We start from the raw sequence: 225286 nt of genomic DNA, 5'->3' as shown, positions 1-225286 counted from the left end.
TCAACCCCGACCTGCTGCAGGAAGAGGCGGAAAAGAACCTCTACGCCGCGCTGCAGCGCTTCGTGCCCGAGGCCGATGCGCAGTTCGACGCGGGCGACTACACCGCCAGCCTGCAGACGCTGGCCGTGCTGCGCGCGCCGGTGGATGCGTTCTTCGACGACGTGATGGTCAACGCCGAGCAACTGGACCTGCGCCTGAACCGCCAGGGCCTGCTCAAGCGCCTGCACGTGGCCATGAACCGCGTGGCCGACCTGTCCCGGCTGGCCGCCTGAGGCAGGGGGCCGCGCTGGTGGTAGGCTGGCGCAGTCTTTCACCAGGCGTTCCCACACCATGAAAATCGCCATCCTCGACCGCGACGGCACGCTCAACCCCTCGGGCGAGAGCTTCATCGCTTCGCCCGACGAGTGGACCCCGCTGCCCGGGGCGCTGGAGGCCGTGGCGCGGCTCAACCATGCCGGCTGGCATGTCGTCGTCGCCACCAACCAGCCCGGGCTGGGGCGCGGGCTGTTCGACGTGATGGCGCTCAACGCCATCCACGCCAAGCTGCACCGCAAGCTCGCTGCGGTGGGCGGCCGCATCGACGCCGTGTTCTATTGCCCGCACGCACCCGACGACCTGTGCGCCTGCCGCAAGCCGGCGCCGGGCCTGATGGAGCAGATCCGCGACCGCTACGGCGTTGAGGGCGACGAGGTGCTGGTGGCCGGCAACTGCGTGGAGCACCTGCGGGCCGGCGCGGCCATCGGTGCGCAGCTGCATCGGGTCGGTGCGGCCCAGGCCGCCGAAGCGCCCCTGGTCGCCTCGGGCGATGCCCTGCTGCCCAGCCCGTGGCCCGAAGGCACGCAGTTCCATGCCAGCCTGGCCGACTTTGCCGACCACGTGGCCGCGCAATCCGCCGTGGCGGCGCCGGGCCTGAACATCGCCGTTTGATGTGCTATTAATTTAATAGCTAAAACGGCATATATTCCTAGGGCATGAGCCCAAAAACACCCATTTTTTCCTGATTGCCATGGCCCTGATCCGTTCCATCGCCCACCTGCTCTGGATGGGCATCACCGTGGTGCCTTATACGCTGCTCATCCTGCTGGTGCGGCTGTTCGGCGCCAGCAGCCGCACGCGCTACCGCATCGCGCGGGCGTGGCTCAAGCTCAGCACCGATGCGGCGCACGTCATCATGGGCATCCGCACGCGCATCACGGGCATGGAGCACCTGCCCACCGACCCCACGCAGGGCGTGGTGCTGCTGGTCAAGCACCAGTCCACCTACGAGACCTTCCTGATGCCGGCGATCATGCCGCGCCCCCTGGCCTACGTGTTCAAGAAGGAGCTGCTGTACGTGCCGTTCTTCGGCTGGTCGATCGGCAGCCTGGACATGATCCACATCGACCGCGGCCAGCGCGCCCGGGCCTTCGTGAAGGTGCTGCAGCAGGGCCGCGCGCTCCTGGCCAAGGGCACCTGGGTCATCATGTTCCCCGAGGGCACGCGCGTGGAGCGCGGGCGCAAGGGCCAGTACAAGAGCGGCGGCACGCGGCTGGCCATCGAGGCGGGCGTGCCCGTGGTGCCGATCGCCGTCACCTCGGCCAAGGTGTGGCCGCGCAAGGCCTTCATCAAGCGGCCGGGCACGGTGGACGTGTCCATCGGCCGCCCCATCCCGACCGAAGGCCGCAAGCCCGACGAGCTCATGCGCGAGGTCGAGGCCTGGATCGAATCCGAAATGCAGCGCCTCGACCCCGAGGCCTACGCGCCGGGCCGGTGATGCAGCGGCTGGTGCAGCTGGCGCTCGATCTGTTCGGCGGCGCGGCGCCGGCCGAGCCGCCGACTGCGCCTGCCTCCGCGCCCCGTGCCAGGAATTCCAGGCCGAATGCAGCGGATGCCGGCGGTTCGATTGCCGATGATGCTATTAATTTAGTAGCGAGTGACGCTGCCAAGCCCACGCCATCGCCCGCTCCACCGGTGGTGAAAGCGCCGCCCGTTCCCCTGGGCACGCTGCTCAGCCCCGCGATCTTCCGCCACCCCCGCGCCAGCCGCGAGGTGCTGCTGGGCGATGCCGTCGTGGCCTATGCGCTGCAGCGGGCGCGGCGGCGCACCATCGGGTTCACGGTGGGGGCGGACGGCCTGGCGGTGCGCGCGCCGGGCTGGGTGTCGCTCGCGGCCGTGGATGCCGCGCTGCAGGAAAAATCCGCCTGGATCCTGCGCAAGCTGGGCGAGGCGCAGGACCGCCAGCAGCGGGTGGACGGCGCCCGCATCGCCTGGGGCGACGGCGCCGTGCTGCCGTACCTGGGCGAGCCGCTCACCGTGGTACTGGACCCGACGCACGGCTTTCGCGGCACGGGCGGCGCGCTGGTCGAGGGCCCGCAGGGCGAGCGCCAGTTGCACATCGGTCTGGCGCACACCGCCTCGCCCGCCCAGGTGCGCGACGCGGTGCAGGCCTGGCTGATGCGCGACGCCCGCCAGCGCTTCACCGCGCGGCTCGACCATTTCGCGCCGCTGCTGGGCGTGCGCTGGAGCAGCCTGCGCCTGTCCAGTGCCCAGACGCGCTGGGGCAGCGCGCGCAGCGACGGCTCCATCCGCCTCAATTGGCGGCTGCTGCACTACCGCCCCGCGGTCATCGACTACGTGGTCGCCCACGAGCTGTCGCACCTGCGCGTGATGGACCACAGCCCGCGCTTTTGGGACACCGTGCGCAGCGTCGTGCCCGACTACGCCGACCTGCGCGGGCGCCTGCGCGACGAACCCGCGCCGCCCTGGGATTGACCGGCGGCCCAAGCCCCTGACGCCAGTGCTTGAACCCCGTGCGGCCCGCCGCCGGTGCTGACAGAATGCCCCGCATGACTTCCAACGCTTCTTCTTCCTCTTCCTCCTCCTCTTCTGCCTCGGACCGGCCGCAGCCGGCCGAGGGCTACGCGGGCGATGTGTCGCCGGAGCTGGCATGGCAGTGGGTGCAGTCGGGCCGGGCCGTGCTGGTGGACGTGCGCACGGATGCCGAGCGCGACTGGGTCGGCTTTGTCCCCGGGGCCGTGGCCGTGCCCTGGAAGCACTGGCCCGGCATGGCACCCAACCCCCAGTTCGACGCCGCCATCCAGGCTGCGGTGCCGCCGGACGGCCAGGCCGTGCTGCTGTGCCGCAGCGGCGTGCGCTCGGTAGCGGCGGCGCGCCGGGCCACGGAACTGGGGCTCACCGCGTACAACATCCTCGAAGGCTTCGAGGGCGATGCCGACGAGAACGCGCACCGCAACGTGAAGGGCGGCTGGCGCTTTCGCGGCTTGCCGTGGCGCCAGGGCTGAGCGCGAAGGGTTCGCTGCCTTCCCGTCGTTCGCCGCCTCGTGTGCCGCAACGAAAACGGGCCCGTGAGGGCCCGTTGGGAGGCGCGCGCCGCAGCGCGCTTTGAAGGGCTGTCAGAGCGCGGGAATGCGCAGCTTCTGGCCGGGGTAGATCTTGTCGGGGTGCGTCAGCATGGGCTGGTTCGCCTCGAAGATCTTGGGGTACTTGTTGGCGTCGCCGTAGAACTTCTTGGCGATGGCCGAGAGGGTGTCGCCGCGCACCACGTCGTGGTACTGCGCTTCGGGCTCGGGATTCGTGACGGACATCTGGTTGTCCACGCTGGTCACGCTGGCCACGTTGCCGCAGCACAGGGTCACCTTCTCCTTGGCGGCCTGCGTGGGCGCTTCGCCCTTCACGGTGACCTTGCCCTCGGGGCCGGCGAACGCCACCTGGACGTTGCTCACGCCGAGGTTCTGCGAGGCGATGTAGGTCTCGATGGCCTTGCCCGCCTTGGCGTTCAGTTCGTCCTGCGTGGGGGCTGCCGCCGTTGCGGCCTGGGCATCCTTGCCGCCGAACAGTTTTTCGCCGGCTTCCTTGATGAAGCTGAAAAGTCCCATGTGCTGGCTCCTTGATGTGGTCTGTGGATCGGACCGGCCACTGTAGCGCCATCGCCAGTCCGGGCCGTGTCGGACAGCCGCCCGAAGGGCCAGGCAGCTCCCCGCGCGCGGTGCCGGGGGCCGCGATAGAAGTGCGCCGGCGCCGCAGAGTCCGCGCGTCGCGTGCGGGTAAACATGCGCGTCAAGGCGATTTGTAAAACTCGTGATAATCCCGCATGACTTTTCTGGCCATCGACGTCGGCAACACCCGCCTCAAATGGGCGATGTACGACGCTCCCCAGCCGGGCGCCGTAGTGCTCGCCCACGGCGCTGAATTCCTGGACAACATCGAACGGCTGGCGGAAAGCTCGTGGGCCGGGTTGCCCGTGCCCGAGCGCATGCTGGGCTGCGTGGTGGCAGGCGACGCTGTGCGCCGCCGCGTGATGGAGCAGATGGAGCTGTGGGACGTGCTGCCGCAGTGGGTGGTGTCGTCCGCGCAGGAGGCCGGCCTGGTCAACGGCTACGACCACCCGACGCGCCTGGGCTCGGACCGCTGGGTGGCCATGATCGGCGCGCGCCATCGCCTGCTGGCGCAGGGCCCGGCGCGGCCGCTGATCGTGGTGATGGTCGGCACGGCCGTGACGGTCGAGGCGATCGACGCGCAGGGCCGCTTCCTGGGCGGGCTGATCCTGCCCGGCCACGGGATCATGCTGCGGGCGCTCGAATCCGGCACGGCGGGCCTGCATGTGCCCACGGGCGAGGTGAGCCTGTTTCCCACCAACACGAGCGATGCGCTCACGAGCGGCGGCACCTACGCCATCGCCGGCGCGGTCGAGCGCATGGTGCAGCACATCACGCAGCACTGCGGCGAAGCGCCCGCCTGCATGATGACCGGCGGCGCAGGCTGGAAGATGGCGCCCAGCATGACCCGGCCGTTCGATCTGGTCGAGAACCTGATCTTCGACGGCCTGCTGGCCATCGCCGCGCAGCGCTTCGCAAAGACCGTCGCGGAGCGGGACGAGGGCCGGGACCGCCGCTGAAAGGCGGGGCTACCCTTCGGCCAGCTCGGTCTGGGCCAGCTCCACGCCCAGCCGCTCCAGCGCGTCGGCGGGCTGGGTGGTGGCGACCTCCTCGTACAGGCGCGTGGCGTCGCCCATGCGCTGGTCGCCTTCCAGGATGAGCAGCGCGTTGGCGTATTCGATCTTGCCGATCACCGAGTCCGGGTTGATGGCGAAGGCCTCCTCGAAAAGCCGCAGGCTGCTGGCCTTGCGGGCGCCGTAGGTCATGCTGCCCACCATCTCGCCGACCTTGTCGATGATCTCGGCATGGAACACGGCCAGCGCCAGCCGCGCATCGGCATGGATGGGCGACAGCACGATGGCCTGCTCCAGCGTCTTGCGCACGCGGCTGCCCAGGCCCTGCGCCATGGCCTTGGCCACGCTGATCCCCTGGCTGTAGCGGCCGATGGCGTAGGCATGCCAGAACCAGGCGCTGGGGTTGGTGGGCTCCGCCCGCATCTGCTCGCTCGCCCGCTCGGCGGCCTCGGTCAGCAGCGCCAGGCGCCGGTCCTCGTGCGGCTCCAGGTAGTTCGCATAGACGATGGTGGCCTTGTTGGCCACGGTGATGCCGGCACCGCCGGCCGCCAGCCCGGCGCGGGCGGCCTCCTCGAAGGCGCCGCGGTGAAAGAGCACCCAGGCGTCGAGCACGGCGGCGTCGTCGGGACAGGGCTCGGCATCGCCCGCATGCAGGCGCTTCCATTGGCTGCGCACCGAAGCGGCGGTGAAGGGGTAGGCGTCGGAGTACGGGAAGGGCGTCCAGGGCTTCACGGTGCGTCTCCTCGGGGTGGGGTTGCGTCGGTCAGGCGGCCAGGGCCTGGGTGCTGTAGGCGCCGCTCAGCGCCTGCAGGTGCTCGCGCTGGCTGTCTTCCAGGTAGGGCATGAGCAGGTCCAGCACATGGTGCGCGCCCCGCAGCAGGGCGCTCTGCGCGCTCTCGGGCTCCAGGGCGTGCCGCGGATCGCTCACGTATTCGAAGCTGAGCCAGTAGGTCAGCACCACCACCATGCTGGTGGCCATGGAGCCGGCATCGCGGGTGCCCAGGCGCAGCGCGCCGGTGCGCTCCATGCCGCCCAGCAGCGTGCGCAGGGCCTGGGTCTTGCGCCCGAGCAGGGTCTGGAAGTGGGTCTCCAGGCGGCGGTTGCGGGACAGCAGGTCGTTCAGGTCGCGGTACAGGAAGCGGTACTGCCAGATCAGCTCGAACAGCGTGTGCAGGAAGAACCAGGCGTCTTCCACGTCGCGCACGCTGTCGGCCGCATCCAGCAGCTCGTTCAGGGCCGCCTCGTAGCGCGAGAACAGCACGTTGACCAGCTCGTCCTTGGCCGGGTAGTGGTAGTAGAGATTGCCCGGGCTGATGCCCAGCTCGGCGGAGATCGCGGTCGTCGACACGTTGGGTTCGCCAAAGCGGTTGAACAGCTCCAGCGTGGATTCCAGAATGCGCTCGGCAGTGCGGCGCGGCGCTTTTTTCACCATATCGGCGGCCTCCCGGTGCGTGGGTGGTTGTCTCTTTCACCCACTCTAACCGAGGTGGTCTGCCCGCACGGTGTTGCAGTGCATCATGCAAGGAATAGGCAATCCTTTGGAATGCCCGCTCCCCGGGGGCGGCAGCCGCCGCCCGGGCCTTCAGTCGGCCGGCGGTTTGGGGGGCCGGGGGCGGGCCGCGGCGGCGGTCTTGCGGGCGGCCGTGGCACGGCCGGTGGGTGGCTTGGCCGCGCCGCGCTTGGCGGCGGGGCGGGGGGCGGCCTGTGCCTGGGTGGCGGCCTCCAGTGCCCGGGTGAGCGCATCGATGCGCTCGTGCAGGGCCTGCACATCGCGCGCGGTGGGCACGCCCAGCCGGGCTAGCGCCTTGGCCACGCGGTCTTCGAAGATGGTTTCCAGCTTGTCCCACTGGCCCGCCGCGCGCGTGCCGAATTCGCTGGCCGCGCTGGTCATGCGTTCGGCCGCTTCGGACAGGCGCTCCTGGGCGGTGGACTGGCCCTTGCGCTGCATGGCCGCGCCTTCCTTGACCAGCGCCTCGAACACCTTGCTGCCTTCCTGCTGTGCCTTGGCGAACGCGCCCAGGCCCGCCTGCCAGATCTGCTGCGCGGAGTCGCGCGCCTTGCTGCCGTAGAACGGGCCGCTGCCGGCCGGGTCGGCGTCGTCCGGTGCGTCGGGGTTTTTGGTGGATCGGGGCATGGATGGCTTTCCTTGGGGCAAGTGGTGCAACGGTGCCGCGCAGGCCGGGTGGTTTGCGGCGGCATCGGCTCCAGACTTTACGTGCGCGGCGCGCGCCGTGGGTAGTGTGCGCCCCCTAAACGGCGCGGCGGGCCCGCTGCGGCTCGTAACAGGGCCCCGGCACGCGATGGGATAATCCGCCGCTTTGACACAGCGGCGCCTTCGCGCGACCCCCCCATCCCATGATTCTTGTCACCGGCGGCGCAGGCTTCATCGGCGCCAACTTCGTTCTGGACTGGCTGGCTTCGGGCGACGAGCCCGTGGTCAACCTGGACAAGCTCACCTACGCAGGCAACCTGCAGAACCTGGCGAGCGCGCAGGGCGACCCCCGGCATGTCTTCGTGCAGGGCGACATCGGCGACACGGCCCTGCTGGCCAGGCTGCTGGCCGAGCACAAGCCCCGCGCCATCGTCAACTTCGCGGCCGAGTCGCATGTGGACCGCTCCATCCACGGGCCGGAGGATTTCATCCAGACCAACGTGGTCGGCACCTTCCGCCTGCTGGAGGCCGCGCGGCACCACTGGCTGGCGTTGCCGGAGGGCGAGAAGGCCGCGTTCCGCTTCCTGCACGTCTCCACCGACGAGGTGTACGGCACGCTGTCGGCCAGCGATCCGGCCTTCGCCGAAACGGATGCCTACGAGCCCAACAGCCCGTATTCGGCCAGCAAGGCCGCGAGCGACCACCTGGTGCGCGCCTGGCACCACACCTACGGCCTGCCGGTGCTCACCACCAACTGCAGCAACAACTACGGGCCGTACCACTTCCCGGAAAAGCTGATCCCGCTGATGATCGTGAACGCCCTGGCGGGCAAGCCGCTGCCGGTGTACGGCGACGGCATGCAGATCCGCGACTGGCTCTACGTCAAGGACCACTGCAGCGCCATCCGCCGCGTGCTGCAAGGCGGCGCTCTGGGCGAAACCTACAACGTGGGCGGCTGGAACGAAAAGCCCAACATCGAGATCGTGCGCACGGTGTGCGCCCTGCTCGACGAACTGCGCCCGCGTGCCGACGGCCAGAGCTATGCCGCGCAGATCCACTACGTGCAGGACCGCCCGGGCCACGACCGGCGCTATGCCATCGACGCCCGCAAGATCGAGCGCGAACTGGGCTGGAAGCCCGCCGAAACCTTCGAGACGGGCATCCGCAAGACGGTGCAGTGGTACCTCGAAAACCCCGAGTGGGTGGCGGCCGTGACCAGCGGCGCCTACCGCGAATGGGTGCAGACGCAGTACCAGGCCGTGCCCGGCGCAGCGGCTGCGGCACCGAACGCCATGGCGGCCAGCGCATGAACATCCTGCTTTTCGGCAAGGGCGGCCAGGTCGGCTGGGAGCTGCAGCGCAGCCTGTCGGTGCTGGGCACCGTGACGGCGCTGGACCACGACAGCACCGACCATTGCGGCAACTTCTCCGATCCCGCCGGCATCGTGGACACCGTGCGCGCGCTGCGCCCCGACGTCATCGTGAATGCGGCCGCCCACACGGCCGTGGACAAGGCCGAGAGCGAGCCGGAGTTCGCACGCACGCTCAACGCCACCACGCCGGGCGTGCTGGCCGAGGAGGCCGCGCGCAGCGGGGCCTGGCTGGTGCACTACAGCACCGACTATGTCTTCGACGGCAGCGGCGACCGCCCCTGGGTGGAGACCGACACGCCGGCGCCGCTGTCCGTCTATGGCCGCACCAAACTCGAGGGCGAGCGGCTCATCCAGCAGAGCGGGGCCCGCCACCTCATCCTACGCACCAGCTGGGTCTACGCCGCCCGCGGCGGCAACTTCGCCAAGACCATGCTGCGCCTGGCCCAGGAGCGCGAGCGCCTGACGGTCATCGACGACCAGTGGGGCGCCCCCACCGGCGCCGACCTGATCGCCGACGTCACGGCGCATGCCCTGCGCCACCTGGAGCGGCGCCCCGAGGATGCCGGGCTCTACCACCTGGTGGCCGGGGGCGAGACCAACTGGCATGCCTATGCAAAATACGTTCTGGCGCAATCGGTACTAGGGGATGGCGCTATAAAAATAGTAGCTAACGACGTGGCGGCCGTGCCGACGAGCGTGTTTCCCACGCCGGCCGTGCGCCCGCACAATTCGCGGCTCGACACCCGCCGGCTGCAATCCACCTTCGGCCTCGTTCTGCCGCATTGGCAGGCGGGCGTCTCGCGCATGCTGGCCGAAATCCTTTAGCACCCAGGGCAGAGAGAGCACCACATGACCGCACGCAAGGGCATCATCCTCGCCGGAGGTTCGGGCACCCGCCTGCACCCGGCCACGCTCGCCATCAGCAAGCAATTGCTGCCGGTGTACGACAAACCCATGATCTATTACCCACTCAGCACGCTGATGCTGGCGGGCATCCGGGAGATCCTGGTCATCAGCACGCCGCAGGACACCCCGCGCTTCGAGCAGTTGCTCGGCGACGGCAGCCAGTGGGGCATTCAATTGCGCTACGCCGTGCAGCCCAGCCCCGATGGGCTGGCCCAGGCGTTTCTCATCGGCGAAGAATTCCTGGCGGGCAGCCCGAGCGCTTTGGTGCTGGGTGACAACATCTTCCACGGGCACGATTTCGAGGACCTGCTGCGCAGCGCGCTGCAGCGCGAGGAGGGGGCCAGCGTCTTCGCCTACCACGTGCAGGACCCCGAGCGCTACGGCGTGGCCGAGTTCGATGCCCGCGGCAAGGTGCTGTCCATCGAGGAAAAGCCCAAGGCCCCGAAGTCCAGCTATGCCGTGACGGGCCTGTACTTCTACGACGCGCAGGTGGTGGAACTGGCCAAGCGCCTGAAGCCGTCCGCCCGGGGCGAACTCGAAATCACCGACCTGAACCGGCTCTACCTGGAGCAGGACGCGCTGCACGTCGAGATCATGGGCCGGGGCTATGCCTGGCTCGACACCGGCACGCATGAAAGCCTGCTGGAAGCCGGGCAGTTCATCGCGACACTGGAGCACCGGCAGGGCCTGAAGATCGCCTGCCCCGAGGAAATCGCCTGGCGCAACGGCTTCATCGACGATGCCCAGCTGGCTCGGCTGGCGCAGCCCCTGGCCAAGAACGGCTACGGCCAGTACCTGCAGCGGCTGCTGCGGGAGCCGCGCGAGTAACGCGACGGCGGCAACGGGACTGGCGCGCCGCCGCGCCAGGCTGGCGTCCGTCGCGCGTGTCCCATTCTTCCGCCGGTTTTCTTCTTCCCTTCGTTGTTGGCAACTCCTCCATGAACGTCATTCCCACCCGCCTGCCCGATGTCGTCGTCCTTGAACCCAAGGTGTTCGGCGATGCCCGCGGCTTCTTCTTCGAGAGCTTCAACCAGCGTGCCTTCGACGAGGCCACCGGCACGCGCCATGCGTTCGTGCAGGACAACCACAGCCGCAGCGCCCGCGGCGTGCTGCGGGGCCTGCATTACCAGTTGCGCCAGCCCCAGGGCAAGCTCGTGCGCGTGGTGCGCGGCACGGTGTTCGATGTGGCGGTGGACCTGCGCAAGAGTTCGCCCACGTTCGGCCAATGGACGGGCGAGGAACTGAGCGAGGAAAACCAGCGCCAGATGTGGGTGCCGCCCGGCTTCGGCCATGGCTTCGTGGTGCTCAGCGAGAGCGCGGATTTCCTCTACAAGACCACCGACTACTACGCCCCCGAGCATGAGCGCTGCATTGCCTGGAACGATCCCGCCCTGGCGATCGACTGGCGCTTCGACGGCGAGCCCAGCCTGTCCGCCAAGGACATGAGGGGCCTGCCGCTCAACCAGGCCGAGGTGTTTGACTGACTGACGCCTGCGGCGGGCTGTGCAGGGCAGGGCCCGGTCCGCAGCGGCTCACGTGCCCTTGGGCGCCAGCGTCTGCTGCGTGGCCCGGTACAGGTGGTCGGAGCCGAACTTCGGGTTGTCCGGATCGAACGAGAACATGTTGTGCCCCCGGGGCACCAGCGTGCCATGCCAGCGCGGCTCGGCGAAGAACGAGAGAAAGTCCGCCCCTCGCTCTGCATGGGCATCGAACACGCGCTGCAGTGCGGCTGCGTCCATCGCCTTCAAGGGATGGAACTCGGTGATGCCGTAGCGGGTGTGGCCGCTGCGGCCCAGCCAGTCGAAGTAGGAATGCCCGTAGGTCGGCTCGCCGTACAGGCTCACGCCCAGCCGGATGGAGCCCAGCGGCCGCAGCGATGCCTGGATCGCGAACTTGTTCTCGTCCCAGCCCGGGTTCGTGAACGGCACGATCTGGTGGGTGTAGCGGGGCACGTCCGCCAGGCACGAGCGTGCCACCTCGCCATCGAAATACCGCAGATAGTCGACCACCTGCTTCGCGCGAAAGGCATGCCACAGCGGCACGAGCGGGTTGTAGTAGTACGAGGACGCGTCCCGCGGCGTGTCGATGTGCGCCTGCACGCCGGGCCCGGCGGGCGTGCTGGCCGGCAGCGCTGCCTGGGGCTGCGGTTGCGGCGTGCTCTGCTGCCGGTCCATGATGGCCACGTCGCGGCGGCCCAGGTGGGTGAGGGCGCCCGGCCGCGTTTCCAGGAAGATGTCCAACCGGTGCACCCCGGCCGGCAGGTGCCGGAAATCCAGGTCCATGCGCCAGCCGGTGTTGGCATCGCCGAACTCCGGCTTGGCCGCCAGCACGTCCTGCCGCCCGAGCCGCACGGCGGTCTTGCCCACCAGGCGGCCGTTGCTGTAGATGTGGATCCAGGCGGGGTGTTCCGGGGTGGCGCCTTGCACATGCGCCCAGCCCGAAATGGGCAGGCTGCCCTGCGCGAACGCATCGATGTGCTCGGTGTAGCGGCGCAGCGGCTCGGTGCGGATGTCGCGGGACGGGGGCTCCACCTCGGAGAACGCGGCGTAGTCGCCGCCCACGGCACGGTTGAGCGCCTCGATGCGGCCGAATTCGGCCTGCAGGTGGCGCCGAAACCCTTCGATCGAGGCCGCGCTGTAGTCGGTCACCCGGTAGGCGCCATCGAAGCCCATGCCCGCCTGGAAATTGGGAAACAGGTGGTGCAGTTCCCCCAGCAGCGTGATGCCCCGGATCTTGGCGCGGTCCTGCGCCGGCAGCTGGCAGGCCGCGTCCAGCACGGCCTGCATGGCCTGGGCGCGCCGCTGCGTCAGGGTGTTGCGGGTGGTGGCGAACGTCCAGTTGAAGACTTTGGAGTCGTAATAGTCGTCGGTGCCCAATGCGCCATCCCGGGTGTGGCCCATGTTGGCCGGGTCGGCGGCCAGCGCGGCCTCGATCGGTGCCTCCGCCGAGAAATGCGTGGAGAACAGGTAGAGGATCGCCGGCCGGGGCGTGTCGCGCAACGTGCGCACCAGGCGCCCCACTTTCTCGTCGTCGATGCGCCAGTCCCCGTCCGCCGTCTGGTGGAAAAGACGCAGCAGCGGCACGGGCAGGGTGTAGCCCAGGGCTTCGCGGGGCGATGGCGGCGCTGTGGGCTGCAGCGTTTTCAGCGTGGATTCGATGAGCGCTGCGGCCGAGCCCTGCGGGCCCTGGCAGCGCTCGGCCAGGTCCTGCATCGCGGCCGGCAGGGTCTCGGGCGAGAGCACGCAGGGCTCGATGACACTGACCATCGGGGCCAGCAGCAGGCGATCCGCGCGGGGCAGGTGCGCAGGCGCATGCTGCTGGAGCAGCGCCAGGCCGCCCGCGCCGGCCAGAAGAACACCCAGGGCCGCGAGGGCCATAGAAACGTGCAGGGCAGTCCGTCGGGGAGGGTTTTGCATTGGCGGGGCTGGCAGTCGCATCAATTGATCGGGGGAGGCCCGCGACTTTAAGCGAAGGACCGTCTGGCCCGCGGGGTGTGGGAGGGCCATGGCTTTTTGGCGGCATCATCAGGAATGGGCCGCCGGGCCGTCGCGGCTACACTTGGGCCCCATTGCGCGCGCCCGAGGGCGCGCAACGCCACTCGCGGCGAGCCATCCCACACCTCCATGACGACGAATACCCTTCCCGACCGCATCGAACCGCTGGCAGACGCGACGCCCGCGCCGCGTCCTCCGCTGGGAGAGCTGCTTGTCCAGTCGGGCAAGCTGAGCGCCCGCGACCTGGAGCGTGCCCTCTCCGCGCAGCAGGAAATGGGCGGACTGCTGGGCCGCGTGCTGGTGCGGCTGGGACTGGTGTCCGAGCTGGACGTGATCCAGTCGCTGTCGCGCCAGCTGGGGATATCCATCGTGCCGGCCGGCGAGTTTCCCGAACTCATGCCCGAGGTCGAAGGGCTGCTGCCGGAATTCCTGCACGCCAACAGCGTGTATCCGCTGCAGGTCAGCGAAGGCCGCATGCACGTGGCAATGGCCGTTCCGCAGGATGCGTTCGTCGTCAAGGCGCTGCATCTGGCCACGGGCCATGTGATCGTTCCGCACCTTGCGCTGGACAGCGACATCGAGAAAGCCCTGTCCGAGCCCGTGGTGGAGCAGGGGGCCGAAGACGACGAGGCCGACGACGGTTTCGGCGATGGCTCCGATGGCGGCGACTTCGTCGAGCATCTGAAGGACCTGGCCAGCGAAGCGCCGGTCATCCGCCTGGTGAACGCCATCATCGGCCGCGTGATCGATCTGCGCGCCTCGGACATCCACCTGGAGCCGTTCGACGACGGCCTGCACGTGCGCTACCGGGTGGACGGCGTGATCCATGCGGGCGAACTGGTGCCGCCGCGCCTGAGCGCCGCCGTGAACTCGCGGGTCAAGCTGCTGGCCCACCTGGACATTGCGGAGCGCCGCCTGCCGCAGGACGGCCGCATCAAGACGCGCGTCAAGGGCCGCGAGCTCGATCTGCGGGTGTCCACCGTGCCCACCGTGCACGGCGAAAGCGTGGTGATGCGGGTGCTGGACCGGGCGAGCGTGCGCCTGCAGTTGGAAACCATGGGTTTCGAAAAGGACACGCTGGAGCGGTTTAACAGCCTGCTCGCACGGCCCCACGGCATCTTGCTGGTCACCGGCCCGACGGGTTCGGGCAAGACGACCACGCTGTATGCGGCCTTGTCGAAGATCGATGCGGGGGCCAACAAGATCATCACGGTGGAAGACCCAGTCGAGTACCAGCTGGAAGGCATCAACCAGATTCAGGTGCATCCTCAGATCAACCTGACCTTCGCCAACGCGCTGCGCTCCATCCTGCGCCAGGACCCCGACATCATCATGATCGGCGAAATGCGCGACGGCGAGACCGCCCAGATCGCCGTGCAATCGGCGCTCACGGGGCACTTGGTGCTGTCCACCCTGCACACGAACACGGCCGCCGGCGCCGTGATCCGGATGAAGGACATGGGTGTGGAGGTCTATTTGATCACCTCCGCCGTCAACGGCGTGCTGGCCCAGCGCCTGGTGCGCACGCTGTGCGGCCAGTGCAAGGAGCCTTTCGAGCCGGGCGAGGACGTGCGCCAGAGCACGGGGCTGGCGCGCTTCAGCGGCGTCGGCCAGGCCATCTACCGGGCCGTGGGGTGCGAGCACTGCCGAGGCTCAGGCTACCGGGGCCGGACCGGCATCCATGAACTGTTCGTGCTGGACGAGCCCATGCGCCGCGCCATCATCGAAGGCCGCGATGCCAACGCGCTCAATGCGCTGGCGGCGCAGGGCGGCATGCTCAACCTGTACGAGGACGGGCTGCGCAAGGTGGCCGCCGGCATGACCACGCTCGACGAGCTCGCCCGCGTGACGCAGGACCAAGCCGATGCCTGATTACGTCTGGCGGGCCGCCGCCGCCTCGGGCAAGGTGGCCGAGGGCCGGCTCACGGCCATCAACGAAGCCCAGGCGCTCAAGCAGCTGAGGGCGCAGGGCCTCACGCCATTGACCATCAGCGACTTGATCGGTGCTTCCGCCGGCGCGGGCGCCAGCAGTGCCATGGTCACCGCCTCCGCCAACGAGGCCATTGGGGCCGCCGCCGTGCCCAAGGGGCGCAGCGGCAAGGGGCCGGTCAAGGCGGCCGATGTGCTTGCGCTCACCTCCGAGCTGTCCATCATGCTGCGGGCCGGGCTGGCCCTGGACAACGCGTTGCGCGTGCTCATCGACATGAGCTACAAGCCCAGCATGGCCGAGCTGCTGCAAGGCATTCTGGACGCGGTCAAGGGCGGCACGCCGCTCAGCCGCGCCTTGTCGCAGCACCGCGAGCTGTTCGGCGATTTCTACATCAACATGATCCGCTCGGGCGAGGCCAGCGGCCAGATGTCGTCGGTGCTGGAGCGGCTCGTGGAGCACATGGAACGGCAGCGCGCGCTGCGCGACAGCGTCATCTCCGCCACGATCTACCCGGCGATTCTGCTGGGCGTGGCCGTGCTGTCGCTCATCGCCATGCTGGGTTTCGTGGTGCCGCAGTTCGAAAAACTGTTCACCGACATGGGCGATGCGCTCCCGATGCCGACCCAGATCGTCATGGCGCTGGGCCACGCCTTCACGCGCTATGGCCTTTTCATCGGCATCGTGGCGTTGGGCTTGGGCCTGATGGTGCGCCGCTGGGCGGCCTCCCCCGCCGGTCGCCAATGGTGGCAGGCGCGGCTGCTGAAGCTGCCGCTCATGGGCCGCCTGGCGCTGAAGTACCAGCTCACGCTGTTCTCGCGCTCCCTGGGCACCCTGCTCGGCAATGGCGTGCCCATGCTGACGGCCCTGCACATCGCGACCGAAACCGTCAGCAACACGGTCTTGCAGCAGGCCCTGTCCCGTGTCGCGCCCATCGTGAAAGAAGGGGGCAAAGTGGTCCAGGCCGTTTCCGCGACGGGCATCTTCGAACCGTTGGCGATCAACCTGATCCGGGTGGGCGAGGAAACCGGCCGCATCGGTCAGATGATGCTCGAGCTGTCCAATATATTGAACCGGGAAGTCGAAACCGGTATCAAACGCCTTCTCACGCTGGTGGAGCCGGTGCTCATTCTGGTGCTGGGTATTTTGATCGCCGCCATCATTGTTTCCATCCTTCTCGGGATCCTGTCCATCAATGACCTCGCCGTATAATTTTTGTTTGTCCAAGGAGTCCTCTTCCATGGCGCATTCCCGTGCTGGCCGCTCCTGTGGCACCCCTATGAAACGCAAATCCGCCCGCGGCTTCACCCTCATCGAACTGTTGGTCGTTCTGGCCATCCTGACGCTGCTGGCAGGCCTCGTCGGCCCTCGTGTGCTGAACCAACTGGGCGGCGCCAAGGCCAAGACGGCCGGTGTGCAGATCGCCGACCTGGACAAATCGCTGGAGTTGTTCAAGCTCGATGTGGGCCGCTACCCTTCGACCGAAGAAGGTCTGGAGGCGCTGGTGAAGCGCCCCGGCTCCGTGAACGGCTGGACAGGCCCTTACCTCAAGGGCGGCGTGCCTTCGGACCCTTGGGGCCATCCTTACCGCTATGCCAACCCGGGCCCGAATGGTGGCATCGAGATCCTGTCGCTCGGCTCCGATGGCGCCCCTGGCGGTGAAGGCGAAGCGGCCGACATCCGCAACACGCCCTGATCGCCTGCATCCCCAGGCGTCCTGCCATGCGGCGCGAGCGCGGCTTTACGCTGGTCGAGTTGCTGGTCGTGTTCGCGATCCTGGCGCTCGTGATCGGCCTCGCACCGCTGGCCTTTGATCGGCTGCGAGACTCGGCGCAGTACCGTGACACGGTCCGCACGATGATCAGCCAGATGCGTGTCGCCCGTGTCACCGCCATGGCGGAAGGGCGGGAGGTCCTCTTCTCTGTGGACTTGAAAAACCGCATGTATGGCAACGACTCTGCCTTGAAGCCGTTGCCGCAGCCGTTGCAGTTGCGTGCCATCGTGGCCGGCACCGAATTGAATGCGCAGAGCCAGGCGGCCATCCGCTTCCTGCCGGGTGGCGGCGCCACGGGCGGCAGCATCGAAATCCTGAGGGCGCCCGGCGTCGGCACTCGGCTGCGGGTGGACTGGCTGTCGGGGCGCGTGACGCAAGAGGCCCTCACCCGATGATGCGGGGCCTGCATCGCCGACAGCGGGGCTTGACCTTGCTGGAGTTGCTGGTGGCCTTCGCCATCATGGCGTTGTCGCTCGGCATGCTTTACCGCGCCATGGGCAGCAGCGCGCGCAGCGTTGCGGACGTGGATCGGTATCAACGCGCAGTGGTGCTGGCCGAGTCGCTGCTTGCTCTGCGCGATGCCATACCCGAACAGGGCTTGAACCAGTCGGGTGAGTCCGCCGGCTACCAGTGGCGCATCACCACGGCGCCCTATGCGACGGAGTTCAAAGGACCGGCCATTCCGCCTTTGCACGAGTTGAACATCGTCATCTCCTGGTCGGACGGTGTGCGCCTGCGCAACTTCGAATTGAGTACCTTGCGGCCACAGCGCAAGCCGCCCGAGCCGGGGCGTGGATGATGAAGCGGTTGCCCGAAGGCTCGAAGGCGCCGTGCCAGCACGGCTTCACCTTGGTGGAGCTGCTGGTGGTCATCACCTTGCTGTCGCTCGTGATGCTGGCCCTGGGGTCCGCATTGCGTACCACGGCACAAACGGAAGAGAGGGTGGATCGCCGGATGCTGCGGACCGATGAACTGCGGGTGGCCAACGGGTTTCTGCGCTCGGTGCTGGGCCGGGTGTCTCTGCAAAAGCGGGCGGCGGTCGTCTCCATCGACGAGAGCCCGTACTTTTTTATCGGGCTGCCCGAGGAGATGGCTTGGGTGGGGGTGATGCCAGCCCGTTACGGTGTGGGTGGGCGCTACCATTTTCGATTGGGCGTGCTGGACCAGGCATCGGGGCCTGCTTTGGTATTGCGGTACTTGCCTTGGATCGATGGAGGCTTGGCGCCGGATTGGAGCCAGGCCGCCAGCTACGTGCTGGTGGATGGGATGACCGGCTTTTCACTTCGGTACGAAGACGCCAACGAGGAGCCTCCTGTTTGGGGCGCTCCCTGGAAGGCGGTTGATCGGCTGCCTCAACGGGTTTCGATTGCGATCCGGACCTCCACAGGCGTTTGGCCGGACATCGTCATTCCGATGCGCGTTCTGCCAGCCAGCGATCCGGCCAGCGACGGAGCCACTTTTGGCGGGAGCCGCTCGTGAATCAGTGCAAGCCAGGTAAGCACCGTAACAAGAAACAGCGCGGCATGGCGCTGTTGGCCGTGCTCTGGATGGTCGCTGCCCTCACCATCATCGTGTCTGGCCTGACACGGTCCATCCGGGAAGAGGCGCGCGTCATGTCCTTGTCGCGCCAGAACGTCCAGGCCCAAGCGCTGGGCGATGCGGCGATTCAACTGGCATTGCAGGCGCTGGTGGCCAGCAACACCCCCCTGGCCCGCACCCGGCAGGCACAGATCGACTATCGCGGGGTCACGATGCAGGTCCAGGCCATGCCTTTGAACGGCTTGATCGACATCAATGGTGCGCCTGTTGCCTTGCTGGCGAAGCTCTTTTCCGTTGCGGGCGAAATGCCGGCAGAGGCGGCCCAGGGGCTCGCGCAAGCCACGGTGGAAATGCGTGAGCGGCGTGATCCACGTGGTGCGCCGCAGCGTTTCGAATCGGAAGAAGACCTGCTCAAGGTGCCCGGGGTGGACTACACCCTCTATGCTAGACTTTCGCCGCTCATCACTGCAGATCTTCGAGGGCGAGGCTTGGTCAATCCGATGGCTGCGCCCATGGAAGTGCTGACGGTCCTTGCCGGAGGAAACGCTGCAGTCGCCATGCGCATCGTAGCGGACCGGGATGCCGGGGCTGAAGGCATCGACACCACGGCCCTGGAGGCCGCATTTTTAGATAACTCGACGGTTCGGCGGCTGCGAATCCAGGCAAGGGTTCCCATGCCGGACGGTGTTTGGTTGCGCGTATCGCGCAGCATCGATTTCAACGTACGTGCGAAGGGCGGTTTGCCGTGGCAGACCTTCCGTGCCAGTTCAGGCGTTGAGCCCGTGATACGTAAAAACTCCTGAGCCACCCATGCCTTCCATTTCCTCCGATGCCCGTTTCCTGGGAATCGACTTGCACGCACTCTGGCGTGATGTCCGCAGCCCCTGGCAGGGCATGCATGCGTGGCCGCTGTTTTCCTGGCTGACGCCGTCCGCGCCGGTCGTGCTGCTCCATCCCGAGGACGGCCTCTCTTTCTGGCTGGGGGATGAAAAGCAGTCCAAGGTGGCGGGCCCGGTCAAAGCCAGCTTCACCGCCGTTGAACTGCCTGAAGAATTCGTGCTTCGCAGGACGCTGACCTTGCCGCCCATGGCTGAATCGGACATCGCCAAAGCCGGTGCTTTGGAAGTGCGTGCCATCAGTCCCTTTCCTGAGGCGGATCTGGTGTGGGGCTATCGCTTGATCGAAGGCTCCACGGGCAGTTCCCGAATCGAGCTGGCTTTGGCATCTCGCAAGCAGGTCGCCCAATACCTCGCCTCCCAGGCCGCTCGCCTTGGCGGCGTGTCAAACCCGGAAGTCTGGGTGCGTAGCAATCAACAGCGCCCCATCGTGCTTGGTGGCTATGGTGAAGGCTTGCGCCATGCGCATGCACTGAGATGGAGACGCGCGGGCTATGGGCTTTTGCTCTCAATGGCCGTACTGACCATGGTCATTGCGGTGACCCCTACGCTCCAATTGCGTGAGCGCGCGATCGAGGCGGCGCAAAGCTACCAGGATGCGGCCAAGCGCACGGCCCCGGTCGTCGCCAAGCGGGATGCGCTCATGCAATCGGCAGAAAAGCTCGGAATGCTGTCGGAAGTGCTTGCCACGCGCATTGAGCCTTTGCGTGTGCTGGACAAGCTGACCCAACTGCTGCCGGACGATACCTACCTGCAGAGTTTTCGCATGCAAGGTGCCAAAGTGACCATCGTGGGAATGACCGGAAATGCGGCCGCCCTGATGCAGGTGCTGGGCAATGAGCCGGGGTTGCGAGAGGTCCGTGCCCCATCCGCTGCCACCCGGATGGGGAATTCCCCCAAGGAAACGTTTGCCATTGAATTCACGCTGGATCCTCAGTTTTTCGGGGTGGTAGGAAGTGCGGCCGCAGGCAAGGCCGCGGTACCCTCCGCTGGGGCCGTGACGCCGGCCCTTGCCTCGGGGGGTGTGGCCAGCGCTGCTGCCTCGGGCGCCAGCGTGGCCGGAGTGCCTGTCGCCCCCGCTTCGTTGCCCGCCAATTCATCCTCCAGCGCAGTCGCACCGCCGCCGGCCAGTGCCCCTCCATCGGCCGGTGGAGCTGCCTTTGGTGGATCGGTCGCCACATTCGGTGGCCGTACCACCACTGCGCCTGCATTGCCCGCTTCTTCGCCTGCGAACCGTACCAAGCCATGAAACGCATTTCATCCCGTGAGGGGCTGATCCTCGCCTGTACCCTGGCTCTGGTGATCCTTCCCCTGGTCATGTTGGGCTGGTGCATCGCTGAAAAGCACCAAGGTGCCGAATCTCAACTGGCGCAAATGGAGCCGCGCTATGCGCGGCTTCTGGGGTTGGAGTCGCAGCGGACGGATATTGAAGCCGTGCTTGCGCAGGCCAATGCAGCAAGAACGCAGTACATCTATCCGGCATCCCAGGATGCCAACCAGACTGGCAACGCGGCCCAGCAGCGGATCCGGGATATCTTCAGCGCGGCGGGCTTGCAGGTGATCAGCAGTCAGGTGCTGCCTGCCAAGGACGAGAAGGGCTTTGATCGCATTCCACTGACGGTGCGGACCGAGGGCGAAATGCTGGCCCTGCAAAGTGCACTGGCCGTTCTGACCAGTCAAATGCCCATCATCGTCATCAATGATCTGGACATTCAGCTTCAGGGTGGCTATGCCAACTCAGATCCCAAGGTCGCCCCCCGGCTGTCGGCGCAGTTCGGCCTCAGCGTATTGCGGGAGCGCACATGAAGCGGTATGCCTTGCATCTGCTGCTGCTGGCCAATGCAGCGTTGCTGATTCTTCTGGCATGGATGTGGGTTGCACCGGATGGAAGCGTTCGCAATGTGCATTGGCAAGAACCAACGCCACACCGCACGGATTTTGCTGCCATGCTTCCTGCGTTGCCAGGGGTGACCAATGCAGACACCGGGCAATTCATTGCGATGCTGGATCGTCCATTGTTTGCTTTCACACGCAGGCCCCCTCCACCGCCTCCGCCGCCCAAGGCTGCCGAGGAGGTGCAAGTCGACAACCTCAGCACCGCTCGCCTGTCAGGCGTCTTTGTCGGCGATGGCGCAGGAGGCATCATCATCGAAGTGGCAGGCAAGCACCGCCGTGCACGCTTGAATGACAACATCGAAGGGTGGACGCTCCAGTCCATCAACGGTCGCAATGTCACCTTCATCAAGGGTGACCAAAGCCGTGTCCTACAGCTGCCTCGTGCGGCCGTTACTTCGTATACCGGCATGGCTCCAGCAGCACCGGTCAGCGCTCCCACATCGATCGGACGAGGGGCGGTTCAACCTCCAGCCCGGTCCGCGCCCCCTCGCGCAACATTTGGCGGTCGTTCTTAATGAACGTGCCTCCTATCTGTTCGTTTCTCCCCGTTTCCAGGCAAGCAGTCATGACCCCTTACCGACACGCACTCACCGCTATTGCGCTGGCCACTAGTCAATTGGCCATAGCCCAGTCGCAGCAGTCCGCACCCGCAACCGGTAGCAGCAACCTCGTCACGGAGTCGAGCGGTGCAGTAATGCCGAGCTCTGCGTCTGATTCGTCCGCCAATGCGGCGTCGAAGAAGGCGGACAAGCCTTCCGCAGAGGGCGAGCTTCCTGCAGCGGAGCCGCGCTTCATCATCGGAAACGATCGTGTGATCGCCCCGGCCAAACCGGTGGCTGCCGTACAAGGCGCTCCGTTGTCCTTCAATTTCGAAGAGGCGCCGGTGGCAGAGGTGGTGCGCACCATTTTGGGAGATATCCTCAAGACGGACTACGTACTTCACCCGCCGTTGAGCGGAACGGTGACGTTGGCGACACGCACGCCCATTGCGCCAGATCAAGCGGTTTTCCTGCTGGAGAGTTCCTTGCAGGCCAACGGACTCGCCATGTTGCGCGATGCCCGCGGCACTTATCACGTCGGGCGGCCTGATGCATTGCGGAGCATCGGTGGATCCGTTCGCCAGGTAGGCAACGGTCCACTGCCTCCGGGCTCGGGCGCCATCATCGTGCCGCTGCAATACATCGGTGCGAGCGAAATGGCATCCATCCTTCGGCCGATGATGCCTCCCGATGCCGTCGTGCGGGTAGACAACGTGCGCAATCTGCTGATTCTGAGTGGCACACGCACCCAGGCCGAGGGGTGGCTCGATCTGGTGAACACCTTTGACATTGACCTGCTCAAAGGCATGTCGGTTGGGGTGTTCCCCTTGAAGCATGCGTCGATCAAGGAAGTGGAAACTGCGCTGCGTCTGGTCAGTGGAGGTGGTGCCGCAGCGGCTTCCCCGAATGCCGGAGGAGCCGTTGCTGCAGGCACACCGGGCGCGGCGCAGGCGAATGCGGCCAGCGCGGCGCAAGCCATGTTGGGTGAAGGCAATCCCCTCTTCGGCGCTCTGCGCATCATGCCCATCGAGCGGCTCAACAGCATTTTGGTGGTAACACCACGCGCTTCCTATTTGGAGGAAGCGCGCCGCTGGATCGAAAAGTTGGACCAGCCCAGCGACAACGGGTCTGAGCCACAGCTCTTCATTTATCAGGTGCAGAACGTCAATGCCAAGCACCTTGCGAGCGTGCTGAGCGGGATTTTCGGGGGGCAGACCGGTGGATCGAACGTGGCCAACAGCGGTGTGGCACCCGGGTTTGGAAGCGCGACGGGGAACTCTTTCGGCCAGACGCAAAGCGGATTCGGCGGCGTGGGCAGCACGTTCAGCGGCAGCGGGTCCAATTACATGGGCGGCAGCAGTGTCCGCTCTTCGGGTCTGACGGGCAGTGCTTTCTCCAGTGGTTCCGGAACCGGGGCCTTCGGCAACCGCAATACCAACTCACAGGGTACGCAGCAGCAGGGTACCCTGAGTGCCAATCTGGGCAGTGTCCGGGTGATGGCTGATGAACTGAACAATTCAGTGCTCATCTGGGGTACGCGTGCTGAGTATTCAAAGATTGAAGCCGCGCTGAAGAGACTGGATCTTCCCCCCACTCAGGTTCTGATCGAGGCCAGCATCATTGAAGTGACCTTGAACGATGATCTCCAGTACGGCTTGCAATGGTCGTTCAACAACAGTCGGAATGGATACACCGGCGAGGGACTGATCAGCGGGCGCAATCCGACCACTGTTAACAGAGACACCTTGCTGGGAGGCGCAGCTCAAGGCTTCTCCTATGTGCTCAGAAGTTCAACGGGCGTGCAAGCGGTGCTCAATGCCCTGGCTGACAAGTCGCTCTTGAAGGTCATCTCCAGCCCTTCGCTCATGGTGCTTGACAATCACACCGCGTCCATCAATGTTGGCAACCAGGAGCCGGTCAGCACGACGACGGTTAGTTTTGTGGACAATGCCAACGCGTCCACCAGCTCTGTTCAATATAAGGATACGGGCGTAAACCTTGTCGTCACGCCCTCCGTCAACGCTGGCAACATCGTGAACATGCAGGTGGACCAGACGGTGACCGATTTGGGGGCCGTCAGAAGCAATGCCAACAATCAGCCTGCGTTTTTGCAGCGTCAGATTAGCAGCAAGGTGGCCGTCCGGTCGGGCGAGACCATCGTGCTGGGTGGTTTGATCAAGGACAACAGTACAGTCGGCAAGGCAGGCGTACCTCTGTTGCAAGACATTCCGGTCCTTGGGAACTTGTTCGGCACCAATAGCAATACCAGCAATCGGACGGAACTGCTGGTTGTTCTCACGCCTCGCGTCGTTCGCACAGACATCGACATCCGTGAAGTGAGTGAAGACTTGCGTGACCGGATGAAGGGCTTGAGAGTCATCGAACTCAAGGAGCAGGGCAGCCGTAACCCCCTCAAGGCGCCTCAGGCCCCAGTGCAACCAGTCCAGCCAAACTGAGTCGAACAGCGTCGTTCAACCAGATCGTTAACAGGAGATCAACTCAACCATGGTTCAAAACACCACTTTCCGCCGCCGGATGGGCACCATTTTCTTGGCCGCAGGCGTCATGGCACTCTCGGGATGCGCCGCTTTCAAGCCTGCCACCCCAGAGCAGATCGTCGAGCAGCGGGCGACAGAGTATTGGAAAGCGAGAGTGGCGGGGCAGTATGACAAGGCCTATGCCTTGTCTACGCCTTCTTATCGCAAAACCAAGACAGCCGACCAATTCAAGATGCAATTTGGTGCTGGTGTTGCCGTCAAGAGCGTGGAGGTCACGAAAGTCACTTGTGAGAGTGAGAAGTGCACCACCCAGGTGAAATTGGGAGTTCAGCCTGCCGTGATCGGGTCAAAGCTTGGTACGATCGACAGCTACCTGAACGAGACATGGCTGCTTGAAGATGGCCAGTGGTGGCACTATCAAGATCTTTGATACGGGTCTTCGAGGGCGTTGGCAAGCAGTCTTGCGAAGCAAGATTCACCTCACCATATACGGTGTTGCATTTCCTCAACAACAGGTTTTGTTACAGCGGTTCCGTTGTACAACACGTCAGAGCGCTGTGCTACCATCCCTTAGCGTAATCAATCGTGGTAGTTGCGCTTACCAACTTTTTAACTGGAGTTCTTGATATGAGAAAAAATGTTCTGGCCCTGAGCATTGCTGCCATGATTGGTGGCCTGGGCTTTGCTGGCGCCGCATCTGCTGATGTGGTCGTTGGTACGGCTCCGCTGAAGACGACGACCGCTACGACGATGTCGTTCGCGGAAGGCGGCGTGGGTCATGCACTGCTGGTTCCTTACTTCAACGCACAAAACGGCAACATGACCGTGATGCACGTTGTGAACACCGACACCTCCAACGGCAAGGCCGTGAAGGTTCGTTTCCGCGGCGCCCTGAACTCCGACGACATTCTTGACTTCCAAGTCTTCATGTCGCCTGGTGACGTGTGGACTGCTGCCGTGACGGCTGGTTCCGATGGCGTGGCACAAATTGTGACCGCTGACGGTACCTGCACGCTGCCTACGCTGGCCAAGGGTGTGAACCAACGTTTCGTGACCGACCGTCTGAATCCTGGCATCTCGGAAGCTGACAAGGCCAACAACACGCGTGAAGGCTACGTTGAAATCTTCAACATGGCTGACATTCCTCAGCTGCTGGCTGGCACGACCACGGTCAATCCCCTGTACACGGCTATCAAGCACGTGAACGGCGTTGCACCTTGCACGTCCTCCACCCTGAACGCTACGCTGCAAAACTTCACGACGCCTGCCGCCGTGGCTGCAGCTGGTTTCGACACGCCTTCGACCGGCCTGCTGGGCGACTGGTACATCATCAACGTCGCTCAAACGACGACGTTCTCGGGTGGCGCTACCGCAATCCGTGCTGAAAACAACGGCGCTCAAGCCATTGCTAACTTCGTGCACTTCCCGCAATCGGCCAGCGCAGCACCTACGCCTGACACGTACACGGCTGACCCGCTGTTCCGTACGGTGAACGTGTTCACCACGGGTACGACGGCTCCTACGACCGTGCCAGCAATCGCTGCCGCGAACTATGACCTGCCCGACATGTCGACGCCTTACGTGACGGCTCCTAACCCTACGGCTCCTCTGACGCAAGCTCGCTTGCTGACGAACGCCCTGGCTGTGACGTCGATCGCTAACCAGTACGCTAACGACACGAGCATCTCCGCCAAGACGGACTGGGTGTTCTCTATGCCTACCCGTCGTTACAACGTGGCGTCTAACTACGCTGCTGCGCAAACCGGTGGCAACGCTGCTCAAGTTCGCTACTTCTCCGACCTGATCGCCACCGGCAACGGTGTTGCTGACGAGCGTTTCAACCCAGGCAACACGTCGCTGGCTACCACCGGTGGTGCCATCTGCGTGAGCTCGACGGGCCAAGCGTTCTTCGACCGCGAAGAAACCACGACCACGACCGGCGCTGTGTTCTCGCCTGGTTCCATCACGCAGACCCGTTTCTGCGGCGAAACCAGCGTGCTGAGCTTCCGCGATGGCGGCACCTCTGTGCTGGGCGCTTCGGTGGCCCGTCAAGATCTGTCGAGCGGTTCGTTCACCAACGGCTGGAGCCGCGTGGATGTGCCTAACGTGGTGGCTGGCCAATCCCTGGGTCTGCCAATCCTGGGCGCTTCGTTCATCAAGCTGTCGAACCCCAGCGCTGCGGCTGGCACGTCCGGTACCTACGGTATCACGTGGCCCCACCGCTTCACGTTCCCTACGGTTACTCCGTAATTCGTGCGGCACTTTTCACAGTAATGTGAACCAAAAAAGGCGGGGGTAACCCCGCCTTTTTTTTTAATGCTTTTTTGATGGAGTGTTGGATTTGCACATGATTCGCTCAACCTATCGCCTGCTTGCTTTGGCAGCACTTTCCGCAACCGCTCTTTCGGTCCACGCCCAAGCTCCGGTGTTGATTCAGGGGCCGAAAGTCGCGATCGATACGCTGGACATTCAAGCGGACTCTCTTCGCATGCCTCCCGAGATGCGCGACACCGTTCTGGCACGTCCGCAGACCGTCACGCAGATTGCCTCTAATCTTTACGCACGCCGGGTGATGGCCGCACGGGCCGAAACGGAAGGGGTGGAGAAGGACCCAGAGGTTGCAGCAGCCCTGAAGATTGCACGGGACAAAGTGCTGTCAGATGCTTACATCGCAAAAATCGACAAGCAAAGCACGCCGAACGATGTCGCCGCTGAAGGCATGGCGCGAGACATCTACAAGGCCAAGCCTGAGCGTTTCAAGGTGCCGGAACAAGTTCGTGTGAGGCACATTCTTGTCGAGGGTTCCGACGCGAATTCTCGCGCACAGATCGAAAAGATCATGCAGGAACTCAAAGCCGGTACAGACTTCGCCAAGCTGGCCCAAGAGCGTTCCGCAGACAAGGGCTCTGCCGAAAAGGGCGGAGACTTGGGCGCCTTCGAACGTGGCCGCATGGCACCACAATTCGATGAAGCCGCTTTTGCGTTGACCAAGCCTGGTCAGCTCAGCGATGTCGTCGAGACCCAGTTCGGGTTTCACATCCTCAAGCTCGAAGAACGCATTCCTGCGCGCACCCGGGCATTCAGCGAAGTTCGCGAAGAGTTGATGAACGAAGTGCGCAACAACATTCGCCAAGAAGCACGTGTTGCCGAAGCGCAGAAGATGCAGAAAGAAGCAAAGATCGATGCCTCCGCCATCGCTTCTTACTCCCAGTCTTACGCGGCGAAAATTCCGCCCGCTAAGATCGCTCCCTGAAGCTTCACGTTGGTGGAGGTGAAGCAAGTGCCCTTTCGGGTACTTGCTTCTTTTATTTCTGGTGGGCCGACTGCCATCCTCTGAACAAGCTGCATGCAAACTTTGTGGAATGAATGGCGCGCGATCTGGAGTGCGCGCTCTCTGGTGTGGGTTCTGGTGCAACGCGAGGTGGCCGCGCGCCACGCAGGCACCGCTGTCGGCGTGTTGTGGCCCTATCTTCAGCCCCTGCTGACGGTGGCTGCCTACTATCTTGTCTTCGACGTGGTCTTTTCCATGCGTTTGGGAGAAGGCGCGCCGACACATGCCGTGGGCACGTTCCTGGTCGTGGGTGCGCTGCCCTGGATGGCTTTCTGCGATGCTGTGTCGCGTGGCATGAACAGCCTCATCGAGGCGGGCAGCATGCTGCAGAAAAACCCGCTGCCCCCGGTGCTCTTCACCACCCGTTCGGTGCTGGCGAGCGCGGTGATTTTCGGGCCGCTTCTGTGTCTCGTGGCGCTGGTGTACACGCCGCTGCACGGGTTCCGCCCTGCCATGCTGGCCATGGTGCCTCTCATGGCCCTGCAACTGGTCCTTTGCGTGCTGCTGGGTCACCTGCTGGCCATCCTGGCGGCGGCGCTGAGAGACACCGTTCAGATCGTCGGCTTCCTGCTGTCCGTGGGGATCTACCTCACGCCCATTCTTTTCCCCCTGACGATGTTCCCGGCCAACTGGCGCTGGGTCCTTTGGCTCAATCCCATGACGGCCCTGGTGATCGGCTACCAGCAAGTGCTGCTGCAAGGCAATTGGCCGCCGATGGGTGTCTGGGTGGCGGGCGTGGTCTGGCTCGTCGTCCTGGCGCTGGCTTTGAACACGTTGGTCAAACGCAGCCGTGATCAGTTGGTGGACTGGCTATGACGATGATCGAACGCACCTCTGAGACCGTTCTGAAAGTGCAGGACGTGGGCAAGGAGTACAAGCTCTACGCCTCTCCCCGCCAGCGGCTCAAGTCCTTGATCACCGGGCGATCGGCGCACCGCAGCCATTGGGCCTTGAAAGGCGTGTCCTTCGAGCTGCAGCGTGGCCAGTGCATCGGCGTCATCGGCGACAACGGCGCAGGCAAGAGCTCGCTGCTCAAGCTGCTGGCCGGCACGCTGCAGCCCTCCACGGGCTCGATCGAGCGGGTGGGCCGGGTCACTGCCATTCTGGAGTTGGGCGCGGGTTTCCACCCCGACTTCAGCGGTCGCGACAACCTGTACTTCGGCGGCAGCCTGATCGGTATCGACCGCGAAGAGATGGAGCGACTGGAGCCGGAGATCGTCGAATTCTGCGAGCTGGGCGAGGCGCTGGATCGGCCGGTCAAGACCTACTCTTCGGGCATGTCGGTCCGGCTGGCCTTCGCACTCGTGACCGCGGTGCAGCCCGACGTGCTGATCATCGACGAAGCCCTGGCGGTGGGCGATCAGCATTTCCAGAAGAAATGCGTGGACCGCATCATGGCGTTCCGCAATGCCGGCTGCACGATCCTGTTCTGCTCGCACAGCCCGTACCACATCCGCCATCTGTGCGATCTGGCGCTTTGGCTGGACGGGGGGCGCGTCAAGCAGTTCGGCCTGACGGAGCCCGTGCTGGGCGCCTATGACGTGCACTCCCGCCTGCGCAATGCAGAGAGCCAGCACCACGCGGCAGCGGGGCAGGAGGGCGCCAGCGATGCACCCGCGCCCGACAACGGCGCTCCGCTGGACGACGGCGAAGCCGCCTCCGAGGCTGCGGGCGCCGAGGCGGCTTCCGCCGCCGGCCGCCGGCAGCGCAATGGCAATGCCCCGGCCCGCGACGATGGCTCCGCCCGCATTCTCTCGGTGGAGATCCAGAACCTGAGTGAGCCGCAGGACGGCGGCTACGGCCGGCTGTCCGGCAAAGACCTGATCGCCCACATCACCGTGCGCGGCCGGGGGAGTGAGCGGCCCAATGTCGGCTTCATGATCGAGCAGTCCAAAGGGGTCGGCATCACGTCGCTGGCCACCCACGAAGAGGGCGCGGCGCCCGTGTCGCTGGGCGATGGCCTGTGGCGCTCGGTGCTGACGTTTCCCGGCCTGCCGCTGCACAGCGGGGACTACGTGATCAGTGCCTTCCTCTTCGACGAGAGCGGCCTGGTGGTGTACGACGAGTGGTTCCAGTTCCTGAACTTCAACTGGGCCGCACCGACCCTCATGCCGGGGCTGGTGAAATTGCCGCACCACTGGGGGTGAGCATGCCGGCCGGCCCACTGCAGGGCGCTTGCGTTCTGCCGCCGTGGACGGCTGGGATATCCCTTTAATGATGTGCTATATTTTTGATAGCTTAATGCCCTAGTAGAATATGCGCTGGAGCCATTTTTTGCCAATGACGGTTTTCCGCCTTTCGGCATGATCTTCCACCGGCCCTTGACCCCATGAACGATCTGACCGCCCCTCCTCAAAAGGCCTCCGACTGGCTGGCCCTCGGAATCCAGCACCTCGAACGCGACGAGCGCGTCCTGGCCGCAGAGGCTCTGCGCCATGCCTTGCAGGACCGCGAAACGCGCCTCACCGCCCACCAGCTCATCGAGCAGCACACGTTGCCGGGCGCCTTCTCCCAGATGATGGGGCTGAATTGCGAGATCGCGCGCGCCGACGACATCTTCCGTTTCTTCGAGGGCCATCCCTCCAGCACCAACCCCCTGCGGGACTATCTCGCGGACGGCTGGCGCACGCTGTCCGAGCTGATGACGCTGCTGGAAGCGGTGGACCGGCCTTTGCTCAAGACTCCGCGGTTCATGGAATTCGCGAGCGGGCACGGCCGCTTCACGCGGCACCTGGTGAAGGCCCTAGGCGCGGACCGGGTGACGGTGTCCGACGTCGTGCCGGACGCCATGGCGTTCGCGCAGCGCACCTTCGGCGTGCGGAGCGTGCTGTCGTCCACCGTACCGGAGAGTCTGGTGTGGGACCAGCAGTACGACGTGGTGTTCGTGCTGTCGCTGTTCAGCCACCTGCCGCGCCGCACCTGGGCCCGCTGGCTGCAGTGCCTGTACGACGGCGTGGCGCCCGGAGGGGTTCTGGTGTTCTCCACCCATGGCTTGAAAGCGGCGGCGCACGACAGCGTTGCGCTGGACGAGGACGGTTTCTTCTTCGCTCCCTCCAGCGAATCCCAGGCCATCGACGTGCAGGAATACGGCACCGCGTTCACGTCCGAGGACTTCGTCGTCGCGCGCATCGCGGAGACGGTGGGTGCGGACAAGCTCGTTCATCGCTCGCTGGTGCATTTCTGGAACCACCAGGATGCCTATGTGCTCGCCAAGCCCTGAGCGCAGGGTGTGGTGGGCTTGACCCCCTTCCTGGCACTGAGCCTTATGACTGATTGAAATCCCGCGACAGGCGTTTTTCTCCATGACCACTCTGTTCGATCGCATCCAGCAACGATTTTGGGGACCGCCCCAGTGGGATGCCGAGCGCATTTCCGACGAGTGGTTCCGGGCGCACTTCCACTATGCGGCCGACGTGGTCCAGCATTGGCTGGGTTCGGCGCTGGATGTGAAGACGGCGCGGCTGCTCAACTTCGGCTGCGGCGACGGCATCACGGACCTGGCGCTGGCCCTGCGCCACGGGGCGACGTCGATCCACGGCATCGACATCCGGCAGGAGTACGCCAAGCTGCCGCGCATCGCGAAGGAGCAGTTGGGCCTTCGCCGCGTGCCGAAGGCCCTGAGCTTCGAGACCATCGCACCCGCCACACCGCTGGCGGGCCGGCGGCCGGTGGACGGGATTTTCAGCTGGTCCACGTTCGAGCATGTGAGCCAGGACCAGCTCGAACCCATCGCCCGCGACCTGTACGCCGCACTGAATCCCGGGGGCGTCTTTTTCCTGCAGATCGAGCCGCTGTACTTTTCTCCCTATGGCTCGCACCTGCGGCGCTATGACGAGGTGCCCTGGCACCACCTGCTGGTGAGCGATGACGAGCTGTGGGCCATCATCCAGGCGCACGAAGGGCCGATCGATGGCGCCGAACGTGATTTCGGCTTCGACGACTTCGGTGTCGAGGGGTACAAGAAGTTCGTCTTCAACGAGTACAAGGCGTTGAACCGGCTGACGGCGGACGAGCTGGTGGCCTTGATGACCCGGGCGGGCTTCCACGTCATCCGCCAGGAGCGGCGCAGTGTGCAGATGGACATTCCATCGGCCCTGCACGGCCAATACCCGGACGAACTGCTGCTCAACAACGAGATCTTTCTGCTGCTGGGCAAATAGGGCCCGGATCGCCCTTCGCCGCCATCCATCGCACGAGGGCGCCGACGGGTCTTCCGAAAACAAAAAGGGCTGCCGGAGAGGGCAGCCCTTTTTTCGTTCCGGCGCCGCGCGGCGCGAAGCCGGCTCAGGCTTGCAGCCAGTTCTTGACCCGGCGTTGCCACTGCGCCGGGATGCGCCGTGCCACGCCGCGCAGCACCGGCAGCGAGCGCAGATAGACCACCGCCGACAGCATGCCCGACTTGGCAGCGGCGCTGGGCGTGGCCTGGGGCAGGTAGGGCTGCAGGTCGGCCAGGGTCATGGGGGGCAGGGCGTTGGCGGGAGCGATGCCTGCCAGGTAATCGGTTGCATAGCGGAACGGCGCAGAGGATTCGTGCGGCACGGGTGCTTGCGGCTGCGCCTCGGCCAGAGCTGGGGCCTCGCCCTGGGCGAAATGCCGGTCGCGGACCTCGGTGAACCAGGCCAGCCATTGGGCGGGCGTGGCATCCCAGGGGTGCACCCAGCTCCAGGGCCGGCCCGCCAGCCGCTCGGCGAAGGCGCCGATGTCGGGCACGACCACCGGCAGGCCGGCCAGCAGCGCGGCGCTCAGGGTGTAGCTGTAGGTCTCCGGCCACTGGGCGGGGAACCAGACCAGGTCCGGCTCCAGCCATTGCAGCAGGCCGGGCAGGTCCTTCTCTTCGTACTCGCCATGGATGGTCAGGCGGGCGCGGGGCTGCGTCTGAAGGTGGCGGTAGCCGTAGCCGATCAGGTGGAAATCCACGAGGGCGTTGCGGCGGGCCGCCTCGGCGGCCACGGCTTCCAGCACGTCTGCGCCCTTGATGGCGCTCAAGGCGCCGATCACGACCACCCGCAGCCGTTGGCCAGGCTGCAGCGTGCGCGGCGCGGGCAGCGGCAGCGCCGCGCTGTCGGGCAGATCGGTGTGCGGCACGGCGTGCACGTGCGCCGCCGGCGCGAAGCCGGCGATGCGCCGCGCCGTGTCGTGGCTGGGCACCAGCACCCGGCGTGCGCCGGTGAGCAGGCGCGCATTCGCGCCACGCCATTCGGCGACGGTGCCGCCCAGGGGGGAATGCATTTCTGGCGTGCAGCACTTGCATTGCCCGGGACCGATCTCGCCGGCGTACCGGTTGGTCGTGTCGGTCATCGAGATGTGCGTGCAATAGCTGTAGTAGTCGTGCGCGGTGAAGTCGTAGGGCACATCCAGCAGGTGCGGGATATTGCGCACTTCCTGGCCGTGGCCCAGCAGGTGGTGGAAGTGCACCTGCCGCACGCCCAACTGCCGCAGCACGCCGAGCAGGTCGTCGTACTGGTCGTTCAGGCGGAAGGTGAGCTCGAAGCCCTCGTCCTGCCCCGCCATGCGCAGCCGCACGCTGTGCCCGGGCGCGGGCGTGAGGGTCAGGAAGGTGGCCTGGTCCGCCAGGTGCACGGCCAGTTCGCGGACATGCCGGACCGTGCCACCGGCCCGGTCGTGCAGCACGGCGAGCACGGCCGGCACGCCGGCCTCGGCGATGCGGGCCACGTCGAGCGCCAGGCGGTAGGGCTGCGCCGGATCGGCCTGCACGAACGCGTGCACGTCGCGCTCGTAGCGCGGATGCAGGCGGCGCAGGGTTTCCATGGCCGCGAGTTCGCGCGGGCTCTTGCTGTCGCCGAAGCTGACCCCGCCGGTGTGCAGCACGAAGGTGTCCAGCAGGTGCAGGTTGCGCCAGCCGGCCGCGCGCGCGCGCTGGCAGAAATCGTTTTCCTCGCCGTAGCCCTTGCCGAAGTGCTCGGTATCGAACAGGCCCAGTTGCACCAGGCAATCGCGCCGGATGTACATGCAAAAGCCGACGCCCGTGGGCACGTCCACGACCGCGCCCGGGTTGGTCCTGGCGCACAGCGCGTCCAGGCGGGCCGTGTCGTAGCCGGGCGGCAGGTCGTTGTCCTTGCAAAAGCGCGGGTAGCTGCAGATGGTGGCGTTGTTGGAGAACGGGGTGACCGAGGCCACCTTGGCGTCGCCGTAGGCGGCGTTGCGGATGCGGTCGAGCCAGTCGTTGGCGACCTCCGTGTCGCTGTTGAGCAGCAGCACGTCGTTGCTGCCGCTCAGCGCCATGCCGCGATTGACGGTGCCGACGAAGCCGAGGTTCTCCTCGTTTTCCAGCAGCACGATGCGCTCGTCCTGCGTGGCCCGCTCGCGCAGCCACGCGGTGACTTCGGGTTCGGGGCTGGCGTCGTTGATGACGATGAGGCGGTAGGGCGTGGCGCACGGGCTGGCCAGCACGGAATCGACGCACATCTGCGTGTCGGCCAGGCCCCGGTAGACGGGCACGATCACATCCACGGGGTGCTGCGGCGGCGTGACCTGCACGGGCCCCTGCGTTGCCGCCGCTGCGGCGGCATGCTTGGGCGCACGGCCCAGAAGGCGGTCCACGCGCATCTTGGTGTGGACGAGGGGGCGGGTCGCGCGGAACACGGTGGAGTTTTCGATCGTTTTCAAGTGGTGGGCGAGGGCGCCGTAGTCGTGCTGCAGGCGGCCCAGTTCATGCTGCAAACGGGTGGCGTTGCGCTGGAACTGGGCGGACTCCTGCTGCAGGTCGGCCCGCTGGCGCAGCAGCGTCTGGGTGCTGTCCTTGAGCGTGGCGTTGTGTTCCTGCAAGGCCTGGTTGGTGTACTCCAGGGTGCGCTTGTCGCCCTCGAGCACTTCCTTTTGCTCGCCCAAAGCGCGCTTTTCCAGTTCGAGCGCCTCGCGGGTCTGGTTCAGCCGCTGCTCGGCCTCGTGCCGGGCCCGGGCCGCGTCCTTTTCCAGCATGGCGATGCGGTCCTGCAAGGGGAACACGGCGCCCGACAAGGTCAGGTAGTCGGCGGACATGGGCCATCCCAGGTCGATGTCCAGCGCGGCCCCGCGGCCGGCGTGGGCGGCCAGCACATCCCGGGGGATCGGCAGTTCCAGCCAGGGGTCGTCCCCGGTGAGCAGCAGCAGGGTGGCGGGGGAGGCGGCCGGCATGGGCTGCTCCCACACGATCTGGCTGTGGGGCGAGCGGGCCAGCAGCGAACGCGATGCGGTGTCGGCCTGCCACGTCCACACCGCATCGCCCTGGGCATTGCGCAGGGTGATGCCGTGCAGGTGCATGAAGCCGGGGCGGTCCGCCGGGTCGAGCCTCAGGTTGGTGAGGGGGCTGGGCGTCTCGGGCAGGGTGAAGCGCACCGTCTGGCGTTCGCGGCCGATGATGCCGGTGGCGGTCAGCTTGCGGTCTTCGGCGTATTCGCCGTTCTGGCCCAGGTAGAGCTGGGCGGTGAACAGGGCATGGGCTTCCTCCGGGTCCGGCGTACCGCTCTGGTCCACGGCGATGGCCTGGGCGGCAGGCTGCGCCGCGGCGATGAACTGGTAGGCCATGGCATCGGGTGCGCCGAGCAGATGGCGGGACACGACCGGTGGCAACAGGTCGAAGGCGGCCTTGAACTCCGATTCGGGCACTTCGCGGCGCACGGTGTCGATCTGGTCGACGGCCCAGCGCTGCTCGCCCAGGAACCGTCCCAGCGACCGCCGGGTGAAGAAGCGAAGGTGGGTGCGGTCCAGCAGGCCTTCCTCGCGGTAGCGGAATTCACCCTGCAGCAATTCGGCCACCAGGCCGCAGTAGCCGGCGTTGGGCACCGAAATCAGCAGTTGACCGCCGTTTGCCAGCAGTTCGCGGCACTGGGCCAGGATGCCCTCCGGGCGGCGCAGGTGCTCGAGCACGTCGGCACACACGATGTAGTCGTAGCGCTGGCCAGTAAAAAGGGTAACCAGATCGCATGTCTCCAGATCGGACACTTCCACGCGCCGGTAGTGGGGGCGGGCGTGTTCGGCCTCGGCTTCGCTGAGCGTCACGCCATCGCTGGTGCAGCCCCGGGTTTCTGCCAGATATTGCCCGAGTGCGCCGCTGCCGCAGCCCAGGTCGAGCACCGTGGATCCCTCGCGGACAAGGCTCGCCAGCACGGAAAGGGAGGTGCGTTCGTCTTGCTTGATGGTGCGCAGATAGACGTGCAAATCCTCGATTGTTTGGGTCATCTCCGGATTATGACGGGCGCATGGCAGCGGTCCTTCGGGCGGGACGGTGTGCGAGGCAGACGACAATACCGGGTTCATGACGTCATCTCTCAATGCGGAACGGGGCCTGGTGGTCTCGCTGATCAGCCACGGGCACGGGCCGTGGGTGCAGGCTTTGCTGCACGATCTGGCGCGCCTGTGCCGGGCCGACGTGTCGCGCGTGGTGCTCACGCTCAACCTGCCCGAAGCCGAGCCGCAGGCCCCTGCGGGGGGCTGGCCTTTCGTGCTGGAGATCCGCCGCAACGAGACGCCCCTGGGATTCGGGGCCAACCACAACCGCGCATTGCGCGGCGCGGTCGAACCGATGGTGTGCGTGCTGAACCCCGACGTCAGCCTGCTCGGCGCGAACCCGTTTCCTGCGCTGTGCGAGGCCGCCCTGCCGGCGGACGTGGGCTGCGCCTACCCGGAGCAGGTGGACGGCCGCGGCCAGTTGCAGGATTCCGAGCGCGAGCTGCCGTCGCCCGCCGCGCTGTGGCGCCGCCGCGTGCTCGGGCAACGGGAGCACCGGGTGGACTGGGTGAACGCGGCGTTCCTGGTGATGCGGCGCGCGGTGTGGGACGCGCTGGAGGGATTCGATGAAGGGTATTTCATGTATTGCGAGGATGTGGATTTGAGCTTGCGCATGCGGCTGAGGGGCCTGCGGCTACACAAGGGCGCGGCCCGCGTGGGCCATGTCGGGCAGCGCGACAGCCAGCGCCGCATGGCCTACCTCGCCTGGCATGTGCGCAGCCTGTGGCGGCTGTGGCGCTCGCCGGTGTACCGGCAGGCACGATCTTTGTTACCGGAGGGCCCCCGCGGCCCGCATACCATCGGCGCTCCATGATCTGGTTGTCTCTGGTTGCGTTTCTGGTTTCCACGCTGGTGGCTGCGGGCATCGTCCGATGGGGGCGCGACCACGCGTCCGTATACGGCGACACCATGCCGCAGCGGTTCCACCTGGGGGATGTGCCCCGGCTGGGCGGGGCGGCGCTGCTGGCCGGCATGGCCTGCAGCTGGATGCTGGGGGTGGTTCAGACGTCGTGGATGGGCGATCCAGGCTCGCTGCGGCTCGGCGCCTGGGTGGTCTGGTGGATCGTGGCGCTCCTGCCGTCGGCGGTGGGCGGCATCGTAGAAGACCTGACGCAGCGCCTGACCGTGCGCTACCGCCTGCTGCTCACGGCGCTGTCGGGTGGGCTGGCGCTGATGGTGCTGCAGCTGAACGTGCAGCGCATGGGCCTGCCCTGGCTGGACGGCTTCCTGGCCCAGACGCCCTGGCTGGGCATGGTGATCGTGGTGCTGGCGGTGGCCGGCCTGCCACACGCCTTCAACATCATCGACGGCTACAACGGCCTGGCGGGCATGGTGGCGTTCATCGTCTGCCTGGCGCTGGCGCACGTCAGCCTGCAGGTGGGGGACCGGTCGCTCGCGACGCTGTTCGTTTGCACGGCGGCGGCCACGGCCGGGTTCCTGGTATGGAACTACCCGCGCGGCATGATCTTCGCCGGCGACGGGGGCTCCTATATCTGGGGCGTGGTGATCGCGCTGGGCAGCATCTCGCTCGTGCAGCGCAACCAGGACGTGTCGCCCTGGTTCCCGATGCTGTTGCTGATCTACCCGGTCTGGGAGACTGTCTTCTCCATCTACCGCAAGCTGGTGCGCGGGGTCTCGCCCGGCGTGGCGGACGCGCTGCACTTTCATCAGCTCATCTACCGGCGCATCGTGCGCGGGGTGTTCCACGACGACGAGTCCCGCCGGGTGCTCATGCGCAACAACCGCACCTCGCCCTACCTGTGGGGCTTCACCCTGCTGACGGTGGTGCCCGCGGTGCTGTTCTGGAGCAACACGGTCGTGCTGGCGATCTTCTGCGCCCTGTTCATGATCGCCTACGTCTCCGCCTACCTGGCCATCGTGCGCTTCAAGGTGCCCAGCTGGCTGCGGCACTGAAGGTCACCCGCGGGCCGCTGCTGAACGGCGCCGCCCTGGCCCTCGCCCTCGCCCGTCCCGCCCCAGCGCCGTCCGGGGGCTAGGGCAAGGCACAATGCGCATCTCCATCGCTTAACCGCTCCTTCAGCCGCGAGCTCTTCATGACGACCGACCTTCTTTCGATTGCTCCGCGCGACAAGGCCGAAATCCTGGCCCAGGCGCTGCCCTACATCCGCAAGTTCCATGGCAAGACCATGGTCATCAAATACGGCGGCAACGCCATGACCGACCCGGCGCTGCAGGCCGACTTCGCCGAGGACGTGGTGCTGCTCAAACTGGTGGGCATGAACCCGGTGGTGGTGCACGGCGGCGGCCCGCAGATCGAGACCGCGCTCAACCGCCTGGGCAAGAAGGGGCAGTTCATCCAGGGCATGCGGGTGACCGACGCCGAAACCATGGAAGTCGTGGAGTGGGTGCTGGCGGGCGAAGTCCAGCAGGACATCGTGGGCCTGATCAACCAGGCGGGCGGCAAGGCCGTGGGCCTCACGGGGCGCGACGGCGGCATGATCCGCGCCCAGAAGCTCAAGATGGTGGACAACAAGGACCCGAGCATCGAGCACGACATTGGCCAGGTGGGCGACATCGTCTCCATCGACCCGAGCGTGGTCAAGGCGCTGCAGGACGATGCGTTCATCCCCGTCATCAGCCCCATCGGCTTCGGCGAGAACAACGAGAGCTACAACATCAACGCCGACGTCGTGGCCAGCAAGCTCGCCACCGTGCTGCAGGCCGAAAAGCTCGTGCTGCTCACCAACATCCCGGGCGTGCTGAACAAGGCGGGCGAACTGCTCACCGACCTCACCGCCCGCGAGATCGACACGCTGTTCGCCGACGGCACCATCTCCGGCGGCATGCTGCCCAAGATCGCCGGCGCCCTCGATGCCGCCAAGGCCGGGGTGAACGCGGTGCACATCATCGACGGCCGCGTGCCGCACGCCATGCTGCTGGAAATCCTGACCGAGCAGGCCTACGGCACCATGATCCGCAGCCACTGAGATGCCGGTTTGCGCCTCGCCCGCCGTGCAGCGCGCCGTCCCCGGCGGTGCCGTGCCGGTCCGTTCCTGAGCGGGTGACAGGGCGATGCGCCTGCTGCTGGTCGAGGACGACGTCATGCTGGCCAGCGGCATCAAGCTGGGCCTGACCGACGCGGGCTATGCGGTGGACTGGGTGGGCAGCGGCGAGCGCGCCGAAGAGGTGCTGCGCACCGAATCGTTCGACGCCGCGATCATCGACATCGGCCTGCCGGGCATGGACGGGCTGGAGCTCACACGCTGCCTGCGCCGCCCCGAGATGGCCCATCCGGCCATGCCGGTGCTCATCCTCACGGCGCGCGACGCCCTGCACGACCGCGTGCAGGGGCTCGACCTGGGCGCCGACGACTACATGGTCAAGCCCTACGAACTGCCCGAACTGCTGGCGCGGCTGCGCGCCCTGCTGCGGCGCTCTCAGGCCGCGACCACGGCCATCCTGAGCTTCGGGCCGCTGGAGCTGGACACCGCCGGCCGTACCGTGAGCATCCGCACGGCCAGCGATCCCCATGCGCGCCAGCCCATCGAACTGGGCCCGCGCGAGTGGACGGTGCTGGAATACCTGCTGATCCACGCGCCCAAGCCGGCCAGCAAGGAAAAGCTGCTGCAGGCCCTGACCGGCTGGGACAAGGAAATCACGCCCAATGCGGTGGAGGTGTACGTGTCCCGCCTGCGCAGCAAGCTGGAGCCCAATGGCGTGGCGCTGCGCTCCATCCGTGGCTTCGGCTACCGGCTGGAACTGCAGCCCCCGCGCGGCTGAGCGCGCCCCGCCGTCTCCGCGCCCGCCCACCCCTGCACCCGCACACCCCGGCCGCCGCCATGACCTCCGCGCTGCGCATCCGGCTGCTGCTGCTGCTGATCCTCCCGCTGTGCGCCCTGGCGCTGGCGGGCGCGTGGCTCGACTACCGCTCGGCGGACGAGGCCGCCAGCCGGCACGACCAGCGCCTGCTGCGGCTGCTGCCGGCGCTGGCCGACTCGGTGGTGGCCCCGCCCGTGAGCGACGGCGGCCCGCCGCTGCTGCTGCTCGCGCCCCCGGTGGAGGAGTTCCTGCGCCAGAACAGCGGCTTTTCCGGCTACAGCGTGCAGGACCTGTCCGGCCGCGTGCTGCTGGGCGAGGACTGGGTGCAGAGCGCCGTGCCGGCCACGCACGACCCCGAGTTCCACAGCGTCGAGTACGACAGCGTCACCTACCGCGTGGCCGTCCAGCGCAGCCGCACGGGGGCGGGCGAGCTGGTGGTGGCGCTGGCCGACGGCTCCGATCCGCGCCAGCAGTGGGGCAAGCAGATGCTGCTGCGCGTGCTGCTGCCCAATCTGGTGCTGGTGGCGGCCGCGGCGCTGGCGATCCACTGGGCCGTGCGCCGCGCGTTCAAGCCGCTGGTGGACCTGGCCGAGGCCGTCGCCCGGCGCTCGCCCCGGGACTTGAACCCGATCGACGAAGCGGCGTCGCCCGTGGAGGTGCGGCCCCTGGTGTATTCGCTGAACCGGCTGTTCGCCCTGGTGAACGAGCAGGCCGAGGGGCAGCGCCGCTTCGTGGCCGACGCCGCTCACCAGCTGCGCACGCCGCTGGCCAGCCTGCAGGCGCAGGTGGAAGCCTGGGCGCTGTCCGCGCAGTCGGGCAGCGGTCGGGAGGGCAATGGGTCAAAACAGGCGTCAGTGCAAATGGTACTAGGGCATGGTGCTATATATTTAGGAGCGGATCAGATCGAGAAACTGCGGCAGGCCACGCGCCGCACCTCCAAGCTGGCGCACCAGTTGCTGGCCCTGTCGCGCGCGGATGCCCGCAGCCTGGACGCACAGGCCATGCAGAGCGTGGATCTGAAGGACCTGTGCGAAAGCCTGCTGGAGGCGTTCCTCGACACGGCCACCGCCAAGGGGCTGGACCTGGGGCTGGAGGTCGCGCCGGCCCGCGCCGTGGGCCACGGCTGGCTGCTGCGCGAGCTGCTCACCAACCTGGTGGACAACGCCATCAAATACACGCCGGCCGGTGGTGCCGTGACCATCCGCTGCGGCGGCGCTGCCAACGGCGGCGCGTTCCTGCAGGTCGAGGACGACGGACCGGGCATTCCCGAGGCGGAGCAGGCGCGGGTGCTGCAGCGCTTTTACCGGGTGCCGGGGGCTGCGGGGGAGGGCACCGGACTGGGGCTGGCCATTGCCGACGAGATCGCGCGCGTGCACGGTGCGGCGCTGGGCCTGGGGCGCGGGCCGGCCGGCCGGGGGCTGATGGTGACGGTGTTTTTCGCTCCGGCGCGCAAGGTTCGGTAGCCGCCTGTTGCGCTGATGGTTTCGCCGCTCTGACGGCGCAGCGTTGCACTGGAAAGGGTGGGGGCTGTCACACGAAGCCCGGCAGGACCCGTGTGCGAGAATCAATTGCATACATCTGTTGCCCATGCCTGAACTCCAGTCCCTGCCTGAACCTGTCGCCACCACTGTGGCGCAAGACGTCCCTGCGGTCCGCAAACGTCCCAAGCCGGGGGAGCGGCGGGTGCAGATCCTCCAGGCGCTGGCCGGCATGCTGGAGCAGCCCGGCTCGGAGCGCATCACCACCGCCGCGCTGGCGGCGCGCCTTTCGGTCAGCGAGGCAGCGCTCTACCGGCACTTCGCCAGCAAGGCGCAAATGTTCGAGGGATTGATCGATTTCATCGAGCAATCGGTCCTCACGCTGGTGAACCAGATCATGGAGCGCGGTGCGCAGTCCGACACCTCGGGCACGCAGCAGGCCGCGCGCATCGTCGCCATGGTGCTGCAGTTCGGCGAGCGCAACCCGGGCATGGTGCGCGTGATGGTGGGCGATGCCCTGGTGCTGGAGAACGAGCGCCTGCAGCAGCGCATGAACCAGTTCTTCGACAAGATCGAATCGAGTCTGCGGCAGTGCCTGCGCCCCGCCGCGCAGGCCGCCGGGGCCGATGCGCCCACGGTCGATGCCCAGGTGCGCGCCGCGGCGCTGTGCGACCTGGTGCGCGGGCGGCTGCAGCGGCACGCGCGCTCGGGCTTCCGGCGCGCGCCCAGCGAGCACCTCGAGGCCACGCTCGCGCTGCTGCTCTAACCCGCTGCCCCAGGCCGGCTGCGGCGGGTCGTGCTGCCTGGGTGACGCCAGGCATTCCAGACTTTCTACTTCCCCCGAAGCGCGCAAGACCGGCCGGCTGGGCTGGCGTTGCCGCTCGGTGTGATCGCACTGCGTTGCTTCGTCCCACCGTTCCAGCATTCCAGCATTCCAGCATTCCAGCATTCCAGCATTCCAGCATTCCAGCATTCCAGCATTCCAGCATTCCAGCATTCCAGCATTCCAGCATTCCAGCATTGCGCGCGCGGCTAGGGGTTTTCCCGGTGCGGAGCCCCTCATCGCCCCGCGGGATGGGCAGGCCCGGCGTTTTCATGCAAAATAGCACGATCGTTCGTTTTATTTTCTCCATGCCGGTCACCCCCCTCCCATCCCGCTCCGTTCGCTCCGCCAGCACCCGCGAAGGCCGCGCCTTGCAAAAGGGCCAGCAGACCAAGGCGGCGATCGTCGAGGCCGCGCTGGGCTTGGCCACGCACATCGGGCTGGAAGGCTTGTCGATCGGTGCGCTGGCGGACGTGACGGGCATGAGCAAGTCCGGCGTGTTCGCCCATTTCGGTTCGCGCGAGGAGCTGCAGATCTCCGTCATCCGCGAATACCACGCGCGCTTCGAGCAGGAAGTGTTCTACCCGGCCGTGTCCGCCCCACGGGGCCTGCCGCGCTTGCGGGCCCTGTTCGGCAATTGGATGAAGCGCACCTCCATCGAAATCGATTCAGGCTGCATCTACATCAGCGGCGCCGTGGAGTTCGACGACCGCACCGGCCCCGTGCGCGATGCGCTGGCCAGTTCGGTGCTGACCTGGCTGGCCGCCATGAAGCGCGCCATCGACCAGTGCAAGGAGCAGGGCGAACTGCGCGGCGATGTGAATGCCGAGCAGATGCTGTTCGAGATCCACGGCCTCATCCTGGCGCTGCACTACGAGGCGCGCTTCCTGCAGACGCCCGGCTCCATCGACCGGGCCAATGCCGGCTTCGACAGCATCCTCACCCGCTATGGCGCACCGCCGCCCGCGCAGGATTGACCGACCCGTTTCGCGTTTCTCTCTCTCCCTCTTTCCTTTTCATTTCCCACCCTTTCCATCCAAGGAGCCTCCCCATGCCGACCTACACGCCGCCCCTTCGCGACATGCAATTCGTACTGCACGAGGTGTTCAAGGCGACCGAAGAACTGAAGGCCCTGCCCAAGCATGCCGACGTGGACGTGGACACCATCAACGCCGTGCTGGAAGAGGCGGGCAAGTTCGCCACCGGCGTGGCGTTCCCGCTCAACATCAGCGGGGACGAGGAAGGCTGCACGCTCGACAAGGCGACGCACGAGGTGACCACGCCCAAGGGTTTCAAGCAGGCCTACGCGCAGTACGTGGAAGGCGGCTGGGCGGCCCTGAGCTGCGAGACCGAATACGGCGGCCAGGGCCTGCCGTTCGTGCTGAACCAGTGCCTGTACGAAATGCTCAACAGCGCCAACCAGGCCTGGACGATGTACCCCGGCCTGTCGCACGGCGCCTACGAGGCGCTGCACGCGCACGGCACGCCCGAGCAAAAGAAGCTCTACCTGCCCAAGCTGACCAGCGGCGAATGGACCGGCACCATGTGCCTGACCGAGCCCCATTGCGGTACCGACCTGGGGCTGTTGCGCACCAAGGCCGAGCCCGTGGCCGGCGCGCCCGAAGGCACCTACAAGATCACCGGCAACAAGATCTTCATCAGCGCGGGTGAGCACGATTTCACCGAGAACATCGTCCACCTGGTGCTGGCCCGCCTGCCCGATGCGCCCAAGGGCAGCAAGGGCATCAGCCTGTTCATCGTGCCCAAGTACCACGTGAACGCCGACGGCTCGCTGGGCGAACGCAACCCGATCTTCTGCGCCGGGCTGGAGCACAAGATGGGCATCCACGGCAACGCCACGGCGCAGATCGCCATCGACGGCGCCATCGGCACGCTGGTGGGCCAGCCGCACAAGGGCCTGCAGGCCATGTTCGTGATGATGAATGCCGCGCGCCTGGGCGTGGGCAACCAGTCGCTGGGCCTGACCGAAGTGGCGTTCCAGAACGCGCTGGCCTACGCCAAGGACCGCACGCAGATGCGCAGCCTGTCGGGCACGAAAGCCAAGGACAAGGATGCCGACCCGATCATCGTGCACCCCGACGTGCGCAAGATGCTGCTGACCGCCAAGGCCTACGCCGAAGGCGCCCGCGCGCTGCAGATCTACTGCACGCTGCTGCTCGACAAATCGCACAGCCACCCCGACGAAAAGGTGCGCCAGGAGGCGGACGAACTGGTGGCGCTGCTCACGCCCATCGTCAAGGCCTTCATCACCGACAACGGGCACATCGCCACGAACGCCTGCATGCAGGTCTTCGGCGGCCACGGCTTCATAAAGGAATGGGGCATGGAGCAGTTCGTGCGCGACAACCGCATCAACATGATCTATGAAGGCACCAACACCATCCAATCGCTGGACCTGCTGGGCCGCAAGGTGCTGGGCAACAACGGCGCCACGCTCAAGAAGTTCGGCAAGCTGGTGGGCCAGCTGGTGCAGGAAGAGGGCGTGAACGAGAAGATGGCCGAGTTCATCAACCCCATCGCCTACCTGGGCGAGCAGATGACCAAGTTCACCACCGAGATCGGCTTCAAGGGCTTCCAGAACCCCGACGAAGTGGGCGCTGCCGCCGTGGACTACCTGCGCGTGGCCGGCCACCTGGTGTTCGGCTATCTCTTCGCCCGCATGGCCCAGGTGGCGCTGCGCGAGATCGCCAACGGCAACACCGACCCGTTCTATGTCGCCAAGCTACAGACGGCGCGTTTCTACTTCGCCAAGCTGTTCCCCGAAACGGCCACGCTGATGCGCACCGCGCGTGCCGGCGCCAAGCCGCTGATGGACACCGACGCCGCGCTGGCCTGACCGCACCGGCCGCCCCCTTCCCCGCCTTTTTTGCACTGGAGCCGTTATGAATAAAGCGCTAGCAGCGATGTTGTGTGTGGCCATGGCCGCCCCCGCGTGGGCCCAGATGTCGCCCGTGGGTGGGTGGCGCAGCATCGACGACAAGACGGGCGAGGCCAAGGCCGAGATCCGCATCACCGAAACGGGCGGCGCGCTCACCGGCCGCATCGAGAAGTCGCTGAAGAAGGACACGCCCGCCGATGCGGTCTGCGTCGAATGCCAGGACGACCGCAAGGGCCAGCCCATCGCCGGCCTGGAGATCATCCGGGGCGGCAAGAAGGCCGAAGGCAAGGACGTGTGGGAGGGAGGCAAGATCCTCGACCCCGAAAACGGCAAGGAATACCGCGCCAGCTTCACGCCCATCGACGGCGGCGCCAAGCTGGAGGTGCGCGGCTACCTCGGCCCGTTCTGGCGCACGCAGGTCTGGCAGCGCATGCAGTAACCCATTCCAAAGAAACCAACCATGTCCCGATTCCAAGTGAAGAAAGTCGCCGTGCTCGGCGCGGGCGTGATGGGTGCGCAGATCGCCGCCCACCTCGCCAACGTGAAAGTGCCGGTCGTCCTGTTCGACCTGCCCGCCAAGGAAGGCCCGAAGAACGGCATCGTCACCAAGGCCATCGAGGGGCTCAAGAAGCTCAAGCCCGCGCCGCTGGGCGTGGCGGAAGACGCCGCGCTGATCGGCCAGGCCAACTATGAAGAGCACCTGGAGCAGCTGCGCGGGTGCGATCTCATCATCGAGGCGATTGCCGAGCGCATGGACTGGAAGCTCGATCTCTACAAGAAGATCGCGCCCTTCGTTGCACCCGGCGCCATCGTGGCCTCGAACACCTCCGGCCTGTCGATCACCCGCCTGAGCGAGGCGCTGCCCGACGCCATCAAGCCGCGCTTTTGCGGCATCCACTTCTTCAACCCGCCGCGCTACATGACGCTGGTGGAACTGATCGACACGCCGACGACCCGGCCCGAGGTGCTCGACCAGCTCGAAGCCTTCGTGACCAGCGGCCTCGGCAAGGGCGTGGTGCGCGCGCACGACACGCCCAACTTCATCGCCAATCGCGTCGGCATCGCCGGCATGCTGGCGACGATGAAGGAAGTGGAGAACTTCGGCCTGACCTACGACGTGGTGGACGATCTCACGGGCAAGAAGCTGGGCCGCGCCAGCAGCGGCACCTTCCGCACCGCCGACGTGGTGGGCCTGGACACCATGGCGCACGTCATCAAGACGCTCCAGGACAACCTGAGCGAAGACGCTACCAAAGGGGCTGCGCAGTTTGATCCGTTCTACGGCAGCTTCGGCACGCCCGAGGTGCTGAACAAACTCATCGAGATGAAGAACCTGGGCCAGAAGGCCAAGGCGGGCTTCTACAAGAAGGTGGGCCGCGACATCCTGCGCTTCGACCTGGAAAGCGGCGAGTACGTGCCCGGTGGCCAGAAGGCCGACGAGGTGTATGCCCGCATGCTGAAGAAGCCCGCCGGCGAGCGCCTGAAGCTGCTGCGCCATGCCGAGGGCGCGCAGGGCCGGTTCCTCTGGGCCATCCTGCGCAACAGCTTCCATTACGCTGCCGTGCACCTGGGCACCATCGCCGACAACGCGCGCGACGTGGACCAGGCCATGCGATGGGGCTTCGGCATGAAGCAGGGCCCCTTCGAGCTGTGGCAGGAAGCCGGCTGGCTGGAGGTAGCGAAGATGATCCAGGAGGACATCGACGCCTGCAAGGCGCTCAGCAAGGCGCCGCTGCCCGACTGGGTTTTCAAGGGCCCGGTGGCCGAGGCCGGCGGCGTGCACACGGCCGAAGGATCGTGGAGCGCTTCGCGCGCCAAGTTCGTGCCGCGCCGCCAGCTGCCCGTGTACGAGCGCCAGCACTTCCCCGAGAAGCTGCTGGGCGAGGCGCTGCCCGACTGGCGCACGGCCGGCACCACGGTGTCCGAGTCCGATGCGCTGCGCACCTGGACGCTGGACAAAGATGGAGGCCCCTCCGGTAGCCGGATCCTGATCGCCAGCATCCAGAGCAAGATGCATGCGATCAGCCCCGACGTGATGGAGGGCCTCGTCGAAGCCATCGACACCGCCGAGCGCGAATACGACGGCCTGGTGATCTGGTCCGGCGACGCGCCGTTCAGCGTGGGTGCCGATCTGGCCGCCACCATGCCGGCCTTCGTCGTGGCCGGCATCTCGGCCATCGAAAGTGTCGAGCAGGAACTGCAGAACCTCATGCTGCGCCTGCGCTACGCCCAGGTGCCGGTGGTGTCCGCCATCCACGGCATGGCACTGGGTGGCGGCTGCGAGCTGGCCGTGTATTCGGCCCGCCGCGTGGCGCACATGGAAAGCTACATCGGCCTCGTCGAAGTGGGCGTGGGCCTGGTGCCGGGCGCCGGCGGTCTGACCTACATCGCGCGCCGTGCGGCCGAGAACGCCGCCGCCTCCACGGGCAAGGACATCCTGCCCTTCCTGACCGAAGGCTTCACCGCCGCGGCCATGGCCAAGGTGGGCACCAGCGCGCTGGAATCGAAGAAGCTCGGCTACCTGCTGGACAGCGACATCGTCGTGCCGCACAAGGACGAGGTGCTGTTCGTCGCCCTGAACGAAGCCAAGGCGATGGCGGCCAGCGGCTGGCGCGCACCGAACAAGCGCCTGTTCCCCGTGGCCGGTCGCAGCGGCATCGCCACCATCCGCGGCTCGCTGGTGAACATGCGCGACGGCGGCTTCATCAGCGACCACGACCAGCACATCGCCACCCTGATCGCCGAGATCGTGTGCGGCGGCGACGTGGACGCAGGCACGCTGGTGAGCGAGGAATACCTGATGGCGCTGGAGCGCAAGGCCTTCTGCGCGCTCATCCAGCACCCCAAGACGCAGGAGCGCATCCTGGGCATGCTGAACACCGGCAAGCCCCTGCGCAACTGATGTGCCATCGGACGACCGCATGACGACCTCCACCGGCGCATTCCCGCCCAACCGCATGCAGCTCCAGCTGGAACAGGTGGACGAGTTCCCGAAGTTCCTGCGCCCCTGGGTGCGCAACCTGGTGCTGCGCCGCGCCGTGCCGTTCACCCGCACGGCGCGCGTGGAGTTCATCGAGATGTCGCCGAACCGCGTGGAAGTGCGCCTGCCCAACGAGCACCGCGTGCGCAATCACGTCGGCAGCATCCACGCCTCGGCCATGAACCTGCTGGCCGAGACGGCCACGGGCATGGCGATGGGCCTGAACGTGCGCGACGACTGCCTGCCGCTGGCCAAGGACTTGAAGATGGCCTTTCGCAAGCGCGCCACGGGCGCCTTGCGCGCGGTGGCGGTGCTGACCGACGCGCAGCGCCAGGCCATGCAGGACAGCGACAAGGGCGAGATGCAGGTGCAGGTCACCGTTACGGACGAGGCCGGCATCGAGCCGGTGGAATGCGAATTCACGTGGGCCTGGATTCCTTCCAGCCGCCCCGCCAAGTAACTGACTGATTGACTGACCGATCGATTGATCGATTGAAGGAGCCTTCTCCATGGCAAAACAAATGCAGGACGCCTACATCGTCGCCGCCACGCGCACGCCCATCGGCAAGTCGCACCGCGGCTTCTTCCGCAACACCCGCCCCGACGATCTGCTGGCGACCACCCTCAAGGCGGCCCTGGCCCAGGTGCCCGGGCTGGACCCGGCCTCCATCGAAGACATCATCTGCGGCTGCGCGATTCCCGAAGGCGCCCAGGGACTGAACGTGGCGCGCATCGGCGCCGTGCTGGCGGGGCTGCCCACCAGCGTGGGCGGCATCACCGTGAACCGCTTCTGCGCCTCGGGCCTGTCGGCCGTGCAGATGGCGGCGGACCGCATCCGCGTGGGCGAGGCCGACGTGATGATCGCCGCCGGAGTGGAAAGCATGAGCATGGTGCCCATGATGGGCAACACGCCCTCGCTGTCGCCCAGCATCTTCGCCAAGGACGGCGACGTGGGCATCGCCTACGGCATGGGCCTCACGGCCGAGAAGGTGGCGCAGCAGTGGAAGGTGTCGCGCGAGGACCAGGACGCCTTCGCGCTGCAGTCGCACCAGAAGGCGCTGGCCGCGCAGCAGGCCGGCGAGTTCACCGACGAGATCACGCCCATCGAGGTGACCGACCGCACGGCGAACCTGGAGACGGGCGAGAGCATCGCCAAGACCCGCACCGTGGCGCTGGACGAAGGCGCACGGCCCGACACCAGCCTGGAAGGCCTGGCCAAGCTCAAGACGGTGTTCGCCGCGCGGGGCTCGGTCACCGCCGGCAACAGCTCGCAGACCAGCGACGGTGCGGGCGCGCTGATCCTGGCGAGCGAGGCGGCCGTGAAGCGTTTCGGCCTCACGCCGTTGGCCCGCTTCGTGAGCTTCGCCAGCAAGGGCGTGCCGCCCAGCATCATGGGCATCGGCCCCATCGAGGCCATTCCGGCCGCGCTGCGCTATGCGGGCCTCAAGCATGAAGACATCGACTGGTTCGAGTTGAACGAAGCCTTCGCCGCGCAGTCGCTGGCGGTCGTGCGCCAATTGGGCCTGGACCCTTCCAAGGTCAATCCCATGGGCGGCGCCATCGCCCTGGGCCACCCGCTGGGCGCCACGGGCGCCATCCGCGCCGCCACGGTGGTGCATGCGCTGCGCCGCAAGAACCTCAAGTACGGCATGGTGACCATGTGCGTGGGCATGGGGCAGGGCGCTGCGGGCATCTTCGAGCGCGTCTGAGGTCGGGGGCGCATTGCGCGCCCCGGCATTCCGGGGTTCAGGCAGTCGCCGGCACGACGGGACGGAGAAAGCAATCACGGCACACTCGCACACCATGACTCTCGATCTCCATCCCCTGGACGACGCGCTGGCCCTGGAGCCGGCCGGTGCCCACCGGTACACCGGCCGGACCACGCCCGCGTACTGGAACATGGTCGGCCCTTTCGGCGGCGCGACGGCCGCGGTGCTGCTGCAGGCCGTGCTGCAGCACCCCGACCGCCTGGGGGAGCCGCTGTCGCTCACCGTCAATTACGCCGGCGCGGTGTCGCAGGGCCCCTTCACGGTGCAGGCCATGCCGGTGCGCACCAACCGGTCCACGCAGCACTGGAAGCTGTCCATCGTGCAGCCCGGCGCCGACGGCGAATGGGTCACCACCACCACGGGCACCGCCGTGACCGCCGCCCGCCGCGAAACCTGGAGCCTGGCCGACACCCCCATGCCGACAGCGCCCGGCCCCGACACCCTGGAGCCGCTGGCCAAAGGGCTGGGCGTGGCCTGGCTCGACCGCTACGAACTGCGGCCGGTGGCGGGGGCCTTGCCGCAGCGCTGGGACGGCAGCGGCGACAGCAGCCTCTCGCAACTGTGGATGCGCGATGCGCCGGCCCGCCCGCTCGACTTCTGCGCGCTGGCGGCACTGGCCGATGTGTTCTTTCCGCGGGTCTGGCTGCGCCGTGCGCACCGGGTGCCGGCAGGCACGGTGTCCCTCACGGTGTATTTCCACGCGGGCCGGGAGCAACTGGCGGCCACGGGCACCGGATTCTTGCTGGGCCAGGCGCGTGCGCAAGAATTCCGCAATGGCTTTTTCGATCAGACGGCCCAGTTGTGGAACGATGCCGGCACCATGCTGGCCAGCAGCCACCAGATCGTTTATTACAAGGAATGAGGCGCCCCCGGCGTCCCGTTCGCTTTCCCCGCCCACGACCTTCCATGGCAGGAGCTTTCCCATGACCGATACCCCGACCCAGGACATTCTCGTTCACACCGAATCCGGCGTGGCCACCATCACCTTCAACCGCGTGGAGAAAAAGAACTCCATCACCACCGCGATGTACGCCGCGCTGGCGGATGCGCTGGAGTCCGCCGCGGCCGACAGCGCGGTGCGCGTGGTCGTGCTGCAGGGCGATGTGGCCATCTTCAGCGCCGGCAACGACATCGGCGACTTCCTGAACAAGCCGCCGTCCACGCAGGACTCGCCGGTGTTCCGTTTTCTGCGCGGCATCGCCACGTTCCCGAAGCCGGTGGTGGCTGCGGTCTGCGGCCCGGCCGTGGGCATCGGCACCACCATGCTCTTTCACTGCGACCTGGTCTATGCGGGCGACAACGCCGCGTTCTCCATGCCCTTCGTCAACCTGGGGCTGTGCCCTGAGGCCGCGTCCAGCCTGCTCGTGCCGCAGATGATGGGCTACCACCGTGCCGCCGAGGCGCTGCTGCTGGGCGAGCCCTTCCTGGCCGAGGCGGCGCTGGAGGTGGGACTGGTCAACCGCGTGGTGCCGCCCACCGAGTGCAACATGGTGGCCCAGACCCAGGCGCGCAAGCTGGCCGCCAAGCCGCTTTCCGCGCTCATCGAGACCAAGCGGCTCATGAAGCAGGGCCAGACGGCTGCGGTGCTGGAGCGCATGGCGCAGGAGGGTGCGAGCTTCGGTCGCATGCTGCAGGAGCCCGCGGCGCGGGAGGCGTTCAGCGCCTTCGTCGAAAAACGCCGGCCGGATTTCAGCGCGGTGTGACAGCATCTGGGGGGCGGCTTGGCGTTTTGCCTGGGAACTGGGCATAACGATAGATGCCGGCAGCATGAATCTGGCAGTACATTCCTGCTCATCCATAAACCCCCTGCCGGACCGTGCCATGACTGCTGTCAAACCACCTTCGCCATTCGCTGCTCCCCGCGCGCCGTCGCGCCGCGCCTTTGTGCAATGGGGCGCATCGCTTGCCAGCGGTGCCCTGGGGGCGTCGGCCCTGGCGCAGGGGGCGGTCGCTCCGGCACCCGTGCCGCTGGAAGGCGGCATCCTCAAGGTGGTGGTGCCGTATGCGGCCGGCGGCGCATCCGACCGGGCCGCGCGCCTGCTGGCCGATGCCCTCGGTCCCCGGCTGGCGGTGCCGGTGGTGGTGGAAAACCGCGTGGGTGCGGGGGGGCGGCTGGCCGTCCAGCAGTTGCACCGCGACAGTTCCGGCCAGAACCAGGTCGTGCTGGCCAACCCGGCCACCATGCTGGTGGCGCCCCTGGTCTTCAAGGACAACGGCTACGACCCCGACAAGGACTATGTGGCCCTGTCCCAGATCACGAGCTATCAGTTCGGTCTGGCCGTGTCCACGGCCGTGCCGGTCAAGGAATTCGCCCACCTGCACGCCTGGATGCTGGCCAATCAGGACAAGGTGGCCGCCGGCGTGCCGGCCACTGGCAGCCTGCCGCATTTCTTTGCCCTGATGCTGGCGGAAAAGCTTTCCCTGCAACTGCCCGTCGTCGGATATCGGGGGTCCGCGCCGCTGCTCAACGATCTGATGGGCGGCCATGTGCCCATTGCCGTGGACACGCTGGATGCGCTGGAGCCGCTGCACAAGGCCGGCAAGCTGCGCATTCTGGCGGTGTCGGGCGATCACCGGTCGTCCACGCTGCCGACGGTGCCCACCTTCAAGGAGGCGGGGCTGGGCCTGTCCGCCCTCGGCTGGAACGTGCTCTACGCGCCTGCGTGGCTGCCGCCCGCCCGCGCCCGGCGCATCGCCGACACGGTGACCCAGGTCATGGCGGACCCGGCCTTGCAGGCCCGCTTCGTGGCGGCCGACATGGTGCCCGTGGTCAGCTCGCGCGACCAGACCGCCAAAATGCTGACGGCCTACAAGGCGCAATGGGCGCCGGTGGTCCGCCATTCGGGCTTCCAGCCCTGAACCCTTGCCCCTTCCTCGATGACTCCACCCCCTGATTCCGCCCAGCCCTCCCCGTTCGAGGCCGAGTTCATCGATGGTTTGAAGGACATCTTCGAGCAGCGCATCGTCTTCAACCAGTTGCTCGGCCTCAAGGTCACGCACCTGGGGGCCAAGCATGTCGAGGCCCGCATCGAGATGAAGCCCGAGCTGGTCGGACACTACGCCTACAACCGCGTGCACGGCGGCGTCATCAGCGCGGGGCTGGATGCCATGGGGGGGCTTGCCGTGATGGCGGCCATCGGTGCCCGCCACATGGACGAGCCGCCTGCGCAGCGCCTGCACCGCTTCGGCAAGCTGGGCACCATCGACCTGCGCATCGACTATCTGCGGCCGGGCATCGGGAGCCACTTCACCCTGCGGGCCGAAGTGCTGCGCCTGGGCTCGCGCGTGGCCAGCACGCGCATGGAGTTTTTCGGCCCGGACGGCACGCTCATGTCGGCGGGCGCTGCGGCCTACATCATTTCGTAGCCGGAGCCTACGCGCGATCGCGGCGATGTATGTCGCTGCAAAGCATGCAAGTGCATGCAACGATCGAATGGTTTGGTTACCGTTCTTGCGTAACGCGGGGAGTTTTCGCGGAACGTCGCTTCTAGCATGGCTCTTTTTCAAGGAGATCTGATGGCCGTGCAAAACCCCTTCTTCGGCAAGCGTGAACCCGACGCATTCCAGCCTCGCCAACCTTCTTCCGTCCTCGGCGGTGCGACCACCGTGGTGCCCGGTGGAAACAGTGCCACGACCGCCACCCCTTCTTCCGCCAAGCCCGTGTCCACGGGCACGGCGCCCGGCAGTGCCGTTTCCGACGGCGTGGGCAGCAAGCTGACGGTGGGCCCGAACATCAAGCTCAAGGGGGTGGAGATCACCGATTGCGACACGCTCGTGGTCGAAGGCACAGTGGAGGCCACGATGGACTCCCGCGTGATCCACATCGCCGAGCAGGGCGCCTTCCGCGGCTCCGCCGAGATCGACATCGCCGAGATCCACGGCGAGTTCGACGGCACGCTCACCGTGCGCGAAAAGCTCGTGATCTACAGCACCGGCAAGGTGACCGGCAAGATCCGCTACGGCAAGGTGGTGATCGAAGAGGGCGGCCAACTGGCCGGCGAAATCTTTGCCGGCACGTCGGGCCCCGCTCCCCGGGCCAATGCGGTGAGCAACAACAACACCACCAACGCGCGTAACGAAGCGCCTGCACTCGCCGCGGCCTGAGCCTCCGCGGGCATTGCAACCAACCCCGGCGTGCGCCGAGGGCGCGCTTCACCGACCTGCCACGTACGGCCCGTGGCAGGCCAGGCGTTTCGCGCCGGGGTTTACTCCACGTTCTCAGCCTGCCGCGCCACCCTCGGGCGCTGCGTTGGCCGGTAGCGGGCGGGGCCTGCCTGCGGCATCGATGGCCACATAGGTCAGTCGCGCTTCCGTGACCTTCACATACCGGCCCTGCGCTGAAAAGCGCTCTGCATACACCTCGACCTCCACCGTGACCGAGGTGCGTCCGGTGCGCGTGACCGCCGAGAAGAACGAAAGAATGTCCCCCACGCGAACGGGCTGCTTGAATACGAATTCGTTCACCGCCACGGTGGCCATGCGGCCCTGCACATAGCGCGCCGGCAGCACCGATCCCGCCAGATCCACCTGGGCCATGACCCAGCCGCCGAAGATGTCGCCGTTGGCGTTGCAGTCGGCCGGCATCGGAATCACCTTGAGCACCAGCTCCTTGTCGGTGGGCAATTCGGTCAACGCAGCGCTGGTAAGGGCGGTCATGGGCACAATCTCGGTAAAAACAACAACCGGAATTGTCCTTCATGCGCCCCCACGGCGAATCCCCACCCCCTCTCGTCGCGCGCCCCGGCGCCGGCTCCCGCACCGACTGGGCCACGCTCGGCCGGCTCGTTCCCTATCTCTGGCAATACAAATGGCGGGTGATCGCGGCGCTGGTCTTCGTCGTGGGGGCCAAGGTGGCCAACGTCGGGGTGCCGCTGCTGCTCAAGCAGTTGATCGATGCCATGTCGATCGCTCCGGGCGACCCCGTCGCCGTGGTGGTCGTGCCCATCGCCCTGTTGCTGGCCTATGGCGGGTTGCGCCTGTCCACCTCCATCCTGACCGAACTGCGGGAACTGGTCTTCGCCAAGGCCACGCAGGGCGCGGCCCGCAGCATCGCGCTGCAGACGTTCGAGCACCTGCATGCCTTGAGCCTGCGCTTTCACCTGGAGCGGCAGACGGGTGGCATGACGCGCGACATCGAACGCGGCGTGCGCGGCATCGAATCGCTGATCTCGTTCACGCTGTTCAACATCGGCGCCACCCTGATCGAGGTGTTCCTGGTGCTCACCGTGCTGGCCGTCAAGTTCGACGCGTGGTTCGCCTGGATCACGCTGGGTGCCCTGGGCCTGTACATCGCGTTCACCGTGCTGCTGACCGAGTGGCGCACGAAGTTCCGCCGGCAGGCCAACGAGTTCGACTCGGCCGCGCACGCGAAGGCGGTGGACTCGCTGCTGAACTACGAGACCGTCAAGTACTTCAACAACGAGGCGTTCGAAGCCCAGCGCTACGACGAAAGCCTGCAGCGGCTACGCCATGCGCGCCTCAAGAGCCAGACCTCGCTGTCGCTGCTGAACACCGGGCAGCAGCTCATCATCGCCACCGGCCTCGTGGCCATGCTGTGGCGCGCCGCGCAAGGCGTGGCCGATGGCCGCATGACGCTGGGTGATCTGGTCATGGTGAACGCCTTCATGATCCAGCTTTACATTCCGCTCAACTTTTTGGGCGTGATCTACCGAGAGATCAAGCAGAGCCTGACCGACCTCGACAAGATGTTCACCCTGATGGACAAGGAGCGCGAGGTGGCCGATGCGCCCAGCGCACAGCCGCTGGTCCACCTGGAGCACCCGGCCGTGCGTTTTGAAGACGTGCACTTCGCCTACGAAAGCCGTGCGGGCAGCGCGCGGCCCATCCTGCACGGCATCAGCTTCGAGATTCCTGCCGGCAAGACGGTGGCGGTGGTGGGGCCTTCGGGCTCGGGCAAGTCCACGCTGGCGCGCCTGCTCTTTCGCTTCTACGACATCCAGTCGGGCCGCATCACGGTGGCCGGGCAGGACATCCGGGCCGTGACGCAGGACAGCCTGCGGCGCGCCATCGGCATCGTGCCGCAGGACACCGTGCTGTTCAACGACACCATCGCCTACAACATTGCCTACGGCCACCCGGGCGCAGCACAGGATGCCGTGGAAGCCGCCGCCCAGGCCGCGCGCATCCATGGCTTCATCGCCGCCACGCCGCTGGGTTACGCCACGCAGGTGGGCGAGCGCGGCCTCAAGCTCTCAGGCGGCGAGAAGCAGCGGGTGGCGATCGCGCGCACGCTGCTGAAGAACCCGCCGATCCTGATCTTCGACGAAGCCACCTCCGCGCTCGATTCGGCCAATGAGCGGGCCATCCAGGCCGAGCTGAAAAGCGCAGCGCGCAACAAGACGGCCCTGGTGATCGCGCACCGTCTCTCCACGGTGGTGGATGCGCACGAGATCCTGGTGATGGAAGCCGGCCGCATCATCGAGCGCGGCACCCATGCCGCGCTCTTGGAGCAGGGCGGCCGCTACGCCAGCATGTGGGCGCTGCAGCAAAGCGGAGAGGCCGGCTGACGGGCCGCCGCAGCGCGCCCTGGTGCGCGGGCGTCGGGCCGCAGGCCGGCCCGGCCCGTCAGGGCTTGCGCGCGGCGATCGCCTTCTCGGCCTGGTCCACCAGGTCCGCGCCGATCTGGCCCTTCCACTTGTCGAACACCGGGCGCGTGGCCTTGGCGAAGGCGGTGCGCTCGGCGGGGCTGAGCTGGGTGACGGTCACCCCGTGGCTGGCGATTTCCTTGAGCAGGGGCTTGTCGGCCTCGACCATGCCCTTGCGCGCGATGGCGATCTGTTCCTTGCCGGCGTCGATGGCGGCCTGCTTGACGATTTCGCGGTCGGCGGGCGTCCAGGAATTCCAGATGTCCTTGTTGACCACGAAGATCAGCGGGTCGTTCATGTAGCCCCACAGGGTCATGTATTTCTGCGCCACGGTGTAGAGCTTGGCGGCCATGTAGACCGACACCGGGTTCTCCTGCCCGTCCACGGCGCTGCTGGCCATGGCGGGCTGGGCGTCGGCCCAGCTCATCTGCGTGGGGTTGGCGCCCAGTGCGGAGAAGGTGTCCAGGAACAGCGGCGAGCCGACCACGCGGATCTTCAGGCCCTTGAGGTCTTCGGGGCTCTTGATGGGGCGCTTGGAGTTGGAGATTTCGCGGTAGCCGTTCTCGCCCCAGGCCAATGGCACCACGCCGGCCTTGTCCAGCGTCTGGAAGATGCTCTTGCCCACTTCGCCTTGCGTCACCGCATCCACGGCGGCGTAGTCCGGAAACAGGAAGGGCAGCGAGAACAGGTTGAGCGGCTTGACCTGGGGCGACCAGTTGATGGTGGAGCCCACGGCCATGTCGATCACGCCCTGGCGCAGGGCGCTGAACTCGCGCGTCTGGTCGCCCTGGATCAGCGAAACGCCGGGGTACAGCTTGATGTTGATGCGGCCCTGCGTGCGTTCGCGGACCTTGCTGGCCCACAGTTCGCCGCCCTTGCCCCAGGGGAAGGCGGTGCCCAGCACCAGCGACATGCGGTATTCGCTCTTGTAGTTTTGCGCCAGGGCCGGTGTGGCGAAGGCCAGTGCGGCGGCGGCAGCGACGGCGCTGGTGAGGAAGGTGCGCAGTTTCATGGTTTCGGTCTCCTGGTTCTCGGTGAAAAGGGGGCGGTGGGGTCGATCGGTCAGTAGCCCAGGCGGGCGGGCAGCCACAGCGCCAGCTGCGGGAAGGCGATGACCAGCACCATGACGATGAACATCGCCAGCAGCATCGGCCCCACCCAGCGCACGGTGGACTCCATGCGCACGCCGGCGATGCGGCACGACACCATGAGGTTCACGGCCAGCGGCGGCGTGAACTGGCCCAGGGCGACCTTGAGCGTGAGGATGACGCCGAACCACACCGGGTCCCACTGGTAGTGCTGCATGATGGGCAGCAGCAGCGGCACGAAGATCAGGAAGATCGAGATGCCGTCGAGGAACATGCCCACCGTGATGAGCAGCAGGATCAGCAGCGCCATCACGCCGTATTCGCCCAGGCCCGAGTTCACGATGGCCTTGGCCACCGGATCGATCACGCCCAGCGTGGACAGCGAGAACGCGAAGATGCCGGCCAGCGACACCACCAGCAGGATCACGGCCGAGAGCTCGCCTGCCTCGCGCAGGATGGGAAACAGGTCGCGCACCCGGATGGTCCGGTGGATGCACATGCCCACGAACAGGCCGTAGAACACCGCCACCACGGCCGCCTCGGTGGGCGTGAACCAGCCCGCCCGCATGCCGCCCAGGATCAGCACCGGCGCGGCCAGGCCCCAGGAGGCCTCGCGCAGGCTGCGCCAGAACGGCGGGCGCGGCATGGAGGATTCGAGCGCGCCCATCTTGTGCCGGCGGGCCAGCCACACCGCTGGCACGATCAGCGCGACGCCGGCGAGCACGCCGGGAATCATGCCGGCCGCGAAGAGCGCGGGCACCGAGGCGCCCGGCACCAGCACCGAATAGATGATGAACGCGACGGAAGGCGGGATCAGGATGTCGGTGGCCGCCGCGGCGCCCACCACGCTGGCGGAGAACGAGCCCGGATAGCCCGCCCGCGACATGGCCGCGATCATCACGCCACCCACCGCAGCCGCATTGGCCGGCCCCGAGCCGGAGATGCCGCCCAGGAACATCGCCACGGCGATGGCCACCAGGGGCAGCATGCCCGGGCCGCGGCCCACGATGGCCACCGCGAAGTTCACGAGCCGAAGCGCCACGCCGGAGCGGTCGAAGATCGAGCCCACGAGCACGAACATGGGAATGGCCAGCAGCGGGTACTTGCCCAGGCCTGCATAGAAGTTCTGGGGCACGGCCAGCAGGCCGAACCATTGGCTGTCGGCATTGGCCAGGGCAATGGCCGCCACCCCCGCCAGCCCCAGCGCGGCGCCGATGGGCACGCCCACGAACATCATGGCGAGGAACGCCACGAACAGCAGGGTCGCGATCATGCGGAAGTGTCCTGCCGGCCCGCCGAGGAGGCCGCGCGGCCCCGGCGGATGAACAGCCCCACCGCCCGCCAGGTGATCAGTGCGGACAGCAGCGGCAGCCACACCGAGTACCACCACTGCGGCACGCCGATGCCGGGAGAGGTCTCGCCGAAGCGGTAGTCGTCCCACACCACCCGCACGCTCAGCACGGCGATCACGCCGAACAGCAGTGCCACCATCAGCGCACCGAAGCGCGCCAGCGCGTGCCGGCGTGCCGCCGAGCCGCCCTCGGCGAACCATTCGATGCGGATGTGCTGGTCGCGCGCGACCGCGGCGGAGCCTGCCACCAGCGCCAGGACGATCATGAGGAAGACCGAGATCTCCTCGGTCCAGGCGAAGGAGGAGTTGGTGAAGTAGCGCACCAGCACGTTGGCGAAGGTGATGAGGGCCAGCGCCGCCATCACGATGACGGTGAGCCAGTCTTCGATGCGCAGGGAGCGGGGAGCGTCGTCGGGCGGTGCGGCAGGCCGTGCCGCGTCGTGGGACACGGGCCCGGACGGGGGAAGTGAGGACATGGGAGGCAGAGGGTCGAGAGAACGGACAACGTGGCGATGCGGGTCACTCTGCCCGCCGGCCTTGTGCGCCAGGGGCCCGGACGGGGCGGCGCTCGGAGCGCCGAAGCCATTTTGCAAGCAAACGTGGCAGGGCCCGGTGCAGGGTTTCCCCAAGGGGCCTTGCGGCGCAGGCACGCGCGGCCCCCGATAATGCGCGCCATGGAAACCAAGTGGCTCGAGGATTTCGTCAGCCTCGCGGAAACGCGCAGCTTCAGCCGTTCAGCGCAATTGCGCCACGTGACCCAGCCGGCGTTCTCGCGCCGCATCCAGGCGCTGGAGGCCTGGGCCGGCACCGATCTGGTGGACCGCAGCTCCTACCCGACCCGGCTCACGCCCGCGGGCAAGACGCTCTACGAGGAAGCGCTGGAGATGCTGCAGGCCATGCAGAACACCCGCGCCATGCTGCGGGCCCACACCAGCGCCGGCAAGGACATGATCGAGTTCGCGGTGCCGCACACGCTCGCCTTCACGTTCTTTCCCGCCTGGCTGTCGAGCCTGCGCGAGCGTTTTGGGCCGGTCAAGAGCCGCCTCATCGCGCTCAACGTGCACGATGCCGTGCTGCGCCTGGTGGAGGGGGGGTGCGACCTGCTGATCGCCTACCACCATCCCTCGCAGCCCTTTCAGCTCGACGCCGACCGCTACGAAATGGTGACCCTGGGCCAGGAAATCCTCTCGCCCTATTCGCGCGCCAATGCCGATGGCCAGCCCCTGTTCAGCCTGCCGGGCCGCGCGGGCGAGCCGCTGCCCTACCTGGGGTATGCACCCGGGGCGTATCTGGGCCGCGTGACGGACTTGATACTCAAGCAGTCGGGCACGGCCATCCACCTGGACCGCGTCTATGAAACCGACATGGCCGAGGGGCTCAAGGCGATGGCGGTCGAGGGGCACGGGGTGGCCTTCCTACCGCACAGCGCGGTCAAGAAGGAACTGCGCTCGCGCCGCCTGGTCAGTGCGGCGCCCCCGGGCGTCGAAGACCTGCAGATGGCGATGGAAGTGCGGGCCTACCGCGAAAAGCCGTCCGGCAAGGAGCCCTCCAAGGGCATCGCGCAGTCGCTGTGGACCTACCTGCAGGCCCACAGTACGGACAAGCCCCTTTGACCGCAGGGTCAGGTTATGTGTCAAATGCATATTCCACCGTGCATTTGGCATTGGAAAGACCGTGTGACGGGACGTACATTCCGTCCCGGCGTCCGGAGCGAAGTGCACAAGCCTTCGCCCAACAGAGAGGCCCGGCCTGGCACGGTGTTTGCTCAGGTTAGAACTTACGAACTTTGAGACAAGCCATGAAAACATTCCATTGGAAGGCCGTATGGGGCGTTGCCGCCTTGTGCTGGGGCATGGCTGTCTCCGCGCAGGGGGTACTGGAGCGGGTCACCGCCGGCGGCAAGCTGGTGCTGGCCTACCGGGAATCCTCGGTGCCCTTCTCCTATGTGGACGCCGGCAAGCCCGTGGGCTATGCGGTGGAGCTGTGCCAGCGGATCGCCGAGGTCGTTCGCAAGAAGACCGGCCGCAAGGACATGGACGTGGAATTCGTGCCGGTCACCTCGGCCAACCGCATGGAGACCATCGAGAAAGGCCGCGCCGACATGGAGTGCGGCTCCACCACCAACAATGCCGAGCGCCGCCAGGTCGTGGCGTTCACCGTGCCCCACTTCATCACCGGCGCCCGCCTGCTGGTGCCGGCCCAGAGCAACGTGGACCGCATCGAAGACCTCAGCGGCAAGAAGCTCGTGTCCACCAAGGGCACCACGCCCTTGAAGGCGGCACAGCAGATCAACCGCGAGCGGCTCCTGCAGATCAACATCGTCGAAGCCCCGGACCATGCCCGGGCCGTCGAGATGGTGGAAAAGGGCGAGGCCGACGCCTTCGCGATGGACGACGTGCTGCTCTACGGCCTGGCGTCCAACCGCCCCAATCCGGCCGCCTTGAAGGTGGTCGGCAAGTTCATCACCACCGAGCCGCTGGCCATCATGCTGCCCAAGAACGACCCCGCGTTCAAGAAGCTGGTGGACGACGAGATGCGCCGGCTGATCACCAGCCGCGAGATCTATCCCATCTACGACAAGTGGTTCGCCCAGCCCATCCCCCCGTCCAACCGCGCGCTCAATCTTCCGGTGAGCTATCTCTTGCGGGATTTCTGGCGCTATCCCACCGATCAGGTTCCGTTTTGAGCGCCGTTTTTTAGCTGCGCTGACCCGATGTTCCGGGTATTCGGCATGGTGGCGAATTCCACTCCGTGCCACTATCTAGAATGATTGTTTCCGTTGTATCCGTAAGTTCTAAGGAGATCCTGATGAAGAAGCATTTGCTGGCAGTCGCCATCACCGCCCTGGCCGCAGGGAGCGCATTCGCGCAAGCCAACGACACGCTGGCCAAGATCAAGGCCTCCGGCACGATCACCGAAGGTGTGCGCGAATCCTCCGGCCTGTCGTACACCCTGGGTGACGGCAAGTACACGGGCTTCCACTACGACGTGTGCGCCAAGGTGATCGCCGACGTGCAAAAGCAGCTCGGCCTGGCCAAGCTGGACGTCAAGTACCAGCCCGTCACGTCGCAAAACCGCATCCCCCTGGTGCAAAACGGCACCGTGGACATCGAGTGCGGCTCCACCACCAACAACGCGGCCCGCCAGAAGGACGTCGCCTTCGCGGTCACGACCTATGTCGAGGAAGTGCGCATCGCCGTCAAGGCCGATTCGGGCATCACCGGCATCAAGGACCTGAACGGCAAGAACATCGCCACCACCACGGGCACCACCTCGGTGCAGACGCTGCGCAAGAACAAGCGCGCCGAAGGCCTGACGTTCAAGGAAGTGTTCGGCAAGGACCATTCCGACAGCTTCCTGCTGCTGGAGTCCGGCCGCGCCGACGCCTTCATCATGGACGGCTCGATCCTGGCTTCCAACATCGCCAAGTCCAAGAGCCCCAACGATTTCAAGATCGTCGGCGAAGTGCTGAGCGTGGAACCCATCGCGATCATGATCCGCAAGGACGACCCCGCCTTCAAGAAGGCCGTGGACGACAGCATCAAGGCGCAGATCAAGTCCGGCGACATGGCCAAGCTGTACGACAAGTGGTTCCTGCAACCCGTGCCCCCGAACAACGTGAAGATCGGCCTGCCAGCGAGCGAAGCGACGAAGGCGGCCTGGGCGAACCCCAACGACAAGCCCATGGAAGAGTACGCCACCAAGGACTGAGCGCCCGGCGCTCGCATGCGGCAAACGCCCACCTGACGGTGGGCGTTTGTTTGTTTCCCCGGCAGGGATGCCCGGGATGGGGCGCCAAGTTTGAAGACAACGAGATTTGAGAAGGATTTCCCATGGGATCAAATTGGGATTGGCAAGTCTTCCTGCAGGACCCAGGGGGTGAATACCCGACCTACCTCCAGTGGATGCTCTCTGCCTGGGGCTGGACGGTGTCGGTGGCCCTGCTGGCCCTGGTCATTGCGCTGGTGATGGGATCGATCGTCGGGACACTGCGCACGCTGCCCGACAACAAGGTGCTGGTCGGCTTCGGCAATGCCTGGGTCGAGCTGTTCCGCAACATTCCGCTGCTGGTGCAGATTTTTCTGTGGTACCACGTGCTGCCGGCGATCTTCCCGGTGCTCAAGGGCGTCTCGGGCTTCATCCTCGTGGTGCTGGCGCTGGGCTTCTTCACCTCGGCACGGATCGCCGAGCAGGTGAGGGCGGGCATCCAGGCCCTGCCGCGCGGCCAGCGCTACGCGGGCATGGCCATGGGCTTCACCACCGTGCAGTACTACCGCTACGTGCTGCTGCCGATGGCGTTTCGCATCATCATTCCGCCGCTCACGAGCGAGACGATGAACATCTTCAAGAACTCGTCCGTGGCCTTCGCCGTGTCGGTGGCCGAACTGACGATGTTCGCGATGCAGGCGCAGGAAGAGACCTCGCGCGGCATCGAAATCTACCTGGCCGTGACGGGCCTGTACGTGATCTCGGCCTTCGCCATCAACCGCATCATGGCCTTCATCGAAAAGCGCACGCGCGTTCCCGGCCTGATCGTGTCCGGCGGCACGGGGGGAGGCCACTGACATGATGAATCTCGACCTTTCCTTCTACAGCTGGGACATCATCAGCAAGTTCGTCGTCAAGGGCTTTTACTTCAGCATCATGCTGACGCTGATCGCCACGGTCGGCGGCATCCTGCTGGGCACCGTGCTGGCGCTGATGCGCCTGTCGGGCAAGAAGTGGCTGGATGCGCCGGCCACGTTCTACGTCAACGGCATGCGCAGCATCCCGCTGGTGATGGTGATCCTGTGGTTCTTCCTGCTGGTGCCGGCCTCGTTCTACGCGGCCCTGCCCGGCGGAATCGGCACGAGCTACCGCTCGGAGCTGTCGGCCATCATCACCTTCATCGCCTTCGAGGCCGCGTACTTCAGCGAGATCATGCGGGCCGGCATCCAGTCGATCTCCCGCGGACAGGTGTTCGCGGGCCAGGCGCTCGGGATGACCTACGGCCAGAACATGAAGCTCGTGATCCTGCCGCAGGCGTTCCGCAACATGCTGCCCGTGCTGCTCACGCAGACCATCATCCTGTTCCAGGACACTTCGCTGGTCTACGCCATCGGCGCCTACGACATGCTCAAGGGCTTCGAGACGGCGGGCAAGAACTATGGGCGGCCGATCGAGGCCTACCTGCTGGCAGCCGTTGTGTACTTCGCGATGTGCTTCGCACTGTCCTGGGTCGTCAAGCGCCTGCACCGGAAAATCGCCATCATCCGCTGAGCGGAAAGAGTGAGGAAATAGCAATGATTGAAATGAAGAATGTCTCGAAGTGGTACGGCAGCTTCCAGGTGCTGACCGACTGCTCCACTTCCATCCAGAAGGGCGAAGTCGTGGTGGTGTGCGGCCCTTCGGGCTCCGGCAAGTCCACGCTGATCAAGACCATCAACGCGCTCGAGCCCTTCCAGAAGGGCGAGATCTTCGTGGACGGTATCGCCGTGCACGACCCCAAGACCAACCTGCCCAAGCTGCGCAGCCGCGTGGGCATGGTGTTCCAGCACTTCGAACTGTTCCCCCACCTGTCGGTGACCGAGAACCTGACGATCGCGCAGATCAAGGTGCTGGGCCGCGGCGCGGACGAGGCCAAGAAGCGCGGCCTCAAGATGCTGGACCGCGTGGGCCTGTCGGCGCACAAGGACAAGTTCCCCGGCCAGCTGTCGGGCGGCCAGCAGCAGCGCGTGGCGATCGCCCGTGCGCTGTCGATGGACCCCATCGTGATGCTGTTCGACGAACCCACGTCCGCTCTCGACCCCGAAATGGTGGGCGAAGTGCTGGACGTGATGGTGGGCCTGGCCAACGAAGGCATGACCATGATGTGCGTGACCCACGAAATGGGCTTCGCGCGCAAGGTCAGCAACCGCGTGATCTTCATGGACGTGGGCGGAAAGATCCTGGAGGACTGCTCCAAGGACGATTTCTTCAACAACCCGGATGCCCGCCAGCCGCGCACCAAGGACTTCCTCAACAAGATCCTGCAGCACTGATCGCTGCGAGCCCCCGAGCCCTTGCGCCCCTGTCGGCAGCAGCAGGGCACAACGAGAAGCGCCCCCCGGGGCGCTTTTTTCATGGGCATCCGGGCAGGGACGGCGGGGCGGCGCAACAATGGGGCGCCCTGGCGGATGGGGCCGTGGTTCGCGACCGTCCGCTTCCCTTTTCCCCTGCGTGCCCGTTGCCCGCCTTTCCTGGATTCCCATTGCCCATGCCACTGCCCGATGACGTTCAGGCCGACGATACAGCCGCTGGCGGCGCGCGTGCAGGCGCTGGTGCGGGTCGGGGGGTGGATGCCGGTGCGGGAGCGCATGGCCCGGATTGGCAGGTCGTGCACCTGCACCCCTCGGCCCCGCCGCAGCCGGCGCAAGGCGCGCCCTGCAACGGCTGCGGCCTGTGCTGCCTGGCCGAGCCCTGCCCGCTGGGCATGCTGGTGTCGCGCCGCCGGCATGGCCCGTGCGCGGCGCTGCGCTGGCGGGAGGAAGGCGCTGGGGGCGATGCCGCACCGGGCCGCTATGTCTGCGGCATGGTCGCGGACCCCGGCGAGGTCACCGGCTGGCGCAGCGCCTGGGCCGTGCGGCTGATGCGCGCGCTGGCCCGGCGCTGGATCGCGGCCGGCATCGGCTGCGATGCGCCGCCGCTGAGGGTGCCTGAGGGGGCGGTCCATCCCCAAAAGGACCCGGGCAATTTGCTATAAAAATAATAGCGATATGCCCTAGTATCGATTGCGCTGGAGGCCTTTTTGTCTCAAAGCTTCGTCAGGTACGCGGCAGGGCGTAGGCGATCAGCCAGTCCCCCGTGCGCGTGCCGAGCGAGCCGTGTCCGCCCGCCGCCACCACGAGGTACTGCCGGCCATCGGCCCCGGTGTAGGTCATCGGGGTGGCCTGGCCGCCCGCGGGCAGGCGGCTCTTCCACAGCTCGTTGCCGTTGGAGACGTCGTAGGCCCGCACGTAGTAGTCGAGCGTACCGGACAGGAAGGCCACGCCGCCGGCCGTGGTCACCGGGCCGCCCAGGTTGGGCACGCCCATCTTGAACGGCACGGGCACGGGGGCCAGGTCGCGCACGGTGCCGTTCTTGTGCTTCCAGACGATCTTGCCGGTGGTCAGGTCCGCGCCGGCCACATAGCCCCAGGGCGGCGCCTGGCAGGGAATGCCCAGCACCGAGACGAAGGGCTTCAGGCGCACGGCGAACGGCGCGCCCACGTTCTCATTCAGCGCGGGCAGCATGCCGTGTGGCGGCGCGCCGCCGGGCTGGACCAGCAAGGTGGTGTCGTCGGTGCGCGGGATCAGCTGCGAGGTGAAGGCCAGGTAGGTGGGCGTGGTGAACGCCATCTCACGCTGCGGGTCCACGGCCACGCCGCCCCAGTTGAACACGCCGAAGTTGCCGGGATAGACCAGGGTGCCGCGGGTGGAGGGCGGGGTGAAGCGGCCTTCGAAGCGCAGCTTCTCGAACGCGATGCGGCACATGAGCTGGTCGAAGAGGGTCACGCCCCACATGTCCGCGCCGGTGAGCGGCGCGGGGTCGAACGACAGGGCCGATTTGGGCTGCGTGGGCGCCGTGCGGTCGCCCTCGGCGGCGCCCTGCGGGGCGGGCACCTCGGTGACCGGCAGGATGGGGGTGCCGGTGCGACGGTCGAGCACGAAGACCTCGCCCTGCTTGGTGGGCTGCACCAGCGCGGGCACGCGCTCGCCCTTGACGGTCAGGTCCACCAGGCTGGGCTGCGCGGGCACGTCGTAGTCCCACAGGTCGTGGTGCACGGTCTGGAAGTGCCAGCGCACGCGGCCGGTGGCCAGTTCGAGCGCCACGACGGAGGACGAATAGCGCTCCACCTCGGGGCTGCGGCGGCCGCCCCACTGGTCGGGCGGCTGGTTGCCCATGGGCACATAGACCAGGCCCAGGGTTTCGTCCACGCTGGAGATCGACCAGCTGTTGGGCGAATTGGCGGTGTATGTTTCGCCGGGGCCGATGGGCGCGGTGGCCTCGGGTTTGGCCGAATCCCAGTTCCACACCAGCGCGCCGGTGTGCACGTCGTAGGCGCGGATCACGCCGGACTGCTCCTTGGTGGAGGCGTTGTCCAGCACGGTGCCGCCGATGATGACGAGATCGCGCGTGACCACCGCGGGCGAGGTGGAGTAGTAGGCGCCGGGGCGGCGGTTGGGCATGCCGGTCCACAGGTCGATCTGCCCGGTGCCGTTGCCGAAATCGGTGCATAGGCCGCCGGTGCGAGGGTCCAGCGCGAGCAGCCGGCCATCGGCCGTGGGCATGAACAAACGCCCTTCGCAGGACGCCGTAGGCAGGGCGGGTGCCGAGGCCGGCACCGGTGTGGCGGGCTTGGCTGCGGGTGGGGAAGAGGGCGCTGGCGCGGCCGTCGGAACAGTCGTGGCGCCGGCCGCGGCCGGCTCGGGCGGCTGGTACGACAGGCCGCGGCAGGTCAGGTGCTGCAGCGCCAGTTCGCCTTTGCCCTGCACCTGGGTGTCGTACCGCCAGACCTGCGCGCCGGTGGTCGCGTCGAGCGCGATGACCGATTGGTGCGGGGTGCACAGGTACAGGCGGTTGCCGACCTTCAGCGGCGTGACCTCGAAGGTCGTCTCCTGCGGGTCGCCGGGCTCGCCGCGCACGTCGCCGGTGCGGTACTGCCAGGCGACCTCCAGGCCGCGCACGTTGTCGGGGGTGATCTGGCCCAGTGGGGAATAGCGCTGGCCCTCGCCGGTGCGGCCGTAGGCATGCCATTCGCCGGGCGGGATGGCGCTGTTGTCGCCAGGGCCGCCAGCCGCGGCAGGCACCGTGGTGGTGGGGGTGGGGGCGGCATGCGCGGCGAAGGCGCCGGGCACGTCGTGCGCGTCATGGAACCACGAGGCCACGGCCACGGCCAGAAAGGCCGCCAGCGTCACGCCCAGCGCACGGCGCGGGCCGCGCTGCGATGGCGAGACCAAGCCGCGGGACACCCAGGGCGTGAGCAGCAGCATGCCCAGCACGAAGAACACGTCGCCCCGTGCGGCAAGCGGCCACCAGTCCAGCCCGGCCTCCCACAGCGACCACAGCAGCGTCACCAGCACCAGCCCGGCATAGACCCACAGGGCGGCGGGGTTGCGCTGGGCCAGCATCCAGCCGGCGAGCAAAGTGGCCAGGCCCGCGGGCAGGTAGTACCACGAGCCGCCCAGGGCGATGAGCCAGACCCCGCCCACGCCGATGGCCAGGCCGATCACGACGAGAAGCACCCCCAGGAAAACAGGCGCGTGGCGTTGGTTGGGCATGACCATTCCTCTTGAATAGGCAGTTCCCGGGCATGGCCTGCGGGCCGGATGTGCGGGGTGTTGGGGCTGGGAAGCGGCACGCTGGAAGTCGCGTGCGCCGGGGGTGACGTTAAGCGGGCACCCCGCGCCGCCGTGTCGGTTCCGCCCGTCGGCCCATGTAGGACGAACGCACCGGCCCTGCCGGCGCCGTTGTCCGCGGTCCGTGCATGACGCGTGGGCGACAGAGCCTCAGGGTTTCCGGCCTGCAGGGATGGGGCTGCCCTGCGCTGCAATGGGGGTTGCTTACTTTGCGAGAACCGACCGACCATGCAGCGCCGCCATCTCATGCAGCTCGGGGCCGCGGCCCTGGCCGCCCCCGCCCTCACCGCCCGTGCCCAATCCTTTCCCGCCCGGCCCATCAAACTGGTGGTCGCCTTCCCGGCCGGCGGGCCCACCGACATCACCATGCGCGTGCTGGCCGACAGCGCCGGCAAGGCGCTGGGCCAGCCGGTCATCGTGGACAACAAGCCCGGCGCCGGCGGCACGCTGCCCGCGCAGCTGCTGCAGTCCTCGGCGGCCGATGGCTACACCGTGGCGCAGATCCCGCTGGGCGTGTTCCGCATGCCCTACACCACCAAGATCAACTGGGACCCGGTCAAGGACATCACCTATGTGCTGAACGTCACGGGCTACGCCTTCGGCGTGGTGGTGCCGGCCGATTCGCCGTTCAAGACCTGGGCGGACTTCGTGGCCTATGCCAGGGCCAACCCCGGCAAGCTCAGCTACGGCTCCACCGGCACGCTGACCAGCCCGCACCTCACCATGGAACTGGCGGCGCAGCAACTGGGCCTGCAACTGCTGCACGTGCCGTACAAGGGCAGCGCCGACCTGATGCAGTCCATCCTGGGTGGGCAGATCATGGCCGCGGCCGACTCCACCGGCTTCGCACCGCAGGTCGAGGCGGGCAAGCTGCGCGTGCTGAACACCTGGGGCGCCGAGCGCCTGGCGAAATTCCCCGATGCGCCCACGCTCAAGGAACTGGGCATCGACGTGGTGCAGAACTCGCCCTTCGGCATCGGCGCGCCCAAGGGCACGCCGCCGGACGTGGTCAAGCGCCTGCACGATGCGTTCAAGCAGGCGATGGACCAGGAGTCCTACCGCACCGCGCTGGCGCGCTACGACATGGTGCCGATCTACATGGACAGCGCGCGCTACCGCCAGTTCGCGCAGGACACTTTCACCCGCGAGAAGGCGCTGGTGGAAAAGCTGGGCCTGGGCAAGCCGCTGTAGTCCCCCGCGCACCGGGACGTGGCACCGCTTGCGATGGGTTGTTTTGCTATGAAAATAATAGCTGCAAGGACAATATCTTCTAGGGCGTTCGGCCCATCGCACCCAAAATGGCCTGCGCGACCTCGGCGAAGCCCGCGCCGCGCTCGCCCCGGGTGACGTAGCGCGGCCGGTGGCGCAGCTGCGGCACGAAGCGCGCCACGTTCGCCACGCCCACGCTGTGGGCGAAGCGCTCGAACATCAGCTGGTCGTTGGTGGAGTCGCCAACGTAGACCCATCGGTCGATCTCGGCGTCCAGGTCGCGCCCCAGGCGCTCGCGCACGATCCAGCGGGCGCTCTCCAGCTTGTTGTGCGCCCCGAACCAGCCGTTGATGTGGATGCTGCTCACCGTGGCGTGCATGCCCGCCGCGTGCAGGCGGCCCACCACCTGGTCGATGGCGGCCTGCGGCAGGTGCACGAACTCGCTGTGGTCGATGGCGATGTCGCACTCGCGCCCGGCGGAATCGGTGGCGCGGCGCGCCCCCGGCACTTCGCGCTCGATCTGCGCCAGCACGGCCTGCATCCGCGCATGGTTGGCCGCCCGCGTCGGCGCATCCTGTTGATACCATTTCGATAGCACGATGCCGGCGTCTTCATTGCCCTCAAGGGCATTCTGGTCCCGCTCCGCCACCAGCGCCACCGCGCCGTTCTCCGCCACGATGGCGTCCACGGGCCACGCGGCCGCGAAGGGCTCGCTCCAGCCCACGGGGCGCCCGGTGATCGGGATCACGTGCAGGCCCGCCGCTTTCAGGTCCGCAATGGCGGCCAGCGCATCGGCAGTGATGGCGCCATCGGTGGTGAGGGTGTCGTCGATGTCGGTGAACACCCCGGCGAGCGTGGGGGGCGGCTGCCATGCGGCCAGCGGCTGCAAGGTGGCGGGGAGGGTGGAAAGCATTGCGGTGGGATGGCTGGGTGCAGTGTGAAAGGTGGAGCGCTCAGGGCATGACGGCCGACCTGGGCAACGGTGGGCAGTCGATGCACTCCGGGGGGATATTTTCGAAAACAATGTCGCGCCCGACCTGCACGGCATTCAGTGGTGGATTCAGCCACCAGTAAAGCTGTCCGTTGATCCAGAGGTCCACCACATCGCTTTCCCCCAGCAGCGTTTCGGGTGCGATCCGATACAGGCGCACGAAAGAGGGAATCTTGAAGTCAGGGTGGATGAGGCGCTGGACGAGGGAAGCGTCGTAATACTCAACCCGATAGACGTGGCGAGGACTGATGTAAACACCTTTGAGCGTCGGGGCGAATGCGTACCAAACCGCGATCGCCCCCATTCCGATCAAGGCAGACCACCCTGCCCACCGACGGTACCTTGGCGCATTTTTCATCGCATTCACCATGAAATTCTTTGCGGAAATGGCAGCCGCACCCGGCGTACGTCCGACAACACCATGAAGTCGCCTCCTCTTTGGTGCTTGGCCCGCCAATCGCGAAAGTCCTTGTTCTGAACGATGTATTTGTAGCCCTGAACGGCAGCAGGAGATTCGTTTACCAGCACTTCTTCGAGCGGCACGCTCCACTGTGTACGAACCCCGCATTCCACGCCATTGAAGCCCCAACAGCCCAGGGGTTGGGAAATGAAAGAATTGTCATCGTTGAAATCGTAGGCATCGCGCAGATAAAAGCCCAGTTCATTGATTTCGATGGTCGCTTTGCCCATACCTTGAGGGGTCACCATTCCAGAAACTGCCACGTTGATCTGCGCTTCGCCCATGGCGCCATAGAAGTCATCCATGGGATCGCTCCATTGGCCGAAAGCCAGATAATTCACCTGACAGGTGTCTTCGAGTATTTTGGCGGGCTGGGACAAATTGCCGAAACGCCAGCATTGATGATTGCGGCCTCTGTTCTCCGTTTCTACTCGTCGTTTCAGCATGGCAATACCTGCCGGGCTTGACCATTTGGCTTGCAAACTAGCCATTGCAGTCTGCACACGGGCAAACCCCAGCGCCCATGCCATCGAGACGGTGTTTTCATCCAGGCGTTCGGCGCCCAATTGGATTAACCGATGCGGCGGACGGCTTTCCTTCATCTCCTGTGGCATGGCAAGGGGCGCCCCGTTGAACCACCGCTCCATCAACGCCGCCGCCACCGGCCATCCCAAACGCGAGCGCATCACGGAGGGGATGTCCCGCAACTGGAATAACCGTGTGGCGTATTGCGGCGTGTTCTTGCGCCCGAGCATTGCATCAAGAGCCTTCTGCGGCGCTTTCAAAAGATCGACCATGTTTTTTCCTCTCCTCTTTTATTGGTTGCACGCGAAGGCATGCGTGACCGGCGCGGATTATGGGCAGGAAGGACGGAAATGGCGCTGTTGCACAAATCGAATTGCAGACGGCATGACCCCAACCCCAGACGGACCTATGCCACAGCAGTCACCGACACGGTGTGAGGACGGCCGATCTGACTGAACCGATTGAGCAAGGCCACGCGGACATGCAGCTCCACAACCTGGCGGTCGAACGTGCGCGCGATCACCCGTTCGCCCAGTCGCTTGAAGCAGTGCATCTTCGTCTCCACAAGGCTGCGCCGGTGGTAGCCGCTCCACTTCTTCCAAATGCCGCGACCCAGGCGCTGGCACGCCCGAATGGCCTCATTACGATGCGCCGAGCCCGGACTCGACTTCTTCCAATGGCTGGCGTTCTTGCGGGGCGGGATCACCGCCATCGCGTGCCGCTCGGCAATGGCGTCCAGGCAGGCGCGCGTGTCGTAGGCGCCATCGGCACTGACGCTTTCGATGGATTCGTCAGTGGGAATCTGAGCCAGCAACCCGGGCAACATCGGCGCATCCCCAATGGCGTTGCTGGTCACCTCGATGGCGCGTATTTCCAGCGTCTGCGCGTCGATGCCCAGATGGACCTTGCGCCATTCGCGCCGGTATTCAGCACCATGCTTCTTGCGTTTCCACTCTCCTTCGCCCAGGAACTTGATGCCGGTGCTGTCCACCAGCAACTGCAGCGGCGAGTTGGTTCGCTGGTAGCTCAGTTCGACCTGCAAGGTCTTTTGGCGCCGGCAAACAGTGCTGAAGTCAGGTACCGGCCAGTCCAGCTTTGCCAGCCGCAGCAGGCTCTGCACCATGCCCAGCGCCTGTCGCAAGGGCTGGCCGAACAGGCACTTGATGCTCAGGCAGAACTGGATTGCTGCGTCCGAGAAGGTTCGGCTGCGTCCACGCCTGCCGGTCGGCGTGCCAAACCACTGCATGCCCTCATCTAGCCACATCGTCAACGAGCCTCGCGCTTTCAGCGCCGCGTTGTACGCCTTCCAGTTCGTCGTGCGGTACTTGCTCCGCTGCCTGTTCTTCGTCTCTGTCACGCAGTCAGTCTACGGGCATCAGCATCGCGATTTGTGCAACAAAGCCGACGGAAATCTCGACGGGCGAAGCGCATGAATGCGTTGCGCGATGTAACTAATCAGCAAACTTGCCTGCGCGATTGCGAGCGCGGTCTCAGCGCTTGGCGAACTCGATGATGGCCCGGTAGAAGCGGTCGGAGCCGTCCTTCGTGTTGTCCGGTCCCAGCTCCATGCGGTTCACGCCGTTTTCGGCGCTGCCCTTGAACCGGTTCGGAATCACGGAAAAGTAGTACGGGCTGATGAAGCGCGCGCCGCCGGTGTAGTGCGACTGCATGGCCGCCAGGTGGGCACCGTCGCGCTTCCACTGCTGCGGATTGAATTCCGGCACGCCGTAGTCGGCGATCTTGCGTTCGGCCAGGAACCCCCGCACCCAGTCGCTGTCCGTGGCGCCGCCATACAGGTTGATGCCGTGCTTCCAGGGCAGCGAGCCGTGCAGTGTCTGGTCCGCCGCGAAGAGTTGCGGGTTCCAGGAGGAGTTCACGTTGGGCACGATCTGGTGGGAGTACAGCTTGTCGGCCGGCAACCCTTCGCTCGAGGCGATGCGATGGAACTCGCCCAGCAGCCGCGCCACCTGCTGCTCGCGGTAACGGTTCCAGTCCCGCGCCAGCGGGTTGAACAGCACGCCCTGCTGCGGCTTGGGCAGGTCGAGCCACGAGCGCACGCCGGGCAGCTCGCTCGCGGCCTTCATGCCGAAGACCTCCGGCGGGCGGCGGGTGGGCGGCGCCACGCGGCGGTCGCGCGGCATCACCGTGAACTCGGTTTGCGCCACCTCGAAGCGCGCCCCGCCCACGCGCGCCACGATCTGCGCCATGTGCTTGCCGGGGCGCAGGGCACTGAAGTCCACGTCGGTGCGAAAGCCCACGTTCGGCGTGGTGACCTCGTCCAGCGCGCGGTACACGTCCAGCCGGTTGTAGCCGCGCCCCACCGGGCCGATGTAGCGCGCATCCAGGTACAGGTCGAGGCCGGTCACGCGGCCTGCGGGGTCCCACAGCCAGCCGGAGAGCGGCAGGGTGCCGTCGGCGAAGGCGTCGTAGTGCTCGCCCAGGCTGCTGGCCGGCTCGCGGCTCACATCGTGCGACGGGGCGGGAACGGTGTTGAACGCGGCGTAGGCCGTCCCGGCCTGCCGGTTGAGCGCCGCGATGCTGCCGTACTGCCTGGCCAGGTAGGCCTGGAAGCCCGCCACCGAGGCCGGGCTGTAGTCGGTGGTGCGGATGTTCTGGTACTCGCCCATGCCGTGTTCGAAATCAGGGAACAGGTGGTGCAGTTCGCCCGCGAGCGTGATGGCGACGATGCGCTGCTGCTGCTCCGCAGGCAGGGCCTTGATGCGCCGGGCCACGTAGCGCAGGGCCTCGTAGCGGTAGCGGTTGACCGGAATGCTCGCATCCGTCTCCAGCGTGTAGGGCGCGATGCGGTAGCCGAAGTAGCCCAGCTCCAGCGGCTTGCCCCCAGGCAGTTGCATGAGGTTGCGCGGGTCTTTCTCCAGCTCGTTGGTCAGGGGGCCGGCGGAGTCGAAGTGGTCCCCGGCCAGGTACAGCACGACGGGGCGCTTCACATCGGCCACGAGCTGCAGGAATTCATCGACCCGCGCGGTGTCGATCTCCCAGCCCGTGGCGGTCCTGCGGTACAGCGCCAGCAGCTGGAGCGTGGACGTGAAGCCGATCTGCACCTGCCCCCGCGGGCCGCCGGGCTCCAGCGTGTCGAGCAGGCGGTTGATCGCCGCCGCGCCCGTGCGCTTGCGCGCGCGGCACAGATCGATGGCGGCTTCGTAGGTCTTGACCCGCGGGTCGTTGGCGGCCTCGTCGCACACCATCGTGCCGACGATGGTCGGGGCGACGATGAACGGCGCGCGCGCCGGGCGGGGGGCGGTGGTGTCCGCCTGCGCAGCGGCTCCCAGCAGGGACAGTGCCGCTGCCAGAATCCGGTGAGCGTTGAAAAAGCGCATGGCAGAGTGTCCGTCAAGGAAAAGAACTGCAAGGCCATGTCCGGCCGTGCAGAAGGGCCCCGGTGTGGGGCTGGGAAAAGCGGAGTCTCAGGGCGGGCTGAGCGCCTTCTCCCGGTAGAAACGTCCCTCGCTGGCCTCGTACAGGCCCGGCTCGCCGAACTGCATGCGCGTGCCCGGCTTGCAGTGGAACTCCATCGTCAGGCGCCCTGGCGGGCCGGGCATCAACAGCGGCATCGTGCCCCAGGTGATGTCCTGCCCGGCCTTCAGGCCGTCCAGGCGCACGAGGCTGGCGCGTGCGGCACCATCGGGCCGGGTGTAGCCCACCCACAGGCGCTGGCACTGGCCTTCCAGGCGCTCCAGGGGCAGCCGCAGGATGGAGATGCCATCCATCTTGAAGACCTTCGCGCGCCACTCGACCAGGGCTTTCCCGGACGCCATGGGCACCTCGGCCGCGAACGGGTCGCCCTCCCACCCCTGGGTCTGGACCGTGCCGGGCTCGGCCATCTGCAGCAGCACGGGGTGCCCGAGGCTCAGGTCGGGCATGAGCGGCGCGCTGTTGCGCAGGTGATAGGCCCCCAGAGCCACGCCCGCCACGATGGTGGCCAGGGCGCCGCCCAGGGCCATGCCCCGGCGTGGCTGGCGCCACAGCATCGCCACGCCTTGCGCGGCCAGCAGCACGAACAGGATGTCGAGCGCGCTGATGCTGTAGCGCGGGTTGTAGAGCACCGGCACGTGCACCGCGCACTGGTAGGCCGCGGCGCCGGTGACCATCCACACCATCAGGTGCCGGCGCCCGCCCCACGCCCCCAGGCACGCCAGGATCACCAGCACCACGCGCCAGGACCGGTCGTTCATGACATGGCGGTCCAGGTGCGCGCGGCTGAAGAACAGCACGGCGCCGAGCTTTTGCACGTACATCTGCGCCAGCACCGGGAAGGGCGTTTCGCGCAGCATGGTCTTGGCCACGGCCATCAGGCGGCGGTCGCCCTCGATCGAGAGGTGCCCCTGGCCGTCCGTGATGGTGGACTCGTCATGGACCAGTCCGAAGTACGGCGGCTCGTAGCCCGACAGCACGGGGTTGCTGCCGAAGTACAGCGCCGCGCCTGTGCCCGTGGCGACAATGGGCCGGCCGAATTCCTCGTTCTGCCGCGCCATGTAGGCGCCTACCAGTGCGAGGGCGATCAGGTGCACCGCCGCGATGCGCACGGCCGCCCCGCGTTGCGCGCCCTGCAGCTTGCGCGATGCGGCGAAGAAAGCCACCACGGCGAACGGCAGCCAGTACATGTAGGTCCCGCGGGTCAGGGTGGCCGCGGCGAGGGCCAGGCCCGCCAAAACCACGGCGCCGATCCGCCAGCGCGCTGCGCGCGTACCGGCTGTGGTGTCTACCGCATAGGTGGTGGCCCAGAGCCACACGGCAACCAGGAACACGAAGGGCGCTTCGCCCATGAGCACCGCCCCGGCCTCCACCAGCATGTGGGGCAGCACGAACAGCCAGGCCGCGGCGGCGGCGGCCACGCGGCCACCGATCCTGCGTGCGGCATCGAACGTGAGCACCAGCGCCACTAGCGAGATCGCGAGATTCGCGGCCTTGACGGCCACCGGGTCCGCCCCCGAAAGCGCCATGTAGACGACCGCGCCGGGCGCCACCTTGAGCATCTTCGGATCGCTGAACAGCTGCGCCGCATCCTCCAGCAACTGGCGCGCCAGCGGCAGGTAGGTGTGCAGCGAGTCGAACGGAATTTCCACCCGCGTGAGCACTTCCACCGTGCGCGCCGCGTAGAAGATGAGGGGCACGACCAGCCCCCACAGCATCCAGTGCAGGGTGGCGCGCTCGGACGGTGCGAGGGTGTGGCTGGCGTTGGGAGCGATGTGGCCCTGGGAGACGCTCATGGCGTGGCCTTTCCCGCCAGGTCGGCGGCGGCATCGAGGTCGTCCGGATGCAGGTAGGTGCTCAGCGGCTCGGTGGGCACGCTGCCCACGTCGTAGTGCAGGAACGCCACCAGGAACTGGATGCCGATGAGCACCGGCAGCGCCGCCAGCATCACGGTGCCGCTCGTGGCCGGATGGGTGCCGTAGGCGCTGTTGATCCAGTGCATCGCCCCGAACAGGCCCCCCGCCAGCAGCAAAAGCACACCGAAGAGGCTGTAGATGGAGCCCACGTTGAAGTCGCGCACCAGGTAGCTGTACACATAGCGCCGGGCCAGGCGCGAGGCGTGCTTCTTCAGGAATTCGGGCAGGACCTTGCCGATCTTGAGGTTCGATTCTTCGTCCGCGTACACGGCGTCCATGGGCACGTCGCGCACCACCGCCCGCAGCGTGTTCAAGCGGAACAGCATGTCGGTCTCGAAGAAATAGCGGCGCTCCAGCTTGTCCAGCGGCAGCTCGCGCAGCACGCTGGTGTGGATGGCGGTGTAGCCGTTCGTCGGGTCCATGATGGACCAGTAGCCGCAGCTGAGCTTGGTCATGAACGACAGCACGGCGTTGCCGAACAGGCGCATCCCGGGCATGCCGCGCACCGATTCGGGCCGGAAGAAGCGGTTACCCTTGGTGTAGTCGGCCCGGCCGTCCTGGATGGGGCGCACGAACAGCGGCAGCAGGCGGGGGTTCATCTGGCCGTCGCCGTCGATCTTGACCACGATGTCGATGCCGTCCGCGACGGCCTGGCGGTAGGCCGTGACCACGGCCCCGCCCACGCCCTGGTTCTCGGGGTTGAACAGCACCTGCACGCGCGGGTCGGTGCAGTGCTGCTGGACGAAGGCGCCGCTGCCGTCGGGGCAGGCGTCGTCCACCGCGTAGATGCGGGACACGCTGGCCGGAATCGTGCGGATCACCTCCAGCACATGCTGGGTGACCTTGTAGCAGGGGATGGCGACGGCGACGCTCATGGTGTGCTTCGTCATGCCGAAGCCCTCCCCGCCACGGCGATGCCTGCCAGGATCAGCGCCCCCCCGATGAAGGTCTGCAGATGCAGCGGCTCATCGAGGAACAGCCACCCCAGCGCCGGCACGATCAGGAAGGCCAGGCCCATGAACGGATACGCCAGGTGCAGCGGTGCGCTGCGCAGCACCCAGATCCACAGCAGCGTGGTCACGCCGTAGAGCGCCAGGGCCACGATGAGCCAGCCGTTGAAGATCCAGTCGGTCAGCACCGGCTGGGCCGGCAGCATCATGGCCGCCTTCTTGAACAGCAGTTGCCCGAGCGAGATGCCGAGCACGCACAACAGGGTCAGGGACGTGAGTAAAAGGGACATGGTGAGAAGGCAGGGGGCGTGTCATGCCGACACGGGGCGGGCCGGGGTGGGGCGGCGCAAGGCGAAAGCGGGAAGCAGGGCCAGGGGCAGGGTGAAAAACGGCAGGAGGTAGCGGTACTCGCCCGCGGTGGACAGCAGGAAGATGGCCACTAGCTGCACGGCCATGGGCAACGCCACGATCAGCAGGGGCAGGTCGCGCCGGGCGATGCCCCGGCACAGGGCCCACGCCAGCAAAATCATGCCGAGCCAAGGGGTCCACAGCAGCCATCGCCATGCATGGCTGGCCTTTTGCAGGGCGATGAAGCGGCGCTCCACGCCGCGCAGGTCGAACTGGCGAAAGACCGACACCCCCTGCGTGCGCTGCAGCACGTACGTGGCGTAGGTCACGGAGGGAAAGCCGCCCTGCGCGAGCGCGGCGGCCAGGAAGACGTTGACCCGGCTGGCGATGAAGTCGGGCAGGTTCTGCCAAAGGTTGTAAGTGAAGAATTCACGCACCAGGGCCTTCTGGTCGGGCTGCGGCAGGCCTTGCATCTGCGGGCCTTCGGGATGGAAGACGAGCATGTCCCAGTACGCCGGGTCGGCATAGGCCTGCAGTTGCGGCAGGGGGCGGTAGCGCCCGAGCATCTCGATCGTGGCGGGCGACACCTTGGGACGGTCCAGCACCCAGGGATCGTTCATGTGGGGGTACTGGTCCCACAGGCGGTTCATGGCCCGGGGCTTGAGAAAGTTCACGGTCTCGAAGACCACCATGGGATAGACGGCTTCCTGTGTCCTGGACGGATGCAGCTGGTGGCCCGCGAACATCGCCGCGCCCACCGCACCGATGACCGCCGCCAGCGTCCAGCGGCTGCGGCGGTCCAGGAGCAGCAGCACGGCCACGGCCGGCAGCAGAAAGACGATGCCGTTCGGCCGGGCGAAGGCCGCGAAGGGCAGCGCCACGGCCACCATGGTCAGCGAGGCCGCGCCCATCGTGCGCTGGCGGGCCGCCAGCCACAGCTCGAACAGCAGGCCGCAGGACGCCACGGCGAAGATGCCGTCCGGGTACAGCGTGCCCATGAAGTAAACCATGTGCGGCGCCAGGCACACCAGCACCAGCACCACCGCGAAGCTCTTTCTCAGGCCCTGCCGCCAGTACCACGCCAGCATGCGGGCGAAGATCAGCGCGCACAGGCACAGCAGCACTGCCACGGGCACTTCCACCCGCCGCGTGCCCTCGTAGAACAGGCGCACGAAGTAGTACCAGAAGACGGTCTTGCCGGAGCGGAAGTCGCCTCCGCGCTCCACCTCCAGCAGGATGGACACCGAGTCCTCCCCCAGGATGCCGGGCCAGAAGGCCATCAGCCAGGTGCCGTACAGCGCCATCAGGGCGCTCCAGATCACCAGAAAGGGGGCGGCTGCCCGCCAGCCATCCCGCGGGGCACGGACCGCGCGGGCCATGGAAGGGGATGGCAGCGTCGCTCCCACGGTCGGGCGATGGTCTGCGCTCAACCGGCGGCCTGCAGCGCCAGGCCGGCGTGCTCGCGCAACGGATGGAAATGGATCTTGGGAAACCGCTCCTGGGCCAGGCGCACGTCGTAGGGAGAGGTGCACAGGTAGGCCAGCGTGTCCGCCGCGTCGTGCGCGAGCCGCAGCGGGTAGGCATCGGTGAACGCACGCAGGTCGGCCGGGCTGTCGGCGGTGATCCAGCGGGCGCCGGTGTACTGGCAGCCCTCCAGCCGCACGTCGGCGTCGTATTCGGTCTTGAGGCGGTGCTGCACCACTTCGAACTGCAGCTGGCCCACCGCACCCAGCAGCATGGCACCGCCGGCGTCGGGCTTGAAGACCTGGATCGCGCCTTCTTCACCGAGCTGGGCCAGGCCCTGCTGCAGCTGCTTGGTGCGCAGGGGGTTCTTCAGGATGACCGTCATGAACAGTTCGGGCGCGAAGAACGGCAGGCCGGTGAACTGCAGGCTGGCGCCGTCGGTGATGGTGTCGCCCAGCTGCACGCCGCCATGGGTGGTGAAGCCGATGATGTCGCCGGCATAGGCCTCTTCCACCGCCTCGCGGCGCTGCGACATGAAGGTCACCACGCTGGTAGGGCGCAGTTCCTTGGCGGTGCGCTGCACCTTGAGCTTCATGCCCGGCGTGTACCGGCCCGAGGCCACGCGCACGAAGGCGATGCGGTCGCGGTGGTTGGCGTCCATATTCGCCTGCACCTTGAACACCACGCCCGAGAAATTCTGGTCTTCGGGCTGCACGGTTTTCTCGACCGGCTGCTTGTTCACCTGCAGGCTGCTCAGGCGGGGACGCGGCGAGGGGGCCAGGTCCACCAGCGCATCCAGCACTTCCATGACCCCGAAGTTGTTCACGCCGGAGCCGAAGAACACCGGCGTCTGCTTGCCGGCGAGGAAGGCCTCGTGGTCCCAGGTGGGCGAGGCGCCCACGGCGAGTTCCATGCTCTCGATGGCGGCGTCGAATTCGCTACCGAAGCGCGCGCGCAGGTTGGCGGCGTCCGACAGGGGAATGGTCTCGAAGTCCTGTGGGCGGCGCTCGCTGCCCGACTCGAACACCGTCATGGCCTGCGTGCGCAGGTTGATAATGCCGCCGAAACCCTTGCCCTGGCCCACGGGCCAGGTCATGGGCACGCAGGGCATGCCCAACTCGCGCTCGACCTCGTCCAGGATGTCCAGCGGTTCGCGCACTTCGCGGTCCATCTTGTTCACGAAGGTGATGATGGGCGTGTCGCGCTGGCGGCAGACCTCGATCAGGCGTCGCGTCTGCGCCTCCACGCCGTTGGCCGCGTCGATCACCATCAGGGCCGAATCGACCGCGGTGAGCACGCGGTAGGTGTCTTCCGAGAAGTCCTTGTGGCCCGGCGTGTCCAGCAGGTTCACCACGTGTTCGCGGTAGGCCATCTGCATGACCGAGCTGGCCACCGAGATGCCACGCTGCTTTTCGATCTCCATCCAGTCGCTGGTGGCGTGGCGGCTGGCCTTGCGGCCCTTGACGGCGCCGGCGATCTGGATCGCACCCGAGAACAGCAGCAGCTTTTCCGTGAGCGTGGTCTTGCCCGCGTCAGGGTGGGAAATGATGGCGAAGGTGCGGCGGCGCCGTGTTTCGGAGACGTAGGACACTGTGTTTTTTGGTGAAGGCGCGGCGCAGGCGGGTGGGCCGAAGTACGGGCGCCAGGGCCGGCGCGCTGGCGTGCCGCCGCGGAGGGCGCCCGCGGAAAAGTGGCCGTATTCTAATGGCCGCCCTCGTGCCGGACCTCGGTGGGGACCGCACCGGCCCGGCCCCGTGGCCGCAGCCTTGGCCGCTCGCAAGGGTCAGGGGGCCGCTTGGGGCGCCACGGGCGTTCGCTGGAACCACCGCTTGAACCGCAGCGCCGGTGATTCCACCAGATGCCAGGAGGCATAGCCTGCCACGGCGGCCAGTGCCACCGACAGCATCAGGCTCGGAATGAACGCCAGGTCGGGCCAAAGCGCATACACCGACTGCTGCACCGGGCAGCCGTACAGATAGATGCCGTACGACGGGTCCCCGCCGCGCTGCAGGAAGGCCAGCGCGGGCACGTTCAGCGAGCCGATGTGGATCAGCAGCGGCGGCAGCAGGAGCAGGCCCGCCGTGTGCTCCATCTGCAATCCGAAGAACAGCACGGCGGCCAGCGGCGCCAGCAGGAGCAGCAGCCGGCCGGAGCGAGCATGGAACGCATCGCGGAAGACGGCGATGAGCGCGCCATAGGTGAAATAGGCGGGGTATTCGAACCAGTGCTGCATCTCGCCCGTCAGGTCGGCATTGCGGGCGGTGAGAAAGAACGCGATGTAGGCCACAGCGGCGAGGCCGGCGAGCCAGCGAGACCGGAACACGCCGAGCAACCCCGCACCCGCCAGCACCAGGTAGCACAGGCTTTCTATCGGGATGGTCCACAAGGGCCCATTCATCAGGTGCTTGATCGGGTTGTTTTCGAACACGCCCGGCAGATAGGGGTAGTCCCTGATCAGCAGCAGGTTGCGAAAGTAGCCGAGCGTATCGGGGTGGGCCAGAAAGTCCGCGGTCGGCAGCGAGTTGAAGAAGATCCCGAACAGAAAGACGTTGGTGAGCACGGCGAACAGCACCCCGGGCCAGATCCGCAGGAACCGCTTGGAAAGGAACGCCAGCGCCTTGGGCTGGCGCAGCCAGCTCTGGGTGACGAGGTAGCCGCTGATCGTGAAGAACGTCATCACCGCCACGCCACCCACCATGTCGGAATGCAGCCAGGTGGGCGACGCGGTGTGCGTGATGTGGAAGTGGTGGCTGAAGATCACTGCGCTCGCCGCGCAGATGCGCATCAGATCGAACAGGTTGCCCCGGTGCTGTGTGGACATTGTCTCTGGGTTCTTCTGGCCCTTTGCGGGCGTATCGCTGGTTGTCTTGTTGTCATGGGCGGCACCTCGAATCCATGCCGGTCTCGGTTCTGCAGCGCGCCACGGTCGGCGCGCTGGTATGGGCGCGAAGCGCGATGTCCTTATAATCGCCGCTTTCCGAGGAGCGTTGCAGCGTCTTTACCCCCGGTGCCCGGTGTGCGGCAGGGACGCGAGGCTCGGATCATCATTTTGCAACGACGCTCGCCCACGCTTCTTGTGCGGTGAGTGAGCCATTCCCCTCCGATGCGTGGTTTTTACCTTCTTTACCGGAGAAAACCATGAGCGCAGTTCTCAAGCCCCAGGCCGACCAGGCCATCGCCGACCTTTCCCTTGCCGCGTGGGGCCGCAAGGAAATCCGCATCGCCGAGACGGAAATGCCCGGCCTGATGGCCATCCGCGACGAGTTCGCCGCCAGCCAGCCGCTCCAGGGCGCGCGCATCACCGGCTCGCTGCACATGACGATCCAGACCGCCGTGCTGATCGAAACGCTGAAGGCCCTGGGTGCCGACGTGCGCTGGGCTTCGTGCAACATCTTCTCCACGCAGGACCATGCCGCTGCCGCCATCGCTGCCACGGGCACGCCGGTCTTCGCCATCAAGGGCGAGTCGCTGGAAGACTATTGGGACTACACCCACCGCATCTTCGACTTTGCGCCCAAGGGCAGCGCGGGCGAAGGCCCCAACATGATCCTGGACGACGGCGGCGATGCCACGCTGCTGATGCACCTGGGCCAGCGCGCCGAGAAGGATGCTTCCCTGGTCGCCGGCAACGGTGCCAGCGAGGAAGAGCGCATCCTGTTCGCCGCCATCCGCAAGAAGCTGTCGGAAGATGCGACCTGGTACACCCGCAAGTCGGCCGAGATCATCGGCGTGACGGAAGAAACCACCACCGGCGTGCACCGCCTGAACGAGATGTCCGCCAAGGGCACGCTGCTGTTCCGCGCGATCAACGTGAACGACTCGGTCACCAAGTCCAAGTTTGACAACCTGTACGGCTGCCGCGAATCGCTGGTGGACGGCATCAAGCGCGCCACCGACGTCATGATCGCCGGCAAGGTCGCCGTGGTGGCCGGCTACGGCGACGTGGGCAAGGGCTCCGCCCAGGCACTGCGCGCGCTTTCGGCCCAGGTGTGGGTCACCGAGATCGACCCCATCAACGCCCTGCAGGCCGCCATGGAAGGCTACCGCGTGGTGACGATGGACTACGCCGCCGACAAGGCCGACATCTTCGTGACGACGACCGGCAACAAGGACATCATCACCCACGACACCATGGTGAAGATGAAGGACCAGGCCATCGTCTGCAACATCGGCCACTTCGACAACGAGATCGACGTCGCGTCGATCGAGAAGTACGAATGGGAAGAGATCAAGCCCCAGGTGGACCACATCACCTTCCCGGACGGCAAGAAGATCATCCTGCTGGCCAAGGGCCGCCTGGTGAACCTGGGCTGCGGCACGGGCCATCCGAGCTTCGTGATGTCGTCGTCGTTCGCCAACCAGACCATCGCGCAGATCGAGCTCTTCACCAAGCCCGATGCCTACGAGGCCGGCAAGGTCTACGTGCTGCCCAAGCTGCTGGACGAGAAGGTCGCGCGCCTGCACCTGAAGAAGGTCGGCGCCATGCTGACCGAACTGACGGACTCGCAGGCCGCCTACATCGGTGTGAGCAAGAGCGGCCCCTACAAGCCCGACACCTACCGTTACTGATCGGGCGGGGCTTCGCCGCCCCGGGGCGGCGGCCGGCGACTCCGGCCGGTTCGCCCTGTCTTGCTATAAAAATAATAGCTTCTAGCGCTAGATGAATATGCGCTGGAGGCCTTTTTGACTCTGAAAAGGACGGGCGCATGCGCGCAGACGTGTATCTGGTGGACAAGGGCCACGCCGCGACCCGGTCGCAGGCGCAGCGCCTGATCGCGGCCGGCGTGCAATGGCGGCTGGCACCCAGCCTGCCCTGGCACAAGGTGGCCAAGAACGGTGACGAGATTCCGGACATCGCCGAAGTGCAACTGCTCGACCAGTCCGAGGCGCGCTACCTCTCGCGCGGCGGCCTCAAGCTGGAAGGCGCGCTCGTGTCCACGGGCCTGGACGTGGCGGGCTGGCGCTGCCTGGACGTGGGCCAGAGCACCGGGGGCTTCACCGACTGCCTGCTGCAGCGCGGCGCGGCCCAGGTGATTGGTGTGGACGTGGGCCACAGCCAACTGCACGACCGCCTGCGCCAGGATCCGCGCGTGGTGGCCGTGGAAGGCGTCAACGCCCGGTCCCTGACGGCCGCATCGCTGCAGGACGCCTGCGAGGACGCCCTGTCCGAGCAGGTCGAGCAAGACCCCGACGACAACGAGACCCAGCCCGAAGCTCCCTACAGCTGGATGCGCAACGGCGGCCTGATCGACGACGAATACGACGACAGCGACGACGCCAAGGAACACGACGTCGAAGCCTTCAAGGCCGAGCGGTCGGCCCGGGCGCGGGCCCGCGCGGAGGGCGCCCTGCCCACCGTGCGCCGGCGCCGGGCAGGGCTGGAACAGGTGGACATCACCCCGGTGTTCGACCTGGTGACGGGCGATGTGTCGTTCATCTCGCTCACGCTCATCCTGCCGGCGGTGGCGCCGCTGCTCAAGGCCGGCGGCGACCTGCTCATGCTGGTCAAGCCGCAGTTCGAGCTGCAGCCCGGCCAGGTGGGCAAGGGCGGCATCGTGCGCGATGTGGCGCTCTACGCCGTGGTCGAGCAGCGCATCCGCGACTGCTGCGCGGAACTGGGCCTGACCGTGGCTGCCTGGATGGACAGTTCCATCGATGGCGGCGACGGCAACCGTGAATTCTTCGTCCATGCAAGGAGGGCGGCATGAGTGCCTCCAATCCACCCTTACCCGTCAGTTTCGAATTTTTCCCCCCCAAGACGCCCGAAGGGGCCGAAAAGCTGCGTGCCGTGCGGCAGGCGCTGTATGCCCGGCGGCCCGAGTTCTGCTCCGTCACCTACGGTGCGGGCGGCTCGACGCAGGAGGGCACCTTCACCACCGTGCGCGAGATTCTGGCGGAGGGCGTGAGCGCGGCCTCGCACTTCTCGTGCATCGGCGCCACGCGCGAGACGGTGCGCAGCCAGCTGGCCACGCTCAAGGCCATGGGCGTGAAGCGCCTGGTGGCCCTGCGCGGCGACCTGCCGAGCGGCTACGGCGCGGGCGGCGAGTTCCACTACGCCAGCGATCTGGTGGCCTTCATCCGCGCGGAGACGGGCGACGACTTCCACGTGGAAGTGGCCGCCTATCCGGAAGTGCACCCCCAGGCCCGTTCACCCGAAGCCGATCTGCAGGCCTTCGCGCTCAAGGTGCGTGCAGGCGCGCACTCGGCCATCACGCAGTACTTCTTCAATGCCGACGCCTATTTCCGCTTCGTGGACGACACGCGGCGGCTGGGGCTGGACGTGCCCGTGGTGCCGGGCATCATGCCCATCCTGGGCTCCACGCAGCTCATGCGTTTCTCCGACGCTTGCGGTGCCGAGATTCCCCGCTGGATTCGCATGCGCCTGCAGGGCTTCGGCGATGACACGGCCAGCATCAAGGCCTTCGGCCTGGATGTGGTCACCGGGCTGTGCGAGCAGCTGCGCGACCGTGGCGTGCCGGGCCTGCACTTCTACACGATGAACCAGAGCGCCACCACGCTGGAGATCTGCCGCCGGCTGGGTCTCTAGACGCCGGCGGTCACTCCGGTAATATCGCCCCTTCGTTTTTCGTGCCCATCCATGACGTCCGCCTTCGCTCCCCTGTTGGTCGCCACCCTGTGCTGCGTGGCGTCTGCCCCGTCGTGGGCCCAGACGCGGTACGTCTGCCGGGATGCCGCAGGCAACAGCTTCACGATGTCGCGCCCCTGTCCTTCGGGCACGACGACGTCGGTGGCGGCCGCAGGGCCTGTCTCCCCGCCTCCGGCGTGGCGCTATGAGCCCCCGGTGCGTTCCGTTCCCGAAGGGCCGGCTTACCAGCGCTACATGAGCGCCCGTTGCCGGTCCCTGAGCGACACGCTGCGCGGAGGCTCCTCCGGCATTCAGCCCGACGCTTACGCCGGCATGCGCCGGGAGTACCAGCGCGATTGCCACGACGAGGAATCCGACGCTTCCTCCCGCTATTCCAGGGAGCAGAGCGAGGCGCGCAAGCAGCGGCAGGAGCAGGAGCAACAACTGCGCGTGGCGGCCCAGACCTCCCGCGAAGAGGCCACGCGCCACGCCGAACAATGCCGGGAGTCGCGCCGCATCCTCACCGCCAAGCGGGCCCGCACGGACCTGACCGAAGGCGAAAGAAAGGACCTGAAGCGTTTTGAAGACGCCTACGAAACGCGCTGCCAGCGCTGAACTGCGCCACCGCCTCGGTGCGCTGTTGTCGGGCGCGCTGCTGTCGTGCGCCCTGGTGGCCTGCGCGGTCAAGGCGCCCGCGCCCGGCGACGACACCGTCGCGGCGCCGCAAAAGCCATTGGTTCCCCTGCCTGCGCCAGCCCAGCCGCCCCGCGCCGCGGCCCCTGTGAAGCCCCCGCCGGCCATGGCGGGCGATGCGCCCTCCAAACCGTCGGACGCGGATGCGTCCTCCGAGAGCGATGCCGCCGATGCGTTCGTGCAGGAAGGCTTGGCCTCCTGGTACGGGGCGCGTTTCCACCGCCGCCGCACCGCCAGCGGAGAGCGCTTCGACATGAACGAATTCACCGCCGCCCACCGCACCTTGCCCTTCGGCACGCGCGTGTGCGTGCGCAGCCTGGTGACCGGCCGCGCCGTGCAGGTGCGCATCAACGACCGCGGGCCCCACTCGCCCGGCCGCATCATCGACGTGAGCCGCGCCGCCGCCGGGGCGCTGGGGTTGCTGGGGCTGGGCACCAAGCCGGTCGTGGTGTCGCAGGCGCCGGAGGATGCCGCGGCGCAGTGCCCCGATGCCTCGGCTTCCGGCCTGTCGCAGGCCGGCCCGCTACCAGCCTCTGGCGAATAGGCGGTCCGGCTCAGCCGCCCGACTCGAGCGTGTGCGAGGCGTGGTGGTCCTGCGCCAGCAGTTCGGCCATTTGCGGCAGCGCGGGCTTGAGCGCTGCTTTCAGCGTGAACGGCGGATTGATCAGGAACATGCCGCTGGCCGGCAGTCCCGGGCGGCGGGCCTGTCCGTCCGCGGCCCCCGTCACCTTGCTCGATTTCACGGTGAGCGTGGCATGCAGCCACGACTTGCCGGCCTTGGTGGCCAGCGTCTTGAGCCGCCGCGGCAGGTCATGGGCTTCGGGCCGGGGAATGATCGGGTACCAGACGGCATAGGTGCCCGTCGCAAAGCGCTTGAGCGAGTCTGCGGCCATGTCCAGGACGCGCCCGTAGTCGCTCTTGATTTCATAGCTGGGGTCGCACAGCACGAGAGCGCGGCGGGCCGGTGGGGGCAGGAATTTCTTGATGCCTTCGAAGCCGTCCTCATGCAGCACCGCCACCTGGCGGCCTGCCTCCAGCTGGGCCACGTTGCCGGCCAGCGCGCGCAGGTCGGTCGGGTGCAGTTCGAACACCTTGAGCTTGTCGCGGTCGCGCAACAGGCGTTGCGTGATGAAGGGCGAGCCGGGATAGACCCGCGTCACATTGCCCTGGTTGAAGGCGCCGACCATGTCGACGTAGGCCTGCAGAGCGGGCGCCAGGGGCTCTTTGAGCACGGCAGGCGGCACCAGGCGCAGGATGCCGTCCCCCGCCTCTCCGCTCGTGGCGGCATAGTCGCCGTCCAGCCGGAACAGGCCGGCGCCGGCATGGGTGTCCAGCACGGTGAGCGCTGCGTCTTTCTGCGTAAGGTGTTGCAAAGTGGCAATCAGCACCGTGTGCTTGAGCACATCGGCGTGGTTGCCCGCATGGAAGGCGTGGCGGTAACTGAACATGATGGGGCCAATGGTAACCACGCACCGCCCGGTGCCGCGTGATCGTGCCCGCTTCATCGTGGCGCAGTGGAGGCCGGGGCGCTGCCGGTGCGATGGCTTGGAGCAGTCGCCGGGCGCCTTGTTGCCGCCAGGGAGCGGGCTTGCTGCATGATGGCGGCTTCGGCCAATGTGTTGCAATCCATCCACTTGTCCGTTGCCGGGTGCGCCGTTGCTGGTGCACCATTGCCGCCCGAAAGCCCAGCCGTCACCATGTCCGCCATCACCAGCACCGAACCCCCGACCGACGTCCACCACGTCGACGCCCTGCCGGCCGGGACGCGCCTGGGGGAGTTCGAGGTGCTTTCGCTGCTGGGGGTGGGCGGGTTCGGCATGGTCTACAAGGCGTTCGACCATTCGCTCCTGCGCTTCGTGGCCATCAAGGAATACATGCCTTCGGCGCTGGCGGCGCGCGCACAGGGACAGTCGCTGTGGGTGCGGTCTTCCACCCAGGAACAATCCTTCCAGGCGGGGCTGGCCTCGTTCGTGAGCGAGGCCAGGCTGCTTGCCCAGTTCGACCACCCCTCGCTGGTGAAGGTCTTTCGCTTCTGGGAAGCCAATCACACCGCCTACATGGTCATGCCGCTCTACACGGGCATGACGCTCAAGCAGGCCCGCGCGCACATGCGCACGCCGCCGCCCGAGGCCTGGCTGCGCAAGATGCTGTGGTCGGTGCTGAGCGCGCTGCGCGTGCTGCACGACGGCCAGACGCTGCACCGCGACATTTCGCCCGACAACATCTTTCTGCAGGACAGCGGCCCTCCCGTGCTGCTGGACCTGGGGGCTGCACGCCATGCGATCAGCGACCACGGGCACCAGCACACGGCGGTCCTGAAGGTCAATTACGCGCCCATCGAGCAGTACAACGACGGCGAGAGCGATCTGCGGCAGGGCCCGTGGAGCGATCTTTATGCCCTCGGTGCTGTGGTGCATGGCAGCCTGTGCAACGACACGCCGCTGCCGGCCACGTTGCGGTCGATCCGCGACCGCATGGTGCCGTTTTCACGGGTGGCCAAGACCGTGCGGCGCCAGTTCGGCGTCGAATATTCCCCGCCCTTCGTGGCCGCGATTTCACAGGCATTGGCCCTGCGGCCGGACGAGCGTCCCCAGAGCATCGACGAATTCCTGCGCACCATGGACATGGTCGCTCCGCCGGAGGGCATCGATCAGTTCGATTTCCGCGCCGAGCTGGGCGATATCTGGGTGGAGCCGGCCGACCGGCATGGCACGGGCGTGGCGGTGCCCATGATCGACATCACCTCGGTTCCTTTGCCGGCGGTGGGCGCACCCTTGCCTGCGCCTCTGGCCGCTGTGGTGGAGGCGCCGACGGTGGACACGGGTGCGCAATTGCACATCGATCGGCAGGAGGCGGGCGACACCGTGGTGTCCGATGGGCATGACACGGTTTTCATGGATGGAGGACAAGAGGTGGCAGATACCGTGACAGGTGGCGATACGGTTTTCGAGGAGCGCCGTCCTCAGCATCCGGAAAGGCTGGGGCGTCCGAAGACCCGCCGCAGCCAGGCTGCGGGCGAGGAACCGCCGGCATCGGCCGCCGCTGGTGTGCGCCGCCGTCCCTTGCTTTGGGCGGGCGCCGGCGTGGCGGCCGTGGCTGTGATCGCTGCCGGACTGTGGTGGAACGCCTCGCGCGACACGCGCCATCCCACCAAGTACACCCCGGAAGACCAGATCATCACGGAACTGGCCGAGCCGCCAGCGCCGGTGGCCTCTGCGCCTGCCGAAGTGATCCCCGTGGTCGATGAAGCGGCCGCCGCACCGGCGCTGCCAGCCGCATCCGCTGCATCAGTGGCCGCAGCGCCCGCATTCGTTGTTGCATCGGCACCACGGCCCAAGCCTGTCCCTCGCAAGGTGGCTGAGCCCACGCCAGCGGCCGTGGCTGCGGAAGCGCTTGCATCGCCCGAGCCAGCTCCAGCTCCAGCGGCAGCGCCCAAGCCTGCGGCCGCACGCGTGGCGGGGCCGGACGAAGCGTGCGCCAACGCCGGATTCATCGCCCGACCGATGTGCATCCACCAGCAATGCCAGAACGCGGCGGTGGCCAACCACCCGCTGTGCGTCGAGAACCGCCGCCGGCTGGAAGCCGAAGAACGCCGCCGCACGATGCTGTCCCAATAGCCCTGCCTTGGCATTTTTCCGCCGCTTCGTATAATGGCGGGCTTCGCAGCGCTTTTTTGGTCCCGCGGCGGAGCATTCACACCACCTAAGAGGCTTCCTTCAGAGATGCACCGACCGTGGAAAAGGACCGACAAACCCCCCGTTCTTTGAAAAGAGAAACTCATGTCTACTTTCAGCGCAAAGCCCGCTGAGGTCGTGCACGAGTGGTTTGTGATTGACGCGACCGACAAGGTCCTCGGACGAGTAGCCAGCGAAGTTGCTCTCCGTTTGCGCGGCAAACACAAGGCCATTTACACGCCTCACGTCGATACCGGTGACTTCATCGTCATCATCAACGCCGCTCAGCTCAAGGTCACCGGCACCAAGTCCCTGGACAAGGTGTACTACCGCCATTCGGGCTACCCTGGCGGTATCACGGCCACGAACTTCCGCGACATGCAAGCCAAGCACCCCGGCCGCGCGCTGGAAAAGGCTGTCAAAGGCATGCTGCCCAAGGGTCCCCTGGGCTACGCGATGATCAAGAAACTCAAGGTGTATGGCGGTGCTGAGCATCCCCACACCGCCCAGCAGCCCAAGGCGCTGGAAATCTAAGGAGCCTTGAGATGATTGGTGAATGGAACAATGGCACCGGCCGTCGCAAGTCCAGCGTCGCCCGCGTGTTTCTCAAGAAGGGTTCCGGCAAGATCACTGTGAATGGCAAAGACATTCAGCAGTATTTCGGCCGCGAAACCTCGATCATGATCGCCAAGCAGCCGCTCGCGCTGACCAACCATGTCGAAACCTTCGACATCCAGGTCAACGTGCACGGCGGCGGTGAATCCGGCCAAGCCGGTGCCACCCGCCACGGCATCACCCGCGCCCTGATCGACTACGACGCAACGCTGAAGCCCGCACTGAGCCAAGCCGGCTTCGTGACCCGCGATGCACGTGAAGTCGAACGGAAGAAGGTCGGTCTGCGTTCTGCACGCCGCGCCAAGCAGTTCTCCAAGCGTTAAGCTTCGCCACTGCAAAAGACTGCCATGCCGTACTGCGCCTTTACAAAGGCTGCAAGAGGGGCATGTCAGTCGGCCGAAAGCACTCTCGGGTGCTTTCCGGCTTCAGAAAACCGCCTGTCCGGCGGTTTTTTCATTTCTGCTCCTCCATTTGTTGGATAGGGAAACATGCGACTCAAGCTGCTACGGCGCCGTTTGACCATCAGTGCCCCGCGGGTGTCGGTCCGCAGCGCGATGCCATGGCCTGTTCGCTGGGTGCTGCTGGCCATTTTCTTTGGCCTGTGCGCCGCGCTGGCGCTCTGGGCCTTCGAGTTCGGCAAGAGCATCGCAGGCCTGGACTCCCGCTCCCGGGCCGAACTGGTGCGGTTGCGCGAAGAGGTAGCCCAGTTGCGCGAGGAGCAGCGCTTGCAAAAGGACACGTCGAGCTCTACCGGCACGCTGCTGACCGCGGAGCGCACCACGATGGATCGCCTGATGGCCCAGATGCGCCAGCTGGAGGCGGACAACCGCGCCCTCCGGGACGATCTGGGCTTTTTCGAAAAACTCATTCCTGCAGGCAAGACCGAGGGCGTCAGCATCCGTGGACTGCAGGCCGACGTGATCGGCGGCAATCAGTTGCGCTGGCAGGTGCTGGTGATGCAGCCGGTGCGCAATGCGCCGGAGTTCCGTGGGCGGCTGGAGTTGCTGCTGGCAGGCACGCGCGATGGACGCCCCTGGACACAGGCGATGCCTGCGGATGGGCAGCCCCTTCAGTTCCAGCAGTACCGCCGGGTGGAAGGGTTGTGGCCTTTGCCCGGCAATGCCGTGGTAAAAACCGTGACCGCGCGGGTCTTGGAGGGCAGTGCGGTGCGTGCCACCCAGACCCTGAGCATCGAAGAATAGCGGCGGTGGCGGCGTCGGCAATGGGCCATTCCCTCCCGCGCCAACCGACTGGAGTGTTCCATGTTCTCTCGCAAGAAGCAGCCCCCGATCAAGAGCCTGATTGCCCATGGCACCCGCATCAACGGCGAAGTGCGGTTTTCCGAGGGCCTGCGGATCGATGGCGAGGTAGCGGGGGACGTGCGGGCCAGCGACGAGCAGCCCAGCATTCTGGTGATATCGGAGTCCGCCCGGGTCGAAGGCGCGGTGCACGCGGCCCACGTGATCGTCAACGGCACGGTGCTCGGACCGGTGCATGCCGCAGAACTGCTGGAATTGCAGCCCAAGGCCCGCATCACCGGCAACGTGCACTACAAATCGCTTGAAATGCACCAAGGTGCCACGATATCGGGACAGATGAGCCCATCGACCGTGCTGGTCGAGGAAAAACCCACACTGAAGTTGGCGTCAAACGCCAGCTGACCCACATTCGAGGGGCATTGCAGTACCATCGATGGTAAACCCTCCCGAAGGAGCACTCCATGAGCGCCGTAGCCGAAAACATCCAGACCGAAATGCCCGCCCCGATCCTGTTCACCGACAGCGCGGCGGCCAAGGTGGCTGACCTGATTGCCGAAGAAGGCAACCCCGACCTGAAATTGCGTGTGTTCGTCCAGGGCGGCGGATGCTCGGGCTTCCAGTACGGCTTCACGTTCGATGAAATCACGAACGAAGACGACACCACCATGACCAAGAACGGCGTCTCGCTGCTCATTGATGCCATGAGCTACCAGTATCTGGTCGGTGCCGAAATCGACTACAAGGAAGACCTGCAGGGCGCTCAGTTCGTCATCAAGAACCCGAATGCGACCACCACCTGTGGCTGCGGATCGAGTTTCTCCGCCTGATGGCGCGATTTTTCGCCTGACTCAAAAGCCGCCTTCGGGCGGCTTTTTGCTGGGCATGTGCGGCGGAACACCTTACCGCCGTTGATCGGAACGGCATGCAACAAGAGCGCTCCCTTCAAATCCTGCTGTGGCTGGTGGCCGTCGGGTTCTTCATGCAGACGCTGGACGCCACCATCGTCAACACGGCCCTGCCCACCATGGCGCACAGCCTGGGGGAAAGTCCGCTGCGCATGCAATCGGTCGTGGTGGCGTATTCGCTGTCCATGGCGCTGCTGATCCCCGCATCGGGCTGGGTGGCTGACCGATTCGGCGCACGGCGGGTGTATCTGAGCGCCATCGTGCTGTTCGTCGTGGGATCGGTGCTTTGCGCCGTGTCGAGCCGGCTGGACCAACTGGTGGCGGCGCGGGTGGTGCAGGGCCTGGGCGGTGCGCTGCTGCTGCCGGTGGGCCGGTTGGTGGTGCTGCGCACCTTTCCGCGCGAGAAATTCCTGCAGGCCATGAGCTTCGTGGCGATCCCAGGCCTCATCGGGCCGCTGATCGGCCCCACGCTGGGTGGCTGGCTGGTGGAGGTGGCATCGTGGCACTGGATCTTCCTGATCAACGTGCCGGTCGGCCTGATCGGGTGCCTGGCGACGCTGCGGTACATGCCGGCCGTGCCCGGCGCCCCGGTGGCCCGCTTCGACCTGGCGGGCTATCTCATGCTGGCCTTCGGCATGGCGGCGCTGTCTCTGGCGCTCGATGGACTGTCGAGCCTGGGGCTGCGGCAGGCGAGTGTGCTCGTGCTGCTGATTTTCGGGCTGGCGAGCCTGGTGGCGTACTGGCTCCATGCGGCGCGCAAACCGAACCCGCTGTTCTCGCCCCGGCTGTTCTCGGTGGCCACGCTGCGCATCGGGCTGCTGGGCAACCTGTTTTCGCGCCTGGGCAGCTCGTGCATGCCCTTCCTCATCCCCCTGATGCTGCAGGTGACGATGGGCTACACCCCCCTGCATGCCGGACTGATGATGCTGCCGGTCGCATTGGCAGGGATGTCGATGAAGCGTTTCACGACGCCATTGATCACGCGGTTCGGCTACCGCCGCGTGCTGGTGGGCAACACGTTGATGGTGGGGATCACGATGGCGAGTTTTGCCCTCTCGACCCCCTCGCAGCCGCTGTGGTGGCACATCGTGCAACTGGCGATCTTCGGCGCGGTGAATTCGCTGCAATTCACGGCGATGAACACGGTCACCCTCAAGGACTTGAACCAGGGCATGGCCAGCAGCGGCAACAGCCTGCTGTCGATGGTGCAGATGGTGGCCATGGGGATGGGGGTGGCTGCTGCGGGCGGGGTGCTCTCGGCATTCACGGGCCACTTCGGGAGCGGGGGCGCGCAGCAGACGCTGTGGGCCTTCCAGGGTACGTTCGCCTGCATGGGGCTGGTGACCATCGCCTCGGCAGGCATCTTCTGGCAGTTGTCTCCACGCGACTCCGAAAGCGGCGCGGCTGCGGACGATGTGCCCGACGTGCCGGAGCACGTCTGAGCCATCAGGCGGGGTAGATCGCGCCCAGGATGCGCGGCCCCGCCGCGCCGGTGACGCTGGCCAGATTGCCGCTGCGCCGCTCCACGGCTCGGTGGGCCAGCCAGGCGAAGGCGGCAGCTTCCACCTGCAGGGCCGGCATGCCGTGCTCGTCGGAGGCCGATACGGCGACCCCAGGCGCAAGCGCCTGCAATCGGCGCATGAGGTGGCTGTTGAGGGCGCCACCGCCGCACACGATCAACGGGCTGTCGCCGTCGCCGAAACGGCGAACGCCATCGGCGCAGACACTGGCCGTGAATTCGGTCAGCGTGGCCTGGACATCGGCCGGGGCGGCCGATGCGAACGCCGGCAGGTGCCTTTCCAGCCAGGTGGGGTTGAAAAGGTCACGCCCTGTGCTTTTGGGCGGTGGCTGCGACAGATACGGCTCGGACCGCAGTGCGCCGAGCAGTGCGGGCAGGACCTGCCCGCTGGCGGCCCAGGCACCGTCGCGGTCGAACGGTTGGCCCGTGTGCTGCTGGCACCAGTGGTCCATCAGCGCGTTGCCGGGCCCGCAATCGAATCCCAGCACCGCACCCTGCGCACCCAGCACGCTGAGGTTGGAGATGCCGCCGATGTTCAATACGCAGACGGTCCGGCCGGACTGGCCGAACACCCCCTGGTGAAACGCCGGCACCAGCGGCGCACCCTGGCCGCCTGCCGCCACGTCGCGGCTGCGGAAGTCGGCCACCACGTCGATGCCCGTCGATTCGGCCAGCAAGGCAGCGTTGCCCAGTTGCAGCGTGTAGCCGGTGCCGTCAAAAGTCTGGGGACGGTGGCGCACCGTCTGCCCGTGGGCGCCGATGGCGCGAACGGCGGAGGGTGGCAGGCCGGCCTGTCTCAAAAGCGTGTGCACCACGCCGGCATAGGCGCGCGCCAATGCGTTTCCGGCCAGCGCCGCGCGGTGGAGTTCGTCGGCACCGGGTGTGTTGAGTGCGAGCAGCTCTGCTCTTAAATCAGGAGCAAAGGGCGCGCATGCATATTGCGCGACCTTGCATTTCTTCTCGGAGAAATCTGCCAGCACCCCGTCGACTCCGTCGAGCGATGTGCCCGACATGAGCCCGATGTACAGCGCTGGCATGGGGCCGGAACGCGCAGCGCGTTTACTGGGCGCTGGCTTGCTGCACTTGGGCGGCGGCCGACAACTGGATGCGCATGTTCGATGCCAGGCGGTTGAAGGCGGCGCGCGAGGCGCTGGACACCGGCGTGGCGGCTTCGCTTTGCTGGGCGATCACCATGGGGTCCTGGTGCTGGCCATCCACGCGGAACTCGAAGTGCAGGTGGGGGCCGGTGGCCCAGCCCGTCGCGCCGACGGCGCCGATGGTCTGTCCCTGCTCCACGCTCTGGCCCTTGCGCACGTCGATGCGGCTCAGGTGGGCATACACGGTGACGTGCTGGTTGCGGTGCTTGACGTAGATGACGTTGCCATAGCCGTTCTGCACCCCGGCGAAATCGACCGTGCCGTCGCCCACGGTGCGCACGGCCGTGCCGGTGGGCGCTGCGAAGTCGGTGCCCAGGTGAGCACGCCACTTCTGCAGGATGGGATGAAAGCGCATCTTGAAGCCGCTCGAGATGCGCGAGAACTCCACCGGCGAGGTGAGGTAGGCGCGGCGCATGCTCTCGCCGTCCAGCGTGTAGTAGGCGCCCTTGGAGGCGGGCGTGTCCTGGAACCAGACGGCGTCGTGCGTCTTGCCGTTGTTATGGAATTCCGCGCTCAGCACGCGGCCGCTGCGCAGCGGCTCGCCATCGGCTTCGAGCGTTTCGTAGACCACCGAGAACCGGTCGTCCTTGCGCAGGGCGCGGTGGAAATCGATGTTGCTGGCGAACACCTCGGCGATCTGCGTCGCCACGGCATCGGGAATGTTGGAAGCGTCGGTCGCGGCGAACAGCGAGCTGCGGATGATGCCGCCGGCCAGCCGCGTGCCCACGGTGAGCGGCGCCGTCTCGACGCGCGAGGTGAATTCGTTGCCCTTGCGCTGCACGACCAGCCTGCGGAAGTTGCCGCTGTCGTCCTGGACCCAGCGCGCCGTGAGGCTGATGAGGCGGTGGTCGTCCGTGGTTTCTGCCGATACGGACCGGCCCGAGCGGCCCAGCAGGGTCTGGCGCACCTGGCCGTCGCTGCGCAGGAAGGCCGCGGCCGCGGGGTCCGCCACACCCAGGCGCTGCAGGATGGCTTCGGCGGTGTCGCTGCTGCGGGTCTGGTCCGAGCGGTAGAGGGAATAGTTGGGAATGTCCACCAGCGCCGGCAGGGACTGATCGCTGGCCAGCGAATCCACCGCGTATTCGACCGTGCTGCGGGGCAGGTCGGCGGGGTCCGGCGCGAAGGAGGCGACGGCGAAAGCGCCGCCGCCGCCCGTCAGCAACAGCGTTGCGATGGCGGCGGTGATGCGTTTGGGATGGTTCTGGGCGATGCGCGATAGCCGGTCCAGCAGTGCGAGGCTGGCGGATGTCAAGCCATTGTTCAAAGTGTCTTACCCCAGGGTGAGGTGCGTTCGGGCCGGGTGGGGGCGGAACGCACGAGCTTAGGTCAGGCTGCAGCCATTCGGTGCAAGGGTCCGAACCGGCAGGACCACTAGAATCCGCCACTGCAAATGTGGGCCGGAGTATAACGACGAGCGCCCCGGAAACCCCCAAAAAACCCTTATGAATCAATCTGCTGTTACAACATTCCCAATCACCGATGGTGTAGGACGGGCGCTTGAGGTATCGCTGCGGGGCGCTGACGAATTGCTGCCCCGCGACGAATGGACGAAGAAGCTGGCACGCTCCGAGGCGACCGGCGTGCCGCTACGCATCAAACTGGGGCTGGATCCGACGGCGCCGGACATCCACATCGGCCACACCGTGGTGCTCAACAAGATGCGCCAGTTGCAGGACCTGGGGCACCAGGTGATCTTCCTGATCGGCGACTTCACCAGCCTGATCGGCGACCCCTCCGGCCGAAACAGCACCCGGCCGCCCCTCACCCCCGAGCAGATCAAGGCCAATGCCGAGACCTACTACCGCCAGGCCAGCATGGTGCTGGACCCGGCCAAGACGGAGATCCGCTACAACAGCGAATGGAGCGAGCCGCTGGGCGCGACCGGCATGATCCAGCTCGCCGCCAAGTACACGGTCGCACGCATGATGGAGCGCGACGATTTCCACAAGCGCTTTTCGACCGGGCAGTCGATCAGCGTGCACGAATTCCTCTATCCGCTCATGCAGGGCTACGACTCGGTGGCGTTGAAGAGCGACCTGGAGCTGGGCGGCACCGACCAGAAGTTCAACCTGCTCATGGGTCGCCATCTCCAGCAGGAGTACGGCCAGGAGCCGCAGTGCGTGCTCACCATGCCGCTGCTGGTGGGTCTGGACGGCGTCGACAAGATGTCGAAATCCAAGAACAACTACATCGGCATTGCGGAAGACGCCAACACCATGTTCGCCAAGGTGATGTCCATCTCCGACACGCTGATGTGGGACTGGTACACGCTGCTGTCGTTCAAGTCCCTCGCCGAGATCGCCGCGCTCAAGGCCGAGGTGGAGGCGGGCCGCAACCCCAAGGACGCCAAGGTGATGCTCGCCAAGGAGATCACCGCGCGCTTTCACAGCGCGGCGGCCGCCGATGCGGCCGAGGCGGACTTCATCAACCGCAGCAAGGGCGGGGTGCCCGACGAGATTCCCGAGGTGGCCCTGGCCGGGGCGCCGCTGGGCATCGGCGCGCTGCTGCGCCAAGCCAATCTGGCGCCTTCCGGCAGCGAGGCCAGCCGCCTGATCGATGGTGGTGGCGTGCGTGTGGACGGCGGTGTCGTCAGCGACAAGGGGCTCAAGCTGGAAGCGGGCACTTACGTGCTCCAGGTGGGCAAGCGCAAGTTCGCGCGGGTCACCCTCAGCGCCTGAACGCGCCGGATCGCGGCATGCGCCGCACGCGCGTCAATCCAGGTTGTCGCTCAGGTCGGGGTCGGGCACGTCGCCGATGGCCTCGCGCGTGGCCTGTGCCTGCAGGGTGAGCCAGGCGCAGAACGCCCGGATTTCCGGCCGCTGCCCGCTGCGCGGCCCCACCAGCAGCCAGTACGCCAGCGGTGAATCGAGCCGGTAGCCCGGCAGCACTTCCACCAGATCGCCCGACGCCAGCGCGTCGGCGATGAGCGGCATGCGCGCCAGGGCCAGGCCCTGGCCGGTGAGCGTGGCCTGCACGATCTGATGGGCGTAGTTGAAGTACAGCCAGCGCTTGGGCTGCAGCTTTTCCTGCCCGTTGAGTTCGAACCAGCGGCGCCAGGTGAGCCATTCGAGGTGCATGGTGCGGTGCGCATCGCCCGCTTCGATGAGCGTGAAGCGCGCCACGTCTGCGGGCCCGCGGATGGGCGGATTGCTCTTGATGAGCCAGGGGCTCGCCACCACGGCCAGCTGCTCGCCGAACAGGCGCTGCGAGCCGCTCATGTTGGCGCTGGGCAGGCTGTAGCGCAGGGCCAGGTCCACGTCGGCGGTTTCCAGGTCCACGGCCACATCGCTCGCGTCGATGCGGATGTCGATGTCGGGGTTTTCGCGCTGGAACTCCTCCATGCGGGGAATGAGCCACATCGAGGCGAAGCTGGCCCAGGTGGTGATGGCCACGCTTTTGCGGCCCGCGGTCTGCCGCACCAGCCGCACGCAGGCATCCATGCGTTCAAGAGCCGGGGCGACGGCCCGCTGCAGCTGCGCGCCGGCGCTGGTCAGCTCCACCGCCCGGGTGTGGCGCAGAAACAGCGGCACGCCCACTTCTTCTTCCAGCGCCTGGATCTGGCGACTGACCGCCGACTGGGTGAGCGAGAGCTCTTCCGCGGCCGCCCGGAAGTTCAGATGGCGGGCCACCGCGAGAAAGGCGCGCCAGTGGCCGACCGCCACTGGCCGGGTACGCAGGTGGGTGATGGGGGCAGGCAGATTCATGGCTGGGATTGATGAGGCTGGGGAATCAAATTATCTCCGGCTTTTCATTGGACCGGATGGGGGTGATGGGCCGAATATCCAGTCCTGTCAACACCAAGATCCATGCAAGGAGCGCTCCATGTCAAACCCTTCCGTTCTGGAATCGCAACAATCCCGGGTGGGCGCTGCGTCGGCCCGGACCATGGCAGGCTGCTGGATTTTGCCCCCGCGCCGCGCCTTGGGTTTGTACCCCACTCAGCGGGCGCGGCTGCGCATCGAGCGCGGCGGCGTCTGGCTCACGGTGGCGGGCCGCGAGGGTGCGTTGTCCAGCGACTGTTTCCTGGGCGAAGGCGATGAGCAGGTGCTCGAGCCCGGGGTCCATGCCGTCATCGAGCCGTGGCACGGCGGTCGGGCCGCGCTTTCGGGTGGCGCGCTGGCCGAAGGCGTGCAATTTCGCTGGGATCCGGTCGCCCTGCCAGCGCTCGCAGTGCACTCCGAGGCCTGGTCGCGGGGCGTCGTAGCGCCTTGGGCGGACTTGGTGGGGGCTTTGCGCGGGGCGGCGTGGGCTGCAGCCCGGCTGGTGAAGGGGCTGCTGCAGTGGGCGGTCGCAGGCCGCTGGGCGCCGACGGCGGCCCCTCGGACCTGCATTGATGCGCAATGCGAATAGATCGGAGAGGTCTTTCGCATTGATGTGGTTCCGGCATGAATCGCCTGGGGCGTTTTCATTGGACGGTGCCACGGCGCCAGACGCATGATAGGCACATTGCTAGGGTTTTCCAGGAGAAAGAAATGACCGCTTCAAATGTTCTGAATTTTCAACAATCCGCTGTCTTGCCTCGCGGAGAGGCGAAAGACATTTGCATGCTGGCCACCGGCAATGCCCACAGCCTGCGCCCCCGTGTGCCGATGGCCCTGCGCGTGATGTCGGGCCATGCCTGGGTCACGCTGGACGACGGCCCGAACGGTGAGCGCGATGTGGCGGCCGGCGACGTCTTCCTCAATGCCGGCCAGACCCTGTGGGTGGCGGCCGGCCAGCATGCCGTCATCGAGCCTCTGGGCCGCGATGCCGTGCAGTACCGCTTCAGCGCTTCGGCGGTGGTGCGCCATGCGGACAGTGCCTTGAAGGTCCGCTCCACGCAAGGCGAAGCCTGCTGCGCCTGAAGTCCGTCTCGCTGCTGTTCCTCCAGGGAATCGCAGCGAGGCCGCAGGAAACTGGCGCGGTGGCGCCGAAGGCGGGCCGGAAGCTGGCAAAGCTCCCGGCCCGTTTGACATTTCAGGGCCGGCCGGCAGGCTGATGAAATCCCTACCGGCGGGGGAGAAAGTCAATCGGCGCTGGCGCGTTGGCGCAATGCCTGTGGCGTGCCGTGCACAGTGTCAAAAGACATAGGGAGGAGTACCCTGGTGTGCCTAGAATCGCCGCCCACCAGTTCTCACCGATTCGCCTTTATGAGCGTGGACTTTGCTTCTGAATCCCTGGCGCACGCCATTCCGCGCCATTGCGATGCCTGCCGGTTGCGCAACACCCCTTCCGCTTTCACTCCCGTCTCGCCACAGGAGCTGCAGTTCATCGACCAGTTCCGCTGCGGCACCGCTACCGTGGCGGCCGGGGGCACGCTGATCCGCGAGCACCAGCCCAACGGCAAGCTCTACACGCTCTACACCGGTTGGGCGTTTCGCTACAAGACGCTGTCGGATGGGCGGCGCCAGATCCTCAACTTCCTGCTGCCGGGCGACCTGGTGGGGCTGCAGCAGGAATTCGGCGACACCGCGATGCACGGTGTGGAGGCCGTCACCCCTTGCGCGTTCTGCGTGTTCCCGGCCGACGGGCTGTGGTCGCTGTTTCGCGACCATGGCCGGCTGGGCTACGACGTGACCTGGCTCGCGGCGCGCGGTGAAGGCATGGTGGACGACAACCTGCTCACCACCGGCCGGCGCAATGCCACCGAGCGCGTGGCCATGCTGCTCATGCACCTGTACCGCCGGCTCGACCGCCTGGGGCTGTCCGAGAACGGCACCGTCGAATTCCCCATCACCCAGCAACACATCGCCGACTCGCTCGGGCTGTCGCTCGTGCACACCAACAAGACGCTGCGGCGCCTGGCGCAACTGGGTCTGCACGAGATCGCCGATGGGCGGCTGCGCATCATCAATCCGCGCGCGCTGGCCCGCATCGCCGAGTACTACGACACCATCCCCCGGCCGGTGCCCCTGCTCTAGGCTTTTGGGTGAAATCGGCCTCCAGTGCAATAAGTACTATGGCATTTTGCTATTAATTTTGTAGCAATCTTAAAACCCCTGGCGGGCGCGGCAGGGCGCCGATAATCGGCGGATTCCCCTGGGACGCCGGTCGCCGTGCCGCGCGGCTGCAACCGAACGGACCCTTTTATGACAGCACTGGACATCATCATCATGGCGGCGGGCAAAGGCACGCGCATGAAAAGCCGCACCCCCAAGGTCCTGCAGCGCCTGGCGGGGCGCCCGTTGCTGCGCCACGTGCTGGACCAGGCGGCCAGCCTGCAGGCGCGGCGCGTGGTGGTCATCACCGGCCACGGGGCGGAGCAGGTGGAGGCCGCCGTCGCCGGCGGTCCGGGGGGCGATTCCGGCGCCGGTTTCGAATTGAAGTTCGCCCGCCAGGAGCCGCAGCTCGGCACCGGCCATGCCGTGCAGCAGGCGATGCCCGCGCTGGCGGGTGACGGCACCGTGGTCGTGCTGTCGGGCGACGTGCCCCTGACCCAGGCCGCCACCTTGCACGCGCTGGTGGAGGCCTCGGCGCAGGAGCGGCTCGCGCTGCTGACCGTGACGCTGCCCGACCCGACCGGCTACGGCCGCATCGTGCGCGATGCCGCCGGTGCAGTGCAGGGCATCGCGGAGCACAAGGACGCGAGCGAGGCCCAGCGCGCCATCACCGAGGTGTACAGCGGCATCATGGCCGTACCGGCGCAGCGGCTGGCCGGCTGGCTCGCCCGGCTGCGCAACGACAACGCCCAGGGCGAGTACTACCTGACCGACATCGTCGCCATGGCCGTGGCCGACGGGGTGCCGGTGGTGGCCCACCGCATCACCGACGCATTGCAGGTGGCGGGCGTGAACAGCCCGCTGCAACTGGCCGAGCTGGAGCGCGCCCACCAGGCCCGCCAGGCCGCGGCGCTGATGGAGCAGGGCGTGCGCCTGGCCGACCCGGCGCGCTTCGATCTGCGCGACGATGCCCGCATCGGGGTCCGGGGCCGGCTGGTCTGCGGGCAGGACGTGGAGATCGACGTGAACTGCGTCTTCACCGGCCACGTGGAGCTGGGCGAGGGCGTGCAGATCGGTGCGCACTGCTGCATCGCCAACGCCACCATCGCGGCGGGCGCGGTGATCCACCCCTACACCCACATCGATGGCGAGAAAGCCGGTGTGCAGGTCGGCCCGGGCGCCCTCATCGGGCCTTTCGCCCGCCTGCGCCCGGGTGCCCAACTGGGCCGCGAGGTGCACATCGGCAACTTCGTCGAAGTGAAGAACTCCACGCTGGCTGATGGCGCCAAGGCCAACCACCTGGCCTATCTGGGCGATGCCACGGTGGGCGAGCGTGTGAACTACGGCGCGGGCAGCATCACGGCCAATTACGACGGGGCCAACAAGTTCCGCACCGTCATCGAAGCCGACGTACACATCGGCAGCAACAGCGTGTTGGTGGCGCCCGTCACCATCGGCGCCGGCGGCACGGTCGGCGGTGGCTCCACCATCACGAAAGACGCCCCGCCCGGCGCCCTGAGCGTGGCGCGCGGCCGGCAGGTGACCATCGAGAACTGGAAACGGCCCGCCAAGGTGCCCAAGGCCTGAGCCATGGAGGCCCCCCGCAGCGATCTGCCGAATGAAGCGGGCCGCGTGCAGGCCGATGAGGTGGCGCGCCTGCGGATGGAGCTGGACGCGGCGCGGCAGGAGCAGGAAGCGTTCCTGCGGGCCGTGTCGCACGACCTGCGCGCGCCCGTGCGCCACATCCTCGCCTACGGCCGGCTGTTGCGCGAGACCGTCGCAGAGAGCAATGCCGATCCCGAGGCGCTGCAGTTCCTGGACACCATCGCGCAGGCGGGCCAGCAGCTCGGCGGCATGATCGACGGGCTGATCCAGCTGGGGCGCATCGGCGCGGCCCCCGCCACGCCGGGCCCGGTCGCGCTGGGCCCGGTGCTGCAGAGCGCGGTGGCTGCGGCGCGGACGGCTGCCGCGGCGGCGCCGTCACCAAAAAGCGCGGCGGCGAAAGCGCCTGCGTCTTCCGGAGAGGGACCGGCCGGTCCCTGGCTCGACGCCGTGCAATGGGATCTGCCCGCGGCCGAGGCCTGTCCCGTGCTGTGGGCGGACGCGGGCTGGCTGCAGGAGGTGCTGGTGGCATTGCTGGACAACGCCCTCAAGTTCTCGCGCGGGGCCCAGCCGCCACGCATCGCCGTGCACGTGCGGCCGGCACCTGGCGATCGGGTGGACATCACCGTGCGGGACAACGGCGCGGGCTTTCCCGCCGCGCAGGCGGGGCAGCTGTTCCAGGTGTTCCAGCGGCTGCATCCGGCCAGCCAGTTCGAGGGCCTGGGCCTGGGGCTCGCGCGGTGCCGGCGCCTGGTGGCGCGCATGGGCGGCACCATCGGCATCAGTGCGGCGCCCCACCAGGGCTGCACGGTGTGCCTGCAATTGCCGGCCGCGGGGGCGCCTGGGCCGGACGCCGGCACCGGCTGAGCGCTGCGATGGCCGCCGCGCCAGTCGGGCGGCTCATGGGGTGTGGGGAGCCAGGCTCTCCGGACGCACGCACGGCAGCTTCGGCTCGAACTTGCTGCGCTTGAGGCTGAAGAAGGCCTTCACGTTGCGCACGTTGCCGTCGCTGGAAAACAGGCGCTGGGCCAGGGCCAGGTAGCCCGGGATGTCCTGCGCGTAGATCACCAGGATGAAATCGGGCCCCGGCGAGACGCGGTAGCACTGCTGCACAGAGGCTTCCGGCTGCATGCGCTGCTCGAAGGCTGCCAGGCGTTCGGTGTCCTGCCGGTCCAGCGTCACTTCCACGATCGCGGTGATGCCGTGGCCCAGGTGCCGCGCCAGGGCATCGGGCTGGACCAGGGCCACCTCCCGCTCGATCAGGCCCGCCTCGCGCAGGCGCTTGACCCGGCGAAGGCAGGTGGGAGGCGACACGCGAACCGCTGCGGCCAGGTCCTGGTTGCTGGTCGTGGCATCGTCTTGCAGGGCACTCAGCAGTTGAAGGTCGGTGTCGTCGAGAAATAATGATTCCATGTGGCTAATTTTATGGAATTAAATTTCAATAGGTGTTTTATGAGAAATTTAATTCCAAAGATTGTTTGAATAATTTGTACATATTTCTTGATGCCCTGCCTACCATCGCCCATCCACATTCCTTTCAGGAGATCGTCTATGTGCGGCATCGTCGGCGCGGTATCCACGCGCAACATCGTTCCCATCCTCGTGCAGGGCCTGCAGCGCCTGGAGTACCGAGGCTATGACTCCTGCGGCGTGGCCATCCACGATGCCAGCCTGGGCGCCTCCCGCACGGGCGGCCTGCGCCGCGCCCGCAGCACGGCCCGCGTGGCCGAGTTGCTAGAGCAGGTGAACGCCGAGCAGGTCGAGGGGGCCACCGGTATCGCGCATACCCGCTGGGCCACGCACGGCGCCCCGGCGGTGCACAACGCCCATCCGCACTTCAGCCACGGCACGGGCACGGGCGATCCCACGGCGGATGAGCCGCTGCGCCTGGGGCGCGTGGCGCTGGTGCACAACGGCATCATCGAAAACCACGAAGAGCTGCGCGCCGCCCTGCAGGCACGTGGCTACACCTTCACCAGCCAGACGGACACCGAAGTCATCGCCCACCTGGTGGACAGCCACTACAGCGGCGACCTGTTCCAGGCCGTTCAGGCCGCCGTGGTCCAGTTGCATGGCGCCTACGCCATTGCCGTCATCCACAAGGACGAACCCCACCGCGTGGTGGGTGCACGCGCCGGCTCACCGCTCATCCTGGGCGTGGGGGAGGGCGAGCATTTCCTGGCCAGCGATGCCATGGCGCTCGCCGGCGTGACCGACCAGATCGTGTACCTGGAAGAGGGCGATCTGGTCGACCTGCAACTGGGCCGCTACTGGATCGTGGGCAAGGGCGGGCAGCCGCTGGAGGCCCATCGGCGCCCGGTGCGCACCGTGCAGGCGCACAGTGGCGCCGCCGAGCTGGGCCCCTACCGCCACTACATGCAAAAGGAGATCTTCGAGCAGCCCCGCGCCATTGCCGACACGCTGGAGGGCGTGCGCGGCATCGTGCCCGAGCTGTTCGACGGCGCCCCCGGTCCGGACGGCGAGCCCGGCGCCGCCGCCTGGCGCGTGTTCAAGGAGATCGACTCCGTGCTCATCCTGGCCTGTGGCACCAGCTACTACAGCGGCTGCGCGGCCAAGTACTGGCTGGAGTCCATCGCCGGCATTCCCACCCAGGTGGAGGTGGCCAGCGAGTACCGCTACCGCACCAGCGTGCCGAACCCGCGCGCGCTGGTCGTCACCATCAGCCAATCCGGCGAAACGGCCGACACGCTGGCCGCGCTGCGCCACGCGCAAAGCCTGGGCATGCTGCACACGCTCACCATCTGCAACGTGTCCACCAGCGCCATGGTGCGCGAATGCAAGCTGGCCTACATCACGCGTGCCGGTGTCGAGATCGGCGTGGCCTCGACCAAGGCCTTCACGACGCAGCTGGCGGGGCTGTTCCTGCTCACCCTCGCCATCGCGCAGTCGCGCGGACGCCTGACCGACGACCAGGAGGCCGAGCACCTGAAAGCCATGCGCCACCTGCCCGTCGCGCTGCAGGCCGTGCTGGCGCTGGAGCCGCAGATCATCAGCTGGGCCGAGGACTTCGCGCGCATGGAAAACGCGCTCTTCCTGGGCCGCGGGCTGCACTACCCCATCGCGCTCGAAGGCGCCTTGAAGCTCAAGGAAATCAGCTACATCCATGCCGAGGCCTACCCGGCGGGAGAGCTCAAGCACGGCCCCCTGGCCCTGGTGACCAGCGCCATGCCGATCGTGACCGTCGCCCCCAACGACACGCTGCTGGAAAAGCTCAAGAGCAACATGCAGGAAGTGCGCGCGCGCGGCGGCGTGTTGTATGTGCTGGCCGATGGCGACACGCGGATCGAAAGCGGCGAAGGCCTGCATGTGATCCGCATGCCCGAGCATTACGGCCCGCTGTCGCCGCTGCTGCACGTGGTGCCGCTGCAATTGCTGGCGTACCACACGGCTTGTGCCAGGGGGACGGACGTGGACAAGCCCCGCAATCTGGCCAAGAGCGTGACGGTGGAGTGAGTGCTTGTGGCGGCTCCCGCACTGCTGCGCGACAGTTGTTCCGTGCCAATAAAGTCGTAGACGTGGCAATAGAGTCGTAGACATCGCAATAAAGTCGTGGACAAGTTTTTGGCTTGGATGGCCGGCGAAAATTTAGTCCAACGGAAGAAAGGATCATTTGTACGGTACCCTTTGACGGATTGCCGCAACGAAAAGCCGGCGAAACAGGACGTACGCCACCTCGTGCTTCCGACGAAGGCGACACTTTGATGGATTTTCTTTCCAAGACCAAGCGTAGTGCCTTGACGGCACGGATCGCGCAAAAGAATACTGCGCCGGAGCTGACGCTTCGCCGGGCGCTTCATCGGTTGGGGTTAAGGTTTCGATTGCATCCGACTGACCTTCCAGGGCGGCCCGATATGATCTTTCCGAAACATAAGGCCGCAGTGTTCGTCAACGGTTGCTTCTGGCACAGTCATACGTGTCGGGCGGGTCGCCTTCCTACGACCAATACCGACTACTGGATCCCGAAGATTGCAGCCAACGTGGCAAGGGACTGCCGCAAGTCGGATGAACTAGGAAAGCTCGGCTGGAGGGTGTTTGTCGTCTGGGAATGCGAAACCAAAGGCAATGCGGTTCACAAGTCGGCCACCGATCTTGCCGCCAAGATCCGATCTTCTACGCCACGCGCCGGTGAGTTCTGATCTGAGCCGCTCAGAGCCGAACCATGAACGTCTTCACCACCGCCGGCGTCGCGCAGCATCCGAGATAGTTCGCGGTGAATCTTCTGAGATCGAGGAGAGACGACAAGTTTTTCGGAGCGAGCCGCACGGCGGCCTCCAGATCGAGCCGAAGGATCACGCAAAGCCGTTTTGAGTCATGCAGGCCCGGTGGCTCGGAAAACCCGAGCGCTGTCGGCCCCTGCTCGACTGAGCTGATAGGCACAAGCAGCAACGAGGATGTGTCCTCGCCGTCGATGAGAATGGAGCCGCTAATCTTCCAGGCCTCGACGTCGAGGATCGATTCTCCCGCACGACCGGACAGTCGCAGAGCGAAACAACCATCCCCTTTTTCGGAGGGCAGCGGAAAGCAACACTCCGCATCCGGCACGAGTATCAGACCTTCACCCGGCAGGTCGAAGCGCGATCCGCAGGCCACCCAAGCGGCATTCCTCAGGCGTTCTCGGGGTGCCAGCGATTCTCCGAAGTGCTGTACGACCTGTTCAAGCAGTTCGCCGATCGACTCGATGCCGTTCGGCTGCCCGTCAACCGTCGGCTTCACGGGAAACGCGCCGACTCCGGGCATCGCCTTCCGATGGGCACGGTGCAGCGTCGGCGGCTCCTCGTCCCCGGGATAGATCACGAATGCCCCCCAGGAACGACGGATGGCGTCACGGTAGGTATGTGCGACGAAGAGGTCTTCGCGCCTGAACGAGCCCCGCAGTTCCTGCGTTTGCTCCGAAACGTCGCGCAGACGGTACTTGGAGTCGAAATGTAGGTGAACCGCTAGTGTCCTGTCCCGTTAATTCGCAGGCACGATAGCTGCATGGTTTCGGGCCATCCTTGAGGTGCCGCCATGCCCAATGCAACGACCCGAACAGAAATTGCGCTTAGTGAAGTGGAGCGCGCGGAACTGACGTCCATGGCGCGATCACGTTCGCTGCCAGCGGCGTTGTCGCTCAGGGCGCGCATCGTGCTGACTTGCGAAGGCACAGATAAAGCCAGCACCGCGGTTGCGCAGGCTCTGGGGATCAGTCGTAGCACTGTCACCAAGTGGCGCGGGCGCTATGCGCGCCATCGCATTGCAGGGCTTTACGACGAGTTGCGCCCGGGTCGCCCCCGCACGGTAGATGACGAGCGTGTTGCTGAGTTGATTACCAAGACGTTGCACACCAAGCCTGCTGATGGGGGTACCCACTGGAGCACCCGCACGCTGGCCGCCGATACGGGCATCAGCAAGAGCACGGTGGCGCGCTATCTGCAGACCTTCAACCTCAAGCCGCACCGGGCCGACAGCTTCAAGCTGTCGACCGATCCGCTGTTCATCGAGAAGCTGCGCGACGTTGTGGGGCTGTACCTGAACCCACCTGACAACGCGCTGGTGCTGTGCGTGGACGAGAAGAGCCAATGCCAAGCTTTGGAGCGTACGCAGCCGATGCTGCCAATGGGGTTTGGCTATGTCGAAGGTGTCACGCACGACTACGTGCGCCACGGCACCACCACCTTGTTCGCGGCCCTGAACGTGATGAATGGCCAAGTGATCGCGCAGTGCCGGCCCCGGCATCGTCATCAAGAGTTCCTTGCCTTCCTGCGCGCCATCGACAAGGCAGTGCCCGACGAACTGGATGTGCACTGCATAGCTGATAACTACGCCAGCCACAAGCATCCAAAGGTGCGCGCTTGGTTGGCCGAGCGGCCTCGCTGGCACATGCACTTCGTTCCGACCTATTCAAGCTGGCTCAATCAGGTCGAGCGCTTCTTCTCGATCATCACCACGCGGGCAATCCGCCGTGGCTCGTTCACCAGCGTGAAGGATCTGATCAACAAGATCGACACATTCATCGCGAATTACAACCAGTCCTGCCAGCCGTTTACTTGGACAGCTACAGCAGACTCCATCCTCGAAAAACTCGCCAGACTATGCGGGCGAATTAACGGGACAGGACACTAGATGCAGTTGTTCGGCGAGTTCCGCGTCGATTTCTGCTGGCCACAGGCTCACCGTGAAGTCGGGGCGCATGGTCAACGACCACGAGCCCGCAGCGGATTCGTCGATGTTGCTGCCGAATGTGCGGTTATAAGAAAATCTCGCAGTCAGGGGGTAAATGCCCTTGAGCGTCACGCCTTCGTGCACGAAGCTTCGCCCCGCTTTGAGACGCAGCGAAAGCCCGTCGTCCGAATCCGACACCAGATCTTCGGGCGGCGGCATTGTCACCCCCAGATGCGTCGACAGCACTGCGAGCAATTGGAAGAACAGCCAATACTCGTACAGTTTATCGGTGTCCCGCTTTCCCGCACCGAATACATCCGCGCTTCCTTCCCAGACCAGGGAAGCGGCAATGTGGAACTGCAGCCATACTCCGAAGATCTCGCGGTACCCGGCACGCTTATGAAGAACCGGACTGCCGAGCGGCAGCATCGAACTCTCTCCTAGATCCCTCAAGACGGGATGATCGAGCGTTCCCCTGAGCCGTGCGTCCATCCGAGTAGCTTCTTTCGCGATACGTCGATCAGAAGCCTTGTCGCTCTTGCTGCAGATCGACACGATCGTCGACAGTGCATGCGCGAACTCGTGCAACGCAAAGCGTATGAAACGGTTTTCCGCGGTATCTGTTGTCTCGACGGGCAGCCGCGACACGCCGCTTCTCGGTAACGAACCAAAGCGCGCGAGCGCATGTCCGGCGGGTACAGGCACGCGGTCGCGCCCAGTCGCCAAAGCGCGAACGCTTCGTGCGTCCAATCGCTTCGCACTCGCCAGCGAGCGGCTCGAAAGCTCGCGTTCGACTCTGGTGTGCGGACTCCTGGTGACCTGCTCTAGTGCCAATCGGAATCCCGTGTCGCCCAGCAAGTGTCGGATGAAAAAAAAGCGCTGAGCGATGCCGGACTCTTCGGTTCGTTCGGAGACGCTCAGAGGTACTGCTGTCACAGCGCTCAGTCGCAACGCCAGTGACAGGGAGTGTCTGCAGATATCGTCGATCATCGACCGGTAGGAGACGACATCGAACTTGGCTGGATAGACGTCGACGTTGGCGACCAATGTATCAGTTTCTCCGTGACGGTCGAGCTCGATCTCAAGCCTGAGGACTCCTGCCTGAGATTGGGTGTTAAGGACCCCTTCGCTGTGGTCGCGGGGAGAGCGCTTAATCACGCGACCGACGGGGACTAGTGTCCTGTCCCGTTAATTCGCCCGCATAGTCTGGCGAGTTTTTCGAGGATGGAGTCTGCTGTAGCTGTCCAAGTAAACGGCTGGCAGGACTGGTTGTAATTCGCGATGAATGTGTCGATCTTGTTGATCAGATCCTTCACGCTGGTGAACGAGCCACGGCGGATTGCCCGCGTGGTGATGATCGAGAAGAAGCGCTCGACCTGATTGAGCCAGCTTGAATAGGTCGGAACGAAGTGCATGTGCCAGCGAGGCCGCTCGGCCAACCAAGCGCGCACCTTTGGATGCTTGTGGCTGGCGTAGTTATCAGCTATGCAGTGCACATCCAGTTCGTCGGGCACTGCCTTGTCGATGGCGCGCAGGAAGGCAAGGAACTCTTGATGACGATGCCGGGGCCGGCACTGCGCGATCACTTGGCCATTCATCACGTTCAGGGCCGCGAACAAGGTGGTGGTGCCGTGGCGCACGTAGTCGTGCGTGACACCTTCGACATAGCCAAACCCCATTGGCAGCATCGGCTGCGTACGCTCCAAAGCTTGGCATTGGCTCTTCTCGTCCACGCACAGCACCAGCGCGTTGTCAGGTGGGTTCAGGTACAGCCCCACAACGTCGCGCAGCTTCTCGATGAACAGCGGATCGGTCGACAGCTTGAAGCTGTCGGCCCGGTGCGGCTTGAGGTTGAAGGTCTGCAGATAGCGCGCCACCGTGCTCTTGCTGATGCCCGTATCGGCGGCCAGCGTGCGGGTGCTCCAGTGGGTACCCCCATCAGCAGGCTTGGTGTGCAACGTCTTGGTAATCAACTCAGCAACACGCTCGTCATCTACCGTGCGGGGGCGACCCGGGCGCAACTCGTCGTAAAGCCCTGCAATGCGATGGCGCGCATAGCGCCCGCGCCACTTGGTGACAGTGCTACGACTGATCCCCAGAGCCTGCGCAACCGCGGTGCTGGCTTTATCTGTGCCTTCGCAAGTCAGCACGATGCGCGCCCTGAGCGACAACGCCGCTGGCAGCGAACGTGATCGCGCCATGGACGTCAGTTCCGCGCGCTCCACTTCACTAAGCGCAATTTCTGTTCGGGTCGTTGCATTGGGCATGGCGGCACCTCAAGGATGGCCCGAAACCATGCAGCTATCGTGCCTGCGAATTAACGGGACAGGACACTAGATGAGGGCATGCAGTGGTTTGGCACGCCGACCGGCAGGCGTGGACGCAGCCGAACCTTCTCGGACGCAGCAATCCAGTTCTGCCTGAGCATCAAGTGCCTGTTCGGCCAGCCCTTGCGACAGGCGCTGGGCATGGTGCAGAGCCTGCTGCGGCTGGCAAAGCTGGACTGGCCGGTACCTGACTTCAGCACTGTTTGCCGGCGCCAAAAGACCTTGCAGGTCGAACTGAGCTACCAGCGAACCAACTCGCCGCTGCAGTTGCTGGTGGACAGCACCGGCATCAAGTTCCTGGGCGAAGGAGAGTGGAAACGCAAGAAGCATGGTGCTGAATACCGGCGCGAATGGCGCAAGGTCCATCTGGGCATCGACGCGCAGACGCTGGAAATACGCGCCATCGAGGTGACCAGCAACGCCATTGGGGATGCGCCGATGTTGCCCGGGTTGCTGGCTCAGATTCCCACTGACGAATCCATCGAAAGCGTCAGTGCCGATGGCGCCTACGACACGCGCGCCTGCCTGGACGCCATTGCCGAGCGGCACGCGATGGCGGTGATCCCGCCCCGCAAGAACGCCAGCCATTGGAAGAAGTCGAGTCCGGGCTCGGCGCATCGTAATGAGGCCATTCGGGCGTGCCAGCGCCTGGGTCGCGGCATTTGGAAGAAGTGGAGCGGCTACCACCGGCGCAGCCTTGTGGAGACGAAGATGCACTGCTTCAAGCGACTGGGCGAACGGGTGATCGCGCGCACGTTCGACCGCCAGGTTGTGGAGCTGCATGTCCGCGTGGCCTTGCTCAATCGGTTCAGTCAGATCGGCCGTCCTCACACCGTGTCGGTGACTGCTGTGGCATAGGTCCGTCTGGGGTTGGGGTCATGCCGTCTGCAATTCGATTTGTGCAACAGCGCCCCTTGCTCCCGATCGTGCTGGCGCTGGTGGGCGGTTTTCTTGCCGGGAAAATCATTCCGCTCCGATTTTGCAAGCGGCTGATCGGTTGGATATTGCCCCTGGTCTGGCTGCTGCTTTTCCTGATCGGCGTGGAGTTTGGCGAGGTCATTCTTTCTGCGCAATCGGTCGGGCAGGTGGTCAAGACGGCCGTGATCTTCGCCCTGCTGACCACCCTGGTGCCCTGCGGCCTGATTTTTGCGGCCGGCATTCGCAGCAGCGGCACGGCGGGCGCCAAGGCCGGCAAACTGGGCTTTCACACCATCTGGCCGCCGCTGAAGGAGTGCTGCATCGCCCTGTCCATGGTGGCGCTGGGCAGTGCCCTGTTTTTCGTCAATCAGGCCTATCTGGCCGGTGCCCTCTGGCTGCCGTCGAGCTCCGCCATCCTGCTGGCGTTGATCGTGTTGGTGGGCATCGACCTGGCCCACGTCAAGCTCAGTTCCCATTGGTTTTCATGGGCCGTACTGTCGGTGCCGGTGCTGGTGGTAATCGGCTCGTTCGTGGGCGCGGCCGCGGCCTCCTGGGCCACGGGCGAGGCCATGAGAACCTCGCTGGCGCTGTCGAGCGGCTTCGGCTGGTTCACCCTGTCGAGCGTCATGGTGGGGCACCACCTCGGGCAGACCTATGGGACCATGGCGCTGATGACCGACTTGTTCAGGGAGCTGATAGCGATCGTCGCGCTCTACGCCATCGGTCGCTACCAGCCCGCGATCGGCATCGGCAGTGCAGGCGCCACGGCACTGGACTCCACGCTTCCGATCGTCAAGCAGGCCTGCCATCCGGATGCGGTCCCGTTGGCCCTGGTGAGCGGCTTCATCCTCACCATCCTGGCCCCCGTCTTCATCGCCTTCTTCCTGTCCTAGACGGCCGCTGTTCGCCTTGTATGGGGGCGAGGCAAGCCGCCGCCACCATCGACGCACCCATCGCGAGATCAGGCCCGCGGAAACGCCACCACGTGGTCCACCTGCGGGCGAATGCCGATCCATTCGCCCACGGCGTGGTCGTGGTGGCTCGGCACGTGGGCCATCACCGTGAGGCCGTCCCGCAGCTGCAGCGTGTACAGGAACTCCGAACCCCGGAACGACTTGCGGACGATGCGCGCCTGCACAGGCGAGGCGTCGTCGTGCACCACATCGTCGGCCCGCAGCAGCACGTCGCATTCCCCGCTGGGGTAGCTCGTGGGCAGGGGGCACTCGGCCGCATCGGTCAGGTCGCCCAGCGGCGTGCGGGCCACCACGTTGTCCCCGCGTTGCTCCAGCGTGGCCGGCGCGAACACCCCGTGGCCGATGAAGTCGGCCACGAAGCGCGTGGCCGGGCGGTGGTAGAGCGCATAGGCATCGTCCCACTGGTGCAACTGGCCGCTTTCCATCACGCCGATGCGGTCGCCGATGGCGAAGGCCTCCAGCTGATCGTGCGTGACGAACAGCGCCGTGGCGCCAGCGGCTTTCAGGATGCCGCGCACCTCGTGCGCCAGGCGCTCGCGCAGGTCCACGTCCAGGTTGGAAAACGGCTCGTCCAGCAGCATCAGCTGCGGCCGGGGCGCCAGCGCGCGGGCCAGCGCCACACGCTGCTGCTGCCCGCCGGACAGCTCGTGCGGAAAGCGGGCGGCGCTACCCTCCAGGCCCACGAGCTGCAGCACCTCGTCCACGCGCGCCGCCTGTTCGGCGCGCGTCAGGCGGTGGATGCCGAAGGCCACGTTGCGCCCCACGGACAGGTGGGGGAAAAGGGCGTAGTCCTGGAACACCATGCCGATGCGCCGCTGCTCCGGTGGCACGCTGCGGCCTGCGCCGCCGCTCACCACGGCGCCGCTGAGCCGGATCTCGCCGGCCGTCACGGGCTCCAGCCCGGCCACGGCGCGCAGCAGCGTGGTCTTGCCGCAGCCGGAAGGGCCGATGAGCACGCCGATCTCGCCCGCTGCGAGGCCCAGGGTGACGCCGCGCACGGCGGCTTGCGCGCGGCCGGCGTAGCGCACTTCCAGTTGGGAGACTTCAAGGAACATGGCCGCGATTCTAGAAGGCGCCAATGCGTAGAATTCGCATTTGCATCCAGACGGCCCTGCCGGCGTGCCCTTCAGCGCTCGACCGAAGCCATCTTCGAGCGGAATGCCCCGTCCGATTCTCCCGACCCTTCCCTTCAGGGCCCGCCCTTGCCACGCCTTCTTTCCGCCCTGCGATCCATTCCCCTGCTGCTGCTCGCCGCTGCGCTGACCTTGCCGGTGCTGGCCGTGCTCGCGTCGTGGCTGCCGGGCAGCGCGGGTGGCGCCGAGGCCGGCGCCATCCTCCGCGAAATGGCCGCCACCGTGCTGCCCGGCTACTTCGCCACCACGGTGTGGCTGGGCCTGGCCGTGGCCATCGGCGCGGCGGTGGTGGGCGCGGCCACGGCCGCCGCCGTCACGCTGTTCGACTTTCGCGGCCGCCGCACGCTGGAATGGCTGCTGCTGCTGCCGCTGGCCATGCCGGCCTATGTGACCGCCTACGCGTATACCGACTTCCTGCAGTTCAGCGGCCCGCTGCAGGTGTGGCTGCGCGAAACCTATGGCCTGCAAGGCCGGCTGCTGCCCGAGGTGCGCAGCCTGGGCGGCGCGGTGTGGGTGTTCATCTTCTCGCTCTATCCCTATGTGTACCTGCTGGCCCGCACGGCGCTGGGCGAGCGCGCCGCCCACCTCATGGAGGCCGCCCGCCTGCTGGGGGCGCCGCTGGCGCGGCGCGTGCGCACGGTCGCGCTGCCGCTGGCGCGCCCTGCGGTCGCGGCCGGCGTGGCGCTGGTCCTCATGGAAACGCTGGCCGACTTCGGCGTGGTGAGCTACTTCGGCATCCAGACCTTCACCACCGGCATCTACAAGGCCTGGCTGTCGATGGACAACCGCCTGGCCGCGGCGCAACTGGCCACCATCCTGCTCGTGCTCGTCATGCTGCTGCTGCAGCTGGAGCAGCGTGCGCAGCGGCGCATGCGCTTTGCTGCGGGCGGGGCGGGCCGTGCGGGCTCCGCCGAGGCCCAGCCGCAGCGGCTGCAGGGGCTGCGCTGCGCCGCCGCGTGGGCAGTGTGCTTGCTGCCGGTGGTCTTCGGCTTCGTGGCCCCGGTGGCCTTCATGCTGCGGCCCCTGGCGGCCGACTGGTCCGTGCTGCCCTGGTCGCGCTTTCTGGAGTGGGCCGGCAACAGCGTGCGCCTGGGCAGCATCACCGCCGTGCTGGCCGTGGCCATCGCCCTGGTGCTGGCGTTCGCCGTGCGGCGGCGGGCCGGCGCGCTCACCCGCGGCGTGGCACAACTGGCCAGCCTGGGGTATGCCGTGCCCGGCGCCGTGATCGTCGTGGGCCTGCTGCTGCCCGTGGGCTGGCTGCAGGCGGCAGCCCCCCAGTGGGGCCTGCCGTCGATCATCACCGCCACTGCGGTCGGCATCGTGTGGGCCTACCTCGTGCGGTTCTGCGCCGTGGCGCTGCAATCGATGCAAAGCGGCTACGCGCGCATTCCCTCCAGCCTGGACGACTCCGCCCGCATGCTGGGCGCCGGCGGTGCCGGCCTGCTGGCCCGGGTGCACTGGCCCCTGCTCAAGCGCTCCACGGCCGCCGCGGCGCTGCTGGTGTTCGTCGACGTGATGAAGGAACTGCCCGCCACCATGGTGCTGCGGCCCTTCAACAGCGACACCCTGGCCGTGGTCGCCTACCAGCTGGCGCGCGACGAGCGGCTGGGCGAGGCGGCCTTGCCGTCGCTGGCGCTGGTGGCGGTGGGGCTGGTGCCGGTTGTGCTGTTGAGTCGGACGTTGCGGAGCCGGGGGTGAGGGGGAGATAGAGGGGGGCGGCTTTTCAGAGCCTGTTTCGACCCACACGCCAGCGCGTCCCTGCAGCCCAAGACTGTGGGCAAGTTTCAACCCACGAGCCCGCACGGGCGCGACGGCGCCTTCCTTTAGTTGTTCTAACCGCCCTTTGTTTCAACCCACGCGCCCGCACGGGGCGCGACACCGTGCCACGCTCGACACGGTTTACCGCTACCAGTTTCAACCCACGCGCCCGCACGGGGCGCGACGGCCCATTTATAACCGCCTGTCCCCACTAGCAAAAATCCCCTCTCTCCGCGAACCCCTTCCCTTTGGCAGGCGTACCAGCGCCTCTCCCACGTGCCAAGAGAAAAATCATCGATCAATCAAAGAGTTGGAACTCTGCGAAGCGCGATGGCCGTGCCCAGTCACTTGGGGTTCGCAAAATGGCACCGCTGGTGCCCAAGGCGTGTCAGAGAATGAGCGGAGCGTTCAGGTCGAGAACGGGCTTGGCCCCCACGTGTTCCACCCGGTCTTTCCATTGTTGGCCCAGGTAGTAAAACCGCAGGCTGTCCGTGGCCGGGTCGATGATCTGGACCAAGCGGTTTTTCAGGGCCACCCATTGTGCCGAGTCCACTTCGATCTCGAACACCGAGTACTGCACGCGCTGGCCAAAATCCAGGCACGCTTTGGCGATGTGCCGCAGGCGCCGGGCACCCACCTTGTCCTGTGAACGGACGTCATAGCTCACAAGCACCATCATGATCGGCGATGCCTCATTTCCAAAGGAAGGGTGGGTAGGCGTCGAGGTCGCCGCGCAAATGGCGGGCCAGCAATTGGGCCTGAATGAATGGAAACAGCCCGATGGGTGCCTTCTCTTCCAGGAAAACGTGTCGCAGCGTTTCGCGCTTGCGCTCCTGGTAGGCCGTCAGCACCGTCTTGCGCGATTCTTCGCGCAGCAGCACGGCGCCGTTGTCCATCGTCTGAAAATCGCGCTCGCCGATCTGGCGCAAGTTGATCAGCGACAGCGCCAGCCGGTCGGCCAGCAGCGGCCGAAACTCCTCCAGAAGATCCAGCGCCAAGCTGGGCCGGCCTGGCCGGTCGCGGTGCAGAAAGCCCACCGCCGGGTCCAGCCCCACGCTTTCCAGGGCCGAGCGGCAATCGTGGGTCACCAGCGTGTATAAAAAAGAGAGCAGGGCGTTGACCGCATCCAGCGGCGGCCTGCGGCTGCGCCCGGTGAACCGCATGGCGGTGCCGGGCACGCGGATGAGGTGATCGAACACCCCGAAGTAAGCCTGCGCCGCTTCGCCTTCGTACCCGCGCAGCAGGTCCACCGACGGTGTCTGGGCCAGCTTGCCCGCGATGCGTTCCAGACGCTGGTGGGCATGCGCCAGGGCGGCTTCGTCTCCGGCCGCCAGCTTGCTGCTGTGATCGCGCAGGGCCCGGCCCAGCACGGCGCGCTGGTTGTGCAGCTTGCCCTGCAAAAGATTGCGCACGATGCTGGCACACCCCTCGCGGTTGTCCGCGTTGCGGTATTGCGCGCGCCGCAGCAGGACGTTGCCGGACACGGGGCCTTCCACCCTTGCCAGAAACCTGCCGTTGGTCGTGAGAAAGCAGGTGCTGATGCCCTGCTCCGCGCAATAGCCCAGCAAAGGAGGCGACACCAGCACGCGGCCAAAGCACACCAGGCTTTCCAGCATGTGCACGGGCAGCCGGGCACGCACCGTTTGCTCGACTTCCATCACGATGTTCGCACCGTCCTTGTGAAGCCAAGCCCCTTCGGTGGTCACATACAGGGTGTTCAACTGTCTGCGCATGGTGGCTCCGCTTCGCTGTCTTCTTTCAGTTGTCTGGCGAGCCAGTCGTTCACGCTGCTCTGGCGTCCCAGCAGCTTGGGTTGGCACAGGTCGAGCAGTGAGCAGGCATCGCAGCGCTTGGGGCTGTATTGCGCGGTGGGTGTGATGTTCGCGTCCAGCATGGCGCGTGTGGCACCGATGGTTTCCCGCGTGAGTTGGCGCAGGGCCTGATCGAACGGCACATTGGTGCGCCGGCGTGTCTCGCCATAGAACAGGGCGCCCTGCGCAATCGGCTGCTCCAGCATCGCTTCCAGGCACAGGGCCTGCGCGCACAGTTGCACTTCGTCTGCGCGATGGGCCTTGGGCCGCCCGCGTTTGTATTCCACGGGAAACGCCTGTTCGCCGTCTTCGATCTCGTGGAACTCCACCACATCCGCAATGCCGGTGATGCCCAGCCCCGGGTGCGCCAGCGGCATGGCCGTGACCGTGCGCACACCGCGTCGGCGCTCGTCCCGGGGCTTGTCGGCGCGCTCGTGCAGCACCCGCCCCTCTGCGGTGTGGCGGCTTTCCGCCCACAGCTACTCCACGTGGATGAGGGCGCACTGGCGAGGGCAATACAGGTAGTGTTGCAGCGCCGAAAGGGGAATGAAGTCCGATTCGTCCACGGCCTGCCTCCAGGCGTGCGAAGCCGCGCTAGATTAATTCACGAACGGCCACGCCCGAAGGAATGGCCGCTCGGTCGATCTCCACGCGGTAATCCGCGAACCGGCGTGGAGCGCTGTCTGCATCGGCCTGTGCCGGTGTGATCCGGACGGCATCGAACAGCACATGCGCTGGTGCATTGCCCATGGCGCTTTCATGCTCGAAAACGATCAGCTTGCGGGCCGCCATTTCGCCGCGTGCGGCCGAGCGGTCGTGTTCGAACATGTTGATGAGCGCGCGCCAGAACAGCTCCAGGTCCGCATCGGAAAAGCCCGTGCGCTCGGCCAGCTTGGCCGAGACAAAGCCGTGCGCGCGGTACAGCCCGTAGGGAATGATGTGCTTTCGGCCCATGGTACGGTTGTCGCCGCTCTGCGCCTCGGCCTCCTTCTCGGTGGTCACGGCCATGCGGGTGATCGAAATCTCCAGCGGCACCACCGGGTCGATGGAGGTGGCGAAAGCCATCTGCACCGGCCCGCGCACCTGGCCCGCGTTGACACCCGTGGTCATCACCGCGCCGAAGGTGCGTACGTCGAAGAAGTTGTTGCACATCCATTGCGTGATGGCGCGTGCTTTCTCTTCTTCCTTGGGCAGTTTCTTGTCTTCGGGTTTCAGCGACTGGGCGTCGTAGGCTTTGCGGTGCTGGTTGTTGAGCACGGCCTTTTCCTGCATGTAGATGGCATAGCCCGCGTCGGCCGGTTTGTCCAGGCTGACGAAGTTGCGGATCTTGCGCTTGAGGCACACGTCGGTCACCAGGCCCCGGTTGGTCTCGGGGTCCAGGCGCGGCAGGTTGCCGGCGTCTGGATCGCCATTGGGGTTGCCGTTGGTGATGTCGAAAAGGTAGACGAATTCGTAGCGGTGGGTGATGGCGGTCATGCGGGGGCTCCCTCGGGATCGTTGTCGGATATGTCTGTGTCAGTACCTGGTTCACCTTTCACGGAACGGCTCTGCGACTGGTGGTAATACCCAATCGCGAAACGGCCCTGGTCTTCAAGGGGCAGGTAGCGCGGGAAGTGATCTGAAAGACCTCCCACGATTTCGCCAATCTCTCTTTCAAAGAAGCCTGCGAGCTTGGGTTTGTCCTTGCGCAATTTGCCCATATGGTTTTGCGTGTTGCGTAAAAGTAAGGAAAAGACTGAAGCCGGCGTGGCCGATGCCGCGCCGTAGTAGCGGTCGCGGATAGTCGCGTTGATCTGCCCGCCGAGTGCGTTGCGCTGCACGGCTTCCAGCACCGCGAACAGCCGGCCCAGCAGATAGCCTGGGTTCAAAGATTGCTTATCCAGACTCACGGGAACCTCCTCTTTGTGGATATGGGTGTGAATGTCCAGCCGCTGCTCGCGCGCCAGAATGCCTTTGCAAATGGCCGCACGAAGGCCGGACAAGTTGCCGTCTGAGCGCATGCGCATTAGTGTGTTTGCCAACAGGCTGCGCGGGTACAGACGACCGGTAAGTACAGCACGCAGAATCTCACCAGCCAGATGTGGAGGAATATGCTGTTTTTCTGCTTCATAGCGCTTTTTCTGTTGGTTCCACCGAGCTGGGGCCGTCTCTAGCGTCACCCTATCTACTGAAGGCGCGATCTTCCAGGGCAAGGGTTCAATGCGAAAGTCGCGTTCATGCTGTGCCAATCTCTGGGCAAAGCAGCCCAAGGTGCCCGCCTCCCAAAAGCGGATGGAGATGCGCGAGGCATTTGGAGCCAGTCCCAGCACGAACATGCGCGTGCCGTCCTGCAGCTTTGGATTCAGTTCGCTCAAGGGGCGTCCCTTGGCGATCTGCTCCAGCACTTCACGCACCCGCGCCGCTTCCTGGGAGTCGTCCGGCGGCGCGTTGAGCAGCGACTCGAACGTCAGTTCGGCTTCCTGCGCCTGATCCGCATCGTCCGCCTCCGCCCAGAACACCACGCTCGCATCGCCGATCTGGATGCGCTGGCGGTTGTGCTCGCCACGCCGCAGCAGGTGGTTGAGCACGGTGGTATAGGCAAAGGCGGCCTGCTCGGAAACGGGCGCGTTTTCGCCCTGGCTCTTGCCATACGACGTGAACGACTCCAGGTTGAACGACACGATGGATGCGCCAGAGCTTTGCGCACCGTTCACGCCCTTGATGGCCGGGTGCAGGCGCGCCACTGGCAGTTGCTCGCCGGTCACCAGGCAGTGGGCCAGCGCGTGGGGCGCCGCATCTTCACTGCCCAGCAACCGTGCGCGCACCGTTTGCGCGGCGGGGCGCTCGTGCAGGTGGGTGCGCTCGCCGTCCAGGCGAAAGACGACGTTGGCGTCCAGCATCTCCGGCGTGAAGGGGGCCTCGGCAAAGCGCTCAGGCGTCCAGCTGGACAGAAAGCCCAGCAGCGCCTTGAGTCCCGCATCCTCCGTGCCTGCCAGGCTTTCCTGGTGCAGCGCCTTGAAGGCTTCGTGCTCCTTGTCCGCACGCTTGCTCGTGGCGCTGGCGCCCAGCACATAGCTGGTCTTGTCCCAAAGAAAGTTCGACTTGATGCCCACCGTGCGCTTTTCGGGCTGCGGCACGTTCATAGGGCGCGGCAGTGGCTTTTTCCCGGAGGTGTCGCGGATGTCGTTCACATCCACCACGCGCCCATCGGGTGCCAGCAGAATCTCGTAGCTGATTTTCTCGGGGCTGTAGCCGAAAGGCGAGAGCCCCTCTTCGCCGCGCGCCAGCAGGCGCTGGTAGTAGGTGTTGAGGGCCTGCAGGATCATGCCTTCACCTCTTCGCTGTGCCAGGGCGGCACCTCGATCACGCCGTCCGCCATCTGTGCGCGGAAGAAGCGGGGCGACATGCCCCGGTCGAAATCGATGTCGTGCAGCGTCCAGCCCAGGTCGCGTGCCTCCTGAAGGCTTTCGTGCTTCTCGGGGATGGGGTCGCCGTCTTCGATCAGCTGGAAATTCGCCGGAAACTCCCGCACGCCCATGCAGGGCTGCTGAAAGCACTGCCCCTTGCGCGCGCGGCGGTTGAAGATGTCCAGGTGCTTGCCGACCGAGTCCTCGGCCCCGGCCTTGGGGGTGAGATCGAAGTGCGCTTCGATCACATAGGCCACGTCGCGCAGGATGGTGGCGGCGCGCTGCTGCCGGTCTTCATCGACGTAGTTCACCAGCCCCGCGGTGTCGCCGGCCTTCATGGCCTTGGTCACGCTGGCGGGGGAGAGTTTGCCGCCCACTTCGTTGCGCCGGATGGATTCGAAGCGGATGGGTTTCAGCACATGGATGCGGTCGACATGCCATCGGATCGCCGGCTTCCAGTGGATCGCATCGAGGATGCCGCGCGCGGCGGAGGGGGTGATGACGTCGTAGGAGACGCGTTCCACCTTCATTTCGGGGCGCGTAAAGCAAGCGCGTTCGCCCCAGACCTTGAGCTTCACTCCATATCCCATTGGCCCTCCCGGTTGTTTCATTGGATCATCGCTGGCCGCCCCTACAGCGGGCTTACCAGTTCAGGTGTTCGGTGCGGATGAATGCCGGGTGATCTCAGCTCAATCCAAATTGCGGGTCGTAGAGGCCGTCATGGGCGAGCACCATGAACTGGTCGCCCCATTTTTGAGGCGCGACAGGAATGACCGCGCCCGCCTTGTAGAGCGCATCGAAGCCCTGGCGGGGCAGTTGCACCAGATAGGGTTGCAGCTTGCGCGCGAGGCCGACGCTGCCTTCGGCATGCTCCAGGTCGCGCAGAAAGCCTTTGGCGTCGTCGTCATACGGCACGATCACCGGCATCTGCACGCTGTCGATCATGCGGAATTTCGTGGCCAGCGTTTCCATGGGAAGGCTGTCGATGCGGCTTTCGCGCAGCAGGCCCATGAGGTCGGGCTTGTCCAGCGAATCACCGCCCTTTTGCCAATACAACAGGGCGAAGTAGCGGCCAATGGCCTCGGGCGACGAAGGGTCGCCTGCGTTCTGACGCAGCACTTCGCGGGCGGCCTGGGCGTATTGCTTCAGTTCAGGCGGCGGGGCCCAGTCTTCGTTGGCGTTGGCAAACACCAGCACGTCGCTGGCGTCCAGGGGCCTGCCGCCTTCGCGGTTGCAGCGGCCTGCCGCCTGGGCGATGGAGTCCAGGCCCGCTTCGGCGCGCAGCACGGTAGGGAAATCGACATCCACGCCGGCTTCGATCAGGCTCGTGCTCACCACCCGGCATGGCTTTCCAGCCTTGAGCATCTGCCGCACCTCGGCCAGCACGGCGCTGCGGTGTTTGGCGCACATCAGCGTGGTCAGGTGGCGTGCGCCGGGCAGATCGGCCATGGCCTGGTACACGGCCCTCGCATGGCGGCGGTTGTTGACGATGCACAGCACCTGTTCGCGCGAGCGCATCTCGGTGGCCAGCGCCTCGTCGCTCAGCGTGCCCACATGCCGCACCCGCACGCGTTCGAGCTGGCGGAACAGCCTGTCCGGCTCGGGTGCCAACTGGCGCACGCCCGTGAGCCCGCCTTCGAAGGCCGGCGCCTCCAGGGCGGGCTGCGTGGCCGTGCACAGCACCACGCTCGTGCGGTAGTTGCGGGCCAGCTCATCGATGGCGGCCACGCAAGGCCGCAGCAACTGGAGCGGCATGGTCTGCGCCTCGTCCAGGATCACCACGCTGCCCGCGATGTGGTGCAGCTTGCGGCACTGCGAGGGCTTGGCAGCGAACAGGCTTTCGAAGAACTGCACGGCGGTGGTGACGACGATGGGAGCGTCCCAGTTCTCCATGGCCAGCCGCAGCTTCTGGGCCGACTGGTACTTCTCGGGGTCATTGCGCGGGGGCGGCTGTTCCACGAAGGCGCTGTGGTGCTCCAGCACGGCGGCCTCGCCCAGCGGGCCCAGTGCTTTGCGGAACACGGCGGCGTTCTGCTCGACGATGCTGGTGAACGGGATCACGAAGATCACGCGCTGCAGCCCGTGGCGAATGGCGTGGTCGAGCGCGAACGCCAGCGAAGCCAGCGTCTTGCCGCCCCCCGTGGGCACCGTGAGCGAAAACAATCCTGACTCCTGCTCCGCCTGGCCCCGCACATGGCGCAGGATGTCGGCACGCAGGCGGTTCACGCCGCTATCGGCCTGGAACTGGCCCAGGAAGTGGTTGAGTTGCTCGCGCAGTGCTACGAGCGTGGGCGGCGCGCCGCCGCCACGGCGCAGGTCGGGGCGTTTTTCAGCGAGGTGGTAGAAGGCCTCGGTATCGAGGAAGTCGGCATCCACCAGGCAGGAGAACAGCATGCGTGCGAGAAACGCCAGCTGGAACGGATACCGGTCCTTGGCCTGCTGGCGGCCCTGGCCGCTGTAGGGCTTGAAGCCCGCAGGCGCCCCGAGGCGAGCGGGCAAGGGGATGTCCTGTTCCCACGCGGGGTGCAGCGCCGGCAGGTCGGACGACAGCCGGTCGGCCAGGGCCGTGCGTTCGCCCTCGCCCTGCCCATTGGCCAGCCCCGCATGGTGGCCGGCAATGCCGTAGGCCAGCAGTTGCCCCATGTCCCCCAGGCGCTCCTGCGCGATGCGTGCCCCCCAGGTGGAGTGGTCCACACGCAGCGGACTGCCGCGCAGCCGGTCCTGAAAGGGCTCGGTGTACTTGCCCAGGTCGTGCAGATGTCCGATCACCCGGGCCAGCGCCTCGCCGCCGAAAACAGCCGCGAATTCTCCGGCCCCTCGGCCCACGGCGTGCAGATGGTCCGGCAGAGGCTGCCAGCCTTCCTGGTCCGCGTTGCCGGTGGAATGCGCATAAAAGCGCGGCGTGCCAGTGCCTTGCTCTGGGTCGTTCAATGGTTTTTCCTCCCTTTGGATCGGTGGCCGCAGTCCTTTATGGATGAGCTGTCGGCGGGGGCATTGTGGCGGTTGTGTGTGGCGGGCCGCCTGCGGGATTTCCCTTTGGTGCGCCTTCTCGGTCACGTCCAACGAATGAACTGCGCCGCAACCTGGCCTGCATCGTCAGCCCCGGATGCCCCTAAGCCACACCTAAGTCTCGTTGCCCAAACTGCCCCCATGCAACGAGCCAACGAAAGGACTGCCATGAACTCCGTTCTATCGACCCCCCGCCGCCTGACCCTGGCCCTGCTCACTGCCGGCGCCATCGGGGCCACCGGCGCGGGGCTGGTGACCAACATGCATTCCAGCCGCGCCGCCATGCCGCCCGCCGCGGTGCAGCCGGCGGCCATGCCGTACACGGGCGGCGTGACGGCGCCGGACTTCGCGCAGATCACCGCGCGCAACGGTCCGGCGGTGGTCAACATCAGTGTGAGCGGTACCACCAAGACGTCCATGACCGATTCGGACGACGACGATGACGAGACCGCGGCCCACCCTCGCAGCGGCGCGCAGGGCATCGACCCGAACGATCCGATGTTCGAGTTCTTCCGCCGTTTCGGCATGGTGCCGCCCGGCCTGCAGGCCCCCAGCCGCCAGCGCGAGGTGCCCACGCGGGGCGAGGGCTCGGGCTTCATCGTGAGCGCCGATGGCGTGATCCTCACCAACGCCCACGTGGTCAAGGGCGCCAACATGGTCACGGTGAAGCTGACCGACCGGCGCGAGTTCCGGGCCAAGGTGCTGGGCTCCGACCCCAAGACCGACATCGCGGTGCTCAAGATCGACGCGAAGGACCTGCCCGTGGTGCAGTTGGGCAGCACGCGCAACCTGGCGGTGGGCGAGTGGGTGCTGGCCATCGGTTCGCCCTTCGGCTTCGAAAACAGCGTGACGGCCGGCGTGGTGAGCGCCAAGGGGCGCTCGCTGCCGGACGACAGCTACGTGCCCTTCATCCAGACCGACGTGGCGGTGAACCCCGGCAACTCGGGCGGCCCGCTGTTCAATGCGCGTGGCGAGGTGGTGGGCATCAATTCGCAGATCTACAGCCGCTCGGGCGGCTACCAGGGCGTGTCGTTCTCCATCCCGATCGAGGTGGCCGCCAAGGTCAAGGACCAGATCCTGGCCACGGGCAATGCCAGCCATGCGCGCCTGGGCGTGTCGGTGCAGGAGGTGAACCAGGCCTTTGCCGATTCGTTCCAGCTCGACAAGCCCGAAGGGGCGCTGGTAGCCGGCGTGGAAGAGGGCGGCCCGGCCGACAAGGCGGGCCTGAAGTCGGGCGACGTGATCCGCAGCGTGAACGGGCAGCCCATCGTGGCCTCGGGCGACCTGCCGGCCATCGTGGGCCAGGCGGCGCCCGGCACGCAGGCGCGGCTGGAGGTGTGGCGCCATGGCAAGCGCGAGGAGTTCACCGCCACGCTGGGCGATGCGAGCGAGAAGGCCACCAAGATCGCCAGTTCGGAAAAGTCGAGCGGCAAAGGCCGGCTGGGCCTGGCGCTGCGGCCCTTGCAGCCGCAGGAGCGCCGCGATGCCGGAGTGGACGGCGGCCTGCTGGTGGAGGATGCCCGCGGCCCCGCCGCCCTGGCCGGCGTGCAGCCCGGCGACGTGCTGCTGGCCATCAACGGCACGCCGGCGCGGGGCGTGGAGCAGGTGCGCGAGGCGATGGCCAAGGCGGGCAAGTCGGTGGCCCTGCTCATCCAGCGCGACGGCGACAAGATCTTCGTGCCGGTGCCGCTGGGCTGAAGCCCCGTCCTGCGCGGCGGCATTGGGCCAGCCGCTATGCTTGGCGGCCATGGACGCCGCCTGTTCGCAATCCCCACGCACCCGCGCCGCTGGCGCTGCGATTGCCGCAGCCGCCGCCGGCGCGGTGGCGTTTGAGACCTGAAAAGAAGAGGAGGGCCGCCCCATGCGCCTGCTGCTCGTGGAAGACGACACCATGATCGGAGAGGCCGTGCACGATCTGCTGCGCGCCGAGCATTACGCGGTGGACTGGGTGCGCGACGGCGAGATGGCCGACACCGCCCTGCGCACGCAGACCTACGACCTCGTGCTGCTGGACCTGGGCCTGCCCCGGCGCGACGGCCTGGCGGTGCTGCGCGACCTGCGCGCGCGCAAGGACCGCACCCCGGTGCTGGTGGCCACCGCGCGCGATGCGCTGGCCCAGCGCGTGGAGGGGCTGGACGCCGGCGCCGACGACTACGTGCTCAAGCCCTACGAACTCGATGAGCTGCTGGCCCGCATCCGCGCCCTCACGCGGCGCGCGGCCGGGCGGGCCGAGCCGGCCTACGAGCACAAGGGCGTGCGGATTTTGCCGGCCACGCGCGAGGTGACGGTGAACGGCGCGCCCGTGGTGCTGTCGGCGCGCGAATGGGCGGTGCTGGAGCCGCTGCTGGCGCGCCCGGGCATGGTGCTGTCGCGCACCCAGCTCGAAGAAAAGCTCTACGGCTGGAAGGACGAGATCAGCAGCAACGCCGTGGAGGTGTATGTGCACGGCCTGCGCAAGAAGCTGGGCGCCGAGCTGGTGCTGAACGTGCGCGGCGTGGGCTACATGGTGCCCAAGGCATGATGCCGCCCGCCGCCCAGGATCCGCCCCACAGCCAGCCCCCGGGCCCCGGCGGGCCGGCGCCGCGCACGGGCGCACCGGCGCATTCGCTGCGCGCGCGGCTGCTGTGGTTCCTGCTGGCGGCGATCGTGTGCACGGCGCTGCTGCAGATCCTCCTGTCGTACCGCTCGGCGCTGTCCGAGGCCGACGAGATCTTCGACTACCACATGGAGCAGATGGCGATGGCCCTGCGGCCCGGCCTGCCGGAGGTGCCGGCCAACGCGCCCGGACCGCTGGTGCACGACGACGAGAACTACGAGTTCGTCGTGCAGGTCTGGTCGGCCGAAGGCTTGCGCGTGTTCGAGTCCGCCGTGGGCGCTGCCCTGCCGCAGCGCGCGGTGCTGGGCTTTTCCAGGGTGAAGGCGCACGGCACCACCTACCGCGTGTTTTCGGTGCAGACGCGCTCTCAGGTCATTCAGGTGGCGCAGGACATGGCCGTGCGCAAGGCGATGGCGCGCGACCTGGCCCTGCGCACGGCCGGGCCCATCGCGCTCATGGCGCCGCTGCTGGCGCTGGCCGTGTGGTGGGTGGTGAGCGGCTCGCTCGCGCCGGTGGAGCGCGTGCGCCGCGAGGTGGCGCAACGCCAGGCGGACGACCTCTCGCCCGTCGACGGCGATGCCCTGCCCGCCGAGGTGCAGCCGCTGGTGGACGAACTGAACCTGCTGTTCGCGCGGGTGCAGCGGGCTTTCGAGGCGCAGCAGCACTTCGTGGCCGATGCGGCGCATGAGCTGCGCTCGCCCCTGGCCGCGCTCAAGCTGCAGGCACAAGGGCTGCTGCGCGCACCGGATGCCGAGGCCCGCGGCGTGGCCGTGGCCCGCCTGTCGGCCGGCATCGACCGGGCCACGCGGTTGGTCGAGCAGTTGCTGGCCCTGGCGCGGCAGGAATCCAGCGTGGCCGCCGGGGCGCCCGCGCAGCCCGTGGTGCTGGCCGACCTGGCGCTGCAGGCGGTGGCCGATGCGGCGCCTGCTGCGCAGCAGCGCGGCATCGACCTGGGCCTGGCCCGGGCGGATGCCACCCCCATTGCGGGCCATGCCGAGGCCCTGCGCATCCTGCTGCGCAACCTGGTGGACAACGCGGTCAAGTACACGCCCGACGGCGGCGTGGTGGATGTGCATGTGATCGCGGACGCGCCCGCGAACGGCGCGGAACCGGGCGGCGCCGTCACCCTGGTGGTGGACGACAGCGGCCCGGGCATCGGCGAAGGCGACCGCGAACGCGTGCTGGGCCGGTTCTACCGCGCGCCGCAGGCGGTCGAGGGCGGTGCGCAGGTGCCGGGCAGCGGGCTGGGCCTGGCGATCGTGCAGTCCATCGCCCGCATGCACCAGGCGCAGGTCGCCCTGGAGGGCTCGCCGCGCCTGGGGGGCTTGCGGGTGTCGGTGCGGTTCGATGCGCTGGCGGGGGCCGCACCCTCCGCGCCGGTCCCGGAGGCGCCATCGGCCGGGGACGGCGCTTGACCGGCTTCGCCGTCCTCTCGGGTCTGGGCCACGCGGTGTTCGTGGCGGTGGGCCTGCTGATCTATGTTATGGGCACGCGCATCGGGCGCCAGCGGCGCCACCCCTCCGCGGCGGTGGCCTGGGTGCTGGCCATCGTGGCCTTTCCGTACGTGGCGGTGCCGCTGTTCGTGCTGTTCGGCGCTCGCAAGTTCGCGCGGCCCCTGCGCCGCCCGCGCAAGGCGCAGCAGGAGACCGCCGCGGCCGCCGCGCAGCCCGCCGGCCCGCCCTGGGCCGCGCGGCTGCTGGCCAGCATGGAGCTGGAGCCGGCCGTGCGCAACGCGCGCGTCGTGCTGCACGCCGACGGCACGCAGGCCCTGCGCACGCTGCTCGCGACCATCGCCTCGGCGGGGCACCGGCTGGACGTGTGCACCTTCGTCTTCGGCGACGACCCGGTGGGCCGGCAGGTCGCACGGGCCCTGGGCGAATGCGCGCAGCGCGGCGTCGCCGTGCGGCTGCTGCTGGACGCGGTGGGCAGCCTGGCCACGCCCGGCGCGCTGGTGAAAACGCTGCAGGCGCAGGGCGTGCAGGTGCGCCGCTTCATGCCCATGCTGCACAACCCGATGCGCGGGCGCACCAACCTGCGCAACCACCGCAAGCTGGTGGTGGCCGACGGCGAGCGGCTGTGGAGCGGCGGGCGCAACCTGGCCTGCGAATACTTCCTCGACCAGCCCGGCCATCCGGCCTGGATCGACCTGAGCTACGAGGTGCACGGCCCCCTGGCACTGCAGGCCGCCGCGCAGTTCGAGGCCGACTGGAGCACCGCCAGCGGCCGCCTGGTGCGCGCCGCGCTGCCCCAGCCGCTGCCCCCGGGCCCGCCCGATGGCCCGTTGGCCCAGTGGGTGCCCAGCGGACCGGACCACGCCGACGACACCGTGCATGCCCTGCTGCTGGCCGGCGCTTACCACGCGCAGGAGCGCATCGTGGCCGTGACACCGTATTTCGTGCCCGACGACGCGTTGCTGGAAGCCTGGTGCATGGCCTGCCGCCGCGGCGTGCGCGTGAGCCTGCTGGTGCCCTGGCGGTCCAACCACCGCCTGGCCGACTGGGCCCGCGAACGCGCCCTGCGCGAGCTGGGCCTGGCCGGCGCCGAGGTGTGGCTCGCACCGGGCATGGTGCACGCCAAGGCCGTGCTGATCGACGACGACCTGGCCCTGTCCGGCTCGCTCAACCTCGACGCGCGCAGCCTGTTCCTCAACTACGAGGCGATGACGGCCTTCTACGGCCCGGCCGAGGTGCAATGGCTGTCGGAGTGGTGCGCGCGCCAGATCGCCCTGGCGCGGCCCTATGTGCCCCGGCGCCCGTCCTGGCCGCGCGACATCGGCGAGGGCGTGGTGCGGGCGGTGGGCTTTCAGCTGTAGGACCGGCCGTTCGCCCGGCATGGGACTCCCGCACAGCGGTGTTTTGCTATTGTTTTTATAGCTTCATCGGCAATGAGTACTAGGGCATGAGGCGGTTTTTATATCGAAACCGCCCGGTGGGCGCGTGCGGGCGCAAGGCGGGCCGGGCCCGCGCTCACGCCCGGCCCGCCTTGCGCCGCAGCCGCCGCCAGCCGATCACCATGCCCGTGGCGCTCAACGCCGCGCCCCCCAGGCCCAGCACCAGCATCACCGCGTCCCACAGCGGGCGCCGCTCCAGCAGCGGCACCCAGTCCCAGCTGTGCAGCATGGCGAAGAGCCAGCGGCTGGCGCGGCGGTGGCCGTCCAGGCGGCCCAGCACGGCGCCGGTGAGCGGGTCCACGTGCACCCAGGTGGCGTGTTCGTCGGCGAACACCGCGCGCAGCACCGGCAGGGGTTTGGCGGGCGCACCCGTCATGGTGTGGGGCGCGCGGGCGTAGTAGTACAGGTCGTAGTGCGCCAGCGTGTCCACGCGCACCAGGGGCGCCGCCACCAGGCGGGCGATGGCCTCGCGCAGCGCGGCGGTGTCGATGGCGGTGGGCGCGGCCGTGGCGGCATCGAGCACCTCGGGCGCGCCCTGGGCGGGCTGTGCCAGCACCAGCGTGCGGCCCGTGGCGCGCACCCAGCGCAGTTCGCGCGTGGCGCCGCCAGACTGGGTGAGCAGCGCGGCCAGCGAGGCCGCGGGCGGGTGCGGGCCCTGCGGCGGGCCCACGGCCAGCGGCCCGCCCTGCAGGGCCGCCAGATTCAGCGGCGGCGCGCCGCTGTCGAACAGTTTCCACGGGTTCATCGACATGAAGCCGCTGAAGATCCACGCGATGGTCGCCGCCGAAAACACCAGTCCCAGCGCATGGTGCCAGCGCATCGCGGGCGTGGGGTAGGGCGTGCGCGCGCCGCTGCGATAGCGCCCGCGAAAGCGCCAGCGCTGCAGGCCCACGACGGTGCCGGCCAGCGCCGCCAGCGTGCCGGCCACGGCGAGCGTGTTCACCGTGGCGCTCCAGTAGGGCTGCAGTGCGTTGCCGCGCAGCGGGTAGAGCCAGTGGATCCACGTGCCCACGTAGCCCCACAGGCGCTCGGTGCGCGGCGCATCGCGCACCACCTCGCCCGTGGTGCCGGACACGTAGAGCACGGTGTCGTCCGCATCGTGCAGCCGCACGCGGTGCAGCGGCCGGTGCATGTCCAGCCCGCGCGAATGGGTGAACGCATCTTCCTGCAGCGTGCCCTCGTAGTCCGCGGCCACGCCGGGGCCGGCCCAGGCCGCGGCGCTGGCCAGCGCGCGTGGCGCATCCACCGCGCGCAGCACCTCGCCCGTCGCCGCGTCGATCACCGTGGCGGGCGAGCGGGGCGGCGCCCCTTCGGGCCGGACCAGGTACACCGCGCGCCCGCCGCTGGCCACCGCCAGGCGCAGCTCGGCCAGCGGCACCAGCGCCAGGCCGGCGGGCGCCAGCGCGGCGTCGGGCTCCCGCAGGCCCGTGCCGCTGCCCACCGGCGGCAGGTGGGCGGTGCGCTCGGCCTCGGTGAGCTGGGGGTAGCCCACGTACATCATCACGATGCCGGAGACGAACCACATCGCGAAGAAGCCGCACAGCAGCACCCCCAGCCAGCGGTGGGTGAGAAACAGCCAGCGCTTGGCGCGCACAGGGCGGGTCCAGTCCATGGTGCGTTTCCCGTCGGCGGTCAGAACGCCACCTGCAGCGACACGTCCACCGTGCGCGGCGCACCCAGGTACACCTGCGCGCTGCGGGCTTCGGCTGCGTAGATGCGGTCGGTGGCGTTGCGCAGGTGGCCCGAGAGCGTGGCGGTGGGCGAGAGCTTCCACGACAACCCCAGGTCCAGCAGCGTGTACGAGGGCCAATACTGCGTGTTGGCCGCGTCCGCATAGATACGCCCCACGCGCCGCGCCCCCGCCGTGGCCTGCAGCGCGGGCGTGACCGCGTAGCCCAGCCACAGGTTGGCCACGCTCTCGGGCGTGTTGATGGGCGTGCGGCCGGCCAGCGACACGCCGCCCTGCACGAACTGCTCGTAGCGGGCGCGGGTGCGCATCGCGTTGGCCTGCAGCTGCCAGCGGTCGGTCAGGCGCAGGCCCACGGCCACCTCCGCGCCGCGCGACGACTGCTCGCCCACCAGCACGGTGAAGGCGGGGTTGTTGGGGTCCTGCGAGGCGATGTTGCGCCGCGTGATCTGGAACGCCGCCACCGTGGCCGTGCCCCGCCCGCCCCAGAAGTCGAACTTGGCGCCCGCTTCCAGCTGCCGGCCCGTGGTGAGCGCGCTGTTGTTGGCCACGTCGGCGAACGAGGCCGTGGACAGCGAGCCCGACGGTGGGTCGCTCGCCGTGGCGTACTGGGCGTACACGTTGGCGCCGGGGGCCACGTCCCACACCACGCCCAGGCGGCCGGTGGTGGGCGTGTAGCTGCGCTCGAACGTGGCGGGGCTGGTGGCGGTGATGGCGCGGCGGTTGGTCAGGTCCAGCGCGATGCGCTCCTGCCGCAGCGCCGTCACCAGGTTCACGCCGGGCACCAGGGCCGTGCGGTTCTCCACGAACACCGCGGTGGTCTGCACGCGGTTGTCGCGGTCGGCGCGAAAGCCGGGGGCCATGCCGGGAATGTCGAAGAAGCGCTCGGTCGTGAAGCGGTACGGGTCCACCGTGCTCACCGTGCCGGCCAGGCTGTTGGGAAAGCGCGTCTGCCGGTTCACGCTCACGTCCAGGCCGAAGGCCCAGTCGCTCGGCCGCCCGGCCAGCGTGCCGTGCCAGGTGGCCTCGGTGCGGTTGCCCACCAGTTGCTGGTCGTGCCGCTGCAGGAAGGCGCTGCCGCGCGAGACCAGGGTGTTGGCCGCGTTGAACTGGTAGGTCTCCACGTTGCGGTAGTCGCGCAGCGCGTCGTAGGCATAGAGCGTGTTGCGCCACTGCAGGGCGTCGGACACGCGCCACTGCGCGACCGAGCGCAGCCACTGCACACGGTGGGCGTACATGCCGTCGCTGCTGTTGTAGTTGGCAAAGCGCGTCCCGGGATCGATGCGCAGCGCGCCCACGGCGGGGTTGAGCACCGGCGTGCCCCAGTAGGGGCGGTCCACCGCGTCCTTCTGGTACTCGTACGCCAGCAGGTGCGTGAAGCCGCCGCCCAGGTCGGACAGCAGCGACGCGGCCAGCTGCGTGGACCGGGTCTGCGTGCCCGTGGTCCAGCTGCCGGCATCGCGGTGGTTCACGTCGATGCGCGCGAAGTGGCTCGGCCCTGCGCCGCCGTCCTGCGGCCCCGCGATGCGGCGGTTGAGGCCCGCCGAGGCTTCCTTGAGCCCGTACGAGCCCGCGCGCAGCCGGCCTTCCGCGAAGTCGCCGCTGCGGTCGGGCGTCTTGGTGATGTAGTTGAGCGAGCCGCCCACCGCCCCCGCGCCGTACAGGAAGCTCGACGCGCCGCCGACGGCCTCCACCCGGTCGTAGATCCAGCTGTCCACCGCGCGCGTGGCGCTGCCGTACTGCACCGTGATGCCGTTGTACAGCTGCGTGACCGAGTTGTTGCTGAAGCCGCGGTAGCTGGCCGCCATCGAGCCCGGCGCGTTGTGCGCGGTCACGCCGGGGATCGCCCGCAGGATCTCCTGCGTGTCCTGCGCGCCACGGGTTTCGATGGCGGCACGGTCCACCACGGTGACCGAGGCGGGCGTCTCGCGCGGCGTGAGGCCCAGGCGGCTGCCGGTCTCGGCGGGGGTGTCCAGGTTCAGCCGGCCCAGGGGCTCGGCCGGTGTGCCCGAGACGGTCACCGGCGCCAGCGTGGGCACGGACGACAGGGGCGCGTCCTGCGCCGGGGCGGCGGCGGGCCCGAAGCCGGCCAGCGCCGCCAGCACCGCGTGGGCCAGCGGTGAGCGTGCCTTGCGCGGTGTTCGGGCCGAAATCGGCTGCGGCTGCAGTGGTGGCGCCGGCAGGGCGGAGGAGAAAAGGGAAGTCGTGGTCATGACATCGATCAGCACGCGGATCGCCCGCGCCCGGCACGCGCCGCCCGCCGCGCAGTGGCGGCGGTACGGCAGTGCGCCCGGCGGGCCGGATCAGCAAAGGGGAGGGGAAATGCGTTCGCGCGGGGCGGCAGTCACCCGCCCACGGGCGGATGGCCGCGCTGCGGCGAACGCAGGGAGCCGGTGAGGCTCAGGCGTGCTGAAAGATCGGGGGCCCGCGCGCAGGCAATGGCGCGGCCGTGGCGGCTGCGATGCGCGCCGCCGCAATGGCCTGCATCGCATGCCCGAGCGGCAGCGGCTGCGGCAGGGTTTGCACCGCCACCACCGGGGGCGGCGCGCCGTGGGGAATGCACAGGGGGCAGTCCATGGCCGTCTGCCCCATCTCCACCGGCCCGTCGTCGGTCTGCACATAGACCTTGACCATGCCGGACGTGGAGCAGACCCACTCCATCGCCCGCGCATGCACCAGCGGCGAGGCCGTGGCCACGGCCATCGCCGCTATGAAGCCCATCAACACCCAACGGCGCAGCGCACGCAGGGCGTGCAGCAGGGCGATGGAAGTCGGTTGCTTCATTTTTGATAGCACTATGCCGGGAGATTGATTGCGCTGGAGGCCTTTTTGGCCCAGATCCGCATCCGTGGAGCGGCGCCATCGGATCGTCGGGGCGGGCCGCCGGATTGTAGGCCGGGGCCCCGGCTGCGCGGTGGGGGCGGCGGCGCGCGTGCCGGCAGGGCCGACAATCGGCCTGGCGCCCGTCCACCCTTCGTCATCCGTTCACCTTCATCCATCCTATCCATCCACGCCGTTCGCGTGGGAGGCGTTTTCCATGAACCAGGCCGTCCGTCTCGTCGCGTTCCTCGAAGCTTTCAAGGGCCTGCTCGTCCTGGCCGCCGCCACCGGGCTGCTGTCGCTGGCGCACCGGGACATCTACGCCATCGCCGTGCGGCTCATCGAGCATGCGCACCTCAACCCCGCGGCGAGGTACCCGCAGATTTTTCTGGATGCGGCCCGCAACGTGCAGGACTCCCGGCTCGTGCTGCTCGCCCTGGGCGCTGCCGCGTATGCCGCGCTGCGGCTGGTGGAGGCGTACGGCCTGTTCAAGGAACGCCCCTGGGCCGAGGTGCTGGCCGCGGGCAGCGGGGCGATCTACTTGCCGTTCGAGTTCATCGGTTTCCTGCACCACAGCAATGCGCTGCACGCGGGCATTTTCGTGGTCAACGCGCTGGTGGTGGGGGTGATGGTGCGGGCGCTGCTGCAGCGGCGCGCTGCGCGACCGGGCGGTGCGCCGCAGGGTCTGCACGGCCGCTGACGCCTAAGGCGGGTGGCGGCGCCGGGGCGGCTACCATGGCCTTTTCCCCCGCGGAGTTCCCATGCGCAAAGCAATGACCGTCCTCGCCGTCGTCGGCACCCTCGCCGCCCTGTACTTTGCGTACCGCTACGGCGTGTATTGAGCACGTACCCAGCGTGCCCATCATCGCCACGGCCGCCTGCGCCGGTGGAAAAACCCCATTACAGAGACAACAGGCCATGCCCATGAAACCCACCCGACTCGCCATTGCCGCCGCCATTTCCCTGGCCGCCCTCGTGCCTCATGCAGGCGCCCAGACCCCCGCCAAAAAGCACGACGATTTCTTCTGGCTCGGCGAGATCAACAAAGCCACCGCCGTCATCAACACCGACGAAGGCCTGCTCGACAAATCGCTGTCGCCCCTCCTCTACAAAGGCATCACCCAGGTGCTGGCCGACGGCGACAAGCCGGGCGGCAAGCGGCCCTCATTGGTCATCACCTTCGAGCCGTTGCTGATCGAGGCCGCCGGCCCCCAGATCACGCTGCTGCACGCAGGCCGATCCAGCCAGGACATGCTGGCCACCGCACGCTCGGCCATCCTGCGCGACGAAATGCTGCACCTGGCCGAGGCGCTCAACCAAACCACCGCCACCCTGATCGAACTCGCCGGCAAGCACCGGGCCACCGTGGTGCCCAACTACACCAACGGCGTGGCCGCCCAGCCCAACAGCTACGGCCACTATCTGCTGGGCATCGCCGCCGGGCTGGAGCGCGACGCCCAGCGCATCCGCGAAGCCTATGCCCGCATGGACCGCTCACCCATGGGCACCACGGTGCTCAACGGCACCAGCTGGCCGTTGAACCGCCAGCGCATGGCGGGCTACCTGGGCTTTTCCGCCACGGTGGACAACGCCTACGACGCCGCGCAGATCTCCGCCGTGGACCAGCCCGTGGAGGCCGGCGCCATCGTCATGGCCATCGCCCTGCATGCCGGCAGCTTCATCGAAGACGTGATGACCCAATACGCCCAGCCGCGTCCCTGGATCCTGCTGCAGGAAGGCGGCGGCAACACCTACGTCTCCAGCGCCATGCCGCAAAAGCGCAATCCCGGCCTGCTCAACAGCACCCGCCGCGACGCTTCCACCGCGCTCAACCTGGGCATGGGCCCCGCATTGCAAGCGCACAACATCCCCCCCGGCATGAGCGACCCCAAGGAGGTCCGCACCAACGCCGCGATGGTGCAGGCGGCGGTTGGCGTACTGAACAATTGGACCCGCATCCTCAACAACCTGGTGATCGATCCCCAGCGTGCGCTGGAGGAGCTCAACAGCGACTGGACTGCCTCGCAGGAACTGGCCGATGTGCTGATGCGCAAGTACCAGCTGCCCTTCCGCGTCGGCCACCATTTCGCCTCGGAGGTCGTGGAGTACGCCAAGGCCAAGGACATCAAGCCTCTCGCGTTTCCGTATGCGCAGGCGCAACGCATCTACGCCGAGACGGTGAAGGGAACGGAGTTCGTACAGGTGCTGCCTCTGTCCGAGGCCGAGTTCCGTTCCACGCTCGACCCCGTGGCGATCGTCAGGAACCGCCAGACCGCCGGCGGCCCGCAACCCGCCGAAATGGACCGCATGCTGCGCGAGGCCACTCAGCGCGTGGCCGAGCAAGACGGCTGGCTCAAGGCCCGGCGCGCGCAGATCGCGGCGTCGCTGGCGCGGCTGGATGCGGATTTCGAGAAGTTGGGCGGGGCCCGCTAGGGTGCTCGCGCTCATCGCTGGTGCTGCGCTCGCTCTGATAGCGAGTGGCGCGATGGCCTCGCCACAGCAGCCCCCTCAGCGGGAGCCAGAGCCAGCGCGCGAAAACTTCTACCTCGGCACGCTGGGTAACGCTGAATGGGGCCTGGTCTCGATCTTCGGCCCTGATGGCACAGAGCGACACGATTGGCCAAAGACCGGCATGGGCAATTCCGGCCCATCGGTGCGGTTGAGCTTTCCAGGTGCCGGGCTTTTCGGCCTGCGCGTGTGCAACTGGTCGACATTCCGATACCGGTGGTGGGCCGAGGATGGCGGCATTCGTGCCGAGCAAGTTTTCCAGACGATGGCTGCGTGCGACGATCAGCCCCTGATGCAGATGGAAGCCTGGGCCCATCGGCAGTTGTCGCAAATTCGCCGATACAGCCTGTACACCGCAGCAGGTGGCACCTTGAGACTCAGGCTGTCTTTTGCCGATGGCAGCCGTTGGGAGCTGCAAGGCTCGCCGTGACGCGGTTGGTGCCGCGCAGCTTCGACGCATTTCGAAACAGCCGAGGGCAAGGGCCGGGCTATGGTGCGACGGTCACAGGCAGGTTGTGGCCATCGTTCCATCCATGCACCAGGAGAAGAAAACCCATGGCACTCGTTCCATGCCCCGAATGCAACCGGCAGATTTCCGATCAGGCGACCGCTTGCCCCGGCTGCGGCCATCCCCAGGCGATGGCCATCAGCAGGCGTTCTGCCTTTGAATCCGGCACCCATGAGGGCCGCCACGCCGGTACCGTGAAAGCCGGCATTGCCGGGATGACCGCCGCCAGCCTGGGCGGCTGGGCCGCGCGGGCGGTGGCGGTGGTGGTGCTCGGCATCGTCGCGGTCGTCGCAATGCTCAGCCGTTGAGACGTGGTCTGCGGGCGCTGACCCCGCATGCCTTGGACCGACCGTCCCTGGAAACTCCGGCTCGTCGCCATGCGCTGCGCCCGCTCACCGGCGGCGGCCTGCCCCGGGTGATCGACGGCCTGCTGGCGCAAGCCCCTTAAAAAACGCGACTTTCCGCAGATCCAGGGCTGGAACGCTTGTAAGAAACCCGTCAGAAACGCATGATCCCGGGTCTTTTTCGACCTGCTGCCAGTTGATCCATGGTTTTTGCGTTCTCCCCGCCTGTTCCCCCCTTTCTGGATATTCGGAGATGGGCTGCCCGATGGGCCCTCTTCATTGCGCTCGCCGCCCTCTCGCAGGGCGCGTGGGCCATGCAGATCTTCGTGAAAACCGTCTCCGGAAGGACCATCGCTCTGGACGTGGAGCCCAGCGACTCGATTGAGAACGTGAAGGCCAAGATCCAGGACCAGGAAGGCATTGCGCCCGAGCAGCAGCGGCTGATCTTCGCGGGCAAGCAACTGGAAGACGGCCGAACCCTCTCGGACTACAACATCCAGAAGGAATCGACCCTGCATCTGGTGGTGCGCGTTGCGGGCATCGAGGATGCGTTCACCGGTGCGTCGCCCGCCGGCAGTGGGCAGATCACCGCGTCGCTGACCGGCGTGAGCGGTTGCACGTTCGACACCGCGCAGACCGCGTTCGAGGTGCCATCCAGCCGCCCCGCGGGCGCGCAGTTTCCCCAAGGCGTCTTCCGCTTCGTGGCCACCACCTGCGCGGGCAAGGTCACCGTAACGTTGAAGTACCCGCAGGCGCTGGCAGCGGGCAGCCGCTTCATGAAGTACGGCCCGCGCACGGCGGGCGCAGCGCAGTCGGAGTGGTTCGAATGGCCGGGCGCCCAGATCAATGGGGACACGGTGACCTTCGACATCGAGGACAACGGCCCGGGGGACGCCGATCCGGCGGTGGGCACGATCTCCGATCCGGGCGGGCCGGCGTTGCTCGCCGCGGTGCCGACCAGCGCCGCCGCCATTCCCACGCTGTCGCACTTCGGCTTGGCGATGCTGACGGCATTGCTGGGGCTGCTGGCATGGCATCGGCGGCGATCTGCCTGAGTGCAGCGCGTGGCAGATCCCGAGAGAGTCCTTTCACTGGAGTCTTGCTGGGAAAGCCGCGTCATGGCGCCATTGAAAGGCCAGCGCACGGATGACATGAACAGCTTGTTCGAACTGGGCGCGTGCTCAACGACAGGCTTGTGGAAAAACTTCCCACGATAGGCCGATGCCTCGTGCGAGGTCGCTCGTCACGCCGTCAATTCGGCGATGGCGCACCCCGTCTCAGCAACGGAGCCTGTGCTGCTGATCCCTGGCATCTTTGCGCTCCCGCCTCACCCAGTCCAGGTCATAGTACCGGCTGCCGGCCCGCCCCATGCTGTCCAGCATCCTGACCCGCTCTTCCAGCGCAGAGCATGTGCCGTTGTTGGCCTGGGAGGGCTGTGGTGCTGGTAGGGCGTGGCTTTGAATGGGCGCAGCCGCATCTGCCTCGGCTTGCGCCTTCTGATGCCTGCCGGCCTCCACTTGGTCATTCCACGGCACGTTGGCAGGCACCCGCTGAATCCGTTCGATGGTCCACCCTCTTTGCGCGCAGTGCTCGGCGGTCCAGTACAACCCGCCCTGGGGCGCGCGACAGAGGTAGATTTCCTTGGTTCGCGGGCCACTCGGATCGCTGATGATCGGCGAGGTGTCGATGACCTTCGCGCCTTTGCATGGCTCGTCGGTGTACGTTTTTCCGCAGCGATACACCTCAGCCGACGCGGAAAGAGGCAGCGCACAGGCGGCGGCAGCAAGGATGAGGCGAAAAGCCATTGCGCTAAAAGAAGGAAATCTGGTCCCCTCGACAGGAATCGAACCTGTATCTAGCGCTTAGGAGGCACTCGTTCTATCCATTGAACTACGAGGAGGACGGGCGATTGTAAAGGCGTGGCCGGTGCGGCTTTTCCCCGCTGTGCTGAGACCTCCGCAAAAGAAGATCGCGCCTGGCGCGGGGCCAGAGGCCATGTGAGTGCCGCATTTCCGTAGCGGCAACGCGCCCCCGGGCGGTGCGCCGCTCTAAAATGCCTCCGCAATGATTTCACCGATGACGCCTCCACAGTTCCACGCCATGCTCCAGGCGGAGGGACTCTCTCCCGCCATGGAGGCCCTCAACCGCGGTGTGCCGCATCGGTACACCGGCGTCTTCCAGGTGATCGAGTCGCAGCTCATCAATGTCTTCCTCTACGACAAGCAGCACCAGATCCGGCCCGAGGCGCTGGCCGTGGTGGCGCTGGACAACAGCTTTTGCCAGTTCGTGCTGCGCGATGGCTCGCTGCTGGTGGACAACTCGATGCACGACGAGCGGCTGCTGGCCAGCTCGTTCCGCGGGGTGGTGGTGGCCTACCACGGCGTGCCGGTGACCGATCACCGCGGCGGCCTGTACGGCACGCTGTGCCATTTCGATCTGGTGGAGCAAGGGCTGGCGTCCGCCCAGTTCGAGTTGCTGCAGGCCGCGGGTGGCCTGCTCTATCCCTATCTGCCGCACGGGGATGGCCGGGTGCAGAACGCGCCCCAGTTCGCCCGCGCCGCGGCGGGCTGATGGGCCCCGTCAGTCGTACCGCACCGTGTAGATCAGGTCCACCGCGCTTTGCGCGCCGGTCTGGCCGCGCAGCGTGAGGCTCTTGGTCAGGTCGTAGAAGATGTACAGCGTGCCCAGGGCGCCCGAGAGGCTGCGCTCGTAGGTCACGTACAGGTCCTTGGACAGGCGCTTGCCGAAGGTGAGTGCGGCGGCCGAGGCATCCTCGCCCGAGCCGGGGCCCTTGAACCCGATTTCGTCGAGCCCCACGCGCTTGGCGAAATTGCCGGCACCGGCATTGCCGTTGCCCCCGAGCAGCGCCAGTGCCGCCTGCTGCAGCAGCGCGGCCTCGGCGCCGCCGGCGGCACCGCTGCGGCCCAGCATCACCCAGGAGAGCTTTTCGGCGTCGGGCAGATCGGGGTCGGAATAGAGCCGCACGCGCGGCGCCTTGGCCGAGCCGGTGACCTGCACGCCGGCGCGCACGCTGATGTTCGGCCGGATGGCGAGGATGTCCAGCGCGGGGTTGTCGTATGGGCCGTTGAAGCGTGCCAGGCCCGTCTCCACATCGAGCGACTGGCCCCAGGCGCGGTAGCGGCCTTCCACGGTGCGCACCTCGCCGGTGACGCGCGGCGGCGCCCCGGCGACGGTGGCGCCGCGGATTTCCAGTTCGCCCGCCAGGCGGGTGGTGATGCCGTGGCCCTGCAGCGCGAAGTCGTCGCCCAGGTTGAGGGTGACGGCGATGTCCGGCGGCTTGGCGGCTTCCACGCGGCCGGCGGCCTGGCCCGCGCGTTCGGCCTGCTTGACGGTTTCGCGGTCCTTGGCGGCGGAGCGCACGACCACGTCGGTGCCCAGACTGGGTGCGCCGGCCTCGGGCAGGATGATGGTGGCGCGGTCGGTGGTGAGCTTGCCGCGCAGCGTGAACTGGCCCTGGCGCAGCCGCGCCTGCAGATTGCCGGACACGCTGACCTGGCGGTCGGCGCGCACCAGCACCTGCAGGGCGCGCGCCTCGGCGTCGAAGTCCATGGCGATGCCGGAGCCGGTGGCGCCGCTGCCGCCCATGGCCCACGACACGCTGCCTTTGCCGGTGAGCGTGCCGCCGTCGCGCGGGGCCGCGGTGCGGTTGCCGCTGAAGCCGGCGATGCGTGCGTTGCTGCCCTGCCCGCCGTTCACGCGGAATTCGGTGATGTCGAGCCGGTCGCCGTTCAGCGTGGCGCGCAGGCGCCCGTCCTGCAGGTCCACGCCGTCGATGAGCGAGCGCACCGACAGCTGGTCGGCGCCGAGCGTTCCGCTCCAGCGGGGGGCGGCGCGGTTGCCGGCGAGGGCGACATTGGCGTCCAGCGTGCCCTTCACGCGCCAGCCCGGCGGTGCCAGGGCGGACCACACGCCCACGTCCGGCAACTGGGCGCGCACGGTGGCGGCCAGCGGTGCGTCGGCAGGCCATTGCCAGCCGCCATCGGCACGGGCCAGGCGGGTGCTGCCCTCGGCCTGCACGCGGCCGGCGCGTTCGCTGTCCCACTGCACGCGGGCACGCACGGTGTCGCCTTCGGCTTGCAGCTGCACTTCGGCCTGCCGCACGCCCGCTGGCGTGCCGGGCCCTTCGCTCGTCTGCGCGCGGCCGGTGCCCTGGCCCTGGCCGCTGCTGTGCACCACCGTCGTGGTGGGCGCGGCGCTGCCGGCCAGCACGCGGATGTCGCCGCTGGCGCGCCGCACGCTGGCACTGGCGCGCAGGGTGTCGCCCGCGTCCACGTCCCAGTCGCCGTCGAACACGAGGTTGCCGGCCAGGCCCAGGCGCTGCAATGCTTCCTGGCCTTGGGGGCCGAACGCTTCTGTCCATGCCATGGGCAACCCCTGCAGGCGGCCCTGCGTGCGCAAGGCAATGGCGCCATTGGCGGCCTGGGCAAAACGGACGGGCTCCCAGTGCAGCGTGACCTGCCCCGGCGCCGGGCCGGAGACGGTGGCCTGCCCCCCTGAGGTCTCCACCTGCAGGCTGGGCGACTGGCGCAGAGCAACGGACAGCGGCTGGTTGAACTGCACCGTCCAGGGGCCGGGCAATTGGTCGTCGCGGGCCTGCGCACGCAACTCGGTGATCTGCGCGTTCCATTGCCCGGGGGCGGCCGTGCCCGCGGTGCCGCGCAGGCGCAGGTCCAGTCGGCGCCGGTCCACGCGTGCCTCGCCGTCCAGCGACAGCGTGGACTGGGGCAACCCGCCGGCCAGTTCGGCGCGCACCGCCGTGAGCCGCACGGCCATGGGTGCGGCGGAGCCGCTGGCGGGCAGGGAGACGTCGAAGCGCGGCGCGGCCAGCCGGGCCTGCCATTCGAACCGCTCGCCGGCAGCGGCGCGGGCCGTGCCTGCGGCGGCCGGGGCCAGCAGGCCCGCCGCCTGCAATTGGCGCTGCAGGGTCTGCCAGCCGCCGTTCCAGCGGGTGGTGAGCTGGGCGTCGCCCTGCATGGATGCGCCGCGCAGGGCGGTGGCCAGGCCGGGCAAGGACTCGATCCAGCGCTGCACGCGCTGCGCATCGGCCACGCGCAGCTCCAGCTGGCCGTTGCCTGCCCGGGGAGCGATCTGGCCGTCCATCTGGGCCGTTGCACCCGGCACGGTGGCCTGCAACTGTCCTTTGACTGACAGGTCGGCCGTGCCGATCTGCAACTGGCGTGCATTCACCTGCGCCTGCAGGGCATCGAGCTGCAGGCGGGCGAGCGCCAGCCGGCTGCCTTGCCAGGTGCCTTCGGTGGCCAGCCGCTCGACGCGCAAGGCTGCCGGCGCGCCGGCACGCCGGGGTGCCGCGGTGCCGGTGGCGCGCAGGTCGGCGGAAAAGCGCACCAGCGGTTCGCCGTCGCCGCCTTCGCTCCGGGCCTGCGCCTGCCCGGCGACGGGGGTGGAGTCCAGGGTGCTGTAGAGGGCGCTGGGGCGCAGACCTCGCACTTCGGCACGGCCTTCCATGGCGCGCGTGGCAGGCGTGAAGCGGCCCTGCAACGCCACGCTGCCGTTGCCGATGCGCGCAGTGGCGTCGGGCACGGTCCACTGCGTGCCGTCGAAGGCGGCCTGGGCATCGATGCTTTCCAGGGGCAGCCGGCGCTGGTCCCACGGGCCCGGCACGGCGTTGCGCAACTGGGCACCGATGGCCCAGCCTGCGGCGGTGGCACCGGGTGCGGCAGCAGCGGCAGGGTCCACGCGCAGTTGCCCGCTCAGCGAAGTCACGGGGGCCTGCGGCCACAGCGCGGCCAAGTCGAGCGATTCGACATCGGCGCGCGCCTGCAGCAAGGGTTGCGCAGCCCAGGGAGCGATCTCGGCCTGCACGTCGGCACGCATCGGTTCGGCAGGCGCCGCGGGGCGGGCTGCGGGCTTGTTGGGTTTTGCGGGTTTGGCGGGTTTGGCGGACGGGGCAGGGCCGGGGCTGGATGCACCTGCTGCGGGCGGAGCCGCTGTCAATGGCTCGGCGGCCTGCGCCTGCAATTGGGCGGTGATCTGCAGCCGTGCGGCTGCGGTGGCCAAGGTGCCTTTGGCCTCGGCATGGGCCTTGGCTTCGATGTCGTCGCCGCCGCCCGGCGATGCCGTGCGCACGGTGCCGTCGGCCTTCAGCTCCAGCGCCATCGGCGCCTGGGCCTGCACGGTGGCCTGTCCGGAATAGTGGCCCTGGGCGAAGGCCACGCTGTCCAGCGCCAGTCGGTGGTGGGTGCCGTCGTAGCGGTAGTGGCCTGCCAGCCCCTGCGCGGTGACCGGGCTGGGCGCTGCCCAGGTGATGGCGTCCACGCGGAACGGCAGGTCGATGCGCAGCGGCAGTTCCAGCGATTGCAGCGGCTGTGGCGGCGTGTCGGGCTCGGTGCGGGGCGGGCCCTGCGGGATGATCTTGACCTCGGCCGCATGCACTTCGCCCAGGGTGAGCTGGCGTTGCAGCAAGGGGGCCAGCTGCCAGGCAATGCGCGCATCGTTGACTTCCACCGCCAGCGTGGGGCTGCTCCAGCGCAGCCAGCCGATGTGGCCGCCGGCGCGCAGCGAGCCGGTCACGTCGCGGGTTTCGAGTTGCTGGTCGGCGGGAAGGTAGCGTGCCGCGCGGTCCAGCGTGGTGGCCAGCGAGGCTTGGCCACCGGCCCACCACCAGGCCGCACCGAGGACGAGGGCGACCAGGGCCAGCAGCGCGGCAAGGGTCCAGGCGGCGATGCGCCAGCCGCGGCGGCGCCGGGGCGCGGGAACGGGGGCCGCGGCGGCGGCGTAGGGGTTTCGGGGAGGGCGCGTCGCCATGGGTCTTTCAGAGTGCGGTCAGAAGCTGAAGCCCAGCCTCAGGTGCAGCCGCAGTTGCTTGGCCTGCACGCCATAGGCCAGGTCGGCCTGCAGCGGCCCGACGGGGCTGCGCCAGCGCAGGCCGGCGCCCACGCCCACGCGCGGGTCCAGGTCGCCCGCGCGGTCGGCCACCGCGCCGGCATCGATGAACATGGCGGTTTCGAAATCGGTGCGGTTGCCGCGGAACTCGATGGGCCGCTGCCATTCGGCGCTGGCCACGGTCAGGTAGCGGCCGCCATACAACTGGCCGTTGGAGGTGCGCGCCCCGATCTCACGGTAGCCGTAGCCGCGCACCGTGGTGTCGCCCCCGGTCAGGAACAGCGTGGTCACCGGGATCTCGGCCGCGCGGCGCGCGAGCACTGCACCGCCTTCGGCGCGCAGGGCCAGCCGGCTGGTGCGGGTGACGCCTTCGCCCATGTCCACGCGGCCCATGGGGTAGAACGACTGCCACCGCAGGTAGGCCCGCACGAACGGGTCGCGCTCGGGCCGCAGCGTGGTGCCCACGCCCAGCTCCGCGGCCAGGCCGAAGCCCCGCGTGGGATTGGTGGTGTTGTTGAAGTAGCGGCCCGTCCAGCCGTAGTTGGCGCTGATGGCCGCGCTGGAGGGCGGCGCGTCCGTGCCCTGGCTCTTGGCGGTGTCGTGCTGCAGGAAATAGCTGCGGTCGATGTGGTCGGTGCTCTTGCTGCGGCCGCCCCGCAGGCGGCTGCTGTTGACCTCGTAGTCGCCCGTGGTCTCGCGCTGCACCTGCGCGCCGGTGAACCAGCGCCAGCCGTCCTCGCCGGGCAGGTCGGTCCAGTCGGTGGACAGCAGCTTGTTCTTGCGGTCCACCGAGACCTTGCTGACGGCGCGCCAGCCGATGCCGGGCAACTGGTTGTGGATGTGGTCCACGCTCAGCCGCGGGCCGCTGTCGGTCGACAGGCCCACGCCGAACACCACCTTCTGCAGGGGGGCCTCGCGCACCTGGGCCACCACGGGCGCGGCCTGCGGGTCGGTGCCATCGGTTTCCAGCGAGAGGAACACGGCGTCGTAGTAGCCGCTGCTGGCCAGCCGCATCTGCGCATCGAGCAACTGGGCTTCGCTGTAGTCGGCACCCGTGGGCAGGCGGGCGATGCGGCGCGCACCGTCGGCGCTGTAGCGCTCTCCGCCCTGCACGCGCAGCGCGCCGAAGCGGTAGGGGGGGCCGGGGTCGTAGGTCACGCCCAGCTGGGCTTCGTTGCGGTCGGCGTCGATTTCCGCGCGGCTTTTGGCGATGCTGGCGGTGGGATAGCGCGTGGCTTGCAATTGGCGCAGGCCCTGGGATTTGGCGCCGTCCCAGGCGTCCTGCGTGAAGGGCTGGCCGGGCGCGAGCGACCAGCTGCGCTGCACGCGCGCGCGTCGGTTGGCGAACTGGGGCGAATCGGCCTCGGCGCCGGTGAAATCGATGTCGGCGCGGGCCACGCGGGTCTGCGGGCCGGGCTCCACCTCCACGGTGATGGTGCGCGGCGCGCCGGCGCTGCCGGGCGTCTCCTGCATCGTGATGGTGAGCGTGGGGCTGAAATAGCCCAGGGTGCCGAGCAACTCTCGCGCGTTGGACTCGGCCGCGCCCAGCAGGCGGGTGATCTCGCTCGACTGCAGGTCGGGCAGCTGGCGAAAGCGCTGCAGCTCCATGTGCCGCGTGAGGTATTCGCGCACGGCATCGGGTGCGCGCACTTCGAGCGAGAACGCATCGGGCCCGGTGCCGGCACCGGCATCGGACTGGATGGTGTTGTTGTCCACCGTGCCTTCCTTGGCGCCCGGCAGCAGGCTGCAGCCCTGCAGGGCCACCAGGCTCGAAAGCAGCAACGCCGGCCACAAGGCCGGCGTCGGAAATCGTCTCGAAAAATGCGTTGCGGGGAGGGACACGTAAAAGAGGGCTTTGTGGGGCTGGAAGGGAGTGCTGCCAGGCCGTCGCATCCGGGGTGCGCAACGGCAATTGGGGGCACTATGGCCTGAAAAACGCACCGCCGCTGTCAGACAGCGGCGCGCGCTGGGTGGTCCCGGCAGTCAGGCGGTCACTTGGACAGCAGCCGCATGGTTTCTTCCAGGCCCTTGAGCGACAGCGGGTACATGCGCTGGCCCACGATCTGCTGGATGATGCCGATGCTTTGCCGGTACTGCCACACGCCCTGCGGCTCGGGGTTGATCCAGGCGAACCGGGGAAAGGCATGGATCAGGCGCTGCAGCCACTCGGCGCCGGCCTCTTCGTTGTCGTATTCCACGCTGCCGCCGGGCTGCAGGATCTCATAGGGGCTCATGGTGGCATCGCCCACGAAGATGAGCTTGTAGTCCTTGTTGTACTTGCGGATGATGTCCCAGGTCGGAAACTTCTCGGCGAAGCGGCGGCGGTTGTTCCTCCACATGAAGTCGTACACGCAGTTGTGGAAGTAATAGAACTCCAGGTGCTTGAACTCCGTCTTCACCGCGGAAAAAAGCTCTTCCACGCGCTGCACGTGCTCGTCCATGGTGCCGCCCACGTCCATGAGCAGCAGCACCTTCACGTTGTTGTGGCGCTCGGGGACCATCTTGATATCCAGGTAGCCCGCGTTCGCCGCCGTGCTGCGGATGGTGTCCGGCAGATCCAGCTCCATCTCGTGCCCTTCGCGAGCGAACTTGCGCAGCCGCCGCAGCGCCACCTTGATGTTGCGCGTGCCCAGTTCCTGCGTGTCGTCGTAGTCCTTGTAGGCGCGCTGGTCCCACACCTTCACGGCGCTCTTGTTCTTGCCCGCGCCGCCGATGCGCACGCCCTGCGGGTTGTAGCCGCCGTGCCCGAAGGGGCTGGTGCCGCCCGTGCCGATCCACTTGTTGCCGCCCTCGTGGCGCTCCTTCTGCTCTTCCAGGCGCTTCTTGAGCGTTTCCATCAACTCGTCCCAGCCCATCTTCTCGATGGCGGCCTTCTGCTCGGGCGTGAGCTCGCGCTCCAGGATCTTGCGCAGCCAGTCGGCGGGGATGTCCTTGCGGAAGTCGGCCACCATCTCCACGCCCTTGAAATAGGCGCCGAAAGCCCGGTCGAACTTGTCGAAGTGCTTCTCGTCCTTCACGAGCACGATGCGCGCGAGGTGGTAGAAGTCGTCCAGGCTCCAGGCGTCGTCCGAGTTCGGGCCCACCACGCCGGCCTGCAGGGCCTCCAGCAGGGTGAGGTATTCCTTCACCGACACCGGCAACTGGCCGGCGCGCAGGGTGTAGAAGAAGTCGATCAGCATGGGTTGAAGCCTTTTAGCCCTCTGGCGCTTATTCCACTAGGGCGTGCTGCTGCAAAAGGTATAGCAACTGGGCTTTGGCTTCCGGCCATTCGCCCGAGCGCATGCTGTACATCACCGTGTCGCGGATGGTGCCGTCGCGGCGCAGCGCGTGGCCGCGCAGCACGCCGTCTTTTTTTGCACCCAGGCGCTCGATGGCGCGCTGCGAGGCGAAGTTGTAGTTGTCGGTGCGCCAGCCCACCACGTGGCATCCCAGCGTGTCGAAGGCGTGGCCCAGCAGCAGCAGCTTGCACGTGGTGTTGACATGCGTGCGCTGCACACTCTTGGCATACCAGGTGAAGCCGATCTCCACGCGCTTCACGGCCGGCACGATGTCGTGGTAGCTGCTGGTGCCCAGCACTTTGCCCGTGTCTTCCTGCACCACGGCGAAGGCGAAGCGGTGGCCTTGCTCGCGGCCGGCCAGGGCGGTCTCGATGTAGGCGCGCACGTCCTGCGGCTCGGGGACGGAGGTGATGCGCAGCGTCCAAAGCGCGCCATCGGTGGCCGCGGCGCGCAGGCCCTCTTCATGCGACAGCGCAAGGGGCTCCAGGCGGATGCCGCGATCGCGCAGGGTGACGGGTTCGACGAAAGCCATGGAAAGAATCACTCCTTGTCGCTGGGTGCGCGGCTGGCGCGCCAGCGCCGTGCCGCCTGCAGGCCGAAGCCGCCGCCCAGGCCCACGAGGGCGATGCCCGCCAGGCTGGACGGGCCGTAGCCCGAGGTGAAGACGTCGAAGCCCAGCAGGTGGCCGATCCAGTAGCCCGCGAGCGCTCCGCCCACGAAGCCCACGGCGTCGGACAGGCCTTCCATCAGCAGGCGGCGTGCGCTGCTCATCGCGGGCCCTTCATCGGTTGCGCTGGTTCATGAAGACCAGCTTCTCGAACAGGCCCACGTCCTGTTCGTTCTTGAGCAGGGCACCCACGAGCGGCGGCACGGCGACCTTTTGGTCGGCGCTTTGCAGGGCTTCGAGCGGAATGTCTTCGGCCACGAGCAGCTTGAGCCAGTCGATGAGTTCGCTAGTGGACGGCTTCTTCTTGAGGCCCGGCAGGCCGCGCACGTCGTAGAACGTCTTCATCGCCACGGCGAGCAGTTCGGCCTTGAGCGTGGGAAAGTGCACGTCCACGATCTTGCGCATCGTCTCGGCTTCGGGGAACTTGATGTAGTGGAAGAAGCAGCGGCGCAGGAACGCGTCGGGCAGCTCTTTTTCGTTGTTGGACGTGATGAAGACCAGCGGCCGGTGCTTGGCGCGGATGAGTTCGCGCGTTTCGTAGCAGTAGAACTCCATGCGGTCGATCTCGCGCAGCAGATCGTTCGGGAATTCGATGTCGGCCTTGTCGATCTCGTCGATCAGCAGCGCCACGGGCTGGTCCGCGGTGAAGGCCTGCCACAGCACGCCCTGCACGATGTAGTTGAGGATGTCCTTCACGCGCTCGCTGCTGTCGGCATCGCCCAGCTGGCTGTCGCGCAGGCGGCTCACGGCGTCGTATTCGTACAGCCCCTGCTGCGCCTTGGTGGTGGACTTGATGTGCCACTGCAGGAGCGGCATGCCCAGCTCGCGCGAGACCTCTTCGGCCAGCATGGTCTTGCCGGTGCCGGGCTCGCCCTTGACGAGCAGCGGGCGCTGCAAGGTGATGGCCGCATTCACTGCGAGCATCAGGTCCTGAGTGGCAACGTAACTCTGTGAGCCTTGGAATTTCATGGGCCGTAAATAGGGTAATCGTTGATAAAAGGCCTGGAAAGGCGCTGGCTATAATCGTTTTCTGCCCGAGCACCGACAAACTTCCACGAGATTGTGCGCGCAAAATGAACAAGAAGTTGACCACGATATTTGCCCTGGCTGTCGCTTGCGTGACCGCGGTTTCGCAGGCCCAGGAGACCAAGGGCGATGCCAAGGCGGGCCAGGGCAAGGTCGCCATGTGCATCGGTTGCCACGGCATTCCGGGCTACCAGGCCAGCTTTCCCGAAGTGCACAAGGTGCCCATGATTTCGGGGCAGGGCGAGCGCTACATTGCCTCGGCCCTGAACGCCTACAAGAAGGGCGACCGCAAGCACCCGACCATGCGCGGCATTGCCGACTCGCTCACCGACCAGGACATCGCCGATGTGTCCGCGTACTACGCGGCCCAGGTGCGCGAGGGCGCCAACCTGCCGGCCAAGCCCACGCGCGAGCCGAGCGTGCAGGTGGCGCAGCTGCTGCAAAAGGGCGCGTGCGTGTCCTGCCACGGCGATAACTTCGCCAAGCCCATCGATCCGTCGTATCCCAAGATTTCAGGCCAGCATGCGGACTATCTGTTCGTGGCGCTCAAGGCCTACAAGGCCGACCCGAACAACGCGCACCTGGGCCGCTCGAACGCCATCATGGCGGGCATTGCCAAGCAGTTCACGAATGCCGAACTGAAGGCGCTGGCGGGCTACATCGGTTCGCTCGACGGCGAGCTGCAGGTGGTGCCGCAGTCGCGTTTTCGCTGACCGTCGCGCGCCGGGGCCTCGCCCCGCAGCTGTCCGTCCCACCCCGCCTTCTGGCGGGTTTTTCTTTGGCTGGAAGATGGCTCAGGCCATGCCCCGGGGCGGGTGCGCAGCAGGGCCGATGGAGGTCCGGATCGGCGTGGAGGGGCGTTATATTTTGGTGTGCCCTGTCTTTCGTTCCATCCCATCAACGCATCTCCATGAGGCCAACGCATGAGCATTTCCGTCGCCGGTCGCCAACTACAGAATTCCTCTGCCTTGTCGGAGTCGGGGCGGCACGCCCTGGCCTTCGTGGACGGCGGTCCGCAATGGCTGGACTGGGCCATCGCTTCGCCCGGGGCCCATTACCACTTCCCCGATGAGACCGCCCTGCTGGATGGCACGCAGAAAGGCCTGCACGGGTCTCCCATGGCGCTGCTGCCCGGCTTGGGGCTGGCGGTCAGCCCGGTCAAGCTGATGACGCTGGGGTTGAGCGACCTTCGCACCCTGGCGCTTGCCGAAGCCGGCGATGCCAGCCCTGCGGTGGTCGCGCAGGTCCAGCGCGTCCTGCAAGAGCATCGGCTGCTCACCGCCGCGGACCTGCGCAACGCGCAGGCGTTCCTGGCCTCGCTGGGCGTGGCGGGGGCCCCGGTGTTCCAGTGCATCGATTTCATGGACTGGGTGGCGCTGTGCGAATTGCCGGGCGGATCCTTTGGCGGGCCCGCGCCTTCGCAGCCGCTGCAGTCGGAGGCCGCGAAATTCGGCGTGGACCAGGCGCGCACGCCCCGCGAGTTCGCCGACTACTACCGCGTCTATCTGCACCTGGCGGCCCATCTGCCCGAACTTGCGCAGGCGTCCGCGGCACAACGCAGCGAGGCGGCGCAAGCGGCGCTCTATGCCTTGCTGCCAGCACTTCTCGGTGCGCTCGATGGTCCGGTGCTGAGTGCGGTGCCGACGTCTCCGGCGGAGGTGCGGATGGCGGTGTACAACTGGCTGGCAATGGGCAGGCGCATCGGCTTTTCCCGGCCGTCCGAGGGCGTTCGGTGCATCGTCGAGGGCGCCAGGTACCGGGGTGAGACCGGCGCGGCGGCCGCGCGGATCGTCGACGCGGCCCTTCAGCAGGCGATGGCGGTGCTGGCCGCGAATGACCTGCGGTCGGCGCGGCTGGGCCAGGACGGAGCGACGATGGCCGCGCCGGTCGGCCCTGCGAACGCGCAGATCGAGTTGCAAGTGTCCAGCGCGGGCCTCGTTTCCCTGACGCGCCTCGGCGGCACGGACGCATAGCCACCGCTGCAGGCCCTTCCGGGGCCCTGCGGGGTTCTCATTCGCGCGGGGACAGGTCCATGAGTTCCAGTGGTGCCGGCCGTCCGAATTGGTAGCCCTGGGCCTGGGCGCAGCCCATGGCGCGCAATTGGCGGGCCTCGCCCTCGGTTTCCACGCCCTCGGCCACCACGGCCACGCCAAACCCCTTGGCGATGTTGAGTACGGCGGTCACGATGGCCGCGTCCTGGGGCGAATGCAGCAGGTTGCGCACGAAGCGCTGGTCGATCTTCAGGCAGTCGAACGGCAGCCGGCTCAGGTAGGCCAGCGAGGAATACCCCGTGCCGAAATCGTCGATGGCGATCTTCACGCCCAGCGCGCGGATGGCGGCCAGGCGTGCCTGCGTCACGCCGTCGTCCTCGATCAGCACCGATTCGGTCAGCTCCAGCGTGAGGTGGTCCGGCGGAAGCCCGCTGTCGCGCAGCACCTGCTGCAGCGTGGCGGGGAAGTCCGACTGGATGAGCTGGCGCGCCGACACGTTCACATGGATGTCGAAGCCCTCCGGCAGGCGGGGCAGTTGGTCCGCAATGGCCTGCGTGGCCGCGCGCAGCACCCAGTCGCCCAGGGCCAGGATGAGGTCGGATTCCTCGGCGATGGGAATGAACGTGCCGGGCGGCACCAGCCCGCGCGTGGGGCTGTTCCAGCGCACCAGGGCTTCCGCCCCTGTGACGCGCCCACTGGCCAGGTCGATCACGGGCTGGTAGTGCACGAGGAACTGGCCTTTTTCCAGCGCCTGGCGCAGTTCGATGGCCAGCCGCGTGCGCTCCATCGACTGCTCGACCATGCAGGGCTCGAACACCACGCACTGGTTGCGGCCGCGCCGCTTGGCCTCGCCCAGCGCGATGCTGCCGTTGCGCAGCCATTCCGCCAGATGCTCGCCCGCCAGCGAGCCCGCGACCACGCCCACCGAGGCATTGAGCATGACCTCGTCCGCCCCCACGGAAAACGGGGTGGAGAACAGGCCCAGCACGGCCTTGCCGATGGTGTCTTCCGCCACCGCGTGCCCGTCCAGGTGCAGCAGCGCGAACTCGTCGCCGCCGAGTCGCGCCATCAGCACGGTGGCCGGCAGGTGCTGGCGCATGCGCTCGGCGATGGCCTGCATCAGCCGGTCGCCGGTGCCGAAGCCCACGCTGTCGTTGATGGCGCGAAAGGCATCCAGCCCCACCAGGCTCAGCACGGCCCAGCGCGGGGATTTCCAGTCGGCCTTCTCCAGCAGGCCGCGCCGGGTGAGCAGGCGGGTGAGGGGATCGCTCAGCAACTGCTCGCGCATCTGCTGGAAGGACTGGCGCAGCCGGTCGGCCATCTGGTTGAAGGCCTGGATGAGGGTCGTGGTCTCGCGCAGTGCGCTGGTGTGCGGCAGCAGGCCCGGTTCCCAGTCGCCGCGCGACAGGCGGTTGGCGGCGTCGGCCGTGAGCAGGATGGGACGCGCCACGCGCTGCACTGCCCACAGCCCCAGCAGCAGCCCGAGCAGGGCGATGCCGCTCGCCGCCAGAATGGAGCGGCGGCTGATGACGCGCGTGTCGCCCAGCAGGTCCGACTCGGGCAGCAGCACGACGATGCGCCAGTCGATGCCGGGCTGCTGCGTGAACGGGGTCACGCGGGCGAAGTAGCGTTCGCCGTTGTATGCGAACTGAAAATCGATGCCCGCATCGGAGCGGGCGTGGGGCAGGGCGGCGACGGCGGCGCGGATGGGCGCGCTGGCGCTCCGGCCGGCGGTGAGCCGCTCGCGCTCTCCGCCCCGCGGGGCGGGCTGCTCCGACAGCACCGAGCCGCCTTCGGACTGCGCCACCAGCCGCTGCTCCGTGTCCAGGATGAAGATGTGGCCGTTCCCGCGCAAGGGGTCGTCCCGCAGGAACTGGTTGAGCGTGTCCAGGCGCACATCGGCCTCCATCACGCCCACCATCTGGCCGTTGGCGATCACGGCGGAGGCGGCCGAGATGGTGACATCGGCGCGCTCTCCGGCCGTGGTGTAGATCGGGGACCAGCCTGCCTGCCCGGACCGGGCCACGGGCACGTACCAGGGCCGTGTGCGCGGATCGTAGCCGCGGAACGAGGCCGACACCGCGTCGGGCGTGCCGCTCTGGTACACGTGCATCAGGCCCTCGGTGGAGCGGTCCTTGAGGATGAGCCGAAAGCCGTCCGCCTCGCGGCGCATGCCGGTGTATTCGCCGTCACGGCTGCCGAAGCTCAGCAGGCTGATCTGGCGCTCGTCGCGGTACAGGGCATCGAATACGGCGCGCAGGTGTTCGTGGATGGGCCGCATGTCGCCCGGCTGGTACAGGCCGTGGCGGCCGATGGCATCGGCGATGTCGCGCTGGATCTCAAAGGGCCGCGAGAGAAAGCGCGACAGCCGGTCCCGGGCGGTGAGCGTCACGGCGTCCAGCAGCCGCACGCTTTCCTGGTCGATCAGGTGGCCGATCTGCCGCTGCTGGGTGAAGGCATGCAACGCCACAGTGGCCGCGAACAGCACGGCGAACGGGACGGCAATGGCGGTGCGCAGAGAAATCTGCCACCGGCGCATGTCAGGCCCCCTGGTCGGGTGCGAGGGCACCGCGGGTCCGTGGGCACCGTGCAGGGAGCGGCCTGGCCCACAGGGCCACCGCGGCGGGCAACGCTGCCGGTTGGTCAGCGATCGAGAGGGCGGTCCTGGACATGATGGCGTGCAGCGGGCGGTGCGCCCTCAGTCCCGGGTGGCGCGCCGCTGCACGCAGGCGACATACGCATCGCCATCGGGCGGGCGACCGGAGCGCTGGCTTTCCCACAGCATCTGACCCAGGCATTCCATGGCGGCGTGGTGCGCATCGAGCAGCGAGTCCTTGCGGGCGGCCAGCAGTTCGACGGCCTGGCGGATGCCTCGCGGCTGGTCGATGCTGCACTGCTCGCTGATCGACAGGTGCATGGACAGATGCAGGAAGGGGTTGGCGCGGTCCGGCGTCTCGTCGTAGTTGCGGGCCAGGGCTGCATCGACGTCGGCCAGATCGGCGTGGTATTCGGGGTGCTCTGCGATCCACAGGCTGGCCAGGGTCTCGATGGCTTCCATGGGCTGGCCGGCCTGGGATTTGGCGTACACGGCGCAGAAAAAGCGCCGCACATCGGCTTGGGACGGATTGAACATGGCAGCCAGCGTAGCACGGGCAAAGCGGGTTTTAAGCAGGGGTTGCACGGTAGGAAAGCGGGCATTCCAGCGTGCGGTGCGCCGGCGCGCCCCGCATGGCCGGCGCGCCGCGCCGCAAACCGTCAGAAGGTCTCCCAGTCGTCGGCGTTGTGCTTGCCCCCTGCTGCGGGCGCTGGCGCGGCGGCGGGGGGGGCGGCGATGGCCCGTGGCTTCTGGGTGGGGGCCTTGGGCGCGGTGGGGGCCTTGCTGGGCGGGGCTTTGGCGGCGGGCGCCGACAGCCAGGTGGGCGCGGGCTGGGGCGTGGCCCGGGGCGCTGCGGCCGCCCGTGCGGGCAAGGCGGCCTTCGGGCGGACCGGCGCCGGGAGGGGGGCGGACACGGGTGCCGCAGTGGGGGCCATCACCGCGGGACGCGGTGCGGCCATGCCGCTGCCGGCCGCCAGCTTGAATACGGCCACGGCCTGCACCAGTTGGTCGGCCTGCACGCGCAGGCCCGAGGCCGCGGCCGCGCTTTGCTCGACCAGGGCGGCGTTCTGCTGGGTGGCCTGGTCCATCTGCACCACGGCTTCGCCGACCTGGGCGACGCCATCGCTTTGCTCGCGGCTGGCCGCGCTGATCTCGCCCACGATGGCGGTCACCCGGCGGATGGAGGTCACCACCTCCTGCATGGTGGCGCCGGCCTGGTCTACCAGCGCCGTGCCCTGTTCCACGCGCTCCACGCTGGCGCTGATGAGGTTCTTGATTTCCTTGGCGGCATCGGCCGAGCGGCCTGCCAGGCTGCGCACCTCGCTGGCCACCACGGCGAAGCCGCGGCCCTGCTCGCCCGCGCGGGCGGCTTCCACGGCGGCGTTCAGCGCCAGGATGTTGGTCTGGAAGGCAATGCTGTCGATCACGGAGATGATGTCCGAGATCTTTCGCGAGCTGTCGTTGATGCCCTTCATGGTGTCCACCACCTGGTTGACCACCTCGCCGCCCTTCACCGCGACGTCGCTCGCATCCTGCGCGAGCTGGTTGGCCTGGCGGGCGTTGTCGGCGTTTTGGCGCACGGTGCTGCCCAGTTCCTCCATGGACGCGGCCGTCTCTTCCAGGGCCGAGGCCTGCTGCTCGGTGCGCTGGCTCAGGTCATTGTTGCCCTGGGCGATCTCCGCGCTGGCGGTGGCCACGCTCTCGGCATTGCCGCGCACGGTGCCGACGGTCTGCACCAGGTTGCTCTGCATGCGCTGCAGGGCAGTCAGCAGGGCACCGGTTTCGTCCCTGGATTGGGAAACGATCGGCACGCTCAGGTTGCCGTCGGCCACGCGGTCGGCGGCGTCCACGGCGTCCTGCAAGGGGGCCGTGACGGAACGCGTGATGAAGAAAGCGCAGACCGCGCCGATCAGCGCGGCGATGAGCGCCACCACCCAGACGATCGTGCGGGCGGTGAGGTAAGCGGCGTGGGCTGCGGCGCCGCCGTCCTGCATGTTCTTTTCCTGCAGGTCCACCATCTTCTTCAGGGTGGCCAGTAAGGTGCCCTGAATGGCGTAGCGGGGGCCGAACAGCAATTGCTGGCCCTCTTCGTTCTTGTTTTGCACGCCGAGAGCGCCCACATCCTGGCTGAACGCGATGAAGGCCGCGCTCTGGGTCTTGAGGTCCTGGATGAGCGCGCGTTCTTCGGCGGTGTCGGCCAGCTTTTCCAGCGTGCCGATGAGCGTGCCCATCGACGCTACGTTCTTGTCCAGCGCCGCCTTGTTGGGCGCCATGGCTTTTTCATCGGCCAGGATGATGAGGTTGCGTACCACGCGTGCCGTGTCCATGGTGAGGTAGGACAGCTGCTGGCTGGCTGCGGCCTTGGGGTACAAGTCGGTTATGAGTTGCTGCGAAGCTTCGTCCTGGTCGGCGAGCCGGAGCAGGCTCATGCCGGTGATGATTGCCATGAGCAGGAGCACCACGCCGAAGCCGAGGCCCAGGCGCAGGCCCAGTTTGAGATTTTTCATGGAAGGGACTTCCTGGAAATGACCGATTGGAGAGGTGGCAACAGCAAGCTGCCAATTTGTCATTAATCGTAACCACTAATTGCCAGGGGCCCTGGACGCCGCCCTTTTTTGGGCGGCTTCACTGGCCGGCTGTGGGAAAAATTCCACAGCGGCCCGCCGGTCAGCGGCGCGTGCCCAGCGTGCGCGAGATGGCTTCGGCCGCCTTGAGCAGGGCCGGCAGCAACTCGGTCTGCATCATCTCGGCGCTGGTCCGGTTGGCCTGCCCGCTGATGTTGAGCGCCGCCACCGTTTGCCCGGCCCGGTTGCGCAGCGGCGCGGCGACCGAAATCAGGCCCTCTTCCAGTTCCTGGTTGATCAGACACCAGCCCTGCGCGCGGGCCTGGCGCACGGCAGCGAGCAGGGCGTCGTCGTCCAGCAGGGTGTGGGGGGTGAGCCGCTGGCGTGGCACCTTCGGCAGCAGCGCCACCACGTCGGCATCGGGCTGGCCGGCCAGCAGCACGCGGCCCATGGACGTCCAGAAGGCGGGCAGGCGAGAGCCCACGCCCAGGTTGGTGCTCATGATCTTGTGGGTGTGCACGCGCAGCACGTAGACGATGTCGCTGCCGTCCAGCACGGCGGCCGAGCAGGATTCGTGCACCTGGTCCACCAGCGCTTCCATCGTCGGCTCGGCCAGATCCCAGATCGGCATGGACGACAGGTAGGCAAAGCCCAGGTCCAGGATGCGCGGGGTCAGCCGAAACAGCCGCCCATCGCTTTCCACATACCCCAGCGTCTGCAAGGTGAGCAGGATGCGCCGCGCCCCGGCGCGCGTGAGGCCCGTGCGGGCCGCCACTTCGCTCAGCGTCTGCTGCGGCGCGGTGGCGCTGAACGAGCGGATCACCTCCAGCCCACGGGCGAACGACTGCACATAGCTGTCTCCCGGCCTAGGGTTATCACCAGTCTCCGCGGGGGTATCGCTCATAAGCATTTGGTCCTAAAATTCATTATACGAACATTTGTTCTATATGCGAACAAATGCCCAGCCGCTCCGGCGGGACCCGAATTCTCACCTTTAGGCTTCTCCTTTCCCCATGATCAACAAGATTGCGGATTCCGTGGCCCAGGCCCTGTCGGGCATTCAGGATGGCGCCACCGTGCTGATCGGCGGCTTCGGCACCGCCGGCATTCCCGGCGAACTGATCGACGGGCTGATCGAGCAGGGCGCGCGCGACCTCACCGTGGTGAACAACAACGCCGGCAACGCCGACGCGGGCCTGGCCGCGCTGCTCAAGGCCGGCCGGGTGCGCAAGATCATCTGCAGCTTTCCGCGCCAGGTGGACAGTCACGTGTTCGACGGCCTGTACCGCTCCGGCCAGCTGGAGCTGGAACTGGTGCCCCAGGGCAACCTGGCCGAGCGCCTTCGCGCGGCCGGGGCGGGCATCGGCGCCTTCTTCTGTCCCACGGGCTACGGCACGGAGCTGGCCAAGGGCAAGGAAACGCGCGAGATCGGCGGCAAGCAGTACGTGCTGGAGTACCCCATCCAGGGCGACGTGGCGCTGATCAAGGCCGAGCGGGGCGACCGCTGGGGCAACCTCACCTACCGCATGTCCGCCCGCAACTTCGGCCCCGTCATGGCCACCGCCGCGCGGCGCACCGTGGCCACGGTGCACGAGGTGGTGGAGCTGGGCGCGCTCGACCCCGAGGCCATCGTCACGCCCGGCATCTACGTGAGCCACGTGGTGCGGATCGACCGCGTGGCCACGCAGGCCGGCGGCTTCAAGAAGTCAGCATGAAAATGGCCCCCAGCGCAACAGGAGCTAGCGTGAGTAGGTATCAAAAAAGAAGCAAAGACGAACTGGCCGCCCGCGTGGCGCAGGACATCCACGACGGTGCCTACGTCAACCTGGGCATCGGCCAGCCCACGCTGGTGGCCAACCACATTCCACCGGGCCGCGAAGTCATCCTGCAAAGCGAGAACGGCATCTTGGGCATGGGCCCGGCGCCGGCCGCGGGCGACGAGGACTACGACCTCATCAACGCCGGGAAGCAACCCGTCACGCTGCTGGCGGGCGGTGCGTACTTCCACCATGCCGACAGCTTCGCCATGATGCGCGGCGGCCACCTGGACATCTGCGTGCTGGGGGCCTTCCAGGTCAGCGCCACGGGCGACCTGGCCAACTGGAGCACGGGCGAGCCCGGCGCCATCCCCGCCGTGGGCGGCGCCATGGACCTGGCCATCGGTGCCAAGCAGACCTGGGTGATGATGGACCTGCTCACCAAGCAGGGCCGGTCCAAGGTCGTGCCGCAATGCACCTACCCGCTGACCGGCATCGGCTGCGTCAAGCGCATCTACAGCGACCTGGCCACGCTGGCCTGCACGCCCGAGGGCCTGGTGCTCATCGATGCCGTGCCGGGCCTCGACCATGCCGAACTCGAGCGCCTCGTGGGCCTGCCCATCCGGCCATCGCACGCCTGACCCCGGCCGCCTCGGCGCCTTTCCCGACCAACACCCTGGAGACAAAGACCATGACGCAAGCCTTCATCTGCGACGCCATCCGCACGCCCTTCGGCCGCTACGGCGGTGCCCTGTCCAGCGTGCGCACCGACGACCTGGGCGCCATCCCGCTCAAGGCGCTGATGGCCCGCAACCCGAACGTGGACTGGGCCGCCGTGGTGGACGTGCTCTACGGCTGCGCCAACCAGGCCGGCGAAGACAACCGCAACGTCGCCCGCATGTCCGCGCTGCTGGCCGGCCTGCCGATCGACGTGCCCGGCGCCACCATCAACCGCCTGTGCGGCTCGGGCCTGGACGCCGTGGGCACGGCCGCGCGCGCCATCAAGTCCGGCGAGGCGGGCCTGATGATCGCCGGCGGCGTGGAGAGCATGAGCCGCGCCCCCTTCGTGATGCCGAAGGCCGAAACCGCCTTCAGCCGCGCCAATGCGGTGTACGACACCACCATCGGCTGGCGCTTCGTCAACAAGCTCATGAAGGCGCAGTACGGCGTGGATTCGATGCCCGAGACGGCCGAGAACGTGGCCGACGACTACGGCATCGAGCGCGAAGCGCAGGACCGCATGGCGCTCGCCAGCCAGCGCAAGGCCGTGGCCGCCCAGCAGGCCGGCCACCTGGCGCGCGAGATCACGCCCGTGCAGGTGCCGCAGAAGAAGGGCGAGCCCGTCACCGTGGACCAGGACGAGCACCCGCGCGAGACCAGCCTGGAGGCGCTCGCCAAGCTCAAGCCCGTGGTGCGCGAAGGTGGCACGGTGACGGCCGGCAACGCCAGCGGCGTGAACGACGGCGCCTGCGCGCTGCTGCTGGCCGATGAGGCGAGCGCCGCCCGGCACGGCCTCACGCCAAAGGCCCGCGTGGTCGGCATGGCCACGGCCGGCGTGGCCCCGCGCGTGATGGGCATCGGCCCGGCGCCGGCCACGCAGAAGGTGTTGCAACTGACGGGCCTCACGCTCGATCAGCTCGATGTGATCGAACTCAACGAAGCCTTCGCCGCGCAAGGCATCGCCGTGCTGCGCCAGCTGGGCCTGCAGGACGACGACGCGCGCGTGAACGCCTGGGGCGGCGCCATCGCGCTGGGCCATCCGCTGGGCGCCAGCGGCGCGCGCCTGGCCACCACGGCGGTGAACCGCCTGCATGCCACGGGCGGGCGCTACGCGCTGGCCACCATGTGCATCGGCGTGGGGCAGGGCATCGCCGTGGTGCTTGAACGCGTCTGATCGGCCCGCTGCGAAACCCCAGGAAATCAAGCCCGTGTCCACTGCCACCCTCCACACCCCCGCCGGCGCCTTCCGCGTGCGCCTCGACGGCCCCGAAGGCGCACCCGTGCTGGTGCTCTCCAACTCCCTGGGCACCACCCTGGAGATGTGGGACGCGCAAGCCGCGCGCTTCGCCACCACGCACCGCGTGCTGCGCTACGACACGCGCGGCCACGGCGCGAGCGTGGCCTCGCCCGGCCCGTACACGGTCGACCAGCTGGGCAGCGACGTGCTGGCGCTGCTCGACGCGCTGGCCATCGAGCGCGCCAGCTTCTGCGGCATCTCGATGGGCGGCCTCACCGGCCTGTGGCTGGGCGTGAATGCCCCCGCGCGGCTGGACCACCTGGTGGTGGCCAACAGCGCCGCGAAGATCGGCACGGCCGAGGGCTGGACATCGCGCGCCGCGCTGGTCCGCGAGAAGGGCACGGCGGCCATGGCCGAACTGGCCGCATCGTCGCCCAGCCGCTGGTTCACCGATGCCTTCGTGGCTGCGCAGCCCGCCGTGGTGCAGCGCGCCCAGGGCTGGATCGCCGGCATTGCCCCCGAGGGCTACGCCGCCTGCTGCGAGGCCCTGGCCCAGGCCGACCTGCGCAGCGCCATCCGTGCCATCAGCGTGCCCACGCTGCTGGTCGCCGGCAGCGCCGACCCCGTGACCACGGTGGCCGATGCGCAGGCCATGCAGGCCATCATCGCGGGCGCGCAACTGGTGCAAGTGCCGGCCTCGCACTTGTCCAACCTGGAAGCGCCGGCCGCGTTCGATGCCGCGCTGGCCGCGTTCCTGGCGCGCTGAGCCGCGGCACGAAGAGAGACCGAGACCCCATGGACCCGCAGCCCACCAACCCCCGCTGGCAGCACCGGCCCGCCGGCTCCACCTGGGGCGACTTCGGCCCCCATGACCAACTGGGCCGCCTGAACCTGCTCACGCCCGAAAAGGTGCGCCAGGGCGTGGCCGAAGTGCAAGAGGGCCTGGCCTTCGCGCTGAGCCTGCCGCTGGACTACCCCGGCGGCAATGCCCTCAACCCCAATCGCCAGCCGCCCGTGCTGCGGCCGCTGCTGCGCAAGGGGCTGGTCAACTTCAATTGCCTGCTGGGTGCGCTGGAGCCGGGCCGCACCGACGTGCTGTCGGACGACCTGGCCATCCTGCACCTGCAGTACTCCACGCAGTGGGATGGCCTGGCGCACGCGGGCTCGATGTTCGACGCCAATGGCGACGGCCTGCCCGAAGCGCTGTACTACAACGGCTACGCCGCCGGCCGCGACATCGTGGGCCCGGACGACGTGCGCGATGCCGGCGTGCCCGCCGCGCCGGGAGCGGCCACCAGCACCTCGGCCGCGCATGCGCTGGGCATCGAGGGCATGGCCCGCACGGGCGTGCAGGGGCGCGGCGTGATGATCGATCTGCGCGCGCACCTGGGCGATGCCCGCACCGTGGTCGGCTACGACACGCTGATGCGCGTGCTGGAGGCCGACGGCGTGGCGGTGGAGCCGGGCGACATCGTCTGCCTGCACACGGGCTTTGCCGACGTGGTGCTGGGCATGCGCAGGCACCCCGATCCGGCCGTGCTGGCGGACCGCTGCGCCGTGCTGGACGGGCGCGACGACAGGCTGCTGCAATGGATCACCGACAGCCAGCTCGCCGCCATCGCCGCCGACAACTACGCCGTCGAAGCCTTCCCCGCCAAGGCGGGCCCGGCCTGCTGCGCCGCGCTGCCGCTGCACGAGCACTGCCTGTTCAAGCTGGGCGTGCACCTGGGCGAGCTGTGGCACCTGACGCCGCTGGCCGCGTGGCTGCGCGCGCGCCACCGCTCGCGATTCCTGCTGACGGCGCCGCCGTTGAATTTGCCCGGGGCCATCGCCTCGCCCGTGACACCGGTCGCCACCGTCTGAAGCCCTGACCGTCACCCCGTTCCGCTCAGTGCGCACTGCGCGGAAATCCATCCCCTGAAGCCGGTTAACCGGCGTTTGCAATGTGCCGGACCGCCGTGCACACGGAGACTGTTGTGCCTTTCATCATCGAGACCTTCGACAAGCCCGATCACCAGCACGTGCGCCAGGCCACGCGGGCCGCGCACCTGGCGTTTCTTGACCAGCACAAGGCCCTGCTGCTGGCTTGCGGCGCCAAGCTGGCCGACGACGGCAAGGATCTGGGGGGCGGCCTGTACGTGGTGGCGCTCGATTCGCGCGAAGAGGCCCAGCGCTTCGTCGAATCCGACCCGTTCCACGCCGCGGGCCTGTTCGAGCGCGTGACGCTCACGCGCTGGCGCAAGGCCTACGTCGATGGACAGAGCTACCTGTAAACCCCACGCGCCCCTGCATTCCCTGAAGAAGAAAGACCTTCCATGACCACTGCACCTGCACGCGAGCGCGTTCTCATCACCGGCGGCGGCGCCGGCATCGGCGCGGCGACGGCCGAGCGCTGCCGCGCCGACGGCTACGAGCCCGTCATCATCGATCGCGCGGTCGCCCATGTGCCCGGCGGCATCCAGGCCGACCTGTCCGACACCGCCGACACCGCGCGGGCCCTGCAGGAAGCGCTAGCGGGCGGGCCCATCACGCGCCTGGTCAACAACGTGGGCATCGTGGTGCCTGCCGAAGCCGCGGATCAGACGCTGGAACAATTCGACCTCGCCGTGGCGCTGAACCTGCGCTGCGCGCTGCAGTGCATGCAGGCGCTGCTGCCGGGCATGCAGGCGGCTGGCTTCGGGCGCATCGTGAACATGTCATCGCGCGCCGCGTTGGGCAAGGAGCTGCGCACCGCGTATTCGGCCACCAAGGCCGGCCTGATCGGCATGACGCGCGTGTGGGCGCTGGAGCTGGGCCGCCACGGCGTCACGGCCAACGCCATTGGCCCGGGCCCCATCCGCACCGAGCTGTTCGACCGCGCCAACCCGCCCGATGCGCCGCGCACCAAAGCCATCATCGACTCGGTGCCCGTCAAGCGCGTGGGCACGCCGGACGACGTGGCGCATGCCGTGTCCTATCTGCTCGATGCGCGCAGCGGCTTCGTCACCGGCCAGGTCTTGTACGTCTGCGGTGGCATGACCGTGGGCGTGGCCGGGGTCTAGCGCTTTCTCCTCGCGTTTTCTCAAAACCTCACAACACCAAAGAGACAATTTCCATGTCGAAAATCACCGCCTTCTTCACCGAACTGATGCGGCGCTACCTGCCCGATCCGTTCGTCTTCGCGATCATGCTCACGCTGCTGACCATGGCGCTCGCCTTCGGGGTGGAAAACCGCCCCATCAATGCCGTGGTGCAGGACTGGGGCAAGGGCTTCTGGAGCCTGCTGGCCTTCACCACGCAGATGGCGGTGATCCTGGTGATGGGCTACGTGCTGGCGGCCGCGCCCATCGTGGACCGCTTTCTCGACCGCATCGCCTCGCACGTGCACACGCCGCGCCAGGCCATCATCGTCGCCACCATCGTGGGCTGCGTGGGCAGCTACCTCAACTGGGGCTTCGGCCTGGTGATCGGCGGCATCATGGCGCGCAAGCTGGCGCTCAAGGTCAAGGGCGTGCACTACCCGCTCATCATCGCGGCGGCGTACACGGGCTTCACCATGTACAGCCTGGGTTTCTCGGCCACCATCCCCGTGCTCATCTCCACCAAGGGCCACGCGTTCGAAAGCACCATGGGGCTGATCCCGCTCACGCAGACGATCTTCTCCGCGCCCATCCTGCTGACCAGCCTGGCCGTGCTCATCGCACTGCCGCTGCTCAACGCCACCATGCACCCCAAGAAGGGCGAGCCGGTCGTGGAACTGGACCCGGCCACCGTGGCCGACACCAAGCCCGCCAGTGCCGAACACCTGCTGGGCGACGAGAAGACGCTGGCCTGGCGCCTGAACAACAGCCGCGTGCTGAGCCTGCTGATCGGCCTGTGCGGCATGGCGTACGTGGCCATGCACTTCATCCAGGGCGGCAACCTCGACCTGAACATGATCAACTTCTTCATCCTGTTCCTGGGGGTGCTGCTGCTGGGCACACCGATGAAGTACGTGGAGAAGGTCAACGAAGGCGTGAAGACCATCGGCGGGATCATCCTGCAGTTCCCGTTCTACGCTGGCATCATGGCCATCATGCACGGCTCGGGCCTGGTGGAGTCCATCGCGCACGTATTCGTGAGCGTCTCCACCGCCGACACGCTGCCGCTGTGGGGCCTGGTGAGCTCGTTCGTCATCAACTTCTTCGCGCCCTCGGGCGGCGGACACTGGGTGCTGCAGGGCCCGTTCATGATCAACGCGGCCACCACGCTGGGCGCCTCGCAGGCGCAGACCGCCATGTCGGTGATGCTGGGCAACGGCTGGAACGATCTGGTGCAGCCGTTCTGGATCCTGCCGGCGCTGGCGCTGTCCAAGCTCAAGCTGAAAGACATCATGGGCTACACGGTGGTCTCCATGCTGCTGGTGGGCGCGATCTACGCCGTGACCATGCTGGTCTGGCCGCACCTGTGACCGCAGGCGCCTCTCTTTTTTCCCTTTCCATCCCTTTTTCGTTTTCAAGGAGCAACCGATGCTGTTCATGGCTGAAATGACGGTGAACATCCCGTCCACGCTGGCCCCCGAAGTGGCCGACGAAATCAAGCGCAAGGAGAAGGAATATTCGCAGCAGCTGCAGCAGGGCGGGAAGTGGCGCCACCTGTGGCGCGTCGTCGGCGAATACGCCAACGTGAGCATCTTCGACGTCGCCAGCAACGACGAGCTGCACACGATCCTGAGCGGCCTGCCCCTGTTCCCCTACATGCAGATCAAGGTGACGCCGCTGGCCAACCACCCGTCGTCCATCGTGCAGGAATAACGGCGTTGGCCGCTGCGCCCCGCTGGCGGGCGCCGCACCCGGCACGCGCCCCGCTTTTCATCCCCATAAAGAGATCCGAGGAAACAACATGACTTCCGTCCGCCCAAGCCTTCGCTTCGCCGCCCATCGCCGCACCCTGCTGGCCGCCGCCCTGGCCGTGGCCGCCACCGCTGCGGTGCCCACCGCGTTTGCGCAGGCGTTCCCCAACAAGCCCATCACCATCATCGTGCCCTTCGCAGCCGGCGGCACCACCGACATCCTGGCGCGCGTGATCGGCCAGGGCCTGTCCGCCGAGCTGGGCCAGTCGGTGGTGGTGGACAACCGCGCCGGCGCGGGCGGCAACATCGGCGGCCAGATGGCCGCGCGTGCGCCGGCCGACGGCTACACGCTCTTCATGGGCACGGTGGGCACGCACGCCATCAACGCCGCGCTCTACAAGAAGATGCCGTTCGATCCGGTGAAGGACTTCGCGCCGCTCACGCGCGTGGCCAACGTGCCCAACCTGCTGGTGGCCAACCCCAACCAGCCCTACAAGACGGTGCAGGAGCTGATCGCCTATGCCAAAGCCAACCCCGGCAAGGTGAACTTCGGCTCGTCCGGCAGCGGCAGCTCCATCCACCTGTCGGGAGAGCTGTTCAAGAGCATGGCCAAGGTGGACATGCAGCACGTGCCCTACAAGGGCAGCGCCCCGGCCGTGACCGACCTGCTGGGCAACCAGATCGGCATCATGTTCGACAACATGCCCTCGGCCATCCAGCACGTGCGCTCGGGCAAGCTGCGCCCCATCGCCGTGACCACGGCCAAGCGCTCGCCCGAGCTGCCCGACGTGCCCACCATCGCCGAAGCCGGCGTGCCCGGCTACGAGGCCACGTCGTGGTTCGGCATGTTCGCGCCCGCCGGCACGCCCGCGCCCATCGTGGCGCAATTGAACAAGGCCCTGGTCAAGGTGCTGTCGCAGCCCGAGACGAAGAAGAAGCTGGCCGACCAGGGCGCCGAGCCGGTGAGCGAGACGCCCGAGCAGTTCGCCGCCTTCATCCAGTCCGAAAGCGCCAAGTGGGGCAAGGTCGTGAAGGAGTCCGGCGCCAGTGTGGATTGATTTGCTACGTTTTTAATAGCTATATGCCCTAGTGGAATTTGCGCTGGCGGCATTTTTTATGCAGATGCCGGTCGCGTGAATCGCGGTTGCCGGCACACACTCAGCAGAACGCCTGGCGCTGCACCTTGAGCGCATCGCGGTCGATGCTGGCTTGCAGCAGTGCCATGTCGTTCGCGTCCACGCCATGGCCGGCGAAGTGCTGCGGCCACCGGTCCACCGTGCGCGCCACGGCCTGGATGAGTTCGATGGCCCGAGAGCGCGGGATGCCGAACTCGCTCAGGTCCGTCAGCGCGTTGTCCAAAGTGGATTCCGCGCCGTGCCGGCCGACCACCATGGCCTGGTAGCCCATGTTCTGCAGGGTGGGCACCACGTCGAACGCGGGCGACAGCTCGTAGTACCCGTCCCAGCCCAGCCGCAGGCAGTGGTTGCGTTCGTGGTCGTCCGTGTTGTCCATGAGGATGTTGAACACCATGCGCTGGAACAGCTCTTCGCGCTGGGCTTTCTGCCGGTCCGGATGGGCCTGGCGCCGCAGCACGGTGGCCAGCGCCCCGTAGCTTTCCGCAAGGCCCGCCGCCGCCAGCGCCGTCCGGGCCGAGAGGCAATGCAGCCGCAGGGTCTGCCCGCCGATGTCGAGCCGGTCGAAGCGCTCGATGGTCAACGCATGGCGCCGCTTGCCGTGCGCGTGTCGCGAGGGCAGGGGCAGCACGCCGGTGGTGGCCACGTGGATGCCGGCCTGCGCTGCCAGCGTCATGGTGGCGTGCTCGATCAGCGGCGTGTCCACCGCGTCATCCCATTCGCTGAACTTGACAACGCAGGGTCTTTTGTCGGTCTGCAGCAGTGCCTTAGGCCTTGCGCCGCCCAGCGTGACGCCGGGCTGCACCAGGCGCTGGATGTCCGGCGTGATGGGCGCTTGTGTCTGCACGTCTTCCACGGCCTGCGCCAGCGAGGCCAGATCGCGCAGCTGCGGATAGGGCCCGATGCGCCGGGGCACGTAGTGCTCGGCGGAGGTGGAAATGCCCAGGGCGCCGAAGCGGTCGTCTCCGGCGAACAGCAGCATCTCCAGGATCGACAGGCGCGCGGGCCGGTCGATGTGGCGGATGATGCGCTCGCCCCACCGGTCGGGCCGCGCGTCGTCGATGGCGCCGGGGGCGCTGTCTTTGACGCCCGCACTGAACATCTGGCCGGTGACGAGGGGCAGGTTTTCGCTCAGCGCGAACTCCCACCAATCGGCCGCGTAGGTGAAGGTGGCGCAGTTGGGCACCAGCGGCGACAGGGCCACGGAGCCCGTCAGCACGGGGGCGGCCGGGTTGACCAGGGTCCAGACGTAGAGGGTGTCCTGCGGTTCGTAGGCACGGGGCGTGACCCCTTGCAGCGTCATGGCCGCTCTTTCTTGATGCCGGAGATGAGCGCGGCCAAGCCTGCAGCAGAGCGGTTGTAAGCGCTTTCGGGAGTCTGGGGCTCAGCGACTCCCATGGCTTTCTTCATTCCACCGGGACGGGTTCTATAGAAGGCGCTTGCCGCCTGTTGTCCGACGGATGAGGGCCCGGGGGGCGGTGTTTTTTTCGTCGTAGAACGGGGGCGTGGCTGGACTCGCGCCACTTCGCGCTCCAGCGAGGCGAGATCGTTCTGCGGAGCAATCAGATCGGCCAGCCCCTGCGCCTGGTTGATGAGCCACAGGCACATGACATACGACGCCATCGCCACGGAGGGATCGCCCCGCTCGATGCGGGCCATGGTCGGCTGCGACACACCCAGCCGCTGGGCCCACTGCGCCTGCGTTTCCCTGCGGCGCTTACGGGCGATGACGATGTTCTGCGCCAATTGCTCGATCTGCTGCAGTACGGCCTGGGGATAGTCTGCGGGAGGGGTGTTCTGTCTCGGCATTCATAGATGTTAGTGAAAATGCCTAAAAATAGAAACCTATGAATCAATGGCTTGGCCGGGGATCAGGGCAAGATAGTCAAAAAAATTCGCATAGATAGACGATTAATGAGAAAAGATAAATATCTATGAATAAATTGAGGAAATCAGCGATTGGCCCATAGCGATACCGGCCCACGAATGGAGCGCGAGCCGGCGGTTCGAGGGGTAGGGGCTGGGCACTGCGCGGGCGGCGGCCAGTTCCCATGCGGGCGGCGGGCAATAACGCCCTTCCGCCGGTCTCCAGGTCTTCAGAAGAAGTACGTCAGGCCTACGCTGAAGCTGCGCGGCAGGGCGGGCGACACCACGTTGGCGTTGATCGCGCCGTCGTAGTAGGCCTTGTCGAACACGTTCTTCACGCCCGCGGTGATGCGGTAGTTGGAGCCGGCATAGCCGATCGACAGGTCCGCCACGGTGTAGGCGGGCAGGGTGAAGGGGTACGAGCCGACCTGCTCGCTCACGTAGCGGGCGCCGGCGCCCAGGGTGATCTGCGGCATCTGCGGCAGCTTGTAGGTGGCCCACAGGGCCAGCGTGTGGCGCGGCGTGAGGTTCAGCGGCAGGCCCACGATGGCGGCGTTGTTGTCGCGCGTGACTTTCGTGTCGGTGTAGGTGTAGGCGCCCGTCAGCTTCAGGCTGCGCAGCAGTTCGGCGCCCACTTCCAGCTCCAGCCCGCGCGCGCGCTGCTCGCCGGTCTGCACGCTGAAGCCGGTGTTGGCCGGGTCGGCCGTGGTGACGTTGCGGCGCTTGAGGTCAAAGAGTGCCAGCGCCCCGGTGAGCCCGCCGCCGGGCGCCTCGTACTTCAAGCCCGCTTCCCATTGCTTGCCGGTCTCCGGCGCGAAGGGCGAGCCGCCGAAGCTGGTTCCCGACACGGGCAGGAACGATTCGCCGTAGCTGGTGTAGGCGGCCCATCCGGGCGTGAACTCGTACACCAGCCCGGCCGACAGGGTGGTGGCGGAATCCTTCTGGCGCGTCTGCCGGTTGGCCAGGCGGTCGTCGATCTGGTTGTCCGACCAGTCGCGGCGCAGCCCGACCAGGGCCGTCCATTGCGGGTTGAACTTGATCTGGTCCTGCGCGTACAGGCCCATCACGCTGAGCTTTTCAGGCGCGTTGTTGGTGTAGGCGGCCGGGCAGGTGGTGGCCGCGCCGTACACCGGATTGAACAGGTCGAGCGCGCCGATGGTGCAGCGCCGCTGGCCTTGCCAGCTGTGGCTGGTGCGCGCGTCCAGCCCGGTCACCAAGCGGTGCTGCAGGCCCAGGGCGGCAAATTGCGACAGCAGCGAGGTGTCGGTGGCCAGCATGTCGTCGTCCAGGTACTGGCGCGTGGCCTGGCGGTTCTGCAGGCGCTGGTTGGACTGCAGCGCCAGGTTGGAGACGAAGTTGCCGTTGCCCTTCTCCGATTCGTAGCGCACGTTCTGGCGCAGCGTCATCTGCGGCGAGAAGCGGTGCTCCAGCGCGTAGCCGACCGAGGTGCTTTCGATGTCGTAGCCGCCGAAGCTCGGATCGCCCGTGTACAGCGTGGTCCGCACGGGGCCGTTGCGGTTGGGCAGCACCGTGCCGTAGGGCGTGATGCCCTGCTGGCGCATCCAGTTGCTCTGGCTGTAGGTGGCGAACAGCACCAGATCGGTCTGCGCGCCCAGGTCCAGCGACAGCGAAGGCGCGATCCAGCGGTCGCGGCGATAGACGAAGTCGGTCGGATCGTCGCTGTTCGAGACCTGGGCGTTGATGCGGAACGCCGCCTTGCCCGACTCGTTCAGCGGGCGGTTGATGTCGGCCTGCAAGGTGCGCTGGCCGAAGCTGCCCACCTCCACGCCCACTTCGCTCAAAGCGTCGCGCTTGGGCCGCTTGCTGATGGCGTTGACGATGCCGCCGGGCTGCACCTGGCCGTACAGCACCGAGGCCGCGCCCTTGAGCACCTCGAAGCGTTCGTAGCCGTAGGGCGTGAGGCGCGTCCACATGCCGGGGCTTTGCACCAGGCCGTCGATGAGGATGGATTCGGTGGAGCGAAAGCCCCGGATGTTGATGTCGTCGAAGCCGCGCCGCCCGAAGTTGACCGGGCTCACGCCGGCCACGGTCTGCAGCGCCTGCTGCAGGTTCGCGATCTGGCGCGACTCCATCTGCTCGCGCGTGACCACGCTCACCGACTGCGGGGTTTCCAGCCGGCGCATGGGGGCCTTGCCGGCCGTCTGGGCCTCCACCGGGGCGAAGCCCACGTCCTTTTCGGTGCTGGCGTTGATGCGCACTTCCTGCAGTTGCGGCGTCGCGTCCGCGCTGGCCTGGGCCATGGCGACCTGCGACAGGCACAGCGCCAGGGGCGTGAGTGCGCAGCGGCACAGGGTGCGTGTGGGGGAGCGGGCCAGCGGAAGGGCTCAGGAAAGGGCGCAGGAAAGCAGTGGCGTGGGCAGGCGAGTGCGCCGCGTCGGAACGGGTGTGGATCATGGAAATGCGGGAGAGGAGGGCGAGGAAGAGGCCGCCGGCCAGCCGGAAGGCCGCCGGAACAGGCGATGCAAAAGAAACGGACCCATTTTGATTAAGAATAATTATCATTCAAATTGATGTGAAAACGGGCGAGTCGGGCAGAGGCGCCGGCTATCGGCTGGCTTTCTGCAGGTTTTCAGCCGGCATGCGGCGTGCGTGCGCGTGACGCGCCTGCACCCGCTGGCAGAGGCTGCCCGCGCGGTCTTGCGGCCCTCAGCCGCCTTGGGCCTGCAACAGCAGTGCCAGCGTGGACAGCGCTGCCAGCAGCGGTCCGCGGTCGGCCGACCGCAGGTGCCCGCCCAGGCTTTCGAGCAGCGCGGCGCCGCGGTCCAGGCCGCCTTGCCGCAGCTGCCGGGCCTGAGACTGCGCGCGCGCGTCCAGCCCGCCTGGCTGGTGGCGCAGGCCCTGGCGCAGCCACTGGGCCAGCGATTGCAGGGTTTCGTCGAGCAGGGCCTGCACGGGTGTGGGCGCATCGTCGCAGGTGCGCAGCGCCAGCGGCTGGGCGGCTGGCGGCTCGATCTGCGGCACCACGGCGCGCTGGTGGGTCAGCAGGGCCAGCGGCTGCATGACCGCCTCGCCGCCGCGCAGCGCCACCGGCCCGGCCACCGCGCGCAGCGGCCCCCATTCGCCAGACAGCGCGCGGGCCAGCGCGTCCACGGCGCCCGGCGCGGCCGCACGGTGCGGCAGCGCAAGGTGCAGTGCGGGCCCGGCGCCTTCCTGCTGCGCGGCCACGATGCGCGCATGCAGCACCTGCTCGGCCGCATCCCACTCGCAGCCCTGTACCTGCATGCCACCTTCCAGCGCCACCACATGCAGCGTGCCCGATGCCCCGCTGGCCGCGCCGGTGGCGGCCTGGCGCGGCTGCACGAAATCGGGCAGCGCGGCACGCAGGCGCTCGCGCAGCGCTTGCACACTGGCTTGGCGCAAGGGCGCGGCCAGCTCGTCCCAGGCCGCGGGCGAAAGCGGCATCACGCCGGTCTGGCGCGCCCCGGCGGTGATGTCGATGAGGCCGTTGGCGCGGCGCGTGGCGGTCTTGGTGATGACCTGCCCCGTCGCGATCTGCCGCAGCGGAAACCCCGCCACGCGCCGTCCGGCGAGGGCCTGCGCGGGGCCGTTGGCACCTTCGCCGCGCGGCCATTGGCGTTCCAGCACCGTCACGGTCTGCGTGTCCGGATCGGCGAAAAGCACGTTGGCGCCTTCGGCCGCCGCGTCGGACCAGAGCGCGGCGCCCAGCGAGACGAGCTTGATGTGGTCCAGCGCGACCTCGCCCTTCACGCCCGCGCCCAGGATCTGGCTGGCATGCAGCGCGGGGCGCGCAGGCCCCGTTCTGTCCGCGGCCACGGCCTCGGCGTGGGCTGCGGCACGCGGGCGCGCCCACAGCTCGGCCGCCACGGCCAGCAGGCGCAGCGGGTCGTGGCGGCTGCTGCGGGCCTGCAGCGATTGCAGCAGCAACCACAGCTCCGCGATGCCGTCGTCCACCCAGCGCCAGCCCAGGGCCTGCGCCTGCGCGCGCAGCGCTTCGAAGCGCGCTGCCAGGGCCATCGTGGGCTGGGCCGATCCGTCGAGCCACAGCGACAGCAGCACCGCATCGAGCGCCTCGCGCAGGCGCAGCGCCTCGGGGGACTGCAGCTGCGCGGGTGCCGCCGTCGCGCCGCTGCCGCCATCGGTGCCGGCACCGGCCTGCGCGGGGTCCGCGCGCGGCGGCACTTCCACCATGGTTTCGTCGCCGCCCGCGGGCAGATCGCCCGCGGCGCGAAAGGCCCACAGCGCCACCACGACATGCGCACAGCCGCTGCCCTGCTGGCAGTCGCAGCGCGCATGCACGAGCGAGCTGCGCGAGAAGAACCGCACGGTGCACATCGGCAACCGGGCCGTTGGCGGCGCGGCGGGACCCTGCCACGGCTGCACCGCCACCACGGGGCGCGAGGCCGCCAGCCGCGCGGCCTGCTCCAGCACCGAGGGCGCCATGCTGGCCGACACCGCCGCGTCGTCGAAACGCGCGGGGCTCCAGGCGCCCCCCGGTTCCGCGGGCGGCGCTGCGGCCGTGGACGCATCGACCGCAGGCGCGCCCGCCGCACCGTACCGTTGTTGATAGGCCAGCACCAGCATCACGCGGTGGCGGCACATGCCGCTCGCGGCGCAGGTGCATGCGGCATCGCGCAGCGTGCGGCCCGGCGGCAACCGCGTGCGCGCGCCGTCGTCGAATTCCGCGCGCACGGTGCCGTCGGGTTCGGTCTCCAGCCGCGGCAGCACCTTGGCCGCCACGTCCTTTTGCGCGCGCTTGACGAAGCCCGCGTTGGCCAGCGCCGTCAGCGCCTGCGGGGTGAGTTCGAGCAGGTCGGTCCGCAGCGGCGCGTTCATGCCTGCACCTTCTCGGCCAGCCAGCCCGCGAGCTGGCCCGGGGTCATGGCGCCGACCTGCGCGCCTTCCTTCACGAGGCGCGCGGCCATCTCTCGGTCGTAGGCGGGCTCGGCCTGCGCGTCGAGCGCGGCCAGGCCCAGCACCTTCGCGCCCGCGCCGGTCAGCGCCTTCACGCGGCGCACGAGTTCTCCGGGGTCGCCGCCCTCGTAGAAATCGCTCACCAGCACGACGATGGTGCGGGCCGGGTTGGCGACGAGCGATTGCGCATAGGCCACGGCCCGGGCGATGTCGGTGCCGCCGCCCAACTGCACTTTCATGAGCAGCTCCACCGGGTCGGACACATCGGCGGTGAGGTCCACCACCTGCGTGTCGAAAGCCACCAGCCGCGTGCGCATGCCCGGCAGCTGCCAAAGGCAGGCGGCCATCACCGCGCTGTGGATGACGGAGTCCACCATCGACCCGCTCTGGTCGATGAGCAGCACGATGTCCCATGGCTCGGCATGCCGGCGCGTGCGGCTGATGAAAATGGGCCGCTCCACGTAGAGCTTGCCGCGCGCCGCGTCCCAGCGCCGCAGGTTGGCCTGCAGGGTGCGCCGGAAGTCGAAGTTGCGCGCCACTTTCATGCGCGAGAGGCGGCGCCGGTCGCGGCTGCCGCTGAACGCCTGGCGCACTTCGGTGGCGAGCTTTTCCATGATGCGCCGCACCACCTCGGCCACGAGCCGGCGGGCGGCGGCCAGCACCTGCGGGTTCATGAGGTGCTTGGTGTGCAGCACCGCGCGCAGCAGCGATTCGGACGGCTCGATGCGCTCCAGCACCTCCAGGTTGGTCACCACTTCGTCGATGCCGTAGCGCTCCACCGCATCGCGTTCCAGCCGCTCGATCACTTCCTTGGGAAAGAGCGTGTGGATGGCGTTGATCCAGTCCGGCGTGCTGAGCGCCGAGGGCCCCAGGCCCGCGCTGCGCTCGCCGCGCTCGGCGCGATCGCTGTCGCGGCCGTAGAGCCATTCGAGCGCCGCATCGGCCGCCTGCGCGGCATCGCCGAGCGCGCCGCACGCGGGTTCCGCCGGCTCGCCGAGCAACAGGCGCCAGCGCTGCAGGGGGTCGGGGATGGTCAGCGGTGTCATGCAGGGGCTCCGGTGCCGGCGTCGATGCCCCAGGCGGCCAGCCGCGCCGCGGCTGCGGCTTCGCCGGCGCGGGCACGGGCCAGTGCTTCGGGGGGCAGGGCGCCCGGGGTGGCGGCCGTGAGGGTGCGGCGCGGCAGGTGCTGCGCGCCGTGCAGCGACAGCACCTGCCCGGCGAGTTGGCCCCGCTCGCGCGGCGGCAGCCAGGCGAAGGCGGCCCGCAGAGCCGGCAGGGCCTGCACGAAGTCTTCGTCGTCCAGCGCCCGGATGCGGCGGTCCATGCCGGCGGCGAAGGCGGGTTCGGTGGCGAGCGCCTCGCGCGCCAGCGCCAAAAGGCCGGCGAGGGCGTCGCCCAGCGTGGCGGCGGTCATGGTGGCGAGCAGGTTCATGGCTTCCTCCACGCCGGCCCCGGGGGTGGCGGCACCGTCGCCCTGCGCGCCACCGCCCGGGCGGCCCGACAGCGCCAGCACCGCGCCCAGCGCCGCGCCGCGGCTGACCGGTGCGGCCTGCGGGTCGGCCGCCTTGCGCTGCCATACCGCGAGGGCGCGCGCGGGTTCCAGCGCAAGCGGATGGGGCGTGCCGTCTTCCAGGTCGGCCAGTGTGTCGGCGACGATGCGCTGCAGCGCCCGGTGGCCGCGCAGATGGTCTTCGGTGTCGGCGGTGGCCACCGCGGCGGGGGCTTCGAGCAGCCAGAGCGCGCGGTCGAAGCCGGCCTCCACCGCGACGCGCAGCACGGGTGCACCGGCCATGCCGAGCATCTGGCCGTGGCGCAGCAGCGTGTGCAGCAGCCCCAGCGCGGGGGCCAGCGCCTCGAAACGCGGCTCCTGGGCGATGGCGTCGCCGATGTCCCGCAGGAGCCCGTCGCTCAGGTCCGCAAGGCCGGCCCAGGCTGCGCTGTTCAGGCCTTCGGCCAGCGGCGCGATGCGCCCGCGTGCCTGGCGCAGGCGGTCCTCCAGGCGCGCCCGCGCGGCGTCTTCCAGCGTGGCGCCCCAGGCGCCCGCCTCGATGAGCGCGGCCTGCTGCTCCAACGGTTCGCTGAGGCTCCAGGCCTCGCCGCGTTCGCCCGACAGCGCCATCGCCGGGCCGCGCGTGCGCACCACGCCCGGCAGCTGCAGCAACGCCAGCCGGTGCAGCACGCGGCTCCTGGCGCGGTCGCCTTCCTGCAGCAGGTCGAGCGTGACGGTGCCGCGCAGCGGCAGGCCCTGCGCGGCCAGCTCGGCCCGCACGGCCGCGACCAGCGGCGGCTGCGGCGTGCCCGGTGCGAGGCCGCCCGCCGTGTCGCCGGCCAGCACGTCCATCGCCTGCACCAGCACCGGGGCGGTGCCGGCACGCAGCGGGCCGCGGTAGGTCCAGGGCAGGGGCACGTCGAGCGCCTCCTTCACCAAGGCGCCCGCCAGGGCGTCGAGCCAGTCCGAGCGCAGCGGCTGGCGGTGCCCCCGCAGCCGCGCCAGCCCGAGCGCGCGCGCATGCACGGCCATCAGGTCGGCGGTGGAGGCGCTCAGCTGGCGCTCGCGCAGGCGCTGCACCACGCCGCGCAGCAATTCGCGGGCCGCGCCCTCGGCCCCGTGCTCCCAGAGCCACTGGTAGTACTGCGGCGACGGCATGCCCGACGCATAGCCCGCGAACGCATCGAGCCGCCGGAAGGTATAGGGCACGATGTAAGAGCCAAATCGTGCCGATGCCTTAGTGTTGATTGGTTGGTTTGCTATATTTTTGATAGTGTCTTCAGGGCCTTGCGCGGGCTGCGGCGTCTCCGGCTCGCCGGTGGGCATCCCGCGCCAGAGCCGCGCGAGCGCGGGTGCGTGGTAGCCGCCGCACACCACCAGCACCGCGCCGCGGTCCTGCGCTATGGCCCAGGCGATCCAGCGCGCCATCATCTGTTCGCGCGCCTGGTTGCCGAGCGATCCCGCCTCCCCTTCGCCGCGCAGGTGGCCGAAGTACGTGGACAGGCGCAGCGCCAGGCCATCGACGTCGTCCCCTCCGGCCGGCGCATCCTCCGGCCCTGCGTCTTCGAAGAGGTGGTCCCAGAGCGCGTCGCGGCCCTGCACCGCGAGCTTGTCCGCCAGCGCGCGCTCGTAGGCCTCGGCCCGCGCCTGGTGCTCGGCATCGGCCGCATCGGCGTAGCGGTTCTCGAGATGGGCGAATGCGTCGTGCCAGGCGGGCAGGTCGATGAAGCGCACCTGCGCGCCGGCTTCCCGCCCGGCCTGCAGCGCCTGCCATTCAGGCGAGTGATCGGCGAAGGGCGTCCACGATCCGCGGTGCGTACCGCCGCGCGCCAGGTAGCTGTAGATCGCCACCGGCAGGCGGTGCGGCAGGTAAAGCTCGTCCAGCCGGTCGTTGAAATCCGCGGGCCCCTCGATCAGAACGAACGCGGGCCGCAGCGCCCGGATGCGCGCCGCCACCAGCCGCGCACAGGCGGGGCTGTGGTGGCGCACGCCGAGGATGACGGGGTCGGCGGGCGGCGCCGTGCCGGCCTTCACGGCAGCCGGTGGCGTGCTTCGTAGTACGCGCGCCAGTGCCCGCCCGTGCGCTTGGCGGCCTTTTGCTCGAAATAGCGGCGCAGCTTGGCGCGGTCGTCGGCGTTGTCCTTGACGATGGTGCCGGCGATGCAGTCCACGAGATCGGCGGGCGAGCCCTCGCGCCGCTCCAGGAACCAGGCGCGCACGCCCACCGCGTGGGCCACGTTCACGGCCTCGGCGGTGGACATCACGGCGCTCAGGCGGTCCATGGCCGCATCGGGCGGCGCGCCGCGCTGGCCGTCGGCCGGTGCACCGCGCAGGTCTCGGAAGGTGGAAACGAGCAGCTCCAGCACCGGCGCCGGCACCGCGTGCGGGATGCCGCTTTGCGCGAGCAGCCGCGCGCTGGCGTCCTGCACGAGCGACAGCTCCCGGTCGAAGTCGAGGATCGGGAAGACGGTCTCGAAGTCGAAGCGGCGCTTGAGCGCGGCGCTCATCTCGTTCACGCCGCGGTCCCGTGTGTTGGCCGTGGCGATGATGTTGAAGCCCTCGCGGGCATAGAGCATGGCGTGTTCGCCCGCCAGCTCGGGCACCGCCATCACGCGGTCGGAGAGCATGCCCAGCAGGCAGTCCTGCACCTCCAGCGGCGCGCGCGTGATTTCCTCGAACCGCACGATGCGGCCCTGCTGCATGCCCTGGTAGAGCGGTGCGGGCACGAGCGCGCGCGGGCTGGGGCCTTCGTTGATGAGCAGGGCGTAGTTCCAGCCGTACTTGATCTGGTCCTCGGTGGTCGAGGCGCCGCCCTGGATGGTCAGCGTGGAGACGCCCGAGACGGCCGCGGCGAGCAGCTCCGACAGCAGCGACTTGGCCGTGCCGGGCTCGCCCACGAGCATCAGCCCGCGGCCGGTGGCCAGCGTGACCAGCATGCGTTCGATGCTTGCCACGGGCGCGACGATCTTGGGGACGATGCCCAGCGCCGCATCGCCCAGGATGAAGGCCCGCGCGGCGCGCAGGCCCAGCGACCAGCCGGGCGGGCGCGGGTCGGCGTCCTGTGCGCGCAGGCGCTCCAGCTCCGCGGCATGGAGGATCTCGGAGGGCGGCCGCTGCAGCGGGACCCCCGCGGTTGCGGCTTCGCCGGGAGGTGTTGTCTTGCGGGAGATGGCCATGGTGCGGTCGGTCAGGAATGGGAAAGGCAGGGGCAGCGATGCGATGGCCGGTCAGGCGCGCAGTCCCTCCAGGTCGCGGATCAGCTCGCTGGCGGAGATGGCATCCAGACGGCCGATGGGCTCTGCATTCTGCAACTCGCCCCAGGCGGAAGGCTTGCCCACCTGCACCTCGCCCAGTTCCTGCTCGGGGTATTCGTCCACCATGCCCACGATGATGCCGGGGTCCAGGTGCAACTCGATCACGTGGGCGGCCCCCAGCGGCTTGGTGAAGTACCAGATGCCGCCGCCGTCCTGCGCCTGCCCGCGGCGCCAACCCTTGTTGACCAGGCCCAGCACGCGGCCCGTGGGCACCTTGGCCTGGGTCCAGCGCGAGAGCTTGATGTCCGCCTTTTCCGCCTCGGTCAGCGTGTAGGTGTCGCGGCCGATCTGCGGGAACGGCTGCAGCAGCTCGTAGTCCGCGAAGATCTGGCCGAAGGCCGCGGCGTCCTCGGGCGACAGTTCCAGCGCATGCGGAACGCCGATGCGCACCTGCGCGCCCTCCGGGACATCGAACGGGTCGTCCCCGGCCGTGGTGGTGCTGCCGTCTTCCGCCACGCGAAAGCAGGCCGTGAGCTGGCCGCCGTAGCTGCCGCCATCTGGCACCTCGTACACGCCCCAGACCAGGCGCTGCACGATGTGGCGCACGAGCGGGTGGCCGGCGAGGAAGGTGCGGAACACCTGCGGCGTCCAGCGCCGGCGCGCGCACATGGCCACCTCCAGGCGCAGCAACTGCTGGCTGGCGATGGTGCGCGCGTCTTTCTTGAGCAGCTTGAAGCGCTCCACAGCCTGCGCCGAAAGGTCGGGGTCGTCGGTCTTCTTCGGCTTGGGCAGGTCCGGCAGGCGCGCGCCGTCGCTGCCGTCCACCGAGACCTCGCGCACATAGGGTTTGAGCGCCTCGTCGAAGCCCACCTTGAAGGCCCTCGGGCCGAAGTCGAGCCGCAGCGTGCCCTGCGCGTCCAGGCCCAGGTCGGGCGCGAGGCGGTCCTCCAGTTCCTCGGGGCTCAGGCCCCGCGTCTCTGCGATGGCGGCGATCTTCTCGCGGGCCTTGTCCTGCAGGCCCTTGAACTTGATCTTCTGTGCGATGCCGTTGAGCAGCATCAGCGCGACGTCGGTGCCGATCTGCGCGAGCACGTCCAGCCCCGTGACGGCGCGTGCATGGGCCGACTCGCCGGGCCAGGCGCGGATGAAGGGCGTGAGCCGGCGGGCGGTGTCGTCGGTGCCCAGCAGGCCCAGAGCGGTCAGCGCCCAGCCGTCCTTCGACGGGCCTCCCGCCTCGAGCCAGGCGCCGAACGCATCCCATGCGAAGTCGGCCAACGAATCGGGCGTGCAGGCCTCGCGCACCACGGCAATGCCGGCATACACCTCCTCGCTCGTGGGGAAGGTCAGCATCTGGCCGAGCGCGTCGAGCGCTTCGTCGGGCAGCGCCTTGCCGCGGCCCGGGCCGTCCTGCAGCACCGGGCGGCGCCAGCCGCGCGGCTGCCAGAACTCGGGCAATTTGGCGCGCTTGGTCGGGAAGCGGTCCAGCGGGCTCTCGTCGAGCACGGTGCGCAGCGCCTGCAGGACCGTGTCGTCACCGTAGCGGCCGGCCACCTCCACCAGGAGGCCCCCGTGGCCCTGCGCGTGTAGCAGCCGCAGGGCGGCGCCCGCGCAGTCGCGCGCCTCGCCCGCTTTGCCGAGGGCCGGCGCGATGAGCGCACAGGCAGCGTGCTGGGGGTATTTCAGCAGCCAGGCGCGGCCGGTGTCGCGCGCGGTCTTGAGCTTGGCGAACGCGCGCGCCGCCGTGGGGGCGATCTCCACGGCACCGTAGTGCATCGCCCAGTCCAGGTTCTCGGCGGGCTTCGCGCGCACCATGGCAGCGAGCGCCGGCAGCGCGGGCAGGCCCAGCTTGGCGATGGCATGGCCCACGCCGTAGCCCTCGGCCTCGCCCGCCACGGCATTCCAGAACGGCACGGCAAGCGCTGGAGGCAGCGTGGCCACGGCCACGCAGTCGAAGGAATACCAGTAGTAGCGCTCGCGCTTGCGCTCGGCCAGCATGGCGCGCCATGCCGCGACGAGTGCATCGGCGTCTCTCGCCCGGATGGCGCGCGCGGCGTCCTCGGCCAGGGGGGCGAGCTGCTTTTTCTTGTTCGTGTCGAAGCCCAGCAGGTCCACCATCTCCAGCACGTCCTGCGCCGCTTTCGCAAAGCGGTTGAGCTGCCACGAGTTGAGACGCTGCGCCTCTTCGCGTTCGCCCGGCGCCCATTCCTCGATGGGGGCCAGCGGCAGCGGCTCCAGCGCCAGCACCGCCGCGGTCTTGCGCGCGGTCTTCGCAAGCCAGGGCGGATCGGCGAGCACGGCCGGCAATTCTTCGCGTGCGGCCACCTCGGCCGGGCCGGTGAGGAGGGCCAGCTGCCGGTCCACGGCGGCCTGCGCGGCGGCATCCAGCCAGGGGCGCAGCAGCGGCACGCTCTGCCCGTGCGCACGCAGCAGGCGCGAGAGCATGGGCGTGAGAAGGCCGGCGTCCTTTCCGTCCGCGGCCACCAGCCGCGAGAGGGCCGCGATCGCCGCGAGCGGCCAGCGGTCCGCCGCCAGGGACAGGCGCGCCAGCGCGCCCTTGGAGCTGCTGGCGGCCTTGGCCAGCGCATGCACGGCCTCGGGCGTGCCGAGGGTGGCCAGCGCTTCGCCGGCGGCCTCCTCGGCGGCCCCGCGTTCCAGCACCGCCACCGCGCCGGTGCCGCGTTCGCGCACGGCCGTCGCCACCATGCGCCGGTTGCCCCAGAAGCCCTCGGAGTAGCCCAGCCGCGTCTTCGCGGCCAGCGCGATCGCGGCGGGGTCGGTGGCCGTGAGCATCAGCCAGTGCAGGGTGTCGGGCACCTCCTTCTCGGCGGCGAGCCGGTGCGCCAAAGCGTCGGACACCGCGGGCCGGTCGGGCAGCAGCAGCGCCATCGCCGGCTGCCGGCTCGGGTGTAGCGAGGGCAGGGCGGCCTCGATGCGGTCCGCACAGGCCTCCCACTCGGCCTGCGGCGCGGCCGTGAGATGGCGGCGAAAGGCTTCCTCGCCCTGGCCCAACGGCCCGCGCCATCCGTTGCTCATCGCGCGGGTCACGGTGGTGGACAGGTGCGCACGGCGCTTCTTGGTGGTCGAGTCGTAATCGTTGGTCGTCTCCAGGCGCTGCGATGCCATGAGGATGTCGACGGCCCCGGGCAGTCCGTATTGCGCCACGAGGTAGTCCACGATGGCGGCGGCCGGTTCGTTCTCGCCGTAGTAGCCCGAACTGGCCAGCGCCAGCGCGAGCAGTACGGTGTCGGCCTCTGCATCGGCCTCGGCCTCGGCCGTGTCCCGGCCGAGGCGGTCGATGGTGCGCTGCAGCGGATCGCGCAGGGACGCATCGGTGCCGGGCAGGTCGATGTGGAAATCGCAGTTGCCGCGCACGCTCTGCCATGCCTGGGGCAGTGCAGCGGCTTTCGCTTCCTGGGGGAAACGGCGCGAGGCGTAGGCCTCGCGCTCCATCTGGGACGGCAGGCGCACGGGGTCGCCCTGGGCCAGCCAGGGCGGCACCGCGCCGGGCCCGCCGTCACCGGCCGGGGCGTCGGCGGGTGCCGCGGCCGGCGGGGTGGTCCCGGCCCCGGCCGCCGCTTCGGCGAGCAGGGCCTGGGCGAGGGCGGTCGCGCGCTGGCCGACCTGCGCGGTCGTGCCCCAGCCCGTTAGCAGGCCTTCGGATTTCAAGCGCTCGAACGCCATCGAGGCCCCCTGGTCGCTCACGCCGTGCTGGCGCTTGAGCACCGCGGCCGAGAACACGTCTTCCACCTTCACCGCACCCTCGGCCAATTGCGTGCAGAAGGCTGCGAAGACACGATCGCACTGCGCATCCAGGCTTTCCGCCGCGGCGGGCGCCGGTGCAGAAGCGCTGGCGGTGGCGGAGCGCCCGTCACCATCCGTGGCCGCCTGCCTGGAAGCGGCCTGGGGCGCGGGCGCCTTGGCGGGCGCCGGCGAGGCACCGATGGCGGCGCCCGGGGCCACGCCGACTTCGCTGTAGCCCTTGTTCGTTTTCTCGGTGACCAGCTTGGTCAGCGCCGCCGAGGCCTTCGCGGCGTCGGCGAACGATTTGGTCTGGCTCTGGCCGGCCGTGCCGATGCGGCCCCACCGGATGTTCAGGTCGGAGCCGGAGGGCTCGATCTCCCAGAATTTGCTGGAGTTTCCTTCGATCAGTTCGAAACGGCGCATGGGTTCGTGTGTCCTTTCGCAAACGGGTCTTGGGGGATGGCCGGCGGCCGCGGCCCGGGCCGCGGAGCCGGTCGAAAAAGTCAGGCGCTGCCCGGCGGCAGGCCGGTGCGCTGCGCGGGCGGGGCATGGCCTGCGGCGTCCGCAGGGGGGCCTGCGTCCGCCGCGGCGGATGCGGCTTCCTGCCGCTCCTTGGCCATCTGTTCCACCAGTTGCTGGCGCCCTTGTCGCGCCACGGCGATGAACTTCTCCTGGTTCTTGTGGTGCGGGTACATGCGGTTGGCCAGGTCGATGTTGTGTTGGCGGAACCGGTCCGCCACGCGCTGGGCCTCTTGCGCCGGCAGGCCCATGAGTTCCAGCACCGTGCGGGCGGTCTTCAGGCTGGACTCGAACAGCTCGCGCTCGACGTGCTCCACGCCCAGATCGCGCAGCGCGTTCCAATGGCTGATGTTGCGGGCGCGGGCCACGATTTTCAGCTGCGGAAAGTGAGCGCGCGCCAGTGCGGCGATCTTGACGGACTGGCTTGTGTCGTCCACTGCGATGACCAGGATGCGGGCCTGCGCGGCCCCTGCGATGCGCAGGAGCTCCAGGCGCGTGGCGTCGCCGTAGAACACGCGGTAGCCGAAGGTGTGGGCCACCTCCAGCATCTCCACGCTGTGGTCCAGCACGGTGGTCGGAACGGCTTGCAGCAGCATGGTGCGCGCGACGATCTGCCCGTAGCGCCCGAAGCCCGCGATGATGACCGGCGCCTCCTGCGGCTCGGAGATCTCGGCCGCGGCCGGCACATCGGTCTTGAGCCGCGCATAGCGGCGCAGCAGCACACGGTCCAGCAACACCAGCAACAGCGGCGACAGCAGCATCGACAGCGCCACGGCGCCGATCAGCAGCGACGCGGTTTCGGCCGGCAACGCGCCCGCCGTCGATGCCGCCTGGAACACGACGAATGCGAACTCGCCGCCCTGCGCCAGCAGCAGCGTCATCACGGGCCGCTCCTGGTACGGCGTGCCGGTCACGCGCGCCAGTGCGTAGATCACCACGCCCTTGATGACCAGAAAACCGAGCAGCACCAGGGCCATCAACCCGGGCGAGCGCATCAGCACGCCGAAGTCGATGGACATGCCCACGGCCATGAAAAAGAGCCCCAGCAGCAGGCCCTTGAAGGGCTCGATATCGGCCTCCAGCTCGCGCCGGTATTCGCTGTCGGCCAGCAGCACGCCGGCGAGGAAGGCGCCCAGCGCCATCGACAGGCCCACGATCACCATCAGCCAGGCGATGCCCACCACCAGCAGCAGCGAGGCGGCGGTGAAGATCTCCGGCGTCCTGCTCTTGGCGATCCAGCGCAGCACCGGGCGCAGCAGCAGCCGCCCGCCCAGCACGATGCCGCCCACGACGCCCACGATCTTGCCTGCCTCCAGCAGCAGGTCGGGCGTGGCATGGGGTGCGGCCTCGGCCGCAGCGCCCAGCAGCGGCAGCAGCGCCAGGATGGGAATGGCCGCCACGTCCTGGAACAGCAGGATCGAGAACGCCTTCTGCCCGCTGTCGGTGCGCATCAGGTTGCGTTCGTTCAGCGACTGCAGCGCGATGGCCGTGGACGACAGCGCCAGCCCCAGCGCGCCCACCAGCCCCACGCGCCACGGCAGGCCGCAGGCCCACGCCGCCAGCCACAGCAGCGCCGCGCACCCCAGCACCTGCGCGCTGCCCAGCCCGAAGATCGGACGCCGCAGGCTCCACAGCCGGCTGGGCTGCAGCTCCAGGCCGACAAGGAACAGCATCAGCACCACGCCGAACTCGGCGAAATGCAGGATGTCCTGCACGTTGCTCACCAGGCCCAGGCCCCAGGGGCCGATGGCGATGCCGGCCGCCAGGTAGCCGATGATCGCCCCCAGCCCCAGCGCCCGCGCGATGGGCACGGCGAGCACGGCCGCGCCCAGGTAGAGGAAGCCGTAGGTGAGCCAGGTGGGTGCGTGGGCCATGGAGAAAGAATGGGGTGGAGAGAGAGGTGGTGAAGGGACCTCGGCAATTTTGCATCGGTAAGATCGGCGGCTCCCGATCCTTTCATCTTCTTTCCTTTCTTTTCCGGCGGACCCATGGACCTGCACACCTGGCTGGCATTTTTGGCGGCGGCTTGCCTCATCGCGATCTCGCCGGGCTCCGGCGCCGTGCTGTCCATGAGCCACGGGCTCACCTACGGCGTGCGAAAGACGGGCGCCACCATCCTCGGGCTGCAACTGGGGCTGCTGCTGATCCTGGTGATCGCCGGGGCGGGCGTGGGCTCGCTGCTGCTGGCATCCGAGACGGCGTTCAGCGCGGTCAAGATCCTGGGCGCGTGCTACCTCATCTACATCGGCATCGCCCAATGGCGCTTGGGCGATGCGTCGTCCCTGCCGGGCGGGGAGGCTGCGCCGGCCGGCCCGTGGCAAAAGCGCTGCCTCACGGGCTTTCTGACCAATGCCACCAACCCCAAGGGCATCATCTTCATGGTCGCCGTGCTGCCCCAGTTCATGACCGACACGCGCCCACTGTGGACGCAACTGCTCGCCATGGCGGCCACCATGGTGGCGGTGGACATGGCCGTCATGCACGGCTATGCCGCGGGCGCCAGCGCACTGCGCCGCCTGCTGCGCAACGCCCGCGCGGTGCGCGCGCAGAACCGCGTGTTCGGCGGCCTGCTGATGGCCGTGGGCACGGGGCTATTCTTCGTCAAGCGCGGGGCCCAGCACGGCTGAATTCGTTTGCTATTGAAAATATAGCAATATGCCCTAGTGGAATATGCGCTGGAGGGGGTTTTTGACTCATATTCCCCAGCCCGGCCCCGGGCGGCGCTACCATCGCCCCCGCCAATCCAACTTTTGACCCCCAGGAGGCGTGCATGCCAGTGATCGCAGTGGCCAATCCCAAGGGCGGCGTGGGCAAATCCACGCTCGCCACCAACATCGCCGGCTATTTCGCCAGCCAGGGCCACGCTGTGGTGCTGGGCGACGCCGACCCGCAGCACTCGTCCCAACTGTGGCGCGGGCTGCGCTCCCCGGCCGTTCGGCCCATCGGCGACTGGCCCGTGCAGCCCGACGCCATCGGCCGCCCGCCCAAGGAGGCCACCCACGCCGTGCTGGACACGCCCGCGGGCCTGCACGGCGCGCAGCTCAAATCGGTGCTCCAGCTGGCCGACAAGGTGATCGTGCCGCTGCAGGCCAGCGTGTTCGACATCTTCGCCATCCGGGGCTTCCTGGACGAGCTGGCCGAAAGCCGCCATGCGGCGAACGTGCAGATCGGCATCGTCGGCATGCGGGTCGATGCCCGCACCATCGCGGCCGACAAGCTGGGCGAGTTCGTCGAAAGCCTGGGGCTGCCGGTACTGGGCCGGCTGCGCGACACGCAGAACTACATCCATCTGGCCGCGCAGGGCCTGTCGGTCTTCGACGTCTCGGCCAGCCGCGTGGCGCGCGACCTGGAGCAGTGGCAGGGCATCTGCGACTGGCTCGACCAGTAGGCCGGCGCGCGCGGCTGTCGCGCGCCCGACAACGCGCACGGCCCGCCCCGGCCTAAAGTGCGCGCATGAAAACCTTCCAGACGTATTCCGAAGTGGCCGCCTGCGTGGGCAGCGAGGTGGCGGTGACCGACTGGATCACCATCACCCAGGCGCAGATCGACCAGTTCGCCGAGGCCACGGGCGACCACCAGTGGATCCATGTCGATCCCGAGCGTGCGGCCCAGGGCCCGTTCGGCGCGCCGATCGCCCACGGGTTTCTCACGCTGTCGCTGATTCCGCGGTTCTTCGAATCGGCGTTCGCCATCGCCGGCGCGCGGATGGGCGTGAACTACGGGCTCAACCGCGTGCGCTTCACCTCGCCCGTGCCCGTGGGCAGCCGCCTGCGCACGCGGCTCACGCTGCAGGCCTGCGAGCCCGCCGCGCCGGACGGCATCCAGATGACCTGGCTGGTCACCATCGAGCGCGAAGGGTCCGACAAGCCCGCGTGCGTGGCCGAGTCCCTGGCGCGCAACTACGGCGCCGCGCCCTGAAGGCGCCCCATGGAAAAAGACCCGCAGGGCGAACCTGCGGGCCTTTTTTGGGGGAGGGGCTGGGCCGGTCGCAACCGGCCGGGCCGCCGTGCGATCAGATCAGTGGTCGCCGCTGACCGTGTTGCGCGACTTCGCTGCCGCCACGGTTTGCGCCTGCACTTCCTTGCGGGTGACGACCGTGGCGTTGCCGGAAACGGCCAGGGGCGCGGGCACGTCGTACCAGTCGCCGGCGCGGGGCATGGTGCCGTTCTGGCGGGCGGCCACCAGGTCGGCCACGACGGCTTCACGGGTCAGTGCGCTGGAGGCGGCGACAGGGGCGGGATAGTCGGAGCCGTCGCCTTCCACACCGGCGTGGGCGGCGAAGGCGCTCAGGGCGATGGCGGCAGCGGTGGCGAGAGTGCGGTAGTTGTTCATGATGGTGTCCTTCATTGGTTGGTGTTTCCGGGCAAGGCTGGTCTTGTTGGGGGCCGGTCTTGTCCTGCCTCGGTGGGTCCGCCTTCAGGCTTCCTCATCGATGGGTTGAACTGTACGCAGGGTTAACCCTTTGAAAAACAGCACTCCTGGCAATGAATAATTAACGAAATTGAAATAATCGCGGCCCTTGAAACGCCGTCATTCCTGCAATGGATAGATTGCTGACGATGCGCGTGTTCCAGGCCGTCGTGGACGAAGGTGGCTTCGCCGCGGCCGCGCGCGCGATGGACCTGTCGGCCGCGGCGGTCACCCGGCTGGTTGCCGACCTGGAGAGCCACATCGGCACCCGACTTCTGCAGCGGACCACGCGCCGGGTCTCGCTCACCGATGCCGGCGAGGCCTACCTGGCCCGCGTGCGCACCATCCTGGCCGACGTGGAGGAGGCCTTCGCCGCGGCCCAGGCCCACACCTCGGAGATCGCCGGCGTGCTGCGGCTGCACGCGCCGCCGGTGCTCGCGGTCCACATCCTCGCGCCGCTGGTGGAGGGCTTTCACCGGGCGCATCCCCGGGTGGTGCTGGACATCCATGTGGATTCCTCGCTGGAGCCGCCCATCGGCGATTTCGACATCACGCTGCTGAGCGACGACGCGGTCTTCGGCGCCAACGTCATCACCCGGCCTATCGTGCGCTCCGACAGCGTGGTGTGCGCCTCGCCCGCCTACCTGCGGGACCACGGCACGCCGCAGGTGCCGCAGGACCTTGCCCGGCACCAGTGCCTGCTGCGCCGGCGCAGCGACACCAAACCGGGGGTGATGCGCCTGTTCGATCCCCTGCTGGGCCACCGGGCCATCGACATCGAGGTGCAGCCGGTCTGCGTGACCAACCACATCGAGACCCTGCTGCGTGCTGCGCTGGATGGCGCGGGGCTGACCTCGCTACCGGTCGATCTGGCCGCACCCTACCTGCGCAGCGGGCAACTGGTGAGGGTGCTGGCGCCCTGGACGGCGGGGCGCTTCACGCTGTACGCGGCCTTTCCGAGCCGCAAGTTCATGCCCGCACGCACGCGGGCCTTCCTGGATTTTCTGAGCGCCCGTACGCGCAAGTCCGTGGAGGAGGCGCTGCAGGCCCCTGGCGGCCTGGACCAGCACGCGGCGGCGCCCGCGCCGCAGGCCTGAAGGCCGGGCCCGGGCCTCAACGCATCAAAGAAAGCTGTTTTGCCGCCAGGCCTCGTACACCGTGACCGCCACGGCGTTCGACAGGTTCAGGCTGCGCTGCCCCGGCACCATGGGCAGCCGCAGTTGCTGGGCGGGCGGGAACGATTCGCGCAGCTCGGGCGGCAGGCCGCGCGTCTCGGCGCCGAACACCAGCCAGTCGCCGGCGCGGAAGCTGGTCTCATACACCGTGAGCGTGGCGTGCGTGGTCATGGCGAACATGCGGGTGGCGTCCGGCTCGGCATCGCGCAGGAAGGCGGTCCATCCCGCGTGGCGCTGCACCTCGGTGTACTCGTGGTAGTCGAGGCCCGCGCGCTTCATCAGGCGGTCTTCCATGGAAAAACCCAAGGGTTCGATCAGGTGCAGCCGGCACGCAGTGTTGGCGGCCAGCCGGATCACGTTGCCTGTGTTGGGCGGGATCTCGGGTTCGACAAGAACGATATGAAACATGGCGTCTATTGTCGGCATCTGCGCCGCACCCGGCGCGAAAGCTCGTAAACAAACGTATCCAGGCCCGGTGATCGGCCCGGGTCAGGGACTATCGGTGCGGGCGACCACCACCGCGGTGATGTGCGCGGCGCCGGCCTCGCGCAGCACCCGCGCCGCCGCGTGCAGCGTGGCGCCCGTGGTCATCACGTCGTCCACCAGAACCACCCGGCGGCCCGCGATGCGCGCGGCGCGCGCGGGCTCCAGCGCGAACGCGCCGCGCAGGTTGCGCAGCCGGTCCTTGCGCGGCAGTCCGCTCTGCGCCTCGGTCGCACGGGTGCGCAGCAGGCTGGCGGCATCCGCCTTCGCCGGCGACAAGGCGCGCGCCAGCAGCGCGGCCTGGTTGAAGCCGCGCTCTTTCATCCGCTCGCGCGACAGGGGAATGGGCAGCAGGCAGTCGGCCGCTTCCACGGCCGGTTCCACCCAGGGCGTGCTGCGAAGCAGGGTGGCCAGCGACGGCGCCCAGCCGGGGTCGGCCCGGAACTTGAAATCGGCCAGCGCCTGCGCCCACGGGTAGCCGTAGTCCACCGCGGCAAGGCAGGCGTCCAGCGTCGGCGGGTCGGTGAGGCAGTGCCCGCAACGCGCCACGCCCGCCGGTACGGGCAGGGCGCAGGTCGCGCAGCGCGGCTGCGGTTGCGCGAAGCGGGTGGCGCAGGCATCGCAGACACGCCGCGCGGGCCAGGCATGGCAGACAGCGCACTGGCTGGGCACGGCATCCATGGCCGCGCCCAGCCAGTGCGATATCCCTGCAAGGTGCCTGTGGAGCATCGACTCAATATACTCGCCGCGACCCCCGTTCCCCACGATGCCAGAGCACCTTCCCCCCACCATCGACCCGCCCGCTGCGGCCCGCTGGCACGCCGCCGCCCCCGCCATCTCCCCCTGGCTGCACGAGGAGGTCGCCCGGCGCATGGACGACCGGCTCCAGTGGATCCGCCAGGCCCCGGCCGCCTGGTGCGACTGGGACCCGGTGCGCGGTGGCCTGCAGGCCCATGCCCTGGTGCGCCAGCGTTACCCCCAGGCCACCTGCCAGGTGGCGGAAACCGCGGCGCGCCGCCAGCCGGTGGCCGAGCAGGCACTGGGCGCGGCATGGTGGAGCCCTGCGCGCTGGGGCGGGCGTGCTCCGAAGTTCGGCCTGCCAGCGGACGGCAGCGTCAACATGGTGTGGTCCAACATGGCGCTGCACACGGCCGCCGACCCGCAGCGGCTGATCGGCCAGTGGCACCAGGCGCTCGCCGTGGACGGCTACCTCATGTTCTCCTGCCTGGGCCCCGACACCGTGCGCGAACTGCATGCCGTCTATGCCGAACTGGTCTGGCCGCCCGCCGGCCATGCCATGACGGACATGCACGACTGGGGCGACATGCTGGTGCAGGCCGGGTTCGCCGAGCCGGTGATGGACATGGAGCGCATCCGGCTGACCTTCGCCACACCGGCCCGGCTGCTGAAGGAGTTGCGCGAACTGGGTTGCAACCTGCACCCGGCGCGCTTCCCCGCGCTGCGCGGGCGGCGCTGGCGCGAGCGCCTGGAACAGGCGCTGGCCGACCGCCTGGCCGACCCCAACGAGGGCGGCCAGCTGGCGCTGACCTTCGAGATCGTCTATGGCCACGCCTTCAAGCCGGCGCCACGGTTGCGGGTGAGCGAGAGCAGCGCCGTGTCGCTGCAGGACATGCGCGCCATGCTGCAGGGGGCGAGGAAACCGGGCGCCTGAGGGTGTTTTCCCGGGGGCAGGCCCCCCATGATCCGTCGCAACAGCAGGCTACAATTCTTGGCGGTGCTGTTCCGGAACTTCTGCTGCGCGGTGCGATCCCTGCGGCCCCGCCGGGAGGCCGCCTGTCGGCGGCAGGCTCTGCGGTCGGCGCGAAACCTTCCAACCTTCTCATGGTTTGTACGGGGCTGTGCAGCGGATGTCGCTGCGGGCCTTGCAATCGGGCCACGGGAACGGCATGCTGCACGGTGCAGGGTACGCGCCAACCCGCGCGGGCCTTGAAGGTCAGGAGACAAAAAGCGAAGCACCGCCGGTGCTCCGCATCGATGAAACCGGGTTCATGTGGAACCCAGCCGCGCTGAAGGGCTCGGGCATTGCGCCCCAAGGCCCGGGCACGGTCTGGATGTTGGAATTCGCATGGCTTTGTGCGCCGCCCCGACCCCACGCGGGGGCGCCCAGGGATTGGTTAATTGAGGCTTAGAAGTGAGAACTATGAAGAGCATTTCCAACAAGCTGGCTTCTTTGCTGCTGATGGCGGGTGCATGGGTGGGCACCGCAGCCCACGCCGTGCAGGATCTTCCCGGTGGCCCGGCCGTCAACCAATTGAATCTGGCGCCTCCGGTCACCCGCATCGCCGAGGAGCAGCAGTTCCTGCACTGGATGATGCTCATCATCTGCACGGTGATCTTCATCGCCGTGTTCGCGGTGATGTTCTATTCGATCTGGAAGCACCGCAAGTCGCGTGGCGTCAAGCCGGCCAATTTCCATGAGTCCGTGACCGTCGAGGTCATCTGGACCATCGTGCCCTTCATCATCGTGATCCTCATGGCGCTGCCCGCGACCAAGGTGCTCGTGGCGCAAAAGGACACCACCAACGCCGACCTGACCATCAAGGTCACCGGCTACCAGTGGAAGTGGGGCTACGACTACATCACCGGCGAAGGCCAGGGCCTGGCGTACATCTCCACGCTCGACAGCAGCCACCGCCGCATGTCCGACAGCGGCAACGTGAGCAACGCGCCGGCCGACTACCTGCTCAAGGTGGACAACCCCCTGGTGGTGCCCGTGGGCAAGAAGGTGCGCGTGATCACCACCGCCAACGACGTGATCCACTCGTTCATGGTGCCGGCCTTCGGCATCAAGCAGGATGCGATCCCCGGCTTCGTGCGCGACACCTGGTTCCGCGCCGACAAGGTGGGCGACTACTACGGCCAGTGCGCCGAGCTGTGCGGCAAGGAGCACGCCTACATGCCCATCCACGTGAAGGTCGTGTCTGCCGCCGACTACACCCAGTGGGTGGCGGGCGAGAAGAAGAAGGCCGCGGCCAAGCTGGACGACCCGAGCAAGGTGTGGACGCTGCAGGACATCCTGCCGCGCGGCGAGAAGGTCTATGCCGCCAACTGCGCGGCCTGCCACCAGGCCAACGGCAAGGGCGCTGGCCCCATCAAGCCGCTGGACGGCTCCGCCATCGTCAAGAGCGACGACCACACCCAGCAGATCCACATCGTGCTCAAGGGCGCCGCCAACGGCGCGATGCCCTCCTGGGCGCAGTTGAGCGACACCGATCTGGCGGCCGTGGTGAGCTACACCAAGAACGCCTGGTCCAACAAGACGGGGCAGATCGTGCAGCCGTCCGAGATCCTGGCCCAGCGTGGCAAATAGCCACCCACGCCCCAACGCACTGAGGAATCCAAGATGAGCGCAGTTCTCGACAACCACGGTCACGCGGGCGGCCACGCACACGACAGCCACGGCGATCACCACCACCACGGCCCGACGGGCTGGCGGCGCTGGGTGTTCGCGACCAACCACAAGGACATCGGCACGCTGTACCTGCTGTTCTCGTTCACCATGCTGATGGTGGGCGGCATCCTGGCGCTGCTGATCCGCGCCGAGCTGTTCAAGCCCGGCCTGCAGCTGGTGAACCCCGAGCTGTTCAACCAGCTCACCACCATGCACGGCCTGATCATGGTGTTCGGCGCCATCATGCCGGCGTTCGTGGGCTTTGCGAACTGGATGATCCCGCTGCAGATCGGCGCATCCGACATGGCCTTCGCGCGCATGAACAACTTCAGCTTCTGGCTGATGATCCCGGCGGCCATCATGCTGGTGACCTCGTTCCTCATGCCCGGCGGCGCGCCGGCGGCGGGCTGGACGCTGTATGCGCCGCTCACGCTGCAGATGGGCCCGTCGATGGATGCCGGCATCTTCGCGATGCACATCCTGGGGGCCTCGTCCATCATGGGCTCGATCAACATCATCGTGACCATCCTGAACATGCGCGCCCCCGGCATGACGCTGATGAAGATGCCCATGTTCGCCTGGACCTGGCTCATCACCGCCTACCTGCTGATCGCCGTGATGCCCGTGCTGGCCGGCGCCATCACCATGACGCTGACGGACCGCCACTTCGGCACCAGCTTCTTCAACCCCGCCGGCGGCGGCGACCCGGTGATGTACCAGCACATCTTCTGGTTCTTCGGCCACCCCGAGGTGTACATCATGATCCTGCCGGCCTTCGGCATCATCAGCCAGATCGTGCCGGCGTTCTCGCGCAAGCGGCTGTTCGGCTATGCCTCTATGGTGTATGCCACCTCGTCCATCGCCATCCTGTCGTTCATCGTGTGGGCCCACCACATGTTCACGACCGGCATGCCCGTGACCGGCCAGCTGTTCTTCATGTACGCCACCATGCTGATTTCGGTGCCCACGGCCGTGAAGATCTTCAACTGGATCGCCACCATGTGGCGCGGCTCCATGACGTTCGAGACCCCGATGCTGTTCGCCGTGGGCTTCATCTTCGTGTTCACCATGGGCGGCTTCACCGGGCTGATCCTGTCGATGGCCCCCATCGATATCCAGCTGCAGGACACCTACTACGTGGTGGCCCACTTCCACTACGTGCTGGTGGCCGGCTCGCTGTTCTCCATGTTCGCCGCGTACTACTACTGGGCGCCGAAGTGGACCGGCGTGATGTACAGCGAAACCCGGGGCCGCATCCACTTCTGGGGCTCGCTCATCACGTTCAACGTGACGTTCTTCCCCATGCACTTCCTGGGCCTGGCAGGCATGCCGCGCCGCTATGCCGACTACCCCATGCAGTTCGCCGACTTCAACATGCTGGCCTCCATCGGCGCGTTCGGCTTCGGCCTGATGCAGGTGTACTTCTTCCTGTTCATCGTGGTACCAGCGATGCGCGGCAAGGGCGAAGTGGCGCCGCAGCGTCCCTGGGAAGGGGCCGAGGGCCTGGAATGGGAAGTGCCGTCGCCCGCACCGTTCCACACCTACGAAACGCCGCCAAAGCTGGATGCGTCGGCCACCCGTGTGATCGGTTGAGGAAAGCCGTTCGATGACCCCCGAGCAAAAGAAGTCCAACCGGCGCATGGCGCTGATCCTGGCGTCGGTGGCCGTGGCCTTCTTCGTCGGGTTCATGGTCAAGATGGCCTGGCTGGCCCGCTGAAAGCTGGACGCGCCATGGGCATGTTCCGCACTGAAAACGCCAAGATGGTGGGCAAGCTGGCCGTGATCTCGGTCGGCATGTTCGCCTTCGGCTACGTGCTCATTCCCATCTACAAGCACATCTGCGAGATGACGGGCATCAACATCCTTTCGCTGTCCGAGCGGCAGGTGCCTGGCAACGGGGTGGCCGGCCGGGACGTGAAGGTGCCCGCGAACACGCAGGTGGACAAGAGCCGCACCATCACCGTGGAGTTCGATGCGAACGCGCGCGGCCCGTGGGACTTCAAGCCCGCGCAGCGATCGCTGCAGGTGCACCCGGGCGAGCTGGCCACGGTCATGTACGAGTTCCAGAACGTGCAGAACCGCCGCATGGCCGCGCAGGCCATCCCGAGCTACGCGCCGCGGCAGGCGGCTGCGCACTTCAACAAGCTCGAATGCTTCTGCTTCAACCAGTACGTGCTGGAGCCGGGCGAGAAGAAGCAATGGCCCGTGGCGTTCGTGATCGACCCGCGCCTGTCCAAGGACGTGACCACCATCACCCTGTCCTATACCTTCTTCGAGGTGGGCGGCAAGACGCCGCCCGCGCCCACCGAGCCCACGGCCGCGCTGCCGGCCGGTGTGGTGCCGCAGGGGGCCGGATCGTGAGCCCGCGCAGCCCCAGCGAATCGCCGGTGCGCCGCAAAGGCTCGCTGCTGCGCACCGTGCGGGCGGTGGCGTGGTCGTTCATCGGCCTGCGCAAGGGCTCGGAATACCAGCAGGACGTGGAGCGGCTGAACCCCATCCACATCATCGCCGTCGGCCTGGCCGCGGCGCTGCTGCTGGTGATCGGGCTGATCGCGCTGGTCAACTGGGTCGTCTGATGGACGGCCGCAGCCCGACGGATAACAACGATTTGAGATTCAGGAGTTGACATGAGTGCATCTACCCCCGGCACGACCCCGTACTACTACGTGCCCGCCGAATCGCGCCATCCGGTGATGGCGGCGGCCGGCCTGTTCTTCGTGATCCTGGGCGCGGGCCAGTGGGTCAACGGCCACGACTGGGGCAAGTATTCGCTCGCCCTGGGCATGGTGTGGTGGCTGTTCGTGCTGTACCAGTGGTTCCGCGATGCCGTGCGCGAGAGCGAGGGCGGCCTGTACGGGCACAAGATCGATCTGTCCTACCGCTGGAGCATGAGCTGGTTCATCTTCTCGGAGGTGATGTTCTTCGGCGCCTTTTTCACCGCTCTGTGGTGGGCTCGCTCCCATTCGGTGCCGGCCCTGGGCAGCCTGGACAACGCGCTGCTGTGGCCCGACTTCAAGGCCGTGTGGCCCAGCATGGCGGCGGGCATGACCGCATCGCCCGCCGGCATCGTGGAGCCCTTCCAGACGGTCGGGCCGTTCTGGCTGCCCACGATCAACACGGCGCTGCTGCTGACCTCCGGTGTCACGCTGACCATCGCGCACCATGCGCTGCGCGAAAACCACCGCGGCAAGACCATCGCCTTCATGTGGGCCACCGTGCTGCTGGGCATCGTCTTCCTGTGCGTGCAGGGCTACGAGTACTACCACCTGTACACCGACCTGAACCTCAAGCTCAGCTCCGGCGTCTTCGGCTCCACCTTCTTCATGCTGACGGGCTTTCACGGCTTTCACGTGTTCGTGGGCATGCTGATGCTGCTGTTCATCACGCTGCGCCTGCAAAAGGGCCACTTCACGCCGGAAAAGCACTTCGGCTTCGAGGGCGCCGCCTGGTACTGGCACTTCGTGGACGTGGTGTGGCTGGGCCTGTACGTGCTGGTCTATTGGCTGTAATCCAGGCCCCTCGGCGGCCCGACGAAAAAAGCGCCGCAGGGCGCTTTTTTTGCGGCGGTGCTTCGGTGCCCGCCGCGGCCCGTGGGCCATGCCGGGCAGACCGGGTGGCGCTTAGCGCGTTGCCGGCAGTCCGGTGGGCTGGATGTAGCCCAGCTTCCAGGCGGCCAGCAGGCACAGGAAGAGCAGAATCGACAGCCCCACGCGGACGGCGAGCGCGCGGGCCATGTGGCCGCTGCGGGCTTTGTCGTTGCGGCCGTTGCGCATCATGAAGAACAGCGCGGAACCGAGGCTCGCCAGAATGGCCAGGAAGGCCAGCACCACCACGTATTTCATGGAGCGCATTATCCCGTGACATCTGCAAGACGCCGACCCGGCCTGCAATTTTGGCTGGTCAGCTTGGCCGCCGTGCTGGCCATGGCCGCGACCGCGTCGCTCGGGCGCTGGCAGCTGTCGCGCGCGGCGCAAAAGGAAGCCTTGCAAGCCGCCATCGACGGGCGTTCGGCCCGGCCGCCACTGGAGGGCGCCACGCTCGCGGCCCTGCCAGCGGCCACGGGGCCGGACGACCCACTGGTGCACCGCCGCATCGTGCTGCGCGGCCGCTGGCTGCCCGCCCACACCGTTTTTTTGGACAACCGCCAGATGCAGGGCCGGCCGGGGTTCTTCGTGCTCACGCCGCTGCAATTGCAGGGCAGCGCCACCAGCGTGCTGGTGCAGCGCGGTTGGGTGCCGCGCAATTTCCAGGACCGCACCCAGTTGCCCCCGATCCCCACGCCGGCGGGCGACACCGAGGTGGAAGGCCGCATCGCTGCGGCGCCATCGCGGCTGTACGAAGTCGGCGCCACCGGCAGCGCCGAGGGGTCTTCCCGCATCCGGCAAAATCTCGACCTGGCGGCCTATCGCGGCGAGACCGGCCTGGCCCTGGCGCCACTCACCGTGCTGCAGACGGGGGCCGCGAACGACGGGTTGCTGCGCGACTGGCCCGTCATCGACGCCGGGGTCGAAAAACACTACGGCTACGCCGTCCAATGGTTCGGGCTTTGCGGCCTGGTGGCAATCCTCTATGTCTGGTTCCAAATCGTCCGACGCTTCCTTCGCCCACGCCGCCAGCCTGCCGCCTGACGCGCCCCAGGGCGCCCACCCGCTGGGCCTCACGGTGCACAGCCTGCCGCCCGCGGGCGGGGCCATGGCGGCCGTGCAGCAGTCGCGCCAGGGGCGCTGGAAGATGCTGGGCATCCTGCTGGTGTGCGCCGCGCCGGTGGTGGCCTCGTACTTCACCTACTACGTGCTGCGGCCCGAAGGGCGGCGCAATTTCGGCGAACTCATCGCCCCCCAGCGCGCGATGCCGGCGGGCATGGCGACCACCGCCCTCGATGGCGCTCCCGGTCGGCTCGACCAGCTGCAGGGCCAGTGGCTGCTCGTGAGCGTGGCGCCCGGCGCCTGCGGCACCCCCTGCCAGAACCATCTGTACCTGCAGCGCCAGCTGCGCGAAAGCCTGGGCAAAGACAAGGACCGCATCGACTGGGTCTGGCTGGTGACCGATGGCGCTGCGCCGCCGCCCGAGATCCAGCCGGGCCTGCAAAAGGCCCAGGTGCTGCGGGTGGATGCGCAGGCGCTGTCCGCGTGGCTCGCGCCCGCCACCGGCCACGCGATCGAAGACCATCTCTACGTCGTCGACCCCATGGGCCACTGGATGATGCGTTTTCCGGCGGGCCTGGACGCCGCCGGGGCCGCCAAGGCCAAGCGGGACCTGGAGCGGCTGATGCGCGCCTCGGCCTCGTGGGACCAGCCCGGTCGCACCGGAGCGCCATGATGCAGGACGCCCAGCCGCTGTTCGACCTGGCCCCGCTCGCCCGCATGGTGCTGCTGGGCGCGGTGATCGCGCTCGGGCCGCTGGCCTGGGTGTGGCTGCGCAACCGCGGCACCTCGCGCGTGCGGCGCCTGCAGGCGCTCACCGTGCTGACCCTTTTCCTCACCTTCGATCTGGTGCTGTTCGGCGCCTTCACCCGGCTCACCGATTCAGGCCTGGGTTGCCCCGACTGGCCGGGCTGCTACGGCAACGCCAGCCCGCTGGGCGCGCATGCCGAAATCTCCGCCGCCCAGCAGGCCATGCCCACCGGCCCGGTCACGCACGGCAAGGCCTGGGTGGAGATGATCCACCGCTACCTGGCCAGCGGCGTGGGCATGCTCATCATCGTGCTCACCGTTGGCGCGTGGTGGCAGCGGTCGCGCGCGGCCAGGCACCAGGGCCCGCCGCCCGCCCTGAGCCCCTGGTGGCCCACGGCGACGCTGGTGTGGGTCTGCCTGCAGGGCGCATTCGGCGCGCTCACGGTGACTATGAAGCTCTTTCCCGCCATCGTGACGCTGCACCTGATCGGCGCGCTGGTGCTGCTGGCGCTGCTGTGCGTGCAGGCCGTGCGCGAGACGCACGCCGCGCGCGGCGTCTTGCCCGTGGCATTGGGCCGGGGCCTGCGAGGCCTGCTGGTGGCGACCACCGTGCTGCTGGCGGTGCAGATCGTGCTCGGCGGCTGGGTAAGCACCAACTATGCGGTGCTGGCCTGCACCACGTTCCCCACGTGCCAGGGCAGCTGGTGGCCCGACATGGCCTTCGGCCAGGGCTTCGAGATCTGGCGGCCGCTGGGCCTGCTGCAGGACGGCAGCCACATCACCTTCGCGGGCCTCACGGCCATCCACTATGCGCACCGGCTGGCGGCCTACGCAGTGCTGCTGGCCCTCGGGCTGCTGGCCTGGCGCCTGCACCGCGCCGCGCTGCTGCCGGCCCAGGCGCGCTGGATCGCGGGCCTGGCGCTGATGCAGTTCGCCACCGGCCTGTCCAACGTGGTGCTGGACTGGCCCCTCGTGGCCGCCGTGCTGCACACCGGCGGCGCCGCGGCCCTGGTCGTGGTCCTCACCTGGGCCTTGGCCGCCAGCCGCGCCGTGGGCGCCGCCCGTCCCCTGGCCGCCGCTGCCGGCACACCGACAACCGCGCCCACGGGCGCAACGAGAATCTCCGCATGAGCGCTGCTCCCGCCACCTCCCCTCCGATCACCAGCATGCCGTCGCGCGCGGCGCAGTTCTATGCGCTGACCAAGCCGCGCGTGGTCCAGCTGATCGTTTTCTGCGCCTTCATCGGCATGGTGCTGGCCGTGCCCGGCATGCCCAGCGGCGCGCAGTGGGCGCACATGGCCGTGGCCTGTGCCGGCATCTGGCTCGTGGCGGGCGCCGCCGCGGCATTCAACTGCATCGTGGAGCAGGGCATCGACGCGAAGATGAAGCGCACCGCCTGGCGGCCCACCGCCAAGGGCGAGCTGTCCAACACGCAGACGCTGCTTTTCTCGGCGGCGCTGTGCGCGGCGGGTTCATTGGTGCTCTACCGGTGGGTCAACCCGCTCACCATGTGGCTCACCTTCGCCACCTTCGTGGGCTACGCGGTGGTGTACACGGTGATCCTCAAGCCGCTCACGCCGCAGAACATCGTGATCGGCGGCGCTTCGGGTGCTATGCCGCCGGTGCTGGGCTGGTCGGCCATGACGGGCGACGTGGCGCCCGAGGCGCTCATCCTGTTCCTCATCATCTTCCTGTGGACGCCGCCGCATTTCTGGGCCCTGGCGCTGTACCGCGTGGAGGACTACCGCAAGTCGGGCCTGCCCATGCTGCCCGTCACGCACGGCAACGAGTTCACGCGACTGCAGGTGTTCCTTTACACGCTGATCCTCTTCGCGGGCTGCCTCATGCCCTTCGTGTACGGCATGAGTTCCTGGATCTACCTGGCTGCCGCCGTGGTGCTCAGCCTGGGCTTTTGCGCCTATGGCTTTCGGCTGTGGCGCCGCTACTCGGATGCGCTCGCCCGCGAGACCTTCCGCTTTTCCCTCATCCACCTGAGCCTGCTGTTCGCCGCGCTGCTGGTGGACCACTACGTGCTGTGATCGCCATGAATAAACGCATTGCTCTTAAAAAAATAGCTGCCAGCGCTTTGCTGGTAAGCGCTGGTGGCCTGTTGGCGGCTTGCTCCAAGAAGGGCCCGGAATTCAAGGGCGTGGACATCACCGGCGCCGACTACGCCAAGGACCTGCCCCTGCCCGACCACAACGGCCAGCCGCGCCACCTCAAGGACTTCGCAGGCAAAGTCGTGGTGGTGTTCTTCGGCTACACCCAGTGCCCCGACGTGTGCCCCACGTCCATGGTGGAACTGGCGGAAGTCAAGCGCTCGCTGGGCGCGGACGGCGACCGGCTCCAGGGCATCTTCGTCACCGTGGACCCGGAGCGCGACACGCCCGAGGTGCTCAAGGCCTACATGGCCAACTTCGATCCCACCTTCCTCGCGCTGCGTGGCAGCCCCGAGCAACTGGCCGCCGTGGCCAAGGACTTCAAGATCTATTACAAGAAGGTCGACGGCAAGACGCCCACGAGCTACACCATGGACCACTCGGCCGGCAGCTACGTGTACGACCCCGCCGGCCGCCTGCGCGTGTACAACCGCTACGGCAGCGGTGCGCAGGCGCTGGCCGCCGATGTGCGGGCCCTGCTGAACGAGGGCTGAGGCGGCGGGGCGGCCGCATCGGCGTGCTCCACCACCGCCGCCCCCGGGCGCCAGGCAGCACCGGCCACCGGGCCCGACACCGGCTCGGCCATGCCGCGCGCCAGGGCTGCGAGGCGGGGCCGCACGATGGCGCAGTGCCAGCGGTCATGCCGGACCAGCCCGCCCGTCAGGGCGATGTGCGCGAGCCCCCGGGCGACCGTCTCGCGCGTGGTGGCCAGCAGTGCGGCCAGCATCGCCTGCGTGGGCAGCCGCACCAGGGTGCTGCGCTGCAGATCGGCCAGCAACAGCAGGGCGCCCGCCAGGCGCGCCGTGGCCCCGCGCATGCGCAGCAGCCCCGACCAGTCCGCAAGCTGCGCCTGCGCCCGTGCGTTCTCGCGCGACAGCGCGTCCAGCCAACCCGAAGCTGCAGCGCCGTGGTGCGGCGAGCGCAGGGCCTCTGTCGACACTTCGCACAGCCGGCCTTCGCCCAGGGCCGTGCCCGACAGCTCCGCAGGCGCCGCGAACAGCGCCGTCGTGCCCAGGGCATGGCCGCAGCCCGCCAGGCCCACGGGCCGGTCGATGCCCTCGGCGCCCCGGCGGTGCAGCAGCACCGTACCGACCTTGAGGATCTGCAGCACCGGCGCGGACTGGCCTTGGCGCGCCAGCGTCTCGCCCTTGCGAAAGCGCCGCTCCACCACGCGGCCCGCCATCTGCACCTCGCGCGGGGCCCGGCCGAGCAGGCAGTGCGAGCGGCCGGCGCAGGTGTGGCACGGAGGCAGGGGCGCGCCTTCTTCGGTCGGTGCGGCGCCGTGGGGCCGGGTGCGCAGACTCAGCACGAAAACGGCCTCCAGGGCATGATTTCTCCCGGCATATCGCTATAAAAATAATAGCAATTGCTTGCGATGGTGACGGACGGAGCGGGCCGGCTGCTCAGGCGTAGGCCAGTTCGCCGTGGCGGCTTTCGATGCGCTGGCCGGCCGACAGCGACATCAGCAAAAGCGCGATGGTCTCGTGCAGGATGACCGTCTGCTGGTTGCCCGTGTCCACCATGTGCCGGCGCAGCGCGTCACGCACCGCCGGCTGGCCCGTGACATCGATCACGATGTCCGCGGCGCTGCCGTGCGCCGCCAGCAATCCCATGAAATCGGACGTTACGGGCACGCCGTGGCTGCGCGCCAGCTCGATGCTGGGCAGGGAGAGGTCCAGGTCCGCCACCCCGAGCACGGAGACGAACGGCGCTGCCAGCAACTGCTGCAGCAATGGGGTGCCGGTGTGGCCGGCACCGATGACGAGGATGCGAAAGGGCTGCATGGCATGCCTTGGAAATCACGAAGGCGCCAGTCTGCCGGCCACGGGCCCCGCGGGGCATGATCTGCATCAACATCGGTGGAGGCGCGAGCGCTGCCCACCGGGCAGGGCGTCAGTCGGCCCGGATGCCTTGCGTGCGGATCACGCGGGCCATGAGCGCGGTGTCCGCCTGGATGCGGTTCGCCAGCCCCTGGGGCGAGGTTCCGGCCACCTGCCAGCCTTGCTGGAACAGCTTGGCCCGCACGTCGGGGCTGCGGGCGATGTCGGCGATCAGCGCCGACAGCCGCGCCTGCACCGCAGCGGGCATGGTGGCCGGTGCGGCGAATGCGTTCCAGATCTCCAGGTTCAGGTCCGGCACGCCGGCCTCCGCCAGGCTAGGCACGCCGGGCACGAGCGTGCTGCGACCGGCCGAGGTGACGCCGATGAGGCGCAGCTTGCCCGTGCGTTCCTGCGACAGGGCGAGCGCAGGCGGGAGCAGCGCCATCTGCAGCTGTCCGCCCAGCATGCCCGTGGCCACCTGCGGGTAGCCGGGGTAGGGCACGTGCACCGGTGCGATGCCGGCGCGGGCCTTGAGCAGTTCCGTCCCCAGGTGGCCTACCGTTCCCACGCCCGGCGTGCCGTAGCTCCAGCGGCTGCCGGCCTGCCGCGCCGCTGCGAGAAACGCGCGCGCATCGGCATGGGCCGGCACGTCCGGCTGTGAGGCCGGGGCGGTCAGCACCAGCGGCGAGGTGCCCACCAGGCTCAGCGGCGCGAGGTCCTTCTGCGGGTCGTAGGGCACGGCCGGGTTGAGCAGCTTGGCGATCGTCAGGTTGCCGTTGATGAACAGGCCGATGGTGTGGCCGTCGGTCGCCTTGGCCACCGCATCTGCGCCGATGTTGCCGCCCGCGCCCACCTTGTTTTCCACGATCACCGGATGGCCGAGTGCCTGCGCCAGCGGCTCGGAGAACGTGCGCGCCGTCAGGTCGGGCGACGATCCCGGCGGAAAGCCCACGATGATGCGCAGCGGCTTGCTCGGCCACCCCGGCGTCGCCAGTGCGCCGGGCGCCGATTGGGCGGTGGCCGTGCCCAGAGCGCCAGCGAGCGAAAGGGCCACCATCAGCGTGCGGCGTCGAACGGCAGGAAAAGTCATGGGGGTCGTGTCCTTGGAGATTGGGAGCACCGGCAGGCGGCGCCCCCATGAAAAAAGCGCGCAATCCGCAGGGGATTGCGCGCTCGGGATTATCGCCATGCCGGCCGCCCGCGAAGGCGGGTGGCCAGCCGGTCAGGCGTACTCGACCAGGGCCTTTTTCATCTTCTTCATCGCGGCCACTTCGATCTGGCGGATGCGTTCGGCGCTCACGCCGTACACGGCGGCCAGTTCGTGCAGCGTCATGCCGCCGGAGCCGTCGTCGTTCACCTTGAGCCAACGCTCTTCCACGATGCGGCGGCTGCGATCGTCCAGGCCCGAGAGGGCGGCGGCGATGCCGTCGGTGGCCAGGGCATCGCGCTGGCGCGATTCGATCATGGCGGTGGGCTCGTGGGCACCATCGGCCAAGTAGGCGATGGGGCCGTAAGCCTGTTCGCCGTCATCGGAGGGCGAGGGGTCCAGCATCACGTCGCCGCCCGACAGGCGGGTTTCCATCTCGATGACCTCTTCGCGCTTGACGTTGAGGTGCTGCGCCACTGCATCGATTTCGCGCTCGGAGAGCGTGTCGCGGTGGGTGGCTGCATCGGCGGCGGCCGCATCGGCCTTGAAGCCCTGCTTCATCGAGCGCAGGTTGAAGAACAGCTTGCGCTGCGACTTCGTCGTGGCCACCTTGACCATGCGCCAGTTCTTCAGGATGTACTCGTGAATCTCGGCCTTGATCCAGTGCATGGCGTAGCTCACCAGGCGCACGTTCTGATCGGGGTCGAAACGCTTGACGGCCTTCATCAGGCCCACGTTGCCTTCCTGGATCAGGTCGCCGTGCGGCAGGCCGTAGCCGAGGTATTGGCGGGCGATCGAGACCACCAGGCGCAGGTGCGACATCACCATACGGCCGGCGGCATCCACGTCGTTGTTGTCCTTGAGCTGGCGCGCGTATGTGCGCTCTTCTTCCGCCGTGAGCAGCGGAAGGCGGTTCACCGCCGAGATGTAGGCGTCCAGATTGCCCAAGGGGGGGATGAGCGCCCAAGGATTGGCGGGAGCCAGAGCGGTGGCTGCGGTTCCAGATTGAAGCGTCATTCCAGAGATCCTTTCTTCCATGACATTCATGTTAGCACTCCATATGAGGGAGTGCTAAGGGACTAGTTCCCGCGCCGGCGTAGGACGTGGGAGACGCGTTATTGTCGGAAAAAAGGGCGTCAGCGCAGCAATTCAAAGGGTGTGGCGCTATTGAATTGGTAGCGAAAAAATCCAAAAACTTCGTTTTGTGAACAATCAATTCACCGGATGGCACCAATCCGTCCCGGTCGCCCAGCCCCCGGCACACGTGGCAGGGGGGCTTCGGACTCCGTTCGCCGGTCGGTCAAGTCAGCAAAGCTTGCGAGAATTCCTTGGCGTTGAAGGTTTCCAGGTCTTCCAGCTTCTCGCCCACGCCGATGAAGTACACCGGAATGGGGCGTTCCTGCGCGATGGCAGCCAGCACGCCGCCCTTGGCCGTGCCGTCGAGTTTGGTCACGATGAGGCCGGTCAGCTGCAGCGCATCGTCGAAGGATCGCACCTGGGCCAGTGCGTTCTGTCCCGTGTTGCCGTCGATCACCAGCAGTACCTCGTGCGGCGCCGTCGCATCCGCCTTGGTGACCACGCGCTTGATCTTCTGCAGCTCCTGCATCAGGTGCAGCTGCGTCGGCAGACGCCCGGCGGTATCGACCAGCACCACGTCCTTGCCGCGCGCCTTGCCGGCGGTGACGGCGTCGAAGCTCACCGCCGCAGGATCGCCGCCGTCCTGGCTCACGATCTCGACCGTGTTGCGGTCGGCCCAGACGCCGAGCTGCTCGCGCGCCGCCGCCCGGAAGGTGTCGGCCGCGGCCAGCAGAACCGCTGCGCCCTCATTGGCCAGGTGCTTGGTCAGCTTGCCGATGGAAGTCGTCTTGCCCGCGCCGTTGACCCCCGCCACCATGATCACGGTGGGCGTGTAGCGGCCGATGACCAGCGATTTCTCCAGCGGCCGCAGCAGGTCGGCCAGGGCCTCGGCCAGCAGGGCCTTCACGGCGGCCGGATCGGTGGTCTTGGTGTCCTTGACGCGGCGCTTGAGGTCGTCCAGCAGGTGCTGCGTGGCCTTCACGCCGGTGTCGGCCATCAGCAGGGCCTCTTCCAGCTCTTCGTACAGCGCGTCGTTGATCTGGGTGCCGGTGAAGACCGTGGCGATGCTGCTGCCGGTCTTGCGCAGGCCGTTCTTCAGGCGGTCCATCCAGCCCTTGCGCTCGGCGGGCGCGGGCTGCACGGGCGGTGCGGACGGGGTGGGCATCGCCGGTGGTGGGACCGGCACGGCGGGCGCCGCCACCGGGGCAGGCACCGGCGGCACGACAGGCGTGGAAACAGGCGCGGGAGCCCGGGGCACCGTGGGTACCGCAGGGGCCGGCACAGGTGCCATCACAGGGGCCGCCACGGGGTGCGTGATGGGTGCGGGAGAGGGGGGCGGAACCGCAGCCGGTGCGGGTGCCGTGGGTGCCACGGGTGCCGCAGGCGCCGCGACCGGGGCTGGCGGCTGCACCGGAACGACGGGCGGCGCCGCCACCGGCACCTCCACCGGCGCCTTCGCGAACGGGTTCTTCAGCCACCCGAAGCCCCCGGAGGCCGCAGGGGCACTCGAAGGGGCTGCAGAGGGCGGCGAGAGCGCGTCGGCGGCAGGCGTTGCAGGCACGGAAACCGCTGGCGCAGCCTCCGCGGGATGGGGGGCTTGCGGCTCGGTGGGGGCGGCGGGCTTTTTCTTGAAAAAACTGAACATTGGAGGGTTCTTAGAATCGCATCCATTCTATGAAACGCGCTATCACCCTTCTGGGCCTGCTGGCCTGCGTGCATGCCGGGGCCCAAACCCCGCCGTCCGCTCCCACCCCCCTTCCTCCCTCGGCCCAGGACACGCAGGCGCAGCGCCCGCCGTCCACGGGGGTTCGGCAATTCACCTTGAAGAACGGCATGCAGCTGCTCGTGCAGCCCGATCGCCGGGCGCCCACGGCGGTGCACATGGTCTGGTTGCGGGTCGGCGCGATGGACGAGGTGGACGGCACCTCCGGCGTGGCCCACGCGCTGGAGCACATGATGTTCAAGGGCTCCAAGACCGTGCCGCCGGGCGAGTTCTCGCGCCGCGTGGCTGCGCTGGGCGGGCAGGAAAACGCCTTCACCAGCCGCGACTACACCGGCTACTACCAGCAGATTCCCGCGAACCGGCTGGAAGACGTGATGAAGCTCGAAGCCGACCGCTTCGCCAACAACCAGTGGCCTGATGCCGAGTTCAAGCGCGAGATCGAGGTGGTCAAGGAAGAGCGCCGCATGCGCACCGAAGACCAGCCCCGGGCCGCGCTCATCGAGCAGCTCTATGCCGCCACGTTCATCGCCTCGCCCTACCGCCGGCCCGTCGTCGGCTGGATGAGCGATCTCGATGCCATGACCGCCGACGACGTGCGCGCCTTTCATCGCCAGTGGTACGTGCCGGCCAACGCGGTCGTCGTGGTGGCCGGCGACGTGGACCCCGACAAGGTCCGCGTGCTGGCGGAAAAGTACTACGGCCGCATTCCCGTGCGCGCCGTGCCGGCCCGCAAGCCGCGCGTGGAGCCCGTGCAGCAGGGCATCCGCCGCATCGCCTACAAGGCGCCGGCCGAGCAGGCCTATGTGGCCCTGGCGTTCCGCGCGCCGAGCATCACGCGCCTGGAGAACATGGCCGATAGCGACCGCGATGCGTTGTCGCTGCTGGTGCTGTCGGCCGTGCTCAGCGGCTACGACGGTGCGCGCCTGGAGCGCGCCTTGAGCCAAGGCTCCGACCGTGTGGCCGACAGCTCGGACAGCTCCGCCTCCGTCGTGGGCCGCGGCCCCAGCGTGTTCCTGCTGACCGGCGTGCCGGCCCCCGGCAAGACCCCGCAGCAGGTCGAGGACGCCCTGCGCGCCGAGGTCGCCCGCATCGCCCGCGAAGGCGTGAGCGAGGCCGAACTGGCCCGCGTGAAGACGCAGTGGGCGGCCTCCACCATCTACCAGCGCGATTCGCTGCAAAGCCAGGCCAGCGACCTGGGCAGCAACTGGGTGCAGAGCCTGCCCCCCGACGCCGACGCGCGCCTCATCGCCCTGCTGCGCGCGGTGACGCCCGCCCAGGTGCAATCGGTGGCGGCCCGCTACTTCGGCGACGACCAGCTCACCGTGGGCACGCTGCTGCCGCAACCCATGGCCCCTGGCGCCAAGCGCGCCGCCCCCGCAGCCGGCGCCGACGGGCGGATGCATTGATGAGAACGCGCAGGACACCCCCCATGAAAACCTTCCAACGCATGGCCGCACGCGCGTGCCTCGCCTTTGCCGGGGCCTTGTGCCTGGCCCACCCCGCCTGGGCGCTGCTGCCCATCCAGCACTGGACGGAGCCGAGCGGCGCCCGCGTCTGGCTGGTGGAGAGCCCGGCCATTCCGATGGTCGACGTGCAGGTGGACTTCGATGCCGGCGCGCGCCGGGACCCGGCCGCGCAGGCGGGCCTGGCGAGTGCCGTGGCGGCCATGTCGTCCAAGGGCGTGCGCGCCCAGGGCGATGAACCTGCCATGGACGAAAACGCGCTCGGCGAAGCCTGGGCCGATCTGGGCGCGAGCTTCGAGGCCGCGGCCGACCGCGACGGCCTGAGCTTTTCGCTGCGATCGCTCACCGAGCCCGACCTGCTGGACCGCGCGGCGCGGCTCGCAGCCCGGCAACTGGCCCAGCCGAGCTTTCCGCAGGACATCTGGCAGCGGGAGCGTTCGCGCTGGGCCGCTGCTTTGAAAGAGTCCGAAACCCGTCCCGGCACGGCCGCGGCCAAGGCCTTCGGCAGCGCGGTGTACGGCACCCACCCCTACGGCCAGCGCACGACGCCCGACACCCTGGGACGCATCGAGATCGCCGACATGCAGGCCTACCATGGGCGCTACGTCGAGACGTGCCGGGCCCGCGTGAGCATCGTCGGGGCCGTCACGCGCCCACAGGCGCAGGCGCTGGTGGCCACGCTGCTGTCGCAGATGCCCGCGCGCGATCCCGCCACCTGCCAGCCGCTGCCGCCCGTGCCCGAAGTGCAGGCGCTGGCCGCGCCGGTGCAGCAGGACATTCCCTTCGCCTCGGCGCAGGCCCATGTGCTGATCGGCCAGCCGGGCTTCGCGCGGCGCGACCCTGACTTTTTGGCCCTGCTCGTGGGCAACCACATTCTGGGCGGCGGTGGCTTCACCTCGCTGCTGACCAGCGAGGTGCGCGAAAAGCGCGGCCTGAGCTACAGCGTGTACAGCCAGTTCTCGCCCGGCTTGAACACCGGCGTCTTCCTGGTCGGGCTGCAGACCCGCCCCGACCAGGCCGCCGAGGCCGTGAAGGTGTCGCGCGACGTGCTCGCGCGCTTCGTGGCGCAGGGCCCGACCGAGGCCCAGCTCAAGGCCGCCAAGGACAACCTGATCGGCGGCTTCGCGCTGCGCATCGACAGCAACCGCAAGCTGCTGGCCAACGTCGTCAACATCGCGTGGAACGACCTGCCGCTGGATTACCTGGAGCACTGGACCGACCGCGTGCAGGCCCTGACGGCCGCCGACGTGCGCGCCGCCATGGCGCGCAAGCTGCAGCCCGACCGCATGGTCACCGTGGTGGTCGGGGGCCAGCCTTGAACCGGCCCGCACGCCGCGCCGCGCCGGCAGCCTCGGCCAGGTCGGGGAGCGCCGCGAAGAAGCCTGCGGCCAAGGCGCCCGCGGTGAAAGGCGCGGGCGAGGTCCGCATCATCGGCGGGCAATGGAAGCGCACGCGCCTGCCCGTGGCGCAACGCCCCGGCCTGCGCCCCACGCCCGACCGGGTGCGCGAGACGCTCTTCAACTGGCTGGGACAGGACCTGACCGGCTGGCGCTGCCTCGACGCCTTCGCGGGCACGGGCGCCCTGGGGTTCGAGGCCGCCTCGCGCGGCGCCACGGCCGTGCAGCTGGTCGAGAACGATCCGGCGCTGGTCGAGCAACTGCACACGCTGCAGCAGCGCCTGCAGGCCATGGCGGTGCGGGTGCAGCGGGGCGATGGCGTGGCCGCGCTGCGGCACTGCGCGCCGGCCAGCCTGCACCTGGTGTTTCTGGACCCGCCGTTCGACGGCGCCTTGTTCGAGCCTGCGTTGGCCGCGGCAGCCCAGGCGGTTGCGGCCCAGGGGTTCATCTACCTGGAAGCGCCGCAGGCCTGGGACGAGGCCGCGCTGGCAGAACTGGGGCTGGCGGTGCACCGCCATCTGAAGGCCGGCGCCGTGCACGCCCATCTGCTCCAAAAACAGTGATGCTATTTAATTTATAGCGTAATGCCCTAGTGGAATATGCGCTGGAGGCATTTTTTGCTTTGAATGCCCTCGGCCATCACTGCCGCCGGGGCAGCCTTTCCGCCCGCTGCATAATCCGCCCCTGCGCCCGCCCAACCGCGTGTGCCCCCTTCCGCCAGACCGCAAAGGAGCGACCACGCCATGGCCCAGAACGTCCTCGCCATCTATCCCGGCACCTTCGATCCCATCACGCTGGGCCATGAAGACGTGGTGCGCCGCGCCACGCAGCTCTTCGGCCGGGTGATCGTGGCCGTGGCGGCAGGCCACCACAAGAAGACCCTGTTCAGCCTGGAAGAGCGCATCGAGATGGTCCGCGAAGCAGTGCGCGCCTATCCGCAGGTGCAGGTCGAGACCTTCTCCGGCCTGCTGCGCGACTTCGTGGTCGAGCGCGGCGGCAAGGCCATGGTGCGCGGCCTGCGCGCCGTGACCGATTTCGACTACGAGTTCCAGCTGGCAGGCATGAACCGCAGCCTCATGCCCGAGGTGGAAACCGTCTTTCTCACGCCCAGCGACAAGTTCCAGTTCATCAGCAGCACCTTCGTGCGAGAGATCGCCCTGCTGGGCGGCGAGGTGGACAAGTTCGTTTCCCCGGAAGTGTCCGAGCGCCTGGCCGTGAAGGTGCGCGCGCAGTCGTCTTGAGGCGTCTTGGCGGCGGGCGCCGTCAGGCTTGCAGTGCTTTCATCGGTTCGGGCCGTGCGCGGTTGCGGGCGGACTGCACCAGTTCGTGCACGAAGCGCAGCTTGGCGAGCGCCCCGGACGACAGGGCGAACGGATAGGCATCCTGCTGGCCCAGGCTGCGGTTCAGGCTGTTGAGCAGCAGGGTGAGTGGCACCCATTCGCTGACCATCGCATCGAAATCCGGGGACTGCGTGGCGAACGGGTCGTTCATCGTGAAGCGCCGTGCCGCGCCCGCTTTGGGCTTCGGGATCTGAAGCCCGGTGCGGTAGCTCGACGCCGTCTCCAGCAGATCGACCATGTGCAGGTAGTGCGCCCAGGTCTCCGCCCAGTCTTCCCACGGGTGGGCCGTGGCGTAGGCGCTCACATGGTGGTCGCCCCAGTCCCGCAGGTGCGGGCTGCTGGCGTAGTAAGCCTGCAGCGCCGCGCCGTAGTCCTGCCGCTCGTCGCCGAACACGGCACGGAAGTGGTCCAGCTTGCCCTGGTCGCGCAGCAACCGGTCCCAGTAGAAATGCCCGGATTCGTGCCGCAGGTGGCCGATCAGCGTGCGGTAGGGCTCGTGCAGCGCCAGCCGGCGGCGTGCCCGTTCGTCGTCGTCGGCTTCGGCGATGTTGAGGGTGATGGTGCCGCTCGAATGCCCGGTGATCACGGGGTACCCAGGCTGGTCGGCCAGAAACTCGAACGCAGGGCTTTCGCCGGCGGGCGCCGGCTCCAGGCCCAGCTTGGCCAGCGTGTAGTACAGCTGCCGCTTGGCGTGTTCGATCTGCTTCCAGCGGCGCAGGTTGGCGGGCTCCGACAGGTCGGGGAGGATGCGCGTCTGCCGGCAGGACACGCACAGAGCCTGAGGGTCGTCGCCCTGCAGCGCGAAGTTGCAGGCGCGATGTGCGGTGCGGTGGTGGCACAGCCGGTACAGCGGCTGGGCACTGCCCCGGCCAGCGTCCGCCACCCGCTCCCACAGGTCGGAGTCGTCACGCAGGCCCGATACCGCGGGCACCAGCGCGGCCATCGTCAATTGATCTGGCAGGAAGGCGAGCTTGGCGCCGCAATGCAAGCATTGGACGCTGTCGAAGAAAACGAGGTGACCGCATTGGTCGCAATTGAATACCTGCATGGTGCGAGCTTAGAGCCTGTGAGGAATCTTGCATTGCACTTGCGGCAAGCCTGTGGCAACCCAAGGGGTTGGCGAAACAAAAACAGGCTCCGAAGAGCCTGTTTTTGCAAGGTTTCCGCAGGCCACGCGGGCCTGCGTGGTCTCAAGGACGCACGACGATGCTGTTGCGCACGTCACGCACGTGCTTGGTGTTGCGTGCGATGGATTCGGCCGTGTTCTTTTCGGTCTGCGACTTGGCGAAGCCCGACAGCTGCACAGTGCCGTTCAGCGTTTCGACGCTGATGGACGTGGCGGACACGGACTTGTCTTCAGCCATCTTGGCCTTCACAGCGGTCGTGATGCCGGCGTCGTCCACATAGGAGCCGACGGTCTGCTGGTCGCGCGCCACCGAGCAACCGGCGGAGATGATGGTTGCGCCAGCGAGGGCTGCAAAAGCGAGGGCACGTGCGTATTTCATGGTTATTTCCTTGGTTTGGTTTGTTAACACGGGTGCTTTGGGATTCTGCAGCCCACCGACCTGTTGCACCCCCCGCGGTCGATGAACTGTTTCTTGGTGGCGGCGTCGCCTTTCAGCGCTGCAGCCAGTCCTTGAGTTCGTCGGCATGCTCTTCTTCGTCCGCCAGGATGCCTTCCAGCATCCGGCGCGTCGTCGGGTCCTTGTCGCCGATCAAAGTGATCATCTGGCGATAGGCCTCGACGGCGATCCGCTCGGCCACCAGGTTGGCTCGCACCATGGCCTTGAGGTCGGACGATTCGTCGTAGTCCGCGTGGCTGCGCTCTTCGAGCGAGCTGGGCGAAAAATCGGGCTCGCCGCCGAGCTGCACGATGCGTTGCGCGATCTTGTCCGCATGGGCGGACTCCTCGTTTGCATGCACCAGGAATTCGGCCGCGATGGCCGGCGACTCCATGCCGTCCGCCGTGAAATGGTGCCGCTTGTAGCGCAGCACGCACACCAATTCGGTGGCGAGTGCGTCGTTCAGCAGCTTCACGATGGCGTCGCGGTATGGGCCGTAGGCGGGCGTGACAGCCCCTTCATCAAGATCCTGCGTCGCTGCGTAGTGCAGCGCCTTTTCGTCGAGCACGAGGGTCTCGGAAGGGGCCGCCGGATTGCTGGCCGTGTTGATGGTGGTGACAGGGGACATGGGGACGCTCGCTCTTTGTTATTGAAGTGTTTTAAGCAGTTGCCAGTGGAATCAATATTCGTGGCGGCGGGGGCGGCGGCTCATCAGGCACAGCGTGGCCACTGCGGCGCCTGCAGCGGCAGCCAGCAACATGGATTTGCCGGGTTGTTCGACTACGTAGCGCGTCGTGACATCGGCCGCCTGGTTGAGTTGGCGGCGGGCGCGTTCCGTGGTGTCTGCGCAGTAGGAGATGCCGCGCGATGCGAGGTCTTGTGCACGGGCTGCGAGATCGTCGATCAGCGGGTTCACCTCACCATGGAGCTCGTCCACTTTGCGTGCGGCCTTGTCCAGGGTGTTGTTGGCTGCGTCGCGGGTGGATTGCACGGCGTCCTTGGCGGAGTCGAGCACGCTGTCTGCGGCGTTGTGTGCGGAATCCACGGCTTTTTTCGCGGCGTTCTGGGTGTCGATCATGGTTGGGTTCCTTGGGGTTTTGGACTGGTGAGCGCTTCGGTGTGCGGTGCGTTCAGTGCGTTAACCGCGTTTGAGCAGGCTCAGCACGAAGGTGACCACGGCCATGATCACGAACACGAAGAAAAGAATCTTCGCAATGCCAACGGCGCCGGCAGCGATACCGCCAAAGCCAAAAAGTGCGGCAATCAAAGCGATCACCAGGAAAACCACTGCGTAATGCAACATATCCATCTCCTCTTGCACCAGAAGTTCCGGCGGGTTGGTAGGGGGCGCATCGGTCAGCGCCTGGGATTGAATGTAGTTTTCGCGGTGCGGGGTGGCTGCCGGTCCCTGGCGCGCACCCATGTAGGACGCCGCCCATGAGGGAGGATCTCTCAAAAATCACGGGTGGCCGACAGAGGCCATTCCGGTCAAAAAGGGCTTGCGGGCGCTGCGCCTGGGCCCGCTTCGCCCTCTCAGTGCACGTGCGGCAGCACGGCGGAAACGAGGGTTCCCTCGCCGGGCTCGGATGTGACGGTCAGGCGGCCGCCAGCGGCCTCGACCCGGTGCCGCATGCCCATCAGGCCGTGGGCGGAAGGGTTGGCCTTGCCCGTGTCGAAGCCGCTGCCGTTGTCGCGGATCTGCACCGCCACGTGCGTGGGGTAGTTGTGCACGGCGACCAGCACCTTGCTGGCGTTGGCGTATTTGCCGATGTTCGTCAGCGATTCCTGGACCATGCGGTAGATGGTCAGTTGAACGGATTCGGGCAGTTCCACCGCTTCCAGATTCAGGTCCACCTCCACATTGCTGCGTTCTGCGAACTCGCGGCCCAGGATTTCAAGCGATGCCGTCAGCCCCAGGTTGAACAGCGACGAAGGCCGCAGGTCTTCGATGATGCGGCGCTTGAGCGCAATGCCGCTGTTGAGCGTGTCAGTCAGGTGTTTGAGGCGTTCGGAGATTTCAGGCGCCTGGGAATCCACCCTGGATTTGAGGCGCGCCACGTCGAGCTTGGCCGCGGTGAGCAGGGCGCCCAGCTCGTCATGCAGCTCGCGCGCCAAGTGGCCGCGTTCGTCCTCGCGCACCTGCTGCAGGTGGTTCGCCAGTTCGGTGAGGGACGCAGTGCGCTCCCGCACCAACTGTTCGAGCCGATCACGCTCGCGCTCGAGCGTTTCCTGCTCGCGCTGGTTGAACGACTGCAGTGCGCTCGCCTGCCGCAGGTACATGTAGAACGCCAGCAGCCCGATGGCCGCCATGGTCGCGATACCGATGCGCGACAGCATGAGGGAATGAAGGATCTCTTGCGTGCTGTGGTTGGTGCGGTCGGTGCTGCGTTCCGTCAGCCGGCCCGACAGCGAACGGATGGCATCCATGTTCTCCTTGCCCACGTCGGTGGACAGCACGAACTTCCACGCATCGTCGTTGTCCTGGCGCCGCAGCCGCAAGCTCAGATCGAGTTCGGACATCTTGCGGGATATCTGCCGCGACAGCTGCGTGAAGTCCTCCTGGTCTTCGACCGAGGATGCAGTGAAGATGGCGCGCAGCTCGTCCAGATTGCTGTTGATGGTGGACGCGGCTTTCTCGTAGGGCTCGAGATAACGCTCGTCGCCCGTCAGCAGATAGCCCCGAAGACCGGTCTCCGCATCGAGCATGTTCTGCATCATGCGATCAAGCGCGGCGCGGGTGGTGTAGGTGCGAGAGAGGGCGCTGACCGCATCGTGCGAGCGGTCATAACCGGCCTCGTTGATGCCAACCAGCGCCGATGCAGCCAGCAGTGCCAGGGGCAAGCTGACAGCCATCTTGCGAAAATTGGACCAACGCATAGGTTTCTCCGAAAGACAGGCGGGTGATTTCTGGATAATGTCACCAGCCAGCGGTGTTCCGCTGCAGGCACGCCCGCAACGGGTGAATTGGCTACCAGAACGATAACGGGCAGCTTGGCTGCCCCTTGAAAGAACGCTCAATGATCAAGATCGGCATTGTGGATGACCATGCGATTGTCCGCTCGGGATTGCGACAATTTTTGTCAGAACATGTAGACCTCCGGGTGGTGGGTGAGGCGTCCAATGGGCGCGAGGCGATCGATCTGGTTCGTGCACAGGAGATCGATGTGCTGCTCATGGACTTGTCGATGCCCGGCCAAAGCGGTCTCGACGCGCTGGCCATGCTGCGTGCGAAGGCGCCCGACATGGGCATCCTGATCCTCAGCGGCTATCCGGAAGAGCACTACGCCATCAACCTGATTCGCCAGGGCGCCAGCGGCTACCTCAACAAGGAATGCGACCCCAAGGAGATCGTCGAAGCCATTCGCACGATCTCGCTGGGCCGCCGCTACCTGACCCCTGCCGTGGCCGATCTGCTGGCCCAGCAGCTCAACCGCAAGGACGATGCGCCGCCACACGAACAACTGTCGGAGCGCGAGTTCCAGGTGTTCCTCAAGCTGGCCAAGGGCGAGACCGCGGGCGACATCGCCAAGTCGTTGTCGCTCAGCGTGAAGACCGTGAGCACCTACCGCACGCGCCTGATGGAAAAGATGGCGCTGTCGTCCAACAGCGACCTGACCTACTACGCACTGAAGAACAAGCTGATCGATTGAACCAGCACCCAAGCAAAACGGCCACCGGGAAATCGGTGGCCGTTTTCAAATTGGGACGGGGGAAAAGGGGCCTGAACCCGACCTGATGGCCACGGCCTTTCGGCTCAGCCGGTGGCGGATTTGGGGTTGGCCTGGCGGGCTGTGCTGTGCTCTACGCAGTACTCAACCAGTGCGTCGATCTCATTGGATTTGTCGAACACGGCATCTACGCCCAATTGGGCGCAGCGCATGCGAACGTCCGGCGTTGCATAGTTGCTGAGCACCACCATCTTCTGGCCCGCGGTGCGATTGCGGCACGCTGCCAAGACGCCCAGACCGCTTCCCTGTCTCAGAAAAAGATCGACGATGGCCAGGTCCCACTGGCCTGCATTGTTGGCCAGCCACTCTTTGCCTTCGTCTTCGGTTTCTGCAATGCCTACGGCTTCCACCTCCGCCAGTTCCTCAAGCGTGCCGATCAGGTTTTCTCGGATGGTGGCGTTGTCTTCAACAATGTAGGTGCGCAGTTTCACTGTGGGGTCCAGTCCGGATCACGACGGCAGAATGAGAATGTGATCACAGCTTCACTTTATGGGGAACCAATGTGTCATTCTGCCAGTAGCAACATGCTGAGCCGGTAGGATTCTTCCTACGGTGTGGCGTGGCTACATACGCGGCAGTGTCCGTGGCGTGGAATTTTCATCACAGTCCATTCCATGGAACGCCCGTCGAGCATCGAGAGCCGCCCCGCCAGCGATTCACCGAACCCCACGATGAGCTTCAGGGCTTCCGCCGCCTGCATGGCGCCGATGATGCCGACCATCGGCGCGAACACGCCCAGGGTGGCGCACTGGGCTTCTTCGAACGCTGAGTCCGGCGGAAAGATGCAGGCGTAGCACGGCGCTTGCGGATGGCGCGGGTCGATGACGGTGATCTGCCCGTCGAAGCGGATGGCGGCGCCCGTGACGAGTGGCGTGCGGTGGGCCACGCAAGCGGCGTTCACGGCATGGCGTGTTGCATAGTTGTCGCTGCAGTCGAGCACCACGGTGGCCTGGCCCACCCATTCATCGAGCCATTCCTTGTCGGCCCGGGCCTGGACGGCATCCACCCGCACGCCCGGATTCAACGCCTGCAGCGCCTGAGCGGCAGAGTGCACCTTCGAGTCTCCGACGCGCTCCGTGGTGTGGGCGATCTGGCGCTGCAGGTTGGTCAGGTCCACCACATCGTCGTCCACCAGGGTGATGCGTCCCACGCCGGCAGAGGCCAGGAACAGGGCGGCGGGCGAGCCCAGCCCGCCCGCCCCGATCACGAGCGCATGGGCGGCCAGGATGCGTTCCTGGCCTTCGATCCCGATCTCGTCGAGCATGATGTGGCGCGAATAGCGCAGTAGCTGATCGTCTGTCATGGGCTGGAAACGGAGGCAGTGGCGAAGGCCATGAAAAAGGCCGGGCGCCTGAAAGGCGCCCGGCCGTCGGTGAATCCAGAAGGGATTTAGTTTTCCTTCTTCTCTTCCTTGCGTTCGGTCTGCGTCTTGCTGACAAGCACCGACTGGCCCTTCAGCTGGTTGAGGGCCTGCGCCAACTGGAAGTCCTTGTCCGAACCGAACTCCGGCATCTTGCGGTCGGCGATGGGCTTCTTGGCTTCCTCCTCGAGGCGCTTGCGCGCTTCTTCGCGGGCCTTCTCGCGAGCTTCGTCCTTTTTCTCTTCGCCCTGGCCGCTGGTCAGGTGCTTTTCGAGATCGGCCTCGCGCATGCGCAGCGATGCGTACACATCGCCTTCGGCGCTTTCATCCACCATCACGTCGGGCACGATGCCCTTGGCCTGGATGGACTTGCCGCTGGGGGTGTAGTAGCGCGCGGTGGTCAACTTGATGCCGGTGTCCGGGCCCAGGGGGCGCACCGTCTGCACCGAGCCCTTGCCGAATGTCTGGCTGCCCATGATGGTGGCGCGCTTGTGGTCCTGCAAGGCGCCGGCCACGATTTCGCTGGCAGAGGCCGAACCTTCATTGACCAGCACCACCAGGGGCACGCTCTTGAGAGCGGCAGGCAGCCGCTTGAGCGGGTCGCCATTTCCGCGGCGCTGGTAGAACTCCGGTGCCGCCTTGAAGGTGGCCTTGCTTTCCGCCAGCTGTCCGTCCGTAGTCACCACGGTGACGTTCTCGGGCAGGAAGGCGGCGGAAACGGCCACGGCCGCATCCAGCAGGCCGCCCGGATCGTTGCGCAGATCGAGCACCAGCCCCTTTAGGTTGGGCTCCTGGCGATAGACCTCTTCGATCTTGCGAACGAAGTCGTCCACCGTACGCTCCTGGAACTGCGACAGGCGAATCCAGCCGTAACCGGGCTCGATCACCTTGCCCTTCACGGACTGCGTCTTGATCTCTTCGCGCGTGATCGTCACCGGGAACGTGCGGCTCTCGTCCTTGCGGAAGATCGTCAGCGTGACCTGGGTGCTCGGCTCGCCGCGCATTCTCTTGACCGCGTCGTTGAGGGCCAGGCCCTTGACGGCGGTGTCGTCGATCTTGGTGATCAGGTCGTTTGTCTTGAGGCCGGCACGGAAGGCAGGCGAGCCTTCGATGGGCGAGACGACCTTGATGAGCCCGTCTTCCTGCGTGATCTCGATCCCGACGCCCACGAAGCGGCCGGAAGTGCCTTCGCGGAATTCCTTGAAGGACTTCTTGTCGAAATACTGGGAGTGCGGATCGAGGCTGGACACCATGCCCGAGATCGCGTCGGTGATGAGCTTCTTGTCATCGACCGGCTCGACGTAATCGGTCTTCACCAGACCGAACACGGCGGACAGCTGCTGGATTTCCTCAAGCGGCAGCGGCGTCATCGCGCCGCGCGCCACCGTCTGCAGGGAGACGGTGGTCAGTGCCCCGGCGACGACGCCGATCGACACCCAACCTGCGATTTTCAGTTTATGGCCCATTAAAAACACCTTTGCCGCTTCAATATACACCTTGGAAAGATTGCCCCCAGTGCAGTTCCGCGCTGGAAGCGACTTTTGCGCTGTGCGGGCTGCCTTTACACGGACTTTACGCCTTGCCTTGCGATGCCACTGCGGCCGCGGCCTTGGCGGCCGCTTCGGCATCGCCCAGGTAGTAGTGGCGCAGAGGCTTCAGGTCCGCATCGAGTTCGTAAACCAGGGGGATGCCGTTCGGAATGTTCACGCCGACGATGTCGTCGTCCGAGATGCCGTCCAGGTACTTGATCAAAGCGCGGATCGAGTTGCCGTGCGCGGCGACCACGATGCGCTTGCCGGCGCGGATGGCGGGCGCCATGGACTCGTTCCAGAACGGCAGCACGCGCGCGACGGTGTCCTTGAGGCACTCCGTCAGCGGGATCTGCTCGGGGGCCAGGCTGGCGTAGCGCAGGTCGCCCCGCTCGCTGCGAGGGTCTGCGGCTTCCAGCGCTGGCGGCGGCGTGTCGTAGCTGCGGCGCCACACCAGCACCTGCGCGTCGCCGTATTGCTTGGCCATGTCGGCCTTGTTCAGGCCCTGCAGGGCGCCGTAGTGGCGCTCGTTCAGGCGCCAGCTGTGGTGCACCGGCAGCCAGGTGCGGTCCATCTCGTCGAGCGTGTGCCACAGCGTGCGCGTGGCGCGCTTGAGCATGCTGGTGTAGGCCAGGTCGAATTCGTAGCCTTCCGCCTTCAGCAGGCGGCCTGCGCTCTTGGCCTGTTCCACGCCCGTGGGCGTCAGATCGACGTCGGTCCAACCGGTGAAGCGGTTCTCGAGGTTCCAGGTGGATTCTCCGTGGCGGATCAGGACGAGTTGGTGCATGGTTTCCCTAGAGCAGGCGGGTCAAAATCCAGCATTCTAAAATTGAGCGGTTTGCCAACCCTAGGACTGACGTGAAATTCATCATCGACAACTGGTATTTGTTCTTTATCGCGCTGGCCTCCGGCGGCATGCTTTTGGTGCCGCTGCTCAAGGATGCCACCGGCGGCTCGCTGACGGCGGCGCGTGCCGTGCAGCTCATCAACCGCGAGAAGGGCGTGGTGATCGACGTGTGCGAGCCCGACGAATTCGCCGCGGGCCACGTGGGCGGCGCCAAGAACATCCCGCTGAACCAGCTGGAAGAGCGGCTGCCCCAGGTGGTCAAGAACAAGGCCCTGCCGATCGTGCTGGTTTGCGCCAAGGGTCCGCGGGCCCAGCGCGCCGTGGGCATCGCCAAAAAGCTGGGCTATGACAATGCCCAGGCGCTGGCGGGCGGGCTGAAAGCGTGGAAAGACGCCAGCATGCCGGTTGAAAAGGCCTGAGTTGGCCGCAATGTGTGCTGTGTAGCCATTTTTTGAGCAGGAAGGCCCTCCCATGCAAGCCGTGAAGATGTACACCACCGCCGTCTGCCCCTACTGCATTCGGGCCAAGCAGATCCTCAAGTCCAAGGGCGTGGAGGAGATCGAGGAAGTCCGCGTGGACCTCGACCCCGTGGCCCGCAGCCACATGATGGAAATCACCGGGCGCCGCACCGTGCCCCAGATCTTCATCGGCGACACGCACGTCGGCGGGCACGACGACCTGGTCGCGCTCGACGGCCGGGGCGGCCTGATGCCGCTGCTCGGCGGTGCCCAGGCCGATGCCTGAACTGCCGCTTTTCCGTTTCTGCGGCGCTGCATAATGCAGCCCCAAGTGCCCGCTGCGGGGAGCGTTTTCCCCAGCGGGCTTTGTTTTGTCGAATAGTGTTCTGACTGAAAGACCGACACCATGGCTACCGAAGAAAATCCCGTGTTCCAGATCCAGCGCGTGTACCTGAAGGACTTGTCCCTGGAGCAGCCCAACTCGCCCGCAATCTTGCTGGAGCAGGAACAGCCCAGCGTGGACATCCAGCTGGGCGTGGAAGCCACGCCGGTGGCCGATGGCATTTTCGAAGTGGCCGTGACCGCCACCGTGCAGACCAAGATCAAGGACAAGACCGTGTTCCTGGTCGAAGCCAAGCAAGCCGGCATCTTCGAGATCCGCAACATCCCCGAAGACCAGATGGGTCCGATCATGGGCATCGCCTGCCCGCAGATCGTGTACCCCTACCTGCGCGGTAACGTGGCCGACACCATCACGCGCGCCGGCTTCCCGCCTGTGCACCTGGCCGAAATCAACTTCCAGGCCATGTACGAGCAGCAGCAGGCCCAGGTGGCCTCCGCAGCGCCGTCGCCCATCATCACGCAGTAAGCAGCGTGCAGCGCCGGGAGGCCGTTGCGCCTCCCGCGTGAACCTCGGGCACACGAACGAATGAACATCGTCGTCTTGGGGGCCGGGGCCTGGGGCACGGCCATGGCCGTTAGCGCGGCAGCGCACCCATCGGCGCATGCCGTGACCCTGTGGGCGCGCGACGCGCAGCAGGTGGCCGGCATGCAGGCCACACGGCAGAACGCCCGGTATCTGCCGGACATCGAACTCCCTTCTTCCCTGGCGCTGAGCGCGGGCGACCCGTTGTCGCTGGCCTCCAGCGCCGATCTGGTCGTGGTCGCGACGCCCATGTCCGCGCTGCGCGGCATGCTCCAGGTGCTGAGCGCCCTGGACGTGCCGGTGGCCTGGCTCTGCAAGGGGTTCGAGGCCGCGTCGCCGGGCGGCACCGCCGTGGGCCTGATGGGGCACGAGGTGTGCGCGCAGGTTGCTCCCGGCTTGCGCAGCGGAGTATTGAGCGGCCCCAGCTTTGCGCAGGAGGCGGCCCGCGGCCAGCCGACGGCCCTGGTGGCGGCAAGCCCGCACGCCGCCGTGCGCGATCTGCTGGTGGACGCGTTCCATGGCCCCACGCTGCGGGTGTACGCCAACGACGACATCGTCGGCGTCGAGGTGGGCGGTGCGGTGAAGAACGTGCTGGCCATCGCGACGGGGCTGTGCGACGGGCTCGACCTGGGGCTCAACGCCCGTGCGGCCCTCATCACGCGCGGCCTCGCCGAGATGACGCGGCTGGGGCTGGCGCTGGGTGCGCGGCCCGATACCTTCATGGGCTTGTCCGGACTGGGTGACCTGGTGCTAACCGCGACGGGCGACCTGTCGCGCAACCGGCGCGTGGGCCAGGCCCTGGCGCAGGGGCTGACGCTGGCCCAGGCGGTGGATTCGCTCGGCCATGTAGCCGAAGGCGTCTACAGCGCCCGGACGGTGCTGGCGCGTGCGCGCCATCTGCGGGTGGACATGCCGATCACCGAGGCGGTGGTGGCGCTGCTGGACGGGCAGAGAACGCCGCGCGATGCGGTGGCGCTGCTCATGGGCAGAAGCCCGGTGGCGGAACTCTCGCGGCCTTGAAGGGCCTTTGAAAGCTCTGCCACCGGGCTTCTTTGCCCGTTGCAGGGGTTGATGCTCAGAGCACGCCGAATAGCATGAGCAGCAGCACGAGGGACAGTGGGACGCCGAGAAGCCAGAGGATGACAGGCATGGAAGTTCTCCTGAAGAGTGGTTGGTCGATGGATCAACCTTAAAGGCCACCCCTGGGCACCCCTGTGCGGCGTGGGCACCTGCGCGCGTAGTCCCGAGCCTACCGGCGGTGCAGGAGAGGCCGAGCCGCTCGCCTTCGCGGCGATGCACCGCCCGGTGCGGTGCGCCCTTCAGAATTCCAGGTTGTCGATCAGCCGCGTGTTGCCCAGCCGCGCCGCGCCCAGGGCCACCAGCGTGCCCGCACCCGCCGGGCCGCCGGCTTCGGGCGGCTGCAGGTCGTGGCGGCGCCGCACGGTGAGGTAGTCCGGTGCCCAGCCCTGGCGGCGCAGCGCGTCCAGGGCCTGGCGCTCCCGTTCGTCGGCGTCGCCCCCGCCCGCGAGAAAGCCGTCCGCCAGCGCGCGCAGGGCCTGGGCCAGCTGCATGGCGCGCGACCGCTCCTGCGCTCCGAGGTAGCCGTTGCGCGAGCTGAGGGCCAGGCCGTCGTACGCGCGCCGCGTCTCCCCCGCCATCACCTTCACCGGCAGCGCGAACTGCCGCACCATCTGCCGGATCACCATGAGCTGCTGGTAGTCCTTCTTGCCGAACACGGCCGTACCGCCGCTCGCGCCCAGCACGCAGGCGAAGAGCTTCATCACCACCGTGCAGACGCCGACGAAGAACCCGGGGCGAAAGTGCCCCTCCAGGATGTCGGCCAGCGCGGGGTCGGGATGCACCTTGAAGGTCTGCGGCTCGGGGTACAGGTCGGCCTCGCGCGGCGCGAAGAGCACGTCGCAGCCGGCCTCGCGCAGCTGGGCGCAGTCGGCGTCCCAGGTGCGCGGGTAGCTGTCGAAATCCTCGTGGGGCAGGAACTGCAGGCGGTTCACGAAGATGCTGGCCACGGTCACGTCGCCCAGCGGCCGGGCCTGCTCAACCAGCGAAATGTGGCCGGCATGCAGGTTGCCCATGGTGGGGACGAAGGCGGGCCGGCCCCGGCCCGCGAGGGCCTGGCGCAGTTCGGCCACGGTGTGTGCGATGAGCATGGGTCATCCCCGATCGGAAAAAGAGGGCTGCAGGAAAAGGAAGGTAAGGGCCGAAGGGGCGGCCCGGGCGCGGGCCGCCCTACCAGGCGTGCAGGGCGTCGTCTGGAAAGCGCCCGGCCTTGACGGCCTGCACATAGGCCTGCATCGCGCCGCGCACGCTGCCCGCCTCCTGCATGAAGTCGTGCACGAAGCGCGGCATCTTGGCCAGGTGGATGCCCAGCATGTCGTGCAGCACCAGCACTTGGCCGGCGGTGCCGCTGCCGGCCCCGATGCCGATGGTGTGGCAGTGGGGCAGCTCGGCCGTGAGTTCGCGGGCGAGCGCCGCGGGCACCATCTCCAGCACCATCATGGTGGCGCCCGCGTTCTGCAGTTCGGACGCCTGCTGGCGCAGGGTGCGCGCGGCCAGGTCGCCCTTGCCCTGCACGCGGTAGCCGCCCAGGGCGTGCACCGTCTGCGGCGTGAGGCCCAGGTGGGCGCACACGGGCACGCCGCGCTGCACCAGGAACTCCACCGTCGGCGCCGTCCAGCCGCCGCCTTCGAGCTTGACCATGTGCGCGCCGGCCTGCATCAGCTTGCAGGCGCTGCGCAGGGCCTGTTCGCGGCTTTCGGCGTAGGTGCCGAAGGGCAGGTCGGCGATCAGCCAGGCCGTGCCCTGCACGCGGTGCAGGCCGCGCGCCACGCTGGCCGTGTGGTAGGCCATGGTGTCCAGCGACACGCCCACGGTACTGGGAAGGCCCTGGCAGACCATGCCGAGCGAGTCGCCGACCAGGATGCATTCCACGCCCGCCGCGTCCGCCATGGCGGCGAAGGTGGCGTCGTAGGCGGTCAGCATAGTGATCTTTTCGCCGGCCTCGCGCATCTGCTGCAGGCGCGGCAGGCTGACGGGACGGCGCTCGGGCAGGGGCGAGGCGGGCGGCAGCGTGCCGTAGGGCGTCGCGGACGAGGCGGAGGCGTTGGGGATGGCAGTGGTCATGGGAATGGGCAGAGCCGGGCCGAAAGTGCGGCGAGTCTATGCGATGCCGCTATGCTTGCCGCCCATGACGAAATCCCCCCTTTCCCTGGACGGCGGCATCGCATCGCTGGCCCAGGACGACGTTGCCCGCGCGCTGCGCGAGGACGTGGGCGCCGGCGACCTCACCGCCGGCCTGATCGATCCGGCGCGCCGCGTGCGCGCCCGCGTGCTGGCCCGCGAAAGCGCGGTGATCTGCGGCGGCCCCTGGGCCGAGGCAGCCGTGCGGGCCCTGGACCCGGCCGCGCGCATCACCTGGCACGTGCAGGAAGGCGAGCGCTGCGCGCCCGACCAGGTGGTGCTGGAGGTGGAGGGCAGCGCCCGCGCGCTGCTGAGCGCCGAGCGCACGGCGCTGAACTTCCTGCAGCTGCTGTCGGCCGTGGCGACCAAGACGGCGACCTACGTGGACGCCGTGCGCGGCACGCGGGCGCAGATCGTCGATACGCGCAAGACTCTGCCCGGCCTGCGCCTGGCGCAGAAATACGCCGTGCGCACGGGCGGCGGCACCAACCACCGCATCGGCCTGCACGACGCGGTGCTCATCAAGGAAAACCACATCGCCGCCGCCGGTGGCGTGGCGGCCGTGCTGCGCGCCGCGCAGGCCGTGGCCGCGCAGGCGGCCTTCGTGGAGATCGAGGTCGAGACGCTGGAGCAGCTGCAGGAGGCACTGGATGCCGGCGCGACGATGCTGCTGCTGGACAACATGCCGCTCCCGATGCTGCACGATGCCGTGCGCCGGAACGCCGGCCGCGCCATCCTGGAGATCTCCGGCGGCGTGACGCTCGAAGGCCTGCGCGCCCTGGCCGAGACCGGCGTGGACCGCATCTCCATCGGCACGCTGACCAAGGACGTGAAGGCCATCGATTTCTCGATGCGCATGCAGGACATTGCCTAGCCGATCCGGCCATCCTCCGGACCTGAGATAACGTGTTGGCGCCGCGCCCTGCCGCCGCGGCCGAAAGACCCACCCCATGACGACCCCCACCGCCATCAAGGACGTGGAGTACGAGCAGCCCGAAGACGGCGCCGTCTGCTCCACGAAGTTCGCTTGGGCCCGCGTGCCCGCCGAGCCCTCGCCCACCGAACGCGCCGCGCTCAAGGACCGCATCCGGCGGCTGCTGCGCGAGAAGAACGCCGTCATGGTGTCGCACTACTACGTGCACCCGGACCTGCAGGACCTGGCCGAGGAAACCGGCGGGCTGGTCAGCGATTCGCTGGAGATGGCGCGCTTCGGGCGCGACCATGCCGCGCAGACGCTGGTGGTCTCGGGCGTGCGCTTCATGGGCGAGACGGCCAAGATCCTGTCGCCCGAGAAGACCGTGCTGATGCCTGACTTGGACGCCACTTGCTCGCTCGACCTGGGCTGCCCCGCCGATGCGTTCAGCGCGTTCTGCGATGCGCACCCCGACCGCACCGTGGTCGTCTACGCCAACACCAGCGCGGCGGTGAAGGCGCGCGCCGACTGGCTCGTCACCTCCAGTTGCGCGCTGGAGATCGTGGGCGCGCTCAAGGCGGCGGGCCACAAGATCCTGTGGGCGCCCGACCGGCACCTGGGCGCCTACATCCAGCAGCAGACCGGCGCCGACATGCTGTTCTGGAACGGCGCCTGCATCGTGCACGACGAGTTCAAGGCCGAAGAGCTGCAGGCGCTGAAGGCGGCGCACCCGCAGGCGAAGGTGCTGGTGCACCCGGAGAGCCCCGCCGACGTGGTGGCGCTGGCCGATGCCGTGGGCTCGACCTCCGCCATCCTGAAGGCCGCGCGCGAGATGGACGCGCGCGAATTCATCGTGGCGACCGACAACGGCATGATGCACAAGCTGCGCGCGCTCAACCCGGGCAAGACCTTCCACGAAGCCCCCACGGCCGGCAACAGCGCCACCTGCAAAAGCTGCGCGCACTGCCCCTGGATGGCCATGAACGGCCTGGCCGACGTGGCCCGCGTGCTGGAGACGGGTGCCAACGCCATCCACGTGGACCCGGCGCTCATCCCGCGCGCGCGCCAGCCCATCGACCGCATGCTGGCCTTCACCGCCGCGCTCAAGGGCGGGCAGCCCCTGGGCGCGCTGGTGCCCCACATCGGCGCGGCATGACGCGCACCGCCATGGAATCCGTTTGCTATTAATTTAATAGCGATTCAGGCATGATTTTCTAAGGCATGGGCCTGTTTTGACGTGAATTTCAGGATCGACTTCTCCGACCCGCGCCACCCGGCCGGGCCGCGCTTGCGCCATGCGTTCGGCACGCCGCGCCGCACGCTGGTGGCCCAGGCGCCGCACGAGGTGCGCGCCGTGCTGGACGCGGCGGAGGCCGAGGCGCGCGCCGGGGCCTGGTGCCTGGGCTACCTGCGCTACGAGGCGGCCGGCGCGTTCGACGCCGCGCTGCGCACGCACCCGGCCGACGGGCCCCTGGCATGGTTCGCCGTGTTCGACCGGGCCTTGCCCTGGCCCGATCCCCCAGTTTCCCCCGGCGATGGCGATGGTGGCGGCGCGGGAGCGCCCACGGTGGACTGGCACACCCGCCCGCAGCGCGCCGCGTTCGAGGCCGCCCTTGCCCACCTTCACCAGGCCATCGCGGCCGGCGAGTTCTACCAGGTCAACTACACCGCGCCGATCCGG

209 protein-coding genes, 1 tRNA gene, 2 pseudogenes and 1 riboswitch (2 of these 213 cut by a window edge) are annotated in these 225286 nt (G+C 67.7%); of the genes and pseudogenes, 128 read left to right on the top strand and 84 right to left on the bottom strand.

Features of this window, described 5'->3' with window-relative positions; translation table 11 throughout:
• The 5 genes from glyS to M5C96_RS21590 all read left to right on the top strand — a co-directional run.
• A protein-coding gene (gene glyS, locus M5C96_RS21610; RefSeq protein ID WP_272565194.1) for a glycine--tRNA ligase subunit beta crosses the window boundary here: on the top strand, window positions 1–272 show its end. It extends 2008 nt beyond the left edge of the window; 272 of the gene's 2280 nt are visible here — the last part of the coding sequence; its start codon lies off the left edge, out of view; its stop codon occupies window positions 270–272.
• Window positions 273–330: 58 nt separating this feature from the next.
• On the top strand, window positions 331–927 hold the full coding sequence (gmhB, locus tag M5C96_RS21605) for a D-glycero-beta-D-manno-heptose 1,7-bisphosphate 7-phosphatase (protein WP_272565193.1): 597 nt from the start codon (window positions 331–333) through the stop codon (window positions 925–927).
• 79 nt (window positions 928–1006) lie between these two features.
• Entirely contained in the window at window positions 1007–1753 is a 747-nt protein-coding gene (locus M5C96_RS21600; protein WP_272565192.1) for a lysophospholipid acyltransferase family protein, read from the top strand.
• Window positions 1753–2751, top strand: a complete 999-nt coding sequence (locus tag M5C96_RS21595; RefSeq protein ID WP_272565191.1) for a M48 family metallopeptidase — start codon at window positions 1753–1755, stop codon at window positions 2749–2751. The genes M5C96_RS21600 and M5C96_RS21595 overlap by 1 nt, the downstream gene beginning before the upstream one ends.
• 74 nt (window positions 2752–2825) lie before the next feature.
• Window positions 2826–3281 (top strand): rhodanese-like domain-containing protein, encoded by a 456-nt coding sequence (locus tag M5C96_RS21590; protein WP_272565190.1) that lies wholly within the window; start codon window positions 2826–2828, stop codon window positions 3279–3281.
• 111 nt (window positions 3282–3392) lie between these two features.
• On the opposite strand, the gene lysM is transcribed toward M5C96_RS21590, so the two are convergent.
• Window positions 3393–3875, bottom strand: a complete 483-nt coding sequence (gene lysM, locus M5C96_RS21585; RefSeq protein ID WP_272565189.1) for a peptidoglycan-binding protein LysM — start codon at window positions 3873–3875, stop codon at window positions 3393–3395.
• A gap of 215 nt (window positions 3876–4090) precedes the next feature.
• Between lysM and M5C96_RS21580 the strand changes: the two genes are divergently transcribed.
• The gene (locus M5C96_RS21580) at window positions 4091–4894 is read left to right on the top strand and encodes a type III pantothenate kinase (RefSeq protein WP_272565188.1); all 804 of its coding nucleotides are present in this window, start codon (window positions 4091–4093) and stop codon (window positions 4892–4894) included.
• 9 nt (window positions 4895–4903) lie between these two features.
• Here M5C96_RS21580 and M5C96_RS21575 read toward each other — a convergent pair whose 3' ends face one another.
• The 3 genes from M5C96_RS21575 to M5C96_RS21565 form a co-directional block, all read right to left on the bottom strand.
• Window positions 4904–5680 carry a hypothetical protein gene (locus M5C96_RS21575; protein ID WP_272565187.1) on the bottom strand — a complete coding sequence of 259 codons (777 nt, stop codon included), beginning with the start codon at window positions 5678–5680 and terminating at the stop codon, window positions 4904–4906.
• A 31-nt stretch (window positions 5681–5711) separates the two neighbouring features.
• Entirely contained in the window at window positions 5712–6380 is a 669-nt protein-coding gene (locus M5C96_RS21570; protein WP_272565186.1) for a TetR/AcrR family transcriptional regulator, read from the bottom strand.
• A 150-nt stretch (window positions 6381–6530) separates the two neighbouring features.
• Window positions 6531–7082, bottom strand: a complete 552-nt coding sequence (locus tag M5C96_RS21565) for a phasin family protein (RefSeq protein WP_272565185.1) — start codon at window positions 7080–7082, stop codon at window positions 6531–6533.
• 221 nt (window positions 7083–7303) lie between these two features.
• On the opposite strand from M5C96_RS21565, the gene rfbB reads away from it, so the two are divergent.
• The 4 genes from rfbB (at window position 7304) to rfbC (ending at window position 10862) form a co-directional block, all read left to right on the top strand.
• Window positions 7304–8410 (top strand): dTDP-glucose 4,6-dehydratase, encoded by a 1107-nt coding sequence (rfbB, locus tag M5C96_RS21560; protein WP_272565184.1) that lies wholly within the window; start codon window positions 7304–7306, stop codon window positions 8408–8410.
• Window positions 8407–9297, top strand: a complete 891-nt coding sequence (rfbD, locus tag M5C96_RS21555) for a dTDP-4-dehydrorhamnose reductase (RefSeq protein WP_272565183.1) — start codon at window positions 8407–8409, stop codon at window positions 9295–9297. The genes rfbB and rfbD overlap by 4 nt, the downstream gene beginning before the upstream one ends.
• A 24-nt stretch (window positions 9298–9321) precedes the next feature.
• Window positions 9322–10206, top strand: coding sequence for a glucose-1-phosphate thymidylyltransferase RfbA (rfbA, locus tag M5C96_RS21550; RefSeq protein WP_272565182.1), 885 nt, complete (start codon window positions 9322–9324; stop codon window positions 10204–10206).
• A gap of 110 nt (window positions 10207–10316) precedes the next feature.
• The gene (rfbC, locus tag M5C96_RS21545) at window positions 10317–10862 is read left to right on the top strand and encodes a dTDP-4-dehydrorhamnose 3,5-epimerase (RefSeq protein ID WP_272565181.1); all 546 of its coding nucleotides are present in this window, start codon (window positions 10317–10319) and stop codon (window positions 10860–10862) included.
• A gap of 48 nt (window positions 10863–10910) precedes the next feature.
• Here rfbC and M5C96_RS21540 read toward each other — a convergent pair whose 3' ends face one another.
• On the bottom strand, window positions 10911–12755 hold the full coding sequence (locus M5C96_RS21540) for a hypothetical protein (RefSeq protein ID WP_272565180.1): 1845 nt from the start codon (window positions 12753–12755) through the stop codon (window positions 10911–10913).
• A gap of 246 nt (window positions 12756–13001) precedes the next feature.
• Between M5C96_RS21540 and M5C96_RS21535 the strand changes: the two genes are divergently transcribed.
• The 18 genes from M5C96_RS21535 (at window position 13002) to M5C96_RS21450 (ending at window position 31432) form a co-directional block, all read left to right on the top strand.
• The gene (locus tag M5C96_RS21535; protein ID WP_272565179.1) at window positions 13002–14744 is read left to right on the top strand and encodes a GspE/PulE family protein; all 1743 of its coding nucleotides are present in this window, start codon (window positions 13002–13004) and stop codon (window positions 14742–14744) included.
• Window positions 14737–16011 (top strand): type II secretion system F family protein, encoded by a 1275-nt coding sequence (locus M5C96_RS21530; RefSeq protein ID WP_272565178.1) that lies wholly within the window; start codon window positions 14737–14739, stop codon window positions 16009–16011. The genes M5C96_RS21535 and M5C96_RS21530 overlap by 8 nt, the downstream gene beginning before the upstream one ends.
• 28 nt (window positions 16012–16039) lie before the next feature.
• Window positions 16040–16495: a type II secretion system major pseudopilin GspG gene (gspG, locus tag M5C96_RS21525; RefSeq protein ID WP_272565176.1), complete on the top strand. Its 456-nt coding sequence runs from the start codon at window positions 16040–16042 to the stop codon at window positions 16493–16495.
• A gap of 26 nt (window positions 16496–16521) precedes the next feature.
• Window positions 16522–16968, top strand: a complete 447-nt coding sequence (locus tag M5C96_RS21520) for a GspH/FimT family pseudopilin (protein ID WP_272565175.1) — start codon at window positions 16522–16524, stop codon at window positions 16966–16968.
• A gap of 35 nt (window positions 16969–17003) precedes the next feature.
• Window positions 17004–17372, top strand: coding sequence for a type IV pilus modification PilV family protein (locus tag M5C96_RS21515; protein ID WP_272565174.1), 369 nt, complete (start codon window positions 17004–17006; stop codon window positions 17370–17372).
• A complete protein-coding gene (locus M5C96_RS21510; protein WP_272565173.1) occupies window positions 17372–18052 on the top strand; it encodes a prepilin-type N-terminal cleavage/methylation domain-containing protein in 681 nt (226 codons plus the stop codon). The genes M5C96_RS21515 and M5C96_RS21510 overlap by 1 nt, the downstream gene beginning before the upstream one ends.
• The gene (locus M5C96_RS21505) at window positions 18049–18915 is read left to right on the top strand and encodes a general secretion pathway protein GspK (protein ID WP_272565172.1); all 867 of its coding nucleotides are present in this window, start codon (window positions 18049–18051) and stop codon (window positions 18913–18915) included. The genes M5C96_RS21510 and M5C96_RS21505 overlap by 4 nt, the downstream gene beginning before the upstream one ends.
• 7 nt (window positions 18916–18922) lie before the next feature.
• A complete protein-coding gene (locus tag M5C96_RS21500; protein ID WP_272565171.1) occupies window positions 18923–20257 on the top strand; it encodes a PilN domain-containing protein in 1335 nt (444 codons plus the stop codon).
• A complete protein-coding gene (gene gspM, locus M5C96_RS21495; RefSeq protein WP_272565170.1) occupies window positions 20254–20814 on the top strand; it encodes a type II secretion system protein GspM in 561 nt (186 codons plus the stop codon). Before M5C96_RS21500 ends, gspM begins: the two co-directional genes overlap by 4 nt.
• On the top strand, window positions 20811–21419 hold the full coding sequence (locus tag M5C96_RS21490) for a hypothetical protein (protein ID WP_272565169.1): 609 nt from the start codon (window positions 20811–20813) through the stop codon (window positions 21417–21419). Before gspM ends, M5C96_RS21490 begins: the two co-directional genes overlap by 4 nt.
• 50 nt (window positions 21420–21469) lie before the next feature.
• Window positions 21470–23899, top strand: coding sequence for a type II secretion system secretin GspD (gene gspD / locus M5C96_RS21485; RefSeq protein ID WP_272565167.1), 2430 nt, complete (start codon window positions 21470–21472; stop codon window positions 23897–23899).
• Between the two features lie 49 nt (window positions 23900–23948).
• Entirely contained in the window at window positions 23949–24371 is a 423-nt protein-coding gene (locus M5C96_RS21480) for a hypothetical protein (RefSeq protein WP_272565166.1), read from the top strand.
• A 197-nt stretch (window positions 24372–24568) separates the two neighbouring features.
• The gene (locus M5C96_RS21475) at window positions 24569–26191 is read left to right on the top strand and encodes a cell surface protein (RefSeq protein WP_272565165.1); all 1623 of its coding nucleotides are present in this window, start codon (window positions 24569–24571) and stop codon (window positions 26189–26191) included.
• A gap of 97 nt (window positions 26192–26288) precedes the next feature.
• Window positions 26289–27194, top strand: coding sequence for a peptidylprolyl isomerase (locus tag M5C96_RS21470; RefSeq protein WP_272565164.1), 906 nt, complete (start codon window positions 26289–26291; stop codon window positions 27192–27194).
• A gap of 93 nt (window positions 27195–27287) precedes the next feature.
• Entirely contained in the window at window positions 27288–28088 is an 801-nt protein-coding gene (locus M5C96_RS21465) for an ABC transporter permease (protein WP_272565163.1), read from the top strand.
• Window positions 28085–29419 carry an ABC transporter ATP-binding protein gene (locus M5C96_RS21460; protein WP_272565162.1) on the top strand — a complete coding sequence of 445 codons (1335 nt, stop codon included), beginning with the start codon at window positions 28085–28087 and terminating at the stop codon, window positions 29417–29419. The genes M5C96_RS21465 and M5C96_RS21460 overlap by 4 nt, the downstream gene beginning before the upstream one ends.
• A 182-nt stretch (window positions 29420–29601) precedes the next feature.
• The gene (locus tag M5C96_RS21455) at window positions 29602–30492 is read left to right on the top strand and encodes a class I SAM-dependent methyltransferase (RefSeq protein ID WP_272565161.1); all 891 of its coding nucleotides are present in this window, start codon (window positions 29602–29604) and stop codon (window positions 30490–30492) included.
• An 82-nt stretch (window positions 30493–30574) separates the two neighbouring features.
• Window positions 30575–31432, top strand: a complete 858-nt coding sequence (locus M5C96_RS21450) for an SAM-dependent methyltransferase (protein ID WP_272565160.1) — start codon at window positions 30575–30577, stop codon at window positions 31430–31432.
• A gap of 124 nt (window positions 31433–31556) precedes the next feature.
• On the opposite strand, the gene M5C96_RS21445 is transcribed toward M5C96_RS21450, so the two are convergent.
• Window positions 31557–35450: a methyltransferase domain-containing protein gene (locus tag M5C96_RS21445; RefSeq protein ID WP_272565159.1), complete on the bottom strand. Its 3894-nt coding sequence runs from the start codon at window positions 35448–35450 to the stop codon at window positions 31557–31559.
• A gap of 76 nt (window positions 35451–35526) precedes the next feature.
• Here M5C96_RS21445 and M5C96_RS21440 point away from each other — a divergent pair, with 76 nt between their 5' ends.
• The 17 genes from M5C96_RS21440 to M5C96_RS21360 all read left to right on the top strand — a co-directional run bounded on the left by M5C96_RS21440 (window position 35527) and on the right by M5C96_RS21360 (window position 53331).
• Window positions 35527–36312: a glycosyltransferase gene (locus tag M5C96_RS21440; protein WP_272565158.1), complete on the top strand. Its 786-nt coding sequence runs from the start codon at window positions 35527–35529 to the stop codon at window positions 36310–36312.
• Complete coding sequence (locus M5C96_RS21435; RefSeq protein WP_272565156.1) at window positions 36309–37412, top strand: glycosyltransferase family 4 protein; 1104 nt, start codon at window positions 36309–36311, stop codon at window positions 37410–37412. The genes M5C96_RS21440 and M5C96_RS21435 overlap by 4 nt, the downstream gene beginning before the upstream one ends.
• Window positions 37413–37552: 140 nt before the next feature.
• On the top strand, window positions 37553–38446 hold the full coding sequence (argB, locus tag M5C96_RS21430; protein WP_092745378.1) for an acetylglutamate kinase: 894 nt from the start codon (window positions 37553–37555) through the stop codon (window positions 38444–38446).
• 85 nt (window positions 38447–38531) lie between these two features.
• Window positions 38532–39239, top strand: coding sequence for a response regulator transcription factor (locus tag M5C96_RS21425; protein WP_272565155.1), 708 nt, complete (start codon window positions 38532–38534; stop codon window positions 39237–39239).
• Window positions 39240–39298: 59 nt separating this feature from the next.
• Complete coding sequence (locus tag M5C96_RS21420) at window positions 39299–40741, top strand: ATP-binding protein (protein ID WP_272565154.1); 1443 nt, start codon at window positions 39299–39301, stop codon at window positions 40739–40741.
• Window positions 40742–40865: 124 nt separating this feature from the next.
• The gene (slmA, locus tag M5C96_RS21415) at window positions 40866–41522 is read left to right on the top strand and encodes a nucleoid occlusion factor SlmA (RefSeq protein ID WP_272565153.1); all 657 of its coding nucleotides are present in this window, start codon (window positions 40866–40868) and stop codon (window positions 41520–41522) included.
• Window positions 41523–41887: 365 nt separating this feature from the next.
• On the top strand, window positions 41888–42556 hold the full coding sequence (locus tag M5C96_RS21410; protein WP_272569803.1) for a TetR/AcrR family transcriptional regulator: 669 nt from the start codon (window positions 41888–41890) through the stop codon (window positions 42554–42556).
• 74 nt (window positions 42557–42630) lie between these two features.
• The gene (locus M5C96_RS21405) at window positions 42631–44436 is read left to right on the top strand and encodes an acyl-CoA dehydrogenase C-terminal domain-containing protein (protein ID WP_272565152.1); all 1806 of its coding nucleotides are present in this window, start codon (window positions 42631–42633) and stop codon (window positions 44434–44436) included.
• Window positions 44437–44482: 46 nt separating this feature from the next.
• Window positions 44483–44917, top strand: coding sequence for a DUF2147 domain-containing protein (locus M5C96_RS21400; protein ID WP_272565151.1), 435 nt, complete (start codon window positions 44483–44485; stop codon window positions 44915–44917).
• Between the two features lie 21 nt (window positions 44918–44938).
• A complete protein-coding gene (locus M5C96_RS21395) occupies window positions 44939–47380 on the top strand; it encodes a 3-hydroxyacyl-CoA dehydrogenase/enoyl-CoA hydratase family protein (protein ID WP_272565150.1) in 2442 nt (813 codons plus the stop codon).
• A gap of 19 nt (window positions 47381–47399) precedes the next feature.
• Window positions 47400–47918, top strand: a complete 519-nt coding sequence (locus M5C96_RS21390; protein ID WP_272565149.1) for a DUF4442 domain-containing protein — start codon at window positions 47400–47402, stop codon at window positions 47916–47918.
• A gap of 49 nt (window positions 47919–47967) precedes the next feature.
• Window positions 47968–49167 carry an acetyl-CoA C-acyltransferase gene (locus M5C96_RS21385; RefSeq protein ID WP_272565148.1) on the top strand — a complete coding sequence of 400 codons (1200 nt, stop codon included), beginning with the start codon at window positions 47968–47970 and terminating at the stop codon, window positions 49165–49167.
• 94 nt (window positions 49168–49261) lie between these two features.
• Entirely contained in the window at window positions 49262–50089 is an 828-nt protein-coding gene (locus tag M5C96_RS21380) for an acyl-CoA thioesterase (RefSeq protein WP_272565147.1), read from the top strand.
• A gap of 61 nt (window positions 50090–50150) precedes the next feature.
• Entirely contained in the window at window positions 50151–50930 is a 780-nt protein-coding gene (locus tag M5C96_RS21375) for an enoyl-CoA hydratase (RefSeq protein ID WP_272565146.1), read from the top strand.
• 118 nt (window positions 50931–51048) lie between these two features.
• The gene (locus M5C96_RS21370) at window positions 51049–52086 is read left to right on the top strand and encodes a tripartite tricarboxylate transporter substrate-binding protein (RefSeq protein WP_272565145.1); all 1038 of its coding nucleotides are present in this window, start codon (window positions 51049–51051) and stop codon (window positions 52084–52086) included.
• Window positions 52087–52104: 18 nt separating this feature from the next.
• Window positions 52105–52593 carry a thioesterase family protein gene (locus M5C96_RS21365; RefSeq protein ID WP_272565144.1) on the top strand — a complete coding sequence of 163 codons (489 nt, stop codon included), beginning with the start codon at window positions 52105–52107 and terminating at the stop codon, window positions 52591–52593.
• 150 nt (window positions 52594–52743) lie between these two features.
• A complete protein-coding gene (locus M5C96_RS21360; protein WP_272565143.1) occupies window positions 52744–53331 on the top strand; it encodes a bactofilin family protein in 588 nt (195 codons plus the stop codon).
• Between the two features lie 114 nt (window positions 53332–53445).
• Here the strand turns inward: M5C96_RS21360 and M5C96_RS21355 are convergent, their stop codons facing one another.
• The gene (locus M5C96_RS21355; protein WP_272565142.1) at window positions 53446–53883 is read right to left on the bottom strand and encodes an acyl-CoA thioesterase; all 438 of its coding nucleotides are present in this window, start codon (window positions 53881–53883) and stop codon (window positions 53446–53448) included.
• A gap of 41 nt (window positions 53884–53924) precedes the next feature.
• Here M5C96_RS21355 and M5C96_RS21350 point away from each other — a divergent pair, with 41 nt between their 5' ends.
• Entirely contained in the window at window positions 53925–55754 is a 1830-nt protein-coding gene (locus tag M5C96_RS21350) for an ABCB family ABC transporter ATP-binding protein/permease (protein ID WP_272565141.1), read from the top strand.
• Between the two features lie 58 nt (window positions 55755–55812).
• Here the strand turns inward: M5C96_RS21350 and M5C96_RS21345 are convergent, their stop codons facing one another.
• Genes M5C96_RS21345 through M5C96_RS21335 form a run of 3 tightly spaced genes read right to left on the bottom strand, consistent with a single transcriptional unit; the run spans window position 55813 to window position 58747 of the window.
• Window positions 55813–56844, bottom strand: a complete 1032-nt coding sequence (locus M5C96_RS21345) for a DctP family TRAP transporter solute-binding subunit (RefSeq protein WP_272565140.1) — start codon at window positions 56842–56844, stop codon at window positions 55813–55815.
• Between the two features lie 50 nt (window positions 56845–56894).
• Entirely contained in the window at window positions 56895–58193 is a 1299-nt protein-coding gene (locus tag M5C96_RS21340) for a TRAP transporter large permease (RefSeq protein WP_272565139.1), read from the bottom strand.
• A complete protein-coding gene (locus M5C96_RS21335; protein ID WP_272565138.1) occupies window positions 58190–58747 on the bottom strand; it encodes a TRAP transporter small permease in 558 nt (185 codons plus the stop codon). Before M5C96_RS21335 ends, M5C96_RS21340 begins: the two co-directional genes overlap by 4 nt.
• A 198-nt stretch (window positions 58748–58945) precedes the next feature.
• Between M5C96_RS21335 and M5C96_RS21330 the strand changes: the two genes are divergently transcribed.
• From M5C96_RS21330 to M5C96_RS21300, 7 genes are all read left to right on the top strand, one after another.
• Window positions 58946–59884: a LysR substrate-binding domain-containing protein gene (locus M5C96_RS21330; RefSeq protein WP_272565137.1), complete on the top strand. Its 939-nt coding sequence runs from the start codon at window positions 58946–58948 to the stop codon at window positions 59882–59884.
• 185 nt (window positions 59885–60069) lie between these two features.
• Entirely contained in the window at window positions 60070–60957 is an 888-nt protein-coding gene (locus M5C96_RS21325; protein WP_272565136.1) for an amino acid ABC transporter substrate-binding protein, read from the top strand.
• 122 nt (window positions 60958–61079) lie between these two features.
• Entirely contained in the window at window positions 61080–61982 is a 903-nt protein-coding gene (locus M5C96_RS21320) for an amino acid ABC transporter substrate-binding protein (protein WP_272565135.1), read from the top strand.
• Window positions 61983–62104: 122 nt separating this feature from the next.
• On the top strand, window positions 62105–62836 hold the full coding sequence (locus M5C96_RS21315) for an amino acid ABC transporter permease (RefSeq protein WP_272565134.1): 732 nt from the start codon (window positions 62105–62107) through the stop codon (window positions 62834–62836).
• Window position 62837: 1 nt separating this feature from the next.
• On the top strand, window positions 62838–63530 hold the full coding sequence (locus M5C96_RS21310) for an amino acid ABC transporter permease (RefSeq protein ID WP_272565133.1): 693 nt from the start codon (window positions 62838–62840) through the stop codon (window positions 63528–63530).
• Between the two features lie 23 nt (window positions 63531–63553).
• Window positions 63554–64291, top strand: coding sequence for an amino acid ABC transporter ATP-binding protein (locus M5C96_RS21305; protein WP_272565132.1), 738 nt, complete (start codon window positions 63554–63556; stop codon window positions 64289–64291).
• A 293-nt stretch (window positions 64292–64584) separates the two neighbouring features.
• Window positions 64585–64992 (top strand): hypothetical protein, encoded by a 408-nt coding sequence (locus M5C96_RS21300; protein WP_272569801.1) that lies wholly within the window; start codon window positions 64585–64587, stop codon window positions 64990–64992.
• A 61-nt stretch (window positions 64993–65053) separates the two neighbouring features.
• On the opposite strand, the gene M5C96_RS21295 is transcribed toward M5C96_RS21300, so the two are convergent.
• Window positions 65054–67549 carry a glucose/quinate/shikimate family membrane-bound PQQ-dependent dehydrogenase gene (locus tag M5C96_RS21295; RefSeq protein WP_272565131.1) on the bottom strand — a complete coding sequence of 832 codons (2496 nt, stop codon included), beginning with the start codon at window positions 67547–67549 and terminating at the stop codon, window positions 65054–65056.
• Window positions 67550–67855: 306 nt separating this feature from the next.
• On the opposite strand from M5C96_RS21295, the gene M5C96_RS21290 reads away from it, so the two are divergent.
• Entirely contained in the window at window positions 67856–68818 is a 963-nt protein-coding gene (locus M5C96_RS21290; RefSeq protein WP_272565130.1) for a tripartite tricarboxylate transporter substrate binding protein, read from the top strand.
• A gap of 79 nt (window positions 68819–68897) precedes the next feature.
• On the opposite strand, the gene M5C96_RS21285 is transcribed toward M5C96_RS21290, so the two are convergent.
• The 11 genes from M5C96_RS21285 to M5C96_RS21235 all read right to left on the bottom strand — a co-directional run bounded on the left by M5C96_RS21285 (window position 68898) and on the right by M5C96_RS21235 (window position 81743).
• Entirely contained in the window at window positions 68898–69725 is an 828-nt protein-coding gene (locus M5C96_RS21285; protein WP_442867405.1) for an HAD-IIB family hydrolase, read from the bottom strand.
• 64 nt (window positions 69726–69789) lie between these two features.
• On the bottom strand, window positions 69790–70197 hold the full coding sequence (locus M5C96_RS21280) for a hypothetical protein (RefSeq protein WP_442867332.1): 408 nt from the start codon (window positions 70195–70197) through the stop codon (window positions 69790–69792).
• Entirely contained in the window at window positions 70191–71084 is an 894-nt protein-coding gene (locus M5C96_RS21275; protein WP_272565128.1) for a DUF6402 family protein, read from the bottom strand. The genes M5C96_RS21280 and M5C96_RS21275 overlap by 7 nt, the downstream gene beginning before the upstream one ends.
• Before the next feature lie 134 nt (window positions 71085–71218).
• Window positions 71219–72169, bottom strand: a complete 951-nt coding sequence (locus tag M5C96_RS21270; protein ID WP_272563652.1) for an IS5 family transposase — start codon at window positions 72167–72169, stop codon at window positions 71219–71221.
• Window positions 72170–72302: 133 nt separating this feature from the next.
• Window positions 72303–74150 carry a hypothetical protein gene (locus M5C96_RS21265; RefSeq protein WP_272565127.1) on the bottom strand — a complete coding sequence of 616 codons (1848 nt, stop codon included), beginning with the start codon at window positions 74148–74150 and terminating at the stop codon, window positions 72303–72305.
• Window positions 74151–74237: 87 nt separating this feature from the next.
• A complete protein-coding gene (locus M5C96_RS21260; RefSeq protein WP_272565126.1) occupies window positions 74238–76040 on the bottom strand; it encodes a hypothetical protein in 1803 nt (600 codons plus the stop codon).
• Window positions 76037–77050: a glycosyltransferase family 2 protein gene (locus M5C96_RS21255; RefSeq protein ID WP_272565125.1), complete on the bottom strand. Its 1014-nt coding sequence runs from the start codon at window positions 77048–77050 to the stop codon at window positions 76037–76039. The genes M5C96_RS21260 and M5C96_RS21255 overlap by 4 nt, the downstream gene beginning before the upstream one ends.
• Window positions 77047–77400: an EamA family transporter gene (locus M5C96_RS21250; protein ID WP_272565124.1), complete on the bottom strand. Its 354-nt coding sequence runs from the start codon at window positions 77398–77400 to the stop codon at window positions 77047–77049. Before M5C96_RS21250 ends, M5C96_RS21255 begins: the two co-directional genes overlap by 4 nt.
• A 21-nt stretch (window positions 77401–77421) precedes the next feature.
• A complete protein-coding gene (locus tag M5C96_RS21245) occupies window positions 77422–78837 on the bottom strand; it encodes a hypothetical protein (protein WP_272565123.1) in 1416 nt (471 codons plus the stop codon).
• 47 nt (window positions 78838–78884) lie between these two features.
• The gene (locus M5C96_RS21240; RefSeq protein ID WP_272565122.1) at window positions 78885–80513 is read right to left on the bottom strand and encodes a peptide chain release factor 3; all 1629 of its coding nucleotides are present in this window, start codon (window positions 80511–80513) and stop codon (window positions 78885–78887) included.
• A gap of 192 nt (window positions 80514–80705) precedes the next feature.
• Window positions 80706–81743 (bottom strand): acyltransferase family protein, encoded by a 1038-nt coding sequence (locus M5C96_RS21235; RefSeq protein ID WP_272565121.1) that lies wholly within the window; start codon window positions 81741–81743, stop codon window positions 80706–80708.
• A gap of 152 nt (window positions 81744–81895) precedes the next feature.
• Window positions 81896–81992: riboswitch (S-adenosyl-L-homocysteine riboswitch) on the top strand.
• A 68-nt stretch (window positions 81993–82060) separates the two neighbouring features.
• On the opposite strand from M5C96_RS21235, the gene ahcY reads away from it, so the two are divergent.
• From ahcY to M5C96_RS21210, 5 genes are all read left to right on the top strand, one after another.
• Window positions 82061–83491: an adenosylhomocysteinase gene (gene ahcY / locus M5C96_RS21230; RefSeq protein WP_272565120.1), complete on the top strand. Its 1431-nt coding sequence runs from the start codon at window positions 82061–82063 to the stop codon at window positions 83489–83491.
• Window positions 83492–83628: 137 nt separating this feature from the next.
• A complete protein-coding gene (locus M5C96_RS21225) occupies window positions 83629–84630 on the top strand; it encodes a TlyA family RNA methyltransferase (RefSeq protein ID WP_272565119.1) in 1002 nt (333 codons plus the stop codon).
• A complete protein-coding gene (gene metF / locus M5C96_RS21220) occupies window positions 84627–85469 on the top strand; it encodes a methylenetetrahydrofolate reductase [NAD(P)H] (protein ID WP_272565118.1) in 843 nt (280 codons plus the stop codon). Before M5C96_RS21225 ends, metF begins: the two co-directional genes overlap by 4 nt.
• A 51-nt stretch (window positions 85470–85520) precedes the next feature.
• Complete coding sequence (locus M5C96_RS21215) at window positions 85521–86123, top strand: hypothetical protein (RefSeq protein ID WP_272565117.1); 603 nt, start codon at window positions 85521–85523, stop codon at window positions 86121–86123.
• Entirely contained in the window at window positions 86089–86745 is a 657-nt protein-coding gene (locus M5C96_RS21210) for a septal ring lytic transglycosylase RlpA family protein (protein ID WP_272565116.1), read from the top strand. Before M5C96_RS21215 ends, M5C96_RS21210 begins: the two co-directional genes overlap by 35 nt.
• A 10-nt stretch (window positions 86746–86755) precedes the next feature.
• Here M5C96_RS21210 and M5C96_RS21205 read toward each other — a convergent pair whose 3' ends face one another.
• The gene (locus M5C96_RS21205) at window positions 86756–87649 is read right to left on the bottom strand and encodes a 23S rRNA (adenine(2030)-N(6))-methyltransferase RlmJ (protein WP_272565115.1); all 894 of its coding nucleotides are present in this window, start codon (window positions 87647–87649) and stop codon (window positions 86756–86758) included.
• Window positions 87650–87898: 249 nt separating this feature from the next.
• On the opposite strand from M5C96_RS21205, the gene M5C96_RS21200 reads away from it, so the two are divergent.
• The 7 genes from M5C96_RS21200 (at window position 87899) to mdtD (ending at window position 94096) form a co-directional block, all read left to right on the top strand.
• The gene (locus M5C96_RS21200; RefSeq protein WP_272565114.1) at window positions 87899–89818 is read left to right on the top strand and encodes a serine/threonine protein kinase; all 1920 of its coding nucleotides are present in this window, start codon (window positions 87899–87901) and stop codon (window positions 89816–89818) included.
• Window positions 89819–89980: 162 nt separating this feature from the next.
• The gene (gene rplM, locus M5C96_RS21195) at window positions 89981–90409 is read left to right on the top strand and encodes a 50S ribosomal protein L13 (RefSeq protein WP_092745280.1); all 429 of its coding nucleotides are present in this window, start codon (window positions 89981–89983) and stop codon (window positions 90407–90409) included.
• Window positions 90410–90420: 11 nt separating this feature from the next.
• The gene (gene rpsI, locus M5C96_RS21190; RefSeq protein ID WP_092745279.1) at window positions 90421–90813 is read left to right on the top strand and encodes a 30S ribosomal protein S9; all 393 of its coding nucleotides are present in this window, start codon (window positions 90421–90423) and stop codon (window positions 90811–90813) included.
• Window positions 90814–90978: 165 nt separating this feature from the next.
• Entirely contained in the window at window positions 90979–91692 is a 714-nt protein-coding gene (locus tag M5C96_RS21185; RefSeq protein WP_272565113.1) for a DUF6776 family protein, read from the top strand.
• A gap of 60 nt (window positions 91693–91752) precedes the next feature.
• On the top strand, window positions 91753–92151 hold the full coding sequence (locus M5C96_RS21180) for a bactofilin family protein (protein WP_272565112.1): 399 nt from the start codon (window positions 91753–91755) through the stop codon (window positions 92149–92151).
• 59 nt (window positions 92152–92210) lie between these two features.
• A complete protein-coding gene (gene erpA, locus M5C96_RS21175) occupies window positions 92211–92576 on the top strand; it encodes an iron-sulfur cluster insertion protein ErpA (protein WP_008907234.1) in 366 nt (121 codons plus the stop codon).
• A 95-nt stretch (window positions 92577–92671) separates the two neighbouring features.
• Window positions 92672–94096 (top strand): multidrug transporter subunit MdtD, encoded by a 1425-nt coding sequence (mdtD, locus tag M5C96_RS21170; RefSeq protein ID WP_272565111.1) that lies wholly within the window; start codon window positions 92672–92674, stop codon window positions 94094–94096.
• A 4-nt stretch (window positions 94097–94100) separates the two neighbouring features.
• On the opposite strand, the gene M5C96_RS21165 is transcribed toward mdtD, so the two are convergent.
• Both M5C96_RS21165 and M5C96_RS21160 read right to left on the bottom strand, forming a co-directional pair.
• On the bottom strand, window positions 94101–95210 hold the full coding sequence (locus M5C96_RS21165; RefSeq protein ID WP_272565110.1) for an anhydro-N-acetylmuramic acid kinase: 1110 nt from the start codon (window positions 95208–95210) through the stop codon (window positions 94101–94103).
• A gap of 22 nt (window positions 95211–95232) precedes the next feature.
• Entirely contained in the window at window positions 95233–96594 is a 1362-nt protein-coding gene (locus M5C96_RS21160; RefSeq protein ID WP_272565109.1) for a M23 family metallopeptidase, read from the bottom strand.
• Window positions 96595–96772: 178 nt separating this feature from the next.
• Here M5C96_RS21160 and tyrS point away from each other — a divergent pair, with 178 nt between their 5' ends.
• A complete protein-coding gene (gene tyrS, locus M5C96_RS21155) occupies window positions 96773–98008 on the top strand; it encodes a tyrosine--tRNA ligase (RefSeq protein WP_272565108.1) in 1236 nt (411 codons plus the stop codon).
• Between the two features lie 33 nt (window positions 98009–98041).
• Here tyrS and M5C96_RS21150 read toward each other — a convergent pair whose 3' ends face one another.
• Window positions 98042–99034, bottom strand: coding sequence for a LysR substrate-binding domain-containing protein (locus M5C96_RS21150; RefSeq protein WP_272565107.1), 993 nt, complete (start codon window positions 99032–99034; stop codon window positions 98042–98044).
• 118 nt (window positions 99035–99152) lie between these two features.
• Here M5C96_RS21150 and M5C96_RS21145 point away from each other — a divergent pair, with 118 nt between their 5' ends.
• The 5 genes from M5C96_RS21145 to M5C96_RS21125 all read left to right on the top strand — a co-directional run bounded on the left by M5C96_RS21145 (window position 99153) and on the right by M5C96_RS21125 (window position 103717).
• Complete coding sequence (locus M5C96_RS21145; protein WP_272565106.1) at window positions 99153–99680, top strand: DUF2917 domain-containing protein; 528 nt, start codon at window positions 99153–99155, stop codon at window positions 99678–99680.
• 194 nt (window positions 99681–99874) lie between these two features.
• On the top strand, window positions 99875–100174 hold the full coding sequence (locus tag M5C96_RS21140) for a DUF2917 domain-containing protein (protein ID WP_272565105.1): 300 nt from the start codon (window positions 99875–99877) through the stop codon (window positions 100172–100174).
• A 285-nt stretch (window positions 100175–100459) separates the two neighbouring features.
• Window positions 100460–101230: a Crp/Fnr family transcriptional regulator gene (locus tag M5C96_RS21135; RefSeq protein ID WP_272565104.1), complete on the top strand. Its 771-nt coding sequence runs from the start codon at window positions 100460–100462 to the stop codon at window positions 101228–101230.
• Between the two features lie 168 nt (window positions 101231–101398).
• Complete coding sequence (gene glmU, locus M5C96_RS21130) at window positions 101399–102835, top strand: bifunctional UDP-N-acetylglucosamine diphosphorylase/glucosamine-1-phosphate N-acetyltransferase GlmU (RefSeq protein WP_272565103.1); 1437 nt, start codon at window positions 101399–101401, stop codon at window positions 102833–102835.
• Between the two features lie 3 nt (window positions 102836–102838).
• Entirely contained in the window at window positions 102839–103717 is an 879-nt protein-coding gene (locus M5C96_RS21125; RefSeq protein WP_272565102.1) for a sensor histidine kinase, read from the top strand.
• 33 nt (window positions 103718–103750) lie between these two features.
• On the opposite strand, the gene M5C96_RS21120 is transcribed toward M5C96_RS21125, so the two are convergent.
• Window positions 103751–104263 (bottom strand): Lrp/AsnC family transcriptional regulator, encoded by a 513-nt coding sequence (locus M5C96_RS21120; protein ID WP_272565101.1) that lies wholly within the window; start codon window positions 104261–104263, stop codon window positions 103751–103753.
• Between the two features lie 138 nt (window positions 104264–104401).
• Between M5C96_RS21120 and glmS the strand changes: the two genes are divergently transcribed.
• Window positions 104402–106324 carry a glutamine--fructose-6-phosphate transaminase (isomerizing) gene (glmS, locus tag M5C96_RS21115; protein ID WP_272565100.1) on the top strand — a complete coding sequence of 641 codons (1923 nt, stop codon included), beginning with the start codon at window positions 104402–104404 and terminating at the stop codon, window positions 106322–106324.
• A 248-nt stretch (window positions 106325–106572) separates the two neighbouring features.
• Window positions 106573–107007, top strand: a complete 435-nt coding sequence (locus M5C96_RS21110) for a very short patch repair endonuclease (RefSeq protein WP_272565099.1) — start codon at window positions 106573–106575, stop codon at window positions 107005–107007.
• Between the two features lie 10 nt (window positions 107008–107017).
• Here the strand turns inward: M5C96_RS21110 and M5C96_RS21105 are convergent, their stop codons facing one another.
• Together M5C96_RS21105 and M5C96_RS26940 are read right to left on the bottom strand one after the other, a co-directional pair.
• On the bottom strand, window positions 107018–107584 hold the full coding sequence (locus M5C96_RS21105) for a hypothetical protein (RefSeq protein ID WP_272565098.1): 567 nt from the start codon (window positions 107582–107584) through the stop codon (window positions 107018–107020).
• A 120-nt stretch (window positions 107585–107704) separates the two neighbouring features.
• A pseudogene (locus M5C96_RS26940) lies at window positions 107705–107776 on the bottom strand (hypothetical protein); the annotation flags it as partial.
• A gap of 102 nt (window positions 107777–107878) precedes the next feature.
• Here M5C96_RS26940 and M5C96_RS21100 point away from each other — a divergent pair.
• Window positions 107879–108973, top strand: coding sequence for an IS630 family transposase (locus M5C96_RS21100; protein ID WP_272563777.1), 1095 nt, complete (start codon window positions 107879–107881; stop codon window positions 108971–108973).
• Here the strand turns inward: M5C96_RS21100 and M5C96_RS21095 are convergent.
• Window positions 108941–110170, bottom strand: a complete 1230-nt coding sequence (locus M5C96_RS21095) for a DUF2357 domain-containing protein (RefSeq protein WP_272565097.1) — start codon at window positions 110168–110170, stop codon at window positions 108941–108943. The genes M5C96_RS21100 and M5C96_RS21095 overlap by 33 nt on opposite strands.
• Before the next feature lie 14 nt (window positions 110171–110184).
• Window positions 110185–111279 carry an IS630 family transposase gene (locus tag M5C96_RS21090; RefSeq protein WP_272563777.1) on the bottom strand — a complete coding sequence of 365 codons (1095 nt, stop codon included), beginning with the start codon at window positions 111277–111279 and terminating at the stop codon, window positions 110185–110187.
• Window positions 111280–111345: 66 nt separating this feature from the next.
• On the opposite strand from M5C96_RS21090, the pseudogene M5C96_RS21085 reads away from it, so the two are divergent.
• Both M5C96_RS21085 and M5C96_RS21080 read left to right on the top strand, forming a co-directional pair.
• Window positions 111346–112197: pseudogene (locus M5C96_RS21085) on the top strand (IS5 family transposase); the annotation flags it as partial.
• Window positions 112198–112238: 41 nt separating this feature from the next.
• Window positions 112239–113150, top strand: a complete 912-nt coding sequence (locus tag M5C96_RS21080; RefSeq protein WP_272565096.1) for a lysine exporter LysO family protein — start codon at window positions 112239–112241, stop codon at window positions 113148–113150.
• 68 nt (window positions 113151–113218) lie between these two features.
• Here M5C96_RS21080 and M5C96_RS21075 read toward each other — a convergent pair whose 3' ends face one another.
• Complete coding sequence (locus tag M5C96_RS21075; RefSeq protein ID WP_272565095.1) at window positions 113219–114286, bottom strand: ABC transporter ATP-binding protein; 1068 nt, start codon at window positions 114284–114286, stop codon at window positions 113219–113221.
• Between the two features lie 147 nt (window positions 114287–114433).
• Between M5C96_RS21075 and M5C96_RS21070 the strand changes: the two genes are divergently transcribed.
• Window positions 114434–116062 (top strand): ABC transporter permease, encoded by a 1629-nt coding sequence (locus M5C96_RS21070; RefSeq protein ID WP_272565094.1) that lies wholly within the window; start codon window positions 114434–114436, stop codon window positions 116060–116062.
• A 448-nt stretch (window positions 116063–116510) separates the two neighbouring features.
• Here the strand turns inward: M5C96_RS21070 and cas2 are convergent, their stop codons facing one another.
• The 7 genes from cas2 to M5C96_RS21035 form a co-directional block, all read right to left on the bottom strand.
• Window positions 116511–116801: a CRISPR-associated endonuclease Cas2 gene (gene cas2, locus M5C96_RS21065; RefSeq protein WP_272565093.1), complete on the bottom strand. Its 291-nt coding sequence runs from the start codon at window positions 116799–116801 to the stop codon at window positions 116511–116513.
• 13 nt (window positions 116802–116814) lie between these two features.
• A complete protein-coding gene (gene cas1c / locus M5C96_RS21060) occupies window positions 116815–117855 on the bottom strand; it encodes a type I-C CRISPR-associated endonuclease Cas1c (RefSeq protein ID WP_272565092.1) in 1041 nt (346 codons plus the stop codon).
• Window positions 117840–118376 (bottom strand): CRISPR-associated protein Cas4, encoded by a 537-nt coding sequence (gene cas4 / locus M5C96_RS21055; protein WP_272565091.1) that lies wholly within the window; start codon window positions 118374–118376, stop codon window positions 117840–117842. Before cas4 ends, cas1c begins: the two co-directional genes overlap by 16 nt.
• 151 nt (window positions 118377–118527) lie before the next feature.
• A complete protein-coding gene (gene cas7c, locus M5C96_RS21050) occupies window positions 118528–119409 on the bottom strand; it encodes a type I-C CRISPR-associated protein Cas7/Csd2 (protein ID WP_272565090.1) in 882 nt (293 codons plus the stop codon).
• The gene (gene cas8c, locus M5C96_RS21045) at window positions 119406–121238 is read right to left on the bottom strand and encodes a type I-C CRISPR-associated protein Cas8c/Csd1 (protein ID WP_272565089.1); all 1833 of its coding nucleotides are present in this window, start codon (window positions 121236–121238) and stop codon (window positions 119406–119408) included. The genes cas7c and cas8c overlap by 4 nt, the downstream gene beginning before the upstream one ends.
• Window positions 121235–121909, bottom strand: coding sequence for a type I-C CRISPR-associated protein Cas5c (gene cas5c, locus M5C96_RS21040; RefSeq protein WP_272565088.1), 675 nt, complete (start codon window positions 121907–121909; stop codon window positions 121235–121237). Before cas5c ends, cas8c begins: the two co-directional genes overlap by 4 nt.
• A 94-nt stretch (window positions 121910–122003) precedes the next feature.
• A complete protein-coding gene (locus tag M5C96_RS21035) occupies window positions 122004–124250 on the bottom strand; it encodes a CRISPR-associated endonuclease Cas3'' (protein WP_272565087.1) in 2247 nt (748 codons plus the stop codon).
• A 246-nt stretch (window positions 124251–124496) separates the two neighbouring features.
• Here M5C96_RS21035 and M5C96_RS21030 point away from each other — a divergent pair, with 246 nt between their 5' ends.
• The 4 genes from M5C96_RS21030 to M5C96_RS21015 all read left to right on the top strand — a co-directional run bounded on the left by M5C96_RS21030 (window position 124497) and on the right by M5C96_RS21015 (window position 129736).
• Complete coding sequence (locus M5C96_RS21030) at window positions 124497–126026, top strand: DegQ family serine endoprotease (RefSeq protein ID WP_272565086.1); 1530 nt, start codon at window positions 124497–124499, stop codon at window positions 126024–126026.
• 163 nt (window positions 126027–126189) lie between these two features.
• Complete coding sequence (locus tag M5C96_RS21025; RefSeq protein ID WP_272565085.1) at window positions 126190–126849, top strand: response regulator transcription factor; 660 nt, start codon at window positions 126190–126192, stop codon at window positions 126847–126849.
• On the top strand, window positions 126849–128339 hold the full coding sequence (locus M5C96_RS21020) for an ATP-binding protein (RefSeq protein WP_442867404.1): 1491 nt from the start codon (window positions 126849–126851) through the stop codon (window positions 128337–128339). Before M5C96_RS21025 ends, M5C96_RS21020 begins: the two co-directional genes overlap by 1 nt.
• Window positions 128336–129736, top strand: coding sequence for a phospholipase D-like domain-containing protein (locus M5C96_RS21015; RefSeq protein ID WP_272565083.1), 1401 nt, complete (start codon window positions 128336–128338; stop codon window positions 129734–129736). The genes M5C96_RS21020 and M5C96_RS21015 overlap by 4 nt, the downstream gene beginning before the upstream one ends.
• Before the next feature lie 154 nt (window positions 129737–129890).
• Here the strand turns inward: M5C96_RS21015 and M5C96_RS21010 are convergent, their stop codons facing one another.
• The 3 genes from M5C96_RS21010 to M5C96_RS21000 form a co-directional block, all read right to left on the bottom strand.
• The gene (locus M5C96_RS21010; RefSeq protein WP_272565082.1) at window positions 129891–131426 is read right to left on the bottom strand and encodes a PepSY domain-containing protein; all 1536 of its coding nucleotides are present in this window, start codon (window positions 131424–131426) and stop codon (window positions 129891–129893) included.
• Between the two features lie 20 nt (window positions 131427–131446).
• The gene (locus M5C96_RS21005) at window positions 131447–133714 is read right to left on the bottom strand and encodes a TonB-dependent receptor (protein ID WP_272565081.1); all 2268 of its coding nucleotides are present in this window, start codon (window positions 133712–133714) and stop codon (window positions 131447–131449) included.
• A gap of 187 nt (window positions 133715–133901) precedes the next feature.
• Complete coding sequence (locus M5C96_RS21000; RefSeq protein WP_272565080.1) at window positions 133902–134285, bottom strand: DUF2946 family protein; 384 nt, start codon at window positions 134283–134285, stop codon at window positions 133902–133904.
• Between the two features lie 253 nt (window positions 134286–134538).
• On the opposite strand from M5C96_RS21000, the gene M5C96_RS20995 reads away from it, so the two are divergent.
• From M5C96_RS20995 to M5C96_RS20975, 5 genes are all read left to right on the top strand, one after another.
• Window positions 134539–135021, top strand: coding sequence for a DUF2127 domain-containing protein (locus M5C96_RS20995; protein WP_272549084.1), 483 nt, complete (start codon window positions 134539–134541; stop codon window positions 135019–135021).
• A gap of 218 nt (window positions 135022–135239) precedes the next feature.
• Window positions 135240–136754, top strand: a complete 1515-nt coding sequence (locus tag M5C96_RS20990; protein ID WP_272565079.1) for a lyase family protein — start codon at window positions 135240–135242, stop codon at window positions 136752–136754.
• Between the two features lie 52 nt (window positions 136755–136806).
• Window positions 136807–137259: an META domain-containing protein gene (locus tag M5C96_RS20985; protein WP_272565078.1), complete on the top strand. Its 453-nt coding sequence runs from the start codon at window positions 136807–136809 to the stop codon at window positions 137257–137259.
• Between the two features lie 125 nt (window positions 137260–137384).
• Window positions 137385–137645 carry a hypothetical protein gene (locus tag M5C96_RS20980; RefSeq protein WP_272565077.1) on the top strand — a complete coding sequence of 87 codons (261 nt, stop codon included), beginning with the start codon at window positions 137385–137387 and terminating at the stop codon, window positions 137643–137645.
• A 362-nt stretch (window positions 137646–138007) separates the two neighbouring features.
• Entirely contained in the window at window positions 138008–138736 is a 729-nt protein-coding gene (locus M5C96_RS20975) for an IPTL-CTERM sorting domain-containing protein (protein ID WP_272565076.1), read from the top strand.
• A 222-nt stretch (window positions 138737–138958) separates the two neighbouring features.
• On the opposite strand, the gene M5C96_RS20970 is transcribed toward M5C96_RS20975, so the two are convergent.
• Both M5C96_RS20970 and M5C96_RS20965 read right to left on the bottom strand, forming a co-directional pair.
• Window positions 138959–139486: a hypothetical protein gene (locus M5C96_RS20970; protein WP_272565075.1), complete on the bottom strand. Its 528-nt coding sequence runs from the start codon at window positions 139484–139486 to the stop codon at window positions 138959–138961.
• A 20-nt stretch (window positions 139487–139506) separates the two neighbouring features.
• Window positions 139507–139581, bottom strand: a tRNA-Arg gene (locus M5C96_RS20965).
• A gap of 176 nt (window positions 139582–139757) precedes the next feature.
• On the opposite strand from M5C96_RS20965, the gene M5C96_RS20960 reads away from it, so the two are divergent.
• Complete coding sequence (locus tag M5C96_RS20960) at window positions 139758–140252, top strand: guanylate cyclase (protein ID WP_272565074.1); 495 nt, start codon at window positions 139758–139760, stop codon at window positions 140250–140252.
• A 9-nt stretch (window positions 140253–140261) separates the two neighbouring features.
• Here the strand turns inward: M5C96_RS20960 and M5C96_RS20955 are convergent, their stop codons facing one another.
• From M5C96_RS20955 to M5C96_RS20930, 6 genes are all read right to left on the bottom strand, one after another.
• Entirely contained in the window at window positions 140262–144467 is a 4206-nt protein-coding gene (locus tag M5C96_RS20955; protein WP_272565073.1) for a translocation/assembly module TamB domain-containing protein, read from the bottom strand.
• Window positions 144468–144485: 18 nt separating this feature from the next.
• A complete protein-coding gene (locus M5C96_RS20950; protein WP_442867331.1) occupies window positions 144486–146438 on the bottom strand; it encodes an autotransporter assembly complex protein TamA in 1953 nt (650 codons plus the stop codon).
• A 98-nt stretch (window positions 146439–146536) separates the two neighbouring features.
• Window positions 146537–147724: a vWA domain-containing protein gene (locus M5C96_RS20945; protein ID WP_272565071.1), complete on the bottom strand. Its 1188-nt coding sequence runs from the start codon at window positions 147722–147724 to the stop codon at window positions 146537–146539.
• A gap of 28 nt (window positions 147725–147752) precedes the next feature.
• The gene (locus M5C96_RS20940) at window positions 147753–148355 is read right to left on the bottom strand and encodes a GNAT family N-acetyltransferase (protein WP_272565070.1); all 603 of its coding nucleotides are present in this window, start codon (window positions 148353–148355) and stop codon (window positions 147753–147755) included.
• A gap of 8 nt (window positions 148356–148363) precedes the next feature.
• Window positions 148364–148594, bottom strand: coding sequence for a hypothetical protein (locus M5C96_RS20935; protein WP_272565069.1), 231 nt, complete (start codon window positions 148592–148594; stop codon window positions 148364–148366).
• Window positions 148595–148604: 10 nt separating this feature from the next.
• The gene (locus M5C96_RS20930; RefSeq protein ID WP_272565068.1) at window positions 148605–149459 is read right to left on the bottom strand and encodes an AAA family ATPase; all 855 of its coding nucleotides are present in this window, start codon (window positions 149457–149459) and stop codon (window positions 148605–148607) included.
• 104 nt (window positions 149460–149563) lie between these two features.
• On the opposite strand from M5C96_RS20930, the gene M5C96_RS20925 reads away from it, so the two are divergent.
• Both M5C96_RS20925 and M5C96_RS20920 read left to right on the top strand, forming a co-directional pair.
• On the top strand, window positions 149564–150229 hold the full coding sequence (locus tag M5C96_RS20925; protein WP_272565067.1) for a c-type cytochrome: 666 nt from the start codon (window positions 149564–149566) through the stop codon (window positions 150227–150229).
• A 210-nt stretch (window positions 150230–150439) separates the two neighbouring features.
• Window positions 150440–151489, top strand: coding sequence for a hypothetical protein (locus tag M5C96_RS20920; RefSeq protein WP_272565066.1), 1050 nt, complete (start codon window positions 150440–150442; stop codon window positions 151487–151489).
• Window positions 151490–151526: 37 nt separating this feature from the next.
• Here the strand turns inward: M5C96_RS20920 and M5C96_RS20915 are convergent, their stop codons facing one another.
• From M5C96_RS20915 to M5C96_RS20900, 4 genes are all read right to left on the bottom strand, one after another.
• Complete coding sequence (locus M5C96_RS20915; RefSeq protein ID WP_272565065.1) at window positions 151527–154046, bottom strand: bifunctional diguanylate cyclase/phosphodiesterase; 2520 nt, start codon at window positions 154044–154046, stop codon at window positions 151527–151529.
• Window positions 154047–154205: 159 nt separating this feature from the next.
• Window positions 154206–154640: a DUF1841 family protein gene (locus M5C96_RS20910; RefSeq protein ID WP_272565064.1), complete on the bottom strand. Its 435-nt coding sequence runs from the start codon at window positions 154638–154640 to the stop codon at window positions 154206–154208.
• Between the two features lie 122 nt (window positions 154641–154762).
• The gene (locus M5C96_RS20905; RefSeq protein ID WP_272565063.1) at window positions 154763–156610 is read right to left on the bottom strand and encodes a methyl-accepting chemotaxis protein; all 1848 of its coding nucleotides are present in this window, start codon (window positions 156608–156610) and stop codon (window positions 154763–154765) included.
• Between the two features lie 160 nt (window positions 156611–156770).
• Window positions 156771–157571, bottom strand: a complete 801-nt coding sequence (locus tag M5C96_RS20900; RefSeq protein ID WP_272565062.1) for an IclR family transcriptional regulator domain-containing protein — start codon at window positions 157569–157571, stop codon at window positions 156771–156773.
• Between the two features lie 109 nt (window positions 157572–157680).
• Here M5C96_RS20900 and M5C96_RS20895 point away from each other — a divergent pair, with 109 nt between their 5' ends.
• From M5C96_RS20895 to M5C96_RS20850, 10 genes are all read left to right on the top strand, one after another.
• The gene (locus M5C96_RS20895; RefSeq protein WP_272565061.1) at window positions 157681–158382 is read left to right on the top strand and encodes a 3-oxoacid CoA-transferase subunit A; all 702 of its coding nucleotides are present in this window, start codon (window positions 157681–157683) and stop codon (window positions 158380–158382) included.
• A gap of 29 nt (window positions 158383–158411) precedes the next feature.
• Complete coding sequence (locus tag M5C96_RS20890) at window positions 158412–159065, top strand: 3-oxoacid CoA-transferase subunit B (protein WP_272565060.1); 654 nt, start codon at window positions 158412–158414, stop codon at window positions 159063–159065.
• Between the two features lie 50 nt (window positions 159066–159115).
• Window positions 159116–160318, top strand: a complete 1203-nt coding sequence (gene pcaF / locus M5C96_RS20885; protein ID WP_272565059.1) for a 3-oxoadipyl-CoA thiolase — start codon at window positions 159116–159118, stop codon at window positions 160316–160318.
• Between the two features lie 34 nt (window positions 160319–160352).
• The gene (gene pcaD / locus M5C96_RS20880) at window positions 160353–161147 is read left to right on the top strand and encodes a 3-oxoadipate enol-lactonase (RefSeq protein ID WP_272565058.1); all 795 of its coding nucleotides are present in this window, start codon (window positions 160353–160355) and stop codon (window positions 161145–161147) included.
• A gap of 29 nt (window positions 161148–161176) precedes the next feature.
• On the top strand, window positions 161177–162244 hold the full coding sequence (locus tag M5C96_RS20875; RefSeq protein WP_272565057.1) for a cyclase family protein: 1068 nt from the start codon (window positions 161177–161179) through the stop codon (window positions 162242–162244).
• Between the two features lie 113 nt (window positions 162245–162357).
• Window positions 162358–162654, top strand: coding sequence for a YciI family protein (locus M5C96_RS20870; RefSeq protein ID WP_272565056.1), 297 nt, complete (start codon window positions 162358–162360; stop codon window positions 162652–162654).
• A gap of 42 nt (window positions 162655–162696) precedes the next feature.
• Window positions 162697–163422 (top strand): SDR family oxidoreductase, encoded by a 726-nt coding sequence (locus M5C96_RS20865; protein ID WP_272565055.1) that lies wholly within the window; start codon window positions 162697–162699, stop codon window positions 163420–163422.
• 53 nt (window positions 163423–163475) lie between these two features.
• Entirely contained in the window at window positions 163476–164810 is a 1335-nt protein-coding gene (locus tag M5C96_RS20860; protein ID WP_272565053.1) for a short-chain fatty acid transporter, read from the top strand.
• Window positions 164811–164868: 58 nt separating this feature from the next.
• Window positions 164869–165153: a muconolactone Delta-isomerase gene (gene catC / locus M5C96_RS20855; RefSeq protein ID WP_272565052.1), complete on the top strand. Its 285-nt coding sequence runs from the start codon at window positions 164869–164871 to the stop codon at window positions 165151–165153.
• Window positions 165154–165241: 88 nt separating this feature from the next.
• Window positions 165242–166249 (top strand): tripartite tricarboxylate transporter substrate binding protein, encoded by a 1008-nt coding sequence (locus M5C96_RS20850; protein WP_272565051.1) that lies wholly within the window; start codon window positions 165242–165244, stop codon window positions 166247–166249.
• 100 nt (window positions 166250–166349) lie between these two features.
• Here the strand turns inward: M5C96_RS20850 and M5C96_RS20845 are convergent, their stop codons facing one another.
• The 9 genes from M5C96_RS20845 to kefC form a co-directional block, all read right to left on the bottom strand.
• Window positions 166350–167627 (bottom strand): type II toxin-antitoxin system HipA family toxin, encoded by a 1278-nt coding sequence (locus M5C96_RS20845; RefSeq protein ID WP_272565050.1) that lies wholly within the window; start codon window positions 167625–167627, stop codon window positions 166350–166352.
• The gene (locus tag M5C96_RS20840) at window positions 167624–168133 is read right to left on the bottom strand and encodes a helix-turn-helix transcriptional regulator (RefSeq protein ID WP_272565049.1); all 510 of its coding nucleotides are present in this window, start codon (window positions 168131–168133) and stop codon (window positions 167624–167626) included. Before M5C96_RS20840 ends, M5C96_RS20845 begins: the two co-directional genes overlap by 4 nt.
• Before the next feature lie 287 nt (window positions 168134–168420).
• Window positions 168421–170451 (bottom strand): TonB-dependent siderophore receptor, encoded by a 2031-nt coding sequence (locus tag M5C96_RS20835; RefSeq protein ID WP_272565048.1) that lies wholly within the window; start codon window positions 170449–170451, stop codon window positions 168421–168423.
• A gap of 406 nt (window positions 170452–170857) precedes the next feature.
• Window positions 170858–173005, bottom strand: a complete 2148-nt coding sequence (locus tag M5C96_RS20830; RefSeq protein WP_272565047.1) for an SWIM zinc finger family protein — start codon at window positions 173003–173005, stop codon at window positions 170858–170860.
• Window positions 173002–174129, bottom strand: coding sequence for a vWA domain-containing protein (locus tag M5C96_RS20825; protein WP_272565046.1), 1128 nt, complete (start codon window positions 174127–174129; stop codon window positions 173002–173004). Before M5C96_RS20825 ends, M5C96_RS20830 begins: the two co-directional genes overlap by 4 nt.
• A complete protein-coding gene (locus tag M5C96_RS20820) occupies window positions 174126–176606 on the bottom strand; it encodes a DUF5682 family protein (protein WP_272565045.1) in 2481 nt (826 codons plus the stop codon). The genes M5C96_RS20825 and M5C96_RS20820 overlap by 4 nt, the downstream gene beginning before the upstream one ends.
• Window positions 176603–177748 (bottom strand): ATP-binding protein, encoded by a 1146-nt coding sequence (locus tag M5C96_RS20815; protein WP_272565044.1) that lies wholly within the window; start codon window positions 177746–177748, stop codon window positions 176603–176605. Before M5C96_RS20815 ends, M5C96_RS20820 begins: the two co-directional genes overlap by 4 nt.
• Window positions 177749–177799: 51 nt before the next feature.
• Window positions 177800–181990, bottom strand: a complete 4191-nt coding sequence (locus tag M5C96_RS20810) for a DUF4132 domain-containing protein (protein WP_272565043.1) — start codon at window positions 181988–181990, stop codon at window positions 177800–177802.
• A gap of 80 nt (window positions 181991–182070) precedes the next feature.
• Window positions 182071–183960, bottom strand: a complete 1890-nt coding sequence (gene kefC / locus M5C96_RS20805) for a glutathione-regulated potassium-efflux system protein KefC (RefSeq protein ID WP_272565042.1) — start codon at window positions 183958–183960, stop codon at window positions 182071–182073.
• 114 nt (window positions 183961–184074) lie between these two features.
• Here kefC and M5C96_RS20800 point away from each other — a divergent pair, with 114 nt between their 5' ends.
• From M5C96_RS20800 to M5C96_RS20790, 3 genes are all read left to right on the top strand, one after another.
• Window positions 184075–184713, top strand: coding sequence for a LysE family transporter (locus M5C96_RS20800; protein WP_272565040.1), 639 nt, complete (start codon window positions 184075–184077; stop codon window positions 184711–184713).
• Window positions 184714–184856: 143 nt separating this feature from the next.
• On the top strand, window positions 184857–185474 hold the full coding sequence (locus M5C96_RS20795) for a ParA family protein (RefSeq protein ID WP_272565039.1): 618 nt from the start codon (window positions 184857–184859) through the stop codon (window positions 185472–185474).
• 65 nt (window positions 185475–185539) lie between these two features.
• Window positions 185540–186004 (top strand): MaoC family dehydratase, encoded by a 465-nt coding sequence (locus tag M5C96_RS20790; RefSeq protein WP_272565038.1) that lies wholly within the window; start codon window positions 185540–185542, stop codon window positions 186002–186004.
• 99 nt (window positions 186005–186103) lie between these two features.
• On the opposite strand, the gene M5C96_RS20785 is transcribed toward M5C96_RS20790, so the two are convergent.
• Window positions 186104–186418, bottom strand: a complete 315-nt coding sequence (locus tag M5C96_RS20785) for a DUF4148 domain-containing protein (protein ID WP_272565037.1) — start codon at window positions 186416–186418, stop codon at window positions 186104–186106.
• A gap of 209 nt (window positions 186419–186627) precedes the next feature.
• Between M5C96_RS20785 and M5C96_RS20780 the strand changes: the two genes are divergently transcribed.
• The gene (locus tag M5C96_RS20780) at window positions 186628–187593 is read left to right on the top strand and encodes a LysR family transcriptional regulator (RefSeq protein WP_272565036.1); all 966 of its coding nucleotides are present in this window, start codon (window positions 186628–186630) and stop codon (window positions 187591–187593) included.
• Window positions 187594–187617: 24 nt separating this feature from the next.
• Here the strand turns inward: M5C96_RS20780 and trmL are convergent, their stop codons facing one another.
• Together trmL and M5C96_RS20770 are read right to left on the bottom strand one after the other, a co-directional pair.
• Entirely contained in the window at window positions 187618–188079 is a 462-nt protein-coding gene (gene trmL, locus M5C96_RS20775; RefSeq protein WP_272565035.1) for a tRNA (uridine(34)/cytosine(34)/5-carboxymethylaminomethyluridine(34)-2'-O)-methyltransferase TrmL, read from the bottom strand.
• Window positions 188080–188160: 81 nt separating this feature from the next.
• Complete coding sequence (locus tag M5C96_RS20770; RefSeq protein WP_272565034.1) at window positions 188161–188883, bottom strand: ComF family protein; 723 nt, start codon at window positions 188881–188883, stop codon at window positions 188161–188163.
• Window positions 188884–188920: 37 nt separating this feature from the next.
• On the opposite strand from M5C96_RS20770, the gene M5C96_RS20765 reads away from it, so the two are divergent.
• The 7 genes from M5C96_RS20765 to M5C96_RS20735 all read left to right on the top strand — a co-directional run bounded on the left by M5C96_RS20765 (window position 188921) and on the right by M5C96_RS20735 (window position 195075).
• Entirely contained in the window at window positions 188921–189826 is a 906-nt protein-coding gene (locus M5C96_RS20765; protein ID WP_272565033.1) for a biotin synthase, read from the top strand.
• A gap of 489 nt (window positions 189827–190315) precedes the next feature.
• Window positions 190316–191485: a cytochrome c oxidase subunit II gene (coxB, locus tag M5C96_RS20760; RefSeq protein WP_272565032.1), complete on the top strand. Its 1170-nt coding sequence runs from the start codon at window positions 190316–190318 to the stop codon at window positions 191483–191485.
• Between the two features lie 33 nt (window positions 191486–191518).
• Complete coding sequence (gene ctaD / locus M5C96_RS20755; protein ID WP_272549039.1) at window positions 191519–193159, top strand: cytochrome c oxidase subunit I; 1641 nt, start codon at window positions 191519–191521, stop codon at window positions 193157–193159.
• A gap of 13 nt (window positions 193160–193172) precedes the next feature.
• On the top strand, window positions 193173–193283 hold the full coding sequence (locus M5C96_RS20750; protein ID WP_272549038.1) for a cytochrome oxidase small assembly protein: 111 nt from the start codon (window positions 193173–193175) through the stop codon (window positions 193281–193283).
• Window positions 193284–193327: 44 nt separating this feature from the next.
• Window positions 193328–193927 carry a cytochrome c oxidase assembly protein gene (locus M5C96_RS20745; protein WP_442867403.1) on the top strand — a complete coding sequence of 200 codons (600 nt, stop codon included), beginning with the start codon at window positions 193328–193330 and terminating at the stop codon, window positions 193925–193927.
• Window positions 193924–194142 (top strand): DUF2970 domain-containing protein, encoded by a 219-nt coding sequence (locus M5C96_RS20740; protein WP_272565030.1) that lies wholly within the window; start codon window positions 193924–193926, stop codon window positions 194140–194142. Before M5C96_RS20745 ends, M5C96_RS20740 begins: the two co-directional genes overlap by 4 nt.
• Before the next feature lie 51 nt (window positions 194143–194193).
• Window positions 194194–195075, top strand: a complete 882-nt coding sequence (locus M5C96_RS20735) for a cytochrome c oxidase subunit 3 (RefSeq protein WP_272565029.1) — start codon at window positions 194194–194196, stop codon at window positions 195073–195075.
• 111 nt (window positions 195076–195186) lie between these two features.
• Here M5C96_RS20735 and M5C96_RS20730 read toward each other — a convergent pair whose 3' ends face one another.
• Window positions 195187–195417, bottom strand: coding sequence for a twin transmembrane helix small protein (locus M5C96_RS20730; protein WP_272549034.1), 231 nt, complete (start codon window positions 195415–195417; stop codon window positions 195187–195189).
• A gap of 6 nt (window positions 195418–195423) precedes the next feature.
• Between M5C96_RS20730 and M5C96_RS20725 the strand changes: the two genes are divergently transcribed.
• Genes M5C96_RS20725 through M5C96_RS20705 form a run of 5 tightly spaced genes read left to right on the top strand, consistent with a single transcriptional unit; the run spans window position 195424 to window position 199612 of the window.
• Window positions 195424–196194 (top strand): SURF1 family protein, encoded by a 771-nt coding sequence (locus M5C96_RS20725; RefSeq protein WP_272565028.1) that lies wholly within the window; start codon window positions 195424–195426, stop codon window positions 196192–196194.
• The gene (locus tag M5C96_RS20720) at window positions 196136–196885 is read left to right on the top strand and encodes an SCO family protein (RefSeq protein ID WP_272565026.1); all 750 of its coding nucleotides are present in this window, start codon (window positions 196136–196138) and stop codon (window positions 196883–196885) included. The genes M5C96_RS20725 and M5C96_RS20720 overlap by 59 nt, the downstream gene beginning before the upstream one ends.
• Entirely contained in the window at window positions 196885–198090 is a 1206-nt protein-coding gene (locus tag M5C96_RS20715) for a COX15/CtaA family protein (protein WP_272569797.1), read from the top strand. The genes M5C96_RS20720 and M5C96_RS20715 overlap by 1 nt, the downstream gene beginning before the upstream one ends.
• The gene (gene cyoE, locus M5C96_RS20710) at window positions 198087–198998 is read left to right on the top strand and encodes a heme o synthase (protein WP_272565025.1); all 912 of its coding nucleotides are present in this window, start codon (window positions 198087–198089) and stop codon (window positions 198996–198998) included. The genes M5C96_RS20715 and cyoE overlap by 4 nt, the downstream gene beginning before the upstream one ends.
• Before the next feature lie 5 nt (window positions 198999–199003).
• The gene (locus tag M5C96_RS20705) at window positions 199004–199612 is read left to right on the top strand and encodes an SCO family protein (protein WP_272565024.1); all 609 of its coding nucleotides are present in this window, start codon (window positions 199004–199006) and stop codon (window positions 199610–199612) included.
• Here the strand turns inward: M5C96_RS20705 and M5C96_RS20700 are convergent.
• From M5C96_RS20700 to ftsY, 5 genes are all read right to left on the bottom strand, one after another.
• Window positions 199552–200427, bottom strand: coding sequence for a Crp/Fnr family transcriptional regulator (locus M5C96_RS20700; protein ID WP_272565023.1), 876 nt, complete (start codon window positions 200425–200427; stop codon window positions 199552–199554). The two genes, M5C96_RS20705 and M5C96_RS20700, sit on opposite strands and share 61 nt — an antisense overlap.
• A 94-nt stretch (window positions 200428–200521) precedes the next feature.
• Entirely contained in the window at window positions 200522–200902 is a 381-nt protein-coding gene (locus M5C96_RS20695) for an oxidoreductase (RefSeq protein ID WP_272565022.1), read from the bottom strand.
• 109 nt (window positions 200903–201011) lie between these two features.
• The gene (locus M5C96_RS20690; protein ID WP_272565020.1) at window positions 201012–202028 is read right to left on the bottom strand and encodes a Bug family tripartite tricarboxylate transporter substrate binding protein; all 1017 of its coding nucleotides are present in this window, start codon (window positions 202026–202028) and stop codon (window positions 201012–201014) included.
• A gap of 132 nt (window positions 202029–202160) precedes the next feature.
• On the bottom strand, window positions 202161–203102 hold the full coding sequence (gene rpoH, locus M5C96_RS20685) for an RNA polymerase sigma factor RpoH (protein ID WP_272565019.1): 942 nt from the start codon (window positions 203100–203102) through the stop codon (window positions 202161–202163).
• 283 nt (window positions 203103–203385) lie between these two features.
• Complete coding sequence (ftsY, locus tag M5C96_RS20680) at window positions 203386–204807, bottom strand: signal recognition particle-docking protein FtsY (RefSeq protein ID WP_272565018.1); 1422 nt, start codon at window positions 204805–204807, stop codon at window positions 203386–203388.
• A 29-nt stretch (window positions 204808–204836) separates the two neighbouring features.
• Here ftsY and M5C96_RS20675 point away from each other — a divergent pair, with 29 nt between their 5' ends.
• The 4 genes from M5C96_RS20675 (at window position 204837) to coaD (ending at window position 208986) form a co-directional block, all read left to right on the top strand.
• Complete coding sequence (locus tag M5C96_RS20675) at window positions 204837–206291, top strand: M16 family metallopeptidase (RefSeq protein WP_272565017.1); 1455 nt, start codon at window positions 204837–204839, stop codon at window positions 206289–206291.
• Between the two features lie 23 nt (window positions 206292–206314).
• Window positions 206315–207667: a M16 family metallopeptidase gene (locus M5C96_RS20670; RefSeq protein ID WP_442867330.1), complete on the top strand. Its 1353-nt coding sequence runs from the start codon at window positions 206315–206317 to the stop codon at window positions 207665–207667.
• Window positions 207664–208308 carry a 16S rRNA (guanine(966)-N(2))-methyltransferase RsmD gene (gene rsmD / locus M5C96_RS20665; RefSeq protein WP_272565016.1) on the top strand — a complete coding sequence of 215 codons (645 nt, stop codon included), beginning with the start codon at window positions 207664–207666 and terminating at the stop codon, window positions 208306–208308. Before M5C96_RS20670 ends, rsmD begins: the two co-directional genes overlap by 4 nt.
• Before the next feature lie 180 nt (window positions 208309–208488).
• Window positions 208489–208986 carry a pantetheine-phosphate adenylyltransferase gene (coaD, locus tag M5C96_RS20660; RefSeq protein ID WP_272565014.1) on the top strand — a complete coding sequence of 166 codons (498 nt, stop codon included), beginning with the start codon at window positions 208489–208491 and terminating at the stop codon, window positions 208984–208986.
• Between the two features lie 22 nt (window positions 208987–209008).
• Here the strand turns inward: coaD and M5C96_RS20655 are convergent, their stop codons facing one another.
• From M5C96_RS20655 to M5C96_RS20630, 6 genes are all read right to left on the bottom strand, one after another.
• Window positions 209009–210133 carry a zinc-binding metallopeptidase family protein gene (locus M5C96_RS20655; RefSeq protein ID WP_272565013.1) on the bottom strand — a complete coding sequence of 375 codons (1125 nt, stop codon included), beginning with the start codon at window positions 210131–210133 and terminating at the stop codon, window positions 209009–209011.
• A 142-nt stretch (window positions 210134–210275) separates the two neighbouring features.
• Window positions 210276–210590: a BON domain-containing protein gene (locus M5C96_RS20650; protein ID WP_092741513.1), complete on the bottom strand. Its 315-nt coding sequence runs from the start codon at window positions 210588–210590 to the stop codon at window positions 210276–210278.
• Between the two features lie 112 nt (window positions 210591–210702).
• Window positions 210703–211275, bottom strand: coding sequence for a ferritin-like domain-containing protein (locus tag M5C96_RS20645; RefSeq protein WP_272565012.1), 573 nt, complete (start codon window positions 211273–211275; stop codon window positions 210703–210705).
• A 51-nt stretch (window positions 211276–211326) separates the two neighbouring features.
• Window positions 211327–211725 (bottom strand): hypothetical protein, encoded by a 399-nt coding sequence (locus tag M5C96_RS20640; RefSeq protein ID WP_272565011.1) that lies wholly within the window; start codon window positions 211723–211725, stop codon window positions 211327–211329.
• A 60-nt stretch (window positions 211726–211785) separates the two neighbouring features.
• Window positions 211786–211950 (bottom strand): DUF1328 domain-containing protein, encoded by a 165-nt coding sequence (locus M5C96_RS20635; protein WP_011796896.1) that lies wholly within the window; start codon window positions 211948–211950, stop codon window positions 211786–211788.
• A gap of 230 nt (window positions 211951–212180) precedes the next feature.
• On the bottom strand, window positions 212181–213524 hold the full coding sequence (locus M5C96_RS20630) for a sensor histidine kinase (protein WP_272565010.1): 1344 nt from the start codon (window positions 213522–213524) through the stop codon (window positions 212181–212183).
• A gap of 140 nt (window positions 213525–213664) precedes the next feature.
• Between M5C96_RS20630 and M5C96_RS20625 the strand changes: the two genes are divergently transcribed.
• Window positions 213665–214297 (top strand): response regulator, encoded by a 633-nt coding sequence (locus M5C96_RS20625; RefSeq protein ID WP_092741509.1) that lies wholly within the window; start codon window positions 213665–213667, stop codon window positions 214295–214297.
• A gap of 104 nt (window positions 214298–214401) precedes the next feature.
• Here M5C96_RS20625 and M5C96_RS20620 read toward each other — a convergent pair whose 3' ends face one another.
• The 4 genes from M5C96_RS20620 to gpmA form a co-directional block, all read right to left on the bottom strand.
• Complete coding sequence (locus M5C96_RS20620) at window positions 214402–214806, bottom strand: response regulator (protein ID WP_272565009.1); 405 nt, start codon at window positions 214804–214806, stop codon at window positions 214402–214404.
• 116 nt (window positions 214807–214922) lie between these two features.
• Window positions 214923–215678 (bottom strand): HesA/MoeB/ThiF family protein, encoded by a 756-nt coding sequence (locus M5C96_RS20615; RefSeq protein WP_272565008.1) that lies wholly within the window; start codon window positions 215676–215678, stop codon window positions 214923–214925.
• Between the two features lie 86 nt (window positions 215679–215764).
• Window positions 215765–217201 (bottom strand): S41 family peptidase, encoded by a 1437-nt coding sequence (locus M5C96_RS20610; protein ID WP_272565007.1) that lies wholly within the window; start codon window positions 217199–217201, stop codon window positions 215765–215767.
• Between the two features lie 106 nt (window positions 217202–217307).
• Window positions 217308–218051 carry a 2,3-diphosphoglycerate-dependent phosphoglycerate mutase gene (gpmA, locus tag M5C96_RS20605; RefSeq protein ID WP_272565006.1) on the bottom strand — a complete coding sequence of 248 codons (744 nt, stop codon included), beginning with the start codon at window positions 218049–218051 and terminating at the stop codon, window positions 217308–217310.
• Between the two features lie 71 nt (window positions 218052–218122).
• Between gpmA and M5C96_RS20600 the strand changes: the two genes are divergently transcribed.
• From M5C96_RS20600 to M5C96_RS20585, 4 genes are all read left to right on the top strand, one after another.
• Complete coding sequence (locus M5C96_RS20600; protein WP_092741500.1) at window positions 218123–218530, top strand: rhodanese-like domain-containing protein; 408 nt, start codon at window positions 218123–218125, stop codon at window positions 218528–218530.
• Window positions 218531–218582: 52 nt separating this feature from the next.
• The gene (grxC, locus tag M5C96_RS20595; protein ID WP_272565005.1) at window positions 218583–218855 is read left to right on the top strand and encodes a glutaredoxin 3; all 273 of its coding nucleotides are present in this window, start codon (window positions 218583–218585) and stop codon (window positions 218853–218855) included.
• 120 nt (window positions 218856–218975) lie between these two features.
• Window positions 218976–219437 (top strand): protein-export chaperone SecB, encoded by a 462-nt coding sequence (gene secB, locus M5C96_RS20590; RefSeq protein WP_092741496.1) that lies wholly within the window; start codon window positions 218976–218978, stop codon window positions 219435–219437.
• Window positions 219438–219497: 60 nt separating this feature from the next.
• Window positions 219498–220514 (top strand): NAD(P)H-dependent glycerol-3-phosphate dehydrogenase, encoded by a 1017-nt coding sequence (locus M5C96_RS20585; protein ID WP_272565004.1) that lies wholly within the window; start codon window positions 219498–219500, stop codon window positions 220512–220514.
• A gap of 299 nt (window positions 220515–220813) precedes the next feature.
• Here the strand turns inward: M5C96_RS20585 and panC are convergent, their stop codons facing one another.
• Window positions 220814–221662, bottom strand: coding sequence for a pantoate--beta-alanine ligase (gene panC / locus M5C96_RS20580; protein WP_272565003.1), 849 nt, complete (start codon window positions 221660–221662; stop codon window positions 220814–220816).
• 79 nt (window positions 221663–221741) lie between these two features.
• Window positions 221742–222635: a 3-methyl-2-oxobutanoate hydroxymethyltransferase gene (panB, locus tag M5C96_RS20575; protein WP_272565002.1), complete on the bottom strand. Its 894-nt coding sequence runs from the start codon at window positions 222633–222635 to the stop codon at window positions 221742–221744.
• Window positions 222636–222699: 64 nt separating this feature from the next.
• On the opposite strand from panB, the gene nadC reads away from it, so the two are divergent.
• The 3 genes from nadC to pabB all read left to right on the top strand — a co-directional run.
• Window positions 222700–223566 (top strand): carboxylating nicotinate-nucleotide diphosphorylase, encoded by an 867-nt coding sequence (nadC, locus tag M5C96_RS20570; RefSeq protein ID WP_272565001.1) that lies wholly within the window; start codon window positions 222700–222702, stop codon window positions 223564–223566.
• 76 nt (window positions 223567–223642) lie between these two features.
• Window positions 223643–224761 (top strand): quinolinate synthase NadA, encoded by a 1119-nt coding sequence (gene nadA, locus M5C96_RS20565; protein ID WP_272564999.1) that lies wholly within the window; start codon window positions 223643–223645, stop codon window positions 224759–224761.
• 81 nt (window positions 224762–224842) lie between these two features.
• Window positions 224843–225286, top strand: partial view of an aminodeoxychorismate synthase component I gene (pabB, locus tag M5C96_RS20560; RefSeq protein ID WP_272564998.1) — the start only. 1344 nt of this gene lie beyond the right edge of the window; the window shows 444 of its 1788 coding nt (coding positions 1–444); the start codon lies at window positions 224843–224845; the stop codon falls past the right edge of the window.

The sequence above is a fragment of the Acidovorax sp. GBBC 1281 genome (assembly GCF_028473645.1).
Classification (GTDB): domain Bacteria; phylum Pseudomonadota; class Gammaproteobacteria; order Burkholderiales; family Burkholderiaceae_C; genus Paracidovorax.
Note: the sequence above shows the minus strand (reverse complement) of the source record. Positions and strands in the feature narration are given on the sequence as shown.

What these genes read in the sequence shown, in the direction of transcription:
- gmhB (WP_272565193.1), top strand. Translation starts at nt 331, where the DNA reads ATGAAAATCGCCATCCTCGACCGCGACGGCACGCTCAACCCCTCGGGC.
- M5C96_RS21600 (WP_272565192.1), top strand. Translation starts at nt 1,007, where the DNA reads ATGGCCCTGATCCGTTCCATCGCCCACCTGCTCTGGATGGGCATCACC.
- M5C96_RS21595 (WP_272565191.1), top strand. Translation starts at nt 1,753, where the DNA reads ATGCAGCGGCTGGTGCAGCTGGCGCTCGATCTGTTCGGCGGCGCGGCG.
- M5C96_RS21590 (WP_272565190.1), top strand. Translation starts at nt 2,826, where the DNA reads ATGACTTCCAACGCTTCTTCTTCCTCTTCCTCCTCCTCTTCTGCCTCG.
- lysM (WP_272565189.1), bottom strand. Translation starts at nt 3,875, where the DNA reads ATGGGACTTTTCAGCTTCATCAAGGAAGCCGGCGAAAAACTGTTCGGC.
- M5C96_RS21580 (WP_272565188.1), top strand. Translation starts at nt 4,091, where the DNA reads ATGACTTTTCTGGCCATCGACGTCGGCAACACCCGCCTCAAATGGGCG.
- M5C96_RS21570 (WP_272565186.1), bottom strand. Translation starts at nt 6,380, where the DNA reads ATGGTGAAAAAAGCGCCGCGCCGCACTGCCGAGCGCATTCTGGAATCC.
- M5C96_RS21565 (WP_272565185.1), bottom strand. Translation starts at nt 7,082, where the DNA reads ATGCCCCGATCCACCAAAAACCCCGACGCACCGGACGACGCCGACCCG.
- rfbB (WP_272565184.1), top strand. Translation starts at nt 7,304, where the DNA reads ATGATTCTTGTCACCGGCGGCGCAGGCTTCATCGGCGCCAACTTCGTT.
- rfbD (WP_272565183.1), top strand. Translation starts at nt 8,407, where the DNA reads ATGAACATCCTGCTTTTCGGCAAGGGCGGCCAGGTCGGCTGGGAGCTG.
- rfbA (WP_272565182.1), top strand. Translation starts at nt 9,322, where the DNA reads ATGACCGCACGCAAGGGCATCATCCTCGCCGGAGGTTCGGGCACCCGC.
- rfbC (WP_272565181.1), top strand. Translation starts at nt 10,317, where the DNA reads ATGAACGTCATTCCCACCCGCCTGCCCGATGTCGTCGTCCTTGAACCC.
- M5C96_RS21540 (WP_272565180.1), bottom strand. Translation starts at nt 12,755, where the DNA reads ATGGCCCTCGCGGCCCTGGGTGTTCTTCTGGCCGGCGCGGGCGGCCTG.
- M5C96_RS21535 (WP_272565179.1), top strand. Translation starts at nt 13,002, where the DNA reads ATGACGACGAATACCCTTCCCGACCGCATCGAACCGCTGGCAGACGCG.
- M5C96_RS21530 (WP_272565178.1), top strand. Translation starts at nt 14,737, where the DNA reads ATGCCTGATTACGTCTGGCGGGCCGCCGCCGCCTCGGGCAAGGTGGCC.
- gspG (WP_272565176.1), top strand. Translation starts at nt 16,040, where the DNA reads ATGGCGCATTCCCGTGCTGGCCGCTCCTGTGGCACCCCTATGAAACGC.
- M5C96_RS21520 (WP_272565175.1), top strand. Translation starts at nt 16,522, where the DNA reads ATGCGGCGCGAGCGCGGCTTTACGCTGGTCGAGTTGCTGGTCGTGTTC.
- M5C96_RS21510 (WP_272565173.1), top strand. Translation starts at nt 17,372, where the DNA reads ATGAAGCGGTTGCCCGAAGGCTCGAAGGCGCCGTGCCAGCACGGCTTC.
- M5C96_RS21500 (WP_272565171.1), top strand. Translation starts at nt 18,923, where the DNA reads ATGCCTTCCATTTCCTCCGATGCCCGTTTCCTGGGAATCGACTTGCAC.
- gspM (WP_272565170.1), top strand. Translation starts at nt 20,254, where the DNA reads ATGAAACGCATTTCATCCCGTGAGGGGCTGATCCTCGCCTGTACCCTG.
- M5C96_RS21490 (WP_272565169.1), top strand. Translation starts at nt 20,811, where the DNA reads ATGAAGCGGTATGCCTTGCATCTGCTGCTGCTGGCCAATGCAGCGTTG.
- gspD (WP_272565167.1), top strand. Translation starts at nt 21,470, where the DNA reads ATGACCCCTTACCGACACGCACTCACCGCTATTGCGCTGGCCACTAGT.
- M5C96_RS21480 (WP_272565166.1), top strand. Translation starts at nt 23,949, where the DNA reads ATGGTTCAAAACACCACTTTCCGCCGCCGGATGGGCACCATTTTCTTG.
- M5C96_RS21475 (WP_272565165.1), top strand. Translation starts at nt 24,569, where the DNA reads ATGAGAAAAAATGTTCTGGCCCTGAGCATTGCTGCCATGATTGGTGGC.
- M5C96_RS21470 (WP_272565164.1), top strand. Translation starts at nt 26,289, where the DNA reads ATGATTCGCTCAACCTATCGCCTGCTTGCTTTGGCAGCACTTTCCGCA.
- M5C96_RS21465 (WP_272565163.1), top strand. Translation starts at nt 27,288, where the DNA reads ATGCAAACTTTGTGGAATGAATGGCGCGCGATCTGGAGTGCGCGCTCT.
- M5C96_RS21460 (WP_272565162.1), top strand. Translation starts at nt 28,085, where the DNA reads ATGACGATGATCGAACGCACCTCTGAGACCGTTCTGAAAGTGCAGGAC.
- M5C96_RS21455 (WP_272565161.1), top strand. Translation starts at nt 29,602, where the DNA reads ATGAACGATCTGACCGCCCCTCCTCAAAAGGCCTCCGACTGGCTGGCC.
- M5C96_RS21450 (WP_272565160.1), top strand. Translation starts at nt 30,575, where the DNA reads ATGACCACTCTGTTCGATCGCATCCAGCAACGATTTTGGGGACCGCCC.
- M5C96_RS21445 (WP_272565159.1), bottom strand. Translation starts at nt 35,450, where the DNA reads ATGACCCAAACAATCGAGGATTTGCACGTCTATCTGCGCACCATCAAG.
- M5C96_RS21440 (WP_272565158.1), top strand. Translation starts at nt 35,527, where the DNA reads ATGACGTCATCTCTCAATGCGGAACGGGGCCTGGTGGTCTCGCTGATC.
- M5C96_RS21435 (WP_272565156.1), top strand. Translation starts at nt 36,309, where the DNA reads ATGATCTGGTTGTCTCTGGTTGCGTTTCTGGTTTCCACGCTGGTGGCT.
- argB (WP_092745378.1), top strand. Translation starts at nt 37,553, where the DNA reads ATGACGACCGACCTTCTTTCGATTGCTCCGCGCGACAAGGCCGAAATC.
- M5C96_RS21425 (WP_272565155.1), top strand. Translation starts at nt 38,532, where the DNA reads ATGCGCCTGCTGCTGGTCGAGGACGACGTCATGCTGGCCAGCGGCATC.
- M5C96_RS21420 (WP_272565154.1), top strand. Translation starts at nt 39,299, where the DNA reads ATGACCTCCGCGCTGCGCATCCGGCTGCTGCTGCTGCTGATCCTCCCG.
- slmA (WP_272565153.1), top strand. Translation starts at nt 40,866, where the DNA reads ATGCCTGAACTCCAGTCCCTGCCTGAACCTGTCGCCACCACTGTGGCG.
- M5C96_RS21410 (WP_272569803.1), top strand. Translation starts at nt 41,888, where the DNA reads ATGCCGGTCACCCCCCTCCCATCCCGCTCCGTTCGCTCCGCCAGCACC.
- M5C96_RS21405 (WP_272565152.1), top strand. Translation starts at nt 42,631, where the DNA reads ATGCCGACCTACACGCCGCCCCTTCGCGACATGCAATTCGTACTGCAC.
- M5C96_RS21400 (WP_272565151.1), top strand. Translation starts at nt 44,483, where the DNA reads ATGAATAAAGCGCTAGCAGCGATGTTGTGTGTGGCCATGGCCGCCCCC.
- M5C96_RS21395 (WP_272565150.1), top strand. Translation starts at nt 44,939, where the DNA reads ATGTCCCGATTCCAAGTGAAGAAAGTCGCCGTGCTCGGCGCGGGCGTG.
- M5C96_RS21390 (WP_272565149.1), top strand. Translation starts at nt 47,400, where the DNA reads ATGACGACCTCCACCGGCGCATTCCCGCCCAACCGCATGCAGCTCCAG.
- M5C96_RS21385 (WP_272565148.1), top strand. Translation starts at nt 47,968, where the DNA reads ATGGCAAAACAAATGCAGGACGCCTACATCGTCGCCGCCACGCGCACG.
- M5C96_RS21380 (WP_272565147.1), top strand. Translation starts at nt 49,262, where the DNA reads ATGACTCTCGATCTCCATCCCCTGGACGACGCGCTGGCCCTGGAGCCG.
- M5C96_RS21375 (WP_272565146.1), top strand. Translation starts at nt 50,151, where the DNA reads ATGACCGATACCCCGACCCAGGACATTCTCGTTCACACCGAATCCGGC.
- M5C96_RS21370 (WP_272565145.1), top strand. Translation starts at nt 51,049, where the DNA reads ATGACTGCTGTCAAACCACCTTCGCCATTCGCTGCTCCCCGCGCGCCG.
- M5C96_RS21365 (WP_272565144.1), top strand. Translation starts at nt 52,105, where the DNA reads ATGACTCCACCCCCTGATTCCGCCCAGCCCTCCCCGTTCGAGGCCGAG.
- M5C96_RS21360 (WP_272565143.1), top strand. Translation starts at nt 52,744, where the DNA reads ATGGCCGTGCAAAACCCCTTCTTCGGCAAGCGTGAACCCGACGCATTC.
- M5C96_RS21355 (WP_272565142.1), bottom strand. Translation starts at nt 53,883, where the DNA reads ATGACCGCCCTTACCAGCGCTGCGTTGACCGAATTGCCCACCGACAAG.
- M5C96_RS21350 (WP_272565141.1), top strand. Translation starts at nt 53,925, where the DNA reads ATGCGCCCCCACGGCGAATCCCCACCCCCTCTCGTCGCGCGCCCCGGC.
- M5C96_RS21345 (WP_272565140.1), bottom strand. Translation starts at nt 56,844, where the DNA reads ATGAAACTGCGCACCTTCCTCACCAGCGCCGTCGCTGCCGCCGCCGCA.
- M5C96_RS21340 (WP_272565139.1), bottom strand. Translation starts at nt 58,193, where the DNA reads ATGATCGCGACCCTGCTGTTCGTGGCGTTCCTCGCCATGATGTTCGTG.
- M5C96_RS21335 (WP_272565138.1), bottom strand. Translation starts at nt 58,747, where the DNA reads ATGTCCTCACTTCCCCCGTCCGGGCCCGTGTCCCACGACGCGGCACGG.
- M5C96_RS21330 (WP_272565137.1), top strand. Translation starts at nt 58,946, where the DNA reads ATGGAAACCAAGTGGCTCGAGGATTTCGTCAGCCTCGCGGAAACGCGC.
- M5C96_RS21325 (WP_272565136.1), top strand. Translation starts at nt 60,070, where the DNA reads ATGAAAACATTCCATTGGAAGGCCGTATGGGGCGTTGCCGCCTTGTGC.
- M5C96_RS21320 (WP_272565135.1), top strand. Translation starts at nt 61,080, where the DNA reads ATGAAGAAGCATTTGCTGGCAGTCGCCATCACCGCCCTGGCCGCAGGG.
- M5C96_RS21315 (WP_272565134.1), top strand. Translation starts at nt 62,105, where the DNA reads ATGGGATCAAATTGGGATTGGCAAGTCTTCCTGCAGGACCCAGGGGGT.
- M5C96_RS21310 (WP_272565133.1), top strand. Translation starts at nt 62,838, where the DNA reads ATGATGAATCTCGACCTTTCCTTCTACAGCTGGGACATCATCAGCAAG.
- M5C96_RS21305 (WP_272565132.1), top strand. Translation starts at nt 63,554, where the DNA reads ATGATTGAAATGAAGAATGTCTCGAAGTGGTACGGCAGCTTCCAGGTG.
- M5C96_RS21295 (WP_272565131.1), bottom strand. Translation starts at nt 67,549, where the DNA reads ATGCCCAACCAACGCCACGCGCCTGTTTTCCTGGGGGTGCTTCTCGTC.
- M5C96_RS21290 (WP_272565130.1), top strand. Translation starts at nt 67,856, where the DNA reads ATGCAGCGCCGCCATCTCATGCAGCTCGGGGCCGCGGCCCTGGCCGCC.
- M5C96_RS21280 (WP_442867332.1), bottom strand. Translation starts at nt 70,197, where the DNA reads ATGGTGAATGCGATGAAAAATGCGCCAAGGTACCGTCGGTGGGCAGGG.
- M5C96_RS21275 (WP_272565128.1), bottom strand. Translation starts at nt 71,084, where the DNA reads ATGGTCGATCTTTTGAAAGCGCCGCAGAAGGCTCTTGATGCAATGCTC.
- M5C96_RS21265 (WP_272565127.1), bottom strand. Translation starts at nt 74,150, where the DNA reads ATGCGCTTTTTCAACGCTCACCGGATTCTGGCAGCGGCACTGTCCCTG.
- M5C96_RS21260 (WP_272565126.1), bottom strand. Translation starts at nt 76,040, where the DNA reads ATGAGCGTCTCCCAGGGCCACATCGCTCCCAACGCCAGCCACACCCTC.
- M5C96_RS21255 (WP_272565125.1), bottom strand. Translation starts at nt 77,050, where the DNA reads ATGACGAAGCACACCATGAGCGTCGCCGTCGCCATCCCCTGCTACAAG.
- M5C96_RS21250 (WP_272565124.1), bottom strand. Translation starts at nt 77,400, where the DNA reads ATGTCCCTTTTACTCACGTCCCTGACCCTGTTGTGCGTGCTCGGCATC.
- M5C96_RS21245 (WP_272565123.1), bottom strand. Translation starts at nt 78,837, where the DNA reads ATGGCCCGCGCGGTCCGTGCCCCGCGGGATGGCTGGCGGGCAGCCGCC.
- M5C96_RS21235 (WP_272565121.1), bottom strand. Translation starts at nt 81,743, where the DNA reads ATGTCCACACAGCACCGGGGCAACCTGTTCGATCTGATGCGCATCTGC.
- ahcY (WP_272565120.1), top strand. Translation starts at nt 82,061, where the DNA reads ATGAGCGCAGTTCTCAAGCCCCAGGCCGACCAGGCCATCGCCGACCTT.
- M5C96_RS21225 (WP_272565119.1), top strand. Translation starts at nt 83,629, where the DNA reads ATGCGCGCAGACGTGTATCTGGTGGACAAGGGCCACGCCGCGACCCGG.
- metF (WP_272565118.1), top strand. Translation starts at nt 84,627, where the DNA reads ATGAGTGCCTCCAATCCACCCTTACCCGTCAGTTTCGAATTTTTCCCC.
- M5C96_RS21215 (WP_272565117.1), top strand. Translation starts at nt 85,521, where the DNA reads ATGACGTCCGCCTTCGCTCCCCTGTTGGTCGCCACCCTGTGCTGCGTG.
- M5C96_RS21205 (WP_272565115.1), bottom strand. Translation starts at nt 87,649, where the DNA reads ATGTTCAGTTACCGCCACGCCTTCCATGCGGGCAACCACGCCGATGTG.
- M5C96_RS21200 (WP_272565114.1), top strand. Translation starts at nt 87,899, where the DNA reads ATGTCCGCCATCACCAGCACCGAACCCCCGACCGACGTCCACCACGTC.
- rplM (WP_092745280.1), top strand. Translation starts at nt 89,981, where the DNA reads ATGTCTACTTTCAGCGCAAAGCCCGCTGAGGTCGTGCACGAGTGGTTT.
- rpsI (WP_092745279.1), top strand. Translation starts at nt 90,421, where the DNA reads ATGATTGGTGAATGGAACAATGGCACCGGCCGTCGCAAGTCCAGCGTC.
- M5C96_RS21185 (WP_272565113.1), top strand. Translation starts at nt 90,979, where the DNA reads ATGCGACTCAAGCTGCTACGGCGCCGTTTGACCATCAGTGCCCCGCGG.
- M5C96_RS21180 (WP_272565112.1), top strand. Translation starts at nt 91,753, where the DNA reads ATGTTCTCTCGCAAGAAGCAGCCCCCGATCAAGAGCCTGATTGCCCAT.
- erpA (WP_008907234.1), top strand. Translation starts at nt 92,211, where the DNA reads ATGAGCGCCGTAGCCGAAAACATCCAGACCGAAATGCCCGCCCCGATC.
- mdtD (WP_272565111.1), top strand. Translation starts at nt 92,672, where the DNA reads ATGCAACAAGAGCGCTCCCTTCAAATCCTGCTGTGGCTGGTGGCCGTC.
- M5C96_RS21165 (WP_272565110.1), bottom strand. Translation starts at nt 95,210, where the DNA reads ATGCCAGCGCTGTACATCGGGCTCATGTCGGGCACATCGCTCGACGGA.
- tyrS (WP_272565108.1), top strand. Translation starts at nt 96,773, where the DNA reads ATGAATCAATCTGCTGTTACAACATTCCCAATCACCGATGGTGTAGGA.
- M5C96_RS21150 (WP_272565107.1), bottom strand. Translation starts at nt 99,034, where the DNA reads ATGAATCTGCCTGCCCCCATCACCCACCTGCGTACCCGGCCAGTGGCG.
- M5C96_RS21145 (WP_272565106.1), top strand. Translation starts at nt 99,153, where the DNA reads ATGTCAAACCCTTCCGTTCTGGAATCGCAACAATCCCGGGTGGGCGCT.
- M5C96_RS21140 (WP_272565105.1), top strand. Translation starts at nt 99,875, where the DNA reads ATGCTGGCCACCGGCAATGCCCACAGCCTGCGCCCCCGTGTGCCGATG.
- M5C96_RS21135 (WP_272565104.1), top strand. Translation starts at nt 100,460, where the DNA reads ATGAGCGTGGACTTTGCTTCTGAATCCCTGGCGCACGCCATTCCGCGC.
- glmU (WP_272565103.1), top strand. Translation starts at nt 101,399, where the DNA reads ATGACAGCACTGGACATCATCATCATGGCGGCGGGCAAAGGCACGCGC.
- M5C96_RS21125 (WP_272565102.1), top strand. Translation starts at nt 102,839, where the DNA reads ATGGAGGCCCCCCGCAGCGATCTGCCGAATGAAGCGGGCCGCGTGCAG.
- M5C96_RS21120 (WP_272565101.1), bottom strand. Translation starts at nt 104,263, where the DNA reads ATGGAATCATTATTTCTCGACGACACCGACCTTCAACTGCTGAGTGCC.
- glmS (WP_272565100.1), top strand. Translation starts at nt 104,402, where the DNA reads ATGTGCGGCATCGTCGGCGCGGTATCCACGCGCAACATCGTTCCCATC.
- M5C96_RS21110 (WP_272565099.1), top strand. Translation starts at nt 106,573, where the DNA reads ATGGATTTTCTTTCCAAGACCAAGCGTAGTGCCTTGACGGCACGGATC.
- M5C96_RS21100 (WP_272563777.1), top strand. Translation starts at nt 107,879, where the DNA reads ATGCCCAATGCAACGACCCGAACAGAAATTGCGCTTAGTGAAGTGGAG.
- M5C96_RS21090 (WP_272563777.1), bottom strand. Translation starts at nt 111,279, where the DNA reads ATGCCCAATGCAACGACCCGAACAGAAATTGCGCTTAGTGAAGTGGAG.
- M5C96_RS21075 (WP_272565095.1), bottom strand. Translation starts at nt 114,286, where the DNA reads ATGTTCCTTGAAGTCTCCCAACTGGAAGTGCGCTACGCCGGCCGCGCG.
- cas2 (WP_272565093.1), bottom strand. Translation starts at nt 116,801, where the DNA reads ATGATGGTGCTTGTGAGCTATGACGTCCGTTCACAGGACAAGGTGGGT.
- cas1c (WP_272565092.1), bottom strand. Translation starts at nt 117,855, where the DNA reads ATGCGCAGACAGTTGAACACCCTGTATGTGACCACCGAAGGGGCTTGG.
- cas7c (WP_272565090.1), bottom strand. Translation starts at nt 119,409, where the DNA reads ATGACCGCCATCACCCACCGCTACGAATTCGTCTACCTTTTCGACATC.
- cas8c (WP_272565089.1), bottom strand. Translation starts at nt 121,238, where the DNA reads ATGATCCTGCAGGCCCTCAACACCTACTACCAGCGCCTGCTGGCGCGC.
- cas5c (WP_272565088.1), bottom strand. Translation starts at nt 121,909, where the DNA reads ATGGGATATGGAGTGAAGCTCAAGGTCTGGGGCGAACGCGCTTGCTTT.
- M5C96_RS21030 (WP_272565086.1), top strand. Translation starts at nt 124,497, where the DNA reads ATGAACTCCGTTCTATCGACCCCCCGCCGCCTGACCCTGGCCCTGCTC.
- M5C96_RS21025 (WP_272565085.1), top strand. Translation starts at nt 126,190, where the DNA reads ATGCGCCTGCTGCTCGTGGAAGACGACACCATGATCGGAGAGGCCGTG.
- M5C96_RS21020 (WP_442867404.1), top strand. Translation starts at nt 126,849, where the DNA reads ATGCCGCCCGCCGCCCAGGATCCGCCCCACAGCCAGCCCCCGGGCCCC.
- M5C96_RS21010 (WP_272565082.1), bottom strand. Translation starts at nt 131,426, where the DNA reads ATGGACTGGACCCGCCCTGTGCGCGCCAAGCGCTGGCTGTTTCTCACC.
- M5C96_RS21005 (WP_272565081.1), bottom strand. Translation starts at nt 133,714, where the DNA reads ATGACCACGACTTCCCTTTTCTCCTCCGCCCTGCCGGCGCCACCACTG.
- M5C96_RS21000 (WP_272565080.1), bottom strand. Translation starts at nt 134,285, where the DNA reads ATGAAGCAACCGACTTCCATCGCCCTGCTGCACGCCCTGCGTGCGCTG.
- M5C96_RS20995 (WP_272549084.1), top strand. Translation starts at nt 134,539, where the DNA reads ATGAACCAGGCCGTCCGTCTCGTCGCGTTCCTCGAAGCTTTCAAGGGC.
- M5C96_RS20990 (WP_272565079.1), top strand. Translation starts at nt 135,240, where the DNA reads ATGCCCATGAAACCCACCCGACTCGCCATTGCCGCCGCCATTTCCCTG.
- M5C96_RS20985 (WP_272565078.1), top strand. Translation starts at nt 136,807, where the DNA reads ATGGCCTCGCCACAGCAGCCCCCTCAGCGGGAGCCAGAGCCAGCGCGC.
- M5C96_RS20980 (WP_272565077.1), top strand. Translation starts at nt 137,385, where the DNA reads ATGGCACTCGTTCCATGCCCCGAATGCAACCGGCAGATTTCCGATCAG.
- M5C96_RS20970 (WP_272565075.1), bottom strand. Translation starts at nt 139,486, where the DNA reads ATGGCTTTTCGCCTCATCCTTGCTGCCGCCGCCTGTGCGCTGCCTCTT.
- M5C96_RS20960 (WP_272565074.1), top strand. Translation starts at nt 139,758, where the DNA reads ATGACGCCTCCACAGTTCCACGCCATGCTCCAGGCGGAGGGACTCTCT.
- M5C96_RS20955 (WP_272565073.1), bottom strand. Translation starts at nt 144,467, where the DNA reads ATGGCGACGCGCCCTCCCCGAAACCCCTACGCCGCCGCCGCGGCCCCC.
- M5C96_RS20950 (WP_442867331.1), bottom strand. Translation starts at nt 146,438, where the DNA reads ATGCGACGGCCTGGCAGCACTCCCTTCCAGCCCCACAAAGCCCTCTTT.
- M5C96_RS20945 (WP_272565071.1), bottom strand. Translation starts at nt 147,724, where the DNA reads ATGCTGATCGACTTCTTCTACACCCTGCGCGCCGGCCAGTTGCCGGTG.
- M5C96_RS20940 (WP_272565070.1), bottom strand. Translation starts at nt 148,355, where the DNA reads ATGGCTTTCGTCGAACCCGTCACCCTGCGCGATCGCGGCATCCGCCTG.
- M5C96_RS20935 (WP_272565069.1), bottom strand. Translation starts at nt 148,594, where the DNA reads ATGAGCAGCGCACGCCGCCTGCTGATGGAAGGCCTGTCCGACGCCGTG.
- M5C96_RS20930 (WP_272565068.1), bottom strand. Translation starts at nt 149,459, where the DNA reads ATGAAATTCCAAGGCTCACAGAGTTACGTTGCCACTCAGGACCTGATG.
- M5C96_RS20925 (WP_272565067.1), top strand. Translation starts at nt 149,564, where the DNA reads ATGAACAAGAAGTTGACCACGATATTTGCCCTGGCTGTCGCTTGCGTG.
- M5C96_RS20920 (WP_272565066.1), top strand. Translation starts at nt 150,440, where the DNA reads ATGAGCATTTCCGTCGCCGGTCGCCAACTACAGAATTCCTCTGCCTTG.
- M5C96_RS20915 (WP_272565065.1), bottom strand. Translation starts at nt 154,046, where the DNA reads ATGCGCCGGTGGCAGATTTCTCTGCGCACCGCCATTGCCGTCCCGTTC.
- M5C96_RS20910 (WP_272565064.1), bottom strand. Translation starts at nt 154,640, where the DNA reads ATGTTCAATCCGTCCCAAGCCGATGTGCGGCGCTTTTTCTGCGCCGTG.
- M5C96_RS20905 (WP_272565063.1), bottom strand. Translation starts at nt 156,610, where the DNA reads ATGAAAAATCTCAAACTGGGCCTGCGCCTGGGCCTCGGCTTCGGCGTG.
- M5C96_RS20900 (WP_272565062.1), bottom strand. Translation starts at nt 157,571, where the DNA reads ATGAGCGATACCCCCGCGGAGACTGGTGATAACCCTAGGCCGGGAGAC.
- M5C96_RS20895 (WP_272565061.1), top strand. Translation starts at nt 157,681, where the DNA reads ATGATCAACAAGATTGCGGATTCCGTGGCCCAGGCCCTGTCGGGCATT.
- pcaF (WP_272565059.1), top strand. Translation starts at nt 159,116, where the DNA reads ATGACGCAAGCCTTCATCTGCGACGCCATCCGCACGCCCTTCGGCCGC.
- M5C96_RS20875 (WP_272565057.1), top strand. Translation starts at nt 161,177, where the DNA reads ATGGACCCGCAGCCCACCAACCCCCGCTGGCAGCACCGGCCCGCCGGC.
- M5C96_RS20865 (WP_272565055.1), top strand. Translation starts at nt 162,697, where the DNA reads ATGACCACTGCACCTGCACGCGAGCGCGTTCTCATCACCGGCGGCGGC.
- M5C96_RS20860 (WP_272565053.1), top strand. Translation starts at nt 163,476, where the DNA reads ATGTCGAAAATCACCGCCTTCTTCACCGAACTGATGCGGCGCTACCTG.
- catC (WP_272565052.1), top strand. Translation starts at nt 164,869, where the DNA reads ATGCTGTTCATGGCTGAAATGACGGTGAACATCCCGTCCACGCTGGCC.
- M5C96_RS20850 (WP_272565051.1), top strand. Translation starts at nt 165,242, where the DNA reads ATGACTTCCGTCCGCCCAAGCCTTCGCTTCGCCGCCCATCGCCGCACC.
- M5C96_RS20845 (WP_272565050.1), bottom strand. Translation starts at nt 167,627, where the DNA reads ATGACGCTGCAAGGGGTCACGCCCCGTGCCTACGAACCGCAGGACACC.
- M5C96_RS20840 (WP_272565049.1), bottom strand. Translation starts at nt 168,133, where the DNA reads ATGCCGAGACAGAACACCCCTCCCGCAGACTATCCCCAGGCCGTACTG.
- M5C96_RS20835 (WP_272565048.1), bottom strand. Translation starts at nt 170,451, where the DNA reads ATGGCCCAGGCCAGCGCGGACGCGACGCCGCAACTGCAGGAAGTGCGC.
- M5C96_RS20830 (WP_272565047.1), bottom strand. Translation starts at nt 173,005, where the DNA reads ATGAACGCGCCGCTGCGGACCGACCTGCTCGAACTCACCCCGCAGGCG.
- M5C96_RS20825 (WP_272565046.1), bottom strand. Translation starts at nt 174,129, where the DNA reads ATGACACCGCTGACCATCCCCGACCCCCTGCAGCGCTGGCGCCTGTTG.
- M5C96_RS20815 (WP_272565044.1), bottom strand. Translation starts at nt 177,748, where the DNA reads ATGGCCATCTCCCGCAAGACAACACCTCCCGGCGAAGCCGCAACCGCG.
- M5C96_RS20810 (WP_272565043.1), bottom strand. Translation starts at nt 181,990, where the DNA reads ATGCGCCGTTTCGAACTGATCGAAGGAAACTCCAGCAAATTCTGGGAG.
- kefC (WP_272565042.1), bottom strand. Translation starts at nt 183,960, where the DNA reads ATGGCCCACGCACCCACCTGGCTCACCTACGGCTTCCTCTACCTGGGC.
- M5C96_RS20800 (WP_272565040.1), top strand. Translation starts at nt 184,075, where the DNA reads ATGGACCTGCACACCTGGCTGGCATTTTTGGCGGCGGCTTGCCTCATC.
- M5C96_RS20795 (WP_272565039.1), top strand. Translation starts at nt 184,857, where the DNA reads ATGCCAGTGATCGCAGTGGCCAATCCCAAGGGCGGCGTGGGCAAATCC.
- M5C96_RS20790 (WP_272565038.1), top strand. Translation starts at nt 185,540, where the DNA reads ATGAAAACCTTCCAGACGTATTCCGAAGTGGCCGCCTGCGTGGGCAGC.
- M5C96_RS20785 (WP_272565037.1), bottom strand. Translation starts at nt 186,418, where the DNA reads ATGAACAACTACCGCACTCTCGCCACCGCTGCCGCCATCGCCCTGAGC.
- M5C96_RS20780 (WP_272565036.1), top strand. Translation starts at nt 186,628, where the DNA reads ATGGATAGATTGCTGACGATGCGCGTGTTCCAGGCCGTCGTGGACGAA.
- trmL (WP_272565035.1), bottom strand. Translation starts at nt 188,079, where the DNA reads ATGTTTCATATCGTTCTTGTCGAACCCGAGATCCCGCCCAACACAGGC.
- M5C96_RS20770 (WP_272565034.1), bottom strand. Translation starts at nt 188,883, where the DNA reads ATGCTCCACAGGCACCTTGCAGGGATATCGCACTGGCTGGGCGCGGCC.
- M5C96_RS20765 (WP_272565033.1), top strand. Translation starts at nt 188,921, where the DNA reads ATGCCAGAGCACCTTCCCCCCACCATCGACCCGCCCGCTGCGGCCCGC.
- coxB (WP_272565032.1), top strand. Translation starts at nt 190,316, where the DNA reads ATGAAGAGCATTTCCAACAAGCTGGCTTCTTTGCTGCTGATGGCGGGT.
- ctaD (WP_272549039.1), top strand. Translation starts at nt 191,519, where the DNA reads ATGAGCGCAGTTCTCGACAACCACGGTCACGCGGGCGGCCACGCACAC.
- M5C96_RS20750 (WP_272549038.1), top strand. Translation starts at nt 193,173, where the DNA reads ATGACCCCCGAGCAAAAGAAGTCCAACCGGCGCATGGCGCTGATCCTG.
- M5C96_RS20745 (WP_442867403.1), top strand. Translation starts at nt 193,328, where the DNA reads ATGGTGGGCAAGCTGGCCGTGATCTCGGTCGGCATGTTCGCCTTCGGC.
- M5C96_RS20735 (WP_272565029.1), top strand. Translation starts at nt 194,194, where the DNA reads ATGAGTGCATCTACCCCCGGCACGACCCCGTACTACTACGTGCCCGCC.
- M5C96_RS20730 (WP_272549034.1), bottom strand. Translation starts at nt 195,417, where the DNA reads ATGCGCTCCATGAAATACGTGGTGGTGCTGGCCTTCCTGGCCATTCTG.
- M5C96_RS20720 (WP_272565026.1), top strand. Translation starts at nt 196,136, where the DNA reads ATGTCTGGTTCCAAATCGTCCGACGCTTCCTTCGCCCACGCCGCCAGC.
- M5C96_RS20715 (WP_272569797.1), top strand. Translation starts at nt 196,885, where the DNA reads ATGCAGGACGCCCAGCCGCTGTTCGACCTGGCCCCGCTCGCCCGCATG.
- cyoE (WP_272565025.1), top strand. Translation starts at nt 198,087, where the DNA reads ATGAGCGCTGCTCCCGCCACCTCCCCTCCGATCACCAGCATGCCGTCG.
- M5C96_RS20705 (WP_272565024.1), top strand. Translation starts at nt 199,004, where the DNA reads ATGAATAAACGCATTGCTCTTAAAAAAATAGCTGCCAGCGCTTTGCTG.
- M5C96_RS20695 (WP_272565022.1), bottom strand. Translation starts at nt 200,902, where the DNA reads ATGCAGCCCTTTCGCATCCTCGTCATCGGTGCCGGCCACACCGGCACC.
- M5C96_RS20690 (WP_272565020.1), bottom strand. Translation starts at nt 202,028, where the DNA reads ATGACTTTTCCTGCCGTTCGACGCCGCACGCTGATGGTGGCCCTTTCG.
- rpoH (WP_272565019.1), bottom strand. Translation starts at nt 203,102, where the DNA reads ATGACGCTTCAATCTGGAACCGCAGCCACCGCTCTGGCTCCCGCCAAT.
- ftsY (WP_272565018.1), bottom strand. Translation starts at nt 204,807, where the DNA reads ATGTTCAGTTTTTTCAAGAAAAAGCCCGCCGCCCCCACCGAGCCGCAA.
- M5C96_RS20675 (WP_272565017.1), top strand. Translation starts at nt 204,837, where the DNA reads ATGAAACGCGCTATCACCCTTCTGGGCCTGCTGGCCTGCGTGCATGCC.
- M5C96_RS20670 (WP_442867330.1), top strand. Translation starts at nt 206,315, where the DNA reads ATGAAAACCTTCCAACGCATGGCCGCACGCGCGTGCCTCGCCTTTGCC.
- coaD (WP_272565014.1), top strand. Translation starts at nt 208,489, where the DNA reads ATGGCCCAGAACGTCCTCGCCATCTATCCCGGCACCTTCGATCCCATC.
- M5C96_RS20655 (WP_272565013.1), bottom strand. Translation starts at nt 210,133, where the DNA reads ATGCAGGTATTCAATTGCGACCAATGCGGTCACCTCGTTTTCTTCGAC.
- M5C96_RS20650 (WP_092741513.1), bottom strand. Translation starts at nt 210,590, where the DNA reads ATGAAATACGCACGTGCCCTCGCTTTTGCAGCCCTCGCTGGCGCAACC.
- M5C96_RS20645 (WP_272565012.1), bottom strand. Translation starts at nt 211,275, where the DNA reads ATGTCCCCTGTCACCACCATCAACACGGCCAGCAATCCGGCGGCCCCT.
- M5C96_RS20640 (WP_272565011.1), bottom strand. Translation starts at nt 211,725, where the DNA reads ATGATCGACACCCAGAACGCCGCGAAAAAAGCCGTGGATTCCGCACAC.
- M5C96_RS20635 (WP_011796896.1), bottom strand. Translation starts at nt 211,950, where the DNA reads ATGTTGCATTACGCAGTGGTTTTCCTGGTGATCGCTTTGATTGCCGCA.
- M5C96_RS20630 (WP_272565010.1), bottom strand. Translation starts at nt 213,524, where the DNA reads ATGCGTTGGTCCAATTTTCGCAAGATGGCTGTCAGCTTGCCCCTGGCA.
- M5C96_RS20625 (WP_092741509.1), top strand. Translation starts at nt 213,665, where the DNA reads ATGATCAAGATCGGCATTGTGGATGACCATGCGATTGTCCGCTCGGGA.
- M5C96_RS20615 (WP_272565008.1), bottom strand. Translation starts at nt 215,678, where the DNA reads ATGACAGACGATCAGCTACTGCGCTATTCGCGCCACATCATGCTCGAC.
- M5C96_RS20610 (WP_272565007.1), bottom strand. Translation starts at nt 217,201, where the DNA reads ATGGGCCATAAACTGAAAATCGCAGGTTGGGTGTCGATCGGCGTCGTC.
- gpmA (WP_272565006.1), bottom strand. Translation starts at nt 218,051, where the DNA reads ATGCACCAACTCGTCCTGATCCGCCACGGAGAATCCACCTGGAACCTC.
- grxC (WP_272565005.1), top strand. Translation starts at nt 218,583, where the DNA reads ATGCAAGCCGTGAAGATGTACACCACCGCCGTCTGCCCCTACTGCATT.
- secB (WP_092741496.1), top strand. Translation starts at nt 218,976, where the DNA reads ATGGCTACCGAAGAAAATCCCGTGTTCCAGATCCAGCGCGTGTACCTG.
- M5C96_RS20585 (WP_272565004.1), top strand. Translation starts at nt 219,498, where the DNA reads ATGAACATCGTCGTCTTGGGGGCCGGGGCCTGGGGCACGGCCATGGCC.
- panC (WP_272565003.1), bottom strand. Translation starts at nt 221,662, where the DNA reads ATGCTCATCGCACACACCGTGGCCGAACTGCGCCAGGCCCTCGCGGGC.
- panB (WP_272565002.1), bottom strand. Translation starts at nt 222,635, where the DNA reads ATGACCACTGCCATCCCCAACGCCTCCGCCTCGTCCGCGACGCCCTAC.
- nadC (WP_272565001.1), top strand. Translation starts at nt 222,700, where the DNA reads ATGACGAAATCCCCCCTTTCCCTGGACGGCGGCATCGCATCGCTGGCC.
- nadA (WP_272564999.1), top strand. Translation starts at nt 223,643, where the DNA reads ATGACGACCCCCACCGCCATCAAGGACGTGGAGTACGAGCAGCCCGAA.